A 230,686-nucleotide genomic window follows, 5' to 3' on the forward strand; every position below is an offset into this window, starting at 1 on the left:
CGCGCGCCGGCGACCGCTTCGCCCTGCGCGCCGAGACCGACCTCGTCGTCGGGCTCACGGCGTGCTCGGCCGAGAAGTCGAACAACGGCCGCTGCAAGCCGGTCGACTACGTCGTCGAGGGACCGACCGCGCAGGGGTGACACCGGCGCCGTGGCCTGGCTCACAGACTGGCGCCGGGCCCCCGGGGTACGGGTCAGGCGAGGAGGCCTCGCCGACGACGCCCGACCGGGTCACGCGACGAGTTGTCTTGTGACCACCATCGATTCGGGCGACACATCCGCCGACACATCCGCCGAGCAGTTCGCCGACATCATCGCCGAGCGCGGGTACCCCTGCGTGGGTGCGAAGTCCGCCTTCAAGCGAGGCCAGGCCGCCCACGTCGTCCTCGACGACATGCGGGATGCCGGTACGCCGGCGTCCCTGCGCGACCACCTGTCCCGCTTCGGCGAGCAGACCGACTTCACCGACGGCTTCCACACCTTCCTGGCCAGCTTCCGCCTGCCCCACATGTCGACCGAGGCGCAGTTCGAGCGCCACCTGTGGGACCTGCTGCAACGCGTCCACGACGCCGACGAGCAGCCGTGGGACCCGGCCGTGTCGAGCGACCCGAGCTCACCGCACTTCGGCTTCAGCGTGGCCGGCCGGGCCTACTTCGTCATCGGCCTGCACCCGGCCGCGTCGCGGGTCGCCCGCCGCTTCCCGCTGCCGACCCTCGTCTTCAACGCCCACGAGCAGTTCGAGCGGCTGCGCGCCGACGGCCGCTTCGACGGCCTCAAGGAGACGATCCGCCGTCGCGACGAAGCCCTCCAGGGCGAGGTCAACCCGATGGCGCACGACCACGGCGACGCCTCAGAGGCGCTGCAGTACTCCGGGCGCCGGCAGCCGGGCACCTGGACCCCGCCCCTCGTCGTGCACGACCGCGGCGCCTGACCGGTCCGCCCTACCGCGCTCTGGTTTTGCACTCTGACCATCGATAGTGCAAACTGCACTCTGTGGCCCAGAGTGCAGTCGTCCGTCGTCAGTCCACGTTGCGTCGCATCACCGTCGCCGCGCAGGAGATGGCGATCGAGCGCGGCTACGACGGCTTCACCCTCGACGACCTCGCCGCTGCGGTGGGGGTCTCGAGGCGAACGCTCTTCAACCACGTCTCCGGCAAGGAGGAGGCGGTAGTCGGGGTGCGCCCCGACTTCGACCCCGTGCTCGTCGAGCGCTTCCGCGCCGGCGGCCCGACCGGCGACCTCTTCGACGACCTGCTCCACCTCATCGTCGAGCTGCTCGACCGTGAGGACGCGAGCCGTGAGGACGCCGGCCGCTTCCACCGCCTGCTCGAGACCAACTCCCAGCTGACCCCGCGGGTGCACCGCGAGCTCGAGCGCGTGTGCACGGAGGCCGTCGAGATGGCATCCGTGCGACCCGGCGAGGGCGACCGCCAGCGCGCCGGTGTCGTCGTCGTCGTGCTCGGCGCCCTCGTCGCCCACGCGATGAACGAGTACCTCCGCGCCGACGACACGGTCTCGCTCGTCGACCACCTCCGGACCTCCGCCGAGACGGCGCGGCAGCTGCTCGCCTGACCCAGGCCGGGCGGCATCCGCCCTCGCCTCGACCCTCGTCCGGCCCTCCTCGGCCCGACACCTCACGACCGCCACCCAGCGCCGGGCCGCGGTCGACGCCACAGCGACGTGGCCCTCCTGTCCGCACCACGAAAGCGACCCACCATGGCCACCCGCCTCTACCGACTCGGCCGACTCGCCTACCGGCGCTGGCCCGTCTTCATCGCCGCCTGGCTCATCGCCCTCGTCGGCATCGCCGGGCTGAGCGCCGCGATCAGCAAGCCGATGCAGGACGAGTTCAGCATCCCCGGCATCCCCTCCGAGCAGGCGCAGACGCTGCAGCAGGAGCTCTTCCCGGGGGCCAAGAGTGCGTACGACGGGGCCGGTGCCACCGTCGTCGTCGCCGCCCCCGAGGGGCACACCCTGGCCGAGCCGGAGTACTCCGCCAAGGTCGACGCCCTCGTCGCCGACCTGCGCGACACCCCGCAGCTGTCGCAGGGCGCGCAGCTCGTCAACCCCGTCACCGCCGCGGCGGCCCAGCGCAAGCAGGTCGTCGACGGCGCGGTGGCCGCCGGTCAGCCGCGCGACGTCGCCGAGGCGAACGCGGCCGCGCTCTCGCCGCTCAGCCCCGACGAGCGGGTCGGGACCATCACGTGGAACTTCGCCGTCGACAAGCCCACCGACGTGCAGAAGGCGACCCAGGACGACGTCAACGCCGCCATCGCCGACGCCCGTGAGACCGGCCTGACCGTCGAGGTCAACGGCAGCGGCATGCAGTCGTTCGAGCTGCCGGGCGGGTCGAGCGAGCTCATCGGCATCGCCGTCGCCGCCCTCGTGCTCGTGCTCACCTTCGGCTCGCTCGTCGCGGCCGGCCTGCCCATCGTCACCGCCCTCGTCGGGGTCGGCATCGGGGCGCTCGGCGTGACCGGCGCCACCGCCTTCGTCAACGTCGGCAGCACGACCCCGATCCTCGCCACCATGCTCGGCCTCGCCGTCGGCATCGACTACGCGCTCTTCATCCTCTCGCGCTACCGCGCCGAGCTGCAGCGCACCGGCGACCGCGAGGAGGCCGTAGGCCTCGCCGTCGGTCGCGCCGGGTCGGCCGTCGTCTTCGCCGGCCTCACCGTCGTCATCGCCCTCGCCGCCCTGTCCGTCGTCGGCATCCCACTGCTCACCTCGATGGGCATCGCCGCCGCCGCGACCGTGCTCGTCGCCGTCCTCATCGCCCTGACGCTGCTCCCCGCCGTGCTCGGCCTGCTCAAGAGCAAGGCCTTCGCGGGCCGGGTGCGGGCCGACCGCATCGTCGCCGGCGGCTCCGACGAGCCGGTCACCTCGCGCCGCCAGCTGCACGACCGCGAGAACGGCGGCGTCCGCTGGGCCCAGCGCGTCGGGCGCCACCCGATCGTCTTCGGGCTGCTCGGCGTCGTCCTGCTCGGCTCGCTGACGATCCCGGTCAAGGACCTGCACCTCGCCCTGCCGACCGACTCGACCGCCTCGACCGAGACCTCGGCCCGCCGCGCGGCCGACCTGCTCGACGGCGCCTTCGGGCCGGGCCGCAGCGCCCCCATCCTGCTCGTCGTCGACGCCCGCGAGGCCGGCGACAAGGCTGCCGCCGGCAAGGCCATCGGCGAGGTCACCGCCTGGGCCGCCCGGCAGGGCGACGTCCGCAACGCCCAGGTCATCGCCCTCAACGAGGCCGGCGACGGCGCGCAGGTGCTCATCACGCCGAAGAGCGGCGGCGACGACGTCGCTACCGAGAACCTCCTCGCCGACCTGCGCGACGGCCAGGCGGAGCAGGAGCGGGCGACCGGCACGACCCTCGGGGTCACCGGCCTCACCGCCATCCAGACCGACGTGTCCGAACGGCTGTCGGGCGCGCTCGTGCCCTACCTCGCCATCGTCGTCGGGCTCGCGTTCGTGCTGCTCATGATGGTGTTCCGCTCGGTGCTCGTGCCGCTGACCGCGACGATCGGCTTCCTCCTGTCGGTGCTCGCGACCCTCGGCCTGACCGTGCTCGTCTTCCAGGAGGGCACCTTCGGCCTCTTCGAGGCGGCACCGATCATGAGCTTCATGCCGATCCTCGTCATCGGCATCGTCTTCGGACTGGCCATGGACTACCAGGTCTTCCTCGTCACCCGCATGCGCGAGGCCTACGTGCACGGCACGTCGGCGACGCAGTCGGTGGTCGAGGGCTTCCGGTTCAGCGCCCGGGTCGTCACCGCGGCCGCGGCCATCATGATCTCGGTGTTCGCCGCGTTCGTGCTGCAGGACCAGGCCCTCATCCAGTCGATCGGCTTCGCCCTCGCGGCGGCCGTCCTCTTCGACGCCTTCGTCGTGCGCATGACCCTCATCCCGGCCGTGATGAACCTGCTCGGCGACAAGGCGTGGTGGCTGCCGGGCTGGCTCGACCGCCTGCTGCCGAACGTCGACGTCGAGGGCGAGTCGCTGACCCGCCACCGGACGCCCGGCACGCCGGAGGGTACGACCGACGGCACCGCGGCAGACCCGGACACCGACCCGGACACCGACCCGGACTCCGACCCGGACTCCAACCCGGACTCCGACCCGGAGGCCGACGGCGTGGGTGGGCCGGCCCGCGAGCCCGAGCCGGCCGGCATCCGCTGACCCCGCCGGGGCGTCCTCACCGACGGGTGCGGGCGCCCCGGCTCAGCGTGTTCCACAGCTCGGCCGTCTGCACGCTCCAGAAGACGGCGAAGAGGGTGATGAGCACGCCCTCGATCCACAGCACGGCGTGGACCCACCCGACGAGCAGGCTCCAGCCGTACATGAGCACGAGCGCCGCGACCATGAGCACCGCGATGACGGTGTAGCGGTTGCGGTAGACCTCCATGCTCGAGGCGCCCGGGCCCACCCGGGCCTCGCCGAAGAGGCGCGCGTTGATGACGACGACACCGACGATCGGGCCGAACATCGCGAACGCCGCCACGTAGTGGGCGTACTCGAGGAAGGGCCCGCGCGCGGCGAAGAAGGCGACCGCGCCGACCGCGATCGTCGCGGCCGTGACGAGGATGCCGGCACCCAGCGCGCGACGCGCCTGGCCGTTCGCGGCCTCCCGGCGGAAGACGAGGGCCGCGACCACGAGCGCGACCGTGCCCATGACGAGCAGCGCGCCGACGTTGTTGGACACCCCGGCCGCGGTGTCGAGCAGCGGCTCGGGCACCGAGCGGCACGAGCCCGGCTTGGGCGTCGGCACGAACGCGACGATCGGCGCGAAGACGCCGGCCGTGTTGAGCAGGACGTCCTCGAGGTCGGTGCTGCCCTTGATCGAGACGAGGCAGACGCCGATGGCGACGAGCACGCCGACGAAGACGCCCTGGGCGGGCGTGTAGTAGTAGGCGCTGATCGACTCCTGCAGGCAGCGCCGGCCCGTCGCCCCCCACTCGATGGCGATGGCAGCGAAGAGCATGACGACGAGCGTCGGCATGGCGAGGCGCAGGTAGCGATAGGTCTTGACGGCGTTGTCGGGTGAGGTCGCCGGGTCGGGCGTGGTCATCCGCGGGGGCACTCCTCGGGCTGCTCCGGTCGTGTGCCGGTGCGGACCGTCCGCCCCTCCGCCGGTGCAGCGATCGTCGCACGCGCCGCCGACAGCCGCACCGCGCCGGCGCCGGCGCGCGTGACCTCTCGACGGGGCCTCAGCGTCCTCTCGACGGGGTCCTCTCTGCGGTGCTGGTGCGCAGCTGGTCGGCGAGCAGCAGCACCGCCCGCAGCTGGTCCCGGGTGGGCCGCACCGTGCGGGTGGCGGCGACGACCTCGAGGTGGCCCTGGCCGGCGGGCACGACCAGCACGGTGTCCGTCGGCAGCCCGTGCCGGCTGACGCCGACGTCGCGGCCGTCGACCCGCACCCGACCGTCGCGGTGCAGGGTCGGCAGGCTCGACGACCCCGGCCCGCGGCGCCAGCTCGTCCGGTCGACCCCGAGCGCCAGGGTGACGGCCTGCTCGACCCCCTCGACGAGCTCGGGGCCGCCGCCGTGCGCTGCGGTGTCGGCGAGACCGAGGACGCCCTCGATGTAGCCGTCGCGCTCGCGCGCGCTGGCCTGCTGCCGGTGTCCCCAGAGCGCGACCTCGGTGACGGCGAGGCCGACGAGCACGAGCACCCCGGCCAGCTCGACGTCGTCACGGCCGTGGATGGCGAAGCTGTAGAAGGGCGCGGTGAGGAAGAAGTCGAACCCGGCCGCGGCGGCCAGCGCGGTCAGCACCCCGGTGACGCGGTCGCCGGCGGCGGCCGCGGCCACGACCGGCAGCACGAGGATGAGCGCAGCCGTGCTCGAGGTCACCTCGTCGCGCAGCAGCCCGAGCACACCGGCGAGGGCGAGGGTGACGACGACCACCGCGAGGCGGACCACCCCGCGACGGTCGCTCCACCGGTCGAACCCGCCGAGCGGTCCTGTCGTCACTGACGTCTGCATGGCCCCAGCGCACACCCGGGCGGGGCGTGCGCGACGTGGCGCCACGGCATCCTGACGGGGCCTTGACGCCACCTTGACGGGTGGTCGAGGCGGCGTCGGCGCCGGCCGTTCAGTCGGTCGTACGGCGCAGGAAGGCGCGGATCGCGAGGGGCGAGACGACCGCCGTGATGGCCACCGACCAGATGACCGTCGTCAGCACCGGGTGCTGCAGCGGCAGGGCGGCGTCGGCCGGCACGGGCGGGGCGTTGCCCCACAGCTCACGCATCGCCTGCACGAGCGAGCTGATCGGGTTCCACTCGGCGATGGTGCGCAGCCACGTGGCCATGCCCTCGGTGGGCGCGAAGGTGTTGGCCAGGAAGGTGATCGGGAAGATCGTCGTGAACATCAGGCCGTTGACCGCCTCGGCTGAGCGCATCGACGAGCCGACGAGGATGCCGATCCAGATCATCGCGAAGCCGAAGAGCACGAGCAGCGCGAAGGCGAGGACGGCGTTGCCGAAGCCGCCGCGCACCCGCCAGCCGATGGCCAGGCCCGTCATCGACATGACGAAGATGCCGATGCTCGAGTGGATGATGCTGTAGACGCTGCGCCCGACGAGCACCGAGCCGCGGCTGATGGGCAGCGACCGGAACCGGTCGATGATGCCCTTGTCGAGGTCCATGTTGAGGCCGATGGCGACGATGAAGGCCGAGAAGGCCATCGTCTGCGCCATGATCCCCGGCAGCAGCCACTCGCGGTAGTTGACCCCGGGGATGGCGATGGAGCCGCCGAAGACGAACGCGAAGAGCAGGACGAACATGACCGGCTGGATGGTCACGTCGGTGAGCATCTCGGGCTGGCGCTTGATGTGCTTGAGGCTGCGCCAGACCATCATGCCGATCTGGCGCGGGACGCCGGGCGGCCGGAAGTCGCGCGGCTCGGACGTGTCGGTGCGTCGCGGGGTCGTGACGGCGGTCATCGCTGCTCCTCGGTGGCGGACGCGGTCGGATGGGAGGTCGGATGGGAGGCCGGGTCGCCCGAGGGGGAGTCCTCGGCGCGGTGGCCGGTGAGGTTGAGGAAGACGTCGTCGAGGCTCGGTCGCTGCAGGCCGAGGTCGTCGAGCTCGATCTGGCTGCGCTCGAAGACGGCGGCCACGCGGGTCATGTCGGACAGCCCCTCGGCGGGGGCGGTGAGCTGCCGGGCCGCCTCGTCGACGTGCACCTCGGTGACGTGGTCGGCGAGCAGGGCCCGGGCCGCCTCGAGCTGGTCGGCGTGCGAGACGGTGAGCACGATCGCGGCCTTGCCCGACTGGTCCTTCAGCTGCAGCGGTGTGCCCTCGGCGATGATGCGGCCCCGGTCGATGACGACGATGCGGTCGGCCAGCTGGTCGGCCTCCTCGAGGTACTGCGTCGTCAGCAGCAGGGTCGTGCCGTCACGGACGAGCCCGCGCAGCACCTCCCACAGCTCGACGCGGCTGCGGGGGTCCAGGCCCGTCGTCGGCTCGTCGAGGAAGAGCACGGGCGGGGCGGCGATGAGGCTGACGGCGAGGTCGAGTCTGCGCCGCATGCCCCCGCTGTACTCCTTGACGACCTTGTCGCCGGCGGCGGTGAGCGAGAAGCGCTCGAGCAGCTCGTCGCTGAGCCGGCGCACCTGCTGGCGCGACAGCCCGTAGAGCGACCCCATGAGGCGCAGGTTCTCGCGCCCCGTCAGCAGCTCGTCGACGGTCGCGGCCTGCCCGGTGAGGCCCATGCTGCGTCTCACCTCGTCGGGCTCGCGCTGCACGTCGTGCCCGGCGACCCGGGCCGTGCCGCTCGTCGGGCGGCTCAGGGTCGTCATCATGCGCACGGTCGTCGTCTTGCCCGCGCCGTTCGGCCCGAGCAGCCCGAGCACCGAGCCCTGCGGGACGGAGAAGCTGACGTCGTCGACGGCGGTCATGTCGCCGAAGCGCTTGACGAGGTGCTCGGCCTCGATGGCCGGGCCGGAGGATCGGGAGCGGCGGTCGCGCTCGGCGGCGGTGGTGGTCATGGCGGTCTCCCCGTCTGAGTTCGGTGGGCGGGACCCTATGGCCCACCACCGACAGCGGTCGTCGGGTTCGGCGCCGACGCCCTGCCCGCTGTCGTCCCGACCCAGCCTAGGCGCGGTGTGAACGGTGTCAACATCATTCCGGTGGCCGCTTCCGCTCAGCGCGTAGCCGGACCCGGCCCCGGTGTCGGCGGGGCGTGCGACGCTGGCGTCAGCACCACCGGCGGCAGGACGGAGCGGACCATGACGACCACGAGGACGAGGACCCGGGTCACCTCGGGCATCCCCACGACCACCACAACGGCGACGACCACGGCGACTCCGACCCGGTCGCCCGCGGTACGCCCCCTGCTGCGCGAGGTCCACGGCCGGCTCATCCGCGGCCTGCGCACCCGTCAGGGCCGCACCCTCGCCGAGGTGGCGGCCCGGGCCGGCGTCTCGCTCGCCTACCTGTCGGAGGTCGAGCGGGGCCTCAAGGAACCCTCGTCCGAGGTGCTCGAGGCCGTGTGCGTCGCGCTCGGCTCGAGCGTCACCGACCTCGTCGGCGCCGCCCACCGCGAGCTGCTCGACCTCGAGCAGCGGTCGGCCGCGGAGCCGCACGTGCTCGACCTGACGCAGCGGCGCGAGCAGGACACCCACCGAGCGTTCCCCGTCGCGCCGGCCCCCCCGGCATCCGTCTCGCTGCGCGCGGCGTGACGCCGGCCTGACCCACCTCGGCCCCGTCATGGGGCACGATGGGCGCCCGGCCGTCGCCGTCGTGTCGGACCGACCGACACCGACGTCAGGGGACGAGACGTGCAGACACCCACCCCGTGGTTCGCGCCACGCCGGGCGATGCGGGCCCTGGCCCGACCGATGGCCGCGGCCGTGCTCGTCGCCGGGGCGGTCACGGGGGTGGCGGGCTGGGCCGACGGGTGGAGCCGCTCGAACGCCGTCACCGCCGCCGGGCAGAGCCACCGCATCGAGACGCTGGAGGCCGACTACCGCCTCGGGCGCACCGCCGACGGGGCCGCCTCGCTCGAGGCCACCGAGCGGCTCGGGGTCGTCTTCCTCGACCCGCCCTCGGGCTCGGACGGCCGCCCCTCCTTCGAGCGGGTCCTGCCCACCGTCGTCGACGGCGTCCGCACGCCCGTCACCGTGCAGGGCGTCGAGGATGCCGAGGGGCGGGCCGTGCCGTTCACCGTCGACGAGGGCGAGACCTCGGTCACCGTCACCGTCGGTCTGCCGGACGGCGTCGCGACGGCGTCCGTCGACGACACCGCGGCCGAGCCGAGCACGTACGTGCTGCGCTACCGGGCCGACGACGTCCTGGCGGACTCGGCCGGCGGCGGCACCCTGAGGTGGCCGGTCGTCGACGCCGCGGGCGTCGACGAGATCGACCGGGTGCAGGCCGTGGTGACCGTGCCCGACACGCTCGCACCGTCCGTGGGCGAGGTCACCTGCACGGCCGAGGGCGGTGACGACGCGGCCTGCACGACGAGCACGACGACCACCGGCGGCGACGAGGTGACGACCGTGGCGGGCGACGAGGTCGCGGCCGGTGAGTCGGTGGAGGTGTCGGCCCGCACGACGGCCGGCGCGTTCACGCCCGGCTCCGCCGACGCCGGCGCCGTCCCCGAGACCCTCGCCGTCCTCGGCGTCGGGGGGCTCTCGCTCGTCGCGGCCGGCGGCGCGGTCTGGCTCGCCGCCACCCGGCGCCGGCGCCGGCTCGGCGACCACGTCACGATCGCGGGGTCGGTGGTCCCCCGCGGCCTGTCCCCCGCCCTGGCCGGCAGCCTCTACGGCAGTCCCGGCCGCGGTGTCGTGGGTCAGCTGCTGCAGGCCGCCGTCGACGGTGACGTCGTGCTGCGCCCCGGCGACGAGGACGTCCTCGTCGAGCTCGTGCGCTGGCCCGACGACCTCGACCCGGCCGCCGACCGTGCCCTCGCGGTGCTCGTGCCGCGGGTGCCGACGGGCCGACCCGAGTCGCTGCGCGGCCGTCTCACCCTCGCCTCGGACGCCGACCTCGCCCGCGTGCGCGACAGCGCCGTGAGGGCGAAGCTCGTCGACCGCGGTGACCCCGAGCGCGCCGGCCGGTGGCTGGGCGTGGCCGGGGGTGCCGCCGCCGTGGGCCTGCCGCTCGCCTCGCACGCCGCCGGGGTCGGCTTCGTGCCCGGCACGGTCGCCCTCGCCGCCACCATCGTGTCGGTCGGCGCCGGGTGGGGGGTCGCGCACTCCTGGCAGCGCTGGTCGGCACGCGGCACCGAGACGCTGGGCTACCTCGAAGGCCTCAAGCTCTACCTCGCCAAGCCCCAGCTCGAGCGGATCGCCCTGCTGCAGAAGCAGACCGGGCCCGGCCACCTCGTGTCCGCGGCCGAGGAGGCCGAGCTCTACGAGAGGCTGCTGCCCTACGCCGTCGTCCTCGGCGAGGAGCAGACCTGGCTGCGCATGCTCGGCTCGACGTCCGGCGGCGGCGAGCGCCGATGGCTGCCCGACGAGCGACTGCAGCAGGTGCTCGACGCCGTGAACGCGGCCGACCTCGTCGAGCGGCTCGACGGGCGCCTCGCCCCGATGGAGGGGCGGGCGGCACCCGTCGACCGCGGTGCCGACACCGGGCACCGCCCGACCTTCAGCGGGGTCGGCGGCTCCGGTGGTCTGGGCGGTGGCACGGGGGGCGCCGGCACGTGACGCCCGGCGCCCGCCGCGTCAGCCGCGTCAGCCGCGTCAGCCGGTGACGCCGACGACCTCGTTCGGCATGACCGGCAGGGTGCCCGTGCGCACCACCGCGTTGGCGGTGAGGTCGACGACGACGACCCGCCGCGTCGCGGGCTCGGTGACGTAGGCGAGGTCGCCCACGACGCGCACCGTCGGCCGCGGCTGCTGCCACTGCGTCGGCTCGCTCCAGGCCGCGACCACCGGGATGCGGTGGGTGATGGCGCCGGTCTCCGGGTCGATGACGCGCAGCCGACCGTCCGTACCGAGCACGAGGGCCTCCCCCTCCGGCCCTCGCTCCAGGCTCCGGAACGAGTAGCTCGCCTCGACGTCGACGACGCGCAGCGTGCCCGCGACCGTGTCGGTCAGCGTGACCCGCGTCGGGCGCTCGAGGTCGGCGTCCCGGTCGGTCTTGTAGTCGCCCAGCACGACCGGTGAGGTCTCCGAGCCGGCCTGGTTGCCGATGCGGCCGTACGGGTCAGGGCTGTCGACCTTGCGGAAGGCGCCGTCGCGCAGCACGACGATGCCGTCCTCGCAGCCGAGGGTCACGACGTCAGTCGCCGCGGCGGCCTCGCCGTGCACGCCGGGGCACTCGTCGGTGCGGGCCACCTCGCGACCCGACGCGTCGAGCAGCACCACGCCGGAACGGGACTCGTCGCCACCGACGGTGTGCACGAGCCCGCCGTCCGGCTGCAGCAGGGCCACGCCGTGGTGCGCCTCCGGCGTGCGGTGCCGGGCGACGGACGGCAGCGTCGACCCTCCGAGCCGCTCCGGGTCGAAGACGCTGATCTCGCCCGTGCCGTCGGCGAACAGCACGGTCTGGCCGGCGTGCGTCACGACGTGGCCGGGGTGGTCGGCGGCGAAGCGCAGGTCGGTGAGCTGCGGCTCGGTCGTGTACGAGTGGCCGTGGTCACCGTGGGCCTCGGTGAAGGCGCCGGTGTCGAGCACCCGCCATCCCGCGCTGTCGGTGACGAGCACGTGCCGGCCGTCGCCGGCGGGGCTGAGCCGCAGGAAGCCGTCGGCCTCGAAGGCTCCCACCGGCTTCAACGTCACCGCGTCGACGACCGTGACGCCACCGTCGTGGCTGACGACGAGGCGGGATGCCGGCCCGGCCGCCTCCGTGGTGACGCGCGGGCTCGCGGTCGACGCGGTCGACGCCGCCGCCGTCGGGCCTGAGGCCGGCGACGCCGCGGTACCGCCCGCCGGGGCGCCGCAGGCGGCGAGCGTGCCCGCCACGGCCAGGGCGGCGGTCGCGGCTCCGGCCCGACGGGTCGGGATGAGGCGGTGCATGGCCCCCCGGGCTGCCGGTCGGATCGGCCTCCCGGGGGTGGTCGGGGTCAGCCCGTCGGCGGGCGGGGTCGCAGGAGGCGCAGGAGGGGTCGGGCGCACGGCCCGGTGGCGTGAGTGCATAAAGTGATAATGGTTCTCATCATCACCTCACGTCAAGCGCACCGCCCCGGGCAGCAGAGCGGGGTCGCCCTCGGGCCAGTCGGCCGGGTCGTCGCCCAGGCCCACGAGCAGCGGCACCTGCTCGCGACACCAGCGCGAGACCTGCAGCTCGCCCGCCAGCACCGCGGCGCTGAAGCCGGCCCACTCGACGCTCTCGACCGACGCCGTCTCCTCGGGGTCGGCCACCACGGCCACACCGGGTCGCAGCCACGCGACGAGCACCGGGCAGAGCTCGTTCTCGACGACTCCGTCCATCTCCGCCCGGTAGGCGAAGTCGGGCAGCACGAGCCGCACGCCCTGGAGGTCACCGGGCGCGAGACCGAGCTCGTCCGCTCCCCGGCGGGCGACGGCATCCTCGAGGCTCTCACCCGGCGCGGGGTGCCCGCAGAAGGAGTTGGTGAGCACCCCCGGGAAGGTGGCCTTGTCGTGGGCGCGGGTCGTCACGAGCAGCCGGCCGTCGGCGTCGAAGACGTAGGTCGAGAAGCCGAGGTGCAGCGCGGTGTCGCTGTGGTGCGCGTCGCGCTTCGGCTGCGTGCCGATGGCGGCGCCGGAGGGGTCGAGCAGGACGACGACCTCGTCCGTGCCGGGGCCGGCGGTGCGGGCGTCGGTCGACACGGCGTTCGTCATGCGCTCAGGGTAAGCGGGCCCACAGCCCCTGCGCCGGTCGTGTCAGAGGTCGGCGCGGCCGTCGACGACCTGTCGCGCGACGTCGCGCAGCTTGACGTTGCTGTCCTGCGACTGGCGACGCAGCACGGCGAAGGCGCTCTCGGTGTCGAGCTGGTAGCGCTGCATGAGGATCCCCTGCGCCATGCCGATGAGGTGCCGGGTCTGCAGCGACGAGCTGAGGCCCTCGGTGCGCGTGGCCACGGCGAGGGCCGTCCCGGCCGCGTCGGCGTAGAAGTGCGCCTGCTGCACGACGTCGGGGTCGAAGCGGTCACACGGCTCGGTCGCGTAGAGGTTGAGCCCGCCGACGACGGTCTCCGGCGTCGCCATGCGCACGCTGAGAACGCTGCGGATGCCGAGGTCCGCCGCCACCGGCGCCCAGCGTGGCCAGCGCGTCTCCTGGCGCAGGTCGGGGATCGTGTACGTGTCGTCGACCCAGACGGCGTCGATGCACGGTCCCTCCTGCAGCTCGTACTGCGCCTCGTCCGCCCGCCGCACGAGCGCGTCCGTCGCGGCGGGGGTGTCGACCGTGCCGTCGGCCCGCCGCAGCGTGATGCCGGCGTGCGCGAAACCCGGTACGGCCGTCACGGCCTGGTCGACGATCTCCTGCAACGTGCTGCCGCGGTCGGGCTGCGAGCTGACCGCCCGCACCGCGTCGGCGAGGCGTCGCCAGGTCTTCTCGTCCGTCGCCATCGCACCTCTCCTCGGTCCGGGGTAGCCCGCCGAGCACGCCAGAGGCGGTGTCGTCAACCGGGCTCGGCCCAGTATGCACGGGCGGTGCGGCCGGCGTGGCCGGGTCGGGCGGAGGGGGCACCGGTGAGGTCGGCCCGGACGGGGTACGCGCGTGACAGGTGACCGTGCGTGGGCCCGCGGGGCGGTTGCCCAGGGTGCTCACGTTCATGATCCGAGCGTGGGCACCCGCCATCTGCGCACCGTTTCGTCGTAGGTTCGGCTGCGTCCCGCAGCCCGACCGACGGAGTGAGCGCATGCAGAGCGAGTCGCCGACCGAGACCGACGTCGTCGTCGTGGGGGCCGGGCTCGCCGGCCTCGTCGCCGCCGCCGAGATCGCCGAGGCGGGCCATCGGGTGGTCCTGCTCGACCAGGAGGGTGAGCAGAACCTCGGCGGCCAGGCGTGGTGGAGCTTCGGCGGCCTCTTCCTCGTCGACAGCCCCGAGCAACGCCGCCTCGGCATCCACGACGGCCTCGAGCTCGCCACCCAGGACTGGTTCGGCAGCGCCCGCTTCGACCGCCCCGAGGACCACTGGCCGCGGCGGTGGGCCGAGGCGTACCTCGCCTTCGCCGCCGGCGAGAAGCGGGCGTGGCTGCACGCGCAGGGCGTCCGCTTCTTCCCCGTCGTCGGCTGGGCCGAGCGGGGCGACGGCCGGGCCGACGGGCACGGCAACTCCGTGCCCCGCTTCCACGTCACGTGGGGCACCGGCCCCGGGGTGGTCGAGCCCTTCGCGCGCCGCGTGCACGAGGCGCAGCGCTCGGGCCGGCTGCGGTTCGCCTTCCGCCACCGCGTCGACGAGCTCGTCACCCGCGACAGCGCCGTGACCGGGGTGCGCGGCGCCGTGCTCGAGGGGGATGCCGTGGCGCGCGGCGTCGCGAGCAGCCGGGTCGAGGTGGGCTCCTTCGAGATCGCGGCGCAGGCCGTCGTCGTCACGAGCGGCGGCATCGGCGGCAACCACGAGCTGGTCCGCCGGCACTGGCCCGAGCGCCTCGGCCCCGCGCCCACGACCATGCTCTCCGGGGTCCCGGCCCATGTCGACGGGCGGATGCTCGCGGTGGCGGAGCGGGCCGGCGGCCGGGTCGTCAACCCCGACCGCATGTGGCACTACACCGAGGGCCTGACGAACTGGGACCCCGTGTGGCACGCCCACGGCATCCGCATCCTGCCCGGGCCGTCGTCGCTGTGGGTCGACGCCCGCGGCCAACGGCTGCCCGCGCCGCTCTTCCCCGGCTTCGACACCCTCGGCACCCTCGCCCACCTCACCCGGACGGGGCACGACCACTCGTGGTTCGTGCTCACCGAGCGCATCCTCGAGAAGGAGTTCGCGCTGTCGGGCTCGGAGCAGAACCCGGACCTCACCGGGCGCGACGTGCGACAGGTGCTCGGGCGGGCCCGGGCCGGGGTGCCGGGCCCGGTCGAGGCCTTCCGGCGCCACGGCACCGACTTCGTCACCGCCGCCGGGGTCGGCGAGCTGGTCCGCGGCATGAACGCGCTCGTCGGCGAGGACCTCGTCGACGAGGACGACCTGCGCCGCACGATCGTCGCCCGCGACACCCAGCTGGCCAACCCGTTCGCCAAGGACGCCCAGCTCACGGCGATCCGCGGGGCGCGGAACTACCGCGGTGACAAGCTGATCCGCGTCGCCGCACCCCACCGGCTGCTCGACCCCGACGCCGGTCCGCTCGTCGCGGTGCGGCTGCGGGTCATCACCCGCAAGACCCTCGGTGGGCTGGAGACCGACCTCGACGGACGGGTGCTGCGCCCCGGCGGGGAGCCGGTCGACGGGCTGTACGCCGCCGGCGAGGCGAGCGGCTTCGGCGGTGGCGGCATGCACGGGTACGCCTCGCTCGAGGGCACATTCCTCGGCGGGTGCATCTTCAGCGGCCGCGTCGCGGGGCGCGCCGTCGCCGCCCGTCTCTGACGCGCGGGAGGTCCGCCGTCGAGGCCCCCTCCCCGGGGGGCGTCGTACCGAGCGGTGGTCCTACCCCGACGCGCGCTACCCAAGCGGGCCCCGACCCCTTATCTTTACCCCGTGAACCCATCCCAGGCGGCTCCGGGCTCGCAGGCATCGTTGCGTGAAGCCAACCGCCTGCGCGTCCTCGAGACGCTGCGCGAGCAGGGGGCGATGACCCAGGTCGAGATCGCCGGCTCGACGGGCCTCTCACCCGCCACCGTGTCGAACATGGTCAAGGAGCTCGACGGCGCCGGCGCCGTCGAGCTCGCCCCCAGCATCCGCAACGGCCGCCGGGCGGTGCTCGTCTCCCTCGCCACGGGCAACACCCTGCTCGCCGGCATCGCCTTCGGCGACCGGGACGTCCGCGTCGCCGTCGCCACCGGCCCGCGTGACGTCATCGGGCGCCAGCGGATGCCGCTGCCCAGCAACCACAACGCCGACGAGGGCATGGAGCGCGCCGCCCGCCTGCTCTACGACCTCGTCGAGAAGTCGGGCAAGGCGATGACCGACGTAAAGGCGGTCGGCGTCGGCATCCCGGCGCCCGTCGACAGCGTGTCGGGCCAGGTCGGGTCCGAGAGCATCATGCCCGGCTGGCGCGGCGTCGACGTCGCCGACGAGCTCGCCGGGAGGCTCGGCGCGCCGGTGCTCGTCGACAACACCGCGAACCTGGGAGCCTTGGGAGAGCTGCGGATCGGCGCACTCCAGGGCGTCCAGGACGGCGTCTTCCTCAAGCTCTCGCACGGGATCGGCGCCGGCCTCGTCATCGGTGGCGAGGTGTTCCGTGGCAGCGCGGGCACGGCCGGCGAGATCGGCCACCTCACCATCGACGAGCACGGCCAGATCTGCCGCTGCGGCAACCGGGGCTGCCTCGAGACCTTCATCGGCGCCCAGGCCCTCGGCGAGGCGCTCGCCGTCTCGCACGGCCGGCTCACCCTGCGCGACATCATCGCTCGCGCCCAGGGCGGGGACGTCGGCTGCCGCCGGGTGCTCGAGGACGCCGGCCGCCACCTCGGGGTGGCCGTGGCCGGCCTCGTCAACCTCCTCAACCCCTCGGTCATCGTCATCGGGGGCCAGCTGGCCCTCGTGGGCGACCTCATCGTCGACCCGCTGCGCGCCGCGATCGAGCGCAGCGCCATCCCGAGCGCGGCCGCGTCGGTGACGATCCTGTCGTCCGAGCTCGCCACCGAGGCCGACGTCGTCGGCGGGATCGTGGCCGCCGAGGCCCTCCACGCCGCCTCCGATGCCCTGAAGGTCACGATTGGGTCCATGTCTTGAATTCAATACTTGACGTCAAGGGGGGACAGGGCCTTAACTCTCGGTGACGGCCGCACCACCGTGGGTGCCGGCGCCAAGGACAAGGGAGTTCCCACATGCGTTCTCGTTCCACCCGTCTGGCCGGCGTGGCCCTCGCCGCCGGCCTCGGCCTCGCCTCCCTCGCCGCGTGCGGCAGCGACAGCACCTCCTCCGGCTCGTCCGGTGGCGCGAGCGGTGGCGGTGACTCCGCCGGCGGCGCCAAGAAGATCGCGCTGCTGCTGCCCGAGTCGAAGACCACCCGGTACGAGACCTTCGACCGCCCCCTCTTCGAGGCGGCCGTCAAGGCCTCGTGCGGTGACTGCGAGGTCATCTACAGCAACGCCGACCAGGACGCGAGCAAGCAGCAGACGCAGGCCGAGTCGGCCCTGACCCAGGGCGCCAACGTCCTCGTGCTCGACCCGGTCGACGGCAAGGCCGCCGCCTCGGTCGTCAACAGCGCCAAGAGCCAGGGTGTCCCGGTCGTGGCCTACGACCGCTTCATCGAGGGCGCCGACTACTACGTCTCCTTCGACAACCAGACGGTCGGCAAGCTGCAGGCGCAGTCCCTCGTCGACCTCATGAAGACCGCCGGCAAGACGAGCGGCGACATCGTCATGATCAACGGCAGCCCGACCGACCCCAACGCCGCCGACTTCAAGGCCGGTGCGCACAGCGTCATCGACAGCAGCGGCTACAAGGTCGCGGCCGAGTACGACACCCCCGACTGGAGCCCCGACAAGGCGCAGTCGTGGATGGAGGGCCAGATCTCGGCCGTCAAGGGCAACCTCGTCGGCGTCTACGCCGCGAACGACGGCACCGCCGGTGGCGCCATCGCCGCGCTCAAGGGTGGCGGCGTCAACCCGCTGCCGCCGGTGACCGGCCAGGACTCCGAGCTCGCCGCCATCCAGCGGATCCTCGCCGGCGACCAGGCCATGACGATCTACAAGCCGATCAAGCCGGAGGCCGAGGCCGCCGCCAAGGCCGCCATCGCCCTCGCGAACAAGCAGACGCCGGAGAAGACCGCCGACTTCAAGAGCATCCCCGCGACGATCCTCGACCCGGTGGCCGTGACGAAGGCCAACATCAAGGACACCGTCGTCAAGGACGGCATCTACAAGACGACCGACATCTGCAGCGGCTCCTTCGCCGCCGCGTGCTCGGCGGCCGGCATCAGCTGATCCCACCCACGTCGGATGCCGGTCGAGCCCACTCCCGCTCGACCGGCATCCGTCCGCCCGGCGCCCCACGGCATCCGCCGTCCGGTCGCCACGCCCGGCGCCCGTGTCGTGCCGGTCGCACCGCACCACCTGCACCCGCCTCGCCCGGACCGCCCGTCCCCGCGCACCACCGAAGGACGCCCATGACCGCCACCACCTCACCGCCCCCGACCCAGACCGCCGTGCTGTCGCTGCGCGGCATCTCGAAGCGGTTCGGCGCCGTGCAGGCGCTGTCCAACATCGACTTCGACGTCCGTCAGGGCGAGGTCGTCGCCCTCGTCGGCGACAACGGCGCCGGCAAGTCGACCCTCGTCAAGACCATCGCCGGCGTCTACACGCCCGACGACGGCGTGATGGAGTTCGACGGGACGCCCGCCACCGTCACCTCGCCGGCCGAGTCGCAGAAGCTCGGCATCGCCACGGTCTTCCAGGACCTCGCGCTGTGCGACAACCTCGACGTCGTCGCGAACCTCTTCCTCGGCCGCGAGCTCTACACCGGCCGCGCCCTCGACGAGGTGACGATGGAGCGCGAGTCCTGGCGCCTGCTGCGCCAGCTCTCGGCCCGCATCCCGTCGGTGCGCATCCCCGTCGCCAGCCTGTCCGGCGGGCAGCGCCAGACCGTCGCCATCGCCCGCTCGCTGCTCGGCGAGCCCAAGGTCGTCATGCTCGACGAGCCGACGGCCGCCCTCGGTGTCGCCCAGACCGCCGAGGTGCTCAACCTCGTCGAGCGCCTCCGCGAGAACGGGCTCGGGGTCATCCTCATCAGCCACAACATGAGCGACGTCATGGCCGTCGCCGACCGCGTCGCGGTGCTGCGCCTCGGGCGCAACAACGGCACCTTCGACGTCAGCCAGACCAACGCCCAGGAGATCATCGCCGCCATCACCGGCGCGACGACCAACGCCGTGTCCGAGCGCGCCTCGCGCCGCGCGCCGAGCGAGGAGCAGCAGTGAGCAGCACGACCCCCGACCCCACCCGCGACGGCTCCGGCAGCACGGGCTCGGCGCGCGCGACCGAGGTCGCCGACCCGACCGCCGCCACGGCCGCCCTCCCCGCCGACCTGCAGGACGAGCGCCTCATCGCGGATGCCGGTGGCATCGGCGGGATGGTGCGTTCCTTCGTCGCCCGCTTCCGCAGCGGCGACCTCGGCGCCCTGCCCGTCGTCATCGGCCTCGTCATCATCTGGCTCGTCTTCCAGAGCCTCAACGACGCCTTCCTCTCCCCCCGCAACCTCGTCAACCTCACGCTGCAGAGCGCGGCCATCGGGACCATCGCCATCGGCATTGTCCTCGTGCTGCTCCTCGGCGAGATCGACCTGTCGGTCGGGTCGGTCAGCGGCCTGTCCGCCGCGGTCGTCGCGGTCGGGTCGGTCGGACGCGGGTGGCCGATCATCGTCGCCCTCCTGCTCGCCGTCGCGGTCGGGGCGGTCGTCGGCATCGCGTACGGCGCGATGTTCACGCGGTTCGGGGTCCCCAGCTTCGTCATCACGCTGGCCGGCCTGCTCGGGTTCCTCGGCCTGCAGCTCAAGGTGCTCGGCGCCGAGGGCTCGATCAACCTGCCGTTCGAGTCGGGCCTCGTGAAGTTCGCCCAGGCGACCTTCCTGCCCGCGGTCGTCGCCTACGTCATCGCCCTCGCGGCCGTCGCACTCTACGCCGCCACCCGGCTGCGCTCGAACACGCGCCGCGCCGCGGCGGGCCTCTCGACCGTGCCGGTCAACATGATCGTCGTGCGCAGCGTGCTGCTCGCCCTGCTGCTCGTCGTGCCGGTCGCCGTGCTCAACCGCGACCGTGGCGTGTCGGTCATGTTCCTCGTCTTCCTCGCCCTCGTCGTCGTCATGGACTTCGCCATCCGCCGCACCCGGTGGGGCCGCTCGGTCATGGCCGTCGGCGGCAACGTCGAGGCGGCCCGGCGCGCGGGCATCAACGTCAACCGCGTGTACCTGTCGGTCTTCGCCCTCTGCTCGTCGTTCGCCGCCCTGGGCGGCATCTTCGCCGCGGCCCGCCTCGCGGCGGCCAACCAGAGCAGCGGTGGCGTCGACACCAACCTCAACGCCATCGCGGCCGCCGTCATCGGCGGGACCAGCCTCTTCGGTGGCCGCGGGTCGGCCTACGCCGCGCTCCTCGGCATCCTCGTCATCCAGTCGATCAGCAACGGCCTGGCCCTGATCAACCTCGGCTCGCCCGAGCGCTACATGATCACCGGCGGCGTCCTGCTGCTCGCGGTCACGGTCGACGCCCTCAGCCGTCGCACCCGCGCCGCGGCCGGTCGCGCCTGACCCGCACCTCACCCAGCGCCTCACCCAGCGCCTCACCCAGCGCCTCACCCAGCGCCTCACCCTGACGGGGTGGCACCGACCTCGGTCGGCGCCACCCCGTCGTGCGTTCCCGAGGTGGCTCAGGCGGGGCGGCGCAGGTCGGGTACCGGCTCCTGCGCGGTGAACCCGCCCGCCACGTAGGTGCGGACCGCGCCCACCCGGTCGGTGGGGGTGCACACGACGGCGCTCGAGGCCCCCATCGCCTGCAAGGCCCGGGCGGCGGCGCGCACGATCGCGGTGCCGTGACCACCGCCCCGGTGTCCCTCGTGCACGCCCATCGGCTCGAGCAGCCCGGGCCGCCCCGGCCCCGACGACCACACGGTGACGACGGCGACCGCGGCGCCCGACGCGTCGCGCCCGAGCAGCGTGCGGGCCCGGTCGCCGAACGGTCCCGAGCCCATCGTCCGCCAGCGGAGCACATACCGGTCCCGCTGGTCGGCCGGCAGCTCGCCGCCGCGGAAGGCCGACCAGTGCACCCGGGCCCACTCCGGTGCGGTCGAGTCGTCGACGTCCTCGACGCGGATGCCGGTGGGGTCGGGGGTCGGCTCCTCGCCCAGACCACGACGCAGGGGGGTCCACGTCTCGTCGGGCACCCACCCCGCGCCCGTCAGGGCGCGCGTCAGGGCGGCGGCGGCGCGGGCCTCGACGACGGCCTGCCCGGCGTCGAGCACTCCGCTCGCGGGGTCGGCGAGGTCGGCGGCCATCCGCTCGGCGAGCCCACCGTCGTCGGCGAGCTGCGGGTCGACGGCGACCCGCAGCAGCTGCGAGGCGTCGAGCAGACCGAGTGCGACCGGCCGTCCGCCCGTCGACCACACGCGCAGGGCGGATGCCGTGGCCTCGGCCCCGTGGGTCGAGTGCCACCCGAGGTCGCCGGGGTGCAGCTGCAGCCCGGCACCGTCGTGCTGCCAGGTCGCGAGCGCCTCCCCCACCCGGGCGAGGTCGCCCGGACCGGGCACGGTGAGGTCGAGGTCGAGGTCCATGCCGCCATGCAACTCCCCGACGGGCCGTCGTGCACCCGCTTTTCGGCGGCCGACCCGGTGGCTTGCCTCCGTCCGCACGCCGTCCTATCCTGAGACCGAGCACGAAGTTGAGCGGATCCCACTCAAGAAGTTCGAGTGGTTCAGCAGCAGGATGCGTCCACGGTCACCCTCGGACTCCCTGCCCGTTCTTCAGGAGGAGACATGAGCACCACCACCTTCGACCCCTTCCGTCAGCTCGACCGGCTCCTCACCGAGGGCCTGCGCGGGGCCTCGGCGGCCTCCGCGGTCATGCCGATGGACCTCTTCCGCTCGGGCGAGAGCTTCTTCGCCCAGTTCGACCTCCCCGGCGTCGACCCCGGTTCGATCGACATCGACGTCGAGGACCGCACGCTGACCGTTAGGGCCGAACGACCCGCGGGCGGGCGCGACGATGCCCAGTGGCTCTCGCGGGAGCGGGCCACCGGAACGGTCGCGCGACAGCTGTCGCTGGGTCGTGGTCTCGCCCTCGACCGCATCGAGGCCGACTACCGCGACGGCGTGCTCTCGCTGCGCATCCCCGTCGCCGAGGAGGCGAAGCCGCGCAAGATCTCCGTCTCGCACGCCGGCTCCCCGACGAGCATCGGTTCCCGGTCCGAGTCGACGGACACGCGGGCCTCGAGCGCAACGATGAGCGAGGACGACGCCGACGGCCGACGCTCGGCCTGACGGCACCAGCACCAGCACCAGCACGCGGGCCCGGGGTCACCGACCCCGGGCCCGTCCGCGTCGTCCCTCCGCGTCGTCCCTCCGCGTCGCCCCTCCGCGTCGTCCCTCCGCGTCGTCCCTCAGCGTCGCCCCTCAGCGTCGCCCCTCAGCGTCGCCCCTCAGAGCCGTCCGCGCACCGGCGTCCGCTCCACCGGGTCGCCGCCGTCGGGCATCGTCATCTCGGCCCGCACCCCGAGCAGCCGCACCTCCCGCGCCGGGTCGAGCCGACCGGCCAGGTCGAGCGCGGCGGCGACGACGACCTCGCGGTCGGCCGTCGGCGCGGTCAGCTTCCTCGCCTTGGTCTGGGTGAAGAAGGGCGCGTAGCGCACCTTGAGCGTCACCCGCACGACGGGCCGGCCCTCGGCCGCCGTGTCGTCGAACGCCGCGTTCGCGAGGACGGCGACGGCATCCGCCACCTCCTGCGGCGTGGTGAGGTTGTGCTGGTACGTCGTCTCACGGCTGTGCCCCCGGGCGACCCACGGCGTGTCGTCGACGACCGCGGAGCCGATGCCCTTGCCCAGCCGGCCGTACCAGACGCCCATGCGCGGCCCGAACTCACCGACGAGCAAGGCCTCGTCGGCCTCAGCCAGCTGCGTGACCGTCTCGATGCCGTGGGCCGCCAGCCGCTTCGACACCCTGGCGCCGACCCCCCACAGCTCGACGGTGGCGCGGTGGCCCATGACGTCGGACCAGGTGGCCCGCGTCAGGCGGAAGACGCCGCGCGGCTTGCCGAACGTCGTCGCGATCTTGGCCCGCACCTTGTTGTCACCGATGCCGACCGAGCAGTGCAGGTCGGTCGCCTCGAGCACGGCCGCCTGGGCCCGGCGCGCGAAGCCCTCCGGGTCGTCGGTGGTGACGCCGAGAAAAGCCTCGTCCCAGCCGAGCACCTCGACGACGGCGCCGGTGCCGCGCAACGCCTCCATGACCCGCTCGGAGGCCTCGGTGTAGGCGGGCGCGTCGACGGGCAGGAGGACGGCGTCGGGCACCTTGCGCGCGGCGAGCCGCAGCGGCATCCCCGAACCCACCCCGAACGCCCGCGCCTCGTACGACGCCGTCGACACGACGGCCCGCTCGGTCGGGTCGCCCCGGCCGCCGACGATGACGGGCCGACCGGCCAGCTCGGGGCGTCGCAGCACCTCGACCGCCGCGATGAACTGGTCGAGGTCGACGTGCAGGACCCATCGCCCGGCCTCCATGGACCCAGTGTGACCGACGGGTCCGACACCGCGGGCGCCGAAACACGCCGAACAAGAGGAGCGCCACGACGCGTCCGGACGCCGGTGGGCCGGCCCGTCAGCGCACGGGTCGGCGCGCCACCCCTCCCGAGGGGCTCCGCCGGACGGCATCCTGCTCCTCGGCGGCGACGAGCACCCCGCGGTAGACGAGCAGGGCGGCGAACGCGGTCGTCGCGAAGGCGAGCACGGTGAGCGGGAGGGCGTCGTGCGACCCCCAGACCTCCGACCGCAGCAGGTGCAGCAGCGCGCTGACGAGGCCGACGGCCGCGGCCACGACGAACCACACGACGGTCGCCCGCGTCTGAGCGGACCCGGTCTCCTGCACGGCGCTCCCCTGCGTCACGTCACCACTGTGGCACCGCGCGACTGCCCCGCCCGCGCGCCGCGCCGTGGGCGACGCGGGCCCGGCGACCTAGGGTGGGGCCATGTCGCGTCACCTCAAGCTCGGCCTCGGTGCCGCCCTCTTCGTGCTCGGTGCGCTCTGGACGCTGCAGGGACTCGGTGCGATCGGCGGCAGCGCCATGAGCGGCGTCACCCTCTGGGCGGTGGTCGGGCCCCTCGTCGCGCTCGTCGGGGTCGTGCTCGCCGTGCGGGGCGTGCGCACCCCCCGGTGAGCGACCCGCCGGCGCTCCCCCGCCTGGCCGGCGGACCCGTCGGCTCCGCCCTCGCCGCCCTCGCGGTCGCCCTGACCGTGGCCGGCGACCGCTACGGCTGGTTCCGCGACGAGCTGTACTTCCGGCTGCTGCCGCCCCGCCTCGCCTACGTTGACCAGCCGCCGTTCACGCCGCTGCTCGTGCGCGGGATGTCGGCCGTCGTCGACGAGGTGTGGGCCGTGCGGCTGCCCGCCACCGCGGCCGCCGTCCTGGCCGTGCTGCTCGTCGCCCTGCTGACCCGTGAGGTGGGCGGGGGGCGCCTCGCGCAGGGCCTGGCCGCGTGGGGCTACGCCTTCGCCGCCATCCCGGTCGCCTTCGGGCACACGGCCATCACCGCGGGGTGGGACGTCGTCGCGTGGCTCACCGTCGCGCTGCTCGTCGTGCGGGCCGTGCTGCGCGACCGGCCCCGCCTCTGGGTGTGGGCCGGCGTCGTCGTCGGGCTCGCCTGCTGGAACAAGCTGCTCGTGCCGCTGCTGCTCGCCTCGCTGGCGGTGGGACTGCTCGTGTGCGGCCCTCGCCGGCTGCCGTGGCGCCACGTGCTGCTCGGCGCCGGGCTGGCCGCCGTGGTCGCCGCCCCGCAGCTGCTGTACCAGGCGACGAACGACTGGCCCCAGCTCGGCATGGCCCGGGCGCTCTCGGCGCAGAGCGGGTCGGCCAACCGGGTCCTGCTGGTCCCCTTCCTGCTCGTGCTGCTCGGGCCGGTGCTCGTCCCGGTGTGGGTAGCCGGCGTGGTGTCGCTGCTGCGCCGGCCGGACCTTCGACCGCTGCGTTTCCTCGCCGTCGCGGTCGTGGCCTCCGTGGCCCTCGTCGGCCTCGGCTCCGGCTCGCCGTACTACGTGCTCGGTCTCCTCGCCGCGGCGTACGCCGTCGGCTGCGTCCCCGTCGCGCGGTGGCTCACGTCGCGCCCCGACGGCGTCCGGCGCCGCGAGGGGCTGCGGGCCGTGGCCGCCAACGGTCTCGTCGGCGCGGTCGTCGGCCTGCCCGTGCTGCCCCTGGCCGTCGTCGCCGCGACCCCGGTGCCACAGGTCAACGTGGGCCTGCAGGGGTCGGTCGGCTGGCCGGAGTACGTCGACCAGGTCGCCGCGGTCGTCACCGCCCTCGACCCCACCGAGCGCGCCGGCGCGGGCATCGTCACCTCGACCTTCGGCGAGGCCGGTGCCGTCGACCGCTTCGGCCGTCCGCTCGGGCTCCCGGCCCCGGCCAGCGGCCACAACGCCCTCGCGGACGTCACCGCGCCGCCCGACGGGCGGGTCACCCTCGTCGTCGTGGGCGACCGGGCGCTCGCGGTCGCTCGCGGCAACGCCACGTGCACCGTCGTCAGCCGGCTCGACCATGGCCTCGGCGTCGACGGCCCCGAGCAGGGCCAGCCCGTCGCCGTGTGTCGTGACCCGGCGCAGGCGTGGACGGCAGTGTGGCCCCGGTTCCGCTACCTCGGCTGAGCGCCGGCAGCGCCCTCACCGAGGCCGCCGCCGACCGCCCCGAGCCGCACGGCCACCCACGCGTCGAGCTGGTCGAAGGCGTGCGGGTCGGTGCTCTCGACTGTGGAGCAGGCGGAGCCGAACGGCACGGTCCACCCGCTCGCGGCGACGTCGCCCACCTGCCAGGCGTAGCGCGCGACCGGGCCGACGAGGCACGCGTCGTCGACGCCCGGTCCGCTGCTCGCGGCGAGCACGCACCCCCGGTCGCCGGCGACGGCCACGTCGGGTGGCGCCGGGGCGCCGGGCCGTCCCGAGAGGGCGTGCACGGGCCGCAGCCGGTGGGTCTCCCCCCACGTGGTCGGGGCGGTCGAGGTGTCGTGGACCTGGGCCGCGACGGCCTCGAGCGCGGCCCGGACCCCGTCTCCGACCCGGATGCCGTACCGCTCGTCGGTGCCCGCGAGCCGGGCCAGCGTGGGCCAGGCCGCCCCCACCTGCACCGTGACGTCGACCCAGGGGAGGAAGAGGGGTGACCAGCCCGTCGGCTCGTGCAGCGGCGCCAGCACCGGGTGCCCCGCCACCCACCGGACGAAGGCATGGCGCCACGTCGCGAAGAGCGCGGCGCCGGCGCTGCCGGGGTCGCTGTGGCCGTCCCAGGCGAGCAGCCGCCGGCGCACCCCGGCCGCCGCGGGTGACAGGGCGGACTCCTCGACGGCGCCGACGAGCTCGGCCATCGGGGCGGCCTGCCCGTTGAGGGTGTCGGCGTGGATCGCGGCGCAGTCGTCGACGGTGAGGCCGGTGCGGTCGCCGACGAGCTCGCGGATGCGGCGGGCCCGGAAGGGGGTGGCGTAGTCGACCCCGAGGCCGCCGCCGCTCGCCCGGTCGTTGGCGCTCACCATGACGTCGTCGACGACGCCGACCTGCCGCTCGGCCCAGCCCGGTTGCCAGGCGCGCTCGGGGTCCCAGGCCGGCACGGGCAGGTACCGGTTGCGCTCGGGGCGGACCGGCACCCGGCCCGCGAGCAGGTGCCGCACGTCGCCGTCGACGTCGGCGACGAGGGCGCTGTTGACCGGCTCGACCCAGCGGTCCAGGGCCGCCACGACATCGGCCGTCGAGCGGGCCCGCAGCAGCGGCAGCAGGGCCGCGAAGCCGAGGTCCGCCCCGGTCTGCGTCGGCGTGCGCAGGCTGTGGGTCGCGCCCGTCTCGTCGTCGAGACCGGTGACGACGGGTCCGCGGGGCGTGACGACCACGCTCACCTCGACCGGCGGGCCGCCTCGCACCGCGACGGTCTCCGTCGTGGAGTGGGCCGCCTGCCAGCCCGCGGGACCGCGGGCCTCGAGCCCACCGGCATCCGAGGGGCGGAGCTGTTCGAGGGTGAGGTCCTGGTAGTCGGCCATCGCGTTGGTGATGCCCCAGGCGACGGTGCCGGCGTGCGCGAAGTGCTGCACGCCGGGCACCCCGGGGAAGGTGAAGCCGACGACGTCGACGCCGGGGCACGCGAGGCCGACCTGCTGGTAGCAGCTCGGCAGGTCGATGGTGCGGTGCGGGTCGCCGGCCACGATGGGCCGCCCGCTCGCCGTGCGGTGGCCGCCGACGACCCAGGCGTTGCTGCCCGCCGCGTGCACCCCCTCGGTGGCGAAGAGCGGCAGCCAGGGCTCGCCCAGCCGCTCGACGACGGTCGACGCGAACAGCTTGCCCGGGAAGGTGCCGAAGAGCAGGTGGATGCCCCAGAAGATCCCGAGCGGCGTCCACGGGGCCCACGGTCGCGGCCGGTCGGCGAGCGCCTGCAGCCCGAGCAGGCGCATCTCGGTCGAGCGTGAAAGACCTTGCGACAGAGTCGAGTTCACCCCGTCGACGTACGCCTCGACGAACTCCCTCGTCTCGTCGTCGAGCCCCTCGAAGCAGCGCCGGGCGGTGTGCTCGAGGCGCACCTGCCGCGCGAACCGGTCCCAGGCCAGCCCCGACGGACCCTCGTGCTCGGCGACCCGACCCTCCATCCGCCACCGGTGGTGCTCGAGCTGCCAGGCGCGGTCACGGGCCGCCGTCTCACCCTGCAGCCGCGCCAGCGAGACGACGTCGTCGGCCCAGAGGTGCGCGACGCCCAGGGCGTCGCGGCGCACCGCCGGGCGGGAGGAGCCGGAGGCCGTCACTCGGCCTCGCGCAGCTTTCCCCAGCCGTGCCAGCGTTCGACCTCGACGACGGCCGTGACGCGTGGCCGGTCGCGCACCGCGTACGGACGACCGGTGTAGTGCGTCGCGATGCGGTCGATGTCGACGAGACCCTCGTCGTCGGTGAGAGAGACGACCCGGCCCTGCAGGCTCACGTGGGTGATCCAGTCGGCCGGGTCCATGGCGCTGAGGCTCACCCGCGGGTCACGGCGCAGGTGCTGCAGACGGACGCGACCGGCATCCATGTTGAGCACGACGTGGCCGTCCTCGAAGAGGTACCACGTCGGCACCGAGACGGGCGCGCCGTCCTTGCGCAGCGTGCTGACGGTCGCGTAGTTCGGTCGCGCGAGGAACTCCGCGACCTCGGGGGGCAGGTCGGTGGGCATGCCCACCACTCTGTCACCACCGACCCTCGGACGCCTCGGACGCCTCGAGCGCCTGGACGAGCGCAGCCCGCGAGGGGGGGTGCGGCGCGGGCGGGAGCCGCCCGAGCGCGAACCACGCCAGCCCGTCGTGCTCCTCGGGCGCGGCGTTGGTCGGCGTGCCGTGCCACCGCGGCACGATCCACGGGCTGAGCAGCACCGGTGCACCGGCCGGCTGCACCCGCCAGTGGCCGAGGTGCGTGGGGCCACCCTCCTGCCGCGTCTCGACGCGGATGCCGAGCTCTTCGCGCAGCTCGCGCGCGAGGGCCTCCCGCTCGCTCTCGCCGGGTTCGACGACGCCGCCCGGCAGGTCCCACACGTCGGGGAAGGCCGCCTTGTCGGGCCGCCGGTGCACGAGCAGCAGGCGGTGGTCGGCGACGAGGGCACCGAGCACGACGACGAGCGGACCGGCATCCGTCGGTGGTGGTGGCGGCGGCTCGGCGGTCGGCACGGGACGCGGCTCAGGCGCGGCCGGTGTACCGACGCTCGATCTCGCGGAAGAAGGCGTTCGACAGGCGGCGGTACGAGCTCGCGGTGAGCCGGACGGTCTCGCCCTCGCGCAGACCCAGCTCTGCGTGCCGCGCCCCGGCCGGTGCGGGGAGCACGGCGCCGCCGTTCTGCATGAGCGAGGCCGCGAGCAGGCGCACCTCGGCGAGGACGCCGCCGGGGCTCGCCTCGAGGTCGGGGTCGCGGTGCACGAAGTAGCCCTCGAGCACGAGGAGCATGTTGTTGAAGAACTCGGTCTCGAGCGAGTCCAGGGCGTTGGCGACCTCGCCGTTGGGGTCGTCGTCGTCGTGGCCCCGCACGCTGACGAGGAGCGAGTGGAACATCGCCGCCTGCGACTCGTCGCGCGCCCGGCACGAGTCGACGTAGTCCTGCTCGTACCTCTTCACCCCGCCCATCGCCTCAGCCTAACGACCGCGCCGCCCACCCGTCGGCGGTGACCTCGTAGCGCAGCCCGCCCTGCTCGGCGCCCTCGACGTCGAGCATGTCGTCGGGGGTCTCGAGCCGCTCAGTGACGGACAGGCCGAGCTTCTCCAGCACCCGCTGGGAGCGCAGGTTCAGCGCCATCGTCTCGGCCCAGACGAGCCGGACGTCGAGCTCGGTGAACGCCTGGTGCAGCAGCGCCGCCGACCCCTCGGTCGCGTAGCCCGCACCCCACGCCGACCGGCGCAGGCGGTAGCCGAGCTCGGCCTCCGACGTCGGGCCCGACGGCTCCGGCCGCAGCACGAACCAGCCCACGAACGAGCCCGAGTCGCGCTCGTGCGCCGCGAAGACACCGAAGCGACCGTCCCAGCGCTCGTAGGCGGCGAGGATTCCGGGCAGCTGGCGCTCGCGCACCACCTCGGCGGGGGTGGGCCGGCCCCCGGTGATGAACCGGGTCACCGCGGGGTCGGCGTCGAGACCGACGAGCAGGTCGGCGTCGTCGGCCGTGAAGCGCCGCAGCACGAGGCGGTCGGTCGTCAGGTACGTCTGCCCCGTGTGGTGCTCCCCTGGCCGTGTCACGGCTCGATCATGGCGTGGCCGGCGGTCGCCGGCCACGGGTTTTCGACGGTGCGCGGCCGGATGCCGGGCCGCTGCGGCCGGCGCGTCGACGTCCTCCGTGACGCGCCACGGTGGGTGGCCACCCGACTCGCTACCGTGGGCGCATGGTGCGGGGTGAACGCAACGTCCTCGGAGGGCCGCTCGAGCCGTGCGGCACCGACCCCCTCACCGGGTTCTACCGTGACGGCTGCTGCACGAGCGGCCCGGAGGACCGTGGCAGCCACACCGTCTGCACGGTCGTGACGACGGAGTTCCTCGAGCACCAGAAGCGGGTCGGCAACGACCTCGCCACGCCGCGGCCCGAGTGGCGCTTCCCCGGTCTCGTCGCCGGCGACCGGTGGTGCGTGGTGGCGGCCCGGTGGCTGCAGGCCCAGCAGGACGGCGCCGCGGCTCCGGTCGTGCTCGCCGCGACGCACGAGCGGGCGCTCGACACCGTGCCGCTGCAGCTGCTCCAGGCCTACGCCGCCGACGTGCCCGACGACCCGAGCTCGCTGCTCTGACGCCCGCCGCGGGTGACAATGGGCGGGCCGGGGCGACAGGGGCCTCGACCGTCGTCTCGGAGGTGCACGTGCGCAGGGGTCTCACACGCGGTCGGTCGACGACGGGGACGACGACAGGGACGACGACAGGGACGGTGAAGACGGCGGGCGGGCTCGCCCTGGCCGTCGTGCTGACGCTGTCCGCGTGCTCGACGGGCTCGACCGGGCAGGACTCGGGCACGACGGGAGCGCAGGTCACCGGCACGGGCGCCACGACGGCATCCGGCTCGACATCGGTGCCGACGACGGCCGGAACGAGCGGCACGGCCGAAACCACCGGGACGACCGGCGCGACGGGCCAGCCCTCGACGTCGACCGGGCTGCCGGGCACCGGCACGCCGTCGGCCACCGGCGGGGTCACGACGCCGGGCGCACCCGGAACGCCCACCGTCCCCGGCGGCGGCGCCCAGCTGCCCGTGACGACGGCGCCCTTCGAGCGCACCAGGGCGCTCGCCGACTACCAGGCCGTCATCGCCGCCGTGGCCGCCATCGACCGGGCCCCGATCACCGGTCCGCAGGCGAGCGCCCAGCTGCAGGCCCTGGCCGACCGCTTCACCGCCCTCATCGCGACCGGCTCGCCCGACGGCGTCGACGGGCCGAGCTACTACGCCCGCCTCTACTCGTTGCAGCTCTTCACCGCCGCCGCGGCGCGCGAGGCAGCCTCGGGCTCGCCGCAGGCCACCAACCGCTATGCCCTGCTGCGGCAGGAGACGGGCACCCTGCTCTCGCTCGTCTCCCCGGCGCTCGGCACGACGCTGACCCTGCCCGTGCCGGGTGCCCCGGGCGGGGCCACCCCGGGCACGCCCGGGGCGACCACGACGCCCGGCGCCACCGGCCTGCCCGGCGGCACGAGCACCACCGGGCCGAACGGCATCCTCGGCTCCACCAGCACCACCTCGAGCGCACGCGCCGGCATCTGAGGCGGCACGTCGACGGGCGACGCGGCGACGCCGAAGCCGACGGCGGGCGAGCGCACCACCGTCGGCCCGATGAAGTCGCCCGGCGGAGGCACGGCCGTCCCCCGGTCGCGCGTCAGGGGACCGAGCGCTCCCGAAGCGCGGTCATGACGGCGTCGACGCGCCGCCGGCGGGTGGCCTCGGCCTTCGCACCGTCGACCGACAGGGCCAGCCGTGACCGGCGGCTGTGGCTGAGCGACTCGAAGTACGTGCGGGCGTCCGCGTCGGCGACGAGGGCCTCGTCGAGCTCGGCCGGCAGCTGAACCTCGCGCGGTGCCGCGTCGAGCTCGAGGTCGACCTCGTACGTCGACCCGGCGGTCATCCCGCTCTCGGCCCGCCGCTGGCCGCTCACCCCGAGCAGGTAGCGCCCGCCCATGCGGGCGATCGAGGTCCGGAACCTGTACCCGTCGACGGTCACGGCGACCTTGGGCCGCCCACCCCCGCCCAGCGCCTCGACGACCGGGTCCGGCACCTCGAAGCCGGTCGTCGTCCCACCCGTCGCCAGCAGCTCGCCCGTGAACCTCATGTCGCGATGATGACAGCCCCGCCCCTCGGGCAGGATGGATTCGTGTCCCCTTCCGAAGCACCCCGCGGCCGGCAGCACCAGTCGCCGCCCGAGTCGCCGCGCCGGTCGCGGCGCGACGACGACGTCGTGCGCGACGCCGTCGCCACCTACGCCGAGCGGTGGGCCGAGACCGACGCCGCCACCGGACGCTTCCTCGAGCTCGTGACGGGGCTGCTCGACGAGGCGGGCATCAACTACCTCAGCGTCACCGGGCGCACGAAGTCGGTGGAGTCGTTCGCCGGCAAGGCCGCCCGCATCCACGACGGTCGGCTGCTGCACCCCGACCCCCTCACCGACATCACCGACCAGATCGGGCTGCGGGTCATCACCTACGTCCACGGCGACGTCTCGGCGGTCGCCGACCTGCTCGGCGACGAGCTCGCCGTGCTCGACGACCGCGACCTCGGCCAGGAGACGGCGAACGAGGGCCGCTGGGGCTACGCGAGCCGCCACCTGCTCGTCTCGGTCGACGCCAGCCGCACGGTGCCGCCCAGCCTCGAGAGCCTGCGCCGGCGCAGCGCGTCGGTCCAGGTGCGCACCGTGCTGCAGCACGCCTGGGCCGAGTTCGAGCACGACATCCGCTACAAGGGCTCCGTGCCCGCCGAGCACGCACCCGACCTCGACCGCCGGTTCACCCTCGCCGCAGGGCTGCTCGAGCTGGCCGACCGCGAGTTCTCGGCCATCCGAGACCGGCTGCAGGAGGTCGCCCCCGAGCCGCGCCCGGCGCCCGACGAAGACCCCCGCATCGCCGCGACCGACCTCGCCGCCTTCCTCGCCGGGAGGTACTCGGATGCCGGGTGGTCGCGCACCGACCACTACGCCTGGGTCTCGGGGCTGCTGCTCGAGCTCGGCATCACCTCGCTCGGCGAGCTGGCCCGCGCCCTCGACGACGTCGACGAGGCGTCGGTCAGCGCGCACATGGGCTACAAGTACCCGCCCGGTGCGGTGCGCCGGCTCGACGACACCCTCCTCGCCGCCTACGGCGAGCGTTACGTCGGCCTCACCGGCAACGCACACCGGCAGGGCGCGCTCGAGGGGCGCCTGGCCAAGCTGCGCTGACCGGTCGCTGACCGGTCGCGGGTCATGTCGCGCGTCATGTCGCGGACCATGGGGTCCTGACCCCACCGTTCGCGACATGACGTGCGACATGACCCCGTCGACCCGAAGATCAGTCGGTGTCCGCTGCCGTCAGCACGACACCGGATGCCGGGTGGGCGGCAGGTGACCGCCGGTCACTCGCCGGTCGTACCGTCGACCGCCTCGCGCAGCAGGTCGGCGTGGCCGTTGTGGCGGGCGTACTCCTCGATCATGTGCAGCAGGATCCAGCGCAACGTGAAGGTCTGGTTCTCCTTGCGCGAGAGCGTCGCCGACCGGTGCTCGAGCCCGCCGTCCGCGAGGGCGCGCTCGATGTCGGCCCGGGCCCGGGACACCGCCGCGTCGTGCAGGGCGAACAGCTGCTCGGGGCTGTCGTCGGCCGCCGTCCGGAACTCCCAGTCGGGGTCGGCGTCCCAGTCGACGGAGGCCCACGGCTGGCGGTGCGCGTCGCCGTGCAGCACCTCGCCGAACCAGCTGTCCTCGTTGAGCGCCGTGTGCTTGAGCAGCCCGCCCAGGGTGAGGCTCGACGACGGCAGGGTCCGGGCCAGCTGCTCGGCCGTCAGCCCGGACGCCTTCTGTCGCAACGTCGCCCGGTGGTAGTCGAGGAACGCGACGAGACTCGTGGCCTCGTCGGCGTCCAGCGGTGGGTCGGTCCTCGGTACGTCCGGGCTCTCGTCGTCACTGGTCACCCACGGCAGGCTAGACCGCGACGAGCCCCACGGCATCCGAGATGCACGTCACGACGGCCCCTGCCCGTCAGGTGGAAACCACTGTCGCCGGTGAGCCCGGCCGAGGATGCTGTGCCCATGCCGTCCTCCAGCCAGTGGCTCGCCTTCGTCGTGGCCTCCATCCTCTTCATCCAGGTGCCCGGCCCCAGCCTGCTCTTCACCATCGGGCGCGCCCTCACCGTCGGGCGACGCGAGGCACTGCTCTCGGTTGTCGGCAACGGCATCGGTGTGACGACCCAGGTGCTGCTCGTGGCCGTCGGGCTCGGCGCCGTCGTGGCGGCGAGCGCCACGGCGTACACCGTCGTCAAGGTCGTCGGGGCCGCCTACGTCATCTGGCTCGGGGTACAGGCGGTGCGCAGGCGCGCCGAGGCGCGCGAGGCGCTCGAACGGCAGGTCGCCGCCCGCCGCGGTCGCGCGCTGCGCATCGGGTTCGTCGTCGGCGTCACCAACCCCAAGACGATCCTCTTCTTCGTCGCCTTCCTCCCCCAGTTCACGAACACGGCGGCGGGTCACGTCGGGGCGCAGATGGCGCTGCTCGGCCTCGCCTTCGGGGTCATGGCCGTCTGCTCTGACAGCGTCTGGGCCCTGCTGGCCGCCCGCGCGCGCACGTGGTTCGCCCGCGAGCCGAAGCGCCTCGACACGCTCGGGGCCAGTGGCGGCGTCATGATGGTCGGCCTCGGCGCCCTGCTGCTCGCCCGGGAGTGACGGCGGACCACGGACCGCCGCTTCCGGGACTCCGGGTGCGGGCTGTCAGGCGGATGCGATAGAACGTCGTGGTGCCAGTGCGACCGGCCACCAGTGCCCCCCTCACCGCCTCGACGACGGTGACGGATGCCGGTGCGTCCGCTCCCGTGCGCACGGTCGAGACCGCGGCCGAGCGGTCCCACGCCCGGGCGCTGGCCGAGGTGGAGCGGGCCTTCCGGGCCCTGCCGACCGACCGCCCGGTGCGGCTGGCCAAGCGCACCTCGAACCTGTTCCGGGCCCGGTCGGCAGGGCCGACCGCGGGCCTGGACGTGTCGGCCTTCCACGGGCTGCTCGCCCTCGACCCCGGTGACGGCGAGCGCCCACCCACGGCGCGGGTCGGGGGGATGACGACCTACGAGGAGCTCGTCGACCTCCTCCTGCCGCACGGCTTCGTGCCCCTCGTCGTGCCGCAGCTGCGGACCATCACCATCGGCGGTGCCGTGACCGGGCTCGGCATCGAGGCGGCGTCGTTCCGCAACGGGCTGCCGCACGAGTCGGTGCTCGAGATGCGCATCCTCACCGGCACCGGCGAGGTCGTCACGCCGCGACCCGACAACGAGCACGCCCGCCTCTTCCGCACCTTCCCCAATTCGTACGGCTCGCTCGGCTACGCGCTCGACCTCGTCATCGAGCTCGAGCGCGCCGAGCCGTACGTCGCCCTGCGCCACGTCCGCTTCGCCTCGCTCGAGCACCTCGTCGAGGCCGTCGACACCGTCATGGGCGAGCACGTCTGGGAGCAGGAGCGGGTCGACTTCGTCGACGGCGTCGTCTTCTCGGCCACGGAGGCGTACCTCACCCTCGGCCGCTGGACCGACGACCTCGGCGGCCTCCCCGGCCCGAGCGACTACACCGGTCAGGACGTCTTCTACCGGTCCCTGCAGCACCGCCGCACCGACGTCCTCACCGCGCACGACTACCTCTGGCGCTGGGACACCGACTGGTTCTGGTGCAGCCGCGCCTTCGGGGCGCAGCACCCGCTCGTGCGCCGGCTCTGGCCGAAGCGGCTGCTGCGCAGCGACGTCTACTGGCGCATCGTCGCCTTCGAGCAGCGGCACGGGGTCATGGCCGGCCTCGAGCGCCGCCGCGGGTTGCCGCCGCGCGAGCGGGTCATCCAGGACGTCGAGATCCCGCTGCACCGCACGGCCGAGTTCGTCGAGTGGTTCCTGCGCGAGGTGCCGATCGAGCCGGTGTGGCTGTGCCCGGTGCAGCTGCGCCCCCGTGACGACGCGTACGACGCGGACGACGCGGACGACGCGGCCGCCGCGGCTGACGAAACCACCGACGCGACCGACGGGACGACCGAGGCGCCGTGGCCGCTCTACCCGATGCGCCCCGGCGAGCGGTACGTCAACGTCGGCTTCTGGTCGACCGTGGCGGTGGAGCCCGGCGCGCGCGAGGGCGACGTCAACCGCCGCATCGAGGCGAGGGTGACCGAGCTCGGCGGTCACAAGTCCCTCTACTCCGACGCGTACTACGACGAGCAGACCTTCGCCGCGCTCTACGGCGGCGCGGCCTACGAGCCGGTGAAACAACGACACGACCCGCGGGGGCGCTTCCCCTCGCTCTACGAGAAGGCGGTACGGGCTCGATGACTCTGACGGTGGGACAGGCTTTCGACCGGCTCTTCGGCAGCGACGCGCCCTTCCGCGTCGTCGCCTTCGACGGCTCGACGGGCGGGCGCCCCGACGGGCTCGTGCTGCGCCTCACGAGCGAGCGTGGCCTCAACTACCTGCTCACCGCCCCCGACACGCTCGGCATGGCCCGCGCCTACCTCATGGGTGACCTCGTCATCGACGAGATGAACGAGGGCGACCCCTACGAGGTGCTGCGCCTGGTCGGTGACGGGCTGCACTCCAAGCGCCCCCACGTGAAGGATGCCGCCCTGCTGGCCCGGTTCGTCGGCCGCGCCGGCGTGCACGTCCCCGAGCTGCCCGCGGTCGAGACGCCGACCTCGGTGCACCGTCTCGCCCACGGGCTGCGCCACGGGCGCCACCGCGACGCCGACGCCATCAGCCACCACTACGACGTGAGCAACGCCTTCTACGAGCGCGTCCTCGGTCCGTCGATGACGTACACGTGCGCGTGCTACCCGCGCGACACGGCATCCCTCGAGGAGGCCCAGGCGTACAAGTACGACCTCGTCGCCCGCAAGCTCGGGCTGGCGCCGGGGATGCGGCTGCTCGACATCGGGTGCGGGTGGGGTGGCATGGTGCGCCACGCCGTGCGGCACTACGGCGTCACGGCGCTCGGGGTGACGCTCTCGCGCGAGCAGGCGTCGTGGGCTCAGGCGCGCATCGAGGCGGAGGGGCTGGCCGGTCGCGCAGAGGTGCGCCACGCCGACTACCGCGACGTCACCGAGCGCGGGTTCGACGCCATCAGCTCGATCGGGCTCACCGAGCACATCGGAGTCAAGAACTACCCGTCGTACTTCCGCTTCCTGCGCGAGCGGCTGCGCGACGAGGGTCGCCTGCTCAACCACTGCATCACCCGCCCCGACAACCGGCACGCCGGGCTGCCGTCACGCGGCTTCATCAACCGCTACGTCTTCCCCGACGGCGAGCTGACGGGGTCGGGCGACATCGTGCGGGTCATGGAGGACGAGGGCCTCGAGGTGCGCCACCACGAGAACCTGCGCGAGCACTATGCGCGCACGTGCGGGGCCTGGAACGCCAATCTGTCGAAGAACTGGGACGACTGCGTCGAGCTCGCCGGGCTCGACATCGCGCGGGTGTGGGGCCTCTACCTCGCCGGGTCACGACTCGCCTTCGAGCGCAACGAGATCCAGCTGCACCAGGTGCTCGCCTCGCGCACGACCACGTCGGGCGCGTCGGGCTTCGAGCTGCGCCCCCGCTACGAGCCGGCCGACTTCGGGGTCGACCTCGCCGACGAGTTCGACACCGCCAGCCTCGGCTGAGCCGGGGCCTGCTTCGCGCCCGTCGCCGCGTAGCCGACGGGCGCGGGGTCCTCGGCCGAGTCCCACGCCGGGTGGGTGGCGAGGAAGACCGCGACCGCGAGCAGCACGGCGACGAACGCGGCGGCCGGTGAGACGCGCCATCCACGGGATGTGAGCACGGGGCCTCCTCGGGGGTCGGTGTCGCTCGGGTCGTTCTGACCGTCGACGGTAGGGCGCCCGGCTGGGACGACCCTGCCCTCCGCCTGTGAGCCCGCCCGCGCCTGCTGTCCAGCGTGGGCGGTTCAGCCCGAGCGGGGCGCGTACATGACGAGGCCGACCCCGACGAGGCAGACGAGCGCTCCGGCGACGTCCCAGCGGTCGGGCCGGAACCCGTCGACGACCATGCCCCACACGAGCGAGCCGGCGACGAAGACACCGCCGTACGCCGCGAGGATGCGGCCGAAGTTCGCGTCGGGCTGCAGCGTGGCGACGAACCCGTAGAGGCCGAGGGCGACGACCCCGGCGCCGACCCACACCCAGCCGCGGTGCTCGCGCACCCCCTGCCACACGAGCCAGGCGCCCCCGATCTCGGCGAGCGCGGCGAGCACGAAGAGCAGCAGCGATCGGGCGACGGTCACGACGTCATCGTCGCAGACGGCGGGTCACAGGTCGCCGGCCGCGCGCCGTTCGTCGTCGCTGCGCAGGATGCAGAACTCGTTGCCCTCGGGGTCGGCCATGACGAACCAGCCCTTGCCGTCGGGGGTCCGGCGGTCCTCGACGTCGGTCGCGCCCAGCCCCAGCACCCGCTCGTGCTCGGCGTCGCGGCCCCGGTCGACGGGCCTAAGGTCGAAGTGAACCCGGTTGCGCGACTGCTTGGCGTCGGGCACGTCGATGAACAGGATGCGGTGGCTGCCGTCGGGCGAGTGGATCATGCACTCCTCGTGGCCCGGCTCGTTCGGGTCGTCGGGGTCCTCGTGGTAGCCGAGCAGGTCGGCCCACCAGACCGACTGCGCGTGGGCGTCGAGGGCGTTGACGGTCGTGTGCGACAGGGCGAGCATGCGCCCAGTCTGCTCGGGCGGGCGGGCCCGTGTCGCTGGGATTGTCGGGCCGGGCCGAGGCTCGTGGAGGGCTCTCGTCGTCAGGGCGACGCAGAACCTCCACGGGACCTGCGCGGGACGCACGGAACCCCCGGTGCCCCGGCGTGCACCCACGGCCACGGATGCCGTCAACCCGGGTTGACGGCATCCGTGACCGCTCGTACGGTTGACGTCAACCGCGGTTGACGCGGGCCGACCCAGACGGCCGGGGAGGCCACGTGGAGGTGCAGGCGATGGTGCGGCTGGCGGAGGCGACGGGTGACGACGACCCGCGGGCGGCGCTCGTGGCGGCGCGCGAGCTGCGAAGGGCGGCGGAGCGGGCCGAGGCGACGGTCGTTCGACGGGCGAGGCTGCAGGGGCTGGCCTGGTCCGAGATCGCCGAGCAGCTCGGCGTCACCCGGCAGGCCGTGCACAAACGATACGGGCGGCGCTGAGCCCGACGACGAGCGCGGCTGCCCTTGCACCGTGGCGGCGTCCACGCGAGGGTGGCTGGCATGGACGAGAGCGAGCTGGAGTACGACGGGCACGGCGGGGTCATCCGGGGGCGGCGCTGGTCGGGTGACGCCCCGGCCGACCACGTCGTGCTCGTCGTGCACGGCTACGGCGAGCACGTCGGCCGGTACCCGCACGTCGCGAGGCGGCTCGTCGACGACGGTGCCGTCGTCTACGGCGCCGACCACGTCGGCCACGGCCGCAGCGACGGCGAGCGGGTGCTCGTCACCGAGTTCGAGTCGGTCGTCGACGACGTCCACACCCTCGAGCAGCGGGCCCGTGACGAGAACCCCGGGCTGCCCGTCGCGGTGGTCGGGCACTCCATGGGCGGGCTCATCGCGGCGCGGTACGCCCAGCGGTACGGCGACGGGCTCGCCTGCGTCGTGCTCTCCGGGCCGGTGCTCGGCTCGTGGGGCGCGATGGAGGGTCTGCTCGCCGCCGACGAGATCCCCGACGTGCCGATCGACCCGTCGACGCTGAGCCGTGACCCCGCGGTCGGCGAGGCGTACGTTGCCGACGACCTCGTCTGGCACGGGCCGTTCAAGCGCCCGACCATCGTCGCCATGCAGCGCCTGCTCGAGGCGATCACGGCCTCCGGTCCCGTCGACGTGCCGATGCTCGACCTGCACGGCGAGGACGACCGGCTCGTGCCGATGGCGGAGTCGCGCGCCGGGTGGGCGGCCATCCGCGGCGAGCGCTCGAGCGAGCGCAGCTACCCCGGCGCGCGCCACGAGATCTTCAACGAGACAAACCAGGACGATGTGCTCACCGACGTCGTCACCTTCATCCGCTCCCACCTCCCCCGTCGAGAGGCCATATAGGGGGCACCGAAAGGCCGACCGGCGCCCGGGGCATCAGCGCCGGCGAAGCACGACGACGATGTCGAGGGCGACCCGCTCACCGTCGGCGGTGGGCACCGGTCGATCGCGCACCCCGGCGTCGACGACGTCGACCGGCAGCCCGGCCACCTCGGCGATCACCTCGTCGGGGTCGTACAGCACGTCCCTGCTGCTCGGACCGCCGTGCCCCTCGGTGAGGTTGCGGCCCGCGTGGCCCACGACGACGAGGCGCCCACCCGGTCGCAGCGCCTCGACCCCGCGGCGCCAGGCCTCGGCCCGCTCGGGCAGTGGCAGCTGCAGGTAGCAGAAGAGCACGGCGTCGTACTCGCCCGTGGCGCCCGGTCCGGCCGGCCGCGGTGCCGCCTGCGTGGCGTCCGAGACCACCGCGGTCAGTCGCCCGGAGTCGTCGCCCAGTCGCTTCGTCGCCAGCGTCCGCATCCGCTCGACGGCCACCACCGAGTAGTCGGATGCCATGACGTGCCAATCCTGCTCGGCCAACCAGATCGCGTTGCGGCCTTCACCCGCAGCGACGTCGAGCACGGCGCCGGGCGACAGGTCCGAGAAGATCTCCGCCACGAAACGGTTGGGCTCCACCGACCAGACGAGGTCGGTGGCGGCGTACCGGGCGTCCCAGTCCGATGCGTCCACGACGGGCACCTCCTGCAGCGCGGTTCCGGCGGTCGACTCCGCCCTCGGCCCCAGCGTAGGCCGCGGGCGTATCGTGCGGTCGACGTCGGACGGAAGGACCAGCTCGTGAGCAGCACCGATCGACCGGCCGCGAACGCGGCGATCCCCATCCTGCGCATCTTCGACCGCGCCAAGGCGTACGAGTTCTACCGCGACTTCCTCGGCTTCGAGGTCGTCTGGGAACACCGCTTCGAGCCGGACCTGCCGCTGTACGCCGAGGTCCGGCGCGACGGCATCCGGCTGCACCTGAGCGAGCACCACGGCGACGCCAGCCCGGGCGCCGCCGTCATCGTCGAGGTCGACGACGCCCGAGCCCTGCAGGAGCGGCTGCTCGCCGCCCGGTACGGCTTCGCCCGGCCGGGGCTGAGCGACGACGGCTGGGCCCTCACCGTCACGGTGACCGACCCGTTCCACAACCGCATCGTCTTCGCCGAGCGCACGAGCACGAACCCACCGGCCGACCGGGTGCCGCCGGCCGACGACTGACCCGTCCACGGTGGTCGGGCTGCGGCTCAGCCCGGCAGCGAGGCCAGCCAGGGCTCGACCCGGGCCACGACGGCATCCGGCACCTCGAGCTGCGGGGTGTGGCCGACGCCGGCGAGGATCTCCCTCTCCCAGGCGGGCTTGCTCTCGGCCGTCGCGCGGGCGGCGCCGACCGGGACGAGCTTGTCGAGCTCGCCGTGCAGCAGCAGGGTCGGCTGGCGCACCCGGGTGATGAGGGCCGGGTAGCGGTTGCCGGAACGGAGGATGCGCAGCAGCGACCGCGCCGCGCCGAGGAAGGCGCGCTCGGCCCCGGGAAGGGTGCGGCGCCAGGCGGCCAGCTCGACCCCGGCGTCGACGACGGCCGCGTCGGCCCGCGACGGGTCGGCGAAGCACACGGCGACGGTGCGCAGCACGCGCTGCCGGTCGGTGAACCGGGCGGCGTTGCGCTGCATGTAGCGCTCACCGACGAACGGCGTCGCGTACACGGCGAACTCCAGCAGCACCTGCCGGTCCGGTCGCACGCCGGGAGTGGGCAGGGAGGCGTCGACGAGCACGAGCGCCTCGACGACCTCAGGGAACCGGTCGGCGACGAGCAACGAGATCATGCCGCCCATCGAGTTGCCCATGAGCACGGCCGGTTCGCCGACGACCTCGCGCACGAAGCGGGCGACGAGGGCGGCGTTGTCGCGCACGTTGCTCGACCGGCCCTCGTGGGGGGTCAGGCCGAAGCCGACGAGGTCGAGGGCCACAACCCGACGGTGGCGGGCCAGGGCGGGCGCGACACCGACCCAGTTGAGGTGAGAGCCGCCGAGGCCGTGCACGAGCACGAGCGGGGGCGCCGCAGCCTCAACCCCGTCGCGGGCCTCCGTCGGACCGCCGAAGTCGACCCAGTGCACCGGCCCGCCGAGGTCGGCGTAGCGGCTGCGCCCACCCCACGGGGCGGCGAGGTCGACGGGCGCACCGACAGGCGCCCCCGTCGTGGTGTCCGGGTGGCCGGCGGCGGTCGTCATGTGGGCAACCTACCCAGCGCCCCGCGCGCCCCGGCGGGCCCGGTCCCCCTCCCGTCGCAGGTGCGCCCGCTCGGCGACGTTCTCGGTCAGGCTCGCCGCCCGGTCGAACTCCGCGGCGGCCTCGGCTGGGCACCCGATCCGCCCCAGCAGGGCCGTTCGGGCCACGTGCGGGGCCGGATGCCGGTCGAGGCCCGGGTGGTCGGCCAGCACCGCGTCGACCTCCCGCAGTCCCGCGGCGGGGCCGTCGACCTCGGCGAGAGCCACCGCCCGGTTGAGCCGGACGACCGCCGTCGGTGACAGGGTGAGCAGCCGGTCGTAGAGGGCCAGCACCGCTCGCCAGTCGGTGTCGGCCGCCGTCGAGGCGTCGGTGTGCACCGCAGCGATCGCCGCCTGCAGCTGGTAGGGGCCGGGTCGTCCCCGGCGCAGGCAGGACCGCACGATGGCGTGGCCCTCCGCGACGAGGCCTGAGTCCCACCGCGTGCGGTCCTGCTCGGCCAGCAGCACTGGCTCGCCGCCGGGCCCCGTGCGGGCGCCCCGGCGGGCGTCGGTGAGCAGCAGGAGCGCGAGCAGCCCGGCCGCCTCGGGCTCGTCGGGCATGAGCTCGACGAGCACCCGGCCCAGCCGCACCGCCTCGGCACAGAGGTCGGTGCGCACGAGGTTCTCCCCCGACGTCGCCCGGTGCCCCTCGGTGAAGACGAGGTAGACGACGGCGAGCACGGCTGACAGCCGGTCGGGCAGCTCGCTGTCGTGGGGCACCCGGTAGGGGATGCCGGCATCCCGGATCTTGTTCTTGGCCCGGACGATCCGCTGCGCCATCGTCGCCTCGGGGACGAGGAAGGCGCGGGCGATCTCAGACGTCGTCAGCCCACCGAGCAGGCGCAGTGTCAAGGCCACCTGGGCCGGCCGCCCGAGCGCCGGGTGGCAGCAGGTGAAGATCAGCCGCAGTCGTTCGTCGCGCACGGGTCCCTCCTCCGGTGGCGGATCGTCGGCCGCCGTGAGCACGAGCGACTCGGCGTGCCGCCGGTCGCGGCTCGACTCGCGGCGCACCCGGTCGATGGCCCGGCGGCGGGCGGTCGTGATGATCCAGCCGGCCGGGCTCGGCGGCATCCCCTCGACCGGCCACCGCTCGACGGCCACCGCGAAGGCCTCGGCCACGGACTCCTCCGCGAGGTCGATGTCGCCGAGCGACCGGATGAGCACCGACACCGCGCGGCCGTGCTCGTCGCGGAAGACGCGGGCGATCTCGTCGCCCGACGCGCCCGACGCGCCCGACGCGCCCGACGCGCCCGACGCGCCCGACGCGCCCACCGTGGCGCTGCCGTCGGCCACGCCGTCCCCGTCACCCGTTGCGGTCACGTCACGACGTGCTCGGGGCCTGGCCCGGGTCACCCTCGCCCTGGAACGGGCGGACCTCGACCGGCAGGCCCGTCGCGGCCGCGATGCGCCGGGCCCACCCGAGCACGACGTCGTAGTCGTCCGACTGCACGATCGACACCCCGCCGAGGTGCTCCTTGATCTCGGCGAAGGGGCCGTCCGTGAGCACGGCGTCGGCCGCGTGCGCCGGGCCGCGGGTGGCGCGGACCGTCGTCGCGGATGCCGGGTCGGCCAGTCCGCCGGCGAAGACCCACCCGCCGGCGGCACGGATGTCGTCGTTGACGACCTCGAGGTCGGCCATCACCTGGGTGAGGTCGAGCTCCTCCGGCGTGGGGGTGGGACCTTCGGGCTGGAACAGGCTGATGAGGTACGTGGTCATGTCATCTCCTCGGTGCGGGGCCACCCTCGCGGCGGCCGCTCACCCACTACACGAACGGGCAGGACGCGGATCGACACACAGTCGGCACCGATCCACACCGTCGCCCGACATTCTGGCGCGCCGCTGACGCCGGGGTGGGGTGAGCGGTCAGCGGTCCGACAGTCGGCGGTACAGCTCGGGGTCGAGCCCGGGGTAGATGCGGTATCCGGCCTTGGCCCGGTGGGCGAAAGACGAGTAGAAGCCCTGCGCGTCATCGGTCAGCAGGTCGACGCGCTGCACCCCGGCGTCCCTGCTCGCGGCCTCGACGAGTGCCGTGGCCACCCCGCGGTACCGCCAGTCCGACCGCACGCCGAGCTGGGCGAGAAAGCCCTGCACGATGCCGTCGCCGAACAGGTGGGCGAAGCCGACGACCGCACCGTCGGAGTCGAGCGCGACGCTCGTGCTCACCCCGGGCGCCCCACAGCCCAGCCGGGCCACGTCCGGGTCGGAGTAGGTCGGCCATCCCAGCTCGGCGCAGACCGCCGCCACCCCGTCGGCGTGGGCGTCGGTGAAGGGCACGACGGCGAAGGTCTCCATGACGGCGATCGTGCCCCACGGCATCCGGGCGGGCCAGAGGCTGCGACCGCAGGCTCCGGACAGCACGATGCCCACCCGGCGGATGGGCCGGGTGGGCATCGTGGAACGCGCCAGACGGCGCCACGTCAGGTCAGACGTCGGCGTCGCGCAGACCCGTCTGCCACTCGATGAGGTCGGCGACCTTGCTCACGAGCACGCGAGCCCCGGGGATGCCGGTGGCCTGCGCCCGGGCCGTGCGCAGGGCCTGGATGGCGGCCTTGCGGTCGCCCGCGTCGGCCGCCTTCTCGGCGTTGGCGAGCGTCTTGCGCAGCTGCGCCTTGGCCGACTCGCTCGTCGTCGAGCCGTCACCGGCCGAGGCGACGATCTTGCGCACCTCGGAGAAGGTGACGCAGTCTCCGCCGCCGCTGACCTTGCCGGCGGTCCACTCGATGCCGCCCTTGAGGTGCTCGAGGAAGGCCGGGTCCTCGTACGACGCCTCGACGTGACCGGCGCCCTCGTACCAGGAGCGACCACCCATGAAGTTCTGGCACCACGAGATCGGGTGGTCCTCGCCCATCGTGCCGCCGCTGTACGTCGACTCGTCGAGCGTGAGCAGCACGCGCACCGAACCGCGCGGGTTGGTCGAGAAGTTGTACCACTCGTCGAAGCGCTCCCAGGCCATCGGGAGGTGCATCGTCGACGGGTGCGTCGGGTCCTCGACCCGCATCGTCGCCGTCTGCTGCGCCGGGTGGTTGACGAAGCGCGCCCCACCACCGGACAGCTTGGAGTACCACGGCACGGTGTGCATCGTGTCGGTCGCGGCGTGCAGGCCGACGTAGCCGCCACCGCTCTGGATGTAGCCCTTGAAGGCGTTCAGCTCACGGTTGTCGAGCAGCCGGGGCAGGCTCGGGTCGAGGCTGTTCGTGTTGTCGACCGGCGAGTCGAAGATGATCGTCGCGTACTGCTTGAGGTTCTCGGTGCTGCTGAACGGCGTGGTCTCGAGGCTCAGCCCCGGCTGACCGGGCGAGCCCGGGCCCCACCAGCCACCCGAGCTGTTCGGCGGGTCCCACACGTCCACCGTGAACCCGCTCTCCTCGCCCATCGCGATGACGGCGTTCGTCGTCTCGTCGATGTGCGAGTGGCGGAACCCGAGGGTCTTGCCGACGATGAGCACCTTGTAGGGCTCGTCGTCGTCCGCGGTGGCGGCGGTCGGCGCGACGGCACCGGTCGCGGCGGCCGGGGCGGCCGTCGCCGGCGCACCCCCGAAGCCGACGGCCAGTGCTCCCAGGCCGACCACGGCAGCGAGCAGCTGCTTCGTGCCGACACGTCGATGTGTCGTGGTCATGAGTGTCTCCCTCTGTCTGTGCCCTGGGCGGCGGTCGCTCGGGGCCTCGCCCGTCGGGTCGCGGTCGCGACCCGACGGGAAGTGTGTGGATGCTGCGTCAGTCCTTGCTGCTGCTGAACGCCGAGTCGAACGCGGCGTCCGGCTTGTCGAAGTTGAGCGACCGGACGAACTCGAGGGCGTTCGGCGCACCGAGCAGGCGGTCCATGCCGGCGTCCTCCCACTCGATGCTGATCGGGCCGTCGTAGCCGATGGCGTTGAGGGTGCGGAAGCAGTCCTCCCACGGCACGTCGCCGTGGCCCGTGGAGACGAAGTCCCAGCCGCGGCGCGGGTCGCCCCAGGGCAGGTGCGAGCCGAGACGGCCGTTGCGGCCGTTGCCGATCCGCTTTCGGGCGTCCTTGCAGTCGACGTGGTAGATGCGGTCCTTGAAGTCCCAGATGAACCCGGCCGGGTCGAGGTCCTGCCACACCATGTGGCTCGGGTCCCAGTTGAGGCCGAAGGCCTCGCGGTGCCCGATGGCCTCGAGGGTGCGCACCGTCGACCAGTAGTCGTAGGCGATCTCGCTCGGGTGCACCTCGTGGGCGAAGCGGACGCCGACCTCGTCGTAGACGTCGAGGATCGGGTTCCAGCGGTCGGCGAACTCCTGGTAGCCGGCCTCGATGACGTCGTCACCCACCGGCGGGAACATCGCGACGTACTTCCACACCGGCGAGCCCGTGAACCCGATGACGGTCTTCACACCGAGCTTCGCGGCGGCGCGGGCCGTGTCGGCCATCCGCTGCCCGGCGCGCTGGCGCACGCCCTCCGGGTCGCCGTCACCCCAGATGTCGGCGGGGAGGATGTCCTTGTGCCGCTGGTCGATCGGGTCGTCGCACACGGCCTGGCCGACGAGGTGGTTGGAGACCGCCCACACCTTGAGTCCGTGCCTGGCGAGGATCTCGTGCCGCGACTCGACGTAGCCGTCCTCGTTCAGGGCGCGGTCGACCTCGAAGTGGTCGCCCCAGCAGGCGATCTCGAGGCCGTCGTAGCCCCACTCACCGGCGAGGCGGCACACCTCCTCGAAGGGCAGGTCGGCCCACTGGCCGGTGAAGAGGGTGATGGGTCGGGACATCGTCGTTCTCCTTCTCGGGGGTGGCGCGGTGCGCCGGTCTCTGGTGCGGAGGTGTCGGAGGGGAGCACCCGCAGGACGGCACGGCCGGACGGCCGCGCCCCCGGTCGGTCAGGGTGTTCCCCTCCGGCGGGGTTCTCAGACGCTGGCGGGCTCACCCACCTCGGACGGCTCGCTCCGTGAGACGGATGCAGCGGATCCGCCACTGCGCGTGTCGATCCCGGCCGCCTCGAGCAGCAGGTCGTGCACGTCGGTGGCGGCGAAACCGTCACGGACGAGAGCGGGGTCGGAGCAGAGCACGACGGGCCCGTCCTGCGCGTCCGACGGCATCCGGCCGTGGCTGCCGCGCACGGGCGCCGGGTCGAGCGGGACGACGCTCATGGCGTACCGCAGCCCGACCTTCTTGCGCACCAGTGACATCGCCGCCTTCGGCTTGGCCAGACGGTCCTCGGGGTCGAAGAACAGCTCGGCCGGGTCGTAGCCGGGCTTGCGGTGGATCTCGACGCCGCGGGCGAAGTCGGGGGCCCGTGCGTCGTCGAGCCAGTAGTAGTAGGTGATCCAGGCCCGCTCGTCGGCGACGACGACGAGGTCGCCGGCGTTGGCGTGGTCGAGGCCCACCGCAGCCTGGCCCTCCCGGTCGAGCACCTCGGCCACCCCGGGCGTGCTCTCCAGCAGCGTGCGCACGTGCTCGAGGTCGCCCTCGTCGCGGACGTAGACGTGCGCGACCTGGTGGTCCGCGACGGCGAACGCCCGCGAGGCCCACGGGTCGAGGTACTCCATGCCGGCCTGGGTGTACACCTCGAGCAGGCCCTGGCGGCGCAGCATCCGGTTGACGTCGACCGGCTGGTCGACCTCGGTGATGCCGTACTCGCTGACGACGACGACCGTGACGCCGAGGCGCTGGGCGTCGTCGAGCAAGGGGGCGAGGGCGCCGTCGAGCTCACGGGCGGCGGCCCGCGCCTGCGGCGAGTCGGGACCGAACCGCTGGAGGTCGTAGTCGAGGTGCGGCACGTAGGCGAGCGTGAGGTCGTGCTCGGGCATGAGCAGCCGGGTCGCCTCGATGATCCAGCGCGAGCTGGCGATGGATGCCGTCGGGCCCCAGTACTGGAAGAGCGGGAACTCCCCGAGGGCGTCGACGAGGCGGTCGCGCAGCGCCGGCGGGCGGGTGTAGCAGTCGGGCGCCTTCTTCCCGTCGGCGAAGTAGATCGGCCGCGGGGTGACGATCGAGTCGACCTCCATGCCCATCGCGTACCACCAGCAGACGTTGGCGACCTTCGCCGTCGGGTGGGCGCGGCGCAGCGCGTGCCACACCTTCTCGCCCTCGACGAGCCGGTTGTGCTGCCGCCAGAGGAAGACCTCACCGAGCTCGCGGAAGAACCAGCCGTTGCCGACGGCACCGTGCTGCGCCGGCATCCGACCCGTGAGCATGCTCGACTGCACCGAGCAGGTGACGGCCGGGAGCACGGGCGTCAACGCGCTCTGCCAGCCCGCGGAGGCGACGGCGCGCAGCCGCGGCATGTCGGCCAGCGCGCGGGGGGTCAGGCCGACGACGTCGACGAGCAGGACGGGTCGGGGGCTGCCCCCGTCACCTGCGCCCGTCTGGGCCGTCGTGTGGACAGCCGTGTGCTTCGTGGTCGGGTCGTTCGCGGTCGTCTGCGTCATGCGTGTCTCCGTTGTGTCGTCATTGCTGGTGCAGCCCGAGGGCCACGAGCTCGTCGCGCACCCAGGCCAGCTCGCCGGCGATGCCGGTGGCGAGCTCGCCCGCGTCGCGGGGTCGGGAGTGCTCGGGCACCACCGACCACGTGTAGGTCTCGACCTCGAGGTGGTCGGTGAGGGGGCGCTCCCCACCGACGAGGACGCCGAGCGACTCGCGCAGCTCGGTCGTCGTCGACGTCAGCGGCGGCTCGGGGTCACGCCCGAGGGGCACGTGGAAGTGCACCCGCCAGGGCGCGTCGTCGGTCGCGTCGAGCGGCCCGGCCCCCTCACGGGTCGTGCCGAGCGCCTCACCGAGGTCGTCGCGCGACGGCAGCGGCGGGGTACCGGTGCCGGCGCGCACCTGGTGCAGGAAGCGCTCCTCGTCGAAGGACTCGAGCGCGGCCCGGGTCTGCTCGTCGTGGGGGGTGGCGACGTGCAGGGCCGCCGAGACCTGCGACTTCACGACGGACAGCCCGGCCTCCGCGAGGGCGGCCGTCGCCCCGGCCGCGTCCTCGAACTGCACCGCGAGGTGGCACAGGTCGAGGCACACGCCGAGCACCGAGCGGTCCCACCCCTCCGCGGCGGCCACGGCCTCGTCCGTCGTCTCGACGACGCAGCCGGGCTCCGGCTCGAGCCCGACGCGGATCTCGCGGCCGGTGCGCTCGCGGCGCTCGTGCAGCGTGTCGGCGAGCTCGGCGAGCTGGTCGCCCGCGGCGCGGGCCCGCTCGGCGTCCCACGGCTCGCGCCAGGCGAGCGGCAGCGTCGAGATGCTGCCCCGGGCGGCGTCGTCGGGCAGCAGCACGCCGAGCACGTCGACGAGGTCGAGGGTGTACTCGAGCCGCGCCGTCTCGGTCCAGTCGGGGCGGTAGACCTTGAGCTTGACGACGGGCTCCTGGAACCCGCGGAAGGGGAAACCGTTGAGGGTCACGGTCTCCAGGCCCCGGCGGGTCAGCTCGCCGCGCAGGCGCTCCGCCCCGCGCAGGTCGCCCGCGAGCTCACGGGCGACGGGCGCGCTGAGCCAGAGCCCGACGCCGAGCAGGTCGGTGTCGAGCTGCTCGCGGACCGGCACCGCGAAACGGTCGAGCTGGCCGACGATCTCGTCGACCGTCTCGCCGCCGTGCACGTTGGTGCAGTAGGCGAGGTGCACGACCTCGCCGGAGGGGTGGCGCAGGCGCACGCCTCAGTCCTTCCCGCCGCGCAGGACCGAGTTGCCGAGGTAGGTCTCCCCCGCGGCCAGGTCGTCGTCGAGCTCGAGTCGTCCACTCTGGGAGTAGAACTCGACCGGGTTGCGCCACAGCACCCGGTCGACGTCGTCGTCGCTGAAGCCCGCGGCGAGCATCGCGTCGGCGGTCTTGCGCGTCTTGAGCGGGTCGCTGTTGCCCCAGTCGGCGGCCGAGTTGACGAGCATGCGCTCGAGGCCGAACTCCTTGAGGATGGCGACCATCCGCTGCTCGTCCATCTTCGTGTCGGGGTAGACCGAGAACCCCATCCAGGCACCCGCCTCCGCGACGACGCCGACCGTCATTTCGTTGAGGTGGTCGACGAGCACCGAGCCCATGGGGAGACCCGACTCGCGCACGACGTCGAGGGTGCGCCTGGTGCCATTGAGCTTGTCGCGGTGCGGCGTGTGCACGAGCGCGGGCAGCTCGTGCTCGACCGCCATCGCCAGCTGGGCCGAGAAGACCTCGTCCTCCTCCGGAGTCATGCTGTCGTAGCCGAGCTCGCCGACGGCGACGACGCGGTCCTTGGCGAGGTAGCGGGGCAGCACCTCGAGCACCTCACGGCACCGGGCGTCGTTGGCCTCCTTGGGGTTGAGGCCGATCGTCGCGTGGTGGGCGATGCCGTACTGGGCGGCGCGGAACGGCTCCCAGCCGAGGATGGCGTCGAAGTAGTCGCAGAACGAGCCGACGGTGGTGCGGGGCTGGCCGAGCCAGAAGGCGGGCTCGACGACGGCCCGCACGCCGGCGTCGTACATCGCGCGGTAGTCGTCTGTGGTGCGGGAGGTCATGTGGATGTGGGGGTCGAAGATGCGCACGGCGGTGGTCTCTCGGTCGGTGGTTCCGGGGCGGGGGCGGCGCGCGGCCGTCACGCGGCCCGGGTGGTCATGACGTGGTGTCGGATGCCGGTCGGCCGGGTCCGAGCAGGAGGTCGACGTCCGTGGGCACGACGCGCCCGGCAGCCCGGCGCTCGTCGGCGAAGTCGGACGCCATGCGGGCCAGCTCGTCGTCAGCCCGGCGCTCGAGGCCGCTGACGACCGAGACCGGCACGCCCATGAACACGAGCTTGAGCACGGCCTGGCGCCACGCGGCGTCGTCGAGATGGCGTTCGGCGTACGGCCCCATGGCGGCGGCGACGAGGCGGGTGTCGTTGGTGCGCAACGCGTCCCGCACGAGGGGCAGGGCGGCATCACCGATGCGGGCCTCCCGCTCGGCGTCGTCGAGGCGCGGCAGCGCGGCGAGCACGGCGTACTTCTCGGCCGGGTCGCCCTGGTGGTAGACCCGGGCCACGGCGTCGGCGACCGCGTCGCTGGGCAGCGCGAGCAGCAGCCCGGCCCGCGCCTCGTCGGGGTCCAGCCCCTCGCGCACGGCGAGACGTCGTGCGGCCGGGAAGAGCACGTCGATGCGCGACGGGTCGCTCGCGACCTGGGCGACCGCCGCGGCGACGTCGGCCGGCTGCCGCCCTGCTCGGGCGGGGCTCGTGTCCCCGGTCTCCGTCGGTCGGGTCGTCATCGGGTGACCTCCTCGTCGGTGGGATGCGTCTGCCGCTCGGCGGCGCGCAGCGCGTCGAGGCTCGCGGCCGCCAGGGCCGGCGCCATGTGGGTGTGTCGGGGCAGCTCAATGGCGACGAGGCCGCCGAAGCCGATGTCCTGCAGGGCTGCGAGCGCCCCCGGGAGGTCGACCTCGCCCTCGCCGAAGGGCAGGTGCTCGTGGGTGCCCCGGCGCATGTCGTCGATCTGCACGTTGCGCACGAGCGGGCCGACGGACCGGATGAGGTCGCCCGGCGCACCCTCCTCGTTGCAGCGCAGGTGGCCGACGTCGACCGTCAGTCGCAGCCGGTCGGGCTCGCCGAGACGGGACCGCACGTCGACGGCATCCTGCAGGCGCTCGACGACCATGCCGGGCTCGGGCTCGAGGGCGAGGTCGACCCCGAGCTCGTCGGCGAGCGGCAGCAACGCCTCGACACCCGCGTCGAGGCGTTGCAGCAGCGTCTCGCGGGCGACCCCCTCCGGTCCGGTGCCGCTCCAGAACGACACGGCGGGCGACCCGAGGTCGGCGGCGACGCGCAGGGCGATGCGCAGCAGCTTGAGACGGCGCTCGCGCCCCTCGTCGGAGACGAGCGTCGGGTGGTGCTTGCGCCAGGGGTCGAGCACGTAGCGGCCGCCGGTCTCGACCATGACGTCGAGGCCGTGGCCCGACAGCAGCCGGGCCGCCTCGGCGACCCTGCCGGCGAGGCCGGGCCCGAAGGGGTCGAGGTGGGCGTGGTCGAGGGTGAGGGCGACGCCGTCGTACCCGAGGCCCGCGACGACGGCGAGGGCGTCGGGCAGTCGGTGGTCGGTGAACCCGTTGAGGCCGTAGCCGAACCGGAGGCTCACGTCGGCGACACCATCTTCATCGCCCAACGACCGACCGGCGCCGACGCCGCGACGCCGAGCCCCACGGCGGGGCTCCCGGCTGCGGCGGCGAGCGCCCCCTGCAGGGGCACGAGACCACGGATGCCGGCACCCGTGGCCCGTCGCACGGTCGGGCCGTCGGGGCTGCGCACGGCCTTCAGCTGGGCGGCGAGCACGGTCGTGGCGTAGAGCCCGGACAGGGCGGCCGTGACGACCCCGGAGGCGCGGTTCGGCGACGTGCGGAGGGAGTGCAGCCCCACGGCGGCGGCGACCGCGGCGGTCGCCACGGCGCTGCCCCGGGCGGAGGCGGTACTCGTGCCGTGCACCTCTCCACGGCTGAGGGAGGTGATGCTGGCGGTGTGGCCGGCGACGAGGGCAGCGGGGACGAGAGAGCGCCGCACACCGGCGCCGCCACCGGCGGTCGCGCCGAGGACGACGTCGAGGGCCCGGGTCGAGGCCATGGTGGCCGCCCCGAGGGCTCCGGTCTTGGGGCCGAGGTCGTAGGCCCAGACCGCCGCCGCGAGGGCGCCCGCCGTGACCGCTGCGGTGCGCCCGCCGGCGGCCGCCGCCAGCCCGACGCCGGCCGCCGTCAGACCGGCCGCCACGCCCAGCGCCGTCCGCGCGGTGATCCGCCCGGAGGGGATCGGCCGCTCCGGCCGCTCCACGGCGTCCTGCTCGCGGTCGGCGTAGTCGTTGAGCGCCATGCCGGCCCAGTAGAGGCAGGTCGAGGCGACCGGGAGCAGGGCGACGCCCCGGGCGCTGCCCGGCCAGCCCGCGCTCGCGGCGCCGGCCAGGCTGTCGCCCGGCACGGTGAGGGCCGCCGGGGCCCGGACGAGCTCGACGAGGTCGCGCAGCCGGGTCACGAGGCGCAGGCCCACCGGCCGAGGGAGTCGAGCTGGGTGAAGAGCTGGTGCTCCTCGCTGTCGACCGGGTCCTTGAAGAAGAAGCCGAGCTGGGTCATCGGGCCGCTCTCGCCGCGGCGCAGGGCGAGGTCGGCCAGTCGCGCGATGTCGATGACGAGCGGCGCCGCGAGGCTGGAGTCGCACCCCTGCCACGTGAACTGCATCGTCATGCGGGTGCCGAGGAAGCCGCTGAAGGTGATGTTGTCCCAGGCGGTCTTCCAGTCGCCGAGGTCGGTGATGTTGTCGATGTGCACGGGGCCCTCGACGGGGTAGCCGAGCATCGCCTCGAGGCCGCGGGCCTTGCTGACGGCCTTGCTCGCCATCGCGTCGGGGTCGGCCAGCGTCGCGCCGTCGCCGCCGCCGAGCAGGTTGGTGCCGCTCCACGAGCGCACGCGCAGTGCCCGGGCGGCGAACATGGGGGCGAGCACCGACTTGACGAGGGTCTCGCCCGTCTTGCCGTCGCTGCCGCCCCACGGCACCTGCTCGCGCTCGGCGAGCTCACGCAGCGCGGGCACGCGGGCACCCGTGGAGGGGGTGAAGTCGACGAAGGCCGCGCCGGCGAGGAACGCGGCGGCGGCGTAGGTGCTGCTGGGCGGCAGCGGCGAACGCCCTGCGGCCCAAGCGCTCTCGAGCTCCGCGAGCGACTCGAAGGCCGGGTCGTCCTGCGCCACGGGCTCGGTCGAGCTGACGTTGACGACGACGACGCGCGCCAGACCCTCGCGCTCACGGAACTCACGGATGTCGTCGGCGAGGCGCTGCACGCCCTCGGCCTGCCCCTCCTCCTCCGGGTCGTAGCCGCGGCGCAGGCGCTCGTCGGCGCGGTCGAGCTCGTCGCCGACGAGCACGAGGGCGGATGCCGGGATGACCCCGGCGTCGGCCAGCGCGGCCGCGCGCTTGGCGAGCGGCGCCTCGGAGACGTCGTGGCCGCCGGTGACGATGGCGTCGAGGGGGCACAGCCCCGCGTCGACGAAGACGGGCAGCTCGGTGACGAGCCCGTCACGACCGTGCGCGCGCGAGGTCATCATGGCGAGCCCCGTCGCGACGGTCGTCGCGACGGACCCTCTCGCCCCCACGAGCCACAGTCCGGTGCGGTCGGTGTCGTTCATGGGTGCTCTCCTCGGCGTCGTTGCGATGGGTGACCGGCCGATGCCCGACGGGGTCTCGGTGAGACCCGCCGGGCGCCGGCCGGGCCGCCCCGGCGGCGGGTTCGCCGCCGCCGGGTCGGTCCTGCTGGTGGAACTGTTCAGCTGTGGTCGTGCTGGTGGTGCTGGTCCTGCGGTCCTACTGATCCTGCGTCCTCACCGGCGGGGCTGTCGTGCCGAAGCGACCGGCCCCGCCGGGACCGAGGGCCGCGCGTCACTGCCACCCGCGGATGACGGCGTCCGCGTCGCGGCGCAGGGCGTTGCCGGCCGCGTTGTTCGTGACCACCGAGCGCGTCAGCTGCGAGAAGCCCCGCACCTCACGGATGGCGGCAGCGGTGCGACCGGCGTCGGCCGCGGCCTTGGCCCGGTTGAGGTAGCCCTTCAGCTGCGACGCACCGTCACCGGACACGTACCCCGCCTGGTCGAGGAGGTCGACGAGCTCGCCGAGCTCCGCGAGGGAGGTGGTGGTCGTGAAGGTGAGGCTCGTCGACGTCGTCAGGCCCGCCTTGTCGGTCGTCGTGACGACCATGCGGTGCGAGCCGAGCGACAGGCGCCACAGGTCGAGCGGACGGTCGGCCGCGACGGCGGTGCCGTCGACGGTGACCGAGGTCGTCGCGACCCCGCTCGTGGCGTCGGTGACGACCCACGAGACCTGCGCCGCGTCGCCGACGGAGGCACCGTTGCGGACCCCCGACACGGTGACCACCGGAGCGGTCTTGTCGAGCTTGACGACCTTCGTGACGACCCGGGAGACGTTACCGCCGTTGTCCCGCGAGCGGAACTGCACGGTGGTGACGCCCTCGGTGCTGACGACGAGGGGCGTGGTGGCGCTGACCCACGTGGCGCCACCGTCGGTGGAGCGCTCACGCGCCGCCACGGTGCCGTCGTCGGTGGCCGTCGCCGTGAGGGTGACGTCGCTGGTGTACCAGCCGTTGGCACCGTTGGGGGCCGCCGGGCTCGTCGTCACCGTGGTGACGGGGGCCGTGGTGTCGGCGACGCCGTTGCCGGCGAACGTGAGCGAGTCGAGCACGACGCCACCGGTGGAGGTGACGTACAGCTTGCCCGTCCCGATCGGGGCGTTGCGCAGGTTGACGCTCTTCTCCGACCAGACGTCCGCCGCACCCGACATCGCGATGCGGGCGAAGGGCGGGCCGCTCGGGCTGTTCCAGCGCAGGGCCAGGGTGCCCGTGCCGGCGCCGCGCGCCGTCACCGAGGTGATGCCGGCGAGGTTGGCCGGGTCGTAGGCGAGGTGGTCACCCTTGTCGAACGAGGTCACCTTGAAGCGGCCGCTCGCGGTGTCGTCACCGACGATCTCGACGCCCTTGGTGTCGTCGGCCCACTCGGCCTGCTGCTCCTTGGGGTTGAGGATGAGCGACTCGGTGGTCGTGGCGCCCGGAAGACCGTTCGCCCCGGCATCCGTGTAGGTGATGACGACGACACCGAAGATGTTCTCGGTCTCACCGTGCTCGGTCGCGTCGGCCGGGGTCGGGATGGCGAACTGGCAGCCCGTGCCCTGGCTCAGCGGGTGCGCGTGCTGGTCGTGCCCGAGCCCGAAGGTCCACGAGACGCGCGAGCACACGGTGGCGTTGCCGTCCTCGGGGTCGGTCGTCGACACCTGGAACGGGACCGCCTGGCCCCAGTCGAAGAACGAGCCGTTGGCGGGCTTGGTGATGTTGACCGTCGGGGCGACGTTGCCGACGCTGATCGACGTGCTGATGAGGCCGACCTTGCCCTCCGGGTCCGTGACGCGCAGGCGCGCCGAGTACCGGCCGAGCTCGGTGTAGGTGTAGCTGGCCGTCACACCGGTGGCGTCGAAGGTGCCGTCGCCGTTGAAGTCCCAGTCGTACGTGAGCTCCTCACCCTCGGGGTCGACCGAGGCCGAGCCGTCGAAGGTGACCGTCAGCGGCGCGGTGCTCGAGCTGATCGGGTTCGCGGAGATGGCCGCCTGGGGCGCCTTGTTCCCCTCGGCGTAGTCGATGCGGTAGAGCCCCGCGTCGGGGTTCGCGCGGAAGAAGCCGTCGCCGTAGTCGAGGACGTAGAGCGAGCCGTCGGGGCCGAACTCGATGTCGATCGGGCTGTCGGTGATCGGCTGGCCGTTGGTCTCGAGGTCGGCGTTGGGCAGGAACTGCTCGATGTGGTCGACGGGTCCATTGGGCCACTGCACCGTGAAGGCGGCGAGGTAGTCCTGCGAGAACTCGGCGAAGAACGCCTTCTTGTCCCAGTACTGCGGGAACTTCGTCGTCGACGGGTTGTCGGCGTCGTAGTGGTAGACCGGACCGCCCATGGGGCCCTGGCCGCCGGAGGGGCTGAAGTCGGTGAGCTCGGGCCACGGCTGGTGGGTGTTGTTGTCGCCGTAGTAGAGCGTCGCCGGCGTGGCCGGGGGCAGCTGGGTCAGGCCGGTGTTCCAACGCGAGTTGTTGGTCGGGCCGCCGGCGCAGTCGAAGAACTCACGCGGGGTGGCCGTCTCGTAGTTCCACTCGTTGTAGTTGAACTGGTCGCCCGTGCAGTAGGGCCAGCCACCGTTGATCGGCTTGTCGATGGCGGTGCTCTGCCACTCGACGTAGCCGAGGGGGCCGCGGTTCGGGTCCGGCGCACCGGCATCCGGGCCGTAGTCGCCCCACGTGACCGAGTTGGTCTGCGGGTCGACGTCCATGCGGAACGGGTTGCGCACGCCCATGACGAAGATCTCGGGGCGGGTCTTCTCGGTGCCCGGCGCGAACAGGTTGCCGGCGGGGACCGTGTAGCTACCGTCCTCGGCGACCGTGATGCGGATGATCTTGCCGCGCAGGTCGTTGCTGTTGCCGGCGCCGCGACGTGAGTCGAAGCCGGGGTTGAAGCCGGGGGCGTCGTTGTTCGGGGCGAAGCCGTTGGCGCCGGGCGTGCTCGCCGGGGTGTTGTCACCGGTGGCGATGTAGACGTTGCCGTCGTCGTCGAAGTCGACGTCACCACCGACGTGGCAGCACTGGCCGCGCTGGGTCTCGACCTTGATGATGACCTGCTCGGTCGCCATGTCGATCGAGTCGGTGGCGTCGTTCCACTTGGCGCGGGTCAGCTGGTTGTAGCCCTTCCACTGGTCCCAGTACGACGCGTCGGCGCCAGCGGGCAGGGTGTTCGGCGCCGACCCGGTCGGGGTCGTCGTCGGGTACGGCGCCTCCATCGTGCGGGGGGCGTAGTAGAGGTAGACCCACTTGTTCGTGTCGAAGTCGGGGTCGAGCGTGACGGTCTGCAGGCCGTCCTCACTGTTGTTGTAGACCGGCACCGTGTTGATGACCTTGACGGCACCGGTGTCGGGGTCGGTCAGGCGGATGTCGCCGTTGCGGGCCGTGGTGAGCACGCGCAGGTCTGGCATGACCGCGAGGTCGATCGGCTCACCGGTGTCCTTGGTGAGGGTGATCTTCTCGTAGTTGCTCCAGTCGAGTGCCGGGGTGTCACCGTGGTCGACACCGTCGTGGGCCTGGGCCGGGAGCGTGGCCAGGCCACCGAGAGTCGTGGCGGCGAGGGCTGCGGCGGCAGTTGTCGCAACCCACCTCCTCGCTCCCGAGCGGGAAGTAGCATTCATCGGTACGTCCTTCTTGACAGAGACGGGCGGAAGCCGGTCCCCGGGTGAGCGCGCCGCTGCAACGGCACTGCGCTCCCCGGGGGCCGGTGCTGCATCCGGGCGGCGTCGCACCGGCCGGGCACCGGTGGGTGCGACCGGCACGACGCCGCGCGGGTGCGGGAGGCCATCACTTGCGGAGGGTGGCCATCATGTCGTAGCTGAGCTCGGCGAGCTGGAGCGACTGAGCCGGGTTCTCCGTGCTCGGCGCCGTGTCCTGCTCCCACATCGGGTTGTGGTAGCCCGAGGGACCGCCCGTGCTGCTGAGGAACGTGCGGTAGTCGATGTCCCCGAGGCCGAACGGCGTCATCTCCCAGCCGTTGGGCAGGTCGGGACGGGAGTCACCGTCCTTGGCGTGGAAGAGGGGGAAGCGCTTCGGCTGCGCCTGGACGACGGCGAGCGGGTCGAAGAGGTCCTCGACCATGCTGCCGTCGGCCGCGGTGTAGGCGACGTGCTTGAACTTGGCGACGTGCGCCCAGAAGATGTCCATCTCGAGGAAGACGTAGCGCGGGTCGGTGCGCTGCAGGAAGTACTCGAGACGGCGGATGCCCGAGGACGCCGTGTACTTGCCGGCCTCGTCGAGCGGCCCGCTGTCCTTGAGGAAGCCGTACGCCGCGTCGTGGTTGTGCGTGTAGAGACGCAGGCCGTTGCGCTGCGCACGACGACCGAGGAAGTTCCAGCGGTCGGCCGCGGCGTCCCAGTCGGCCTTCTGGTCGCTGCTCGTCGGGTCGCTGCCGGTGCCGATGTGCTTCATGCCGAGGATGTTCGCGACCTCGCAGAAGGTGTCGAACGCCGTCAGCGTCTCGGGGGTGATGGTCGAGGGGATCGACCCGTGGTTGCCTTGGGCCTTGAGACCGTTGGCGTCGAGCCACGTGCGCAGCAGCTTGGCGCCCTCCACGCTGTTGACGTCTCCGCCGGGCGCGTTGACGCTCTGGCGGAAGCCGGCGAACTCGATCTGCTTGTAGCCGATGCGCGAGAGCTCCTCGAACACGGCCTTGAAGCCGGATGCGTACGGGCTCGTGGCGGGGTCGCGGCTGATGGCGTCGCGCACCGTGTAGAGGATGATGCCGCGCTTGCCGCGCGGGATGACGAGCTCGCCGGAGACGGCGGCCTTCGCCTGGCCGGCGGCCGAGGCGACGCCGGGGGTCAGGGCGACGGCGGCGCCGACTCCCATGCTGGCGGCGAAGAACTGGCGGCGGTTGAGGCCGAGCTTGCGCGCGAGCTGGCGCGGGGCCTCGTCGGCCTGGTCGACCTCGGTGACGTCGTTGTCGTGCATGGGTGAGTGCTCCTTCTGGAATGACAGAGACGGTTCATGCGGTGCTGCGGTTCTGCTGTGCTGCTGCGGTGCTCGTGGTCCCGCGGCTGCGGGGCGCTCGTCCTTTCGCGGCGGCGCGGTCGGCTCGGACGGGGAGGGTGGCCGTCGCCCGTCCTGCAAGTCGGGTGACGGCCGGTGTGGAGGGGCGGCGGTCTGTGGGGCGGTCTGACGCGTCGGCGGTGCGCGGTCAGACGTGGGAGGAGACGCGGATGCCGTCGGCGGCGGCGAGGTGCCCGTCGTCCGTCGCGGCGGGGTGGGCGCCGGTGACGTCGGTGATCTCGTCACCGGGCCGACCGGCATCCGTGCCGGCGGGTTCGACCGGCGTCCAGGCACTCTCGTGCTCGGCGCTGCTCTCGACCGCTGCGATCACCCGCTGGATCTGCAGGCCGTCGGCGAACGAGGGCGTCGGGTCCTGGCCCGCGGCGATGGCGTCGAGCAGGTCGACCGCCTGGTGCGTGAAGCCGTGCTCGTAGCCGAGCACGTGGCCCGGGGGCCACCAGCCGGCGACGTAGGGGTGGCTCGCCTCGGTGACGAGCACCCGGGTGAAGCCGCCCTCGCGCGGGTCGAGCGAGGCGTCGTGCACCTGCAGGACGTTCATGTCCTCGAAGTCGAAGGCGATCGAGCCCTCGGTCCCGTTGATCTCCAGGCGGATCGCGTTCTTGCGGCCGGTGGCGTAGCGGGTGGCCTCGAAGGTCGCGAGGGCCCCACCGCTGAGGCGCGAGACGAAGACCGCCGCGTCGTCGACGGTGACGTCGCCCATCGGGGCCGAATGGTCGGCGGTGCCACCGGTGATGCCGCTGCCCGCCCCGCCACCGGCGAGGGGGCGCTGCTTGACGAAGGTCTCGGTGAGGGCGGAGACGCCGGTGAGGGTCTGCCCGGTGACGTGCTGGGCGAGGTCGACGATGTGGGCACCGATGTCGCCGAGGGCGCCGGAGCCGGCGCGCTCCTTCTGCATGCGCCACGTCATCGGCGAGCTCGGGTCGACGAGCCAGTCCTGCAGGTAGGCGCCACGGACGTGGAGCACCCGGCCGACGCGGCCCTCGGCGACGAGCTGCCGGGCCAGGGCGATGGCCGGGACGCGGCGGTAGGTGAAGCCCACCATCGACCGGATCCCCTGTGCGGCAGCGGCTTCGGCCGCGCGGGTCATCTCCTCGGCCTCGGCGACGGAGTTGGCCAGCGGCTTCTCGCAGAGCACGTGCTTGCCCGCGGCGAGGGCCGCGATCGCGATCTCGGCGTGGGTGTCGCCCGGCGTGCAGATGTCGATGACGTCGACGTCGTCACGCTCGAGCAGCCGGCGCCAGTCGGTCTCGACGCCCTGCCAGCCGAAGCGGTCTGCGGTCTCCTGCGCGGCCTGCGCGTCGCGGCCCGCGACCACCGTCATGGCGGGGAGGGCGGCGGGGCTGAAGAAGCTGCGCGCGTTGCGCCAGGCCTGCGAGTGCGCCCGCCCCATGAAGGAGTAGCCGACCATGCCGACTCCGAGGGTGGGCTTGCTGCTGTGGGTCATGAGGTCCTCACGTCCGTGGGAGGGGTGTCGGTGCGCCGGGAGGGGGTGGTGCCCGGCCGTCGCCGGCCGGGCACCACCGCCGATCACGACTCGAAGCCGAGGGGCAGGTACTTCTCGACGTTCTCCTTGGTCACCACGGGGGCGTTGAGCACGACGCGCTTCGGCACCTCGACCTGGACGAGGTCGCTCACGCCCTTGTTCTGGGCGATGAGGCGGGCGAGGTTGATGCCGTCGGCGGCCTGGGTCGGCGGGTAGATGACCGTGGCGGCCATCTTGCCCTCCTGGATCCAGCGCATGGCGTTGGCCGAGCCGGCGCCACCGATGAAGACCATCTCGTGGCGGTTGGCCTGGTCGAGCGCGGCCATGACGCCGATGCCCTGGTCGTCGTCGTGGTTCCACATGATGTCGATCTTCGGCGCGGCCTGGATGAGGTTCGAGGCCTGGCGCTCGCCCGACTCGACGGTGAACTCGGCGGCGACGCGGTTGTCGACGTTCTGGCCACAGGCCTTGAGCGCGTCGGCGAAGCCCTTGCTGCGGTCCTGCGTCAGGGGCAGCGCGTCGATGCCGGCGATCTCGGCGATGACGGGGTTGCTGAGGTTCTTCTCCTTGACCTGCTCGCAGGCGTACGTGCCGGCGGAGACGCCCATGCCGTAGTTGTCGCCGAGGATGGTCGTGCGGGCGGCGAAGGGGCTGCTGAACTCGCGGTCGACGTTGATGACCGGGATGCCGGCGTTCATCGCCTTGGTGGCGACGTCCGTCAGCGCGGCGCCGTCGGTCGGCAGCAGCACGATGGCGTCGACCTTGTCGTTGATGAAGGTCTCGATCTGGGCGATCTGCGCGCTGGCGTCGTTCGTGCCCTCGGCGACCTTGAGGTCGACGTCGGAGAACTTCTTCGCCTCCTCCTGGGCGGCGCTGTTGATCGCACCGAGCCAGCCGTGGTCGGCCGCGGGGCCGGAGAAGCCGATGGTGACCTTCTCGCCGGGGGCGTCGTTGCTCGAGCCGGCGTTGCCGGCGGGGGCCTGGGTCGAGCCGTTGCCGGCCGGTGCCGCTGCCTCGGGCGTGTTGCTCGTGCACCCGGCGGCGACGAGCGAGGCCGAGAGGGCGACGACCGCGACGGCGAGGGTGCGGGTGCGGGTACGGGCGGGTGCTGCGGTCACGCTGACTCCTATGTGAGCGGTGGTGCTGTGAGTTGGTGCTGTGCGGACTGCGATGGTGCGCAGGTCGTGCTGTGGATGCTGCTGGATGGTGCGGGTGAGTGGTGCTGTGCGGCTCGTGCCGGGCACCCCGGAAAGGCGCCGGCGGTGAGGCGGTCGTGCTGTGGTGCGGTGGTACGTCTGGTCGGCCGCGGCCGGTGGCGGTCCGGCGCTAGGTGCGGCTGGGGCGCGAGACCCGCTGCTGCAGCAGGACGGCGGCGACGATGATGGCGCCCTTGGCGACCGCCTGCGTCGAGGTGTCGAGGTTGTTGAGGGTGAAGACGTTGGTCAGCGTCGTGAAGATGAGCACGCCGATGACGGTGCCGACGATGGTGCCGCGACCGCCGCTGAGCAACGTGCCGCCGATGACGACCGCGGCGATGGCGTCGAGCTCGTAGAGCGTGCCGTGCGTCGAGGTGCCGGTGTTCGTGCGGGCCATGAGCATGACCGCGGCGAGACCGCAGGCGAGCCCGAGCAGGACGTAGAGGTACATCGTGTGACGCTGCACGCGGATGCCGGCGAGGCGGGCGGCCTCGGGGTTGCCGCCGACGGCGAGGGTGCGGCGGCCGAAGGTCGTGCGGTTGAGCAGCACCCAGCCGATGACCGCGACGACGGCGAAGATGATGACGAGCACGGGGATGCCGAGCACGCTGCCGCCGAAGAAGTTGATGAAGTCGCGGTCGCGCACGATCTGCGTGCGGCGCTGGGCGATGAGCTCGGCGAGCCCGCGGGCGGCGGCGAGCATCGCCAGGGTGGCGATGAACGCTGCGAGCTTGCCGTACGCGATGAGCACCCCGTTGACGAGGCCACAGACGGCGCCGACGACGAGGGCGACGAAGACGAGCACGATCCAGTGCGTGTCGGCCGCCAGGGTCTGCGTGGCGAGGGTCGTGGCCCACACCGACGAGAGGGCGACGATCGCACCGACCGACAGGTCGATGCCGCCACCGCAGATGACGAAGGTCATACCGATGCTGACGACGCCGATGACCGAGCCCGCTCGCAACACCGTGAGCGCGTTGGCCGTGCTGGCGAAGCGGTCGCCGCCGGTGACGATGCCGACGATGATCAGCACGATGAGGGCGATGACGAGCCCGGTGCTGCGACCGGCCGAGCCGCTGAGGAAGGCGCCGATGCCACCCTTCTCCCGCGGCTTCGCGTCGGCGGCCGCGACGGCCGGGCCGGTGCCGGCGAGACCGTGCGTGCCGCTGGGGTCGTTCGGCGGGTTCGCGCTGGGGTTGGCGTCGGTCGCCGCCGCGCCCTGGTCGGCCTTCGTGACGTCGGCGCTCATGCCGCGTCTCCCTTCAGGATGATGTCGAGGACGGCGTGCTCGTCGAGCTCGGTGGCCGGTCCCTCGTGCTGGATGGTGCGGCCGGCGAGGACCAGCACCCGGTCGGCGAGCCCGAGGACCTCGGGGATCTCGCTGGAGACGACGACGACGGCGACGCCGCTGTCGGTGAGGCGCCGGATGAGGGCGTAGATCTCGGAGCGGGCGCCGACGTCGACACCACGGGTGGGCTCGTCGAGGAGCAGGACGCGGCAGCCGCGGAGCAGCCACCGGGCCAGGACGACCTTCTGCTGGTTGCCGCCCGAGAGGGTGCGCGACTCGCGCTGGGCACCGCGCGGGCGGACGTCGAGCGACTCGAGGAGGCGGTCGGCCTCCTCGTTCTCGCTGCGTCGGTCGAGCATCCCGGCCTTCGAGAAGCGGGTGAGGCTGGCGAGGCTGATGTTCGAGGCGAGGGAGGCGCCGAGGATGAGCGCCTGGCTCTTGCGCTCCTCCGGGGCAAGCCCGATGCCCGCCGCGACGGCCGACGTGATGGAGCCGCCCTTGAGCTTCTCGCCCCCGACGCTCACCGTGCCGGAGCTCGCCTTGCGGGCGCCGAAGATCGTCTCGACGATCTCCGACCGGCCGGCGCCGACGAGGCCGGCGATGCCGACGACCTCACCGGGTCGCACGTCGAAGGAGATGTCGTGGAACTCGCCGACGCGGGTCAGGCCTTCGACGCGAAGGAGCGGCGCGGCATCCTCGATGTGGCTGCGGTCGGGGAAGACGTTCTCGACGGTTCGACCGGTCATGTGCCGGATGAGCTCGGTCGTCGGGGTGGTCTTGGCGTCGAGGCCGGTCGTGACCGTCTTGCCGTCCTTGAGGACGGTGACCCGGTCGCCGATCTGGCGGATCTCCTCGAGGCGGTGCGAGATGTAGATGATGGCGACACCCTGGTCGGTCACCTCGCGCACGACGGCGAACAGCTGCTCGACCTCGCCCGCGTCGAGCACGGCCGACGGCTCGTCCATGATGATGAGCTTGGCGTTGCGCGTGAGGGCGCGGGCCATGCTGACGATCTGCTGCGACGCCGCGGAGAGCGAGCCCACCTCACGGGTCGGGGCGATCTCCGGGTGCCCGAGGCGGGCCATGAGCCGGCGCGCCTCCTTGTTGGCGGCGCCGCGCTGCGAGAAGCCGAACCGCGCCTTCTCGTGACCGAGGAAGAGGTTCTCGGCGACGGTGAGGCCGCCCACGAGGTCGAGCTCCTGGTACATCGTCGCGATGCCGATGTCCATCGACGCCTGCGGGTTGTTGAGGCGGACGGTCTCGCCCTCCCACTCGATCGTGCCCTCGTCGCTCTCGTGGACGCCGGCGAGCGTCTTGATGAGCGTGCTCTTGCCGGCACCGTTCTGGCCGAGGAGGCAGTGCACCTCGCCGGCGCGGACGTCGAGGTCGACACCACCGAGCGCGACGACGCCCGGGAAGCGCTTGACCACGCCGGTCATGCGCAACAGGGGTGCGCTCGCTTCGTCTCTTCCTTGAGAGGTCATGGGTCACACCGTGGACCACTTTTGTTCGGAGGTCAAGCAAAAGTTTTTTTACGTTCGTCTGAAGGTCGCCGGATGGAATGCTTAAGCCGTCGATGCTTTACTGCCTGCATGCGTGCAGCAGGAGGGGTCTCGGGCCCGCCCGTACCCTCGAACGGGGCGGGCGAGCTGCTCCAGCTGCTCCGTGACGGTCGGCCGCGTACCCGCGCCGAGCTCGCGAAGCTGACCGGTCTGGCCCGGTCGACGGTGGGCCAGCGCGTCGACGCCCTGCTCGCGACAGGCCTGCTCGGACCCGTCGGAGAGGCTGCGTCGACGGGTGGGCGACCACCGGTGCGGTTCGCGTTCAACCCTCAGGCGCGGGTCGTCGTCGGCGCCGACATCGGCGCCACCCACGGCCACGTCGCCCTCACCGACCTCCTCGGCCGACCCCTCTGCGAGATCGCCGAACCCATCACCATCACCGACGGACCCGCCCCCGTCCTGGACTGGCTCGCCACCACCATCGAACGCCTCCTGACCCAGTCCGGACGCGACCGCACCGACCTCGTCGGCATCGGCATCGGCCTGCCCGGCCCCGTCGAACACTCCACCGGCCGCCCCATGCAACCCCCGATCATGCCCGGCTGGGACCGCTACGACGTCCCCCACCACCTCGCCACCGCCCTCCGGCTCGACACCGGCTTCCCCACCGGCAGCTCGGCCGGCTCACCCGGGTCGGCCACCGGGCCCGTGCCCGTCCTCGTCGACAACGACGTCAACATCATGGCCCTGGGCGAACACGCCGCCGCCCACCCCCACGTCCAACACCTGCTCTTCGTCAAGGTCGCCACCGGCATCGGCGCCGGCATCATCTCCGGCGGCCGCCTGCACCGCGGCGCCGTCGGCGCCGCCGGCGACCTCGGCCACGTCGCCGCCCCCGGCCACGCCCAGGTCCTGTGCCGCTGCGGCAACACCGGCTGCCTCGAAGCCGTCGCCGGCGGACCCGCCATCACCACCAGCCTCCACGCCCACGGCATCACCGCCACCAGCAACGAGGACATCGTCCAGCTCGTCCGCTCCGGCTCCATCCCCACCGCCCACGCCGTCCGACAAGCCGGACGCACCATCGGCGAGGTCCTGGCCACCTGCGTCTCCCTGCTCAACCCCTCCGTCATCGTCATCGGCGGCTCCCTCGCCGGCGCCGGAGAGTCCCTCATCGCCGGCGTCCGCGAAGTCGTCTACGGCCGCTCCCTCCCCCTGGCCACCGGAGACCTCCAGATCGTCCCCGCCACCACCGGCCGCCAAGCCGGCGTCATCGGCGCCGCCACCATGGTCACCCAACACGTCCTCACCGCCGACCGCATCGACCACGCCATCGCCACCCAGTCGATGTCGCACGCCGCGAGCGCCACCGCCTGAGTGGAGGTGGTGCGCGACCACTGACGGTCGCCGACCACCTCCACCCGCACCACCCGGCATCCGGTCGAGGTATTACGTCGCGCCCCACCGCGACCGCCCACCTCGACCGACGCCACCCGGCACCGGGTCGAGGTATCACGTCGCGCCCCACCGCGACCGCCCACCTCGACCGACGCCACCCCGCATCCGGTCGAGGTAATCGCTCGCCCCACCGCGACCGCCCACCTCGACCGAACCCAACCCGAGCGCCACCGCCTGAGTGGAGGTGGTGCGCGACCACCGACGGTCGCCGACCACCTCCACCCCGCCACCTCGCTCCGGTCGAGGTATCACGTCGCGCCCCACCGCGACCGCCCACCTCCAACCCCGCCACCCGGCACCGGGTCGAGGTAATCGCTCGCCCCACCGCGACCGCCCACCTCGACCGAACCCAACCCGAGCGCCACCGCCTGAGTGGAGGTGGTGTGCGACCGCCGACGGTCGCCGATCACCTCCACCCGCACCACCCGGCCTCCGGTCGAGGTATTACGTCGCCCCCCACCGCGACTGCCCACCTCGACCGACGCCACCCCGCATCCGGTCGAGGTATTACGTCGCGCCCCACCGCGACTGCCCACCTCGACCGAACCCCACCCGAGCGCCGCCGAGCCGGGTGCCGGTGGGCGAGCACAATGGGGCCCATGACCGCCCCGCGCACCGTCGAGACCTGGCTGACCGACATGGACGGCGTCCTCGTGCACGAGGAGGACGCGATCCCCGGGGCGGCCGAGCTCGTGCAGGCCCTGCGGCGCTCGGGCATGGGCTTCCTCGTCCTGACCAACAACTCGATCTTCACCCCGCGCGACCTGCGGGCCCGCCTGCTGCTCAGCGGGATCGACGTCCCCGAGTCGGCCATCTGGACCTCCGCCCTCGCGACCGCCCAGTTCCTGCTCGACCAGCGGCCCGACGGCACCGCGTACGTCGTCGGCGAGGCGGGCCTCACGACCGCGCTGCACGACGTCGGCTACGTCATGACCGACCGCGACCCCGACTACGTCGTGCTCGGCGAGACCCGCACCTACTCCTTCGAGGCGATCACCAAGGCGATCCGGCTCATCGAGGGCGGCGCGCGCTTCATCGCCACCAACCCCGACCCGAGCGGACCGAGCCCGGCCGGCACGCTGCCGGCCACCGGCTCGGTCGCCGCCCTCATCTCGACGGCGACGGGCCGGCAGCCGTACTACATCGGCAAGCCCAACCCGCTCATGATGCGCAGCGCCCTCAACCGCCTCGACGCGCACTCGGAGACGACGATCATGGTCGGCGACCGCATGGACACCGACATCATCAGCGGCCTCGAGGCCGGCCTGCGCACCGTGCTCGTGCTGACGGGCTCGACGCAGCGCCACCAGATCGAGCAGTTCCCCTACCGGCCCAGCCGCGTCGTCGACTCGGTCGCCGACCTCGTCCCCTTCGTCGAGCAGAGCGCCGCCGGCCGGGCCGAGGCCTGAGCGACCCCCGTCAGAGCGCCACCTCCGCGGAGGTGGCGCCGAGGCGGGCGAGACGCTCGCGGTCGGGCTCGAGCCCCACCCCCGGCTGCGTCGTCACGGCGACGCGACCGTCGTGCATCTCGACCGGCGTCGTGATGTCGTCGCGGTAGAAGCGGTTCGAGCCCGAGATGTCGCCGGGCAGGGTGAAGCCGGGCAGCGACGCGAGCGCGGCGTTCGCCGAGCGGCCGAGACCCGTCTCGAGCATCCCCCCGCACCACACCGGGATGCCGTGGGCGCGGGCGAGGTCGTGGATGCGCGCCGCCTCGAGGTAGCCGCCCACACGACCGGGCTTGACGTTGATGACCTGTGCCGCCCCCATGACGATGGCGTCGGCGGCCGAGCGGGCCGACACGATCGACTCGTCGAGGCACACGGGCGTGCGCAGCCGGGTGGCGAGCACGGCGTGCTGGCGCAGGTCGTCCTCGGCGAGGGGCTGCTCGATGAGCAGCAGGTCGAACTCGTCGAGCGCCCGCAGGGTCGCCGTGTCGGCGAGGCCGTAGGCGGCGTTGGCGTCGACCTGCAGCAGCACGTCGTCGCCGAACTCGCGCCGCACCGCACGCACCGGCAGGGCGTCCCACCCGGGCTTGATCTTCAGCTTGATGCGCGCGTACCCCTCCTCGAGGTAGCCGCGCACGGCGTCGAGCAGCGCCGGCACCGTGTCGTGGATGCCGACCGAGACACCCGAGGGCACGGATGCCGTCGTGCCCCCGAGGTACTCACCGAAGCTCTGCCCCCGGGCCCGCAGCTGGGCGTCGAGCACCGCCATCTCGAGGCTCGCCTTGGCCATGGGGTGGCCGACGACGTGGCGCAGGTGGTGCCCCACGGTCTCGGCGGTCAGGTCACCGACACCGGCGAGGGTCGGGGCCAGCCAGCGGCGGATGACCTCCTCGCACCCGTCGACGTGCTCGGCGGAGTAGAGCGGGTCGCTCATGGCGACGTTCTCGCCCCAGCCCGTCACCTCGTGCCCGTCGACGTCGGCCGTCACCTCGACGAGCATGACGTGACGCACCGTCTGGGTCGAGAACGAGGTGGTGAAGGGGCTGACCAGGGGCAGGTCGACCCGGTGCAGCCGCATCGCGGTGAGCTTCATGCGCGTCCTTCCAGGACGTAGTGGTGGTCGTCGAACCCGACGATCGTCAGGCCCGCCGCCAGGGCGGTGGTGAGGGCGTCGCGGACGGCGAGGCGCCACTTGAGCGCGAGCGCCGGGTCGGTGCGTCGCAGGCCCTCGATGTCGGCCGGGACGCCCACGCGGGCAGGACCCCCGGCGGGGTCGAGCGCGGTGGATGCCGGGTGGCCGCCCTCGTCGCGCAGCAGGACCCGGGCGGTCGGCTCGCTCACCTCGTGGCGCTCGGCGGTGAGCAGGTCCCACCGCACGAGCAGCCGGTCGCTGGGGTCGCCCCGGTTGAGGGCGTCGTCCATGGGTCCGTACACGTCGACGAGGTAGCGCTCGGCGACGGCGCCGAGGGTGACGAGGTTGAGGTGGGCGTTGCGCGAGACGAGCGGGTCGAAGGTCCACAGCACCGACCGGATGCCGCGCTCGAGGCACCAGGCCCGCTGGTGCAGCTTCAGGGCGGTGCCCACGCCCCGCAGCGCCGAGCCGGGCAGCACGCCGGCGATGTGCGAGTGCAGGCCCTCGGGCCAGCGCGGGAAACCCACTGCGGCGCCGATGAGCTCGCCGTCGACGGGGGCGTCGCCGGCGTCGTCCGTGTCTGCGTCGGTGGCGGTGGCGGCGACCCCGACGAGGTAGCCGCCCGCCTCGTGCAGGGCCACCATGAGGCGCGGGTCGAGCTGCTGGTCGCCGGTCCGCCCCGCTGCGCTGCCGGTGCCCCAGACGCGGTCGAGCACCTCGGCGGCGGCGCGCATGTCGTCGATGCCGTGCAGCTCGCGCAACCGGACCCCGGCGCGACGGGCGGCGTCGCGGGCCCGGGCCCGGGCCGCCTCGACGACCTCCGGGGTCACGGCGGCGGTGGCCGGCGCCGGCAGCACGAGGGCCGGGGCGTCACCGACGGCAGCGGTGTCGGGGGCGACGGTCACGGGTCCTCCTCGGTTCGGCGTCCGTCCAGTGTCGCGAGCCACCGGGCCCGCTGCTTCATCCGCCCCGATCATTTCGGGGGTCGGTCGTTGTGGGCTGCGACGACGTCGGTCAGGACCGCAGCCGCAGCTCGAGCCACGTCACGAGCCGCACGTGGGGGTCGGCGAGGTCGATGCCGAACCGCTCGGTGATGCGCCGCACCCGGTAGCGCAGCGTGTTCTCGTGCACGAACAAGGCGGCCGCCGCGACCCGCGTCTCGCCGAACGAGTCGAGCCACACGAGCAGGGTCCGCGCGTACTCCGAGCCACGGCGGCGGTCGTGCTCGACGAGCGCCTGCACCGGGCTGACGCCGAGGTCGAACGCCCCCAGCGCGGAGGCCCGCAGCTCGGCCAGCACGACCCGGCTGCGTACCTCGTCGGCGGCGGCCACGTCGACGTCGTGGCCGGCCACGATGGCGCGCAGCACGGTGTCGGCGACGCGCCGGCTCGTGCTGATCTCGTCGCGTCCGACGGCGATCGACCCGATACCGACCCGCACCGGGAACGACGAGGTGCGCCGCACGGTCCGCACGACGTCGAGGGCCATGCGGCGCAGGTGCTCGGCCGCCCCGGGGGTGTCGCGCACGGGCACGAGCGCGTAGACCGTCGACCCGGAGATCGCGCACACCGACGACGGGTGCCACGCGCCGCAGTAGATGCCGGCCACCTCGAGCAGGCGCGCGGTCTCGAGGTCGGTGTCACCGGCATCCGAGTCGGGGCCCATCGCGAGCACCGCGTAGGCCGAGCGGTCGTCGAGCCCGAGGCGGGCGGCCGCCCCCGTGCGACCCTCGGCGCCGTCGAGCAGCGTCATGAGGGCGTCGACGCGGGCCCGGCGGTCGGGGTCGGAGACGGAGCGGGCGCGGATGAGGTGGAGCGCGACGACCGACGCCCCGCCCTGCAGCGCCTGCTCGGATGCCGGTCCCAGCCGTTCGCGCTCGACGACCCACACCGTGCCGAGGATCTCGGGACCGAGCCGCACGACGGCCGCCATGCGACCGAGCTCGCCGTCGGACACCGGCGGGAGGTGCACGACCTGGCCGTCGGGGACGGTGCGTGGCACGGAGTTGCTCTGCCGGGCCATCTCGGGGACCTCTCGACCGAGGATGGTCTGACGGCGGGAGTCGTCGATCTCCTGGTGGGGCAGGTTCGAGTGGGCGAGGACGCGGTCGGCGTTGTCCTCGATCGTCACGGCCCCGCCGACGGCGTAGGCGATCTCGTTGGCGAGCGTGAAGAGGTCGGCGCTCGGCGCGGCGGTGAACCCACGGCCCGAACTGGCCGTGTCGCACGCCGCGGACACGAGCCGGTCGAGGTGTCGCCACGAGGTGGCGACGGGGGTGCTGAGCACCGCGACGCCGTGCGTGCGGCTGAGCCGCTCGACCGTGGGCTGCGCGAGCTCGAGGCCCTTGAGCACGACCCCGGTGACGCCCCGGGCCGCGGCGGCCAGCAGCACGGCGTCGAGCCCGTCGTCGCCCGTCACCTGTCCGGTGCACAGCAGCAGCCGGCCTTCGCCGGCCGGCGGGTCACCGTCGTCGAGCCCCTCGACGAGCGGTCCCGTCAGGGCCACGTCGACGCCGTCCGGTGCTGCGACGAGGCGCAGCACCGGGTCGCCGAGGAGGTCGACGAGCTCGCCGAGCGTGAGCGACGACCCGCCGTCGGTCCGCCCCCGCGGGCGTCGGGGCGCGCGGGTGTCCATCGTCTCGATGCTAACGAGGTCGGACCACGTCAGGCCGGGACCCGGGCCAGGTGGGGGCGGCGGCGCCACGGTGACGCTCAGGCCGGCTCGCGGCGTGCGTGCAGTCGGGGGATGGCCGAGAGCAGGGCGCGCGTGTACTCCTGCTGCGGGTTCTCGTAGAGGTCGGCGCAGGCCTGCTCCTCGACGATGCGGCCGAGGTGGATGACGGCCACTCGGTCACACAGCGTGCGCACGATCGACAGGTCGTGCGAGATGAAGAGGATGGAGAGCCCGACGTCGTGTCTCAGGTCGGCGAGGAGGTTGACGATGCCGGCCTGCACCGACACGTCGAGGGCGGCGACCGCCTCGTCGGCGACGAGCAGCCGCGGCCCGGCGGCGAGGGCACGGGCGATGGCGACGCGCTGTCGCTGCCCCCCCGACATGCCGGCCGGCCGCGAGTCGAGCAGCGCCGACGGCAGGGCGACGAGGTCGAGCAGCTCGGCGCACCGGCGGCCGACGTCGGCCCCACGCAGCGGGCTGTGCCGCCGCACGACCTCGGCCAGCGTGCCGCGGATGCTCATGCGCGGGTCGAGCGAGCCGTACGGGTCCTGGAACACCATCTGCATCCGCCCCCGCTCGCGCACGCTGCGACGGGCTCCGAGCGCCTTGCCCTCGAACCGCATCGTCCCGCTGTCGAGCGGCTGCAGGCCGACGACGCTGCGGGCGATCGTCGACTTGCCGGAGCCCGACTCGCCGACGAGCCCGATCACCTCACCGGCACCTACGGTGAGAGAGGCGTGGTCGACGGCCACGAACGGCTCCTGGCCCCGACCGCGGGGAAAGGTGACGACGAGGTCCTCGCACTCGAGCAGGGGTGTGCGCCCGTCGGCCGGTCCGGGTCCGCCTCTTGGCGCGGTGTCGGTCATCGGGCCGCCTGCCTCTCGGTCGCCTCGGTGGAGGGGTCGGTGGCCGCGTCGGCATCCGAACCGCCTGCTGAACCGGCACTTTCGCCCGACGGCACACCGCCAGGCCCCGAGCCGAGCGGGTGGAGGCAGTGCACCTCCGTCGCCCTCGACCGCGCGGTGTCGGGGATCCGGCCGTGCCGGCAGTCGTCCTGCACCCGCTCGCAGCGCGGCGCGAAGGGGCACCCGTCGGGTCGGTCCCGCGGGGTCGGGGCGCTGCCGGGGATGGTGCGCAGCCGCTGCTCGAGGTGGTCGATGTCGGGCGTCGAGTCGAGCAGGGCGCGGGTGTAGGGGTGCCAGGGCTCGTCGAAGGCCGCCCGCAGGTCGGGTCGCGACTCCATGACCGACCCGGAGTAGAGCACGGTCAGCGAGTCGCACAGCTGCGCGACGACACCGAGGTCGTGGGTGACGTAGAGCAGCGCGGCGTCGAGCTCGTCGCGCACCCGGGTGAACAGGGCGAGGATCTGCGCCTGCACCGTGACGTCGAGGGCCGTCGTCGGCTCGTCGCAGAGGATGAGCTGGGGCTCGCCCGCGACGGCGGCGGCGATCATCACGCGCTGGCGCATGCCGCCCGACAGCTCGAAGGGGTAGCTGCCGAGCCGCCGGGCGGGCTCCCGGATGCCGACGAGCTCCATCAGCTCGAGGGCGCGCTCCCGCGCCTGCCGTCGTGACAGGCCCTGACGACGCCGCACCGCGTCGACGATCTGCTCGCCGACGGTCGTGACCGGGTTGAGGGCGACCGACGGCTCCTGGAAGATCATCGCGATGCCGGTGCCCCGCAGCCGCTGCAGCCGGCCGGCCGCGGCGCCGCGCGAGCGCGGGCCGACCGGGCCGGTGGTGCCGGCGGACACGATCTCCTCGCCGCGGAACAGGATCCGGCCGGCGTCGACGTGCACCGTCGGCGGCAGGATGCCCATGACCGCCCGCAGCGTCATGCTCTTGCCCGAGCCGGACTCGCCGACGAACCCACGGGCCTCACCCGCGGCGACGGTGAACGACACGTCGTCGAGTATGCGGGCGGCATCCGGCCCCTCCCCCAGCGACAGGGTCAGACCCTCCACCTCGAGGACGGGCACCGCGAGGGGGTCCCTCCTGCCACCGGTCCCGGCGCCCACCGCACCCACTCCGCTCACGCCGCTCACCGCTCGATCCGCAGGACGTGGGCCAGGCCCTCGCCGACGAGCGCGAGCGCGAGGCTCGTGAGCACGACGGCCGCGGCCGGGAAGAGGGTGAGCCCGTAGTAGTCGGCGGCGAGGAACTGCTGGCCGTCGGCCATCATCGCGCCCCAGTCGGGGGTCGGCGGCACGATGCCGAGGCCGAAGTAGCTGAGGGTCACGATGACGCCGACGTTCATGACGATGTCGCTCATCGCGTAGACGATCGCCTGCGTCAGCACGTTGGGGGCGATGTGCCGGGTCATGATGCGGGCCGTCGAGATGCCACCGACCCTGCTCGCGGCGACGAACTCGGTGTTGCGCAGCACCATCGTCTCGGCACGCACGATGCGGGCGTAGGCCACCCACGACACCGCGGTGATGGCGATGAAGATGGTCCAGACCCCGCCACCGAGGACGAAGACGAGCGAGATGACGAGGATGAAGAACGGGAAGGCGGTGACGATGTCGGCGACCCGCATGACGACGACGTCGAACCAGCCGCCGACGTAGCCGCAGAGGATGCCGACGGCCAGCCCGATGACGAAGGGCGCGAGAACGGCGACGCTGGCGAGGGTGAGGTCGCTGCGGGCGCCGTAGAGCACGCGGGTGAAGATGTCGCGCCCGAGGTTGTCGGTGCCGAAGAGGTGCTCGCCGCTCGGCGGCAGCAGGGTGGCGAGGGGGTCGGGCTCGATCGGGTCCCAGCGGGTCAGCAGCGGCGCGGCGAGGGCCGCCGCCACGATGACGGCGAGGATGACGAGCCCGACGACGAGCGCGACGTTGCCGCGCCCGATGCCCGAGGGCAGCGTCAGGCGGGTGCGCACGGTGGGGGTCAGCGCAGCGGTGTCGCTCATGCGAGCCTCGCTCTCGGGTCGAGCCGGGCGTAGGCGAGGTCGGTGAGCAGGTACACGACGACGACGAGCAGGCCGAAGACGAACGTGCAGCCCTGCACGACGAGGTAGTCGCGGTTGAGGATGCCGGTCATGAGCATCGAGCCCATCCCCGGGATGGCGAACACCTGCTCGACGACGAGGGCGCCGCTCGCGAGCGCGCCCACCTGGATGCCGAGGATGCTCACCCCCGAGATGCCGGCGTTGCGCAGCACGTAGCGGGTGCGCACGACGCGCTCGCCCAGCCCCTTGGAGCGGGCGAAGGCGACGTACTCGCTCGTCAGCGACTCGGCCATCGCCGCCCGCAGTCCGCGCACGAGCAGCGGCACGATGCCGAGGGCGATGGTGAGCGCCGGCAGCACGAGGGCGAGCGCCCGACCGCCCCACGACTGCGGGTAGCCACCGGCGGGGAAGATCGGGACCTTGACGCCGAGGAAGAGCAGCAGCAGGCCGCCGACGAGGAAGGCCGGCGCCCCCTGCAGGACGGCGTTGAGCAGCCGCGTCACGTGGTCGGCCACGCCACCGGACCGCGCGGCTCCGGCGCTCGCCAGCGGGACCGCGATCGCGGCAGCGATGACGGCCCCCAGCACCATGAGCGCCAGGGTCACGGGCAGCCGCTGCTCGAGCAGGCCGGAGATCGGCGAGCGGAAGTAGAGCGACCGGCCGAGGTCACCGCGCACGACGCCGCCGAGGTAGCCGAGGTACTGCGCGCCGAGGCTCTGGTCCAGCCCCCACTGGCGCCGCAGCGCGTCGACGGCGGCCTGGCTCGCCTTGTCTCCCAGCGCGGTTCGCGCGGGGTCGCCGGGCGACAGGCGCATGAGCACGAACGAGATGGTGATGACGCCCCAGACCACCGGCACGGCGAGCAGCAGGCGCCGGGCCAGCCACCGCATCATGCGGGTGCCACCCGAGCCCGCCGCCGAGCCCGCCGCGGTGCTCGCCCCAGGGCCATCCGCAGGGCCAGCCACGACGGCACGGTGCGCACCGCGTGGCGCACCCTCACGGCATCCGGGCTCACGGCGCCAGCGACACGTTCTTGAGGAAGTAGTTGCCCGTCGCACCGGGGTGGAAGTTCTGCACCTTGTTCGAGTACGAGTAGACGGAGGGCGCGTAGTACAGCGGCACGTAGGGCGCCTGGTCGAGGACGATCTGCTGCATGGCGTCGTACGACTTCTTGCGCGTCGCCTGGTTCTCGTCGGCGCTCGCGGCGTCGGCCAGCTTCGTCAGCTCGTCGCTGGTGAAGAAGGTGTAGAGCATCTGCGAGCCGCCCGCGTTGGTGCCGGCGAACCGGGCGATCTCGTCGGGGTCGATGACGTCGGTCGTGTAGAGGCCGAGGCCCATCTCGTAGTTGCCGGCCTTCTTGGCGTCGCGCAGCGCCGACGGGTCGAGCGTCTGCAGCGTCACCTGGATGCCGATCTTGGCCAGGCTCGACTGGATGAGCTGGGCCGTCGCGTTGGCGTTCTGGTTGCCGGCCGCGGTGGTCAGGGTCGTCTTGAACCCGTCGGGGTAGGCCGACTTCGCGAGCGTGGCCTTGGCGGCCGTCACGTCGAACGTCGGGCCGGCGGCCTCGCTGTGGCCCCACGTCGCCGGCGAGAGGAAGGTCGTGGCCACCTCGCCGTTGCCGAAGAGGACGGCCGAGCGGATGGCCTCCTTGTCGATGGCCTGGGCGACGGCCTGGCGCACGTTGACGTCGTCGAACGGCTTCTTCGACGTGTTCATCCCGAAGTAGTCGACCTCGCTCGAGGGGAACGCGGTGACCTTGACGTTGGGCTGGGCCTGCAGTCCCTTGATCGTCGAGTAGGGCGGGTACTCGTTGATCTGGCTCTGGCCGCCGGCGAGCTGCGTCGAGCGGGTGTTGCTGTCGGCGACGACGGTGAAGGTCACCGAGTCGAGCAGGGGCTTGCCCGTGTCCCAGTACTTCGCGTTCTTGACGAGCTTGAGCTCGCTGCCCTTCGTCCAGTGGTCGAAGGCGAACGGACCGGACCCGATCGGCGCTGCGTTGAACTCGTCGACCGACTTGCCGCCGTAGTCCTTGGGGACGATGGAGTTGGCGTAGAGGGCCATCGTCGACGGCAGCGGCGACCACGGGACCTTCGTCGTGAAGACGATGGTCGTGTCGTCGGGGGTCTTGATGTCCTTGATGACGGCGTTGAGGAAGTAGAAGGGCGCCTCCTCCTTGCGGTTCTGGTCGATGCTGAACTTCACGTCGGCCGACGTGACCGGCTTGCCGTCGCTGAAGGTGGCGCCGTCGCGCAGCGTGAAGGTCCAGCTCAGCTTGTCGGCCGACTGCTCCCACTTCGTCGCGAGTGACGGCTCGAGCTTGAGCCCGTCCTGCGAGGGGACGAGGAGGGTGTCGTAGATCTCCTCCATGGTCCAGATCGACGCGTTGTCGGTCGGCACCGACGGGATGAGGCTGCTCGGCTCGTCGGCGCGTGCCATCACGAGGTCTCCGCCGGCGGCGGCGCCCGCGTCGGCACCGGTGCCACCGGCCGACCCTCCGGGGCTCGAGGAGCAGGCCGAGGCGACGAGCGCCGTGCCGATCAGGCTGACGATGAGGGCTTTTCGGGAGAGCCGCACGGCGTTTCCTCTCAGTCGGCGACCGCGGTCGACGTCGGCCCGGGGGACCAGGTGCCGGGTCGTGACGAGCACAGTAGGGACGCGGCGACCTCGCGTTGTTTGGCCCGGCCGACAATTCGTGGCGGTCGAAATGGTGGCGCGCCACAGTGGCGGGGCTCGGGGCCGGCCCTACCGTGAGGCCTGCCCGCGACCGTGGTGCGGGTCGGGTCGGCGTCCGTGCCGACCCCGAACCGGCCGAAGGACGAGAGGGCACGATGTCGAGCGAGCACCTGAGGGTCAGTGTCGAGGACGAGCTGGACGCGCTCTTCGCCGGCTACCCGGCATCCGGGCAGTCGACGGGGCTCGTCTACGGTCTCGTCGGCCCCGACGGCCTCGGGCACTCGCGTGGGTTCGGCACCGTCGACGACGCGGGCGCGGTGCCCGACCTCGACACGGTGTTCCCCATCGCCTCGATGAGCAAGAGCTTCGTCGCCTGCGCGGCCCTCGTCGCCCGCGACCGGGGCCTGCTCGACCTCGACGCCCCCGTCAGCGACCTCATCCCCGAGTTCCCCGGCGGCGGAACGGCGCTCGACCCGTACGACCCGCCGACGCTGCGGATGCTCTTCAGCATGGGCGGGGGCCTCACCGAGGACAACTCGTGGGTCGACCCCTTCATCGACGCCCCCGTCGACGAGCTGCTCGTGCAGCTGGGCAAGGGGCTGCGCTACAGCGGCGCGCCGGGGTCGGGCTACGAGTACTCCAACCTCGGCTTCACCCTCGCCGGGCTCGCCGTCGGCCGGGCCGCGGGCACGACCATCGAGCAGTTCGTGCACGACGAGGTGTTCGTGCCGCTCGGCCTCACCTCGACGTGGTTCGACAACGCCGCGCCCGAGGCCGGCACGTACCGGCGGGCGACCGGCTACTCGCTCGACGAGGAGGGGCGGTGGACGCCCTTCCCCTGGGTGGCGTCGGGCGCCTTCGCGGCGGCGGGCGGCATCCAGAGCTCGGTGCGCGACCTCGCCCGGTGGGTGACGTGGCTCGGTGAGGCGTTCCGGTCACCGGGCGAGCAGAGCGGGGAGGCCGAGGTGCTCAGCCGGGCCTCGCGCCGTGAGCTGCAGCGACTGCACCAGCTCGACCTGCCCTCGCTCACCGCACTGCCGACGGGCGGTCACCGCGTCACGGTCACGGGGTACGCCCTCGGGCTCATGGTGCAGCAGGACCTCCACCGCGGCACCCTCGTGTCGCACGCCGGCGGACTGCCCGGCTTCACGCTCTTCATGAGCTGGCACCCCGACTCCGGCCACGGCGTCGTGACCCTGACCAACAGCCACCGCGGCAACCCCGTCGCGCTGACCAAGGACGCGCTCATGCTCGTGCTCGACCGGGCCGACGCCGCGGCTCGCACGGTGAGGCTGTGGCCCGAGACGGTCGAGCTGCGCCGACACGCCGAGTCCCTCGTGCGCGGCTGGGACGACGCCCTCGCCGCCGAGGTCTTCGCCGACAACGTCGACTTCGACCGGCCGCTCGCCCTGCGGCGCGACGACATCGCCCGGCTGGTCGAGCAGGTCGGCCCGTTGCACGACCCACGACCGCTCGCCGACGTGACGTCGGCGGTGACCCCGGCCGACGTCACGTGGACCATCCCCGGCGAGCGGGGTGAGCTGGTGTGCATGATCCACCTGACCCCGGTCGAGCCGGCGCAGATCCAGGAGTTCGAGGTGCAGGCCGTCGGCTACGACCGGCCCCGCAGCGCGCGCCCGACCGACATCTCGGCCCGCCGGGCCGGCCTCGGCCACCCGTCGCTCAACGCCCTGCCCAACACCCGCGTCCTCCTCCCCCCGACCTGACCCCGTCGAAAGGCCAGATAGACCCCGTCGAAAGGCCAGATAGACCCCGTCGAGAGGTCAACTCGACCCCGTCGAGTGGTCACCGGTCGCGCCCCGCCTGACGGCGGGGCGGTCAGCGGACGCGACGGGTCAGCCGTCGCCACCACCGTGCATCGCGGCGGGCGGTGCGAGCCGCCTCGTCCGCCGCCTGTCGCTCGGCGGCCGCCGCTGCGGCCCGATCCCGGGCGGCGGCTACGCGCTCGTCGTGAAGCACGCGCCACCGATCGACCATCTCGTCGACGTCGATGATGCGGGCCAGGGTCGGGGGCAGGTTGCCGACGACGGGCCGTCGGCGGTCCTCGATGACGCGACGGTTGTAGTCGACGAGCACCTCCCGCACCTGCGCCTCACGGTTCAGGTCGAGCAGCGACTCGGGGTAGCCCGCCGCCTCCTTGCGCAGACCGAGGGCTCCGGGAAGAGCCGCACCGAGGTCGAGCTGCTCCCGTCGGGCCATCCGCTTGACCCACCAGTCGGGGTCGTCGAGATCACCGAGGTCGAGGGGCTTGCCGGCGCCGGGCAGGTCGTCGAAGTCGCCACGCTCCTGCGCCTCACGGATCTGCCGCTCGACCGCGGTCTCGTACCAAGGGCTTCCCGCCGACATCTCTCCACGGTAACCCGGGGCGGACCGGGTCGGGGCTCAGCCGTTCTCGGCGCCGGGTGTCTGGGCCGGCGAGGTCTGGGCGAGGCCCTGGTCGGTCTCGCCCGCCTGGGCCGCGGCCGCGGAGGACCCGCCGTCGTCGGGCCCACCCGCGACGCGCTCGAGGACCGCGTGACCCGGCCCACCGGCATCCGGCGACCCGAGCACGAGACGGCCACCGTCGAGCTCGAACGGCACCGACCCGGTGAGCAGGGCGGCGAGGCCCTGCTCCTGGCGCATCATCTCGGGAGGACCGGCCATGCGCGTCGTGGCGGTACCTCCGGCGAAGACGAGCTGCGCGCCGTCGACCTCGTAGCCGCCCATGAGCCGGTTGACGCCGGTCGTGCCGGTGAGGCGCCCTTCGTCGCCGAAGACGATCTCGGGCTGCGGCGAGCCCGTCGGCTCGCCGCCGATCTCACGCACGACCCAGGTGGTCCCGACGATGCTGTGTGCCGACATGTCACGAGCCAACCACAGTCGTGGCGTCACAGCCGCCGGAGCACGTCGTCGAGCATCGCCTCGGTGAGCCTGCCGGTGAAGGTGTTCTGCTGGCTGACGTGGTAGCTGCCGACGAGGCGCACGACCCTGCCGTCCGCGGTGGTGAGATCGGCCTCGGCGCCGTGTCCGAAGCGCGGCTTGGGGCGCGGCACGTGCCAGCCGCGGCGACGCGCGGCTCCGAGGGCGGCGTCCCACGCGATGCCGCCGAGCGCGAGCATCGAGCGCAGCCGGGGCTCGCACAGCTCGAGATCACGGTCGAGCCACGGCGCGCACGTCGCCTTCTCGACCGTGGTCGGTTTGTTCTCCGGGGGCGCGCACCGCACGGTGGCCACGATGCGGATGCCGGTGAGCTCGAGCCCGTCGCCGGCGGCCACCGAGCTCGGTTGGCTCGCAAAGCCCGCGCGGTGGAGCGCCGCGTACAGCCAGTCACCCGAGCGGTCCCCGGTGAACATGCGGCCGGTTCGGTTGGTGCCGTTGGCCGCCGGCGCGAGACCGACGATGAGGACGTCGGCGTCGGGGTCCCCGAAGCTCGGCCCGGGGCGACCCCAGTACGGCTGGTCGGCGAAGGAGGCGCGGCGCCCGGTGACGGCGACCGACTCGCGCCAGTCGACGAGGCGGGGGCAGGCCCGACAGACGCTGATGCGCGCGTCGAGCTCGGAGACGTCCAGGGCAGTGCGGGCCAGCCGGATCACCTGGGGCGCCGTGGTCGCGACGGGCGTCTCGGGCTCGGCGGGGTCGCCGGGCCAGCCGGTGCCCGGTGGGACCGGCGACGGGAACGGCTGCCCCGTCACCGGGTGCGGGTCGGTCGCGGACATGGGCCCACCGTAGGCAACCCCGGGCCCTCGTGGGCCGCGGCCCACTCGCGGACGCCCGCCACCCGGCATCCGTGCGCCTCGGCCGGGCCAGAACGACGGCCTTGACCACTCGACGGGGGCCACGCGCCCTCTCGACGGTGAACCGTGGGGCGTTGGGGGACGTCCTTGGGTGCGGCAGACTGGGCGCGACGACGTGGAGGGAGGGGCCGTGCCGCTGGACGAGGACGCGGTGGCCGCCATCTACCGCGAGCACGCCCCCATGCTGCGCCGGGTCGTCTGGCGCGCGACGAGCGACTCCGACCGGGTCGAGGACATCGTGCAGGAGACGATCCTGCGGGTCTGGCGCCAGGCCCCGGAGGCCGACAGCCTGCGCGCCTACCTCATCACGACCGCCCGACACCTCATCGTCGACCAGCACCGCGCGGCCGGCCGGCGGGTACGGGAGGTGCACCTGTCCGACGCGGTCGAGGCCGTCGAGGGCACCGGGACGGGCGACGCCGACGCCGCCATCGACCGCGCACTCGACCAGGTGCTCGTCGAGGAGGCCCTCGGACGCCTGCAGCCGAACCACCGGGAGATCGTGAGGAGCCTGTACTACCAGCGCCTCTCGGTCGCCGAGACCGCCAGCCGGCTCGGCGTCCCCGAGGGCACCGTGAAGTCACGGGCCTACTACGCGGTGCGCAACCTGCGCGCCGTGCTCGACGAGATGGGGGTGACCCGATGAGTGCCGACGACGACCACCTGCTCCTCGGCGCCTACGTCCTCGGCGGCCTCAGCGAGAGCGACCGGCGCACCTTCAGCGAGCACCTGCGCACCTGCCGACAGTGCCAGGGCGAGCTCGGCCAGGTGTCCGGGCTCCCCCACCTGCTCGATCTGTCGGACCCCGACGCCGTCGACGGCCTTGCGGATGCCGGTGGGGCTGGCTCCCCGCCCACGGCAGGTGTCGTCGGCCCCGGGTCGGGCGACGTGAGCTCGCTCGTCACGCGCCTCGCCCGGAGGCGGCGCCGGCGTCGTGTCTGGGCCGGCGTGGGAGCGGCCGCGGCCACCGTCGCCGTCTTCGCGCTCGGCGCCACGCTCGGACCGGCCCTGCTCGACCCCGAGCCGCCGACGACCCACGTCGTCGCCACTGCGGCCGGCAGCGAGCCGGTCCGCGTCGACGTCGCCCTCGTCACCCGTGGCTGGGGCACGCAGCTCGACCTCGACTGCGAGGACCTGCCCCGTGACGGTGAGCTGCTGCTCTACGTCACCGACGCGCAGGGCCGCTCGAGCTCGGTCGCCTCGTGGCGGGCCACCCCGTCCGGGTACTCCCGCGTGACAGGGGCGACGGCGCTGCGGCCCGACGAGATCCGGGCGGTCGAGGTGCGCACGAGCAGCGGGCAGGTCGTCGCCTCCGCCCGCACGGCCTGACCCGCCGCGAGATCCGCCCACCGACGACGAAGGAGCCCGGCCCCGGTCAGGGGTCGGGCTCCGTGGTGGTTCACGTACCGCGACGGGCCAACCACCAAAGTCTGAGAGAGCGGAGCGGGAGCCCCCGAATCTCCCGCTCCGACCTTTCCAGTCAGAGACCGTGAGGCCCGGGCTGATACCCGGTCTTCGGAACCCTCGGCGGACCGGATTGCCCGACGCTCGCTGCCCGCGTCGTCGCCCGGTCGGAGACCCGGAGCCGGGTGGTCAGCGTGAGACCGCCTCGGTGAGGCGGATGCAGTGCCACGACGTCGGTGGCAGCGTGGCGGTGAGGGTGTCGCCCTCGGTGCGGGCACCCCCCGGACGGGGCACGACCCGGTCCGGCTCCAGCCGGGTGTTGGTCGCGGTGGGGTCGTCGTCGTACAGGGCGAGGTGCTCGACGAGGGTCCAGTCCCCCGGCGCGGCGCCGACGGCGGCGGCGACGTCGAGGGTCAGCTCGACGGGCTCGGTGCGGCTCCGGTTGGCGAAGAACACGGTGAGGTCGGCACCGCCCTCACCCGTGTCGTCGAGCGTCGCCGTGACGACGAGCTGGTCGACCGGCCCGTAGGCGGCCGTGTCGACCCGGTCGCAGACGACGGCCGGCCGCAGCACCATGCCCCGCGCGTACCGGGCCGTCAGGGCGAAGGGGTGGTAGATCGTCTGGCGCCACGACGCACCGCCGGGCTCGGTCATGATCGGGGCGATGACGTTGACGAGCTGCGCCTGGCAGGCCATCGAGACCCGGTCGGCGTGCTGCAGCAGCGTCGCGAGCAGGCTTCCGACGACCACGGCGTCGGTGACGTCGTAGACGTCCTCGATGAGCTCGGGCGCCTCGCGCACGGCGAGGGAGCTCTCGCCGTCGAAGCCCTGCTGGCGCCACACGTTCCACTCGTCGAAGCTGACCATGATGCGCTTGTCCGACCCGCGAACCGCCGCGACGTGGTCGGCGGTCGCGACGACCGACTGGATGAAGCGGTTCATGTCCTCGGCGCTGGCCAGGAAGGAGTCGACGTCGCCGTCGAGCGGCTCGTAGTAGGCGTGGGCCGAGACGTGGTCGACGAGGTCGAAGCACCGCTCGAGCACGACCCGTTCCCACGTGCCGAAGGTCGGCATGCCGCGGCTCGACGACCCGCAGGCGACGAGCTCGAGGTCGCGGTCGACCCGGCGCATGGCCCGCGCCGTCTCCTCGGCGACCCGGGCGTACTCCTCGGCGGTCTTGTGGCCCATCTGCCACGGCCCGTCCATCTCGTTGCCGAGGCACCACACGCGCACGTCGTGCGGTTCGACGTGCCCGTTCTGCGCGCGGCGGTCGGGCCACTGCGTGCCCGGGTCGCCGTTGCAGTAGAGCAGCAGCTCGACCGCCTCGCTCGGGCCGCGGGTGCCGAGGTTGACCGCCATCATCGGCTCGACCCCGACGGAGCGGGCCCAGTCGACGAAGTCGTCGGTGCCGACCTGGTTCGTCTCGACCGACCGCCAGGCGAGATCGAGCTGGGTGGGCCGGTCGGCCTTGGCGCCGACCCCGTCCTCCCACCGGTAGTTCGACACGAAGTTGCCGCCCGGGTAGCGCACGACGGTGACGCCGAGCTCACGCACGAGATGGGCGACGTCCGTGCGGAACCCGAGCTCGTCGGCATCCGGGTGCGACGGTTCGTAGATACCGGTGTAGACGCATCGGCCCATGTGCTCGACGAACGACCCGAAGAGCCGGGGCCGTACGGGACCCACCGCGAACGCAGGGTCCAGCCGGACGGTGGCACGTCCCATTCGGTCCTCCTCGACCGTCGACGAGGGCCGTCGTCACAACCACTGCGACGGTCATTCCCTCTGCACTGCGCGACACGTTACGGGTGACAGCCGCCGTGGGGCGATGGCAGGGTGGGTGCATGGCGCAGGACATCGACATCCAGGCCCACATCGGCTCGCTCATCGACGAGGAGCACCGGCTGCGTGCGCAGCTGCAGCAGGGCGCCATCAGCGCCGACGAGGAGCACGACCGGCTCCGGTCGGTCGAGGTCGAGCTCGACCGCTGCTGGGACCTGCTGCGCCAGCGGCGGGCCAAGCGCGAGTTCGGCGACGACCCCGACGAGGCGCAGGTGCGCAGCGAGCGCACGGTCGAGGGCTACACCGGCTGACCCCGTCGAGAGTGCGCGTGGCCCCCGTCGAGTGGTCACGCCACCCGGGGTGTGGGCGGCGTGACCACTCGACGGGCTCAGGGACAGGGCCCCGGATGCCGGTGGGCCCGGTCAGGCGGGTGCCGTGAGTCCGTGCCCGAACGGGAACAACGGGTCGTCGTAGCCGGGGACGTCCTCGCCGTGGGCCCGCACCTGGTCCATCGAGCGCGGGAGGTCGAACGGCAGCCGACCCTCGGGCGCGACGGTCCCGGTGAGCGCGTCGACGAGCGCGTCGTCGCACGTCCCGTAGCTGCCGACGAGCACCGACGCGACGTCGAGCAGCGGCGTCACGACCGCAGGCCGGTCGAGCACGACGTCGACGACGAGCGGGCAGGCCGCAGCGACCCGGGCGAGCCGGGAGACGAGGCCGGGCGGGAAGTCGAGGGACCCCTGGTGGAACCACGACTCGAGGAAGAGGTCGGACCGCGGCTCGAAGGGCGCCCCGAGCCGCACGAGGGCGACGTCGGCGTCCTCGGGCCGGTCGACCTGCTCACCGAGCCGGGCCACCGCCTCGGCCGAGACCCGCTCGGCGTACACCTTGAGGCCGCGCGCCAGTGGTAGGCGACCGTCGTCGGCGAGCACCGTCACCGACCGCGCCTGGGTGCGGTACCCCTCGTCGCGGAAGTCGGCACGACCGACCGTCACGGCTGCGGCGTCCTCGTCGACGTAGGGGTCGTCGAACAGGCCGAGGCGGAACTTCGCGGCGAGCAGCCGGCGGGCCGACTCGTCGACCCGGGCCTCGCTGACCCGGCCGGCGGCGACGAGGTCGAGCAGGATCTCGACGCACTCCTCCCCGCCGAACTGGTCGGCCCCAGCGTGGAGGATGAGCTCCATGCGCCCGTGCGGGTCGAGGTGCTCGACCCCCCACGCCCGCGCCGGCAGCACCTGGTCGCCGACGTGGTTGTCGTTGACGAGCTCCCAGTCGGTGAGCACCACGCCGTCGTAGCCGAGCTCGCCGCGCAGCAGGTCGGTGACGACCTGCCGGTTGTAGCCGAAGCCCACCTCGTCGACGGGGCGGCCGTCGACCTCGAGACCGACCGGCATCCCGTAGTACGGCATGATCCCCGCCGTGCCCGCGGCGATGGCCGCCGGGAAGGGGGCCAGGTGGTCGGCGAACCGCCCACCGGGGTAGACCTGCTCGCGTCCGTACGGGAAGTGCGCGTCCTCGCCGTCCTTCTGCGGGCCGCCGCCGGGGAAGTGCTTGGTCGTGCAGGCGACGCTGTTCGCGCCGAGCGAGTCACCCTGCAGCCCTTCGAGGTAGGCGACCCCGAGGCGCGTGACGAGACCCGGGTCCTGGCCGAACGTGCCGGCCTGCCGGGCCCACCGCGGCTCGGTGGCGAGGTCGAGGGTGGGGTGCAGGGCGGCCCGGATCCCGACCGCCGTGTACTCCTGCCGCACGACGTCGGCGAACCGGCGCACGAGGTCGGCGTCGCCGAGGGCCGCCAGCCCCAGCGGCTCGGGCCACTGCGAGAACGCCTTGGCCGCGAACGACACCCCGGCGTTCTCGATGAACGCGTGGCGCGGGTCTGTGGAGATCGTCACCGGGATGCCGTGGGGCGTGGTCTCGGCGATCGCCTGAAGGGTGTTGTGCCACCGGGCCGCCATGCGGGCGTCGTCGAGGGCGTGGACGTTGAAGTGGGACAGGTGCTTTCGCGTCACCACCTCCGTCGTCGGCGACTTGCTGATGGCGCCGGGGTGCTCGAGCACCGACCCGTCGGCGCCGGCCTCGATGACCGTGTGGAAGAGCAGGCCGACCTTCTCCTCCAGTGAGAGCCGCGCCAGCAGGTCGTCGACGCGGGTGTCGACGTCGAGGCGCGGGTCCTCGTAGGGGTCGAGGCGCCCGTTGCCGTTGAGGTCGCGGTAGCGGGTGCCGTCGTCGGCGACGCGCTGGGCCTCCCGGGTGCGCGGGCTGACCGGCCGCACCCCGCTCGCGAGGGAGGTGTCGGTCATGCGCGGCCCGCCCCGAACGTCTCGATGCCGATGACGGGGCGCAGCGCCCGCTCGACCGCCTTGGTGCTGAACGCGCGTCGCACGACGTCACGGCAGAGCACGTTGCCGACCGCGCCCATGACCATGGCCTGGTCGAGGGAGAGGTAGCGGCGCGCGACCTGGCCCGAGCGCACCGCGACGGCGTCGAAGAAGCCACCCCGGCCGTAGGCGCCCAGCTCGCGCTGGATGCCGCGCAGGTTGGTGAACGCCTGCTGCGGCTCGTGCATCATGGCGAGGAAGGCCGCGTGCGGGGTGACGACACCGTCGCCGAAGGTGGGGTTCGGGTTGGTGGCGGCACGACAGTCGCCGTAGCCGGGGTCGTAGTTGGTCTTCTCCTGGTCGGAGAAGTAGCCGTCGGGGTTGAGCCCGAGCGCGTCGACGCCGTACTCGCGGTACCCGCCGGCCGGGTTGCTCGACGGGCTGAACCCCCAGTAGCCGTAGCCGGCCTCGATGAGGCCGTGCTCCCGCTGGGCGCGCACGTGCAGAGGGTGGTTGCGGCCCCAGCTGCGCGGCGCCCACGTCTCCTCGGGCACGAAGACGTCGGGCATGAGCTCCTCGAACATGCTGCCGCCCCAGCCGGGCACGACGTGCAGGCCGCGGTACGTGTGGGCCCCCTCGAAGACCTCCTGGCCGAAGTAGGTGCGCATGACCCCGACCGGCTCCATCTCGGGCCAGCTCCAGTCGCAGGACTGCGGGAAGGTGCGCCAGAGGGCGTAGTAGTTCTTCGGCGGGATCTGCCCGGCGATGAGGCCGAGGTAGGTCGTGATGCGCGTCTCCGACACCGTGGTGTCGTAGTAGTTCGGCGTGTACGTGACGTCGGGCCCGACCCCGATGTGGTTGCCCGTGATGCCGGGGAAGTCGGGAGGGGTGGCCCCGTCGTAGAAGCCGCCGTGGATGAGACCGCCCGGGCGCGGCGAGCCGGTCTCGTCGTAGAACATGTCCCAGCGCATGCGCCCGAAGATGCGCTGCGCGAGCGGGGCGGCCGCGCGGTCGGCGCCCTTGACGACGAGCAGGGCGGCGCCGAGCCACCCGTTGTCGACGCTGGAGAGGAACGGGTAGACGGTGTCGCCGCTGTCGGGCCACGTCGTCAGCACGTCACCGCTCGCCTCGTCGTACCAGTTGTAGAACATGCCGCTCGGGCGGTGGTGCTGCAGCCGCGCGACGGTGCGCAGGGTGCGCACGAGGCGTGAGCTGGCCTCGGCGCGGGTGATGAGGCCGAGCTCGCGCGCGACGACGGTCGACCAGAGGTACCCGCCGATGTTCGTCGGCGAGGTGTAGCCCGACCGGTCGCCGGCCACGAGCGACTCGGTGATGTTGTCGGCCGGCAGACCGGTGACCTCGTCGGTCATCGCGACGAGGCTGCGCCACGTGTCGGCCGCCCAACGACGGGTGACCGTGCGCTGCTCCGCGGCGGAGGTCTCGCGCCCGACCAGCACCGGGGCGCCGGATGCCGTGGGGCCGGCACCCGCCGCCGCGGCCCGACCGGCGGCGGCGGGCACGAGGGCGAGCGACGCGAGGGAGGCGGCGCCCCCGACGAGCAGGGAGCGGCGGGTCGGCGCGGCCGACGAGGACCGCGACGCCGGTGTGGACGCGGACGAGGTCGGGCCTAACGAGGTGGGCAGGTGCAGGGTCATGGTCGTACTCCGATCTGGGACGGGGTCGTACGGGACGGTGCGAACGGGCGGGAGCGGGCCGGACGGCATCCGACCGTCGTTGCCGTGCGGGCGCGCTCGCCCGGCGGTCACTTGATGCCGGTGGTGGCGATGCCCTCGATGAAGCGGCGCTGGAAGACGAGGAACACCGCGAGGATCGGGATGACGACGACGGTCGCCCCGGCGAGCAGCAAGCCGTAGTTCGTGCTGTTCTGGCCGGTCGAGTAGAGGGCGAGGGCGACGGGCAGGGTGTACGTGCTCTCCTGCTGCGCGACGACGAGCGGCCAGAGGAAGTTGTTCCAGCTGCCGAGGAAGGTGAGGATGCCGAGCGTCGCCAGGGCCGGGCCGCACAGCGGCAGGATGATCTGGCGGAAGATGCGCAGCTCACCGGCGCCGTCGACGCGGCCGGCGTCGAGCAGGTCCTTGGGCAGCCCGAGGATGAACTGGCGCATGAGGAAGACGCCGAACGGGCTGACGAGGAAGGGCAGGATGAGCCCCGGCAGCGAGTCGATGAGACCGATGTTTGCGACGAGCACGAAGAGCGGCACGAAGGTGACGACGCCGGGGATCATGAGCGTGCCCATGACGGCGGTGAAGACGAGCTTCTTGCCCTTGAAGTCGAGCATCGCGAGGGCGTACCCGAGCATCGAGCAGAAGAGCAGGTTGCCCGCGGTGACGACGACGGCGACGATGACCGAGTTGGCGAAGTACGTGCCGAACGACAGGCGCGAGAACAGCTGCGTGTAGTTGTCGAGCGAGGCTGTCTGCGGGATCCACGTCGGCGGGTTCGCACGCAGCTCGCCCTCCCCCTTGAAGCTGCCGAGCACCATCCAGACGAACGGGGCGACGACGGCGACGAGCGCGATCGCGAGCACGGCGTAGAGCCAGAGGCGTCCGCCCCGGCGGGTTCCGACCATGGCCATGGTCAGCTCCTCTCTCGCAGCAGGCGGAACTGGATCGCCGTGACGATGGCGATGACGACGAAGATGAGGTAGCTCATCGACGACGCGAGTCCGTAGTTGCCGAACCCGAACTGCTTGTAGGTGTACATCGACAGCGAGATGGTGCTGTTGAGCGGGCCGCCGCTCGTCATGACGAACGGCTCCTCGAAGAACTGCAGGTAGCCGATCGCGGTCGTGACCGAGACGAAGAGCAGCGTCGGCCGCAGCAGCGGCAGGGTGACGTGGCGGAAGCGCTGCCACGCGCCGGCGCCGTCGATGGCGGCGGCCTCGTGCAGCTGCGCGGGCACGCCCTGCAGCCCGGCGAGGAAGATGATCATCGCCGTGCCGAAGTTGCGCCAGGCCGCCATGAGGATGAGGCCGGGCATCGACCAGTCGGGGTCGCCGAGCCAGTTCGGCCCGTCGATCCCGACCCAGCCGAGCACCGTGTTGATGAGGCCGAACTCGTCCTGCAGCAGGAACCGCCACACGACGGCGACGGCCACGATCGAGGTGATGACCGGCATGTAGAACCCGAGTCGGAACACCGAGCGGAACCGGGTGATCCCCTTGTCGAGCGCGATGGCGGCGGCCAGCGCGACGACCAGGGTCAGCGGCATCCCGATGAGCACGAAGTACGCGGTGTTGAGGGCGGCCTTGCGGAACACCGGGTCGGACAGCGCCTTGGCGTAGTTGTCGAGCCCGATGACGTTGACGTCGAAGGGGGTCCGCAGGTCGCGCGACCGGGTGTCGGTGAAGCTCATGAAGAGCGACTGCACGACCGGCCAGGCGGTGAAGAAGAGGAAGAGGACGCAGAACGGCAGGGCGAGCACCCAGGCGGCCCGCCCCTCCCGCAGGCCGCCGGTGCGGCGCGGCCTGCGGGAGGTCTCGGTGTCGCCGGTGCCGCCGGCCTCCCCGGGGCCGCCGGGCTGTCCCGGCGCCCCACCCGACGGTGCGGTGACGGTGGCCATGGCTTACTGGCCCGTCCCGATCGACTCGGCGTTCTGCTGCACGGTCGCCATCGAGGTCGAGGGGTCAGCGCCCTGCTTCGTCACCTTCTCGAGCTCGGTGTCGAACGAGGTGACGACCTGCTCCCACGTCGGGAACGACGGCGGGGCCTTGGCCGTCTCGAGCTGCTTGCCGAAGACGGCCAGCTTCTCGTCACCCTTGAGGTCGGGGGCGTCCCACGCGCTCTTGACCGAGGGCAGGTCGGTCGAGAGGCCGTACCACGTGGCCTGCACGTCGGGGTCGGCCAGCCACTGCACGAACTTCCACGACGCGTCGCGGTTCTGGGTGTTCTTGAAGACGGCGAGGTTGGAGCCGCCGACGAACGACGACGACCCTGCCGAGCCGGCGGGGATGGGCGCGACGTTGTACTTGTCCTTGAAGCCGGCGCCGCCGACCTTCTCGACGGCCGACATCATCCACGGGCCGGAGATGAACATCGGCACCTTGCCGCTGGCGAAGTCGGGCTCGGTCGTCGGCGTGGCCGGGGCGGCCTTGTCGCTGATCCCGTCGGTGAAGAAGGACTGGTAGTACTTCGCCGCGTCGACGATCTGCGGGCTGTCGAAGTTGTAGGCCTTGCCGTCGTCCTTGGTGAGGTCGGCGCCGTCGCTCCACGCGAAGGGCATGAGGGTCTGCCACGAGCCGGTGCCACCGGCCTGCAGGCCGATGCCCCACTTGGCGCCGGCCTTGGTCTGCATGGCCTTGGCCATCTCCTTGAGCCCGGCCTGGTCGGTGGGGGCGCTGTCGAAGCCCGCCTTCTTCGCGAGGTCGCTGCGGTAGAAGAGCACTCGCGTCTCGACATACCAGGGGATGCCGTACGAGGTGCCGTTCACCTCGGTCGTCTTCTGTGCGCCCTCGAAGAACGCGGACCTGTCGATGGCGGGCGGGGTCGGGTCGAGCGCGTCGAGACCGGCGAACTCGCCCATCCAGGTCGAGCCGACCATGGCGACGTCGGGCGTCTTGTTCGCGGCGATGGCGGCGGTGAACTTGTTGTGCGCCGCGTCCCACGGGATGGCGGTGACCTTGACCTTGACGCCCGGGTTGGCGCTCTCGAACTCCTTGGCCAGCGTGGGCAGCTTCTCACCCTCGGCCCCCATCGCCCACACCGTGATGGTGCCGGTGGCCTTGCCGCTGCTCACGGCTGCGCCGGTCTGGCCGCCGCTCGCCGACTCGGCGTCGCCGCCGCGGCCGCAGGCGGTGAGGGTCAGGGCGGTGGCCGTCAGGGTGGCCACCGTCATGGCAAGGGAGCGTCTCATCGTCGAACTCGCTTTCTCTGCAGGGGTTCTCGGGGTTTGTCGGAGATTCTCGGTCGTGCTGGGGTGAAGGGTGCCGTGGTGCGGAGGTGCCCGGCCGGGCACGGGCTGTCGGGTACGACGGGTGGCCGGATGCCGGTCAGCCGCACCCACAGGAGCCGCGCAGCACCAGCCGGGTCGGCAGCACCCACGGCTCGTCGGCGGGGTCGTCACCGTCGACGAGGTGGTGCAGCCGCTCGGCGGCGAGGCGGCCGAGGTCGGCGACGGGCTGGCGGACGGTCGTCAGGCCGGGCCGGACGTAGCGGGCCGTCATGACGTCGTCCCACCCGACGACGGCAACGTCGCGCGGGACGTCGCGACCGGCATCCTGCAGGTGGGTCATGACCGACAGGGCGAGCTCGTCGTTCGCGCACACGAGCGCGTCGGCGGTGAACTCGCCGGCGAGCAGCCGCTCGGCGAACTCCGTGCCGTCGTTCTCGCGGAAGGCGATCCGCACGGGGGGCGCGGGGCGACGACGCCGGGCCCGGTGGGCGGCGACGAAGCCGTCGTGGCGGGCGGCGGTGTCGGAGGAGAGGTCGGGGTCACCGACGAAGAGCACCCGGCGGCGACCGTGAGCCAGGACGTGCTCGGTGAGCTCGCGCGCGCTGGAGGCGTTCTCGGCCGAGATGCTCTCGGTGCCGAGCCCGGCGGCGGCCACCCCACCGGCGACGGTGACGACGGGCTTGCGCCCCTGCCGCACCCGCGAGACCGTCTCGGCGGAGACGGTCGAGGCGAAGACGGCGAGGCCGTCGACACGGGTCGAGAGCTGGCGGACGGCCCGGTCGACGTCGCGCTTGGTGTCCGCGAGCAGCAGCACGACGCTCTGGCCCAGCTCGGCCGCCCGCTCCTCGAAGCCGACGAGCAGCTCGGCGAAGTAGGGGCCCGCGAGCTCGGGCAGCACGAGCCCGTGCGCCTCGTGGTGACGCACCGCGAGGCTGCGCGCGGCGCCGAGGGGCACGTAGTGCAGCTCGTCGATGGCGTCGAGCACGCGCTGGCGGGTGGCGCCGGAGACGACCTCGGGACGCTGGATGACGCGCGAGACCGTGGCGATGGAGACCCCGGCCCGCTCGGCGACGGAGTAGATCGTCGCGCCCGGAGGGGTCGGCCTGGTGCTGCTCATGCCATGGCCTCCTCGGGTTCTCGTCGGTGAGAGCTGTCGGGTCGAGCGCTTCGTGCGGAGCACCCCGTCGTGTTTGTAAGCGCTTACATCTTGTTCAGAGTGGCACACGCCTGCGACCGGGCGCAACCCTCCGACCGCGATCCGGCGACTGGCCGCGGTGACGTGGGTGGCATCGGCCGCGGTGACACGCCGGTCACATTTCGCCACCTTTGCGACCATCGCCGCCTCCCCGCCAGTACCTTCCGGGCGTGATGACTTTCAGGGGAGCCCTGCTGACCGCTGCGCTGCTGTCGACGGCCGTCGCCGTGGGCGGCTGCAACACGGCGACGCCGGCGTCGACGTCCGTCCCGTCCGTGCCCTCCGGGGCCGTGAGCACGATGACGTCCGCGGGTTCGTCGACGACGACGCAGGCCACGACGACGAGCGCGGCGACCTCGAGCTCCACCTCGACCGGACCGGCGACCCCGACGACCCCGACGAGCCCGGCCGCGGCGGCTCCGCAGCGACGCGAGAAGGCGGCGCTGGCCGGGGCGCTCCTCGTCCTCGACGACCTGCCGACCGGGTGGTCCATCGAGAAGGGCACCGGCGGTGGCGGCGGGCAGCTCTCGAGCACGACCGACGCCGCCTGTGCCGACCTCAACGACCTGCTCAACGCGGACGGCCCGAAGGGCAGCCTCGTCGACGCCTCGGTCGGCATCGACGGCGGTCAGGACGGCCCGCTCGTCTCCGAACGCCTCGACGCCATGGGCACCTCAGCCGCCGCAACCGCCGTGGTGGGGAGTCTGCGCGACGCCGCGGAAGGCTGCCGCCAGCTGACCGTGCGTCTGCCCGATGGCACTCGCGCCCGAATGAGGCTCTCCGAGGTACGGGCCCCGCAGGTGGGTAAGGGCGCCTTCGCACTCAGGCTGACGGCTTCCGGTGGCGACTACGACGGCCTCGAGATCACTTTCCTCTACGCCCCTCTGCGCGACGTGCTGCTGTCCTTCACGTTCTTCGACGCCTACCCCGAGGAGCTCGAGGGACTCTCGAAGGACGCCGAGGCCAAGGTCGTCGAGAAGCTCAAGCTGGGCGGTCAGACGACCTGACCGCGACGGGAGGCCTGCCCTCCCGGCGGTCGTCATATCCTCGGGACGTGGCTGAGGGGATGCGCGCAGCGGTCGTGCTCGGGTCGGGCGGCGCCCGCGGCTACGCGCACGTCGGCGCCCTCGAGGTGATCCGGGAGCGCGGCTTCGAGGTCGTCGCGATCTCGGGAACGTCGATGGGCGCGCTCGTCGGCGGGGTGGCCGCGGCGGACCGGCTCGAGGAGTACACCGCGTGGGCGCGGTCGCTGACGCAGCGGGAGGTGTGGCGGCTGCTCGACCTCAGCCTCACCGCGCCCGGCGGCGCCATCCGGGCGGAGCGCATCATCGCCAAGGTGGCCGAGATCCTCGACGGCGCGAGCATCGAGAACCTGCCCGTCCCCTTCACGGCCGTGGCGACCGACGTCAACGCGCGGCGCGAGGTGTGGTTCCAGCACGGCCCGGTCGAGCACGCCATCCGCGCCTCGATCGCGATCCCGGGGGTCATCACGCCGGTCGTCATCAACGGCCGCACCCTCGTCGACGGCGGGCTGATCAACCCCGTCCCCATCGAGCCGACGTCCGCGGTCGACGCCGACGTCACCATCGCGGTCTCGCTCAACGGCAGCCGCATGGCCCAGGAGACGGGTGCCCCCGTCAAGGTCACGTCCGAGCACCACCCCTTCGAGGAGATCGCGGCCCGCCTGCGCCGCGCGACCGGCGCCCTCGAGAACGAGCGGCTGCGCGCGCTGACCAGCCGCCTCAGCGTCGGCGGTCACCGCGGTGAGGATGCCGACGGGGCCGGGCCCGCGGGCACCGTGGCCGGCGGGGTCGACCCGGGTGACGCCGCGGCGCCGCGGCCGTCCGACATCGGCGTGCTCGACCTGCTGACGATGTCGTTCGACACGATGAGCGCCCTCATCAGCCGGTACCGCATGGCCGGCAACCCACCCGACGTGCTCGTGACCGTGCCGTCGAACGCCGTGCGCACCCTCGACTTCCACCGCGCCGCCGAGATGATCGACCTCGGTCGCCGCCTCACCACCGAGGCCCTCGACCGCGCCGGCTACTGACACCCCACCCCCCGTCGAGAGGCCAAATAGAGAGCACCGAAAGGTCACTCCCGCCGCCGAGGCCCGGATGCCGGATCGCCCCCACACCGTCGAGAGGCCGCTTCCCGACGCCCCCGGACCCACGCCGGAGTCCAGCGCAAACGTGATCAAGCCGCTCACGCCTCGGAGGTGGGACGGTGGGGTGGTGGGAGGTCAGCGACGATGACACGCAGGCGACCGGCATCCGGCGTCGTCGAGGCGGTGTGCGTCGTCGAGCGCGTGCGCCCCGGCCACCACCACCCGACGGCGATCGACAAGCGGCCCCGGCGCGGGCGGGTGGCGGTGGGCGAGCTCGGCCTCGACGGTGACCGCCAGGTCGACACCTCGCACGGTGGCGTCGACGCAGCCGTCTACGTCTTCTCCGACGAGGACGCCGCCCTGTGGGCCGACCGACTGCCGAGCGGCACGGCACCCGGCACGTTCGGCGAGAACCTGCGGGTCAGCGGGCTCGACGTCTCGGGTGCGCTGATCGGGCAGCGTTGGCGCGTCGGCTCGGTCGTTCTGGAGGTGTGCAAGCCGCGCACCCCCTGCCGCAACCTCTCGGCCCACGTCGGGGTAGAGGGCTTCCACCTCGAGCTGGCCGCCACCGGTCGTGTCGGCGCGATGTGCGCGGTGGTGCAGCCGGGCGAGCTGGCCGCCGGGGACGCCATCGTCGCGGCGCCGCCACCGGACCATGCGGTGACCGTCGAGCGGTACGTCACGGGGTTCGACGCCGATGCCGCGCAGCGGCTGCTCGACGCAGGGATCACCCTGGCCCGTCCGGTTCGCGCCAAGGCCAGGCGCGCCCTGGCGAGGACCGGGGCGCACGGCTGACCCCGACCGTCGGTGCCGCCGGGCAGAGTGGAGCGGTGACGGTCATCCTGCACGCCGACGCCGACGCCTTCTTCGCGTCGGTCGAGCAGCGCGACGACCCGACCCTGCGGGGGCGACCGATGGTCGTCGCCCACGAGGTGGTGGCGTGCGCGTCGTACGAGGCCCGCGCCCTCGGGGTGCACGCGGGGATGCCGGTGGGCCAGCTGCGTCACCGCTGGCCGGAGGTGGTCGTGACCGGCTACCGCACCGAGGCGTACGAGGAGGCCTCGGCGGCGCTCTTCGCGTTGTTCGGCCGGTTCAGCCCGCTCGTGGAGCCCGGGTCGATGGAGGAGGCGTTCGTCGACGTCACCGGCCGCGACCGTGGCGACCCGGCCGGCTGCGCGGCGGCCCTGCGCGCAGCGGCCCGTGACGATATCGGGCTCCCCGTCTCGGTGGGTGTCGGTCGGACGAAGCTCATGGCGAAGCTGGCCAGCCGACGGGCGAAGCCCGACGGCATCGTCGTCGTCGACCCGGCGCGGGAGGCCTGGCTGCGGCCGAGACTGCCGCTCGACGACCTCTGAGGCGTCGGCCCGCGCACGGTCGAGAAGCTCCACACGGCAGGCCTGCTCGTGGTCCGCGACCTCGAGACGCTGGCCGAGGGCGACCTCCAGGCGTTCGGCGTCACGACGGCCCTGGCCCGACGGCTCGTGTCCATCGCCGCCGGCACCGACGACGCCACCGTCAGGCCGCGCGGCCCCCGCGGTTCGGTCGGGGCCACCCGCTCTATGCCGTCGACCCGGTCACGTTCGGCGGTCGAGGCGCTGCTTGATGAGCAGGTGCACCGTGCCCTCGAACGCCTCGTCGACGACCCACGCGTGCCCCGCCGCCTCGAGGTCGTCGTCCGGTTCGACGACGGGGTGCACACGGCCGAGCGCGGGCCGCTCCCCCGGCCCACCCGTGTCGTCGACGAGGTGCAGGCCCACGCCCGGGCGCTGCTGTCGCGGTCCGGGTGGGAGCACGACGGTCGCGGGGTCACGATGACCGGCGTCTCGATCCCCCTGCCGAAGGCCTGAGCCACCGGCCCCGGACCACCGACCCCACACGACGAAAGACCGCCGGGCCGCCGGCGGGGCACGTCACGGTCTGACGTGCCTCGCCGACGACCCGGCGGTCGGGAGCGAGAAGGGCGACGGCTCAGTCGCGCTGGGCCTTCACGGCCAGCACGGGGCAGTCCGCCTCGAGCAGCACGGTCTGTGCCTGGCTGCCCATGATGAGCTTGCCGACCGGGGTGCGCCGACGCAGGCCGATGACGATGAGCTCGGCGTTGGTGCGGCGCGCCGTCGCGACGATCACGTCCGCGGCATCCTTGCTGTCGACGCTCTGCGACAGCTCGTAGTCGACGCCCGACTCGTCGAGCTCGCGACGCGCCTCCCCGAGCTGGCCCTCGGAGGCGTACCGCGCGTCGACGAGCGCGGCACCGGTCGAGGTGTTGACGACGACGAGCCGGCTGGCGCGTGAGCGCGCCTCGCCGATCGCGGCGGTGAGGGCCGCACGGCCCTCGTCGGTCGGCACGAAGCCCACGATGATCGGCACGTCACTCTCCTTCACGGTTGGCGGCGACCGGGATGAGGTCACCCGTCGGGCGGTCGCCGTCGCCACCTCCGGGACGCCGCTTGCGCAGCGCACCGAGCACCGGCGGCACGACGATGACGAGCAGGATGATGACGTAGACGATCTTCGAGAACGGCGTGTTCACGAGGCCGCCCAGCTCGCCGTCGCTGATCTGCAGGGCGGTCCGCAGCTGCTTCTCGGCCACCGGGCCGAGGATGATGCCGATGATGGCGGGCACGACGGGGATGCCGTAGCGACGCATCATGAAGCCGAGGATGCCGATGACGAGCAGCAGCCACAGGTCGAAGGCCGACGTGTTCGCGGCGTACGCACCGACGCTGGCGAAGAAGAGGATGCCGGCGTAGAGGTAGGGGCGCGGGATCTGCAGCAGCTTGGCCCACATGCCCACGAGGGGCAGGTTGAGCGCGAGCAGGATGACGTTGCCGATGAAGAGGCTCGCGATGAGCGCCCAGACGAGGTCGGCCTGGTCGTCGAGCAGCCGCGGGCCGGGCTGGATGCCGTAGCCCTGGAAGGCGCCGAGCATGACCGCGGCGGTCGCCGTCGTCGGGATGCCGAGCGTCAGCAGCGGCACGAGGCCACCGGCGGCCGAGGCGTTGTTCGTCGCCTCCGGGCCGGCGACACCCTCGATGGCGCCCTTGCCGAACTCCTCGGGGTGCTTGCTCAGCTTCTTCTCGGTGACGTAAGACAGGAATGTCGGGATCTCCGCACCACCGGCCGGGATCGCCCCGAAGGGGAAGCCGATGACGGTGCCGCGCAGCCAGGGCTTCCACGAGCGGCCCCAGTCGTCGCGGGTCATGTACTTGCCCGAGACGCCCATGACCTGGATCGGCGCGCGCCGCAGGTGGGCGGCGACCCAGAGCGCCTCGCCGACCGCGAAGAGGCCGACCGCGACGACGACGACGTCGATGCCGTCGGCGAGCTCGGGCAGCCCGAGCGTGAGGCGCTGCTGGCCGGAGTTCGGGTCGATGCCGACGGTGCCGATGAGCAGGCCGATGGCGAGGGCGGCGAAGCCGCGCACCTTCGAGCTGCCGAGCACCGTGGTCACCGCGATGAACGCGAGCACCATGACCGCGAAGAAGTCGGGGGCGCCGAGCTTGATGGCGACCTTGACGATCTCGGGGGCGAGCAGGGCCAGCAGCAGCGTGCCGATCGTGCCGGCGATGAAGGAGCCGATGGCCGCGGTGGCGAGCGCGGCCGCGCCGCGTCCCGCCTTGGCCATGAGGTTCCCCTCGATCGCCGTCACGACGGACGAGCTCTCACCCGGGGTGTTGAGCAGGATCGAGGTCGTCGAGCCGCCGTACATGCCGCCGTAGTAGATGCCGGCGAACATGATGAACGCCTGCGTCGGCTCGAGCGTGTACGTGATCGGCAGCAGCAGCGCGATCGTCATGGCCGGGCCGATGCCGGGCAGCACGCCGATGGCCGTGCCGAGAAGCACGCCGACGAAGGCGTAGAGGAGGTTGATCGGGGTCAGCGCGGCGGCGAACCCGTCCATGAGGGAGTTGAGACCGTCCATCAGAGGATGCCCTTCAGGAGGCCGACCGGCAGGTTGATGCCGAGCACGAGGTTGAACAGGTACCAGGTCCCGACCGACATGACGACCGCCGCGACCGCCGTCACCCAGTGGCGACGCGCGCCGAGCGCGAAGGCGGACCCGAAGAAGAGGATCGCCCCCGAGATCGGCCAGCCGACCCGGTCGATGAGCAGCGCGTTGGCGACGAACGAGGCGACGAGCAGGCCGAGGGTCCTGTAGTCGGTGCCGCCCGAGAGGTCGACGTCCTCACCGCCCTCCGCCTCGCCGTGGCCACCGCGGAACACGTTGATCGCGAGCAGGATGCCGGTGAGCACCAGCAGGGCGCCCACCACCGTCGGCAGCGTCTTCGAGTTCACGAACCCGCGGGCCCCCTGGTCGACCAGGCCCTGGGCGTCGGTGATCGCCCAGGCGCCCAGCGCGAGCAGGAGGACCGCGACGCCGTACTCGGAGTGCGAGGCGCGCTGGCGCCCCTCCCCCGTCGTGTCGTCGGGGGCAGGAGCCCCCGTGGTGTCGGTCGGGACGGACATCAGGCCAGCCCGAGGTCCTTGAGCACGCCCGCGACGCGCTCGTTCTCGGTGCCGAGGAAGGTCTTGAAGGTGGCGCCGGTCTCGAACGAGTCGGTCCAGCCCTGGTCCTTGAGGACCTTCTTCCACTGCTCGGAGCCGTGCATCTTCGTCAGGAGGTCGATGTACTCCTTCTGCTTGGCGTCGCTGAGGCCGGGGGGCGCCACGATGCCGCGCCAGTTGGTGAACTCGAGGTCGACGCCGAGGCTCTTGAGCGTCGGGGCGTCGATGCCCTCGACCGGCTCGGCGCTCGTGACGGCGAGCACGCGGACCTCGCCGCTCTTGGCCTGCTCGGCGACCTCGCCGACGCCGGTCGCGGCGAAGGCGACCTTGCCGCCGAGGACGGCGGTCATGAGCTCGCCACCGCCGTCGTAGGGCACGTAGTTGACCGACTTGGGCTCGACGCCGACGGCCTTGGCCATGAGCATCGGGGTGAGGTGGTCGGGGCCACCGGCGTTCGAGGCGCCACCGACCGGCACCTTGCCCGGGTCGGCCTTCCAGGCCGCGACGAGCTGGTCGATCGAGGTGTAGGGCGAGTCCTTGGGCACGACGATCGCCTCGGACTCCTCGATGAGCTTGGCCAGCGGCACCGTCTCGTTGAGGGTGGCCTTCGACTTGTTCGTGTACGTCGCGCCGACGACGCCGAGGCCCATGACCATGAGCAGGTCGTCCTTGCCCTGCTCGTTGACGAGGCGCTGCAGGCCGACGGTGCCACCGGCGCCGGCGGTGTTGAACACCTCGACGGTGCCGGTGAGCTTGGCGTCCTGCATCGCCTTCGCACCCTGGCGGGCGGTGACGTCGTAGCCGGAGCCGGGCGAGTTCGGGACGAGGAGGCGCAGGCCCTGCACGGGGCCGCTGTCGCCGCCGGTCGCGCCACCCTCGGGGTCGGCGCTCGTGCCGCAGGCGGTCATGGTCAGACCGGCGGCCGCGACGGCGGCGGTGGTCTTGAGGGCAGTGGTGAGTCGCACGGTGACTCCTTCGTCGGTGGGGTGCGTTCGCCCCAGAGTGCTGGCCGCGCGCAGCGGTGTCACGGTTGCGTCGACAAACAGCGTTGAGTTCATTGTGCTCACGGATGCCGGGTGGCCCGCGGCCTCGCGCGACCCGGCGTGCGCGCCGGCCGAGCCACCCGGCATCCGCCCGTTTCGGACCATCGGTCCGCCGTCCACATCGACCTCGTCGACGCGGTCGAGCCCCGAGCGGGGCTCGGGGCTCGACGGCGGTGCAGGGGGCGCAGGGCGACGACTCAGTCGTCGGGGCCTTCGAGGTCACCCGCGCGCGGGTTGGGTCCCTGCGGGTTGGGGCCGGGGCCCTCCGGCGGCAGCCCGAGCGACACCTTGACCCGCGCGTTGTCGACGCTGCGCAGCCCGTTGCGGTCGTACACCCACGCGTCGAAGTAGTTGACCGGCGGCACGAGGGGCACGTCGAAGTCGTCGAGCACGGACATGAGCTTCGGCACCTCCTCGGGCTTGAAGGCGTAGTGCAGACCGCCGAAGAGGTTGAACCCGCCACGGGCGCCGAGGTGGTGCGGCATCAGGTACTTCGGCTGGTACGTCGGGACGAGGACGCGGGCCTGCGTCACCACCCGCGACTCGGGGCCCGGCTGCCAGATCTCGAAGGTCGACAGGCCGGCCGCCTTCATCGCCAGCCCGAGGTTGCTCAGCGGCGCTCCGCGGTTCTCGCCGTCGACGACGTGCTCCTTCGTCAGCTCGGACCCACCGGCGCCGCTGTCGGAGAAGAACATCGTCAGCTCCTTGGCCGGCGTCTGCACCTTGAGCACGAAGCCGAAGGTCTCGATGCCGCCGTCGAGGTCGCTGACCTCGCCGACCGAGACGCTGTGCACCCACTTGACCACGTGCATCTCGACGTAGCGGCTCAGCTGGAACCTCTCCCCGCCCTTGACCGGGCGCAGCAGGTGCTCCGGTACGCCGTACGCGCGCGCCTCCTCACACGCCGCCGCCGACCCGATGAGGGTCGCGCCGGTCTGCTTGACCCACTCCGGGGTGTCGACCGAGTGGTCGCCGTGGAGGTGGCCGAGCAGCACGTACTCGATGCTCCCGGTCTTCTGCAGCGCGGTGCGCACCTTGGTGACGACCTCGGGGTTGGGCGTCGAGGCGGGGTAGCCGACAGCCCCGTCGAGCAGGATGCCGATGTCGCCGATCTGGTAGTGCCAGTTGCTGATCCCGAACCACGTCATCCGGATGTTCTTCGGCATGCCGGGCTTCGCGCCCCTCGCGCCTTGGGCGGCGGTGGCCCCCTGCGGCGCGCCCACCGCCGTCGCGGCGGCCAGTCCTGACGCCCCGACGAGGGCCGTTCGTCTGCTGATCGTGCTCACGGTGTTCTGCCTCCTGGTGGACGAGCTGTCGACATTGACGGCGACGGCACCCAGGGGCTTGGTCACGTGGGCAGGTCGGCGTCACCGGCGTCCCGGACGTCGTCGTCTTCCCGCCCTGGGCACGCTCTCGGAGGCAGACGTGCGGCCCGTGAGACCGGTCGCGCGGCGTCGCGACGGCCGTCGTGGCCTCCGCGCCGCCCCCGACCGGGCCGTGGGTGTCGACGTCCCCGCCACACTCCCGGCCGGTGGGCGACATGTCACCCTTGAGTCGACAAACCGCATTGTGTGCTTTGTGCTCACCGATGTCGGGTGGCCGGCGCCGCCCGGAGGTGCACAATGCGGGGGTGATCCGGAGACTGCGGCCACGGTGGCCACGACCTCGATGGACGCTGGCCGGGCGCCTGCTCGCGATGCAGCTGCTCATCGTGTCCGTCGTGCTCGTCGGGGTCGCCGCCGTGTCGATCGCGCAGTCGAACGCCCGGTTCCGCGACAGCGAGGGTCGGCGAGCGCAACAGATCGCCGAGGTGCTGAGCCAGACACCCGGCATCCGCGACGTCGTCGAGGACGGCGGGCAGTTCGCTCCCCAGGCCAACTTCGCGGCCGAGGCGGCGCGGGCGTTCAGCGACTCCGCCCAGGTGCTCATCGCGGGCGTCGACCGCAAGGTCGTCGCGTCGACCGGGACGGGCCCGGCCGTGGCGTTCCTCCAGGACACCGAGGCCTTCGACGGGCGCGGCTGGGTGGGCGAGCAGCAGGGCACGGGCGAGGCCATGGCGATGGCCCCGGTCATCAGCAGCGGCGAGAACGACCCCGAGCGCACCGACCCGACGCAGCCCGACGCCGGCGAGACAGTGGGTGTCGTGGCCGTCGTGCGCACCTACCCCAGCGTGTGGGACAACCTCGCGCAGGCGATGCCGAACCTGTTGACCTACATGGGGATCGCCAGCCTGCTCGGGGTCGTCGGGTCGCTGCTGCTCGCGCGACGGGTCAAGCAGCAGACCCTCGGGCTCGAGCCGCGTGAGATCACCGGTCTCGTCGAGCAGCGCGAGGCGGTGCTGCACGGCATCAAGGAGGGCCTGCTCGCGGTCGACCTCACCGGCCGGGTGACCCAGGTCAACGACGAGGCGGCAACGCTGCTGGGCATCCCGCAGATGGACAGCGAGGGCCGGATGCTGCGCGACCTCGACCCGACGGGCCGGCTGTCGGCCCTCTTCGACCACCCGGAGCCGGTCGTCGACCGCGTCATGTCGTTCGGCACGCACGCGGTGGCCGTCAACCTGCGACCGGTACGCACCCACGGCCGGCTCATCGGCCACGTCGCGACCCTGCGTGACCGCACCGAGCTGCTCGAGCTGCAGCGCGAGCTCGACCTCACCCGCTCGACGACCGACTCCCTGCGCACGCAGGCCCACGAGTTCAGCAACCGCATGCACGTCGTCAGCGGGCTCATCGAGCTCGGCGAGTACGACGACGTCCGCTCGTACATCCAGCGCATCAGCGCCGACGAGGAGCAGCTGACCGCGCGCGTGACGAGCCTCGTCGCCGACCCGGCGGTGGCCGCGATGCTGCTGGCCAAGTCCCGTCAGGCCGACGAGCGGGGGGCCGAGCTCGTCGTCGACGAGTCGACCCACCTCGGGCGCCTCGACGGCGACGTCTCGACCGACGTCAACACCGTGCTGGGCAACCTCGTCGACAACGCGCTCGACGCCGCGGGGGTCGGTACCGGGCGGGACGGCATCCGGGCGCGGGTGACGGTGACGATTGTGAAGGAGGACGGCGTCGTGCGGATCACGGTGCGGGACAACGGACCTGGAGTCGACCTGCGCGAAGGCGACGTGTTCGCACGGGGATACAGCACCAAGCCCGGCGGGGCCGAGGGGCGGCGAGGTATCGGCCTCGCGCTCGTGCGCATCGTGTGCCGCAAGCGCGGCGGCGAGGTGACGGTGCACAACGACGACGGGGCCGTGTTCACGGCGACCGTGCCCGAGGTGCCCCTGACGGCGGACTCACCCACGGGACAGGGGGTTCGGTCCCGGTGATCCGCGTCCTCGTCGTCGACGACGACTTCATGGTGGCGCGCCTGCACTCGAGCGTCGTGGCGAAGCAGCCCGGCTTCGAGCTGGTGGCCGTCGTCAACAACGGCACGGCGGCGTTGGCGGCCGCACAGAGCCACCGGCCCGACCTCATCCTGCTCGACGTCTACCTGCCCGACATCACCGGTCTCGAGGTGCTGGGGCGCCTGCGGGCGCAGGGGCACCCGGTCGACGTCATCGTCATCAGCGCGGCCCGCGACGTCCAGAGCCTGCGGACGGCCATGCGCGGCGGGGTCTTCCAGTACCTCGTCAAGCCGTTCGCGATCGGCGACCTGCGCGACCGCCTCGAGGAGTACGCCGCGCACCGCCGACGGGTCGGCTCCATCGACGAGGTGGGGCAGGCCGAGGCCGACCAGCTCTTCCGCGGCAGCGCGGCGCGGGCGGCGCCGCTGCCCAAGGGGATCAGTGCGACGACGGTGGCGCTCGTGACGACGGCCCTGCGTGCGGCCGGCGACGAGGGGCTGTCGGCGACGGAGTGCGGCGAGCAGGCCGGCCTCTCGCGCAGCAGCGCCCGGCGCTACCTCGAGCACCTCGTCGAGGTCGGCGAGGCGGAGGTGCGCCACCGCTACGGCAGCGCCGGCCGCCCCGAGCGCCGCTACCGCGCCACCCAGCCCACCCCCCAACCCTGACCCCCGTCGAGAGGCCAAATAGACCCCGTCGAAAGGTCAGCCGGCGACGGGGCCCGGCGTCGGACTGGCCTTTCGGTGACCTCCAGTTGGCCTTTCGACGGGTGGGGATGCGGGGAGAGAGGTAGGCGAAGAGGTCAGGGGAGGTCGGTGCCGAGGGCCGCGAGGGCGGCCTCGCGGGCGTGGGCCACGTGCTCCTCGGCCCGCTCGCGGGCGGTCGACGGGTCGCCCGCTGTGACCGCCTCGACGAGGCCGGTGTGCTCGACGAGCGCGGCCTCGCGGCGTTCCTGCGTCTGGTTGGTGAAGCGTCGGTAGCGCGCGAGCTGGCCGTCGATCTGGTCGAGCAGCCGCGTGGCCCAGGCGTGGTCGGCCACCTCACCGATGAGCACGTGCAGGTCGTGACCGGCGCCCATCGCGTCGTCGGCCAGGCCGACGAGCCGCTCGTTGCGGTCGAGCAGCGCCTGTAGCCGCACCGCCGCGCGCTCGTCGCAGCGCTCCGCCGCCCGGGCCGCGATGACGCCCTCGAGCCCGCCTCGCACGCCGTAGAGCTCGTCGACGTCGCGCCGGCTGAGCGGCCGCACGACCATTCCGCCGGTGGGCAGCTGGTCGAGCAGGTCCTCGGCGAGCAGCAGCCGCAGCGCCTCACGCAAGGGCGTGCGGCTGACCTGGAGGTCGGCGGCCAGCTGCGGCTCGAACAGCCGGGTGCCCGGCTCGAGCTCGAGCCCGAGGATGCGACGGCGCAGCTCCTCGTACACGAGCTGGCCCCCCGACGCCCGGCGCACCCGTTCCATCGTCCGACCTCCAGTTGTGCACTTGTATACAAGTATGCTTTCGTTGCCCTCAGTCAACCACGAGACGAGGGACGGGCCCATGACCACGGATGCCGGGAGCGACCACGACGTGACCGTCGACCCCGACGACCTGCGCCGGTTCGTCACGGACGCGTTCGTCGCGACGGGGGTCCCCGAGCCGGATGCCGTGCTACTGGCCGACACGCTCGTGGTCGCCGAGCTCTGGGGCCACGTGTCCCACGGCGTCATCCGGCTGCCGTGGTACCTGGCCCGCCTCCGTACCGGCGCCACCCGAGCCGTCACGACGGTCGAGACCGTTCGCGACGCCGGCTCGGTCGTCGTGCTCGACGGGCACGACGGCATCGGCCAGGTCGTCACACAGCGGGCCGTCGAGACCGGGGTCGAGCGGGCGCGCCGGCACGGCGTCGCTGCGGTCGCCGTCCGTGGCTCGGGCCATTTCGGCACCGCCGCCTACTTCACCCGGCAGGTCGCGCAGGCGGGGTGCATCGCCCTGCTCGCCACCAACGCCAGCCCCGCGATGGCGCCGTGGGGCGCCCGCACCAAGCTCGTCGGAACCAACCCGTGGTCCATCGCCGCGCCCGGACCCGACGGTGAGGCCCTCGTGCTCGACCTCGCCAACACCGCCGTGGCCCGCGGCAAGGTCTACGTGGCCGCCGACCGGGGCGAGCCGATCCCGTCCGGGTGGGCCGCGGACGCCGAGGGCAACCCGACCACCGACGCCCGCGCCGCGCTCGAGGGCCTCATCCTGCCGATGGCCGGACCCAAGGGCTACGTCATGTCGTTCATGTTCGACGTGCTCGCCGGCGTGCTCACCGGGAGCGCCTTCGGGGCCGACGTCGTGGGGCCCTACCGCCCCACCGGGCGAAGCGGTGCCGGCCACCTCCTGATCGTGCTCGACGTCGCCGCCTTCGGCCCCCGTGACGAGTACGACGAGCGCGTGGCCCGACTCGTCGACGAGGTGCACGCGGCCGACCCCGCCCCGTGGAGCGACGGTGCCCTGGTGCCCGGCGAGCTGGAGAACCGCGCGCGGGTCGCCACCGAGCGTACCGGCATCCGACTCTCACCATCGGCGTGGCAGCAGCTGCGCGCGGTGGCTGACGACACCGGCGCCACCCTGCCGACCGCGACCTCCCCGACGAAACCGACCACCCGAGAGAGGAACTGACCGTGCTGACCTTGACCGTGTCGCTGCAGGTGCGCCCCGAGCGGCACGCCGACTTCGTGGCCGCCATCACCGAGAACGCCCGGCGCACCTTCGCCGACGAGCCCGGTTGCCTGCGATTCGACGTCGCCCGTGACCGCGACGACGAGCTGCACTACGTCTTCCACGAGGTCTACGTCGACGCCGACGCGCTCGAGGCGCACCGGGCCGCCCCCCACTTCGCCGTCTGGCGGGCGGCCGCCGACCGATGCGTCGTACCCGGCAGCCAGGTCAACACCGTCGGCCACCTCCTCGTCGGACACGGCGGGGGTGCGTCGTGAGGCTGCTCGTGCTGCCGGGCGACGGCATCGGCCCGGAGATCACCGACGCGACCCTGCGTGTCCTCGACACCGTCGACCGACGGTTCGGTCTGGGGCTCGAGATCGACTGCCACGAAATCGGGTTCGCGTCGCTGGCCACCGACGGCACCACGCTTCCCGACAGCGTGCTCGACGCGGTCGCGGCCGCCGACGGCACCGTGCTCGGCCCCGTCTCCCACTACGACTACCCGCCCGCAGCCCAGGGCGGCGTCAACCCGTCGGCCGCGCTGCGCACCCGGTTCCGCCTCCACTCGAACATCCGCCCCGCGCGCAGCGTCGAGGGCCTCACCGTGCTGCGCGCGCCGCTCGACGTCGTCATCGTGCGCGAGAACACCGAGGGCTTCTACGCCGACCGCAACATGCACGCCGGCACCGGCGAGTTCATGACGGATGCCGACACGGCGCTGGCCGTACGCAAGGTGACCGCCACCGCGTGCCGGGCCGTCGCAGAACAGGCCTTCCGGCTGGCCGAGACGCGCCGCCGCCACGTCACCGCGGTGCACAAGGCCAACGTGCTCAAGCTGAGCGACGGTCTGTTCCTGCGCGAGGTGCGGGCCGTCGCTGCCGAGCACCCCGACGTCGAGCTGCGTGAGCTCATCGTCGACGCCGCCGCCGCCCGCCTCATCCGCGACCCGCAGTTGTTCGACGTACTCGTCACGACCAACATGTTCGGCGACATCCTCTCCGACGAGGCGACCGAGCTGGCCGGCAGCCTCGGCATCGGCGGATCGATCAGCGTCGACGCCGCCGACCGCGTCTGCGTCGCCCAGGCCCAGCACGGCTCGGCGCCCGACATCGCCGGGCAGGGTGTCGCCAACCCCGTCTCGCTCATCGCGTCCGTCGCCATGCTGTTGCGCTGGTGGGGCGGGAAAGACCGCAGCAGAGTCGCATTCGTCGAAGCGGCGGATGCCGTCGACGCCGCCGTCGCGCTACTGGTGGCCGCGCCCGAAACCCGCACCCGGGACCTCGGCGGCCCCCTCGGGACCACTGCCTTCACCGACGCCCTCGTCGCCCGGCTCGACGACGGCACGGAGCTCGTCGAGACCAACACCGCGCAGGAGGCCCGCTCATGAGCGACGACCCCGCCACCCGGCATCCGGCTGCGCCCAGCCTGCTCGTGCGACCCGGCGAGGTCGAGCCCTTCGACCGTGGCAGCGGCGTCGTCACCCTCCCCTACGTCGGCCGCTGGAACTGCGAGGCCAACCGCGTGACGACCGGTCAGACGCAGTTCGCCGTCGGCACCGGCCTGCCCCTGCACAGCCACAACGTCGAGGAGTCGGTGCTCGTGCTGGAGGGCGAGGCAACAGCCGAGATCGGTGACGAGAGCTTCGACCTCGTGGCCGGTGACGCGACGTGGGTGCCGGCCGGCCTCCCCCACCGGTTCGTCAACCGCGGTGCGGGCACGATGCGCATCTACTGGGTGTACGGCGGCCGTGACGTGACCCGCACGATGACCGCCACGGGCGAGACGTTCGAGCACCTGTCCGAGAGCGACCGCGGCGGGCAGGCGACACCATGAGCGAGACGAGCAGCGTAGTCGTCACGACCGACCCGACCACCGGCCGCGAGCTGGCCAGGTACGACGCGATGAATGACGCGTCGATCGACCACGTCCTCGACGAGGTGGCCGTCGCGGCGCGCGCGTGGGGCCGCACCCCGCTCACGGAACGCCGGGCCGCTCTCGACTCCGTCGCCGACCGGCTGCTCGCCGAGCGCGAGAGCGTCGCCGCGCTCATCACTGCCGAGATGGGCAAGCCACTACGCGAGGCGCGGGCCGAGGTCGACAAGTCGGTGACGACGGCGCGGTGGTACGCGCGGCACGCCGACTCGCTGCTGACGCCGACGCCCGTCGACGTCGGCCCGGACGCGACCGCGTGGGTGACGCACGAGCCGATCGGCCCCGTGCTCGCCGTGATGCCGTGGAACTTCCCGCTGTGGCAGGTCATGCGGTTCGCGCTGCCCGCGATCCTGGCCGGCAACGGCATCCTGCTCAAGCACTCGCCCGACGTCACCGGCAGCGCGCTCGGCTTCGAGGCGCTGCTCGAGCGGGCGGGCCTGCCTCGTCACGTGTTCCGCACCTTCGTCGTCAGCGAGCGGGACGTCGCCCGGGTCACGGATGCCGTCGTGGCCGACGACCGCGTCGCCGGGGTCACCCTGACCGGCAGCAACCGGGCGGGCGCATCGGTGGGGGCGGCGGCCGGGCGGGCCGCCAAGCCGTCGGTGCTCGAGCTCGGTGGCTCCGACGCCTTCGTCGTGCTCGCCGACGCCGACGCCGAGCGTGCCGCCGAGGTCGCGGTGCGCGCCCGCTTCACCAACGCCGGCCAGAGCTGCGTCTGCGCGAAGCGGTTCGTCGTGGCCGCCGAGGTCGCGGAGCACTTCACCGAGGCGTTCGTCGCCCGGGTGCGCGCACTGCGGGTCGGCGACCCGACCGACGACCACACCGACCTCGGGCCCCTGGCCCGCCCCGACCTGCGTGACGTGCTGCAGCGCCAGGTCGACGCGTCGGTGGCCGCCGGGGCCGAGCTGCTCGCGGGCGGTCACCCCATCGACGGCCCTGGCAATTTCTACGCTCCGACCGTGCTGGCCGCCACCGCGCCCGGCATGGCCGTCTTCGACGAGGAGACGTTCGGGCCCGTGGCGGCGGTCGCCGTCGCCCGCGACGACGCGCACGCCGCCGAGCTCGCCGCGGCCACGACGTTCGGGCTCGGCCTCAGCGTCTGGTCCGGCTCGCGCGAGCGGGCCCTCGACCTCGCCCGCGAAGTGACGACCGGGGCCGTCTTCGTCAACGCGATGGTCGCCTCCGACCCTCGCCTGCCCTTCGGCGGCACGCGGCGCAGCGGCCACGGCCGCGAGCTGGCCGCGCCCGGACTGCACGCCTTCATGAACCAGCGCACGTTCTGGGCCGTCCCCTAGCCCTGGGCCTGAACGTCGAGAGACCAGTTCCCGACGTCGTGGAACGACGGGAGATGGCCTCTCGACGGGTCGGGCAGCGTCGCGACGTGGCCTCCCGATTGAGGTGCGCGCCCGCGCGGAGTGGCCTTTCGGTGACCTCTGTTCGGCCTCTCGACGGGGGGTGAGGGTCAGTCGGCGTCCTCGGAGGCCGTGAGGCTGGGGCCGTCACCGGCGCGGTCGGTCGTCGCGGAATCCTTGGCCAGCTGGGCCGCCCGCTGCGCCGTCTCCGACGGGGCGTCGGTGCGGTGCTCGTCGATGTACTCGTCGGGGTCCTTGTCGACCGAGGGGATGCCGGTGGCGGCCTTGAGCGACTCGTAGCGCAGGAACGACACCGCGATCTCGTGCCGCAGCTCGAGCGTCGCCTGCTGGCGGAAGTCGGCGAGGTCCTGCCGCTCCTCCTCACCCATGTGGTCGCTGTTGTGCACGTTGGCGTCGACGACGGCGGTCCACCACTCGTCGGAGCCCGTCTCCGCCTCGTCGACCCGACGCACGGCCGCGCGGATCTCGTTGTGGTCGTGGACGGCGTCCTCGACCTCCTCCTCGACCGACTCGGCGTCGGCGCCGCCCGTGCCGAGGCGCAGCAGCTCGGGGTAGAAGTAACGCTCCTCGGCCTCGGCGTGTGTCTCGAGCAGGATGGCCAGGCGCTTCCACACCGCGGCGAGGCCCTCGTGGTCGTCGCGCGGCCACTCCTCGAGGGCTGCGAACATGCGCCGCTGCTCGTTGTGCTGGTGCTGGATGACGTCGGTGATGTCCACGGTAAGCCTGTCGTCGCGGTGGAATGGTTCGCAGCAGGCATACCCGCTGTCGGTGCCCGCTGCAAGGATGGTGGCGCAGCACAGCGGGACGGACCGTCGGTGGTTCTCGGATGCCGGGTCGCCCGCCCGACGAGGAGGTGCCCATGGCCGACGACGGCCGCATCACGTTCGACTGCGTCGCCCTCGACTGCGCCGACCCGCTCGGGGTCGCGCGCTTCTACGCCGCCCTGCTCGGCGGCAAGGTCGACGGCACCGACGACCCCGAGCCCGGCGGCAACTGGTACGACGTCGTGTGGGACGGGCCCCGCATCGCCACGCAGCTGGCGCCCGACCACGCGTCGCCGAACTGGCCCGACGGCCAGCAGCAGGTGCACCTCGACCTCGTCGTCACCGACGTGGCAGCCGCGCACGAGCGCGTGCTCGAGCTGGGCGGCACGGCGCTCGACCCGGTCGAGGCGCCGCAGCCGAGGCCCGAGCGCGGGTTCCGGGTCTACGCCGACCCCGCCGGCCACCCGTTCTGCTTCTGCCGCCCGTCGGACGAGGCCTGGTGAGTGCTCGCTTCGGTGACGAGTGGGCTGTGACGGGCGAGGCGTGACGGACGTCGGCTGACGAGCGTCAGCGGGCGGCGTCCTTGCGGGCGCGCCGCTGCGCGAGCAGCCGGGTGACGGTCTCGCACGCCTCCTGGCTGACCGCGGCGACGAGACCGCCGGTCTCGTTGTCCCGCGGCTCGTAGGGCCGCCCGGCCGACGTGCACACGGCTCCCCCGACCTCACGCAGCATGAGCGTGCCCGGCACGTGGTCCCACGGCGCGGCGCTGCGGTAGACGACGAAGTCGGCCTCACCTTCGACGAGCTTGGGGTAGTCGATGCCGCACGACACCCACGTCAGCTGCAGGGGCGGCAGGTCGCCGAGCGACGTGCCGATCCACGAGCGGCGCGACGTGTGCCCGCGCAACCCGGCGAGGTCGACCGGGCCAGACGCGGCGAGGTCAGGCACCCGCTCACCGTTGCGGTACACCCCGGCGCCGCGCTCGGCGACGTAGGCCAGCTCGTGCTGCGGCTGCCAGATCCACGCGCGCACGGTCTCGCCGCCGACCGTCTCGGCCACCATGACGGCGTGGTCGCGCGAGCCGTGGACGAAGTTCTTCGTGCCGTCGACCGGGTCGACCGTGAAGGCGTGCTCGGCCGCGATGTACCGCTGCATGAGCGAGCGGTCGGCCGAGTGCGTCTCCTCGCCGAGCACGACGGCGTCGGGGTAGGCGGCGTTGAGGGCCGCGGTGATGAGCACCTCGGCCTCGCGGTCGGCGTCCGTGACGAGGTCACCGGGGGCCTTCTCGTGCACCTCACCCGACTGGAGCGACCGGAACCGCGGGTTGATCACCTGCTCCGCGACGTCCTGCAGCAGGGTCAGCACCTCGTCCGTCTCCACGCCCCAACGCTAGTGGGTGCGGCCGCCGCCGCCGGGGCCGCCCGTCACGGCTCCCCCGCCGGCGGCCGGATGTGCTCGGGCAGGTCCAGCCAGTAGTCGAGGATGCCGGCCAGCTCGGCCCCGTACTCGTGATCGGTGAGCAGCGGGCTGTTCCGGATGCCGGCCATGAGGTCGAAGCGGCCGCGCATGCCGAGGGCGTAGGCGAAGCCGTGCACCCGCAGCACCGCGTCGGGGGTCGCGCCGGTGCGGGCGCCGAGGCGTCGGGTGTCGTCGGGGATGCCGCGCAGGGCGGTGAAGATGCCGAGCGCGAGGCGACGGTCCGCGTCGACGGCCTGACCGGCATCCCGGTCGGTGATGTTGCCCAGCACCGTGGCCGCCTCTGCGGCGAGCGCGGCCGGGCGCGTCGGGTCGAGGGCGAGGTCGACGAGCAGCGGGGCGTCCTCGGACTGGACGAGCCACGACAGCACGGCGAGCGTCTCCAGCGCGGCGACGTCGTCGTCGGCAGCGAGCGCTTCACGAAGCTGCTGCGCCTGGGCCCGGCCGACCCAGTGTCCCTGCGGCACGAGCATGAGCACGCTGAGGGCCATGCCGCGGTCGTGCTCGTCGGTCGAGCCCAGAGCGGTGTCGACGAGCAGCTGGAGCTCGGGCTCGTCCCAGGTGTCGGCGACACCGGCATCCATGTGCGCACGCACCCCGCGCTTCATGCGCGCGAGCGTGTCGCGGTCGACCGCCCTGCCCGACAAGAGGATCGACGCCGCGGCCCGCTGGTCCTCCAGGCTCAGGGCCGTGGCGAGCTGGACGCCGACGTCGCTCGCGACGGAGCGGATGACGTTCGCCGCACCGCGCTGGACGCGGTACGGCAGCGACGTGTCGCGCACGAGGCGCAGCGCGGAGGGCACGACGTCGCGCAGGTACTGCGGCGGCAGCCGACGCCCTCGCGCCAGGGTCGTGAGGGCGAAGAGGCAGGCGCGCAGGGCGTGGTCGTTCGCCGGCTCGCGCAGCTGTTCGGCAAGGATGCCGAGGGCCTGGGGCTCGTCGGTGAACTGCAGCAGCGTGAGGGTGTCGTTGAAGAACTGCGAGCCGGGGTCGTCGATGACCGACCGCACGAACCGCGCGACGATCTGGCCGCTGCGCGGGTGGCCGGCCAGCCGCGCCGCGGCCTCGTCGCGCAGCAGGTACTCGACGTCGAGGTTGACGACGCACTCGGCGACGAGCCTGCGCAGCATCGCCTCCCAGTCGCGGTCGCGCACGAGCGGGTGGGGCATGCGACCGAGGTCGTCGGTGAGCAGGTCCCAGTCCGCGCCGGTCATGCGCTCGGTGGAGAGCGCCTTCTCGAGCAGCTCGAGTGTCTCGGCCACCGGCCGCGCCTCGGGGGGTCGGAGCACCGCCTGCTGCCGCACCGGCTGCCGCCAGCGCGCGAGATGGTCGACGGCGCAGGTGAGCTGGCCGTGCGGCAGGCCGAGGAGGAACTCGTAGCGACGGACGTTCCAGTACGTGAGGTCGGAGGCGGCCTCCTCCCACCGCTTCACCGTCGAGGTGTGGTGCGGCGCGTAGCCGACGCCGTCGGGGTCGACGCCGCCGCGACCGACCGCGGCCATGCTGACGGCCGGTCGGGCGGCGCGTCGCGCGCTGCGCACCACCCACGCCGCCTCGCGTTTGAGGCTCATCGGATCCCCCTCCGACCCGGGGCCCGTCGTCGACGCCCCGTCCGCACAACCTACCCAGCGCCCCCGCGCCGTCGACGGGCCACGTCGACCCGCCTCCGACGCTTACCCGGTGGCGACCACACCGACGCGGTTGGCAGGGTGGTGACCATGTCACGACCTGAGCTGCCCGCCGCCGCCGTCGACGCCCCCCGCACCGACGACACCCACGTCGACCACGCCGCTGCGAGCGTCGCGCCCGTGCTCACCGACGGAGTCGTCACCCTGCGGGCACACGACCTCGGCGACGTCGACGCGCTGCTCGAGCAGTGCACCGACCCCGAGATGCTCCGGTTCACGACGGTGCCGCACGGCTACACGCGCGAGATGGCCGTCGACCGAGTCGCCCAGGTCAGGGCCGACTGGCAGCAACCGGGCGCCGACCGCTCGTGGGCGATCGCGTGGACGCCCGAGGGCGGCAGCCCTCGTTACGCCGGCACCATCGACCTGCGACCCGGGGAGTCGCCCGCGACGGCATCCCTCGGCTTCGCCCTTCACTCCGCCGCGCGCGGGCACGGTCTCATGGCGCGCGCGGTGCGGCTCGTGGCGCGCCTCGCCTTCGACACCCGGCCGTGGGGCGTGCCGGTGACCCGGCTGCACTGGCGCGCGGTCGTCGGCAACTGGGGCTCGCGCCGGGTGGCGTGGGCGTGCGGCTTCACCTTCCACGGGTCCCTGCCGCAGACGCACGTCGACCCGGCCGACCGCACGGGGCCCGCCCTCGACGCGTGGCACGCGAGCCTCGGGCCCGACGACGCGCTCGCCCCGGGCGCACCGTGGGTCGTGCCCCCGGTGCTCGACGGCGACGGCATCCGGCTGCGCCCGTGGCGTGGCGACGACGGGGCCGCGCTCGAGCCGCGTGACGACGACCCGCAGCACTGGATGCCGGGTCGCTCGGTGCTCAGCGCCGCGACCTTCGCGACGTGGCTGACGGTGCGCCGCGAGCGCATGTCGCTCGGGCAGGCGGTCGAGTGGTGCGTCGCCGACGCGTCGACCGACCGGGCCCTGGGCTCGGTGGTGCTGTTCTCGCGCGACGGGGCGATCGGCGACACGGCCGAGCTCGGCTACCAGCTCAACCCTGGTGCGCGCGGTCGTGGGGTGGCCACGGAGGCGGCGCGCCTCGCGGTCGCCTACGCCCTGCGGCCGGCCGGCGACGGGGGTCTCGGCTGCGGCCGGCTCGTCGCCGAGACGGCGGCCGACAACGCGGCGAGCAACCGGGTGCTCGAGTCGGCCGGGTTCACGGTGTTCGGCCGCGAGCGCAAGGTCGACCGGCTGGCCGACGGCTCGTGGGGCGACGGGTTGCACTGGGAGCTGGTGCCGCCGACGCGCTGACGTGACGTTCGGGACGCAGGGGTGAGGACCCCGGGCGGTCGACCCCACGACCGCCCGGACTGCTCCCCCTCTGGTTCGGCCGTCGGCGAGGGGGCTGCCTTGTGCCGGTCGGCTCTTCCGACAGAGCGACCAGTCGCACCGCAGCAGCGGCGCCATCCCCATGTCACACGGCCCCTCGCCGACGACCGGAGACCAGTGTCGGTGAGGCGGTCGTCGTGACAGGGGGGCGTTGCGGCATTGGTTGAACGATGCAACGCCTCGGTTCGCACGGGGGTTTGGCCGCGGTTCGGCCGGGGGTTCGGCCGGTGGCTCGGCTGGGTCGGGCCGACGGCTCGGGGGCGGTTCGGGGTCGGGTCGGGGTCGACCCCGGTTGCGGGCGGGTGGCCGCCCCGAGCACTCTGGTGGCAGCGGAGAGCCCCGGCCCGTGAGCCGTCACGGGCGCTCGACGACGAAGGAGCGGACGTGTCGTTCGGAGACCAGATGAAGCGCAAGGCCGACGAGGTGCACCTGCAGGAGAAGGCGCGTGACCTCGGCGACGCGGTGACCGACGTCGTCAAGGCGGCCGTCGGCATGGTGGCGGGCTACGCGGCGGAGAACCGCGAGAAGCTCGACGCGCAGCTCGACAAGGCCGGCGCGACCGTCGACGAGAAGACCGGCGGCAAGCACGCCGAGACGGTCGACAAGGTGCGGGCGTCGGTCGACCGCGGCCTGGACAAGCTCGTCGAGACCGGCGACCGGGTCGCGGCCGAAGGCCGGGACATGACGACCGGGCGGCCCGCCTCGGAGGTCCCCCGCACGGCCGGCTCGCCGGGCGACGTGCCCGACGACCGGCACTCCGCCTTCGACGACGACGCGCCGGCAGGCAGCCCCAGCTGACACCGTGGCCGTCGGTCGGCACGGGTCACGGACCGCCCGTCACCCGCCGGGTGGCGGGCGGTCACTGTTCGAGGGTGATGTCGCCCGAGGTCGTTGTGACCGACAGCAGGCGGGGGCTCGAGGGGACGTCGAGGATGCCCTGGTCGTAGTCGCCCGACGTCGACTCCAGCCTGACCCGGTAGGGCACGTCCTGCGGGACCGTGACGTCGACGTCGCCCGAGGTCGTGTCGACCTTGAGCTGACTTGAGGCGGACCTCGTGTCGAGCTCGACCTCGCCGCTCGTCGTCGTGATGTCGGCACTGGCCGCGGACAATGAATTGCCGGTCACGTCCCCCGAGGTCGTCTTGACCGACACGGCACCGGTCTGACCCCTCACCTCGACGTCTCCGGAGGCCGTCCTGACCGTCACCGCGGTGCCGATCGGAACGGTCACGGTGTAGTCCGTGTCGCAGCCCGCGCCCCCCTGGCGGCACGCATTGCCCAGCTCGAGCGAACCCGCGTCGACTGCCGGTAGCCGCTCGGCCGGCCCGCCGGAGAAGCGACGCTCGACCTGCACGACGCCCGCCTCTCCGTCAGCGCGGACGTCGACGTCACCGGAGGTGGTCGTCACGATGAGGGCGCGGACGTCACCGGTCACCGAGCCACGGACGGACTCCGAGCGGAACATGGAGCCGGCATTCGCCGCCGTGGCGATCCCTCCCGCACCGAGGGCCGCGATGGCGAGCCACGCGACGCCGCGTCGACGGCGCCGCACCGGGTAGTCGGGGTCGGGGTCCTGCAGCTCGACCGGCGTCGGAGCGTGCGGCGGCGGCATCGCCGGTCGGCCGGTGCCGGGGACCTCGTCGCCGTGCACCTTGTCGTCCGGCACCGGCGGGCGCGGCGGCAGGGTCGGGTGCCGGCCGAAGAACTGCGGCTGCTCGTCCGTGGGCGGCCGGCCCGTGTCGGGGCGTGTCTCACCGCCCGACTGGTCGCGACCGCCCTCCATGACAGGAACGTACCTGCCGAGGGGCCACAGACCGAGCCCCACGACCGGTGGATGCGGCCGCCGAGCCGCGACCACCGTCGGCGCCCGCGGTTAGTCTCGAGGTGACGGACGAGCAGCACGACGCCGGGTGAGGAGCCGCAGTGCGACGACCGGGAACGACGCGCGCGTCGACCACGCGCCTGCTCAGGCCGGCCCTGCTCGGCGCCCGGGTGCTGTTGCTCGTTGCCGCCGTCGTGCTCATGCACTCGCTCGGCGTCGGACACGGGCCGGGGACGCACGACCTGCATGCCGCCGGCGCCCCCCACACGTCGACCACGGTGCCCGCGGACGGCCACCACCCGGCATCCGACGTCGTGGCGCCCACCGCCCCGGCGACACCCACGGCGGAGGCGGCCGGGTCGCTCGGACACGCGATGGCGGCGATGTGCCTCGCGGTGCTGCTGCTGCCTCTGCTGCTGCGCCGGCCGAGGGTCCGGCGCCTCGCGCACAGGCTGGCCCGGCTGATGCCGGCCCGTCTGCTCCGGCCGGTCGGAGTCGGCACCGGGCGGTCGCCGCCGCCGAGGCCACCGCTGCGGCTGACCCTCTGCGTGCTGCGGACCTGAGAGGGCTCGTCGGCGCGCCCGGACACGGGCGCGCCCTCCGACCCACACCACTTCGCACTCCAGAGGACCCACCATGAAGCACACGCACCACCGCCCGACCACGCGCGCCCTCACCCTGTCGGGGCTGGCGGTCGCCGCCCTCGCCCTCGGCGCCTGCGGGTCGGCAGACCACGGCAGCGACCACGGCTCCCTGCCCGGCATGGGCGCGGCACCGTCCGCCTCGGCGACCGCCGGGACCCAGGCGGGGACGCAGACCGGGACGGACGCGACGTCGGCGCACAACGACGCCGACGCCACCTTCGCCTCGATGATGATCCCCCACCACGAGCAGGCCGTGACGATGTCGGAGATGGCGGCCAAGTCGGCCTCCAGCGCCGACGTCACGCAGCTCGCGTCGCAGATCGGGGCGGCCCAAGGTCCCGAGATCGAGACGATGCGCGGCTGGCTCACCGCGTGGGACGTCTTACCGACGGACGACTCGGAGATGAACGGGATGACGAACTCCGACGGGTCGACGGCGACCGGCCACGAGGGCCACGACATGGGTTCGGACGGCTCGATGGGCGACATGCCCGGCATGATGAGCGCAGACGAGATGACGGCCCTCGGCCGGGCCGCCGGCACCGACTTCGACCGGATGTGGCTCGAGATGATGGTGAAGCACCACGAGGGCGCGGTCGAGATGGCGCGCACCGAGACCACCGACGGGCAGAACGCCGACGCCACGGCGCTGGCGCAGCAGATCATCACGTCGCAGACGGCCGAGATCACGCGGATGAAGGCGCTGCTGACCCGGGTGGGATGACCACCCTCGACACCGTCGAGAACGTCGAGACCGACCGACCGGCCGAGACCCGGCCCGGTCGGGCCAGGTGAGTCGGCGCCCGCCACGGCGGGCGCCGGCTCACCTACGAGACGACGACCGCGGCATCCAGCATCTGCAGCAACGTCACGCTGCTCTCGCGCTTCTGGCCCATCTGCTCGACGACGCGCTGCGCGATCGTGGCCAGCTTGAGGTTGCTGGCCTGGGAGTAGCGGGCGAGGATCGCGAACGAGGCGGCGTCGTCGAGGCCGTAGCTCAGCATGAGCGCGCCCTTGACCTGCTCGATGGCGGCGCGGCTGCGCGTGGCCGACTGCACGGCCTCGGTCGCGGCGAGGCGCACCTGCTCGGTGACGTCGAACGCGAGGCCCCGCAACGTGACGGGGTTGCCCGCGGTGTCCTTCTCGACGTCGCCGATGAACGAGATCGAGCGGATGTGCCCGGCGTCGTCGCGGAAGCGGTACTGCCCCGACAGGCCGACGGCGTTGTCGATCGCAGCCTGCAGCTCGGTCGCGATGCGGTCGCGGTCGTCGGGCAGCATCCTCGAGAAGATGAGCTCGTACGGGTCCCCGCCGTCGTTGGTCAGGCCGAGCACCCGGTAGGTGGACTCGTCCCAGTGCCACGTCTGGGTGGCGTAGTCGTACGTGGCCTCGCCGAACGACTCGGCAAGGGCCTTGGCGGCCTCGACGGTCACCTTCTCGCCGAGCACGTTGGCGCTGGCGGCTGCGTCCCGGATCTGGCGGAACGTCTGAGGGGCTCCGAACTGGGAGCTCACCTCACGACCTCTCGGGTCACCTCTGTCATCACACGCAGAGAATGCCATGAGATCGCGCCCGCGTGTGAGTTGAAGGTTTTACTACTCGTCATTGCAGCGGGGCGCGTGACCAAGGCCACGAGCCCGCGGCGCTCGACGGGTGTTTTCGGCTGTCTTCTGCCGCCAGGTCGCCTGAGGACGCGTCGCGCACGGGACGCCCCCGACAGGGCATCATCGGCGCATGTCGAAGCGGAAGAAGCCCGGCCGGGGCGGTGACCGTCGGCTGCACATCGCACCCGCCGACCGCCCCACGGCCCCGTCACGTCCTCGGTCCGGCGGGGCGGTCGACGAGGGCGACGGCAACTTGCCGGGCCTGCTGACCGACGTCCGCGCCCGGCTGCGCAGCGAGGAGCCCCTCGATCTGCTGGCGTACGTCTCGTCCATCCTCGTGGCCACCTCGATGGGCAGGGACGACGCAGAGCCGGCCACGTCGGCATCCGTGGCCGGTTCGCTGCACGACCTCGTCGAGACGTTCGTCGGGGTCGACGTCGCCGAGACCACCGCGCTGCTGCACGCCGTCGGCCACCTCACCGACGAGCCCGACGTGGCCGTGCTGGCGCGGCGGGGCGCGATGACCCGACGCCAGCCGATGCCGCTGTGGCTGCGTGACCTCGGGCAGACGCAGGTGACGGATGCCGCGCTGCTCATCGAGCTGACGGGCACCGGCTTCGACGTGCTCGTGGGGCTGCGGTGGCCCGGCGGCGTCCAGGGCGCCTTCATCGCGTACGTCGACCTCGCGACGGGCACACCGGTGATGAAGGATGCCTTCCCGGTGCCCGGCCCGTTCGACGACGTGCGGGCGCGCATGGCCGAGCTGAACGACGACCAGGGCGAGTCGGTCGTCGAGGACCTGACCCTGCCGGTTGCGCGCGAGCTCGTCGCCCGTGCGCTGGACGAGGGGGCGAGGTCGGGCGAGCTCTTCGAGACCGACACGTGGCCCGCGTCGCGCCCGCTGCTCGCGTGGGTCGTCGGTCGGATGCCGGGTGGTGACGCAGGTGGTGACGCGGGTGCCGACGTCACGGCGGCCGCCGACGCCATGGAGCAGCGGGTCACCCCGCTGTGGCCTGGCGGCCCGCCGGCGGGCGGTGCCTTCGCGACCGCTCGCGGTGCGGCCTTCGGGTTGACGCCGGGCGGGGCCGTCGGGGCGGGGTCTGGCGCGGCCTTCGGGTCGGTGTCGAACGCGCCGATCGACGTCTCCCTGGGAGTGCCGGAGGAGCGGATGCGCGAGGTGCAGGCGGTCTACGGGCCGCTCATCGACGACTTCGTCGCGTCACGACAGGCGCGCGACATCGGGTTCGACGTCGAGACGAAGCGCGACGGCGACTGCTTCGGCATGGCCATCTCGTTCCTCGGCGAGGTGGCGAGCTACTCCGGCTCGACGAGCGACCTGCGCTGGACCCCAGAGCTCGTGTCCGACTTCCTCACCGACTGGCTGCCGTCGACCGCCCTGTTGGGCGAGCGAGCGGCCGCGCGGCTCCCCACGGTGCTGGCGGCCCACGCCACCTACCTGTCGTCGCGTCGCGGCGAGGACGCGCGCCGTCGCCGCAAGACCCTCGACGCGGTGAAGCGCGACGGGGCCCACTACGTCGCGCTGGCCACGTCGCGGGAGGCGTCGTCACTGCGCCTGGCCATCGACACCTACCTGCGGCGCGGCGACCTCGTCGAGCTGCGCGGCGTGCAGGTGCTGCACGACGACTACCGCGACATCGACCTCGACGAGATGATGGTCGAAGGTGCCGCCCGGGAGGTCGGCGGCCCCGAGGCTCTCGAACGCCTCGACGTGACGCCGCTACCCGACGAGCCGCTCGACCTCACCGGCGTCCCCGACGAGGGCCGCCCCGCCGCTCTCGAAGTCGGCGCGCTCTGCGACGAGTTCGCGGACGCTCATTTCGGGGTCGAGTTCCGCACCGCGTGTCGTCGCCTGCTGCAGCTGGTCGCGGAGGGCGACCCGTGGGTGCTGCCCCGAGGCAGGGCCGACATCGCGGCCGCGGCGATCTGCTCTGCCGTGGCCGCGGCCAACCACCTCGTCGGGGGGCGCGACGGGCTGACGTCACGCGAGCTCGCCGAGCGTTTCGGGCTCAAGACGGCCCCCAGCAGCCGAACCACGACCTTGCTCGCGGCGGCGGGGCTGACGGCGGGTCAGAGCTATTTCGGTGCCACCCCCCTCGGGCGCCCCGATCTGCTGGTGAGCGGGTGGCGGGCCAGGCTGATCCGCTACCGCGACGAGGGGGCGGGTTTCGACCTGCCCTGACCGGCCGGGAGTGGGCGGCGGGGAGTGGACGGCGCCCGCCGGGCGTGGCCCGTGGGCAGACTGCGCGCCACCTGAAAGGGTGGGGCCATGAGGTCGTACTGCGCGCTCTACGTCGACGCCGGGTACCTGCTGGCCTCCGCCGCCACCCGGGTCACCGGCACGTCGTTGCGGGGTGGCGTCACCGTCGTCTACCGCGACCTCATCGCCGCCCTCGTTCGGCAGGCCGAGAGCGAGAGCGGGCTGCCGGTGCTGCGCGTCAACTGGTACGACGCCAGCTCGAAGCCGGGCGGTGAGCCCGACGCGTACCAGAACGCCATCGGCATGCTCCCCCGCGTCAAGCTGCGCCTCGGGCGCATGTCGCCCGGCGGTGAGCAGAAGGGCGTCGACCTGCGCATCGGGCTCGACCTCGCCACGCAGGGGCGCAACCGCGTCGCCGACGTCATGTACCTCGTCTCCGGCGATGACGACCTCACCGAGGCCGTCGAGGAGGCGCAGAGCAACGGCGTGCAGGTCGTGCTGCTCGCCGCCCCCAACGCCCAGGGCCAGGCCCACGCGGTCTCGCGCCACCTGCAGCGCGAGGCCGACGGCATCGTCGTCATCGACCCGCTGACGATCGACCGCGCCGTCACCGCGCGCAAAGCGCCGACGGAGTCGACGGTCGTCGCGGACGGGGTCGGGCCGGATGCCGACGCGGCCGGGTCTGCCGCGGCCGCGGCCGCGGTCGTCGGTGCGGTCTCCGGCTCGGTCGCGGGTGGGGTCTCGGGCGGCGTGGGTGCGCCCGTCGGCGCCGACGGCACCACGCCCCGGATGCCGGTCGCCCCCCGACCGACGCCCGCGGACTTCGCGGGGCGTAAGGCGACGCTGCCGGCGCTGCCCAAGCCGGCGGACGGGCGGACCGGCGCGGGCGTCGGGCCAACGACGTCGCTCGTCTACTCGAGCACGACCGGGGTGGGGTCCGTCGGGCCGGTCGACCACGACTACCCGGCCGACGTCGACCGGGTCGTCGACGAGGTCGCGGCCGGCGTAGGCGAGACGTGGAGCAAGACCATCACCGAGGCCGAGCGGCGCACCGTGCTGGCCGAGCGGCCCAGCATCCCGCGCGAGCTCGACAAGGCCCTGCTCATGGACCTCTCCGACCGGCTCGGCGTCTACGACATCGACGAGCGGCTGCGGTTCATGCTCCGCCAGGCCTTCTGGCGCCACCTCGACTAGACCGGCCGGACACCTCGTCAGGACCACCTCACGGCCCCAGGTAGGTGCCGTCGTCGCGCACCCGCTCGATGTGGATCGCCTCGACCCACCACCGGCCGCGGTACGCCAGCTCGACGTACACGTTGGCGCGACCACCCTTGATGGTCCTCACCGTCGCGCCCCGGGCATCGACCCTGTCGTGCTCCAGCTGCCAAGGTGTCGGCGGCGAGGTTGACCTCCTCACCCCTTCCCCAGATGACGACGCTGACGTGGTCGACCCGAAGGATGTTGCCCTCGTGTCGCTGCCCCTTGGCGAGCAGGCCGGCGGCCGCCTTGCGGAAGTTCGTGCACGTGCCGCACGAGGGCAGGGCGCGGTTGTCGAGCAACTGCGGGTCGGGTCGCTGCCACGACCGGTCGAGACGGTCGAGGTAGTCGGCCACGTACGCCTCGGCCCCACCCCACGTGTGGTCGTGGAGCAGGTCAGGCCCCGGCTCCCGTGACGGCGCGGGCGCTCTCGACGGCCTCGCGGACGGCGGACCCGATGACGTCGACGTCCCCGCTCGCGGCGTGGGCACAACTGCCGTCGCTGTCGCCGGTCGGCTCGCCATGGCGGTGATGGCGGCGCTCGTTGTCGAGCCACCGACGGAGCAGCCCGCGAGCACGGTTGCAGTGGCCATCGCCGCGGTGGCGACCACGGCCTTGATCCTCCGACGGGGCACCATCAGCCGGCCCCGTGGGCGTCGGCGACGTGTCGGCGGTCGACCTCGGCCAGCTCGATGTCGAGCCGGCCCCTGCAGTTGCTGCTCAGTCCCATCGCGGGCCCCTTCGTCGCTGTGGTGACAGCGAACCGGATGTCGCAGCCGGGCGTCGTCCTCCATCCACAGGCATGCGGGCGACCGGGGGCGGCGGGGCTCGAGAAGGTCTGCGACCGGGCATTGACCTCGACGCGGTGGACGTGGCAGGTCGGCATCCGTGAAGGTGGTCGTCGGGTCCCTGTCGACAGGGGAGACTGGGGTGTGCCCACCATCCGCCGTGGCACACCCGCCGACGAAGGTGACCACCGATCGTGACCGACACTGAGAAGTTCGTGACGCCCAAGGCGGCGCACCAGTACTGGGCCAAGCACGCCTACGAGATCCTCACCGAGACCGCGGGGCGCTACGACGCCGTCATCACCTACTCCGAGCTCGCCGAAGAGGTGCAGCGGCGCTCGTCGCTGTGGACCAAGTCCCCGATGCGTGGCTGGATCGGCACCCTGCTCGCCGACCTCGTCAGGGTCAGCGCCGCCCGCGAGGAGCCTGCCCTCACCTCGCTGGTCGTGCACAAGGACGACGGCCAGGTCGGCCCCGGCTACGACGCCGTCATGCGCCTCGAGGGTGAGCCGGTCGCCACCGACACCCTGGCCCGCGAGACCCACGCCGCCGCCATGCGGCTCGAGTGCTACCGCCACTGGGGGGCCGATGTCCCCGCCGACGCCACCCCCAAGGTGAGCGCGAAGCTGCGGGTGGTGCGCGCCACCACACCGCGCACCGCCGCCGTCGAACCGCGCCGCGGCGCGGTCTGCCCCACCTGCTTCATGGAGATGCCGGTCTCGGGCCCCTGCCCCAACTGCGCCTAAGGCGTGGTTGCGCTCTCCCATCCGCCATCTATCAATCGCTGCGGAGTGGGAGCGCCCTTAGACGTTTGGTGCACTCGGCCTGCGCTTTCGACCGAGCGAACACGCACGACGTCTCGGGTGTCAGCAGGTGCAAGCTCGGAAGCCGCCACCACGCGGCGGCCTGACGCGCGTCCGACTGAAAATCGGAAGGTCGGCGGTTCGACCCCGCCCCTGGCCACCACCCAAAACCGCAGGTCAAATGCCCTTGACCTGCGGTTTTGTATGTTTGTTCGAGACAGGGCTTCGATGTCGAAATGACCGTGAGGGACCCTTCCGGACCCCGCTTTACCGTGGTTCGTTGCACGACTCGTTGCACGAAAGCTTGACGTCAAGATAGCTTCAGGCGCTGCACCAGGCACGCCTTCGAGCTCTGATCAACCGCGTTCGCGATGGAAAGAACACCGTCGTCCACGCTCGAGTCGTCCCAGACGCGAACCCTTCTGAACGAGTCCGGCTGCGCCCGAATGAGACCTGAAATGAGACCAGCCCGCAGTTGGGCGAAAGGGTGGCGAATCATCACCATGACGGGCAGTACGCCGCGCACCACCTGACCCAGGAGGCTGGCCGACCCCTAGTCGCCGACTGGGCTCAATGGTTGGGCGCGCCTCCTGGAGGATGCGGCCTTGTCGCGACGGATTTGCAGTCCGAGGGATCCATACGTATGACCTCCGTCGACGGGACCCGGAGCATAACTTCACCACGATCTCGACACGGACACTCGCTCACAGCCCTTGCCTGTCCCCCATGGCTGGACGGGAAGCACCTTTATTCTTGCCCCGCTGCACAGAACCGGTGCCGCGCAAGCGAGCCATGGGCCTCCGTCCTGCAGCGCAGTTAGGGCGACCGGTCGGCGCCTTGACCTTGAGGCTGTCAACGGCGGCAGAGGCGGGCTCCTCGGAACCCCACGAGAGTCGGTCTACGGCTGGCTCGGTCCGTCGAGATCCCGCGCAGTATCGTAAGTTTGGCCCAACTCCGCCGGTTCTTACCCCTCCCCACGGGAGCGCTGAGCATTCTGTTACGAGATACCCGCAAGAGAGCTCGCCGATGCTCGCATGCCTGCGACGGATGTCCTAGACAACGGAGTCCGCGGACCAATGATTGAGGCGCAGGATTTCTCAACATATGTCAGATATTCCTGGTTCGGAGCGGAGCCAACGGCTCACGACCCTTGGCCTCACCTGCGAAAGGCTGTCGGACGACTCCAAGACGCTGCGGTCGCGGGTGACCGAGCGATTCGGTCCCGAGGGGAGATCGCTCCGCAGGTCCAAGCTGGCGCTGAGTCGTTTGGCGACCTGGCCGCCTCCTGCTTGGTTGGGGTCCCGGAGCCCGCGGTCGAGTCGGCAGGTAACGCACGTACCGGAGACCTTCGGGTGGTCTTCATGGGGCGCACCCAAGCGGGCAAGAGCACCCTGATCGAGGCGCTGTCCGCCGGCAGTGGCGACCGGATCGGAGATGGCCGCCAGCGATTCTCCCGCGATGTGTGCGTCCGCCCCATCGTGAACCTTCCGGGCGTCGCGATCGTCGACACTCCTGGGGTCGGCGCCCACGACGGGGACGAGGACAGGCAGCTTGCTTTCGAGCAATTGCCACACGCTGACCTCGTCGTGTGGGTGGGCAGCAACAACTCCTTCCAGGAGGAGGCCGCGCAGGCACTGCGACTGATCGCGGTTTACGGCAAGCCTGTGGTGGTGGTGCTGAACTGCCGATATGACCTGCTCCACCCGATCCGACGAGATGACTTCCTAAAGGACCCGCGGGCCGCTTTCCGTGACGTCGCGGGCGACCTCAACGCGGTGCTGCGCCATCTCGCCAGAGCGGGCGCCCGCCCGGCCGGCGTGGTCACCGTACATGCGCAGGCCGCGTTCCTCGGCACGCAGGACCACCCGGACGCCGCGCTGATGTGGGCGCACTCGGACGTCGCGAAACTGCTCGCGGTCTTGGCGGAGGAGCGCGATCGGCGCGCCGACCAACGACGAGCGATCGCCTTCGTGGATCGTGTGCGCAACCCAGTCATCCGGTATCTCGCAACTCTGGACACCGCAACGGAGAGCCTGGGAACACATCTCGAACAGGGCGAGGGGCTCGTCCGGGACCTCTCGCAACGGGTGGCCCGCCAGATCGATAGACAGCACGAACTGCTGGCCGCAGAACTCGACGGCATCATCGAATCCCGCCGGTCGTGGCATGCCTCGGCGGACGTGGAAAGTGACCTCAACGCTGCGTGGCGCAAGGAGATGTCGTCACTGAACAGCGAGATGGAGCAGGCCGGGGCCCGGCACCACCGGGATCTCACTGCGGGCCTTGAGGTGACGATCTCGACTGTGTTGTCCGACTGGACCAACCTTCCGACGCCGAATGTGCCGCTGGGCGAGTTCACCGGCTTCGGCTCGGTGTGGTTGAACAGGGCCAGCCAGGCCGCCGTGGGCTTGGGCGCCGGGGCCGCGGCCTGGGTCGGTGGCGCCCTGCTTGGCGGCAAAGTCGGGGGGCTTCTTGGGATCGAGGGCGGACCGCCACTTATGGCGGTTACAGCAGTCGTGGGCGCTGTAATCGGAGGCCTTGTTGCCACCGCACTCGGCCCCGTCAAAGATGGTCTGGCAAGGTTGTTCCTGGGTAGCGCGGAGGTGCTGCGCCGGCGCCGTGCGGAGCTCGGGGCGCGGATTCACCCGATCCTCGACGACCTCCAGTCCGAGATCAACCAGTGGCGCGAGGAGACGCGAGCGGCGACCCAGTCGGCGATGCGCACTCAGTTTGAAGCCATGAGCGGCGTACTTGCCGGCCAAAGGAGCATCCAGCGCTGGTGGTGCGAGGTAGGGACGGAGATCAACGAGGCGGTCGGGGACCTCGACGCCGCCACGGCCCGCACCCTGCTCAGGTTGTCCGGGCGCACCGGGCTTGCCGAGGAGGTCCTCCGGGCGCGGCGCGAACCTGGCAGTGCCACGGCGGTCGAGTACACACGTGAGGGCTTCTCACAAGCAGCCCTGTTTCCACCCGACGAAAGCTGCGAGTTGATGCTCGCCACCGGGCCAGCCAAACCCGGCGTCCGGGCAGGCCAGGCTCTGTCGTTGGCCATCGGGCTGTCCGCGGCGGCGCCCCGCACACTGCGGCTTACCGATCGACAGGCGAATATCCATATCGAGGAGCCGATCCCGTCGGGCCTGACGGACACCTGGTCATCCCTGTTCAGCCTCTTCACTGCCAGCCAGGTCCGGATCACCACGCCGGCACCCGATCACCATCCAGCAAGCTGCGACCACCAGGAGCCTCAAGCGTGAGCGATATCCTCTACCACTCCGTTCAGCAACGAGCGCGCCTGCTCGCCGACCGGCTCCGGCTGGCTCTGGCAGGAATCGCTCACCCCCAAGCCAAGGCACTCGCTGAGCGGGTAGACCCGACGGCCCATTCCCGGCCACGGCTGGTCTTCACGGGCCAGTACAGCAGCGGGAAGTCGTCGCTGATCAAGGCGCTCACCGATGGCGTGGCAGCGGTTCACATTGACTCCGACATCGCTACCGATGTCGTCACCGAGTACGACTGGGACGGCCTAGTCACCCTGGTGGACACGCCGGGCGTCCAGGCGGGTGTAGACCGGCACGACGAGCTGGCCGAGTCTGCACTCACGGCAGCTGACCTCGTGCTGTTCACGATCACCCCTGACCTTTTCGACAACGCGGGCGTGGCCCACTTGCGGCACGTCGTCAACGACCTGCAGAAGGCGAACCAGGTGCTTGTCGTCCTCAACAAATGCAACACGATGGCGGCCGCGGACGGCGTGCGTCAGGCCGCAGTTCGCGAGGCCCTCGGCGAGGGGGCACTTCACGTGCCGCTGGTCGAGTGCGATGCCCGGGATTACCTGGACGGCTTGGACGAGGTCGACATCCGGCGACGGGAGGCGTATCTCGGGCTATCCCGCCTCGACGAGCTACGAGACAAGATCAACCAGATAAGCGCCAGCACCGGCGACTTGGCACGGTACCTGCAGCCGCTACAGAACATCAGGGCCATCACCATGGAGGCAGAGGCGCTGACGGCCACCGACCCCACCGAGCAGGCCGCATTGTCGCTGCTTGCCCGACAGAGGGCGGCCCTCACGGCACGTCGAGAGCGGATCGAGGCCAACCTGCATAGCCTGCGCGCAGCCTTCCTAACCCAAAGCATCCAAGCGGCCGAGGCTTTCGCCGACAGCATCGAAGCAATCGACGACCTACCGGACGGTCCCGTGCGCGACAACTTCATCGGCGAGTACGAGGCCCGTCTGAGCAATGCCCTCAACGGTGCCGCGCAACGGCTGGGCGAGGAGGCCACCCGACTCCTAGAACTACAGTTCGACGATCTCGCCTCGGAGGTTCGGGAGATCGAGGCGGCCCCCCACACCAAAGTTATTCTCGATCTAGGCGACCCGGATCACGACGTCACCGCCCACTCGGATGTCCGTCTGCGACGCACCCGGGACTCGGTTCGACCTTCAGGGGCGGTGCCCGCCTGGGCCCCTCAGGCAAACACCTGGTTGCGGATCTTCCAAGACCAGTGGGGCGCCGGCGCGGGCAACATGGCCAGGTCCTCAGGTAGCGCCGGCCATCGCGTCGTACTCGACGTCGGGCACTTCTTCGGCGCAAAGTTCAAGCCTTGGCAGGCCGTCAGGGTGGCCCACCGGATCGGGCAAGCCGCCAAGGTCGCCAGCGTTGCCATCACGGTGGCCATCGAAGTGGGTGGGGTCATCGCCCAAGAGCGGGCACAGGTGGACGCCGAGCGACGGCGCGCGGCGCGCAGGAAGGCGCTGGTGGATGAAGTCCAGCGACAGGCCGGCGAGATTGTGGACCAGGCGCTGCGGGACGTCCGCCTGAACGTGGATCCGATCTTCACCGGCGCGTACGCGCAGATCGACAAGGTGCACGACGACATCATTGCTGCGCAAGATCGCCGATCAGCTCTCTCAGAGGAACTGGAGGCTATTCGCGCCGAGGCGTCGACGGTCGTCGCCGGACTGACGACCCAGACGCTAACCGAAGGGAAAGCGGGCACCCCCTGAGCCATCCTCGTGATGCGACCGAGAGCCTTCGAAGCCGGACGCTTTGGCTGCATGCCAACGACAGTCAGCAGACGGCCGTTGGACTCGCCAGGCTGATGGCAAACTACGACGTCGCCCACCTATTCGTGGACCTGACCGAGTAGGCGCGTCTACCAGACACCGTGGCCAACGGCGCTTGGATGCGCTTAAGCACTCAAAGGAGGTCGCTGGAAAGGGGATCCCCGCGATGTCCGTGCAGTTCTCGTGCAAGTTGATGGATCTAGCGACGGTCCGTGCCGCACCCCTGACGGCACCATCCTGCTCTGTAAGGTCGCCGCGTCACCCGGACACCGGTGAGTCGCCTAGCGGCCCGTCCTTTGACCTGACTCGTGCCACTTTTCGTCGCTGTCGACGATCCGGTGAGTGTTTGCGCTGGTCAGAGTGGGTGAGGATGCGCGCGTTGACACACTAAGCGGGCCGGTAGGGTCGCCCTCGTGGTGTTCGTTCGGAAGGTCCGGACGGCCTGCGGGGCCACGGCGGTGCAGATCGCCGAGCGTCAGGGTGGGCGGGATCGGGTGCTCGAGCATCTCGGGTCGGCGCACACCGAGTCCGAGCTGGCCGCGCTGGTCGCGGCGGCCCGACGGAAGGTGTACCCGGGCCAGGGCGAGCTGGACCTGAGCGCCGGCGCGGTGCCGGCCGGGCACGCGATGATCACCTCGAAGTCCAGCGCGGTGCTGTGGCAGGTCCTGACGAGCGCGTACACGCGGTTGGGGTTCGACGCCGTCGGGGATGAGTCGTTCAAGCAGCTGGTGCTGGCCCCGATCATCGAGCCGACTTCCAAGGCCGACTCGCTGCGGGTGCTGGACGAGATCGGTGTCGGGCATGCCTCGTTGCGCACGATGTTCCGGTCGCTGGCCCGCGCTCAGGAGCGGGGCTACCGCGACGTGATCGCGACCGCGTGCTTCATCCACGCCGCCGCGAGCGGCGATGTCTCGTTGTGCCTGTATGACGTGACGACGCTGTACTTCGAGGCCGAGAACGAGGACGAGCTGCGCAAGGTCGGCTACTCCAAAGAACGCTGGGTCGACCCCCAGATCGTCGTCGGCCTCCTGGTCGACCGGGCCGGGTTCCCGCTCGAGATCGGCTGCTCGGAGGGCAACACCGCCGAGACGACCACAATCATCCCGGTCATCCGCCAGTTCCAGGAACGGCATTCACGGTCCGACATGGTCGTCGTCGCGGACGCCGGGACGCTGTCCGCCTCGAATCTCAAGGACCTCGACGCTGCCGGGTTGCGGTTCATCGTCGGCTCCCGCGTCACGAAGGCGCCGGCCGACCTGGCCTCGCACTTCCGCTGGCACGGGGACGCGTTCACCGACGGGCAGCTCATAGACACCATCACGCCCCGCGTGGCCACCAAGACCGCGCATGCGGTGAACGACGCGAGCAAGCGGGCTGAGCCGGTGTGGGACCCGGACGTGCACGACCGGTCGTGGCGGGCGGTGTGGGCCTACTCCCGCAAGAGGGCCGCCCGCGACGGGAGAACCCTGACGTTGCAGGAGAACCGGGCCCGGGCCGTCGTCGCCGGCGAGAAGGCTGCCCGCACGCCGCGGTTCGTCACCACCAAGCACGGCACCCAGACCCTTGACGAGGCCTCCCTGGCCCGTGCCCGGCGGCTGGCCGGGCTGAAGGGCTACGTGACCAACATTCCCGCCGACGTGATGCCGGCCAGTGAGGTCATCGCCAGCTACCACGACCTGTGGCACGTCGAGGCCTCGTTCCGGATGAGCAAGAGCGACCTGAAAGCCCGGCCGATCTTCCACCACACCCGCGAGTCGATCGAGGCCCACCTGACCACCGTCTTCGCGGCCCTGGCCGTCGCCCGCTACCTGCAAGACGCGACCGGCATGAGCATCAAGAAGATCATCCGGACGCTACGGCCGCTGCAACTGATGACCCTGACCATCGCCGGCCACGAGCATACCGCGGCCGAACCCCTCACCGAGGCGGCCCGCGAAATCATCGCCGCGACCGGCACCGAGTGGCCGACACACTAAAGCGGCACGACTCGGGAGGTCAAGGCGCCCTGTTCGACGTGTGGCGCTTCCACGCGTTCTTCACCACCACCGACCCCGACGTGCTGGACACCGTGGCCGCGGACCAGCTCCACCGGCACCACGCGATCATCGAGCAGGTCCACGCCGACCTGAAGAACTCCCCCCTCGCGCACCTGCCCTCCGGGAAGTTCACCGCCAACGCCGCCTGGCTCGTGCTCGCCGTGATCGCCTTCAACCTCACCCGCGCCGCCGCGACCGTGACCGGCGAACCCACCCTGGCGAAGTCCACAACCGCGACGATCCGCCGCAAGCTGATCGCGGTCCCGGCCCGAGTCGCGTCCTCCGCCCGCCGCGTCACCTTGCACCTGCCCCAGGACTGGCCCTGGGAGACCGCGTGGACCAAGCTGTTCACGCTCGGCTGCGGACCACCAGCAGCGGCCGCACGGACCTGACCACCCCTGCCCGCGACGGCACGAACGACCCCACCGTGGAACACTCCGACAGCGAGGCCGGGCGATCAACCACGCCCCCACCCCACCGTCAGCCCGCGAACCCAATCAGGCCGTCCTCCAGCTGGGATCGGTGGATTGAGGCTTAGCCGGACCCCCAAGGAGGCTTGTTCGGTTGGACGCGATGATCGCGATGGGCGAGCGTCACACCCCTAATTGACGTGGCCGAGTCGTGGGCGAACATTCAACCTCTCTGCGCCTCAGGACGGCGTCGCGACCTCCAATGCCTACAGAGCTGATGTCGGATGGTGGGTCGGCGGCTGCGGACTAGGCCTACAGTCCAGCTGCGACCAAGTCGATGACAAGCTCTGCGCCGACCTGGACGCGATCTCGCGTGTCCACTACCGCCCCTTCGACGGCCTTCTGCGGGATCACCACAACGTGCCCGCCCTCGGTTGCAACCAGATCTAGGCGGGAGTCGAGGATCAACTCCAGCGCCCGGCCGTACTCATCGAGCCCGCTCTTGAGGGCGATTCCCGCCTTGATGCTCCGCAGGCCAACCCCGCTGCGCTTGAACTGCATCCAGCGGGGTGTCGTGGAGTAGCCGTAGAACCAAGGATCCTTTACTTCCGCCGGGGATCCGGCCTCGCGCCAGATGGCGTAGAGGTACGGGTCGCGGTAGTAACTGCGCTGCACGGTCTTGTCGAGCATGGTCATTTCGTAGCCCAGCGCGTGGTCGGCGCCGTAATAGATGCCGGAGCGACCTTCCCTCATGCAGTCGTAGCGGGCGAGGTAGTAGCGCCAGTCGAAGTCGGCGGAGGCACCGCGCCTCTCGATGAACGCGCTGATCACTTCGTCCATCCGTTGGGTGGTCGAACCGACGCCCTCAGCAAGGTCGTCGAGCAGCTGGGTGACGACGCCACCGGTGCGCGACAGACTGGCGCGGTCACCGCGGTCGACCAGAAGTGTCCGCCACACGCTCTCGGCCGTCGGTGAACCGAAGAGGTGATAGTCCGACTTCGGGTAATCGCGCTGGTACGGGCCCGTGGCGACCAGAGCCGCCGTTAGCCTCGACCAGGCGGACGGCGCGAACGCTTGTTCGAACGTCTCGGCGCGAGTAGGGAGGGCTTCGTCCAACTCGAATGCCGCCATCGTGCCACGCAGAATCGGGTGATCCTCGAGCCTGGACACGGTCGCAGCGAGCTCAGGACGCTGCTCGCGGAAGCCCTGCTTGCGTGCTTCGTCAGCGACCTGGTTTTGGTTGTACGTCGCCAGCACAGCAAGATCGCCAACCCGCATGAATTCGGCGACCTCATAGATGAACTTGGGCATGTTCTGCAGACGCATCTCGAACTGCGACGCCTCGTTCGCGTTGCGCAGGACCCGCAGGCGCTGCGCGGGGTCGTCAGTGCCCTCGATCCGGTGGACGAGGACGGCGTAAAGCAGCAAGGTGTCGGTGAGAGAGAACGCCCTGGTGTTGCCTCTCATGGCTCCGAACCGCTCGCAGCAGGCTAGGAACAGGTTAGGGCTGGGCGCGCCGAAGAGGCGAACACCCGATCCATGGGCCGCGGTCGTGAAGAGCGACTCGAAGAAGGTGTCCAGGTCGCGGCCTTTCGGCCAGCGATTGAAGGCGTCGAAGACGAAGTCGAGGTGTTCACCATGTCGCTCGTTGGCGGGAGAGAACAGCAACTCCGCGCGGCGTTCGAGCCGAAGCTGCTCGTCGCCCCTGACGCGCCCTTCGCGCCACTCGCAGACCTCGAGGATGAAGTCGAAGAAGCGCATGAACTCGTCGTCGACGATGTCGTTGTCACCCCGATACGGCCAGAGGAGGTCGGTCCACGGGCCGTCGATCAGCTCGCCGAACTCGGCGGTGCGGCCGGTGTGCTCGATGACCTGACCGAAGTGGGCCTTGAATGCCTCGAAGGCGGTAAGCGGCTTACCGCGTGAGTTCATCTTGATATAGAGGTCGTCGACAGCCCCCATATCCGCAACCGGCAGCAACTGGAACCACACCGCGGGATCGTCGGCATCCGTCAGTGCCGCCCATGCAGCCATGGGGTCGGCATCTGCGAGGCGGGCCGCGATCGCGTCGATCATGACAAGCATCGCTTCGACGGTCGGGTCGAACCGCCATAGGTGGAGGTACCAGCTCTGATCGGTGATCCAGACCGACGGCGGACCCGCCAGGTCTGCTGCCGGCGGGTTGGCCACCAGTTGCTCGCAGAATCGCCGCGCGCTCGGCCGCGTCGCATAGGTGAAGTGGGTCCATGGGTGCGACGCTTCGAGAGTACCCGTGCGGAATGCGAGGTACCAGTGCAGCAGGAAGAGCGTGGTCAGCCGTTGCTGCCCGTCGAGGGGCTCGAACTTGCCGTGGCGCACCTCGCCATACACGAAGTCAAGACCGACAGGGGGGCCGGATGTCACGGCCGTGTACAGCGAGTCCAAGAACATATCCCGCACGTACTTGGCGTCAGGGCGGCCCTGCGCGTAGTCGCGCTGGATGAGCGGGATCTCGATCGAAGCGACCCGGGGTGCGTCTGCGTTGAGGACCCGAAACATGCCGACGAACGACGTTGGGTAGCCCTTCACAGCGTGATCTCCTCTTCGTCCTCACTGGTGCTTCCCGGCCGATCCTCGAGGAGGTACGGCGCTAGCACGGTCTGCATGGCGGCGAGGTAGCCGTCGCGGTCGCGCGGTCCCCAAAAGTGAAGTTGTGCTCCCGCGTCTGTGTAGTACTTCAGGAAGGCGTTTCGGGTGCAGACAGGGATGTATGCGCCGTTGCGGTCTAGCGCGATCACCCGTCGGCGCTTCACCTCGAAGACCGAGTTGTTGAGGACGCTGTTGTCTGTGCTGGCGAGCAGCGCGAGGTTGGTGATCGAGTCCACCTCGCTGTGCTCGGTCGAGCCCGGGTCGTCCGGATCGACCGTATCGGCGGCGTCGGAGAACAGTTGGGTGATCTCTTGGTGCAGCGCCTCGAACTTCTCGGCGGTGATGGTCGGCACTGCGATGTCGATCCGGGACTTGATATCGGCCAACGATTGCGTGGAGAGGTCTAGAGCATCCAGGGCATCCCTGTGCTCTTTCAGCCATGTAGTCCATTGGTCGACGGTGTTGAGACCCTGTGAGTTCTGGGCGTGGATGTGCTCGCGTGACCAGAGGCGCTGAGCGTGTGCGTCGAAGGAGTAGCGCTCGGAGGAGTTCGTGTTGCGGCGCACGGTCTCGGCGTTCATCAGAAGCAGCACGCGGGACGTCTTGGTCGACTGGTACGTGAGTGCGGCGAGGTCGTTAGCCGACAGCCTCAGGCTGTCGCGGATCTGGCGGTCGAGCCTTGCGTGGAACTCGGTCTTCGTCGTGCCGCGCGCATCCCTGACGAGCGCACTGAACGTGGCTCGGCGTGCAGCCACGAGGTAGCCGATCTTGTGGAACAGATCGCGGTCGTCGTGCCACCCCAAGATGAGGGAATGCAGGTCAACCACCCGGTCCCAGAGGGCTTGGCCGTCCTTGACGATGAGAGGGCGGAGCGTTTCGAACGTGCGAAAGGCGGGCCGGACGTGCCAGTCGTGTACGTTGTCGTCCTCGGCATCGGCCAGCGTGTCCAGGAGAAGGCTGATGCGGGTTGCGCCGCCATCCGGCTGGCCGGTCGCGAACGCCCACACTTGGGGCGCCCGGAGGTCGCGTTCGATGCTGTCCCATTGCGCTGCGGTTTCGAACTGCCGCTCGACACGCGACAGGAGGAACGCCTTAACGAGTTCGGCGTCGGTGAGCGGAATCTGCCCTATGTTAAGGCGCGTGAACAGGGTGCGAGAGTCGAACTCCTCGGTGCTGGGTGCCTCGTACCAGATCACACGCACCGACTCAGTTAGGCCTTCATAGAGCTTCATCGCTGCGGTTGTGGGGTTTGGCCTGCTCGCAAACCAGGCGTCGATACATTGCGACGCCGCGTAGATATGGAAGTAGTCGATGTTCTCCAGACTTCCGTCCTCGGTCGGGTTGTCGAGATAGGTGGCGCTGCCCGGCCTCGTTTCGTAGCTGAGCGAGTACGGCAGTTCGGTAAACGGCAGGTAGCGTTTAATGGCTCGGAGGATCAGATACAGCGTTGTGAGCCTCTGCTGGCCATCGACCAGTTCCGAACGGTCGCCTCCTGCAAGTTGCTTCACGACGACGGGTTGAAGGTAGTAGTCGCCCCCGGCAGCCTCGGTGATGTCGTCGAGGAGCAGCCTTACCTCCTGCTCGCCCCAGCGATAGCCGCGCTGGTAGGCAGGGATGAAGAACTCGCCAGAGATCGATCCGACGGTGCGTGGTTCGAGGGTCGCGGTCGTAGCCTTCACCTCCGTCAACGTAGCGGACCCGCCACTTGCGAAGAGCCGCTTTGTGCTGCGCGACACCGTCGATGCCATCGAGGAGTTCCGTGCGGCGGGCAAGCGGGTGCTCGTCCACTGCGTGGCGGCGCACAACCGCACTCCAGCCCTGGCCCGCGCCTACGCCACACGGAGGCTCGGGGTGGCAGCGAGCTTCGCGGCATACGAGCCCCTGGGCCTGCCCGACCCGCTTCGACGGGGTGCTCTCTGGCGGGCCGCCAACCTCGGAGCTGACGTCGATTCAGGCGACCGTACGTGAAGGGTTCAGTGCGCGTCTCGTTCAGGCCGTGACCTGCGCAGCCCGTCCCTGATCGCAGCCTGGGCCGCAACGTCCGACTCGTTGTAGCGGGACAGCCACTCGATCGCCGCGGCCGCATCTTCGCCGCCGCCGCGGGCCACTTCGATCCGGACTTGGGACTCGGCGCCGCCGGCGTCGTCCACCGCCCAGCGGAACCCGAAGATCGGAGCAACCACCTTGATGGACGCTCCGTCGCGCGGAAAGAAGTGCTTCGTATACCAGGCGTGCAGGTCGAGGGCGTGGCGCTCGAGGAGGGCGTGCACCGCGGGGTGGTTGCTGGTCCGGCTGCGCTCCGGGTGCGACCAGTGGAAGACCGTGACGGACTTCCCCGCCGCCTCGGCCTCCGAGATCACTCGACCGAGCCGTGTGGCGAATTCCTGCGCCAGGTCGGCGGCGCCATCGTCATCGAGCGGGGCGTAGGAGAGGACCGGGTCGAAGACAGCGGTGGACTCGTCCTGGCCCTGCCTGACCCGCAGGCCCCAGAGGTAGATCCTGCCTTCGAGGTCCCACTCGATGTCGAAGTCCACCTCGACGTCCGCGGACGGGACCTGCGGCCAGTCCTCGTGCGGCTCGAACGCGACGCCGGACAAGGCCATCCGCGCGCGCCGCACCAGCGCGCTGTACTTCTGCTGTGCCCTCCCCCCGGGTTGGGTGTCACGAGGCGACCATGGCTCAGGGGGATCGTCGCCGGCGGTGGCGAGATCGGCGACCGTGGTCAGGCCCAGGTCGTACAGGTACCGCCACTGTTGCGCGGTGGGGAGGCCGGTCCGGATCGCGAACGACGCGTCCTCCGGCCCAGCGACTTGGACGCAGTACTCCTCCCACACGCAGCGAGCGCATTCGGTGACGTGGAACGGCCGCACGATCTCGTCGCCCGCTCTCGCGGTCTCGGCCACCTGCAGACGGAACGCGAACTCGTGGTCGTAGCGCTCCAACAGGCTGCGCTTCGCTCGCCCGGACTCGGTGCTGGCAGAGAAGGTGTCCTTCCGCGGCGCGTTCAGCTCGTACCAGACGACGAGCCACGGATCGCCCCCCAGATCGGAGTAGTCGGACGAGCCGATGATCCCGCCCATCACGTAGTCATCGCCGGCATGGAGCCCCAGCGCCTGGAGCATCCGTGTGTAGTGAGCGAGCTGGAGCCCGTCATCCTCCATCGACCGAGTCGCATCCGACAGGCCGACCTGCTTCCATCGGCGCGATGGTTCAGCCAGCGACGACACCCATACGGCACGGCGAGCGGAGTCCTGGCGCGTCCCGTGCAGCTTCACATCCACCGGCACGTACCCCTCCCCCATCAGCACGAGCAGGTCCGGAGCCCCGACCATCGCCCCCGCGCGCGGAAGGCGCCCGTTGACGATCAGCGGCACTCCAGAATGCATCGCCGCCAAGGTGGCCTCCGTATTGGCGTCCCAGCCGTCATCGTCGGACATCACGACCGCGCCGGCGGCCTCCCCGAGGCGGGCATTCACCAGGGTTTCGAACGCGTTCCCTGCGTCGAAGAGCGTCTGGGTCGCCGCGTCCACGGCGGGCCTTGGCGGAGAGTTCGGCGAAAAATCGTTGTGCACTGCACGGGCACAGCGTTTCGCCGGGTACCCCCCAAGCAGGACTTGGGCCCGCTCGGTGCCATCCTCACCCCGCACAATCCCTCCTCTGAGAGTCCGGCCGCGCCTCTGCGCTGGTTCCCTCACCCCCGACGATGGCTCCGGAGCCTGCGCCGAGGTCCTCTTCAGATGTCAGAAGCCTCAGTGACCGAGAACGTGCCACCGGTGTCGACCGCGGAACCAGAGACCGGTCTCGCGAGACTTCCGGTAGGTCCCAAGCCACCCGATCGGCGGGCACCACAGGGCGACTTTGCGCGAGCCACCGTCGATCTGCGGCTCGACCAAGTCATTGGCCAAGGCGTCGAAGAGATCGACGTACCCGTCCGTTGTGAGTGTCGTGACCGCATGCGCCCCGCGTGATCCCTTGGGAATGAGCCTAACGACCCTCCGCCATGCCTCACCGTCGCGGCTGGGGAAGAGCGGCAACCACGGTGCGTGACCGCGGAGGTGAAGGGGGTCGCTGCCGCCGCTGAACCACTTGGTGTACCGCGGGTCTCGCCTCCACTCGTCGCAGGCCCGCTTGAGCTCCGGCGGAAGACCCGCCTTCGCAAGGTCGGTCTCCGATGCCCAAGCCAAGAAGATGCCGAGGTCCTGTCCCCACAGGTCTTCGATGGTGCGGAGCAAGGGGTCGTCGAGCGGTCGACCCATCTCCATCCAACGCCAGAGGCCGAGAGGGACGTTGGTCCAGCCGAGGCCGCCAATTGTCAGATGCAGCAGTGGGTTCCAGTAGGCGACGGCGTCCTCAAGGTCACCATCAAGTGCGGCCGTGCGCCGATCGACCTGCCTTGCGAGTTCCGGTGAAGCCGCGTGCTGCCAAGCTTCCGGTAGGAGCCAACACCAAGGTCCGGAGTCGCCTCCGAAAACGCGCTTCTGCGCAGAGTTGTCATCGGTCATCGCTCACCTCTTCACTAGTGGGCTGGGTTTGCCGGACCACGTCACGGCAAGCAGGTCACGCGCGCGCGTCGCCGCGACGTAGAGCAACGACCGCTCTCGCAGTAGCGCGTCCGCCTGCGCGGACTCGTCGTAGTTCTGGTCGCGCAGGGCAGCGGGGATAGAGCCCTCGCGCACCCCGAAGAGGACAACCTTGCTGAACTCGGTCCCCTTCGACCGGTGCATCGTCATCACGACGGGCTGCCCTGGCCTGATGGCCTCGTTGTCGACGCCCCGCACTGTGACACCTCGTTCGGCCAGCCCTGATACGACGCGCTCCTGCTGGTTCCGATCGCGGACCAGGATCGCCAGCGTCTCGGGCGCGACATCGGTCTCGGACGTCCACCCCTTGACCAGATCAGCAACGCGGTCGAGCTCGTCCGCCACGGACTCGCATGCAATGAACTGAGGCACCGGCCCGCTCCGTGCAGAGCGGTACTTCGAGTGGTCCTCAGCCTCGCCCTCGAGATCGCTGTAGTCCGCGCCGTCGAGCACGGACATTGCCCAGCGCAGGTTCTGTGCCGTTGTCCGGTAGTTGAGGTTCAGCCGGCGCGCGCGCCCGACGATCTTGATCCCATACTGGGACAACGTGATCCGGTGGCCGTAGATCCGCTGGTGAGAATCCTCGGCAATGAAGATGTCGTCCTTCCCTTCGGCGACGGCCGCACGCAGAAGCTGCCACCGTGACGGCGAGAGGTCCTGGCCCTCGTCCACGAGCACATAATCGAAGGGCCGAGTGGCTCCGGCGGCCGCCTGCAGGTTCAGGTGCTCGGCGGCCAACGTCGCGACCTCGGGATAGTCCAGCCGACCGTAGATGCGGCCCGTCGCGCGGTAGGAGGCGATGACGTCCCACACCGCCGTGCGCTTGGCACGGTCCAGCGCAACACCACGCCCAGGCCTGCGCACCTTGAGGTACTCCGCCTTCTCCCTGATCTGGTTCGGCAGCACGACAGCCGAGTACTCCTCCTCAAAGAACCCAGGGCTCTTGAGCTGCGGCGGAAGCGCCTGGCCGGCGACGGCGATGGCGTCGGCCCAAGCGGTGCTCGGGCTCCGATCGGAGACCTCGGTGGTCGCGACTCCCAACACGGCCTCGGCCGCCTTCGCGATGCCAGGCCCAGCAGCCTTGACGACGCGAGCCGCGAAGGCATCGACGCCCACGACGTAGGCGCCGGCGTCCCCGATGTTCTTGGCGCGCGGCAGATCCGGATCCAGCCGACGCAGGTCCCGGTCGAGCATGTTCGCGAGGTTTGTGGTGTACGTGGTCACGAGCACGCGAGGGGTGGGCATGCGTCGGGTGAGCGCACGGGCGCGGTGCAGCACGACCACCGTCTTCCCGGTCCCCGCTCCTCCGGTAAGGCGGGCCGATCCGTTGTACCCCTTGTAGACGTACTGGCGCTGGTCCGGGTGGAGGAAGATCCGCCACGCGCCGAAGTCACCCTCGTTGATGACGCGCTCGAGCTCCGCGTTGGACTCGATCCACGCGAAGGTGAGCTGACTCGCGGGCCGCTTGAGGCCTTCGATGATCGCCTCGTCCGAGTGGACGTCTTCGGTCTCGTGCTGGCCGAGTCCGTAGCGTTCCTTGATGTCGCTGATCGAGGTTCCACCTATCAGGTCGATCAGCGCGAGCCCCTGCCAGTCCGCGGGGGCCCTGTCGACCACAGAGGCGAGGGAGTCCTCGTCCGTGGCGGCCATCGCGAGCTCTGCGAAGCGCGCATCGAGTCCGAGGCTGTCGACGAGGTCCTTCACCCCGAAGCCGTATGCCGCCAGCATCGGGGGCAGGCTCGTCTTCCCTCCCGCTGGAGTGACCTCCGCAGGCGCCGCCTCTGGTTCGGGGACAACCGTGGGGGCGGCGTCGAGAATCTCGGGCACACCGGAGATCGGGTTCAGCTTGAGCACGACCTTCTGCGCCACCTCGATCGCGTCGTCGTGCGGCCAGATGCCGTGGAGGACGTAGTCGACAGAATCGGGGGTGGTCAGCTTGAAGAGGACCGCGCGGTAGCCCTGGTCGACACGTCCAGTCCTGACGCGGGGGTCGGCACTGTTGTTGATCGGCTCGATGTGCAGCCCAGGCAGCGATGGGTCCTCTGACAGCTTCTCGAGGAACGCAAACGCCTTCTTCTTGAGACCAGGTTCGAGCTTGCTCACCAACTTGGTGATGATCACGGACATCAGTGGGCTTCCTTCTCGGTGAGTGCTTCCAGCAGCGCTTCGATCTTGGCGTCGACGACGGTCCAGCCGTCCGCCTGGAGGTCTTCGATAGAGGCGTCGTCGGGATCGACGAGCACGGCGATCTTGCGGTTGGGCCAAGCGAAGTCGACGGGTGTTCCGTTGGCGAACTCCTCGCCATAGACGGGCACGGCGACGGTCGTCGAGTTAGCCAGTGCCCGGACCAGGGCGAGCTCGAGTGCGCTGTCCTTGACGAGGTCGGCAAGCGCTGCCCACTCGGGTGCCAGGTCCACGGCGGGCGCAGCGACCGAGGCAACGACTACCGCTGGCGCCCCGGTGGTGGTCGCCAGCGTGGTCGACGTCAGGACAACCGTGTGGCTCGCGTCCGTGAACGCGTTTGCGAGCTGTAGCCAGCGCTGCCACGCCCGCTTGTGGTCCGGATCCGCCACGGCAGAGTCGCTGTCGTCAAGGATGACGACGGTCTCCATGGCCGTCTGGGTTGCGGGGTGGAGTCGCGTCAAGACGCCCACCTGGCCCTCGCGCCACCAGATCGCCGAAGGCGCGCCAGAGGTGGTGGCGTTCCCGGCCGCCGCCATGAGCTCGGCCGCAAGACCCGCGAGACTGGCCTCGGCGTCAACGGCAATACCGACGGCGCCGTTCGCGGCGAGCAGCATCCAGACCGCGTCCGCGAGCGCCTTGCGGGGAGCGTGATGGGGCTGCTGGATCCACGACATGAGCCAGTCCATCGGCCCGCCGGTCAGAGCCTTGACCGCGTCCCGGTTGAAGCCTCCCCCCGGCTGACCAGCGGGCAGGGCCAGGAGGTGGTCGACGACGGGCGGCAGCACCCACTCGTATGCCGGCGCGTGCTTTCCTCCCTCCGTGAGGTCTGCATCCGTCAGCCCGAGGACTGCGAAGTCGTTGAGCCGCAGAGTGTTGCGCTTCACAGCGTCGTCCGCGATGCGGTTGTGCTGCGGGCTGGCGTGGTAGGTCCAGCCGTCAGTGAAGATCGCGATCGGTGGAATGCCCGGATCGTTGCTCCGCAGCACGAAGTCGGGGATGGACCCGTGCGACAGCTCCTGCGGAGTCAGGGTCCAGACGCGCTGGTCCCCACCGAAGGTGATGGTGAGCCGGTTCCCAGAGGGGCCGGGCTTCTCCTTGACCGTGGCGTTGAGTGCCTTGAGACGCTCCTCGAAGACATTGCGGAAGAGCAGTTCGAGGTGCGACTCACTGCTGCCGCTCCCCACAGGGCCCTCGGTGACCTGCCAGCCCATCGCATCAGCCGGCGGGACCTCGTCGGACTCCAAGGGGGACGACATGCCCAGGATCGTCCGAAGGTGCCGCTCGGCCGCTAGCCGGGACAGCCGATCGGCACCCAGCCCGAAGGAGAAGGGCAGGAGGCACCGATGACAGGCCATCCGGTTCTCGTCCTTGCAGGGACACAGCGCCACGACCTGGAGGGCTGTGGCGAGGAGGTCCCACATCTCCTCCGGCTCGGCGAGGTCCGCGAGGTAGCCCGTTCCACCCGGCACGATGTCGTGCAGGAGCAGAGCATCACGGACCTCCCCTTGGGCGCCGCCGGGGATGGGTGCCGGGATCGTCGCGACCTCGAGATGGTCTGGGTTGCCGCCCATGCGCTCGCGGAGCCCCAACAGCACCGCCGCGGCCAGGCTGGGGACGGCGAAGGAGTCGCCGAGCGTGACCTGCAGGGGCAGAGACAGCACCACGGCCTGAGTCGTCAGGGTCCGCGTCAGACCGACCACGCGGGCATCCTCGGCGGACGCGTCCCGGTAGCGGCACCAGGGCCGGTGCTCGTGACGGTTGTTCGCGTTGGCGTGGCTGTCCGCTTTCCCGCATGCCGCGCAGACGCGGAACATCGTGTTCGGCAGCTGCTGCCCTGCCACACCTCGCGCCGACATGCCCGACACACTGGCGCGGCCGGCGTTGAGCCAGCGGATGTCCATCGATCGGTAGTGCGCGATCCCGAACGTTCCACCGGTCACAGCCCACTGACGCGTGACGTTGGCCGGGTTCAGGTCCGGGGCGACGGCGATGACGAAGCGAGTCTTCTTTCGCTCGTCGCTGCTGTCGTTGATGCGGCTCTCGTCCCTTCGGACCTCGCTCAGAACCCTGGTCATCTCTACGACCTCGAACCGTTGGGCGGCGTCCGCGATCTGCGAGCTGCCGCATCGGGGGCACGACGTCACGGTGATCTGGTTGCCAGCGGGCGCGAGGTCGCACGCATACCCGCAGACGTCGCACCACGCCCAGGGCCGGATGAGGTTCGTCTCGGTGCCGAGGTCGAGCCCGTCGACGTCCATCTCCAGACCGCGGGCGTAGAAGGTCGCGCCGGGCGCGAAGTCCCGAAGGGCCAGGGACGCCACCCGGTTGAACGTCCGCTGCTCCGACATGTAGGCGTTCGTCTCCGGGTCGCGCCAGGTCACGGCGACGTCGAGGGTGACCGAGTCGTCGACGAGGGTGTAGTTGGGCAACAGCCCATACTCCTCCAACGACGAGATCCAGTGCTTGTTGCGGTGGTCGTTGTGGTGGCGGCCGACCAACTTGAGCGTCGACTCGGCAGAACGGAAGTCCCGCTTGTCGTCGTCCGAGGCAGCCGGACTCTCCGCGGCGGCCTTGAGCTCGGGGAGCTTGGCGAGGATCTCCTGACGTCGGTGCGCGAGGTCGAGGTCGAGCTGCCCCCACCGCTGTGACGCGGCATACACGAGTCGGGCCAGACCGCTCGTCCCCCAGTCGACCTCACCGGCGGCCTCCTGCGGCGTCGCCCACGCCCGGAGCATCTCCTGGGTCTCGGGCTTGAGGTTGTCGAAGGTCTCGAGGAACTCCTCGAGGTACTCGTCGGCATGGTTCTCGGCCTCGGTGACAAGGTCACCGAGGAACGTGCCGTATCCCGCCGACTCCATCGCGAGCCCGGCCTTACTGGGGATGAACTGCGACGGGTTGCGTGCCATCCGGTCGATGACCGAGGCGATGTACTGCCGCTGGAGGATCTCCTCGGCATTGAGATAGGTCGCCGGCGGCCGGACCTCGCCGTTGATGACGGACAGCGGGTCCCCGAGCCGGGGCAGGTGCTCTCCGCGCCCGGTTACGAAGGCGACATTGAGGGAGTTGCCGGTGAGGCGACCTGCCCGGCCGACTCGCTGGAGGTAGGACGCCACGGTCCGCGGCAGGGAGGCGAGGAGCACCGTCGACAGGTCGCCGATGTCGATACCCATCTCCAGCGTGGGCGTGGCCACGAGGACGTTGGGTGCGCCCGGATCCGTGCCCCCTGATCGGAAGGCGCGTTCGTACTCCAGCCGGACATCGTCCTCCAGCAGGCTCGAGTGCTCTCGGGAGACGATGCGCCGCATGTCCGACGACGCGTACAGGTCCCGATAGAAGTTCTCGCTTCTGGGTGTGGACACGAGGTGCCCAGGACACCGGACACTCGTGCAGCGGCTGCCGTCGAGCTGTTCGACGACGGTGGTCGTGCCGTCGAGGTGGGTTCGACAGACGTCGCAGACGAGGAGCGTGGTGGGCTTCGCCAGCTCGTCGTCGGTGATCGGGGCGATGACGATGGAGCTGGGAGCAAGCGCGAAGACGGTCCCCCCCGACTCGGTCACGCTCGCCGTGAGGACATCCTCCTTGGCTAGCCGATCGAGGAGTGCCTTGGCGAGCACGGCCCCGTGCCTGGGGCTGACCCGCAGTGTCTTCGCGGTCCAGTTCGCATACCAGCTCTGCGGCGAGGTGACGGGGTCGAGCAGCGGCTCGCGCATCGTCGCGCCGCCAACGCGGGGGAAGGCGGGCGCCGCCCGTCCCGAGGGGAAAGCGGGCATCCCCTGGGTGCGAGGTCTGCCACCCCAGATGAAGAAGCGACGGCCGTCGCTGGCGATGTACTTCGAAAGCCACTCGTGGGCGATGCCACCCTTCTGGCGCATGTGCTCCAAGACGCCTCGCACCCAGGCCACGAGGTCGGCCTCTGGTGTGGCGGACAGCGGGGCATCGAGTGTGTCCTGCACCCCTTCGAGGTCGAGGGCCGCCTTGGCAAGGGAAGCGAGCCGCGCAGGGCTGCCGGCCTCCACCTGGACCGCGACCGACCCGGTGCGCTCAAGGGTGCGGCCGAAGCTCGACTGGAGGCCGAACTCCAGGGTGGTGTCGAACAGGAGCCGGCGCTTGACGCGTGCCCGTGCCTGGCTCATGCGGCCAACAGATGCGTTGGGTTTCCACCAACCGTCGAACTCATCGCGATCGATGCAGTCGGGCGGAACCATCCGGTAGCGGCTGAAGGGGTCGGCTTGGCCGCGCTGGAACACCCTCTCGACGAGCTCGTCGAGGGTGCAGGGACCGGCGCCGATCGCGTCTCGGAGCATGGCGCGGAAGGTCAGCGTATGCGAGCGCGCCTCGACGAAGCCGGCCCGGTGGGCGGCGTCCTGGACGCTGTCGGTGAAAACGAGGGACTTCTTCTCGCGCGGGTCCAGCGCAGCCTCGCCGAACAGCGTGGAGAGCGTCACGGACAGGAGCGTCGCGATGGCGCTGCCGAGGAAGCGTATGCCGTCCTCCTGCAGGCAGGAGGGGCACGTGTCCTTGCGCGAGAGATCGTCCGCCTCGACGCCTACATGGGTGAGCACCGGCAGGATCCGCCCGGCACGGAGCCGCTCGTCATCCGGCTCGGGCATCTTGGTCAGCAAAGTCCGGTGGTCGGTGTCGAACCAGAGCAGGTTTTCGATGCGCTCTGCCTCGCCGGACGGCCCGAGCCCGATGCTGAAGTCGGCCTCGGCGGGGGCGGCGAGGAGGGGTCGGAAGCGGCCCTCCTTCAGGGCATGACGCCTCCGGATGGTCGTGTCGTCGTTCTGAAGGTCGCTGCCCACCGCCGCGAGCTCGACGCCCCAGCCCGATCGGCCACAGTGTCGGCAGTAGAGGGCGGGGAAGGACTGGGCGTAGGGTTCCTCGTCCGTGCCGCCAAGGCGGGCCCCGTCGTCGCTCCAGCGGTAGGCCGTGACGAGGGACGCGTCGCGGTCGATGCGGGTGAGCTCACGCACCCAGAGGGTGAGCTCCACGGTGATAGCCCCGTGACCAGCGATGGCGCGAACGTGGCTCAGGTCGGCGACGAGGTGGTCGAGCGCCCTGAGGTGAAGCTCGGTGGTTCCATCCGCGGCAGTCTCGGTGGGGAAGATGACCTCCAGTAGGTCCTCGCGGCGGGTCGCCTCCACCGCGGCCGTGGCTAGTGCCTGCACGTCCGGAAGCACCCGAGACACTCCGAGGAAAGCCTCGGCGGTCGCAGGGTCATCGCCGTTGGGGAAACGTGCAGCTCCCCGCTCGTCGCCCTCGGGAACCCCTTCGAGGAGAGCGTCGAACACCTCGCGGGTGAGCGCCTCCGGGTCATCGCGGAGGCGGTCGCAGCGTCCAACGAGGCCGCGAAGCTCGGCCTCGGTCAGGTCGCGGAGCCGTCGGGGCGCCAATTGCTGCGCGCTGACCTCTGAGACCGCCGAACCCACCCACTCATCGAGGCTGAGCCGAGACTCGGTGATCACACTGTCTGGTCCGAAGTCGTCGCCGAAGACCGTGTGGGCGAAGCCGACCATCGTTGAGGGATCTCCGCGATCGCCGAGCGTCGCCGAGGTCGCAACGGGGGTGATCTTGCCGAGCGGGCGGGCTCGGTCCGCCTCGGTGATCGAGGAGTCCTCGTCGGGCCAATGGCTCTTGAGGGCCATGCCGAGCCGGCGAAGGAGCATGGCGACGTCCGTCCCCTGAGCCCCGTCGTAGGTGTGGAACTCGTCGAGGACGAGATAGGTCAGCGACGTCGCGCTCTGCTTCCAGATCGGCTGGTCATCCTGGCGCAGCAGGAGCTGGTCGAGCATCTTGTAGTTGGTCAGGAGGATGTCGGGGGCCAGGCTGCGCATTGCGCCGCGGTCGTTGATGAGCCCGCGCTTGGAGACGATCGTCCGGTGCTCGGGATCCTGCTCGCCGGTGTAGATGCCTGCCGTAACGGACGCAAGTTCTGGGCGCGTCGTGAGCAGGTGGGTGAGGCGGCCGGCCTGGTCGTTCGCCAGCGCGTTCATCGGATAGAGGATGAGCGCCTTCATCCCGGTCACGCCCGCGCGGTTGGCTCGGACGACGTGGTCGAGGATCGGGTGGAGGAACGTCTCCGTCTTGCCCGAGCCGGTGCCCGTCGTGACGAGGGTCGGGAGGGGACGCGGCTTGTCGGGGCCGAGGTCGTTCGTCGTGAGCCGCGCGTACGCCGCCGCCTGGTGGCCGTAAGGAACGAGGCCCGGGTCCCAGTCGAGCGAACGCTGCCAGCCGTCATCCGCGGGACGGTACGGAAGGCGAAGGCGGAGGTACGGCCCGCGGAAGATGCCGTCCTCCGCGTCGGAGAGGAACTCTGTGAGGGCCTGCGCGGCCTCAGGGTCGGCGAGGGCGAACGTCGTCGTCAGGTAGTCGACGATGCCCTGCCGTAGGGCACCCGCCTGCAAGCTGGGGAGGAGCTCGGCCATCAGGCGGTTCCACCGGTCTTCTCTGCCAGACGGCGCTCGAACTCGGCGTAGGCGGTGCGCATGTCTGCCTCACGGTCGAGTGTGCCGAAGGGGAGTTCATAGGTGTAGTCGATACCGCTCCCGGGGTGCGTCGCGGTCCGCTCCTCCTCGGTGATCTTGTCGCCCTTCTTGCGCCAGACGGTCAGGACCGAGTTCGGCACAAGACGGCCGTTGGCGTCGTAGGTGTAGTCCCAGTGGTCGTAGCCGTAGAGCACTGCGAACTGGGTCCGGTAGACCGTGCACAGGTCGTCGATGTCGACGCCGAGCATGAGCGCCACAAGGGCATCGAGCTCGACCAACGCGTTGCGTCGGTCGACCGCCCGACGTAGGGGAGTCTCGGGAGTCCACCCCCGTCCGATGGGGCCAGCCGCGAACTGAGGAAGGATCATGGCGTCATCGAGGAACTCCTCGTCCCAACACTGTGCCCACAAGACGGCGTAGGCTCTGCTCACGCAGTTGAGCCGCAATGTGCGCAGCAACAGTGCGTGGATGAGCGGATGTTCGTTATCCACCATCGGGAGGCGATTCACGGTAACGCCGTGGATATCCGCCTTGGGCGCCGAGCGAACATTGAAGTCGCTCAGCAGCGATGAAAGCGCTCCCGCCACGACCACGAGCGACGACGTAGCACCCCTCGGTAGTCCCGCCGAGGTCACAGGGTGGACATGAGCGGCTCCCGGCGGAATAAGTGCAGGAATCAGGGTGCGCTCGCCGCCATTGGCGGCCATGCGTCGCCATGCCACGCGGTAGAAGTCGCGTGCCGGGTACTGGCCCTCGTCACCCCAATGCGTGTACTGAGCCTCGTAAACGTGCGACCTGCCAGCCGGCTTGTAGGACGTGATTGGCACAGACTCGGGTGTCAGATCCTCAAGGTCTGTCGAGGACCAATCGAGATTGTGCTTCATCGACTTGTTGGGGTACTTGTACATCGGCGTCGCGACGTGCAGGTGCGGACCTTGGAGGATCACGTCCTTCCACGCTGCCCCGCCCCACGAAGATTCGAAACGGCCCTTTGTGCGGTCTGTCTTCTCGTTCCAGCCCGCCGAGAACTCGAGCCCTAACGTGGCTATCCGGGGCCGCTTGCTGGTGACCGCGAGAGTCTTGCTGGCAGCTTGATTGACGGTGTAGAGCATTCGGGTCCTGTGCGCTGGGCAACCTGAATCCTCGAGAATATCCCGCCAGGTCTCAAGCACGGAGTCATCGACCGATATGAGCCGCTTGCGATGAGGGCGTCGGTCCCAGTTGCCCTCGGCATCCTTAAGGCCGGGCTCAGGGCCCATTCCGTCATGCACGAACGAGCGATCGATTGTTTCGGGGTGGTAAAGCCCCGTTGCATGCAAGAAAGCAACGTCCATTCTGCGGCCGTATACATGGACACCATAGCTGACAAGATGATGAACCTCGAATAGTGTCAATTCGTTGATGAATTGCCAGTGCCTCCGGAGCCGCGCATAAGTATGAGATCGCAAGATACCAGCTCGTTCGTCACTGAAGTGCGTTTCAGGATGAAGGAGGGAAGCGACACCGGTGCTATGTGAATGTTTCCATACCTGGGACATGAAACATCGGTATAGGTCTGGGCGCAGACCACTGAGGAGAGGGTAGGTGCTGATGTCGCTGACGAACTCACGAACAGCAACCATGTCCCCCGTCGCCTCGAGCGTCAGAGCCTTGATCCCGTCCAGGGCTAGCGTCTCATCGCGCCGCTGTGAACGTTGAACTTCGGATGGCTTGAGGGCCAACTGCCACCAAGGATCCCCCTCGGCGAGGAGGGCATCCACATCGGTATCTGGCTTGACCCAAGGTGGGTTTCCTACTTGGAGGTCGAAGCCGTCATGCGCGAATACCGTTGCGAAGTCGAGCTCCCAGTGGAGGAATCCCTGTCGCCCCGCCACGCGCTCTCCCACGGCAACCCATGACTGCGCTTCCCGCACCTGCTCAATCTGGTCCGCCGCCGCGAAAATCAGGTCGTTGCGCTCCTCCTCGCCGAGTTCTTCCCACGACATGGCCGAGACGAGGGTGTCCATGCCCTTGGCCCTCTGGGCCTTCTTCAGGGTCTCGGTGCCCAAGATCTTCGTGCAGGCATCGATCCATTCCTGCAGTGTCGGCGGCTTGACCTCGGTCTCGGTCAGCGGCCAGAACCACATGGCGCACCAGAGATCCATGACGAGCCGGAGCCTTCGGTAGGCCCCGTTCTCATCGGCGAGCGACGCCTCGATCTCCTCCCGGGTCACAGCTTGTGTGTGCTTCGGGGTCTCGCGTCCCCACAGCTCGATGATGCGGCTGGATTCGGCCTCGGCAATGCGTAGGCGTCGGAGCGCGAACTGCCAGAGCTTCTCGACCCGCTCGCCAAGGACGGTCAGCTGTTGCAGCTGCTTCGTCGTCGGCTTTGCTCTCATTGACCGACGCCACGCCTTGAGCTTCGCGACCGCTTCCGGCGCCAGGGCCGCGACGTCCTTGGGGACCTCAGTGGCTGAGCCCCAGCCCTGGGCTGGCAACAGGAAGTGATGGACGCGGCTCGACGTCGCGCTGAGGGCGTGACCCTCGGCAAGGTTCTCTGCCAGTTCCGTGAGGGGGACGTCCTGCGGGGTCGAGGTCAGCCATGACTTGTCCTTGAGCTGCGCTTGTGAGTACACGGCTCGTCGAGTGCCGATGAGCGAGTTGCCTCGCCGGAGGCGGAGCCCGAACCATGGCGCCTGCAGCCCCGCAACCATGGTGTCGAGCCAGAGGGAAACCTCCGCGAGCTCGACCGCCGTGCCGTTGAGGTCGACCCCGTGGACCTGGTGGAGGGCGATGTACGCCTTCACCTTCTGGAGCTCGGTCGCGTACTCATCCGGGTCGATCCGCTCGTCGAGCTCGTCCTGGCGCCGCTTGAGGTACTCGGCGGCGAGCTGTCGGACTGCCTCGATGGCGAACGCGCCCGACCCGAGGGCCGGCTCGCAGACCGTGAGCTGGAGGATCTCTCCGGCTGTCGTCCGGTGACCGTCTTGGTCGAGGAGCTCGGCGAGCGCCTGCGACACCGTGAAACGGGTCAGCACTTCGGGCGTGTAGTACGACGCCGACTGCTGGCGCTCGCGGCCGGCGAGTCGGAAGACGAAGGTCCCCTTCTCGTGCCGGACTGCGCGCTTCTCCCCGGTCACCTCGTCCTCGACCGTGACGAAGTCCTTCGGATCGAGATGGTCGGCGCGGGTCACCGGGACAACCCAGGAGCCCATGGACGGGTCGCCGTCCTTGGCCACCTCGAAGAGGTCCTCCTCGGCGAAGAAACCGGTGTAGGACATGAGGCCCTCGTAGACGGCACCGAGCTGGTTGATGCCGAGCTCGACGTACGAGATGAAGCCGCGGTCGCGCCCCTTCGACTCCTTGCTCAGCAGCAGGTGTCGAAGCACCCTCTGGAGCGCGACGTTGCCGAGTCCGACCTCATCGATGAGCGCGGTGGCCTTCGGAAGGAACAGATCGGCGCGCATGGGGTTGAAAACGAGCCCTTCGGCTTCTGCGGCTTCGTCGGGAGCCGGCTGCGGGGCATCCCCGTGACCGGCGTCGACGAGGCGGAAGAGCTTCTCGAGCGACTCGTACAGGTGCCGACCCGAGCGGCTGTTCGCGCCGTGCAGCTCGACGAGCGTCAGCTCACGGAGCCGGTCGAGGCTGTAGCCCTGCTCGTACTCGCTTGCCCCCGTCGGCAGTACGCCGAGCTCGGTCGAGGCCTCTGCGTAGAGGAGGAAGAGGATCCGGTAGAGGTAGCGCAACGACTGGATGGCCAGCGCCTGGGCCTGGCTCTCGGGAAGGGGCTCGAGACCCTGTGCTGCACGGCGAGCGACGACCTCGTTGGCGATGATCTCGATGGAGAGGCGCACGCCCTCACGCAGGTCCTTCGAGACGCCGACCGTGTGCTTGACGGAGTCCTCGAGGACGGTCGACCACCAGATGTCGCCGTCCGCATCAGGGCCGAGGGAACCGGCCTCCAGGCAGGTCAGGGCGCGGTCGGCCTCGCCGCCGCGCTTCGTGTCGTTTCGCTCAGCGACGGTCTGCAGGTCGACGGCGAGGTAGCGGCCCTCCGGCCAGCGCTCCTGCTCGGCGACGACGGCCCAGCGGCCGGCGAGGATGAGTACGAAGGCGGGTGCCTCGTCGCGGACGAAGAGGCTCGACACGAGTCGCGCGGCGGACTTGTACTCGGTGCCGTCCTCGGTGATGAACGGCTCCGCGAGTGAGGGAGCGTCCTTGGCGACCACGTCGTCGACCGCGTCGGCGGGAAGGGCGGCGAGGATCGCGAGGGGAGCCTGACCGGTGATGCCCGGAGACGACACCCACGTGAGGGGGCCTTCAGAGTGAGGGGCGAACTGCCCGGTGCGGTAGCCGAGGATCGTCAGGAGGTCGTCATGGAGGTCGTCGGCATCGGTGGCTTCGGTGCCGTCAGCGAGAAGGTTGGTGAAGGCGTTCTCCAGGCGTCCGCGGGCCGCAGTGAAGCGAGTGAGGCTCGTCTCGACCTCGGAGGCGTCCCACTCCTTGCGTCGCTCGAGGACCTTTCCCTGGAACGACTCCGACTTGGCGTCGGTCGTGAAGTAGTGCTCGCTGATCCAGTCCTCGCCGACGACGAAGGCGTCACTCACCGGCATCTCAGGCTCCCCCTGCCTGGTTGTTCTCGATCGGGTGGCCCTGCGGGAGGACGACGAGGAGCGGTCGCACGAGTTGGCGGTCAGGCATCCTGCCCCCGGCCAGCCGCTTCTCCTCCTCGACACTCACCCGCCTGCTCTTGATCTCCGAGCGCTGGATGAGGGCGCTGGCGTCGTGCGTCCAGTCGTCGACCCGGCTGGACCACTCGGCTACCTGCTTGGCGGCTTCGTGCTCTGCGGCCGCGAACTGGGAGGCCATCCGCTTGCGCGCCTCGTCGACGGCATACGGGATGAGGGTGGTCAGTGTGTCCGTGTGGGCTACGCGTCCCGGGTTGGTCATCGAGAGGCCAACCCCCGCCATGCCGAGCATGTCTGCGGCCGAGTCGTGCAGCTCGATAATGGTGTGAGCGGCCGCCTTCGGGTTGATGAACTGCACGGACAGCCATACCGAAGACACTGTCAGGCCGCGCTTGTTGGTGAGGGTGCCAAGGAGCAGGACAGTCGGCAAATCGACGTCGCCGCGCACCGCGAAGACCTGGTTGCGGGCGAGGGACGCGAGTGCCCGGTCGCTGGCCCAGTCGATGACAGGGTGCAGTGGGCCGAGGTAGTGGGCCTCCGGCCACGAGGAGCCGCCGCCGTCGGCGAGGGCAGCCTCGAGGAGGCTCTTGCCCTTTGCCTTCGACGTGGCGAGGAGGAGGCGCTTGGTCACCTGTCGCTCGGCCAGGTAGGACTGCGGGAGGACGTCGAGGCGGGCCCGCAGGTCAGCCGGCGGCTCGAACTCGACGATCTGCTCCGCGTCGTGGCGTCGCCAGCGGACACCTCCATGGCTGGAGGATGCGTCGGGCACGGTGTAGGCCTGCTGCAGCGCCTCCTCGAGGAAGTCGACCTCGGTGGCATACAGGGAGGACGCGGCGGCCGTGGTGGTTTGGTCGGCGGGGGGCGTGACTCGGCCGAGCTGCTGGAGGCGGGCAAGGAGGCCCAGCACGCTGTTGTCCTGCGCCACATGCTCGGGCGTCGCGACGACGTCGTCGAGCCGGGCCTGGCCGGCGAGGACCTTGCGGATTTCGTCCTCCTCGGCCTTGACGTCGAACTTGCCCATGAGAGACGCGGAGTCGCCAAGGGCCGTATGAGCCTCCTGCTCCTTCTCGAGGAGCTTGCTGAGGACGCGCAGGTCACCCGAGAACGTCGGGTGGGACGGTTCGAGCAGGAGCGTCGTGATCTCCGGCGAGTGCTTCTGGCCGTAACGGTCGATGCGGCCATTGCGCTGCTCGATGCGGATCAGCGACCACGGGATGTCGAAGTGGATGAGGTTATGGCACTGGAGGTGGAGGTTCACGCCCTCGGAAGCCACATCGCCTGTGACGAGGACGCGGACCGGGGACGAGGTCTGCTTGAACTCCTCGACGATCTCCTGCTGCTCCTGGTCGGTCAGGCCGCCGTGGAGGATGCGGACCTCGCCGGCCGAGAAACCGAGGTCCTTGCGGAGGCTCTCGCGGAGCCATGCGAGGGTGGCGATGCGTTCGGCAAAGATCACGGCCCGCTCCGGCTTGCCCTTGCCGACGCCGATCTCCTTGAGGCGCTTGACGAGGCCGGCGTACTTGCCTGTTGCTTGGTTGGCGTGGGTGGCCTTGAGCGCAGCCTCGGCCAGAATGGTGAGGCGCTCGAGAGCCTCGACCTCGCGGGCCTCCCCGGGATGCTGAGGGTTGAGCTTGGAGCGGCGCTGGCGGCACGACTCGACGAGGGCGGCCGGAGAGGAGAGGAACGCCTTGGCCAGCGTCCACGGGAAGAGGGAGTTGCCGCCCGAGTGAGGGCTGGACCCCTTTGGGTGGAGCCAGACGTCGGCGAGCTCGTCGGCGACGGCGTCTTCCTCGGGCGAGGCCGGCACGAGCAAATGGCGCGGCTCGGCACGCTCGGCCCAGTCGGCGCCGACGACGCCGGCCACCTCGGGGCTGTAGCGGTGACGACGCACGATGAGGCGCCGCACCTCGTCCTCGACGAGCTCGCCGCCGGGCCGGACCGCTGTGGGCTCGAGGAGGCGGATGAGCTCGGCGAAGGACTCGGCGTTGCCGTTGTGCGGCGTGGCGCTCGCCAGGATCAGAGCGTCAGTGTTGGGAGCGAGGACGCGGGCGAGGCGGTTGTTCTGTGTCTGCGAGTTGGTCACGCCGTGGGACTCGTCGATGACGACGGCATCCCAACGGTGCTTGCGCAGGTGGTTGAGGTAGCGGTCGTTCTTGAGGGTGTCGATCGAGATGATCGCCCGCTTGTACATCGTGAACGGGTTGCGGGTCGCAGGAAGCTTCTGACGGACTCGCTGGATGCCCACCGAGTCGAGGCGGACGAACGGCAGCGCGAAGCGGGTCCACATCTCGTGCTGCATCTGCTCGAGGACGTGGCGCGGGCTGACGATGAGGATGCGGTCACCGCGGCCCCGCCTGACGAGCTCGCTGAGGATCATCCCGATCTCGAGGGTCTTGCCGAGGCCGACGGCGTCGGCAAGGAGGATGCGTGGCCGAAGGTTGGCCGGGTCGAGGGCACGCTGCACCGCGGCGTGCTGGTAATCCAGCGGGTCGGCGAGGACCTGGCTCGACACCGCGAGGCTGGGGTCATCGACCGGAAGGGCCGTCTTGCGGAGCGTTGCCTCGAGCCAGAGGCGGCTGCGTCTGTAACCGGGCGAGTCGTCGGCGACCACCATGGTCTTCGCGGGGTCCACGACGGTGATGTCGTCGAGACTCTCGTAGAACGTCGCTGTCGTGTCCCGGACCAGTTCACTGAGCCCTTGGACGGTGAGCAGCCACCCGTCGGCCGTCGACTGCACACCCGTGACGAGCCACTCCTCGTCGCGCACCATGACGACCGATCCCGGCGCGACTTCCAGATTCCCCTGCACTGCTCCCCTGACCTCGTCCCGTGGCATTACGGACATGCTTGCGACCGTACTGCAGACCACTGCTGCCGCCGACGCCTCACCTCGTTGGCACCCTCTCACCGAGCGCCAAGCGGAGCGCGCTGGCCTCGGCCTCAACGACCATCCAGCCTGCACGCTCAAGGTCGCTTCGGTCCTCCGGCTCGGCGTCCATGAGGACTGCCACCCGCTCGTCCGGCCAGGCGAAGGCAACAGGGATGCCGTCCGCGACCTCGACGCCAACCTCAGCCACCGGTATGCCGGTCGCTCGGGCAAGCGTGACGACGAATTCCTTCTCCGCCGGGGTCTCGGCCTGAGCCATGGCCGCTGACCACTCGACCGGGACCTCAGGGGGCTGCGCCTGCGTGACCACGGTCGACTCCCTCAGCACCCGGGCGAGAAGCCGGGCTGCCTCGCCGCGGCGGAGCTGGTCGTGGAAGCGCTCGTTACGGAAGGTCCGGAGGCAGGCGTAGCAGCTCGTCTCCTCGCCGCACTCGCAGGAGGACACGACCTTCAAGGCGCGGGCCAAGACCTCGGGCAGGTGCTGCCCGATGCGCAACACGTTGCCGGCACCACCCGGGACGGTGTCGAAGAACGCCAGCGCCGCCGACCCGTCCTCGGCGCGGAAGAGCGTGCCATCCACGTCTTCGCGGGAGATGTCGAGACCCCGTGAGGCCCCTTCGAGGATCGCGTAGAGCACTGAAGGAGACTCGAGCAGCGGTGCCAGGTTTCCCGGACCCGCGATTGTGAGCATGTCCGTCTCGAACGTATGGCCCAGGGCCAGTTGCCGAAGCGGGCCCTTGCACGGGTCGCCCTTGAAGAGGTGGCGGTGGACCTTCGGGAACTCGTTGACGAGCGATGTGCCCCAGCCACACCAGTCGCAGATCAGGAAGCCACGCCCCACCTTGCCCTCGCTGATGGCGACCAACTCCGCTCGCGGGCCATAAGCGACGTGGAGCTGCCCCTCGCCGAGGGCGAGGGTGGTTACCTGAAGCTGAGGTGACTGCCTTCGGACATGGGTGCTGCCGTTCCACACCCGCTGCGGCGGCGTCGTCCCGGGGCGCTTGGGATCCCTCGCGGCAACAAACCCGTACACGGGCTCGGCGTAGGGGGGCCGTTGGGGCAAGAGGTGGTTGCAGGCTTTGCACGTCGGCCCGAGGGTGGAGACGTCGTCGGCGTAGTGGCCACAGGCGGGGCAGGCAGCGTAGTGCCGCTGCACCAGCTCGCGACCGGGCATCCGGTAGATGCCACCTGACGTCCAAAGCCGCCCGCCCGCGACAACCTGGGCTCCCGGAGCGTACTCGTAGATGGCCGTGCTGAGATCCCGGCTGAGGCGGATGTCGGCCCCCCGCTCGGCATCGGCGTAGATCGTGCGGAGATCGACCGTGTCCACCGGGAAGCCATACTTGGGCAGGATGTTGTGCTGGCCGAGGAAGCCCAGGAGTTCCTGCGATTCCAAGGTCGCGATGGTCTTCCCGTACCGAGAGGCCAAGAAGTCCTTCCGTGCCACGAAGGCTTCCTGGCGGAGCGTCTCGAACTCACCGATGTCGCGCTGGAACTCATCGCTCACCGTGCCCAGGAGCTCAATCAGACGCTCCGTCCACTCGCCCGAGCCTCCGCCGATCACGGATGAGACGGTCGGCGACAGCACCTGAACGGCTGCGTCACACACCTGCTCGCGGTAGTCCCGAAGGAACTCGGCGAATCGTTCGGCACCCGTCGGGGCGTCGCCCGCGAAGAACTCGCCCGCACGGCGCCATACCGTGCCGGTCGTCTCGAAGGCATGGCGCAGGAACAGGGACAGCGCCACCGAATGGGCATGCCGGCGGCCGATGCGGTCGTTGTCCAAGTAGACGTACGGCGCCTGCACCCGGCCGGCAATCATCTCCGTCGGACGCTGGTAGCGGGCCAGGTCATGCGGTCGTCGCTGCGCGAACGTGAGGATGACCGCGGCCGACGAGGCACGACGTCCTGCCCGGCCGGCCCGCTGCACGTAGTTGGCCGTGCTCGGAGGCATGTTGCGCAGCATCACGGCCTCGAGCTCGCCCACGTCGACACCGAGCTCGAAGGTCGTCGAGCACGACAGCACGTTGACGTCGCCGTTGATAAAGTCCTGCTGGATCTTGGCAGCAGCGCGGGGCTGCCACTGAGCGGTGTGCTCACTCACGGACATGCCCACGGGCAGGACGTTCCGGTGCAGGTCTCGGTAGTGATCGGAGTCTGCCGTCACCGAGGGCAGGCTCCACTCCTCGAGCCTGCCGTCGCACCCCATCGTGGGGCAGATGCCCAGCACGGAGACCGATGCGACCCGCTGACACGAGGCACATCGATACAACGCCTCGCCCGGACCCACCGCACGAAGCTCCAGCCAGGTGTGATCGGCCCGCCAAAGCAAGCCCTCGGAGACCGCGCTCGACTGGGCGAGCCAGCCGTCCGGCATACCTCCCGCGAGGAACTTCCACACTCCGTTGAGGACCTCCGCCGCCTTGTCAGCGGGGGCCCCGGCGGCGATCAGGACTCGCTTCACGAAGTCCACACGACGATTGGTCACCGAGTTCCGGCTCGGCTCCCAGCTCAGGATCTTCCGCTTCGCCTCGGAGCCAGTGCCGCGTACGAACACCGGGCCCAGACGGGGCGCGAACGCCTCGTCATTGGCCTGGACGTCGTCCGGCATGGTCACTGCGCCTTGGGTGAGGAGGATGGTGACCAGGATTTCGACGAGGTCCCACGCCTGCTGCTCGGTGAGGCCGAGGGCGAGCAGGGGCTGCGGGACGCGCCACTTAGAGTCCTTGCCGAAGCGAACGACCATCTGGCCGAGGCCCTGGAGGGACTGTCGCTCATCGAGGCTGAGGAGCTCCTGCATGACCCACAGCGCCGCAGTGCGCTCCCGCTTCTGTCGCGAGTCCTTCCTCTCGAACAGGCCCAGCTCTCCGGCACGCTTGGCGACCGCACTTGCCAGGTCCTCGATATTGAGCGGGTCGCCCGTCCTCAGGGCATGGAGGATGAGCGCACGGCGACGGATCCGGTCGTAGGTGTCCTCGAGGTACGTGGCGAAGAAGGCCGCGGACTGCCGTGAATCGCTGAAGAGGAGCAGCTTGCGGCCGTTGCCGGGCTTCGCGCTCGCCTCGTCGCCGGAGGACGGGATCTCTTGGTAGAGCGCAGTGGACAGGACCGCGGCGGCCGCGTCGTTGCCCGTGGAGAAGGTGCGGATGTCAGGGTTGCGGCTGCCGCAGTGCAGGCACTCCTTGATCTCGGTCCGAAGGCCCTGCACCATCCGGACCGGTCGCATGTGTTCGTTCGAGCAGGCGGGGCAGCGCCCACCCGAGGGCGACAGGCAGGCGCACGAGGAGCAGATCCACTGGTCCTGGTGATCGGACTTCTGCGCCTCGCCGAGAACCTCCTCATCCTCGTCGCTCGGGCCCTCGATTGCCGACTCGTCTGAAGGAGGGTCGAGCAGAAGCCAGACCGCTCTCGCACCAGGCCGGTTCGTCGGCCGGAACCAAGCCCGGCCGTCACGCTCATCGCGCTCCCCGACGAGGTAGATATGTCCACAGCGTTGGCACGAGCCGAACTCGAACATCGGGTCTTTGCAGTCCGGGCAGCTCTCGTGGCGAGTGAGCGCCACATGCGGGCCGCTCGTGCCGAGGCAGGAGAACGCGCCCTCGGTGGCCTTCGCGAAGAGGTGGTACCTCGCGGAAAGAACGGGCTCCCCCGCGGCATCAACAACACCGCTAGCTACGCGCACACACGCTGTCAGGCTCTCCGGCGTCCACCCCGCATGGGGTAGGCCGGCGACGATCTGATTCAGCGTGAGCGGGCCGCTCGCCAAATGGTTCTTGAGCTCGACGAGGCGCGATTCGTGGGCGAGCGCCTGCCCTGCGTGGGTGCCCGTCCATCCCTGGCTGGCCGCAACCCTGAGGATCTCCGGAGCGGGGTCGTGGGACTGGGCAATCCGCGAGTAGTCGCAGCCGTCTAGCGGACCCCACGCCCCCCGCTCAGGAACGGCCCTGCGGACGGCGGGCACCACGTCGCACCTGTCGTTGTCTCCTGGAACCCACTCGACGGTGGCGCGCGTGAGGCGAGTTGCGAACTCCGCGACCAGGGCGGGATCGTCACCGACCGTGGCGCTGGTGAGGATGCTCTGAAGGGGAGCCTGGGGAGAAACGCGCTGCTGCAAGCGGCGCAGCAGCATCGCGATCTCGGCGCCCTGGGAGCCGCCGTAGACATGTGCCTCGTCGACCGCGAGCCATCGCCAAGAGGTCGCCATCGCACCATCGAAGAGAGGTGTGTCGAGCGGCCTGACCAGCAAGTACTCGAGCATTGCGTAGTTGGTCAAGAGGATGTGAGGCGGCGTCTTCTTCATCTCCGCCCGCGACAGCAGCTCGTTGGGAATCGGATCGACACCGGGGTTGAGCTGCGCGAACAGCTCACGAGCCTTCTTGGGGTCCTCCGGAGTCTCTCCGGTATAGCGACCGAAGGTGATGTGCGGGTAGTCGCGAAGGACTTCGCGTAGGCGCTTGACCTGGTCATTGGCCAGCGCGTTCATCGGGTACAGGAGCAAGGCGCGGACTCCGGGACCGAGCGTTCCCGCCTCGCGCTCACGGGCCAGTGAGTCCAAGATCGGCACGAGGAAGCTCTCCGTCTTGCCAGAGCCCGTACCTGTCGCGACCACCAAGCTGCGCCCCTGCGCTGCCTTACGAATCGCGCGCTCCTGATGGACGTAGAGCGGCCGATCGGCGGGCAGTGCTTCTGAGCACACGCCGAGGAACGCGGCACTGAGCACCCCCTCGCCTACGAGGTCCCTGAGGCTCGCACCCTTCTCGTAGGGCGGTGTGACATCGAGGTAAGGGCCCTTGGTCATTGACCCGCTCGACCGGATCTTGTCGGCGAGTCCGGCGGCGAGGCGCCCGTCTCCTAGGGAAAGCAGGGACGTCAGGTAGCGCTGATAGGTCTCGGTGATCCTCTCGCTAGTGGCGAGGGGGTCGATGACGTCCTTCACTCGTTCTCCTCCAGGTCTCGGGCCGGTCGGGTGTAGGGATCTGTGGCTGCGCGGGCAAGCATTTCCGCGATCACGATGTCGATCTCGACGAGTTCGGGGACTTCGCGTGCCAGAGCCTGCCACTGCGATGCGAACTGATCCGTGACGCGTGTGGCGCGGTAGTCGCCCCTGGCCGCCAAACGGGCCATCGCAGCCAACGCCGCCGAGACTTGGGGCAGAATCTCCCAGTCCCAGGACCGATCCTTGTTACCTCGAGCACGAAGCCACCCCACCGACTGGGTCATGCCGGCATCGAGCAGGAGCTTCTCACCAGCCTCCAGCAAGGCGGGGCCACTTCGACAGAGACCCTTGAGGCTTGCCTTACCTCGAACCCTGAACAGGGACATCGCCGCGGCCGCGCGGGTATCACCATCCAGCAGACCCGCAGGCACAACTCGCGCCTCGCGCCACATGTCCTCGAGTTCCTTCGGCGTCTTGGCATTGAGGATGGGTGCGTAAAGGAACCGCCCGAGATCCGGGCCCCAACCGTCGGACCCGGCCGCCACCTCTTCGACGAGGCCACCACACACGGCAGTGATCTCGTCCCACGGAAGTGCGATGGTTTGGACATCCGCGGTTGCGGCCAGGGCAGCAAAGCGCCGCCACCCGACCGGAAGTGAGGACGGCGTCAGTTCTGGCCGTGCGCTGAGGAGTCCAACACCCATTGCCATGACCAAGGCGGTGGAGGAGGACAGGCCTGTCTCTCTCAGGGACTCGATCGCCCCCTTGTAGTCCAGCGAGAACCGGTTGCGGATGTCCTCCGCGAGCGCTCGCGGTGCAACATGGCGGGAGATCTCATACGATCGCTCCCACGCAGCCCAGAGATAGGGATACGCGGCCGGATCCGAAGGGACCCTCGTGAGCCCCGCAAGGTAGTGAATCGCTGAGGCCTCGGCGTCGCTTGTGGGCTCGGGCCACCCCTCTCGCTCAACCGCTGCACCAGTGTGAGGCCAGGCAGGCCAGGGAGCTGGCGCCCATGGGTCCTCTAGGCGGACGAGGACCAGCAGGGGCCCGGCCACGACCAGCTCCTCCGGAAGTCGTGCCTCCCCCTGCTCATCGATCGAGATCACTTCCGGGCGGCGCCATGGGGCCATGAGCTGGTAGACACCAGCCACGGCATCAGGGACGCCGGCAAAGTCCGTGAGGCGCAGCACGTCGTCCTCCACGACGGCCCCGGAGCAAAGGCGGTCAGGACGGAACGACACGAGCACCGTATCCTCGTCGCCCACCGTCCACTGCAGCCGGGCCACCTTCTCCCGCCGGACCGTGTCGGCGATGCGCGCAAGGTCGAAGCGCTGGCGAGAGCCCGCGCCACCGGTCGGCGGCAGGACCTGCCTAAGCCCTGACTCGCCGATCAGTGTGAGCGGCGGGAGCGCTTGTCCAGTAGCCATCCGAACCTCAAGGATCCCGAGATCGCCCCGCCTATCGGAAGGCACGGTCAGGACGGCTGCCGACCATTCGGTCGCCTCGCCGTCGACGACGCGACATATCTCGAGGTGGTTGGGCTCGCACACCAGCGAGAGGGATGCCTGACCCGCGCGGACGGTGAGCGGCATACGCAGCTCGTCTGGTCGGAACTCCTTCTTGGCGGGCTCGACGCTCAGGCCAGTGGTGCTCCCCCAGTCCACTGTGACGGGCGTCAACCCGGTCGGTGTGAACGATCGGCAGTGGACCGACGTCCGTTGAGTCAGCCCTTCAGCAACTGCCACTCGTCTACTCGTGCGTGTGCCGAGAGGACCGCGGACGAGGATGTCGAACTCGCCGACGATGGGCTGGGAGCGTCCATCGAAGGGATCGGCGTAGGCAACCAGCTCTTCGTCCGGGCACCGGGGCGCGCACGTCCAGTCGTCGCTGGCAATGAACTGTCCCGTGGCAGCATCACGCACCTCCACGTGCCAGGACGTCTCGCTGCCCAAGCGGGGGAGGGTCACTGCGGGGCGCTCCGCGACGACGTGCACTCCCGACCGCGTGAGGAGACCAGGCAGCGGCTCACCCGCCTCGACGCCCGGTCGACCTCGATGATGGATCGCTCGTACATGGCCGTCGAACTCCACATTGCGGACCGAATCGAGCGGGACTTGGTCAAGCGCCCACCCACCCCAGCCGATTGGGCCCATGAGCGAGACTCTCGGCTGCAGGATGTGCCCCCCCGAGGTGGGTCTGCCCTTGATCGCGGGATAGAGGAGCCAGACATCCTCGCCGGGCAGCGGGGCAGATCCGGAGAGAAGGTGACCGGACCGGTCGAAGGCTAGAAGGGGGGCTTCGGAACGGACCAAGTCGAGTTCGAAGCCCTGCGAGCCTCCGAAAACTGCCGAGATGGCGCGCACTGGACGAGCAACAACCGCTTCTTCGAAGGCCGTGCCTCCGGTCCCAGTGCTGGTGTTGCCGGGATGCGTCGGCGTCACTACGCCGTCGAGTAGCACGTTCCACCGAACCGGGTCGTCGTTCAGGCCGGCGAGCTGCGGCAACCTGAGTACGACCGAAGCGCGATCGACGTCCAAGAGCAGGTGTGGGCCCTCCAGAGAAGTGGAGCGCGCCGTACGGGACCCGATTCGTGCGGGCCTCAGAAGCTCCAGGGCGCCATCAGCGGTGAGCTCGACCGCCTTCTTCACCAGCCGCTTGGGCGCCCCCGACAAGGCCACCAGATTCTCGACATCCGTGACCCCGGAGCGCAGAGCGTCGAGCAGATCAAGAAGGCGATCCACCAGGTCGACGGCGAACTCGCCGCCCCGTAGAAGGAACCTCGCGGCAGGCTTGTCCACGTGCGCCAGGCGGGTCGGTTGTCCCTCCGCCCACGTGATGAAGGACTGACCGTCAAGGGCGGGGTTGAGCTCCTGACGCTGCTGCAGGAGCATCAAGACGTCCCGCAGGCAGTAATCCGGGATGACCGCGTGGAAGCTGATCGGCCCCAGATAGGTGGTGCCGTCCTCAATGGTTGGCAACTCGAGCTTCTCGAGAGCCGTGAGGAAGGCCGTGCCCATCGCAGCGCGGGTCTCCGAGGAGCCCTCAAAACCGATGTGCCGGAATATCGCGGGCCAGAGTTCCCCGCCGCGATAGTGGGCGCTCGCAAACGTCGCCATGCTCACCGCCACGCAGGCGGGATAGTTGCGCAGTTTGGCGAGGCCAGTCGGCCTCCGGGCCACTAGTCCGACGGCGCGCAGCATGGTCGTCGCCACGCTGGGGCTCACCTCGTACTCCCCCACGAGGTTCACCGTGCCCAGCCGGTCACGCCACTTGTACTCAAACCGATCCAGCGCCTGTGTCGGCGTCAACGACTCAGCCAAGGCGAGTCGACCCTCTTTCCACTTAGCTCCACGCCCTCGTGGAGTAACCCCTGTCATGCGCCTCGACCCTGATGACGCACGCCGCCAATACCCCGGAGGGTGTCGCGTGCGAGCACCATACTTCTCCCCCATGACAGCGTCGACGGCCCCCGGGTGGCACCCCGGAACACCTGTGGCGCAAAGGTGCACCCGACGCGCCAAACCGCGGACAGCGACCTCAGAGGCTGCTAGGTTGCGTCCTGCCGTTTCGGGCATTTGGGAAACTGGGGGACTTCTGTGCAGCAAATCGACTGGTGTGCGCTCTTCGGCTCGACCTTGGACACGCCAAGGGACGCAGTGGTGGCGTTGGGTATCGATTTGGGCACCACCTACTCGACGGTCACTCGAATCGCGTGGACGGGTGACCCCGAGGATGAACCTGAGCTGGACGTCGTGCCGATCCGGCAGCGCACCAGCGCTGGTCCGAAACGAAGCGCTCTCGTGCCCTCGGTTGTCGCCGTGCGCGCTGACGGAACCACTGCGGTTGGCGAAGAGGCTCGCGACGTCGTACGCGAGCGAGGGCGCCCGCCACGGGAGGGCATGGACACCTTCACCGCGACGAAGAACGACATCGGCACCCGGAAGCAGTACCCGAAGGCACCGGAGCATCTGAACAATCCCGCGAAGGTCGCGGAACACATCCTTCGTTTTCTGGTTGCCGGCGCCCAAGAGGCCTATCCAGGGCGTTTCGATCGCGTCGTCGTCACGGTGCCTGCGTCATTCCAGCTGACGCAGCGCGAAGACACGGCTAAGGCTGCCCTGGAGTCCGGAATCGGCCTCAAGGCCTACGACTTGATGGATGAACCCGTCGCGGCCTTCCTCACTTTTGCAGCGCAACGCGCCGAGGGTGTCGCTGCCGGCCGTTACATGGTTTTGGATGTCGGCGGCGGCACGAGTGACGTGGCGCTGCTCTCGGTCGAGCCGACGCACCGGCAAGTGCAGGTCAACGTCTCGGGCACCTCCCGTTACTGCCGTCTCGGTGGATCAGATATCGACAGGGCCATCGTTGTGGAGCACCTCCTTCCGGCACTGGGCGAGCTGAATGGCTGTGACCCCAAGGAATGGACTTACACGCAACTCGCCTCCGTCATTATCCCGGGCCTTCTGGACACGGCTGAGGAACTTAAGACGAAGCTCAGTCGTCGCATGGCTGCGCGGCGAACGGTCGGTTCCGACTGGTCGGACCTGGAAGAGCGCACGTCACGCGACGTGCACCTCGAGATTCCCAAGGGGGCCGCCCTCACCCTGCCGGCAGGGTCCGTGTCCATGAACGCCGAGGAGTTCGCGTGCGTGATGGCTGCTTATCTGGACCCCGACGAGAGCCTGCCCCGAAATGGCGAGTACTACGAGTCCGCCTCGATCTTCGCTCCGCTTCGGGAGCTGCTGGATCGCCGGGGATGGGACGCCCAGGAGACGACACTGCTCCTTGCCGGCGGCACCTCTCACACAACGCTTTTGCAGGACGCTCTTGCGGACCACCTCGGCGTCATACCTCTCGCGATCCACGGCTCCGATCACCCCCTCGCACAGACAGAGATCAGTCAAGGCGCAGCCCTGCAGTCCTTCTCGCTTGCGCTGGATGAGACATCTCCACTCGTCGTTCCACGCAGTGACGAGGCCTTGGTCATCGAAACGGCAACGGATCCACGTGAGGTCATCCCCCAAGGCACCGTGGTTCCATGGCCCGACGATCCTCGGGGTCGCGTGATTCCGCTGCGTCTGTCGGACGGGAGCAAGAGCAACGGGCTGCGGCTCAGCTTCACCCGCAATGGAGTCACGGTCCAAAACCAAGTGATCGAAGTTCCGGTCGACGCTCAAGACGGCGACTCCTTTACGCTCCGGGCGCGGATGGACGCGAATCAGCAGGTAGCTCTTGAGTGCGAGTTTGCCTGCGGTGCTCGGCACACCTTCCAGATCGACAGGCCATGGTCGTATGTGGTGAACCCGCAGGTAGCGCGAGATCGGATCCTGGAACTCGAAGCCGATCACGGTGACCCCTCGGCAACGCCACGGGAGAAGTTGGAAATCCGAGAGCAGCTTGTCGACCTCTACCGAGCAGTGGGGCATCTCCAGAAGGCTGCCGACTCCGCTCGCTTCGTTCTTCAGCGCGCGGAGTCCGACGAGGATTATGCGACTGCATCCAACGACCTGGCCAATGTGCTCTGGGAGCAAGGCGCCCGCGAGGAGGCACTCCACGCCCTCCGCCGGGCAGCGCCTCGAGCAGAAGCATGGCTCCTGTGGAATCTGGCATGGCGTCTCGAGCAATGCGGTCGCTTGGAAGAGGCACTAGATGCTGTCGACACCGCCATGGCTGCGGATCCCGACGGGAGTTCCCAGTCCCTGCGGGGCAGGATCCTCAAGGGACTCGGGCGTGCGACTGAAGCCGAAAGCCAGTTTCGCTCGGCCTTGAGCGAGTTCGGGCATCCACGCACAGCAAGTGACTTCGATCTGCACTGGATGGACTACGTCGCCCGGCAAGTGGGCGACGAGTCACTCCGTGACTCCATCAAGGACTCACGGCGTCGGGTTGCCCAAGCCTCAACCACGAAGGGTGTCCTGCCCGAAGCGGATCTCCCCCTATGAGGGCGGTCACTTTCGCATCCCTGACGCCGGACCAGCAGAGGTTCGTCCAGTACCCGACGTCGCGCCATGTTGCGGGAATCGGTGCGCCTGGGTCCGGCAAAACCTTGGTTCTCGTCCACCGGGCCCGATTCCTCATTGAGCTGGGGTACGAACCCGAGCGCATTCGCCTGGTCACGTACACCAACGCCCTTGAGGACTACATTCGAGCCGGTCTGAGGGAGTTCGGCCTCCCCGAGGACATGGTCATCAGCTACGACGCGCTGATGCGTGAATTGCATCAAGACCTGACGGGCAAGAGAGTCCGAATACCAAAGGAGCTGAGCGAAGACGAGAGGCACAACTTCGTTCGGGATGCCGTGGGGTCACTCGTCGAAGACAGGATGACGGGAAGCCTCTTTCCTCCCAAAGCCCGCTGGGATGCTGTCTTCGTCGACGAGGCACAGGACCTGAGCGCCTCTGACATCATCACCCTCTCGAGGCTGAGTCGACACGTCACAGTCGTGCTGGACGCCCGTCAGCAGTTGTACGAACGAGGGGCTCCCGCGGATCAGATCCTCAACGCGTTGGATCTGCGATTCGAGACTTCAACCTTCCTTTCCACCTTCCGGTGCTCGCGGGCCGTTACCGCGATCGCCGCGGCAGTTGCCGTCGATGCCGAGGACCGGGCCGCCCTGCCGCGTACTGTGGGTATCGCCAGGAACGAGATCACGTCCCGCCGAGTGCTCGCTTCCGACCGCGCCGTAGAGGACGAGTTCTTCCACTCAGCACTCCGCGCCCGCATGAGCGAGACGCAGAGCATTGCCGTCCTGCTGCCGACCAACTTCTATGCCTATGGGCTGGCCAAGGCCCTCCGCGAGGCCGGATTCGATGTTGAGGACAAGAAGTCGCTGGACATGACGACGAGCGCGGTCAAGGTGCTCACCTATCACAGCGCAAAGGGCCTGTCCTTCGACTCGGTGTTCCTCCCTCGGCTCTACGAATCGGAGTTCGCACGCGCCGGGCGGCAGAACCGCACCGGGCTCTTGTTCGTCGGCCTGACCCGCGCGACGACATATCTCTTCCTGAGCACCCTCAAGGGCAAAGAGATTCGGGAATGGCGTGAGTTCGACGCCGTCACCGAAAACCACTTGGAGACGATCGACGCCACCGCGCCACCCGTCGGCGCCGTCGCCGCCGCTTTGCCTACCACCGACGTGGACGACTATTACGACGACTTCCTCTGATTTGTCCGCGCGGCAGGGCGCCGCATCCGGCAACAAACCCACGAGACGATTGGCATGCCCGTGTTCAAGCGCAAGCACAAGGTCGGACGTTCCACGCAGGCGAACCTGGGGAGAGCCCTCGCTGATCACTTCCTAGATGGAGAGACAGCGAAGTATTACGCCTGGGCTTCCGGTGGCGATGACGGTGTGGTGATCCAGACGAACCAACGACTGCTGCTGGTCGACATGGAGCCGCAGCCCCGCATCGCTCTCGCCGCACCCCTTGACCATCTGGCGGGCGTTCACCTCGACGTCGAAGACCTCAAGCCCGTCCTGCACGTCGAGATGCGTTCAGGTGCCCGGCTCGACGTGCCGGTGGCCTCCCCGAAGGCGCTCGACAAGCTCGTGGACCATGCATGGAGGGCCGCGGAGGCACGTATGGGATCCCTCAACGGAGAGAGGGCCACGTCATCTACCGACGTCGTGGCCACAGCTGAACGGCGCGCGCGCTCAGTCGCGGATGATCACATGGAGGCGGCGGAAGCTGACATTGACCTGCTGCTTGCGATGGAGCCCGACCCTCTGCACATCGTCATCTCGAGGGAGCATGTCGAGAGCGGATTCATCGATGAGACACTGGGGCAACTGGAGCAGCTGATTGCCACGCCCGATCGAATCAAGTACTTCCGTGAACGGGTGATGGTCTCCGTACACGGGTACGACGACGACCCCCGCGAGCTCAGCGAGGTAGCCGAGGTCTGCTCGTTCCTGGACAAGCTCGACGACAAGTTTCCCTTCTGGCTCTACTTCCTGGACAAGCGGACGTCATCGTTGCTCATGGTTATGCGCTGCTTGTTGGCCATGCGGGTCGAGACAGATGCTGACCCGTCCGTCCAGCGGCAGCACCTGGGCAACCTCGTGTCGACATGGTGGTTTCCCGCGTTGAACATGGTTGCCGAGCAGGCGGACTTGACCGAGGCAGAGATCCAGGACTTGTCGGATCGTGCGTCGCTCTACTTCCAGAAGGGTCCCCGCGTCTTCTTGGACGCTTGACGTTGACGGAGCCTGAGCGAGGCGGCGCGTTCCCACTCGTGCCGGAACCGGCGCACGTCGTGCAGTGCGGGCGCGTCCCGCCGGGTGTCGGCGAGGAGCTTGAACGCGCCTCCGGCCCGCACTGACCACAGCTGCGCACAGTCCCCCACCAGGAGCACCTTCGCGGCCGCCCGCGCGGCGGCGGCCGTGATGTAGTCCAGGTCCATCGTGGCGCCATGGACGCCTCGTCGACGATCACCAGCTGCCCCGGCCGCACGTTGAAGCGGTCGTATGCCGCTGAGCTAGCTGCCGCCTGCTTCTGCAGTTCCCGGGTCGCTGGGGGGTAGGCGTGAGCCAGCCGAGCGGCACACGCCTCGATCTCATGGCGTCGTTCGGGGAGGGGGCGGTGCTCGGTGATCCACTTGGCGGTGTTCTCGGTGGGGACGCCGAGGGCGTCGGCGAGGACCTCCGCCGCCGCGGCCGATGGGGCGAGGCCGATGACCGAGCCGGGCCCGTGGGCTCCTTCCCAGGCGGCGCGGACACCGGCCATGGTGGTGGACTTGCCGGTGCCGGCGGCGCCGACGATCAGGTCGAGTCGACGGCCGGAAGTGACGACCGTTGACACCGCAGCGGCCTGCTCCGCCAAGCAGTACCTTCCGGCCGGACGGGATCGCTTCTGCGTCAAGGAACTCTTGGGTGGCGTTACACCTCGTTGTTGCGGGCCGGGAACTTGCTCGACCGTCCGGCGCTGCAGCGCGTCGGGAACCAGCCCGAGCTCTGCCGGGTTGAGCATTACGGCCCGCCCGACGGCATACGTCGTGGACTTCTCGGCCACCGCGACACGGTCGGCTGGGGCTAGCAAAGCGGACTCAGAGGAGCTCGCGGAGGGTCTCGTCGAGCAGGTTGGCACGGGTGAAGGTGGCGCGCCTGTCGGCGATCGTCGAACTGACTTTGGCGGCACAGAGCGCTTTCAGAGTCGAAGCTGCGCCCTCGTGGGTGATGACCGAGCCCAGTTGAGTGCAAGGGTGGACGGCGGGCCCGCCTCGTACACGCCGAAAAGGCAGGCCCTGCGTTACCACTTCATCGTGGGGCCAGCAGGCCGCATTGATTCCGGGGGCTCGACCTGCGGCCATGAGTCCCGAATGTTGCGCCGGCGGCCCATTTCGCCAACGAGTGCACCATTCCAATGACTGAGGAGATCGGCACTGCTCGCGCTCACATTGCGTTTCCAGCGGTCGCGGACAGCCACGTCGTCGAGATCTATCCCGAAGCGTTCGGCGTGGTGCATGCGAGCGATCAGGGGTCGCAGAGTGTCGGTCTTCTTCGCGTGGTCGATCTCGGCCTCTGTCACCCCGGCGGTCCTGAGAATGTCGAGGTAGCGGTCTTCGCGACGAGCCTCGAGGACTGCGGCACCTTCGGCGGCCAGTCTGCTCGGACTAGCCACGGCAGCGGCTTCAGCGACGCGCGTCGCGGTCGCTGAAGTGTCCGATCCGGGCCTCGCTAGGACCGCCTTGAGCACCTGGACGGGTTGCATGGGCTCGATGTCGTCGTGCGCGGTCGCAACGTCCGGGTCGTGCATCGTGTCGACGTAGAGCCGGTTCGACTCCCGTCCCCTGGTGGCCATGACGTACAGCGGCTCCCGGGTCGTGGTCGCCGTCACGTATGCGTGGGCGGTGTCGACGGTTCGGCCTTGGGCACGGTGAGCAGTGGTGGCGTAGCCCAGCTCGACATGCTCACACACATAGTCCGCGGGAAGCGTCACGGCGCGCCCGCCCACCGGCCTGCGGGCCCGGATGGATCCATCGGTGAAGGTCTCGGTGACGATCCACTGATCGCCGTTCTTGACCCACTCCCCTACCTGGGCGGAGGCGCCATTCCGAGCTTCGCCGGTGACGATGTCGCGTTGGTTCAGCCGCGTGACGATGTGATCGCCCTCGCCGATGGTGGTGCCGGCCCTGACCGTGATGCCCTCCTCAGAGACGTCGCCGGTGGTGACGCGGTGTGCGCGGGCACGCGTGTTGAGGTCGGTGACGGTCTGGGCGTCGGCCGCGATCATGAGGGAGGTGCGCCTTGCGGTGACGTCGGCTTGCCATGCGGTGAATAGCGCGTCGAGGACGGCATCTCGGTCGCCGCCTATGACGCGGCCGTGCTTGTCGTACTCGTCCGCGGCTGCGGGGCGCCCGGTGCGCAGCTTCAGGGAGGCGTCGCGCTCCCATTCTTTTCGGAAGCGGCGCACGTCGTGCAGCTGCGGCGCGTCATCGCGGTCGGTCGCGAGCAGCTTGAACGCTCCCCCGGCCTGCACCGGTGACAGTTGGGCCCAGTCCCCGACGAGCAGCACCTTGGCACCCGCCGCATTGGCCGCGGTAGCGATCTGGTCGACCTCGAGGGTTCCGACCATGCTCGCTTCATCGATGATGACCAGCTGCCCGGGACGCAGCCGCCAGCGATTGATGTCGTCGGAGGCACGACGCGCCTCAAGAGCCATGGCACGCGTGCGCAAAGAGGGGCTGGCACGGTCCAGCCGGGCGCGCAGCCGGTCGAGACGCGCTTGTCGTTCGGGCAGTCGGGCATGCTCGGTGAGCCACTTGGCCGTGTTCTCCGTCTGCACCCCGACGGCGTCGGCGAGGACCTCGGCAGCCGCCGCGGACGGCGCGAGCCCGACCACGCTTCCCGGCCCGAACGTCGCTTCCCAGACCGCGCGGACTCCGGCCATCGTCGTGGACTTGCCCGTCCCAGCCGGCCCGACGAGCACGTCTAGGCTCCGTCCGGAACCAGCCACACGGCATACGGCATCGGCCTGCTCCGCGGACAGCGGATGGTCACGGCCCGGCAGCGGCTGTGCCGCCGCTACGGCCGCGGAATGCTCATCCACGGCGGGTGAACCGACCGAGCGACCGGCGTCGAGGAGACGCTGCTCGGCGTCGATGACCTCACGGCTGGTGTACTTGATCGAGTCTCGAGGACGGAACCGCGACGTGCCGTCCGGTCGGAGCAGTCCATCCGGAAGCAGCTCGAGTCCCGCGTCGTTTGGGGTACGGCGGACGGCACGGGTGAGCGCGATGTCGGCGACGTGCTCTGCGGTCGCGACGCGCTCGTCGGGAGTAATGAAGCGAACGCCGGCGACCTGCCGAAGGACCTCCGCGAGGATGTTGGCGCGCGTGAAAGTAGCTCGCTTGGCTGCCACGTTCTCGAGGGCGACACGCGCGGCGTCGGCGAGGATCTCCTCCGCCAGATCCGAGGGCCGCAACCGCGGAAGGTCGTTACGGTCGGCGAGGCTCGCGACCCACGCCTGCTGCACCTCTGTGGATGCGCCGACGTGCGGCTCGGCGCGCTTACGCCAACCGCCGACCATCTCCGACAGCGGCCGTAGGTGCTTGTCGGGTCGAGTGGCGAGGGTGGCCTGCTGCCGCAGTTGGAGCACCTCCCGGACGGTCGGCTGCCGACCGTGCGATGCCACGAACTGCTCGACGAGGACATCCTTGGCGACCTCGATCTCCGTGCTGCGCTGAGAGAACTCCGCTCGCAACGCCTTCCCGACCCCGGTGACCTCCCACTTCTCCACCCCGGAATGCCGCCGGGCCTCCGGCGCCCACCCATACCCGAGGTCGGCCGTGACCAGGTCGGACAGGACGCCGTTGTACAGCTCAGACAGTCCGACCGCGGCCCGGAACATCGCTTTACTGTCGAGGGTGCGCCAGCCGCCGTCGGACACCGCCTGCACTCGGTTGAGCACGACGACATGGGTGTGCAGTTGCGGGTCCCCGGCGCGGGAGTCCCAGTGCTCGAACGCGGCAGCGACCACCCCGCGGACGTCGTCCGAGACGACCCCGCCGCGTCCGGTGCGCGTTGCAAACACCCGCTCCTCCGCGTGCCCGATCACGAACTCCAACGCCGCCTGGTGCGCCGCGCGGATCCGGGCCCGGGTCGGCTCGTCGGCGAGAGCCCATGCCACCGACACCGACTTCGGCGCGGAGAAGGTCAGGTCGAACCCGGCCACCGTCTTGGGCGTCTTCCGCGCCCGGCCCAGAGCGTCGACGTAGGCCGTCCGGCTGATGCCCGGGGACCGTCCCAGCGGAACGCCGGTGGCCGGGTCCTGCAGCATTCCAAGCATTCGCCACAGCTGCTCCTCGGTCACGACCGAGCCGGGAGCGATGCCGCTTCCACCGTCCAAGCCGGCCAAGCCGCGGCCGAGGAACCGGCCGCGAGGGGTGCCCACCTGCGTGTAGTAGTCGGTCAGCGGCGACGCAGTCCGGCCATCGGCGTCGCCGCGAGCGACCGAGGCCATGAGGTACCGGTAGCCGGAGCCCAGCGTCATCCGGCGGATCGACATCGTCACACCCTGAACAACCCTCGCCCGGGGGCACCACCCGGCCCGTCCCTCACCTCGGTGCCAGACGTGTGGGACGAGGAATTGGCTGGTCGCGAGGATGTCAGGCGGGCGAGGGCTGGCTTCGGTGAGGGCCGCCGTCGGTGTTCGGTGGGGGATGTCCATCGGTGGCACCTGAGTGGGCTCAGCAGCGACGGCCTGGCGAGCCCAAGCTCGGAATGGCGAGCGGTCAGGTCTGCTGCACGGGGCGCAAATGGCGGGCGTCGAGCCAGGTCTGGATCGTGGTCGGTCGAGCATCGTCGTTGACGACGTAGACCACGAGCGCAGACCACGTGCTGCTGGCTGGGTCCCGGCGCCACTCGACGACGACGCCCGGCCACGGCCCGGGACTCTCCGCCGGCCCTTCGACCCAGCAGTGATGACTCGGCTGACGACGCGGCCCGCCCGGCGTGACCACCGGACGGTCGCGCAGCGGCACGCCCCTCCCGCGTCCCATGCCGCCTGCCATCCACCCATTATCGCCCATGCCGAACAGATGTTCGAGAGCGCTGGGCGGCTCACCCGGTGCCGCCGGACGCTGCCGGGCTGGATGCTGTCCCGGCCATCGGGTTTGCCTCACGTATGTACACGACCGAGGAGTCACGATGTCCGAGTCCCTCCCCACCGCCGAATCCGCCCGTGCCCGGCTGCGGGCGGCTCAGAAGTCCGAGTCCGACGCGCTCAGCGCTGTCACCGCTGCCCTGAGGGTGCGGGACCGTGCGCGGGAGCGGCTCGACCGTGCAGAGACCGCGCTCGGCGAGGCGCAGGTCGCGCTCGTCCAGGTGTCCGGGCTCGCACGGGCCGAGCGGCTCCTCGGCGAGCCGGTCGGCGCACTCCGGCAGAAGTCTCGAGAGGCCGGGCTCAGACGCTCACAACTCGGATGACCGCCGTTACGGCCTCGCCCAGGTCGTTCGTCGCTCCCGCCTCAGCCCTCAGGGATGGGCGCATAGGGTTGGAGCCGACTGAGCGGCATACGGGCGCGAACGCGTCACTCGACGCCGCAGGGAGGAGCGATCACCCGATGGGCGACCCGGTCGAGACGGATGCATGGCAGGTCCTCGGGGAACGGTCGATCTATGAGAGCAAGTGGGTCACGCTTGGCAAGGCCGAGGTGGTGCTGCCGTCCGGGCAACACTTCGAGCACCACACGGTGACCATGCCGGAGGCGGCGATGGCGGTCGTCCTCGATGACGCCCGGGACCACGTGCTGCTCAGCTGGCGACACCGGTTCGTGTCCGACGTCTGGAACTACGAGCTGCCCGGTGGTCTCGTCGAGGCGGGCGAGGATCCCGCGGCGACGGTGGCGCGGGAGATCGTCGAGGAGACCGGCCACCAGGCCACGTCGATCCGCCACCTGGTGAGCTTTGAGCCTATGGTTGGCATGCTGCGGAGCAGGCACCACCTGTTCCTCGCGACGGGAGCCGACCGGGTGGGCGAGCCCAGCGAGCGCGATGAGGGGCACTTCGAGTGGATCCCCGTGACCGCCGTACCCCGGCTCATCGACGAAGGAAAGATCCTCAACTCAGGGACACTGATCGGCCTGCTGCACCTGCTCGCTTTCGCACCGCGCGCGGATCGCGAGTAGCCGCCGGCGCTGTCGCTCGGAACCGTGCCGCTCGGCCATGCCCAGGGCTCGCTCGGCCTCAGCGGCGGCCGCGTCGAGCTCACCAGCGTTGAGGTATGCCGTGGCCAGGTCCGTGTGCAGCGACGTGGCTGCGCGCACCGAGTCGCCTTCGGCGCGGCTCGCGACGTTCGCCGCGTCAACGGCCTCGAGGTCGCCGAGTTTCGCGAGACAGTGCGCACGCCAGCGCGCCAGGTGCTCCTCGGTCAGCATGAGGTAGGGCACCTCGCTGCCGTCCTCAGCCAGCAAGAGGGACGCCGCCTGATCGAGGCATCGACGAGCGGCTGGTGCGTCGCCAACGCTGGCGTGGCACTCTGCGGCCGCGGCCGCCAGCCAAGACCTCATGACGGGAGGCGTGTTGCTCGACTGGGCAACAGCGACCTCCACGGATTCGCCTGCCAGCACAGGATGTTCAGTATCGAGGAGAACGAGTCCCTGCTGGGCGACGACGTGCGCCTCGATGGACGCGTCGCCGCCTTCGAGCGCTGCCGCCTTGGCCGTCTCGTGGAACTCCCACGCCGACGCGATGTCGGCCCGGTCGAGTGCCTGCCACCCCGCCAGGGCGGCCGCCTCCGCGAGGGCGCGGGCCACAGCAGGGCGACCGGGGCCGACGGTGCGATGCAGGACTGACGCGATCTGCTGGGTGTGGGCCTCGATCTGCGCGGCCTGCAGGGCCGACCCGAGGCGCCGATCGAGCAGCCGCAGCATCTGAGTCTGTGCCTCGAAGATCTCCACGAGGTCGCGGTCGACGCGGATCAGTGCAAACGGCGTCTCGCGCACCTCTGCGACGCGACCGGTCTCGTCGGGTGGCACGAACCCCAGCGCCTCAGCGGGCGCGTCGTAGAGCTCGATGAAAGCCCGTTGGTAGGCCGGCACCGTGACCGCTCGCTCGCCGGACTCCCAGTAGGCGAACATCCGCTTGAGGGACGGGCCCTCCGGCGCGACACAACCGCCACGAGCCACCACGGCCTGGAAGCGACGCATTGCCGCGGCCTGGACAGGGTTGTCAAGAGATTGTCGCAGCGCTTGCCTTGATGTGAGCCGACTTGCAAACAAGGACTCCATGAGGCACCTAAGACCCGCATACGCTCTCCGCACGCCCGGCCCATCATGGTTTGTCACACCGACATAGTGAAGTAGAATGACGTAACGGATTCGGTTGGCATCGACTCCTGAACAATATAGATCGCCTAAAGCCCTATCCACATCCGGCCAAAGCGAGGGATCGGCCACCCCTATCCGCCACAATTTGCCGGCCGCGGTTGCGTCAGGGTCCCAAGCGCCTAAGGGACCTCCGTACGCCCTGATCGCAGTGGTTCGCATGCTTCGCGACGGAGATTGTGCCCATGAAGCCGCCAACCTACGGCTGAGTTCTCCATCTCCACCCATGACGAATGGTATGCCCACAGCAAGCCCCGCGGCCTGATTTCCCAAGGGGCGGTCAGACTTGGCCCAGGCGCGGAGTAATTCACGTTCTACCGTCTTCGGCTCGGCAGCGAACAGAATGCCGGCTGCTATCCCGCATGCGACCGTGGCGGCCTGGGATCCCTCACATGCGAAGTCTCGTGGCCACATAAGCATCGAGAGTCGGGCGTCCAGATCAAGGTTGTCCCATAACCAAGTGAGGACGGAACGCGTGTCATAAGGTGGGATCATCTCAGTGATCTCCACGTTCACCGCGCCAAAATGTGTTTGCGCCTCCCGTTTCGCTGATCTCCAAAAGGGGGACCTTTGAGACGAGCCGCCCAATATTTCAAGATTCGCCTGTGCGCTCTCTCGGGATTCAAGCAGCCGCCTTAGGCGGGTTCCTGCAGTGTGAATCACATCAGCAGATAAGCCTGCTCCGACAGCGGCCGCGATGAGTTGGGAAATCTCGCCTGGTGATCTGCCCGGCTCGATCCATTCGTTAAGCGCGTTTGCGACGGCGCTACCGCTATGCTCTTCCAGTAATTCGTGCGCAGAGAACTCTGGGCGCCGCTGAAGAAGCGCTGCCAAGCGAGCGGCATCCACGTAACTGGGCCCATCCATCATGCTCAGCGCCTGCCGAAGTAGTCGCGACTGTTCGGGGGCGAGCATCACCTGTTCTGCGAGTGCACGCGCGAGTGCCGAAGGCTCAGGCGGGGCAACTGCGACCACCTTGCAGATTGTCTCCAGCCCATGGATCTGCGCGTTCTTCTCCGGACTCATGATGAAGACAAGCCACTTGTCGCCGCCAGCTAGCATCGCTCGCAGGTTCGACAGGCGCGCCAAGCTAAGCCCCGTGACTAGGTTCGCATCGTCCACACCTATGAGCACACCAAGTGATCGAGGCTCTGGGTCACTTACCAGGAATTCGATTGCAGTTATAAGTGTGCTCGCGTCAGTGTCAGCGGGCAACTCAATGATGCGCTTGGCGCCGCGTTCCAGAAAGCCCATGGCAACACTCGTCCGACGACCGGACGCGCGCTTTCCCACTACTCCAACAATGGAATTTGACGAAAGCGCAGCCACAAGATCTCGCTGAGAGGGTGGGGTGAGAAAGGTGGCGGCTGTTGTCCTTGCAAACGCCGTAAGGTCCGTAATCTGGATTGGCGGGTCATTGCGTTGGGATATGTTGATGTTACCGTAGATTCTATTGCCAGCGAGGTGGTTCCCTGCGAGAACTCGATCGGCGGCGAGCGTATGCACGCGACTGGCAATTTCGTCGACATCGATCCCTTCGGGGGGATCCTCATCATGCTCCAGAGGTTCTTCATCTGTAACGGCGCTGGCGGGCACCCCCGCTTCGCCCTCCCCCTCCCCCATCAGAGACGGCTCCTAGTGAAGATCATCATGACCATTGATGATTACCGCCACAATGAACTTGGACCCCTTCGCCCCGAGGATAGCCTCGGTCGCGATTCTCTGTTGCTGTCCTGCTACGTCCTCTGAGAACTCCCGAGGGTCAGTGTTGCTGATCTCGCCGCTCGACGCCTTGGCCTCACGCGCCTGGTGAACGACTTCGAGCGTGAGCTCTCGATCTCCGGCTCGAACACGCAACCGCTGCTTACGCTCGGTGGCTGAGTAGGGGGACCTGCCAGCTTCGCTGGCCGCGACAGCGGGTGTCACGCCCGATCCTGGCCCGAGGGCGGGGAAGGTCACTTCCGCCGCTTTCATGAGTGAGTCGCTCACAACACCTCCTAGTTGCCCTGGCGGGGATCCTACTCGGAGCGCGCGACGAAGAGTTCGTAAAGTCCAACAAAGTAGACTTCTTCACTGGGAGTCCGCCCAGCGGTCCCGCACGCGTCTCCCACGAGGATCCTTGCCCGCCGAAAGCCCCGGGCGGCTCTGAGGCACCGGGGAATATCGTGCCTGACCCTGAAACATGAGGAGCAGCGCCCAAGAGGGAGGCGCCGCCCACTCGCTCCACAGCGAGATCCGAGGCGGCGACTAGACCCTCCCCGCAGAGGACTTATTGCCGCACGGCCTTCCAGCCAGCCTGCACACCATCCACCGTGGCCACGGTGCGCCCTAGCGTGGCTCTTTCCGGGGCCTTTCCGGAAGCAAGTTCTCCATGCCCCAGCAGGGAGATGGCCAATGCGCGGCGTGAGAACGCTCATGCCGACACCACTGCCGCAAGTTGGGACTTCCCCGCTACTCCTCACCCTCGAAGCGATCAAGGAATCGACGCCATTCATCCGTCTCTCGATTTCGAGCCTGTGCCAGCCGGCGTATATCTGTCAAGAGCGAACCCTCTTCGTCCTTCGATGTTTTGGCCAGTATTTCGAGCAGGACCTCAGTGCTCAAAGTGCTCTGCATCTTCTTGCCAGGGCTCGGCGGAATCCACCGCGGAGCCATGTGGGGCCGGATCCCATAGGTGAGCGCCGTCTCCTCTGTCCATGGCGCAAATGAGTCGGGACCTTCCTGGTGGCGTTGCGGGACCTCATAATGCACAAGCTGCCAAGTTGAGCGGCGCTGCTGGTCGATTACACAAAACAGGAGTCCAACCATTCTGTGCCCGTGAAACACGAAGCCCTGCCATAATGTCGGCTTGGAGGTCGTGGCAACATGGTGGGCGGGGCTGACGGTCATTCTTAGGCTGGCGGTCGGCGCATTCAGTGTGATTTCGTCATCGTCCACTACCGCAACGGCATCTGGTATCTGACTCCGCAGTTCGTCTGCAGCTCGAAAAGCCAGTTCCTTTAGATCCTCGAAGGATTCGCGGGCAGCGGCCTGTAGGCGCGCCTCAAGTCCCTGTAGCCTATTCTGAACCGCCACTGAGCGATGCATCTGGACTTCCCGGTCAGCAGCCTTCTGGGCAAGATGTGTGACGGCGACCGACGTGGATGTCGCCGAGACATTGCTCCTGAGGATGTCGAGGACGTCCTGAGCGTTGCGTGGCCGTTTGGCGGGATCCTTATTGAGCAGACGGAGCGTGAGACGTTGAAGTGTCGGATTACCCAACGGCAGGGGAGACGGCTCCTTTTCGCGATGAACTCGTGGCCAGTCGTCCCCTCTTTGCACCACGAACGGGCGCTGCCCCTCGAGCAACTCGTAGGTCAAGACCCCCAACGCATACAAGTCCGTCTTTACGGTTGCCCGCTGACCGGTCCAGATCTCGGGTGCCATGTACGGCCGCGTCCCGGCTCCCATAAAGGAGTGACTGGCAGTGCTTTCCTCAAGGTTACGGGACATCCCGAAGTCCGCCACTTTCCAGACCCCTCCCACGCGGAGCACGTTCGATGGCTTCAGGTCTCGGTGTAAAATGCCGAGGCCAGACAACTCCACTAAGCCCTCGACGACCTGAATCAGCACGTGGATCTTCGAGATGAGGTCTGAATACTCGCCCCGGAGTTCGTCCAGATTGCCGTCGGCTCGGGGCATTACAAGAAACAATTCGTTGTTGAATTCTGCCGTATCGAGTGGAACCAAGAGGTGCTCAACTTCCGCTCCGTTTGCCGCAGCGAATTGGAGCAACTCTCCTATGTCAAACTCTCTCTGTCGACGCTTCAAATCGAGATTGTCGGCAGCTCCCGGAAGTGCGACCCGCTTCACGGCAACGGGAGCCCCGTTATCAGAAGCACTCGCATGGTAGACATCCCCGAAACCGCCCCTCTTAATTGACGTAGGATCTACTTTCCAAGTTCGTCCGCTACTGCCTGTTATGATCAAGGAGCTATCTCCGGCCTCTGAATGGTCCGCGTACCGATTTCTTTTGTCGATGGGCTCACGCTGACGCGCGCACACTGGCTACGCATTGTATATCGAGGGCGGGAGGGCAGGGCGAGAATGCTTCACTCAAACTCGTACGGGGTCACGTGCCGCTGTCTCGATCGACCAGATGGCCCACTGATCCCGTTTGCGCTCGATCCGGTGAGCATGGCGGACGCAGTCCCGACCCTCGGAATCGATCCTAGGGGCGACTCTCGCCCCTAGGACGGGCCATGGGGCAAGCGCATGAACCCGGCCCTTCGTGGCCGAGGTCCACAGTTGTGCTGCGGACGTGGGTCTCTTCGATCATGGCAATTCTGGCCCTAGCGCCGCGTTTCTGCCAGCTCTCCCACGCATCCTTTCAGTGCTCGATCAGTTCGGCATTCGGCTTCTCTTCCCGCGCTTGAACCGGCCGAGGCACCCGGGTAGGCGGAGTCCGAGACTGCGAGCTTGGGCCGGCGAGCCGATGCGCCGGCGCTTGAGGGCGAGCACGGCTCGCCAGGCGAAAATGAGCGTCAGGCGGTGCGCACTAGTCTGACCCAAATCGGTGCGTCACCAACTACAGCCAATTGCCAACGCTCGAGATCTGTGAGCGTACCTCTGACTTGGCCAGCCTTTGGATCTTTTCCGCTGCATCATTTGGAGAGGCATCATCAATGATCGCGCTGAGACCGAGTGGCCGACAGCGCCTACTTGGCGAGACCTCGTAGTTCGGGGCGAAGGAGGAGCGCCGAGTGGGCGTCGCTCCAGTTGCTGAACGCATTAACGATTGTGTCTAGCTGGGCTGGTTGCGGATGTCGCTGCTGCACTTCGCGGAGAAACTCGTGAGTGCATCGAGATCGGTCAACATAGTCAACAAGTGTGACGAGCCAAGTCCGCGCCGTGGGGTCAGTCATGAGCGGGAGGGAATCGGGCTGTAGATCGACTGGCGGGATGGGTAGCACCTCTATTGCGAGCTCTCCAAGCGTCTTCAGCCATCCGTTGTTTGGTCTGACGCGGAAGAGTTCGTATCTGATGGCGGGGCGCAGCTCAGGGTTGTCTCCTCGCAGAGCACGGAGTGCATTCGCGTTGAGCTGGGAGTCGAAGAGGCGGGACTTACCACGGAGTCGCTCGGCAACGTCGGATGAGTAGTTACCAAGCAGGTCATGAGTCCTGGGAGCGCGGCCGTCGCCTGAACTCGTCCTTCGACCGCGCTCAGCGAGACCCTCCAGTTCATCGGCTATTCGGAGCAGTTCCTCGGAGGCATCGGGCAGCAGGGGCATGAAACCGCGCATCACTTGCGGATCAGGCACAAATAGGCCGGCGATGTCCGCCACGACGATGGCTGAATTTGGTCGACTTCCAAGCGGTGCGCCAGTGAGTCGATGGACTAGGTACTGACGAAGTTGGTCGACCGGGAATTGCGGCTGCGGCGGGATTGAAATGTCGAACAGCGGCTCGTGAAGCTCATGGAGGGATTTGCCCGTGGCGGCGCGGGCCAGCGCGGCCATGAACGTCATGGTGAATGCCCCCTCGCGGTCTGAACCTCCGAAGGAACGCGTGGTCGACATCTCGTCCCGAAGAGTGGCATTCTCCGACACGAGTCTGTTCACGCAGTCGTATCGCTCCCAACGCAAGGACATTCCGGCCGTCTCGGCTGCGTATTCGTTCCACCGGGCAGCCTCGCAATATGCCTGCGCGAGCCAGGTCGGGCCGCCCTGGTATCTGTCCCACTCCCGGCTCCGGAATAGTTCAACAGCTCCTGCGGCGTCGCCAACTTGCAGCAGAGCGGCACCTTGCGTACGGACGTGCTCGTGCCAAAGGTCAGCTGGCAGGAGGGAGGCTTGGTATCGTGTGATCTCATCGCCTCGTAACAGGCGAAGTTGGGCCTCGACCTTAGGGGCCATCTCCCTCACGCTCTCACCGAGTTCGCGGACGAACCGTTCGTCGTGCTGTCTCTTCTTTGCCGCCTCGGCTTGCCAAGCTCCTTGTACGACAGGAGGGTCCCCCGTTTCGAGCATCATTCGGTGATAAAAGGCCTCTATGGCGTCCGGAGTGGTCTCATCGCTCAGCGATGGGCGAGGGTTGTACCAGGCGGCCGCGCGTTCGTGGATGGCGCGTATTTTGTCTCGCTGCCGAGGGTCTTGGGCCATCTGGGACAACATCGTTCGCCGCACTTCGGGCTGGTGGTGCAAACTTCCGTCCGGTGCCCGTCGGACTAGCCATACCTCGTCGGCAAGGCTGTCAACCAAGGCCTCGGCATCGCCTTCGGTGAGGTTCTTGAATCCGCAAGGCTCGGCTAACACCTCGCGCACTAGACCAGGGGTCACTCGCCGCAACGCAAGACCTGGGTGCGCGAGCCGGCGAACACGCTGGTCCGGGATGTGTTTGAGGAAGCGGTCGTAGAGAAGCGCTCGTCGAAGTTCCTCATTCAGTGCCGCATCGATGCCTTCGCTTGAGAGGAACTCTTCTCGGTGACGCAGGCCAAGCTTTCCGAAGAAACGGGCAGCGACGTGAAGGCTCAAAGGATTGCCGCCTACGAGCTGCGCCAGCCGTGGCGCCACAGCCTCGGCGACCCCGAGTCGGACCAACAGTTCGGCAGCAGCAGGCGCCTCGAGGTCGCCGAGCTCCAAGGCACGACCGGGCATGGCAGAGAACGCCGCTCGGCCGGAGACGATGGCCCGTAGTCCGCGCAGACCCATCCCGTAGTGCAGGCGTGAGAGCCAGTCGGCCATGACCGGCTCGGGATCGTTCCAGCTAGACCGAGGCCCGACATACGGCCGGGCGCGCTGCCACTCCTCGAAAGTGTCTAGCACGAGGATGACCGGCTGGTTGGCCCTAGCCGAACCGTCAATGACCGTGCGCACGCGCGCTTCGAACGACGAATAGCTGCGGATGGAGTTCTCAATGTCTGGGCTCGAACCCGTCGCGATTTCCCGGCGGCCCAAGCGAGCCCTGGTCTCGGCCTCACGCGCATCGCTCAGTGACTGAGCAAGCTCGGGCCACGCGAACGCAAGCTGACGCGTCACCTCATATCCGAGCTCAGCCTCGGTGTTTGGCCGGAATGCGACGCGGTCGAGATCCATGACAATAATGGCCGGCTCTGATGCCGATGGGGGCGAACTGACTTGGCGCCGAAAAACGAGCTCTCCGAGCAGGGTCGACTTGCCCGTTCCCCCGGGGCCCACAACAGTGAGCAACTGCATCGGACCGTTGAGCTCGATGGGCATGTCAACGAACCGCTCGAGGACCGCTTGAATATCTTCCCTTCCGACAACACCGTGGGCGAGGAGACCCTCGTAGCTGGATCGGATCGATGCGACGTGCGCTCGGCTTGCAGACCACGCCAGTCCGGTACCGACGTCAACCAGCGAAGACGCCCAGAGGAGAGCCTGGGCGACGTCAGCAGCCGAGGCATTTGCTACAAGATCGGAGGGCAGTGGCGCTTCCCCCGACAGCATCGGCCAACCGGGCTGATGGCTGGCGTCGAACAGACGCGACAGTAGCCCTCGAAGTACTTCTCCGGCACCGTCGGTGGCGATGCTTTGTGCCTCAGCGACTGCGTCTCTCAGCGCGTCTCCTGTGCTGTCGCGCAGACTCTCAAGCGTTAGTCGCCGCGGGAGGGACCTCTGAGTCCAAAGCATGCGTCCGCGCACGACCGCGCGGTCGAATTCTGCCGCGACTGCTGCCAGCAACTCGCTGCGCTGCGCCGGGTCCCACTGTTCAGGCACGAGGTCCCTTGGATGGATCGCACCGCTCACCGCAGCAAGGACACGGACTCGTTCCAGGGCTGAGGTCTCGGCACCCAGGAGTCCCTCTGGTTCGGGTGCTGCGCTCTGTAGCCCACGGGTAAAGGCCGCCATCTCCTCCGGCGGGCGATCCGTCCACGCCTCCACGAGGGCACGCAGGGCCGGATCTTCGGGCTTCGGCTCCGGCGACGCGGTGCTCATGTGCCGATCCCTTCAGCTGCGTGCATTGCCATGGCTGCCGCAAGCATTCGCGCCAGCTTGGCGCGTGCGTCTTCGGCGATCTCGTACGGGCCCGCGTTGGGGAGTTCTGTCTTTGAGGCCGCGAGCAGGGTCTGCACCAAGGGTCGTTGTTGCCCTACGAGATCGTCAGGGGAACCCGGTGGCAGAAGGCTCCGCGATACGTCGTCTGCCGTGGGCTCCTCGAGGTACTCGACGCTTGACTCGAAGCCGCTGGGTAGAGACTCGCGCCATCCCGCGAGCACAAGTCGAACGCCGGGTGCGCTGGGAAGTTCGAGTATGAGTTGGCGGACGAGGTCTATGACGATGGGTGAGGCGTTCGCTGACGGACTTTCGAACCCCTCCAAGACAAGCCATGCGCCGGTGTGACGGGCGATGCGTTGGAGCCTTTTCGCGAGGTCGGGCGCGGTCTGGTTGCGGGTGTCTCGCTGGCGAGTCGTCAGGCCGCTAGGCTGTCTGGGTGGAAGCCCGGCGGCGAAGGCGCCCGCCACCTTTGCCGAGAAGGAGTCGACGTCATCGCCTTGACAGTTGGCCACGTCGATAGCTGCGTAGGTACCACCGAACTGCGTCACGAGGGCGTGCACGAGATGTTTGGTGAATCTCAGTCCTAGACCCGGGTCACCCAGCACCGCCAACAGCCGGTCTCGAGCAGGTGCTTCCACTTTCATACCTCGCCAAATACGCGAGATTGTTACGTGGCGCCCAATGACCGTTCGATTGATAGGCGAGCCTTGGGGCCCAGCTATCTCTACGGTCGCCACCACGGGTGCAGCGTCCGGCAGTTCCAGCCCAGCCAGTTGCGAAACCCAAGGAGTCACCGGGACGGCGCGGTTGTTTGCCGCGTCTTGGACAGCAGGTGGAAGGACCCCGCCGGCTTGGTGAATCCCGATGACACGGAACTGGGAGTCGAACACGGGCGCGCCGGACGAGCCTCCGCTGGTGTTGGCCGAGTGGAGCAAGCGGAGGGGTGGGTCCCCGAGACGCCGATCAACCCGACCTATCGACCAGAGCAGCGGCAGGCCCTTTCCTGCCCCATCGCTCGGATGGTGCAGAACATGAACTTGAAAGGGCTGCCGAGGGAGCCGCCTCGGCGGCTTCACGGTGCGGAACGGTCGCGGGTGGGCGAGGCGCAGGATTGCGATATCCCAAGGACCTTCAGCGCCGATACCGTCCGTGCTGTCAATCTCGAAGGTGTTGCTGAGCTCGTTCACAGCGGGGGGGCTGTAGAACGCAAGCCAACTCGCCGCCAAGGGGGCGGGCGTCCCTTTGAGCAAGGTTGGTTGATCGGAGTCCTCAAGAAGGTCGGCCATGTCACCGAAGGTGACGCTAACCCGCTTGCTTGATCCAGGCAGAGGGCTCGATCCACCCGTCGGAGATGCATCGACGAGCGTCCCCACTAAGTGTGCTGCAGTCGCCACAAGGGTGGGTGCCACGAGGATCCCGGTCCCTTGCTGATCTCCATCGACGTCGATCCGGCACACCAAATCGCTGGCAAGAAGCATTCGGCGCGCAGCGACGCGGGCGTCGGTCGGAGAGTAAACAGACGATGTAAAGGTCTGCAGGGACCCGATCCGACTCAAGATCTGGTGCTCTAAGCCGTTCGTGGCCATCTCGGCGGCCTCCGCGACGAGTTCGGCCTTCACCAGTTCCGCTTGGAAAGCCAGTGCTTTTCCTTGGCCTGCGGCATTGACAAAAGCGCTTGCCACGTAGTCGCAGGGGTCCTCATAGTCGGCCGTTCTGATCCCAAGCTGGTCGAGCAGATTGCGAATACGAGGGATGTCCGGCTTGACTGAGGCGGCAAGGGCGAGCACGTCTGGGTCCCAGTTGACCGTCGATGTCACCATCCGGGCACTCCCGCCGCCGCGAGATCCGCCGTCGCGCCTTCCAAGGAGTGGGCCCAGTTCACACGGCCAGGATCTCCTGCAAAGTGGATACCGAGTGCAAGGCGCCCCCCGGCCTCGAGGTCCACCACGATTGAGCCGGAACTGCCTCCCAATGTGCTGGCATCGTGTCCGATCACCCACCGCCGCACATCTCCTGCCGCGTCGCCCCTCCCGAAGGTGAGGATCCCCGGCGTCAGCCGTTTCACACCCTTGACGCCCGCAAACAGGCTGGCGAAGACATCCGGCGTCGTGGTCCGTGCACTGCCCGGAAATCCAACCACGTAGATCAGACGTCCACGCGTGGCGAGAGCGCCTCGGGTCGTGGGGTCGTCACCCCGTGCCACCTCGACGGGGGTGGGAAAGGGCTGACCTGAAACCTCGGAGAGCTCCAACACGGCCAAGTCAAGACCGCTGAAGTTCACCCCTCGAAGGGACGTGCTCGCGAGACTTGGGTCGCCTGGCCTCCCGACAGCGACAACTGATCGAATCGGGAAGAGCCTTGAAGTGGATGGGTTACCAACCTCGCCGCCAAAGTCGACCGCCACACCTCCCTTAAGGGTGCCGGTGAACCTGCCCTTCACTCGAGACGAGTTGTGGGAGATCGCCTGCAAAACATGGTAGTTCGTGACAACAATCCCCTCATCGACGGCCCAAGCCGTCCCTTGATACCCAAGGGCGGCATCCGGATCGACGACCCGCCCCGTGGCCTCGCACGCAGCCCGTACGTGCATCTGTGCCTGCGAGAGAACGGCGGCGTAGTCCTTCGCAGCCGGAGCCGTAAGGTCCACGAAGTCGTCCTCCACGAACAGGACGGGGCGTGAGCCGTCGCTGTGAACTACAGCTTCGAGGGCGGCGCGTTCAACCGGTCCAGGGTTTGCCAATGACCCTTGTTCGACCAGTTCGCGAAGACCCGCTGTGGCACCGGCTGTCAGGCGAGCCAGCGCATCTGCATCGGCCCGTTGGCCAAGGTGGGCCTCGAGGTAGTGAACATCGTCCATTAGGCGTGCCAGCAGCTCAGCCGGATCAGTCATCTGCTCCTCGTCGCCAGCAGAGGCAGACTCCAGTGCATCACGATCCCGCGAGCCAAGCAGCCGCCTATAGGCCGACCCCGTGGGCATAGCGCGCCTCCGATGCTGGACGGTCTCGCCGTCGTCCGCGACGACAGTCCGCCGCAACTTGACAGCCCATTATCTCCCAAGAGCGCCCGGCCGTCGCCAAAATACGTCACCATCAAGCAAGTGCGCATGCTGTGGGATAACCGCTAGGAGGCCGGGATGAGCGACGAGATCAACGTGTCAACCGACGAACTGCTTCGCAAGGCATACGGCTCGGGGGGTGTCGAGGGCCTCGACGACGCCGGCTACGCGGCCCAGCTCGGGCTGTATGCGAGGACGCAGTACACCTTCTACGTCGCCTTTCAAGCGCTCGTAGTGGTCATCGCCACCGCGGTCGTGGCGGCGCTTGTCATTACGGTGCTACGTCTAGTTGACGGAATCGACCCCGCGACGGTAGTTGCCGGCTTGGCCGCCATCGTCGGTGGTGTCGCAACAAAATTCCTGAATGACTCTGCGCGAGACGCGAAGGAGCGGTACCTCGAGGCGCTCGCTCTCTACAAGGGCCAGTGACCAATACACGCCCCCTGCGCCATCCTTTGAAGCACAGGTCGCCACCCATATCCGGCTCTTGGGACCTGAGGTGGGAGCTCACGCCAGGCGCGGGTCGGCGAAGGCCCCGCCGATGAGGAGCATCCGGAGCCGGTAGTTGTCGCGGTTTCTGAACCCTCGAGCGATCCTGCGGTGGAGCTCGATCAGTCCATTGACGGCCTCAGTGCCGCCGTTGTTGGTGCGGGCGGTGGTGAAGTAGGCCAGGAACGGCTCACGCCACTGCTTCAGGGTCCGGCCGAGGCGCGCGATCTCCGGGATCGGGCACGAGGGGAACGAGGCGAGGACGTGCTCGGCGATCCTGCGCCCCGCCGCGAGGTCTTCCTGGTGGAACGCGGAACGCAGCTCCTGCTCGGCCTGCCACGCGACGAACACCTCGTCATGGCCCTCGTCCTGAACCACCTCCACCACGTGCAGCCCGGGCAGGCCCACAAGAAGATCGCAGTTGCCGCAGTACACGGTCGGGGAAGAGCAGCACGCAGCGGCGCACGCCGTAGGCTCGGTCATCGTCGAGGTCCTCGCGGAGCAGAAGTTTGGTCGCTACTGATCCTGAGGGCCTCGACCTCTCATTCTGCGCACCACGAGGAAGGGCGTGTCACCACCGCTCCCACCTCAGGTCCCAAGAGCCCCATATCCACTCCACGCGACGCAATGTCTGGCGCTTGTCCCTGATGCGGCGCACACGGCTGCATCCACCTTCGGCGGCCGACACCGCTCGTCGTTTGGTTCTGTGGCGAATGCAAGACAGGTTCGCCGGACTCAGGTCGAGCTGCTCGATGCCGACGCGATGCGCCCCGTCACCCATGCAGCCGACCTGGATGGAGCGCGCCACCGCTAAAGACGCAAATATCGAGATAACGCCAACGAGGGCCTGCAACCCAGCTATGCCACATCGGGGAGATTATGTCGTGCGCGCACTTCTTCGATATCGAGCAGCGAGGTCGCAGGACCAAGTTGACCATCGTCCGTCGCTCCGACGAACAGGGCCTCTCGTTGCACGTTTGATTGCACGGCCGCCATCGGACGGCGTTTGACCTGCAGAGCTGCGCGTGTCTGAAAATCGGAGGGTCGCAGATTCCACTCCAGACCGGCGAATATTGGGAAACGTGAGGTGCAGATTCGGAACCTTGACGGAGGCCGCCGAGAAGATTGCTATATCAAGTCAGTGAGCTCAGATATCGCCGCATCGCGGACGGCGGTGAGCGCGTCGACAGCCGTACGTGACGCACGCGCCGCCTCGGCGAGCTTCTGGCAGTCGGCCAGGGTGTGCAGCGACAGGGCGAGGCGCACGACCGGCACCTTGCTCGGTGCCATCGACAGCGACGTCACGCCGAGCCCGACCAGAACCAGAGCGAGCAGCGGGTCGCCGGCGGACTCGCCGCAGACCCCCATCGGGCGGTCGACCGTGGCCGCTCCGGCACAGGCCGCGGCGACGACGTCGAGCACTGCCGGCTGCCACGGGTCGAGCAGATCTGACAGCGCGCCCTGCATGCGGTCGGCCGCCATCGTGTACTGCGCCAGGTCGTTGGTGCCGAGCGAGCCGAAGTCGACCTCGGTCAGCACGTCGCGCGACCGCAGGGCCGCGCCAGGCACCTCGATCATGACCCCGGCCTTCGGCAGCCCGTTCTCGCGCACGCGGCGGGCGAACCACGCCGCTTCCTCCGCCGTCGCGACCATCGGCGCCATGACGCGCACGTCGGCGCCGGTGTCGCGCGCCGCCACCGCGAGCGCCTCGAGCTGCGAGTCCAAGAGCTCGGGCCGCTCGGCCGACAACCGCAGGCCACGGCGCCCGAGCGCCGGGTTCTCCTCCGGACCGAGGTCGGCGAACTTGAGCGGCTTGTCGGCGCCGGCATCAAGGGTGCGAACGACGACCCGCCGCCCCTCGAACGGCGCGAAGACGCCCCGGTAGATCTCCGCCTGCTCGTCGACCGTCGGTGCCTTGGTCGCCGAGAGGAAGACGAACTCGGTGCGGAACAGACCGACGCCCTCGAGGTCCTGCGCACCGGCCGCGACGGCGTCCTCGACGCCGCCGATGTTGGCCAGCAGCGCGACCGCGTGCCCGTCCGACGTCTTACCGGCCCCCGACAGCTCGGCCAACGCCGACGCACGGCGCGAGGCCCGCTCGCGCTGGGCGGTGACGAGCGCCATGTCGGGCGCGATCGTCACCTCGCCGGAGTCGCCGTCGATCGCGACCGGCACCCCGGCCGGGATCGCCGTCGCCCCGGCGAGCTGCACGACCGCGGGGATGCCCATCTGTGCGGCCAAGATGGCGGTGTGCGAGGTGCGCCCGCCGGCCTCGGTGATGATGCCGACGACGCGCGACCGGTCGAGCGTCGCCGTCTCGGCCGGCGCGAGGTCCTCCGCCACGATGACACTCGGCTCGGTGAACACCGGCACGCCGGGCGCCGGCACCCCGAGCACCGCGGCCACGGCGCGCGACCCGACGTCGCGCAGATCGGCGACGCGCTCGGCGAAGTAGCCGCCGAGGGCCTCGAACTGCGCCGCGTACGTCTCGACCGCGCGGTCGATCGACGTGGCGCGGCCGTGGCCGGCGGCGAGCTCCTTGCCCGCCGCCTTGACCAGGCCCTTGTCGCGCGCGATGAGCGCGGTCGCCTTGAGGATCTGCTGCGCCGTGTCCTCCACCAGCGTCGCCCGCTGCTCGAGCGAGACCGCCACCGTCTCGAACGCCGCCTTGACGTCGGCCAGGGCCGCGTCGGCGTCGTCGACAGCCGCCTCGTTCTTCGGCGGGCGCACCGGCGGCGCCACCTGCACGACCGGCCCGAACGCCGTGCCCGGGCTGACCCCGATGCCCTGCCGGGTCTCGGTCTGCGCGCCCGTGGGCGCCGCCCCGCCACCCGAGCCGCCGGCACCGTCAGACCCGCCCGAGTGCGCCTCCGTGCGCGCAACCGTCGGTGAGGCCGACGCGTGCGGCGCGTCCGGCGAGGGGGTGGCAGCGTCGGTGTCGGCCGTCGTCATGGGTGCGTCCTCACTCGGTGGGGCAGGTGCTGCGGGCGTGTACTAAGGGGGCTGACCGGCATCCGTGATGGGCCCGGTCAGGGGCAGGTCAGGAAGGCGTCACTCGGCGTCGAGGTCGCGCGACAGCAGCGCGACGAGCGAGTCGAGCGCCTCGTCCGCGCCGTCGCCCTCGGCGGTCAGCGTGACCTCCTCGCCGTGCGTGGCCCCGAGGGCCATGACGCCGAGGATGCTCGTCGCGTCGACGGGCTCGTCGCCGTCCTTCGAGATCTCGACGTCGAGCCCCGTGTTCGTCGCGGCCTCGACGAAGAGGGCGGCGGGCCGGGCGTGCAGGCCGACCGACGAGGCGATGGTGACGGTGCGTGAGGCCATGGGTGGTGCTCCTTCGTTGGATGCGGTCACGTCGACCGGCACAGCCGTGCCGTGACCCCAGTCTGTCGTGAACCCCGTCCGCGTGTGGCGGGCGGGCGGTGGTGAGTGCGAGGTGTTCGGATGCCGGGCAGCCCGGCGGGGTGCGCCCCCGCACACCCCGCCCGGCCGGGTCAGAACCCAACCGGGCGGTGTGGTGCGTGGGCGCAGCCTGTCGACGCCGGGGCGTCGAACCAGACTCAGACCGTGCTCAGACCGTGCTCAGACCGTGGCGACGGCCTCGACCTGCTGCAGCTTCGGGTCGCGCGACTTCAGCGCGACGACGATGCCGCAGGTGACGAGCACGCCGGCCACGAGGGCGACGACGAAGAGGAGGAAGTTGCCGATGAGCGGCAGCACCCAGATGCCTCCGTGCGGGGCCCGCAGCGTCGTGCCGAAGGCCATGGCGAGCGCTCCGGTGACGGCCGAGCCGGCCATCGAGCTGACGATGATGCGGAACGGGTCGGCCGCGGCGAACGGGATGGCACCCTCTGAGATGAACGAGAACCCGAGCAGCCAGGCCGCCTTGCCGTTCTCGCGCTCGGGCTCGCTGAAGAGCTTCGGGCGGATCGTCGTGGCCAGGGCCATGGCGAGCGGGGCGACCATGCCGGCGGCCATGACCGCGGCCATGATCTTCAGCTGCGGCGCGTCGGTCGAGGCACCGGCTGCGGCCAGACCCGTCGTGGCGAAGGCGTAGGCGACCTTGTTGACCGGGCCGCCGAGGTCGAAGCCCATCATCGCGCCGAGGATGAGGCCGAGGATGATGGCGCTGCCGCCGCCGAGCCCGCCGAGCCAGGTGTTGAGGGCGTCGGTGAGGGCCTTGATCGGGCGGCCGAGCACGGTGATGAACAGGCCGATCGTGATGAGCGAGCTGAGCAGCGGGATGACGACGACCGGCATGACGCCGCGCACGCCCTTGGCGACCTTCCACGAGCTGACCCAGCGGGCGACGAAGCCGCCGATGAGACCGGTGACGAGACCGCCGAGGAAGCCGGCGCCCATCGTGGCCGCGACCGAGCCGCCGACGATGCCGGGGACGAGGCCGGGCCGGTCGGCGATGGCGAAGGCGATGAAGCCCGAGAGGATCGGCACGAGGAACCCGAACGACGCCCCGCCGATGACGAACAGCAGCGCCGCCCACGAGGTGAGGCTGAGCGGGTTGAAGTTCTGCGCGATGTTGTAGGCCGGGTCGGTCGGCGTGAGGCCGTACTTGACGATCTCGATGGCGCCGCTCTCACCGAGCGCGACCTGGGCGAGCATGAACGACAGGGCGATGAGGATGCCGCCCGCAGCGACGAACGGGATCATGTACGACACACCCGTCATGAGCCACTGGCGCACCTTCGTGGCCGTGCTGGCGCCGTCCTCGACCTTCGAGGTGAGCCCGCCGGATGCCGTGGGGCCGGCTGCCGCGGCGGCCGCGGCCTTGCTCGGGTCGGCCCTCCACTCGGCGGCCAGGTTTGCGGCCTGCTGCACGAGAGCGGGTCCGTCGCTGATGCCCTTCTTCACGCCGACGTCGACGGTCGGCTTGCCGGCGAAGCGGCCGGCGTCCTTGACGGGCAGGTCGTGGGCGAAGATGACGGCGTCGGCCTCGGCGATCTCGGCCGCGGTGAGCGGCGTCGTGCCGGCGGAGCCCTGCGTCTCGACCTTCATCGTGTGACCGGCGGCCTTGGCCGCGTTCTCCAGGCCCTCGGCCGCCATGTAGGTGTGGGCGATGCCGGTCGGGCACGAGGTGACGCCGACGAGCTTGAGGGCGCGCGGCGGTGCCTCCTCGGCGACGGCGGTCGTGGCGGCGCCACCCGCGGTCGAGGCGCTCGACGAGCCAGAGGCCACCGAAGCAGCGGTGGCGGTGGACCCGGCCGCGGCGGCACCGGTCGTGTCGCGCGTCGGGTCGCTCACGGCATCCGAATGCGTGGTGGTCGTGCTGGTCTGGGTGCTCGCGGGCTTGGCCGGCGCGGGCTGGTCGAGACCGACCTCGGCGCTGACGATGCGCACGACCTCGGCCTCGCTCGTGGCGTTGCCCAGGGCGGCCTTGAAGTCCTTCTTCATGAGGGCGCGGGCGAGCTTGGGCAGCATCTGCATGTGCGCGTCGCCGCCGCCCTCGGGGGCCGCGATGAGGAAGATGAGGCTGGCCGGGCCGTCCTTGGCGCCCCAGTCGATGCCGTCGGCGGCGCGGCCGAAGACGAGCGACGGCTCGGTGATGGCCGAGCTGCGGGCGTGGGGGATGCCGATGCCGCCGGGCAGGCCGGTCGCCATCGTCTCCTCGCGCTTGCGCACGTCGGCGATGAACTGGTCGAGGTCGGTGCAGCGGCCCGAGGCGACGAGGCGCTCCCCGAGGGTCCGGGTCGCCTCGTGGCGGTCGGCACCGGTGAGGTCGAGGACGACCTGCTCTTCGGTGATGAGGGACATGGGTGGTTCCTTTCCGGGGTCCACCGCGCGACGGCGGTGTCGGGTCTGCTGGCAGTTCGGCGTTCTGGGGTGATGCGTGGTGTGGCTGGTGCGGGGGTGGAGCGGCTCAGCTGATGGTGCGGGTGAAGTCGGGCTCGAGCGTGAGCTCGGTGCGGATGCCGTCGAGGTCGGCGGGCGCGGGCACCCGGCTCCCCGGGAGGGTGACCGCGGCCGCCCCCCACGTGACGCCGGTGGCGAGCGCGTCGGCCGGTGACTGTCCGGTCGAGAGGCCGTGGAGCAGTCCGGCGAGCATGCAGTCGCCCGCGCCGACCGTCGACAGCGGCGCCGTGATGGTGGCGCGGGCGTGGGCGTGGCCGTCGGCGGTGACGAGCAGGGCGCCGTCTCCGCCGAGACTGACGGCGACGAGATCGATGCCGGCCTCGACGAGCTCGCGGGCCGCGTCGCGCACGTCGGCCAGGGTCGGCAGGTCGTGGTCGACGAGCTCGGCCAGCTCTTCGTGGTTGGGCTTGATGAGGTGCGGCACGGCGGCGACGGCCTTGGCGAACGAGGCGCCCGAGCTGTCGACGGCGACCCGGCCGCCGCCCTCGCGCACCCGGGCGACGAGGGTGGCGTAGAGGTCGGCCGGCGCACCCGGGGGCAGCGAGCCGCAGCCGACGACCCACTGGGCCGAGGCCGCGCTCTGCGCGGTGGCGTCGAGCAGGGCCACCACGTCGGCATCCGTGAGGGTGGGGCCGGGCTCGTTGAGCTTCGTCGTCGTGCCGTCGGGCTCGAGCACGCTGATGTTCATGCGCAGGGTGCCCTCGACGGCGACGCTGCGGTGGGTGACGCCGGCGGTGTCGAGCAGCTCGGACATGAGGTGGCCCTCGGGGCCGCCGCTCGGCATGACGGCGACGGTCTGCGCGCCTTGGGCGGCGAGCGCCCGGCTGACGTTGACGCCCTTGCCGCCCGGGTCGATGCGGCTGCTCGTGGCCCGGTGCACCTCGCCGCGGCGCAGCTCGTCGATGACGATGGCGCGGTCGATGCTCGGGTTCGGGGTGAGGGTGACGATCATGCGGTGACGACCTCCGGTCCGGCCGCGCGGAGCTCGGCGGCGACGTCGTCGTCGATGTCGGCGTCGGTGATGACGACGTCGACGTCGGCGACCTGGGCGAAACGGTGCAGGTGGTCGTCACCGGTCTTGCTCGAGTCGGTGAGCACGACGCACTTGCGGGCGGCGGCGACCATGGCTTTCTTGACGAGGGCCTCGGACTGGTCGGGGGTCGTGAGGCCGCGGGCCACCGAGATGCCGTTGGTGCCGACCACGGCGACGTCGACGACGACGTCGGCCAGCGGGCTGAGGGCCCAGTCGCCGACGGCGGCACCGGTCGTGCCGCGCAGGCGGCCGCCGAGCAGGTAGAGGGTGACGCCGGGGTTGGCCGACAGGGTGGCGGCGGCGGAGAGGCTGTTCGTGATGACGGTCAGCTGCAGGTCGGTCGGCAGCAGCTCGGCCACGGCCTGCGTGGTGGAGCCGGCGTCGAGGATGACGCTGCCACCGGCGGGCAGCTCGTCGAGGGCGCGGGCCGCGATGCGGCGCTTGACGTCGGCGAGGCGGCTGAAGCGGGTGGCGAGGGTCGGCTCGACCTCGAGGCGCTCGACCGGGATGGCGCCGCCGTGCACCCGGCGCAGCGACCCGCGGCGCTCGAGGGCGGTGAGGTCGCGGCGCACGGTCTCTGCGGCGACGCCGAGGTCGTCGGCGAGGGCGGTGACCTCGACCCGACCGTCCTGGCGGGCCAGCGCGATGATGCGCTGCTGGCGCTCCGCTGCGTACATCGGACTCCTTCGTCCTGCTCCGTCGTCGTCGAGGGGTTGCTGCCGGGTCGTGCTGGCGGTTCTGGTGTCTCTGGCCGTGCTGGTCCTGCTCCCTTGCGAGAACTGAACCACGGATCCGAGGTGAAGTAAAGAGATTCGGGCGCCCGATTCTGTGGTTTTTGCTCAACCGGGCGTCCGGCCCGCCCGTTCCCACCCGCCACCCCCGGCCCTGGCCCTCGCTTTCTCGTCGAGAGGCCAATTAGGGCACACCGAAAGGCCAATCTCAGCGTGTGCCCGCGCGGTCCCGGGGTCGGTTGGCCTTTCGGTGATGTGTATTTGGCCTCTCGACGGGCCTGAGTGCTGGGAGCCGGGCAGCGTCGGGCGTCGCTAGGGTGCGTTCACGCCCACCCCGGCTCCCCGGCATCCGAGATCGAGGTCGACCATGCGCAGCGACACGTTCACCCTCGCCCGCCCGCACGACACGCAGGTGTCGGTGCGGCGCTGGCGGCCGGACGGCGAGGCCAAGGCGGTCGTGCAGGTCGCGCACGGGCTGGCCGAGCACGCCGCGCGCTACGCCCGTTTCGCGCAGGCGCTGACGGATGCCGGGTACGCCGTCTACGCGTCCGACCACCGTGGGCACGGGGCGACGTCGGGGCCGCGCGGCACGTTCGGAGAGCGCGGCGGCTGGGACCTCGTCGTCGCGGACCTGCACGCCGTCACCGAGCGGGCCAAGGAGGAGAACCCGGGGCTGCCGGTCTTCCTCGTCGGGCACAGCATGGGCTCGTTCCTGTCGCGCGCCTACGCGGCCGAGCACGGGCACGAGCTGGCCGGGCTCGTGCTGTCGGGCACCGCGGGCGGCGCCGGTGCGCTCGGACGGGTCGGGCTGCTCATCGCGTCGCTGCAGGGGCGGCTGCGCGGGCACTCGCACGTCAGCGGGCTGATGAACACGCTGACCTTCGGGCAGTACAACGCTGCGTTCAAGCCCGCCCGCACCGAGTTCGACTGGCTCTCGCGCGACCCCGCCGAGGTCGACAAGTACATCGACGACCCCGACTGCGGGTTCGTCTTCACCGCCGGCGGGTTCGGGGACCTCCTACGGGGTCTGGCCGCCGTCAACAGCGACGCCGTCGTGCGACGCGTGCCGTCCGGACTGCCGGTGCATCTCGCGTCGGGCGACGCCGACCCGGTCGGCGGCAAGGGCGGCTCCGGCGTCACCGCGGTCGCCGAGCAGCTGCGGCGCTCGGGGGTGCGCGACGTCACCGTCACGCTCTGGCCGGGGGCGCGGCACGAGATCCTCAACGAGACGAACCGCGACGAGGTGACGGCCGAGATCATCGACTGGCTCGACGCGCACCTCGCGGCGGCGCGGGCCGCCTGACGCACTGGCCGGGTGCCCGGGTGCCCGGGGTGCGGCGGGTGCGCCGGCCGCGGACCCAGGCGGCTGTCGGCATCCGTGCCTAGAGTGATCGACATGGCCGACGACGCGCAGGTGCAGGACATCACGATCACCACCGACGCGGGCGAGATGCCCGCCCACGTGTGGCTGCCGCCGTCGGGGTCCGGACCGGGCATCGTGCTGCTGCAGGAGATCTTCGGCGTCAGCGCGTACATCCGTCGCCGCGCCGCCGACCTCGCCGCGCTCGGCTACGTCGTGCTCGCGCCCGAGATCTTCTGGCGCATCGGCGCCACCGAGCCCGTCGAGGGCGACGACGCGCTCGACCGCGCCATGGGGCTCGTTCAGAAGCTCGACTGGGACGCCGCCACCGCCGACGGCGTCGCCGCCGTGCATGCGCTGCGTGAGCACGAGAGCGTCACCCGCGGCGTCGGCCTGATCGGCTTCTGCTTCGGCGGCGGTCTCGGGTACCAGGTCGCCGCGGCGCTCGAAGGGGCCGGCGGGTCCGACGGCGGCGAGACCGGTGAGGCCGGCGAGGGCACGCGGCGCGACTCCCCCGCCGACGCGCTCGTCAGCTACTACGGCTCCTCGCTGCCGCAGGTCTACGACAAGCTCACCGTCACCGCGCCGAGCCTGCACCACTTCGGGCTCGCCGACAGCTACATCGACCAGCCGACGGTGCGCGCGATCGAGGCCGAGCTGACCCAGCAGCCCGAGACCACGCTCGTCACCTACGAGGGCGCCGAGCACGCCTTCGACAACAGCGACATGGGCTGGTTCGACCCGCAGGCGTCGTCGCTCGCGTGGGAGCGCACGGTCGAGTTCTTCGGCGAGCGGCTGCCCGTCGGCTGAGTCGACCGAGCGGCGGTCGTCGCTTCGTCTCGGTGGAGCGCTGGATGCCGGGGAGCCCGGCGGGTGCGCCGGTACAGTGCGCGTGTGCCCAGACTCGTGCTCACCGTCATCGGCGACGACCGCGCCGGCCTCGTCAGCGCCCTCGCCTCCGTCGTCACCGACCACGGCGGCAACTGGGAGCAGAGCCAGCTCGCCGAGCTGGCCGGCAAGTTCGCCGGCATCGTTGTGGTGGGGGTGCCGGCCGAGCGGCAGGCCGACCTCACCGAGGCGCTACGTGGCCTCGACGGCATGCTCGACGTCTCGGTGCACGCAGGCGAAGAACCTGACGCCTCAGACGGGACCGGCGGGTCCGGTGCGTCGGAGGGCGACGACGGCGCAGCGACGGTCGAGGCGGAGGGGGGCGAGCCACAGCGCCTGACCGTGGACCTGCTCGGCAACGACCGGCCGGGCATCGTCCGCGAGGTGTCATCGGTGCTGAGTGAGCACCACCTGTCGATCGAGTCGATGACGACGGGCACGCGCGAGGCCCCGATGGCCGGCGGCCTGCTCTTCGAGGCGCACGTCGTGGCCGTCGTGCCGGCGAGCTCCGACACCGGTGCGCTGCGCGACGACCTCGAGCGCCTCGCGAGCGAGCTGCTCGTCGACATCGCCGTCGGCTGACCTCCGGCCTCGGGCCTCGCAGCGGCCGACCGTTCCTGCCCTGGGCGGTGACCGTGCCCGCCCCTACGCTGGTCGCATGGCGAGCGAACCCGGCGCACCGGCATCCGACCTCGACGTCGTGGCGGCTATGCAGTACGTGTCGCTGACGACGTTCCGCAAGACGGGCGCACCCGTGTCGACGCCGGTGTGGATCGCGCGCGACGGCGACGAGCTGGCCTTCGTCACCGTCGACCCGACCGGCAAGACGAAGCGGTTGGCGAACGACCCGAGGGTCGAGATGCGGCCCTGCGACATGCGCGGCAACGTGCCCGACGGCGCCCCCGTCCACCGCGGGACGGCGAGGGTCGTGCGGGGTGACGGCGAGGTCGCCGCGGTGCGTCGTGCAATAGAGCGCAAGTACCCGATGGCACGCGTGGCGGGCGTCTTCAACACCGTGACGTTCGGTGCCTTCCTGCGGGCGAAGCGCGCCGGCGTGCGCATCCGGTTGGCTGTGGACGACTGACGACCCACTGTCAGCGGTCGAATGTATGTTCGACTCATGACCACCACCGACGCCGATCTCGAGCAGCTGCGGAGTTCGTTGGCTGCCCTCGAGGCGCGTCAGCGGCGGTCCGGCGGGCGGGCGTCCGACGAGTTCCTGCACAGCCTCGGTTCGACGACGAAGGCCACGCCCAGGCCTGAGGATGCCGGCGGGTCCTGCGCCGCGCGCCGTGGCGGTCTCTCAGCGCCACCGCCCCGCGTCGCGCAGGCCCGCGGTGTCTGGGCTGACGCGGTGAACCGCGTGCGTTCTCCGGGTTCGGGCCAAGCAGCCCGCGGCGACGACCCGGGTGAGCCGACGGCGGTGATGAGAGGCGACCAGGTCGAAGCATTGCTGGCCACCGTGGACTGGTGCGACCCCGACGACGAGGCATGGCTGCGGTCGGTCGAGGCGAACGGGCCCGTGCGCCGTGCGGACCTGTCGGGTGACGACCCGCCGACCGGAGTCACCATCGAGGCGCTCGTCGGCATGCCCCTGCACCGGTACGGCGAGCAGTCGCTGGTGCGCTCGGTCGAGCACGTCGCCTCGGCGCGGGCCGACCACGACGTCGTCCTCGTCTCGGCGCTCGCCGAGCTGCTCGACCGGGGCGCAGAGCTGCCCGGGGCGCTGTCCCCGATCGACTGGCTGCGCACCCTCGACCCCGGGCTGTCCGCGCCTGCGGCCAAGGGGTTCGTGACGGTGGCCCGGGCCTGGCCGTCGACGCGGTGGTCGGGACTGCGGGCCGACGTCGTCACCCGACGGGTGGCCGTCGCCTGCGCCGCCCAGGTGGTCGACTTCGTCGAGCGCGTGGAGCGGGTCGCGGACCCGGCCGAGCTGTGGTCGGCGGTCGAGCACCTGCGCAGCGCGGCCGCGACGGCGAGGCCCGAAGAGTTGGCCCGTCTCGTCCGACACCACACCGAGCAGCTGCGGCCGCCTCGTGGTCACGAACCATCTGCATCCGGCGGCGATGACGCTGCGGGCGGTGCGGACTCGGGCGCAGAGGGCACGGGCGACGGGGCCGACGCCCGGGGCGACGGGGCTGACGGACGGTCCGACGAGGCGGCGGCCGCTGCGGCCGCGGCCTGGAACGAGGAGCAGGAGCGGCTCGACGAACGGCGTCGGGCGAGCCGGCGGCTCTCGTTCTGCGAGCCGGACTCCCTCGGCATGGTGCGGATGCACGGCTGGCTCGACCCCGAAGGCGCGTCCGTCGTCAAGAGCGCGGTCGACGCCCTGTCCGTACCCGACCCGCAGAAGAACGAGCGCGGCGACGTCGTGGCGGCGGACCCCAGGGACCCGGCGCGTCGACGAGCGGATGCACTCATCGAGCTCGTCCGTCGGGGCGTGGCCGGCTCCGACCGTGCTCCGACCACCGACAAGGCCAAGGTCGTCGTCTTCGTCGACCACGACACCCTCGACGGGGCCGTCCGCGGCACCGCGGTCACCGCGACCGGAGACGTCCTCACGCCGGCCGCGGCCCGTCGCCTGGCCTGCGATGGCGCCATCGTGCCGGTGGTGCTCGGGTCCCGGTCCGAGCCGCTGGATGTCGGCCGACGACATCGCCTCGTCACGCCGGCGCTGCGCCTCGCCCTGACGGTGCGCGACCGGATGTGCAGCTTCCCCGGCTGCAGCCGACCTCCGTCGTGGTGCGACGCCCACCATGTCGTCCCGTGGCACCGCGGCGGCAGTACCTCACTGCAGAACATGGCGCTGCTCTGCCCCAGCCACCACACCTACGTGCACCGGTACGACCTCACCGCCACCGTCACCACGACCCGGGTGGTGTGGCAGGTGTGAGCGAGGGGGTGACGCGGCGGCTGTGACCCCGCGTTCGGTGGGGCGGCAGGTGTGGCCGTCCGGCCTTAGCCGTCGGTCGTCCGCGCCTCCGGGTACGCACACCGTGCACGCCCCGCTCGGGTCGCGCCGCCACTCTGGTCAGGAGCACGCCATGCCCAGCTACACCCGGAGCACGACCCTCGACGTCGACGAGGACACCGCCTACGCCTACCTTTCCGACCCCGAGAACCTGCCCGAGTACTTCCCGCGCATCACCAAGGTGAACCCGAAGTCGGGAGGCGACGAGGTCGAGACGACCGCTGTCATCGAGCCGCCCGGCGAGGAGAAGCAGACCGTCGAGGGGACCGCGTGGTTCCGGGCCGACGACGACGCCCACAAGGTCGAGTGGGGTTCGGAGGGGTCGAGCCACTATCACGGTGAGCTCGACTTCGACCCGGCCGGCGGCGGCGACGCTCGCTCGACGGTGAAGCTGACCATCCACAGCGACAGCGGCCACCCCGGCATCGAGGAGTCCATCGACGAGACGTTGCAGACCATCGCGCAGAAGCTGCAGCAGAAGAACTGACCCCAGCCGACTCTGCCGAGTGGAGGTGCCCGACGACCACCGACGGTCTCCGGTCACCTCCACCGGGCGGGCAGCCGGGCCGACCCCGGGTCGGCAGCGGGCGCAGCTGGCCGGGCCGACGCCACGGCTGCGATCAGGCCGGGCGGTGGCGCACCACGTCGAACCCCTGGCGGCGGTGCTCCGCGTACCCGTCGCCGGTCGTGACGACGTCGACGCCCACCTCGACCGCGCCCTCGACGCACGTCACGGTCACCGTCGTCGTCAGCCGCGCGCCGGTGGCCGAGGCGACGGTGAGGCCGTCGTCCTCGACGACCACCGACTCGTGCCGCCCCGGCACGACCGGCTCGAAGACGTGCAGCTCGATCGTCTCGGGCTGGTACCCCGCGGTGGACGCCGGGGCCGTCGGCCACATCGGCACCACGGCGCCGGCCCGGGCGAAGAGCGGGATGCGCTCCATGGGCGTCGGCGCGATGACGTACCGCCCGCCCTCGTGCACCTCGCCGGTGTGCCAGTCGTACCAGTGCCCCTCGGGCAGGTACACCTGCCGCGCAGTCTCACCCGGCAGGATCACCGGGGCGACGAGCAGGTCTCGCCCGAGCAGGAACTGGTCGTCGACGGCCACGGCCGCCGGGTCGTACTGGTGGTCGAAGGCGAGCGGTCGCTGCACCGGCTCCCCGGTCTCCGACGCCCGCACGAACGCCGAGTACAGGTACGGCATGAGCCGGTAGCGCAGCTGCACCGCCTCACGGGCCAGGTCGAACACGCGCGTGCCGAACGCCCACGCGTACTGCTCGACGTTGTCGGTCTCGGAGTGGTTGCGGCAGAACGGCGTCAGCGCCCCGAGCTGCATCCACCGCAGGAACAGCTCGGCGTTCGAGTCGCCCTGGAACCCGCCGATGTCGGCCCCGACGAACGGCTGCCCCGAGACCCCCAGACCGGAACCCATCGTCACGGCGAGCGCGAGGTGGTCCCACCGGGCCTGGTTGTCGCCCATCCAGTTCGCCGCGTACCGCTGGATGCCGGCGAAGCCCGAGCGCGACAGCACGAAGGTGCGCAGGTCCGGGCGCGCCGCCTGCAGCCCCTCGACGGTGCCCATCGCCATGAGCAGCGCGTACTGGTTGTGGAACCGCTCGTGCGACACCCGTCCGTGCTCGAACCGCATCCGCTCCGGCGGGATCACCCCGGTGGCGGGCTCGTTCATGTCGTTCCAGATGCCGGCCAACCCCGACTCGACGTGCCGGGCGTTGAGCTCGCCCCACCACGAGCGCGCGGCTTCGGTGGCGAAGTCGGGGAAGACGGTGTCGCCCGGCCAGACCTGCCCGATGTAGACGTCGCCGCCCTCGGTGCGACAGAAGACGTCCCGCTCGAGCCCGTCGTCGTAGACCGCGTAGCCGGGGTCGTGCTTGACGCCGGGGTCGACGATCGAGATGACCTTGAGCCCCTGCGCGTCCAGCCGCTCCAGCATCCCCGCAGGGTCGGGGAAGCGCTGCTCGTCCCACGTGAAGACGCGGTACCCGTCCATGTAGTCGATGTCGAGCCACAGCGCGTCGACGGGGAAGCCGGCCTCGCGGTGCCGCGCCCCGAGCTGCTCGACCTCGTCCTGGGTGTACGCGTGCCACCGGCACTGGTGGTACCCGAGCGCCCACAGCGGCGGCAGCCCGGCGCGCCCCGTCAGCCAGGTGTACGCCTCGAGGATGCCGGGCATGTCGGGCCCCGCGAAGACGTACTCCGTCCACTGGCCGCCCTCGAACCCGATGCGGATATCGTCGGACCGGCTGAAGTCGTAGTGGCCCCGGTGGCCGTTGTCGACGAACGACCCGCTCATCGCGCCCGACGGGTTCGACTGGTGGTAGAAGAACGGGATCGTCACGTAGTACGGGTCGAACTCGGTGCTCGTCACGTCGGCGCGCGGGTCGTCGGCCGCGAGGCCGGCCCGGAACTGCTCGGTCGCCGGGCCGTTGAGCACGTCGGTGTTCCACATCGTGAAGTCGCGTCCGGCACGGTCGAAGACGCCGCCCTTCTCGCCCAGACCGAAGACGCCGTCGCCCCGGCCTCGCGACCGCCGCGTCGACCATGAGTCGTTGAGCGTGCGGTACGTCTCGTAGCGGCCGTCGTCGCCGAGCACCGACTGGAGCACGACCGACCCGTCGGTGCGCAGCACGTCGACGCGGAAGGGCGCGACCCCGAGCCGCACCTCGAGCTCGTCGGTGACCACCCGCCACTGCCGCCCACCGGTCGTGCTCTCGGTGCCGGTGCCGGTGTCGACCCTGAACGGCACATCGCCCGCCCGGGTCGCCTGGAGCGGGTCGACGCAGACGGCGAACGTCGGCTGCTCGTCGAAGACGCCCCCGCGGCTCAGCTGCACCCGGACGACGTCGGCGCGGCACACGTCGATGCGGAGCCGCTCGCCGTGCACCCGGGCGAGCAGCCCGGTGTCGGTGCGCTCGACGTCGGTGACGCTCTCGAACCTGACGAAGTGGTCGGTCTGCACGCGACCATCCTGCCGTCGACGGCGCGCCGGGGCCGGACCGGGGTAAGAAGCGATCAGCCGAGCCACTGGAGGACCCGATGAGTGACGTGACGATCCGAGCGGTCGGGCCCGTGGCGACGCCGACCGCGTGGGAGCGCTACGCCGACACGACCCTCTGGAAGCGCTGGTCGCCGCAGATCCTCGGCGTCGACCTGACCGACCCGACGCGCCAGCGCCTGCACGCCGGCATGACCGGCCGGGTCCGCGGACCGCTCGGGCTCAAGGTCCCGTTCACCGTCGAGTCGGTCGACGAGGCGCGCATGTCCTGGGTCTGGCGCGTGCACGTCGGGCCGGTCCGGATGCGCCTGCACCACACCGTCGCCGGCCACCCGAAGGGCACCGAGACGACGCTGACGATCTCGGGCGCACCGCCCGTCGCGGTCGGTTACTCGGTGCTCGCGCAGGTCGCCCTGCACCGACTCGTCAGGCCGTGATCGCGGCGTCCCCGGGCGCCGACAGCGTGATGACCGCCCGCTCGATGAGGTCGTGGTCCTCGACCCGCGCCGACAGCTCGGCGAGCCGGGCCGCCACTTCGGTCTCGGTGTCGTCACCGATGAGGTCGACGGCGGCGACGAGGAACACCCGGCTCGGGCCGACGAACTCGAGGTGCAGGAACGTGATCCGCTCGATGGTCGGCACGTCGAGCAGCCGGGCCATGACCCGCGACCGCACGTCCGGCGCGACCGTCTCGCCGACGAGGAAGTCACGGTTGCGCGAGATGAGGAAGATCGCCACCACCCCGAGCAGCAGCCCGACGAGGATCGACCCGGCTGCGTCCCACCGGGCGTCGCCCGTGGCCTGGTGTAGCCCGATGCCGGCGGCCGCGATGACGAGCCCGAGCAGGGCCGCGGAGTCCTCGGCGTAGACGGCGCGCAGGGTCGGGTTCGACGTGTCGGCGATGAAGCGCAGCGGGTGCAGCCCCGCCCGGCGCGCGGCCGACCGGCTCTGCCGCCGCGCCTGCAGGAACGAGATCCCCTCGAGCACGAAGGCGAGCGCGAGCACCGCGTACGCCCACGTGTAGCTCGCCTCCTCGCTCTCGGGCTCGGTCAGGCTCTGGATGCCGTGCCACACCGACACGACCGCGCCCGCACCGAAGAGACCGAAGGCGGCGAACATCGACCACACGTAGGCCTCGCGGCCGTACCCGAGCGGGTGCGAGGCGTCGCGGACCTTGCCCGAACGGCGCTCGGCGATGAGCAGGAAGATCTCGTTACCGGCATCCGCCCACGAGTGCGCCGCCTCCGCGACCATCGACGCCGACCCCGTGATGACGGCGACGACCGACTTCGCCAGCGCGATGAGGGCGTTGGCGACGAGCGCCACGAGCACGGTGAGCATGCTCTCCCCGCCCTTCTGCTCACCCTTCTGCTCGCTCGCCTCGTCGCCCGGTCTCGCGGCGTCGCCGGAGGGTGCGGTGGGCGCGGATGCCGGGTCGTTCGTCGAGGCGGTCACCGCGACAGTCTTCACCCGAGACGTGACCGCCGCCACGTCACCCCGCGAGGTGACGCACGCGTCGGGACGCCGACGTAGCGTGGAGGACATGGACCCCGTCTCCGACCTCACCCGCTTCGTGCAGAGGCGCCTCGGGACGGCGCTGCGCAACCGGGTGGCGGGAGACGACGCCCCGCAGCACGCCGAACGCATCTGGGGCGCCGAGGGCGAGCGCTGGTTCACGCCCGACGACCCGATCTGGCGTGTGCACGCCGACGCGTCGATGTTCCCCGGCGGCATCGCGTCGCTGCTGCTGCAGTCGCTGCACCCGCTGGCCATGGCCGGGGTCGCGGGGCACAGCGGCTACCGCGGCGACCCGTGGGGCCGGCTGCAGCGCACGAGCCACTACCTCGCCATCACGACCTACGGCACGGTCGAGCATGCCCACGAGGTGATCGGTCACGTCCGCGGCATCCACGAGCGCGTGCGCGGCAAGGACGAGAAGGGCCGCCCGTACTCGGCCGCCGACCCGCACCTGCTGCGGTGGGTGCACCTCGCGGAGATCGACAGCTTCCTCCGCGCGCACCAGACGTTCGGCTCCGACCCGCTCAGCCCCCGCGACACCGACCGCTACGTCGAGCAGGCAGGCGTGCCGGCCGCCCTCCTCGGCGTCGTCGACCCGCCGCGCAGCGTCGCCGAGCTGCGCCGGGCGCTCGAGGAGTACCGCCCCGAGCTCGAGCCGAGCGAGGCCGCGAGGGATGCCGCCCGCTTCCTCCTGCTCGACCCTCCCCTTCCGTTCGTGGCACGTCCCGGCTACGCCACCCTCGCGACGGGCGGGCTGAGCCTGCTGCCGCCCTGGGCACTGGAGATGCTCGAGATCCCGCTGCCCCGGCCGGTGTCGCGGCTCGTCGCCCGGCCGGTCGGGCGGTTCGGCACGGCGGCCGTGCGGTGGGGCATGGCCGGGCTCGGCGAGCGCCGCCCGAGCGACCAGGACGTCACCGACCCGACCCCCGACGCGACGGCCGCCGCCAGCTGACGCGGACACCCGGCCCGGGTCGACCAAGGCGTCCAGCCCGGGCCGTGGCGTACCGCAGGCGGGCCGCACGTGAGGGACGTGTGCGGGTCCGTTCGGGGTCGCGTGGGGGTCGACCCCCATGGCCGCGTGACCGCCGACGCGGGAGGGTTGGGGCATGGCCACCCCGACCCTCGCCCCCGTCGTCACCGCCCCTATCGGTATCCCTGACGCAGTCGCCACGACGACGGCCGACCCCGCCTCGACGGGCCGGACGGCGGCCGCGGCACCCGGCTCACCGGCATCCGTCGAGCGGGTCGGGGCGCTGGCCGTCGCGGCTCCGCTGCTGCTGTGGGCGCACGGCATCCTCGCGTGGGTCGACGGGCTCGGCGCGACGCGGGACCTGCGTGACCGCGCCCAGGGGCAGGGCACGCTGACGACGCTCGACTACGCCGCGGACTCGCTCGGCGCCGCGTCGATCGTCCTGCTGGCGGCGGCGGTGGTCGCCTTCGCGTGGCTGACCGTCGAGGTGGTGCGGCGGCCCTCGGTCGCCGCGCGGCTGGGCACGGGCTCCCTCGTGACGGCGGGGGCCGGCCTCGTCGCGGTGGTTGCCCCGCTCGGGCTGCTGCCGCTCGGGGCGCTGCTCATGCTCATCGGGCTGGCGCCGCTCTCGCGCAGCGACGACCGCTGAGACGAGCCCGTCCCGGCCCCTCGCCTGACGACGGCGTCGCGACTAACCTCCGACGATGAGCAACCCCGAACGCCGACCGGGCGAGGTCATGGGCGAGGCGCGACCGGCATCCGCGATCGAGGTGATGACGCCGCGCGAGGTGCCGCTCGGAGGGCCGCGGGCGATGACGGTGCGACGCACCCTGCCGCAGCGGCAGCGCTCGCTCATCGGCGCGTGGTGCTTCCTCGACCACTACGGGCCCGACGACGTCGCGAGCACGGGCGGCATGCGGGTGCCCGGCCACCCGCACACCGGGCTGCAGACGGTGTCGTGGCTGTTCACCGGCGAGGTCGAGCACCGCGACACGACCGGGGTCCACGCGATGGTGCGGCCCGGCGAGCTCAACCTCATGACGGCGGGATCCGGCATCGCGCACAGCGAGTTCTCGACACCGTCGACGTCGGTGCTGCACGGGGCGCAGCTGTGGCTCGCCCTCCCCGACGCCACCCGCCACGTGGCGCCGACGTTCGAGCACTACGCGCCACCGGCCGTCGAACGACCCGGGGCGACGGCGCGCGTCTTCCTCGGCGGGCTGCTTGGCAGCCTCTCCCCTGTCGCGACGCACAGTCCGCTACTGGGCGCCGAGATCGTGCTGGATGCCGGTGCGTCCCTCACGCTGGACGCCCCCGCCGGCCTGCAGCCGGGTTTCGAGCACGGGCTCCTCGTCGACATCGGCGGGGTGACGGTGAGGGCTGAGGGCGCCGAGGACCGTGAGACCGAGGACCGTGAGACCGAGGACAGCGCGACCGGGGACAGCGAGACAGTGAAAGCCGGCGGGCGCGTGCCGGTGGAACGCGGCGAGCTGGCCTACCTCCCAGTCGGGCTGGGCGAGGTGACGATCACGGCGGCGGACGACGAGCCGGCCCGCGTGCTGCTGCTCGGCGGCGAGCCGTTCGGCGAGCAGATCGTCATGTGGTGGAACTTCATCGGTCGCACACACGACGAGGTCGTCGCCTACCGCGAGGCATGGGAACGCGAGCGCGTGGCGGCAGACGACGCAGGCGACGCGGACGGCGCGGACGGAGCGCCCGGCGGGGGCGAGGACCTCGACCGCCGGTACGGGCCGTTCCCCGACGCCTGGGACTCGACGCTCCCCGCCCCGCCCATGCCACCCCTACGACTGCGCTCCCGCGGCTGACGGTTGCAATCGGGGGCCGGACGGGCACAGTGGAGGTATGCGAGCCACGACGATCCACGCGCCCGGTGATATCCGGGTCGAGACGGTCCCCGACCCCACGATCGAGGCGCCGACGGACGCCATCGTCCGGGTCACGGCCGGGTGCATCTGCGGGTCCGACCTCTGGCCCTACCGCGGCGAGAACCCGGTCAAGGCCGGCAACACCATCGGGCACGAGGCCGTCGGTGTCGTCGAGGAGGTCGGCAGCGACGTCAGCCGATTCTCCGTCGGTGACTTCGTCGTCGTGCCGTTCTGCCACTGCGACAACACCTGCCCGGTCTGCCTCGCCGGGGTCCAGTCGGCCTGCCCCAACGCCGGCGGCACCTCGAGCGGCCAGGCCGAGCTGACCCGCGTCACCCAGGCCGACGGCAGCCTTGTGAAGACCGACGGCATGCCCGACGAGAAGTACCTGCCGTCGCTCCTGGCGCTCTCGGACGTCATGGCCACCGGCTGGCACGCCGCCGTGTCGGCCGGCGTCACGCAGGGTGGCACCGCGGTCGTCGTCGGCGACGGAGCCGTCGGGCTGTGCGGCGTCATCGCCGCCCAGCAGCTCGGAGCGGAGCGGGTCGTGGCCATGTCGCGCCACGAGCCCCGGCAGAAGCTGGCCCGTGAGTTCGGCGCCACCCACGTCATCGCCGAGCGCGGTGACGACGCCACCGCCGCCGTCATGGAGCTCACCGACGGCGTCGGCGCCGACGCGGTGCTCGAGTGCGTCGGCACCGACCAGGCCATGCAGACCGCCTTCGCCGTCGCGCGGGCCGGCGCCACCGTCGGCTTCGTCGGCGTGCCGCACGGGGTCGAACTGCCGATCCGCCGGATGTTCTCGCAGAACATCGGGCTGCGCGGTGGCGTCGCCCCGGTGCGCCTCTACCTGACCGACCTGCTCGAGCGCGTGCTCGACGGACGCATCGACCCCGGCAAGGTCTTCGACCTCACCCTGCCGCTCGACGAGTCCCCCGAGGGCTACCGGGCCATGGACGAGCGCCGCGCCATCAAGGTCCTGCTCAAGCCCTGACACGTGACCGTGACCGTGACCGGTGGCCGGGCGGGACCGGCTCCCGCACACTGGCGACGTGTGCCCCGACGTCCCGCCCGAGCCCACCGCGCCGTCCGATACCGCGCCGTCCGACACCGCGCCGCGGCCCGATCCCGGACACGGATCCCGTCGCCGGGCGTCCGAGACGTCGCCACGGTCCGATCGTGGGCTCGCGCAGGCGGTGCCCGTGCTGCGCGGCGCCCGACCGAGCGACGGACCGGCGCTGGATGCCGTGTGCCTGCGTACCGGGGACAACGGGGCCGATGCGACGGCGAGATTCGACGACCCGCGCCTCATCGGGGCGATCTGGGCCGCCCCCTACCTCGCCTTCGAGCCCGGCCTCGCGACCGTCATCGACGTCGGGGACACCGAGTCCACAGCACCAGGCGTCGGCGCGGCAGTCGACGCGGCCGACGGCATCGGCGGCTACGTGCTGGGAGCGCGCGACACGGCATCCTTCGAGGACCGTCTCGAGCGTGACTGGTGGCCGGCGCTGCGCGAACGGCACCCGCTGGGCTCCGCCCGGCCCGGCAGCGCCGACGAGGCCCTCGTACGTCGACTGCACGCGCCGCCCCGGACCCCGGCGACCGTCACCCGCACCCACCCCTCGCACCTGCACATCGACCTGCTGCCGGCGTGGCAGTCGGGCGGGTGGGGGCGCCGGCTCATCGACCACCTGCTCGGGCAGCTGCGCGCGGCCGGGTCGCCGGGGGTGCACCTCGAGGTCGCCACCGCCAACGAGCGGGCCGTCGGGTTCTACCGCCACCTCGGGTTCGAGCCCCTCCAGCCCGGACCACCCACGGGCGACCGGGCCGGCCTCGTGCTCGGGCGCCGTCTGCGATAAACCGATCGCCAGAGACGATGAACGAATTGCCCGGTTCTCGGACCGGTTGACGACACGGAGCGCCCCTTCCTGCCATGATCGGGAGGTCAGATCGGGGTGCCAGACCGAGCGGGTCCGCCAGGACGGTCGTGTCGCGCCGACGTCCACATCCGGCCGGCGCGAGGCAGCGGCGGTCGCTCCGGGAGCGAGGCACGGCGCGTGGCGACGAAATTCGAGACGATCGACGACTACATCGCGTCGTTCCCACCCGAGTCGCGGCGCGCCCTCGAGGGAGTGCGGCGCACCATCGCGCAGGCGGCTCCCCACGCCCGCGAGAAGATCAGCTACGGCATGGCGACCTACCTCGTCAGCGGCCGCCCGCTGCTCTACTTCGCCGGCTGGAAGAAGCACGTCGGCATCTACCCTGTGCCGACCGGCGACGAGACGTTCGAGCGCGAGGTCGCGCCCTACCGCGGCGCGAAGGAGACGGTGCGCTTCCCGCTCTCCCAGCCGATGCCGCTGCACCTCATCCGCCAGATCACCGAGCTGTGCCTGGCGCAGCGGGCCGAGGCCACGAGCACCTGAGCGGGGCCCGCGTGCGACAGGGCCGGGCCGGCTCACCGGCCCTGACTCGCCCCGCACTCACGCCTCACTCCTCGATGACGGACAGCACGTTGCCGGCGGGGTCCGTGAACCACGCGATGAGCGGGCCACCCTGGCGGAACACGCCCTTCTCATCCGTCTCCATCGGCGTGCCCGCGTACCGCTCGAACCGGACCCCACGCTCGGTGAGCGCGTCGACGGCCGCCTGGACGTCCGGCACCGGGAAGTTGAGCACGGTGAAGGAGGCCGGCTCGTGGTTGGGCTTCGGGTAGACGAGAACGTCTGTGCCACCGCCGAGGTGCAGGGTGAGCATGCCGTTCTGCTCCGACACCTCCAGTCCGAGCACGTCGGCGTAGAAGGAGCGCGCCCGCTCCGGGTCGTCGACGCTGAAACCGCTGAAGGCCTTCGAGTCCGCGAGCATGGGTCCACGGTCCTGCGTCCCGCCGCCGAGGTCAACGGTCGGTCAACGGTCGGTCAACGGTCGGCATCCGACTCGACATGCCGAGGACACGCCGAGGACACGCCGAGACACGCCGACGGCACCGCAAAGGCGGGCTACCCCCGCTGCACGGTCGTCTCACCTGTCCGCAGGCCCGGATGGTGTGACCTCGACCACGCCACATTGGTGTCCATACCGCTCAACACGCACGACTTCCCACCCCTGACCCGGCCGCTCACCGGCCCGCCCGTTACCAGGATGTGACTTTTCCGAGATCCGTCGTCTAGTCTCGCCGAAGCCCGGCTGACAGCTGGGCTCCTCCGGGCGGACCGCCGAGTCCTGCCACCGCCTTGAGGCCCCGTCAGAACATCAGGCAGGAGCGGGGGAACCACTTCCTCCGGACGCCCTCGGGCGTCCTCGGGGTGAAGCCCTCACCGATCGCGAACAGCGGCCGGTCAGGGCCGGGCACGTACCTCTTGCCCGAACCCGACAGCTAACTTCGTAGGCGTTGCGAGAGGTCTTTCGTTGAACAACACCCACGAACGCGGTCGTCATCGTGCGCCGGGTCGTCACAACCCCCTGTCCGAGCTCAAGACGATCGCCCGTGAGTCGGCCCAGCCGGCCCTCAAGGGCGCCGTGATCGTCGCTGCCGCCGGTGGCCTCGTCGCCACCTTCGCCACCCCGGCCGGCGCCGAGGGCCTCAGCGAGGTGCAGGCCGCTCCGGCCGCCGCCCCCGCCGCCCCCGCCGTCGTCGGCCCCAGGGCCGCCGCGGCCCAGACCGACGTCACGCCGGCCTCCTTCGGCCTCGCCGCCCCGGCCGCCGCGCCGGTCAAGGCGAAGGTCATCGAGGACCTCGTCGTCAAGAAGCAGCGCGCCGACGCCGCTGCGGCCGCCGCGAAGGCCGCCGCCGAGCGCAAGGCCGCCGAGCGCGCCGCCGCCCGCAAGGCCGCCAAGCGCGAAGCGGCCCGTGAGGCGGCCCGTGAGGCCGCTCGCGACGCTGCTCGCGAACAGGCCCGTGAGGACGCCGCCGCTTCCTCACGCACCTCGACGCGCACCAGCTCGAACGACCAGGCCGACGAGGCCGTGTCCGAGCGCACCACGACCTCGAGCCGCAGCTCGCGCAGCACGACGCGCAGCACGCTGACCAACTCGACGTCGGCGACGAAGAGCGAGAGCAACTCGTACACGCCGTCCGCCTCGTCGGGTGGCCGCAGCGCCTACAACTGGGCCACCCGCGGGCAGTGCACCTGGGGTGCCCTGTCCAAGTGGTACGCCTCCGAGGGCTACTACCCCGGCGGCTGGACCGGCAACGCGCTCGTCTGGGGCTCCGGCGCCGCCCGCGCCGGCTACACCGTGAGCGGCACGCCGCGCACCCGCTCCATCCTCGTGATGCAGCCGGGCGTCCACGGCTCGTCCTCGTCCGCCGGTCACGTCGCCTGGGTCACCGCCGTCAACGGCGACCAGGTCACGATCATCGAGATGAACGCCCTCGCCGGCCCGTACAACTACAACACCCGCACGCTGACCGACCAGGGCGGCATGCAGTACATCTACGCGCCGTGAGCCGTCACCGTCCGTGGCCTGAGGTCACGGTCGGTCCGCGCGACGTTGCGTGAAGGGGGAGGATGCCGACCGGCATCCTCCCCCTTCCGCGTCCCCGGAGGTCGGGCGCACGGACCCCGCCTGCCCTCTTCCCAGCCGCGGCGGGCGAGCGAGGGCGCGGATGCCGGTCGGCCCGCTCCTTTCCCAGCCGCGGCGGGCGCGTGGTACCCGCGTGCACTCTTCCCAGCCGCGGCGGGCGAGCGACGGCCCGGATGCCGGTCCGCCCGCTCCCTTCCATCCGCGGCGGGCGGCGGGGGGCCAATCCGCCTCGGGCGGCACGCCGAACTCATCTCGGACACCCTGCCCGTCCCCGTCGGGCAGTCGCGCGGTCACCGTCATCGGAGACGGCGGCCCCACACGAGGAGGACTGCATGCGCACCACCACCCGTATCGCCACCGCCGGCTTCGCCGCCGCGGCCGCCATGACCCTGACCGTCGGGCCGGCCTTCGCCGCCGACAACGCCTGGGTCAGCGCCAACCTCAAGCCCGTCGTCGAGAACGGCGTCAAGGGCAGCGGCACCGCCATGGTCGAGGTCGACGGCACCACCATCACCGTCACCATGGCCGCCATGGGCCTGCTCCCCGACGCCCCCCACGCAGCCCACATCCACTTCGCCGCCGCCGCCCGCCACGAATGCCCCGCCGTGACCGACGACAAGAGCGGCGACGGCACCATCAACACCACCGAAGGCGGCCCCGCCTACGGCGACATCGTCGTCTCCCTCACCAAGACCGGAGACACCAGCCCCGCCAGCGGCCTCGCGGTCGACCGGTTCGACACCGCCCCCGGCGGCAAGATCAGCTACGAACGCGGCAGCATCAAGGTCTCCCAGGGCGTCGCCGACGCCATCACCAAGGGCCAGTCCGTCGTCGTCATCCACGGCGTGGACCACAACCACGACGGCAAGTACGACGGCGACACCAAGAGCGACCTCGACCCCAGCCTGCCCACCGAGGCCACCGACCCCGCCCTCTGCGGAGCCCTGCGCGTCGCCCCCGCCGGCGGCATGCACACCGGCGGCGGCCAGATCACCGGCCAGACCGACCAGGACGGCGCCAACACCGGCATGCTCGCCCTCGGCGGCGGCCTGCTCCTGGCCGCAGCCGGCACCGGAGCCTTCGCCGCCAAGCGCCGCAACGCGATCCGCGTCGGCGCCTGAGCGCCCAGCTCGACCTGCACCACAGCAGTTCGCACCACCAGAACACGCACCACCAGAACACGCACCACCGCAACCGGCACCACCAGAATGAGCACCACCGCAGTTCGCACCAAAGCACCACGCACCACGCACCACCTGAACCCGTAGCCGCGACCCGAGGGAGGACGACATGACACCGGACAGCTCACCAACGTCGACGTCCTCCCCCGGGTCGCGCGGCGGGCGTCACGCGACGCCACGGGGACGAGGCGTTCTCGCCCTCGCGGCGCTCGCCGCAGTGCTGCTCGTGGCCGGGATCGTCATCGGCGCCCTCGCCCTCCGTGGCGGTGACCCCGCCGGGGCGGCCTCAGCCGAAGGTCCGCCGCAGCCGGCCGCCGTCTCCACCAGCACGTCCTCAGGCTCGCCGTCGACCGCGGCCACACCGGCCACACCGGCCACACCGGCCACACCGTCGAACCCGCCCACCTCGACGGGTGGCGCGACCACGAGGCCCGGCGCGACAGCATCCGGCACGGCCGGCGATGCGGGTCCTGACGTCGGTGGGTTCCTCGCCGCGTCGCAGCCCACGAAGCTTCAGATCACGAGCATCGGGCTCTCGTCGTCGACCTTCGTGCCGCTCACCGTGCAGTCCGACGGCGTCATCTCGGTGCCCGGCACCGCGGACGAGGTCGGCCTCTACGCCGGCGGCCCGACCCCCGGACAGCTCGGCCCGTCGGTGCTCGCCGCCCACGTCGACACCCCCGACGGCCGTAAGGGCATCTTCTGGAAGCTCGGCGCCGTCAAGGCGGGCGACGCGGTCAAGGTCACCCGCGCCGACGGCACGACGCTGACCTTCACCGTCGACCGGGTGCAGGCGTTCAAGAAGACGGAGTTCCCGACCGACGAGGTCTACAAGGGTGACTTCACGCAGTCGCAGATCCGCCTCGTGACGTGCGGTGGGCCGACCGACAGTCGCAACGAGTACCGCGACAACGTCGTCGTCTTCGGCCACCTCACCTCCGTCGCGGGCTGACCGACACACCGAGCACTGCGCAGGTCGTCGCGTTGCAACGCGGGGAGCTGCACATTGCTCGGTGTGTTCGCCGGTGTCCGCGCCCGGGGTCAGGCGGGAGTCGGCCCACCGGCAGGGCCGATGTCGCGCTGCACCCACGTGACGTCGCGCCACGCCCCGTGCTTCCACCCGACCCGCCGGAACGTACCGACCGGCTCGAAACCCAGCGCCGCGTGCAGCCGGGCACTCGGCTCGTTCGGCTGCGTCATCCCGGCGGCCACGACACGGATGCCGCGGGCGACCAGCCGCTCGAACAGCGCGTCGTAGAGCTGCCGCCCTCCGCCGAGCCCCCGTGCCGAGGGCGCGAGGTACACCGAAACCTCGCTCGCGAACCGGTACGCCTCCCGCGCCTTGAACGGCCCGCCATAGGCGTAGCCGAGCACCTCGCCGTCGCGCTCGAGCACGACCCAGGCGTGTCGCTCCTGGGCGGCCACGATCCGGCGGGCCATCTCCGTCGCGTTCGGCGGCTCGAGCTCGAAGCTCACCGTCGTGCCGGTCACGAAGGGGGCGTAGATGCCCGCGCACGCACCGGCATCCGCCTCGGTCGCGTCACGGGTCGTCACGCGAGGGTGGGGACGGGGCTGGGAGTGAGGGCCGGACGTCGTCACCAGACCATCCGACCACTCCGTGCGCGACGCCCGCTCACGGCCCCAGCGTCACCCTGAGGATCCTCTCGTCGCTGTTGTCGGCCGTGCTGTCCTTGTCGCCGAGGTTGGTCGTCGTCAGCCACAGCCCGCCCGGCGCCGGCTCGACGGTACGCAGGCGGCCGTAGGTGCCGGCGAAGTACGTCTGCACCGACGTGAGGCTGTCGCCGCTGATGACCGCGCGGTACATGCGGGCGCCGCGGGCGCAGGCCACGTAGAGGGCTTCGCGCACGACGGCGATGCCCGAGCAGGAGCCCTCCGACGTCGGGTAGGTGCGCTTGGGCGCGATGTACCCGGTCGTGCCGCACGTGCCGACGGTGCCCTCGCACGCGGGCCAGCCGTAGTTGCCGCCCCTGACGATGAGGTTTGTCTCGTCCATGACCGAGTTGCCGAACTCCTGCTCCCACAGCCGGCCCTGGGAGTCGAAGGCGAGGCCCTGCGGGTTGCGGTGGCCGTAGCTCCAGACGTAGCTGCCGAACGGGTTGTCGCTCGGCACGCTCCCGTCGGGGTTGAGCCGCAGCACCTTGCCGTTGAGGCCGGCGACGTTCTGCGCGCTGTCGGGGTTCTGCGCGTCGCCCGTGCTCGCGTAGAGCTTGCCGTCGGGTCCGAAGCGCAGCCGCCCGCCGTCGTGGTACTTGTTGCGCAGGATGCCGCTGACGAGCACCTGGCCGGTCGCCGTGTCGAGGCGCAGGCCGGTGCCGGTCCCGGTGAGGCGGTAGCGCACGATGCGGTTGTCGGTCGGCGAGGTGTGCATGACGTAGAGCCATGGGTCGGACCCGAACGTCGGCGCGACGGCGAGCCCCATGAGGCCGCCCTCGCCGTCGGTGCCCGAGACGTTCGGCACCGTGCCGACGGTCGTCTTGCCGCCGGTCGCGGGGTCGAGCCTCACGAGGGTGCGGGCGTCGCGGCGGCCGTAGAGCACGCTGCCGTCGGGCAGCGTCACCAGCCCCCACGGGATGTCCGTGTCGGTCGCCACCTGGGCCACGCCGCAGACCGCGCTCGCGCACGCGGCGCCCGTCGTCACGCCGACGGACGCGCTGCGTGCCGAGACGTTGCCAGTCGCGTCGGCCGCCGTCACCGAGTAGGCGTAGGTCGTGCTCGGCGCCAGCCCGGAGTCGACGAACGTCGTCACCGGCGGGGTGGCGCCCGACCCGGTCACCGTGCCGACCCTGCTGCCGCCGCGGTAGACGTCGTAGGTGCGCACGCCGACGTCGTCGCTCGAGGCGGTCCACGTCAGGGTGACGGTCGTGCCGGATGCCGTACCGCGCAGCCCCGTCGGCACGCTCGGTGCCGTCGTGTCGACCTGGCACTGCGGCGGGGCGATCGTCACCGTCGCGCTGGCCTGCGACACGTTGCCCGCCGCGTCACGGGCGTTGACGTAGAGGCCCCACGTCGCGCCCGGCACGACGGTCAGCGACGTCGAGAGGGTGGAGCCGCCCACGGAGGTCATGAGCTGACCGTCGTGGTAGACGTCGTAGGCGGTCACGCCCACGGTGTCAGTGGCGGCGTTCCACGCGAAAGTGACCGTGCGACAGGTCAGTCCGCCGACCCGAGGGCTCGTCGGCGCACTCGGCGGCTGCGTGTCGGCCGACAGGGTCGTGCGCCACGCCTGGTTGCCCTGGTTGTTGCACGACCACGTCTCGACGAAGGCGCCGGATGCCGTGGACGCCCCGGTCACGTCGAGGCACAGCCCCGACTGCCGCCCCACGACGACGGTCGCCCCGGTGGCGGCTCCGGTGGTGCCGGTGCGAAGGTCGAACTTCTGGTTGGCACCGCCGCTGCAGGTGGAGCTCTGCACGACCGCGCCGCGGGTGGTGCTCGATCCGGCCACGTCGAGGCACCGGGTGCCGCCGAGGGTGCGCAGCTCGCCGGCGGCGGTGGCGGTGAAGGCCTGGTTGGAGTGGCCCGAGCAGGGCCAGATGATGATGCGCGCACCCGGCGAGGTCGAGGCCCCCGAGACGTCGAGGCACTTGCCCGACGCCACTCCGACGACCGGCACGTTCGCCGTGGCTGCGGTCGGTGCGGCAGGTGCAGCCGCCGGGGCAGCGGTGGCGACGGCGGCCGCGACGGCGGTCGGCACCGCCGTGACGACGAGGGCCACCGAGGCTACCGAGGCTACCGAGGCGACCGCGGCGGTCAGAGCCGTCAGCGCGCGCCGCAGGTGTCGGCGTCGACGGGTCGTCGGCGGGAGTGGTGAGCGGACCGGGTGGGGCACGACAGCCTCCGGAGGTCGGGCCGGGAGGTCGACGTCGACGGCCCCCGGCGCGGGGCCCGGGTCGACGCTGCTCGCGATCCGGTGGGCTCACCAAAGCGCCTCGCCCACCGGCTCGTCAACACCCTGCACTCTTCCCAGCCGCGGCGGGGTACCTGCGGCGGCGACCCGGGATCCGCTGCACTTTTCCCAGCCACGGCGGGCGAAGCGAGGCCGACACCCGGCATCCGCTGCACTCTTCCCAGCCGCGGCGGGCGAAGGGCGTCCGGCTACTCGGCCGTCGTCTCGGCCCGGTCGCCGGCCCAGTTGGTGTGGAAGGTGCCCTCGCGGTCGACCCGACGATAGGTGTGGGCGCCGAAGTTGTCGCGCAGCACCTGGATGAGGGCGGCCGGCAGGCGCTCGCTGCGCAGGCCGTCGAAGTAGGCGAGCGACGACGAGAACGCCGGCGACGGGATGCCCGACTGCACCGCCGCGGTCACGACCCGGCGCCACGCGTCGACGCCACGGCTCACGGCATCCGAGAAGTACTCAGCGGTGAGCAGCGTCGTCAGGTCGGGCTCGTCGGCGTAGACCTCGCGGATGCGGTCGAGGAAGCTCGCGCGGATGATGCAGCCACCGCGCCAGATCGTCGCGACGGTGCCGAGGTCGAGGTCCCAGCCGTGCTCCTCGGAACCGGCGGCGAGCTGGTCGAAGCCCTGCGCGTACGCCACGACCTTCGAGGCGTAGAGCGCGGCGCGCACGTCGTCGGTGAAGGCGTCGGGGTCGAACTCCCCACTGCCACCACGCTTCTCGGCCGTGTGCTCGGCCGTGTCCTCGGCCCTGTCGTCAGCCGTGTCGTCAGCCGACCCGTGGCCCAGGCCGTCGTGCCCGACCGCGTGCTCGGCGTCGGTCGTGCCCTCGGCGTCGGTGGCGTGGGCCGCGTCGACGGCGGGGCGCACCCCGAACGTCGTGCGGGCGGCGGCCCGCTGGTCGGTGTGCCCGGACAGGCTGCGCGCGAAGGTGGCCTCGGCGATGCCGGTGATGGGGACGCCGAGGTCGAGGGCGCTCTGCACCGTCCAGCGGCCTGTGCCCTTCTGTTCGGCCGCGTCGTCGACGACGTCGACGAACGGGCGGCCGGTCGCGGTGTCGGTGTGGGCGAGCACGTCGGCGGTCATCTCGATGAGGAACGACTCGAGGTCGCCGCCGTTCCACTCGCGGAACACCTCGGCGATCTGCGCCGGCTCCGTGCCGAGGATGCCGCGCAGCAGGTCGTACGACTCCGCGATGAGCTGCATGTCGGCGTACTCGATGCCGTTGTGCACCATCTTGACGAAGTGGCCGGCGCCGTCGGGGCCGAGGTGCGCGCAGCAGGGGGTGCCGTCCACCTGCGCGGCGATGCTCTCGACCACCGGGGCGAGGCGCGCGTAGGCGTGGTCCGAACCACCCACCATGATCGACGGGCCCTCCAGGGCGCCCACCTCGCCGCCGGAGACCCCCATGCCGACGAAGTGGATCCCCTTCTCGGAGAGCGCCTTCTCGCGGCGGATGGTGTCGACGAAGTGCGCGTTGCCGGCGTCGACGACGATGTCGTCCTCGTCGAGCAGCGGCACGAGCTCGTCGATGACGGCGTCCGTCGGGTCGCCCGCCTTGACCATGACGATGATGGCCCGCGGCTTCTCGATCGAGGCGACGAAGTCCTCGATCGACTCGGAGCCGACGAAGTCGCCCTCGTCGCCGTGGTCGTCGAGCAGGCTCGTCATGCGGGCGGTCGTGCGGTTGTGCACGGCGACGGTGTGGCCGTGCCGGGCGATGTTGCGGGCGAGGTTGCGACCCATGGTCGACAGGCCGGTGACTCCGATGGTGGCGCGTGCGTTCATGCGTGGCTCGTACCCCCTCGGGGGCCGCGAATAGGCTCGGGTGCCATGACGCGCCGCCCGAACATCGTCTTCGTGCTCAGCGACGACCACGCCGCGCACGCCATCAGCGCCTACGGCTCGGTGGTCAACCGCACGCCGCACATCGACGCCGTCGGCGAGACCGGCGTCCGCTTCGACAACCTCTTCGCCACCAACTCGCTGTGTGCGCCGAGCCGGGCGTCGATCCTCACCGGCACCTACAGCCACGTCAACGGTGTCGCCACCCTCGACACGTTCATCGACAGCTCCCAGCCGACCTTCGTCGACCAGCTGCGGGCCGTGGGCTACCGCGCCGGCTTCGTCGGCAAGTGGCACATGGGTGACGGCGAGACCGACGGCGTCAGCCACGACCCACGCGGCTTCGACCACTGGGACGTGCTCATCGACCAGGGCGAGTACCACGACCCGCGCTTCCTCTCGGCCGACGGGCTGCGCGTCGAGCGCGGCTACGCCACCGACCTCATCACCGACCTCGCCCTGCGGTGGGTCGACTCGCTCGACGGCGACGACCCGTGGGTGCTCTTCGTGTGGCACAAGGCGCCCCACCGACCGTGGGAGCCGGATGCCGCGCACGCCGGCGCGTACAGCGAGCCCATCCCGGTGCCCGCGACCTTCACCGACGACCTCTCGACCCGGTCGGCGAGCGCCCGTCGGGCCGCCATGAGCATCGGCGAGCACCTCACCGAGGAGGACCTCAAGCAGCCCGTCCCCGAGGGCCTCTCGCCCGAGGCGGCGACGCTCTGGAAGTACCAGCGGTACATGGAGGACTACCTCGCGTGCGTCGCCTCGGTCGACGACAACGTCGGCCGGGTGACCGACTGGCTGCGCGGACGGGGCGACCTCGACGACACCGTGCTGCTCTACGGCAGCGACCAGGGGTTCTTCCTCGGTGACCACGGCTGGTTCGACAAGCGGTTCATGTACGAGGAGTCGATCCGCATGCCGATGCTGCTGTCGTACCCCAGGGCGGTCGCCGCCGGCCAGGTGCACACCGGCATCGTCACCAACGTCGACATCGCGGTCTCGCTGCTCGAGGCGGCCGGCGCCGACCGGCATCCGCGCATGCAGGGCCGCTCGTTCTGGCGCGACATCGCGGACGACACCGAGCACCACAACGAGACCGGCCACGCGCCCCCGCCCGCCGACGGCCTCTACTACCGCTACTGGATGCACGACGACCGCAGCCACCACGTCGGCGCGCACTACGGCTACCGCGACGACCGGTACACGCTCATCTACTTCTACAACGACGGCCTCGGGATGCCGGGCTGCTCAGACCAGCGCTATCCCCCGGAGTGGGAGCTCTACGACCTGCACACAGACCCGCACCAGCTCGTCAACGTCGCCGACGACCCCGCGTACGCCGACGTCCGCGCCGAGCTGGAGGCCCGGCTCTGGCGCGCGCAGGCCGCCGTCGGCGACGAGCCGCACCCCGACCAGCCGGTGCCAACACTGGTCGCGAGCGACGGCTGACCCCCTCGTGACCCCGGCGAGGAGGTCACACCGGGCTCAGGTCGCCGGCCTCTCGGCGACCCGGCCGGTGTCCGGGTCGTAGGAGGCTGCGATCTCGGACAGCACCTGCTGGAAGGCCATCTCGGTGGCCGCCCGCACGCGGTCGAGGCGGTGCGCGACGAGTACGCGCCGGTGGGGCGCCGTGTCGCCGAGCGAGACGACCCGCACGTTCGGGTGCTTGTTGACGACCGCCGTGCGTGGCGCGAGGGCGATGCCCAGGCCGACGCTGACCATGGCCTGCGCCTCCTGGTAGTCGTTGGCGCGGAAGGAGATCCGCGGCTCGAACCCGGCCGCGAGCCCACTGCGGCTCAGCACCTCGACGACCGGGTGGTCGTTGGACCGGATGATCCACCGTTCGCCGGCGAGGTCGCCCACCGCGACCTGGCGACGGCGGGCGAGCGGGTGGTCGGCAGCGACGACGAGCACCGTCGGGTCGGTGAAGAGGGTGGTCAGCGACAGCTGGTCGGCCTGGATGCGGCCCCACTCGTAGTCCCACAGCATCGAGAGGCCGACGACGCCCTCCTCGAGCATCTCGATGAGCTCGGCCTCCCGCGCACTGCGGATGTTGAGCTGGATGGAGGGGTACAGCTGGCCGAACCGCTTGACCGCGAGCGGCAGGAAGCTGCTGCCGACCGTCGGGAACGTGCCCAGCTCGAGCGTGCCGCGCCGCAGACCCGCGATGTCGCGCAGGTCGCTCTCGGCGGCCGCCATCTGCCGGAAGACCTTGCGGGCGTGCACGGCGAGCACGTGCCCCGCCTCGGTCGGCACCATGCCGCGGGCGTGCCGCTGCAGGAGCGGCATGCCGACCTCGGTCTCGAGCCGGCGCAGCTGCTGCGACACGGCCGACGGCGTGTACGTCATCGCCTCCGCGGCCGCGGTCACCGAGCCGTGCTCGACGACGTTGAGCAGCACCTCCAGCCGCCTGATGTCGAGCATGGCTCCGCCCACCTTTCACCTCTGCTACAGGACAGTGAAGCAGACGCCACCCACGCTGAAAACCATCGAACCGGCTGTCGAACAGCGTGATCGCTGGCTGACGTCGGTATGACGGGGTCCTTGACATGTCTCACGGTCTGCAGAGACCGTCATGACTTCAGCACTGCTACAACCCGATGCAGAAACGCGTGCTGGTGCTACAGCGACGACGTCGCCACGCTGGGGAGGTCAGCCACACACCTCACCGGGGAGAGACCATGAGCGCCGTTCCGGCCACCTGGATGCGCGGGGGCACCAGCAAGTGCTGGGTCTTCCGGCGACCCGACCTCGACCTGCCCGGCCGCACCGTCGACGCCGTGCTGCTCGGTCTCTTCGGCAGCCCCGACCCGCGCCAGCTCGACGGGGTGGGCGGTGCCACCTCGACGACGAGCAAGGCCGTAATCCTCAGCCCGTCCGACGACCCCGACGTCGACGTCGAGTACACCTTCGCGCAGGTCGGCATCGACGAGGCGAAGGTCGACTGGGGCAGCAACTGCGGCAACTGCTCGGCCGTCGTCGCGCCCTTCGCGGTCCGCGAGGGCTGGGTCACCCCGACCGGCACCCGCACCCGCGTCCGCGTGCTCAACACCAACACCGGGCAGCTCATGGTGCAGCACGTCGGCACCCGCGACGGCGGCCTCGACGAGCGCCCGACGACGACCATCCCCGGCGTCGTCGTCCCCGGCGCCCGCGTCGACCTCGGCTTCGTCTCCCCCGCCGGCCGCAGCACCGGCTCGCTCCTGCCGTCAGGGTCGCCCACCGACACCCTGACCGCCGGCGACGTCACCGTCCCCGCCACCCTCGTGGATGCCGGTGCGCCCGTCGTCGTGCTCCGCGCGGCCGACCTCGGGCTGAGTGCCCGCGAGACCCCGGCCCGGCTCGACGCCCGCCCCGACCTGCTCGCGACGCTCGACGGCCTCCGCCGCGCCGGCGCCGTCGCCATGGGCATGGCCGACACCCCCGAGGCGGCGGCCCGCGCCGTCCCCAAGCTGGCGGTCGTCGCCGCACCGGACGAGGCCGAGCGCTCCGGCGGCGCCCACCTCGTCGTGCGCATGCTGTCGATGGGCCTGGTCCACCCCGCCCTGCCCATCACCGGCAGCGTCGCCCTCACCCTCGCCTCGCGCGAGACCGGGACCGTCGTCTCCGACCTGCTCGGCGGGCCCGCCGACGGCACCGCGACCGAGGCCGGCCACGAGTTCTCGATGCTGACGCCGGCGGGGCTCGTCACGACGACGTACTCCGTCGAGGACGGCCAGCCCGTCGTCGCCGCCGTCCGCACGTACCGACGCCTCGTCGAGGGCTCGATCGAGCTGCCCGTCGTCGCCGGTGCACCCGTCAGCGCGGCCGACGAGACCGCCCGGAGCACCGAGCCCAGCGACGCCACCGACGCAGCCGTGACCGGCTCGCCCGGGTCACCGGCATCCGAGCACCAGCGCGCGATCGCGTGAGCGCCGCGACGCCCTCGCAGCACCGCCTCCCCCACACCCTCGGCGACTCGACGTCGCCGGACCGACCCGGCACAGTGCCGTCCGAGAGAAGGTCACCCCGATGAACCGTTCCATCCGCCCCCGGCTCGCCCGGCTGACCGGAGCAGACCGCGGATCCGTCTCGCCCCGACCCACCCCGGGCGACGGCGCCACGCGTCCCGAGGGTGCCGAGGGTCCCGCGGGACCCGACGGCCCCGGCGTCCCGCACGGCCCGTCCGACGACAGCGACGACGCTGGAGCCACCGACGACGCGACCGCGAAGAGCGCCACCGACGAGGCCGAGGACGAGGCCGGCGACGAGGCCGGCGACGACCTCCCCCTGCCCAGCCGGCGCACCGCGCTCGGGGTCATGGGCGGCTTCGCCCTGCTCGCCGCGGCTGGGACGCTGCTCGGCAGCGACCTGCTGCACCCCCCGGCATCCACGGTCGACGGCGACTACGCCGGCGAGACGGTCGAGTTCCTCATCCCCCTCGCCGAGGGCGGCGGTACCGACACGTGGGCCCGCTTCATCGGTACTCAGCTGACCCACGCGATCCCCGGTTCGCCCGGCTTCGCGCCGACGAACGAGGCGGGCGGCGAGGGCATCTCGGGCACGAACCACTTCGTCAGCTCGGCCCGGCCCGACGGCACCGAGCTGCTCGTCAGCACCGCGACGACGGTCGTGCCCTGGCTGCTCAGGCGGCAGGCCGTGCGGTACGACTTCACCGAGCTCGTACCCGTGCTCGCCAACGGCACCGGCGCCGTCGTATACGCCCGCACCGGGGCCGGCGTGACAGGTCTCAAGGACGTCGTGGGCCGTTCCACTCCGCTGAAGTTCGGTGGCATCGCCGCGACCGGCCTCGACCTCACGACGCTGCTCGCCTTCGACCTGCTCGAGATGGACGTCGACGCCGTCTTCGGCTTCGAGGGCCGCGGCCCGGTCAACCTCGCCCTCCAGCGCGGCGAGATCGACATCGACTACCAGACGACGTCGGCCTACCCCTCGGCCGTCAAGACGCTGCTCGAGGAGAAGAGCGCCGTCGCGCTGTTCTCCCTCGGCCAGCTCGACGAGAACCGCGACGTCGTGCGCGACCCGAACTTCGCCGACCTGCCGACCGTCGTCGAGGCGTACGAGAGCCTCTACGGCACGGCCCCCTCCGGCGCGAAGCTCGAGGCGTACAAGACCGTCCTCGGCGTCACGTACACCTACCAGAAGGGGCTCTGGGTCCTCCCTGAGACGCCCCCCGCCGCCGTCGAGCTGCTGCGCACGAGCGCCGAGAAGCTCGGCGCGTCACCCGCGTTCGAGAAGGCCGCCGCCAAGGTGCTCGGCGGCTACCCGCTGGATGCCGGTGCCGACCTCCGCGAGCGCATCGCCGCCGCGTACACCGTCAGCCCCGAGGTGCGCGAGCACGTCGTCCAGCTGCTCACCTCCACCTACGACGTCACGATCGATTGAGGCCACCATGTTCGACTCAGCGTTGAGTGCCCTCGGGTCCCTGGCCCAACCGTCCCTGCTGCTCATGCTCCTCATCGGGGTCGCCGCCGGCCTCGTCATGGGGCTCATCCCCGGCCTCGGCGGCACCGGTGCCGTGGCCATCCTGCTCCCGGTCACGTTCGGCATGGAGCCCGAGCAGGCCTTCGCCCTGCTCATCGGCGCCCTGGCCGTCGTCCACACCTCCGACACCGTCTCGGCCGTCCTGCTCGGGGCACCGGGGTCGGCATCCGCGAGCGTCACCATGCTCGACGGCTACGCCATGGCCCGGAAGGGGCAGGCCAAACGGGCCCTGTCGCTCGCCTTCCTCTCCTCCATGGCGGGCGGGATCATCGGCGCCCTCGGGCTCACCCTCGCCATCCCGCTGGCCCGGCCGCTCGTGCTCTCGTTCGCCAGCCCCGAGCTGTTCATGCTCACCGTCCTCGGCGTCTCGCTCGCCGCCGTGCTCTCGCGCGGCAACGTCGTCAAGGGCGTCCTCTGCGGTCTGCTCGGCCTGCTGCTCGGCATGGTGGGCACCTCGCCCACGACCGCCGAGGAGCGCTTCACCGGCGGCAGCCTCTTCCTCGGCGACGGCCTGTCCCTCGTCGCGGTCGCGCTCGGCATCTTCGGGCTCGCCGAGATCGCCACCCGCGTCGGCCAGCGCCGCACCAGCCGCGACCTCGTCACCCTCGGCGGCGGGTGGGGTGCCGGCATCCGCGAGTGGCTGACCCACTGGTCGCAGGTCATCCGCGGCTCGCTCATCGGCATCTGGGCCGGCGTGCTCCCCGGCGTCGGCGCGACCGCCGGCACGTGGCTCGCCTACGGGCAGGCCGTCGCCACCGCGAAGGACAAGCGCAAGTTCGGCAAGGGCGACCCGCGCGGCATCGTCGGCCCCGAGAGCGCCAACAACTCGGTCGAGGCCGGTGACCTCATCCCGACCCTGCTCTTCGGCATCCCCGGTGGTGTGCCGTCGGCGATGCTGCTCGGGATGCTGCTCACCTACGGCATCCAGCCCGGCCCGTCCATCGTCACCGAGCACCTCAACCTCATGTACCTCATCATCTGGTGCTTCGCGATCGCCAGCGTCGTCGGCGCGTTCCTCTGCTTCCTCGGGACGCCGACCCTCGCCAAGCTCACCAAGGTGCCCTTCGCGGTGCTCGGCCCGGGCCTGCTCGTCATCATGCTGCTCGGCGCCTTCCAGGGCGAGGCGCAGATCGGCGACCTGTGGGTGATGATCCTGCTCGGCGTCATCGGCTGGGTGCTCAAGGCGACCGACTCGCCCCGCGCGCCCTTCCTCATCGGGTTCGTCCTCGCCATCCCGATGGAGCGCTACTACTACCTCACCGACTCGCTCAACGACGGCCTCGGCTGGATGGCCCGCCCGTGGGTCATCGTCTTCCTCGCCGTGCTCGTGGGGCCGGCGATCTGGGCGCTCGTCAAGTGGGTCCGCACCCGCCGTGACCTCGCCGCCGACGACGGCCACGGGGCCGCCGCGCAGCTCATGCACTCCGACGACGAAGCCGAGACCGACGGCCTGCTCAAGAACTCGCCGTGGTCGCTGTCGGTGGCGGTCGGAGCCGTCGTCGTGTTCGGCGGGGCCCTCTGGGCCAGCAGCGGCTTCTCGCCCGAGGCGGCGCTGCTGCCCCGGCTGGTGTCGGTCGTCGGGCTGGTCGTGGGGCTCGTCCTGCTCGGCCAGGAGCTGCGCCACCGCCGCACCTGGACCCGCCAGGGCCGGGCCGAGACGCTGACCGTGACGACGGCGCTGCGCACCTTCGCGATCATGGTCGGCTTCCTCGCCCTCGTCATGGTCGTCGGCTACCTCGCCGCCGTGCTGGTCTTCGTGCCGGCGTACCTGCTCTTCATCGCCCGGGCCCGCGCGAAGACGACGGTCATCTACACGCTCGTGCTCGGCGCGGCCCTACTCGCCCTGCCGTCGCTCATTCCCGTCGACCTGCCGACCGGTCTGCTGGGATGAGCCGTCAGCACCGTGCGACGGGTCCGTCCGAGCCGTCCGAGCCGTCCGAGCCGGTCGAGCCGGTCGAGCCGGTCGAACCGTCACACCTGACCCGCCCGTCCGGGCCGAACGACCCCGCCCACCCCGTCGACCCGAGGAGCGCCGCATGACCGTCGTCGCCGTCCACTCCGCGACCGAGCCCGGCCGGGCCGCACTGGCCCACGCGGGGCGAGAGGCCCTGCGCACCGGCGACCACCTCGTCGTCGTCGACGGGGACCCGCGGCGCCGGGCCGCCGGCGTCGAGGAGATCGTCGACGAGCTTGGCGAGACCGCGCGTCGGATGGAGGAGGCAGGCCTGACGGTGAGCCTGGGCCACTCACCGCTCACCGACGCGAGCGACGCCGTGGTGCAGATCGCTCAGCAGCACGACGCCCGCCTCATCGTGCTCGGCCTGCGCCACCGCTCCCCGGTGGGCAAGCTCATCCTCGGCAGCACCGCGCAGCGCATCCTGCTCGAGGCCACCTGCCCGGTGCTCGCCGTCAAGGCCTGACGCCGGCCAAGGTCGTACCCGCCGTGAACGCCGGTCGTCGGGGCGAATGCCGGGTGGTGGCCCGAGGGCGGTCGGGCCACCCCCCTGCCCTGCTGAGCAGCGCCGATGGCTGGTGATGGCTGCTGATGGCTGCTGATGGCTCCCGATGGCTCCCGAAGGCTGGCGAGCACCTGTCCTGCGGTGTCGAGCGGTGCCGAGCACTGCCGAACCCACCGCTTCGACCGTAGGCTCAGGGAGTGGCAGGGTCGGTTCCACCGCGGACGACCGTCGCCGAGCGCCTCGGTGACGTGTTCGACCCTGCGCCGCCGCCGGACGGGCGGAAGCCCCGCTGGCGGCGGGCCCGTGACAAGGCGGTCGAGCGGTATCGGCACCGTCGCCGGACGCCGCCGAGGTTCTGGCTCGTCGTGGCCGCGGTCGTGGCCCTCGTCGCCGCGACCGACCTCTTCCTCGTCACCCGACCCGAGACGCCGCCGGCGCTGACGACCCGCGACGTGCAGGCCCTCACGGCGAAGCAGCTCGACGAGCGCGCCACGGCCGACGCGGCCCGGCCGTCCGACGCCACCGTGGCCTATCAGGCGATCCAGCCCTCGCTCGTGCTCATCACGACCCAGCAGCCGGCCGACTCCGCCGCCGGTCGCGGCGCCGGGCAGGGGACCGGGGCCGGTGTCATCGTCAACGCCGACGGCACGGTGCTGACCGCGCTGCACGTCGTCGAGGGGGCCACGACCATCAAGGTCACCTACGCCGACGGCACGAGCTCGGACGCCACGGTCGCCAAGGCCCAGCCCGAGAGCGACATCGCCACCCTCGCCCCCGCCGACCTCCCCGAGACCGTCGTGCCGGCGGTGCTCGGCGGCGGCGTCGTGGTCGGAGCACCGGTGTTCGCGGTCGGTCACCCGCTCGGCCTCACCGACTCTCTCTCGGCCGGGGTCGTGTCGGCCCTCGGCCGCTCCGTGCGTGTCGAGGGCGGCCGCACCCTCAAGGACCTCATCCAGGTCGACACCGCCGTCAACCCCGGCAACTCCGGTGGGCCCCTGCTGAACAGGGCCGGTCAGGTCGTCGGCATCGTCACCGGCCTCGCCAACCCGTCCGACGAGAGCTCGTTCATCGGCATCGGCTTCGCCGTCCCCATCGCCACCGCCGGCGGTGCCGCCGGTGGTCCGCCCCAGTGACCGACCAGAACGACCCGACCGACCCGACCGACCGCCAGCGACCGTCTCCGACCCCACCCAGCGAGGACCGCATGACGCAGAGCACCCCGGCCCCGACGGCATCCGCCGGCGACGCGCGCCACGCCCTCGAGCGCGCCCTCTACGAGGTCAAGCGCGTCATCGTCGGGCAGGACGAGCTGCTCGAGCGCATGCTCGTCGCGCTGCTCGCTCGCGGGCACCTCCTCGTCGAGGGCGTGCCCGGCCTGGCCAAGACGATGGCGGTCAAGGCCCTCGCGGACGCCGTCGGCGGTGACTTCAAGCGGGTGCAGTTCACGCCCGACCTCGTCCCCGCCGACCTGCTCGGCACCCGCATCTACAACCAGCGCGACGGCGAGTTCCAGGTCTCGCTCGGACCGGTCTTCGCCAACCTCGTGCTCGCCGACGAGATCAACCGGGCGCCGGCCAAGGTGCAGAGCGCCCTGCTCGAGGTCATGCAGGAGCGGCAGGTCACCATCGGCCGCGAGACCTTCAGGGCCCCCGACCCCTTCCTCGTCATGGCGACCCAGAACCCCATCGAGTCGGAGGGCGTGTACGCGCTCCCCGAGGCGCAGGTCGACCGCTTCATGCTCAAGGTCCTCGTCGGATACCCCTCCGCCGCAGAGGAGTTCGTCGTCGTCGAGCGCATGATCGGTGCCGCCGCTCGCGCCGTGCAGGTCATCGACGCCGACCAGCTGCGCGCGTTCCAACGACAGTCGGATGCCGTGTACGTCGACCCGGGTGTCATCGAGTACGCGGTGTCGCTGGCCACGGCGACGCGCGACCCGGCCTCGGTCGGTCGCGGTGACCTCGCGCGCCTGCTGACCTACGGCGCCAGTCCCCGGGCCTCGATCAACCTCGTGCTGGCGGCCCGGGCCCTCGCCTTCCTGCGCGGGCGCGACCACGTGCTGCCGACCGACGTCCGCGACCTCGCCCGCGACGTGCTGCGCCACCGCATCGTCCTCGGCTACGAGGCCCTCGCGGAGGATCTCTCGCCCGACGACCTCCTCGGCCCGATCATCGACGCGGTACCCGTGCCCTCCGTGCCGCTCGGTGACCGCAGGGCCTCGGCGGTCGTCGAGGGGTGGAACGCGTACCCGCCCCGCCCACCGGCATCCGACGGCGGCGGACCCTACGGCGACCCCGGGCAGGGCGGCATGCAGGTCAGCGGCCGGCAAGGCGGCCGTGGCGGCAGTACGGGCGTCGGGTTCAGCGGTGACACAGGCGATTCCGGTGGGTCGACGTGGTCGCGGCCCCGCCCCTGACGGCCGAGCGGCTGCTGCGCACCCTCGAGTGGCGGGTCGTGCGGCCGCTCGACGGACGCCTGCAGGGCGACTACCGCAGCCTCTTCACGGGCGGCGGTCTCGACTTCACCGACCTGCGCGAGTACGAGCCGGGCGACGACCCCCGGCACATCGAGTGGAACGTCACCGCACGCCTCGACACCCCGTGGGTGCGGCAGTACGTCGAGAGCCGCGAGCTGACGGCGTGGCTGCTGCTCGACCACTCCGCCTCGATGGCGTTCGGGCCGGTCGACCGGCAGAAGAGCCTTGTGCTGGCCGAGGTGGCCACGACCCTCGCGCACGTGCTCACCCGCGGCGGCAACCGGGTGGGCGCCGTCGTGCTCGACCGTGACGTCGAGCGGGTCATCCCACCCGCGCAGGGGCGGGTGCAGGTGCTGCGCATCGCCGAGGCCCTGCTCGCCCAGCGCCGCGCCGCCGCCGACCGGGACGAGCGCGACAGCGACGCCGGCGGTGAGTCCGGGCACACCGGGCGCACCGGGCGCGCCGATCGCAGCGCCGTCGGGCCCACGGGGTGGCTGGCCCGGCGCCGGCAGCGCCGTGACCGCCGGGCGGCGGCCCGCGCGGGGGCCGACACCGACCGCGCCCGCTCGTCGACCGACCTCGCCGTGCTGCTGCGGGCCGCGTCGGGCCTGGCCCGACGGCGCTCGCTCGTCATCGTCGTGTCCGACTTCATCACCGCCCCGGGGTGGGAGCCCCACCTCGGCCGTCTTGCGCAGCGCCACGACGTCGTCGCCATCCAGGTCACCGACCCCCGCGAGCTCGACCTGCCCGACGCCGGCGCCGTGTACGTCGAGGACGCCGAGACGGGTGAGCAGATCTTCGTCGACACGAGCGACCCGGGCTTCCGGGCCCGGCTGCGAGCCGCCGCCGACCGGCGTCAGGCCGAGATCGCCGCCGCCACGGCGAGGTCGGGGGTCGAGCTGTACCGGGTCGGCACCGACGACGACCTCGTGCGCTCCCTCGTGCGCATCGCGAGCCTGCGACGGCGACGACGCCGAGGACCCCGATGACGCTCACCTGGCCCTGGGCCCTGCTCGGCCTGCTCGTCCTGCCCCCGCTGCTCGTCGGCTACCGGCGGCTGCTCGCGCAGCGCGAGCGGCGTCGCCTCGACCTGGCCGAGCAAGGTCTCGTCGCGGTCGGCGCGCCCCGCCGCGACCGGTGGCGCCACGTCGGCCCGGCCCTGCTCGTGGCGGCCCTCGCCCTCATGCTCGTCTCACTGACCCGGCCGGTCGCCGCGGTGGCCGAGCCGCGCCGCGAGGGCACGGTCGTGCTCGCCTTCGACGTGTCGACCTCCATGGCCGCGACCGACCTCGCCCCCACCCGGCTCGACGCGGCCAAGGCAGCGGCCCGCACCTTCGTCGAGCGCCAGCCGAGCACGGTGCGGCTCGGCGTCGTCGCCTTCGGCGGCACCGGCATCGTCGCGCAACGGCCCACCGACGACCGGGCCGCGGTGCTGGCCGCCATCGCCCGCCTGCGACCACAGGGCGAGACCTCGCTCGGTGACGGCATCCTCGCCTCCCTCAGCGCCATCGCCGGCAGGCCCGTCAAGGCGGGCGACGCCGAGCAGGGCAGCACCGACGGCAGCGACATCGGCTTCTACGGCGGCACCGCGGTCGTGCTGCTCACCGACGGTGAGAACACCGGCGGCAGCGACCCGGCGGAGATCGCCGACCTCGCCTCGGCCGCGGGCGTGCGCATCGAGCCGATCGGGCTCGGCAGCACCGCCGGGACCGTGCTGCAGGTCGACGGCTTCAGCGTCGCGACGAAGCTCGACGAGACCGGCCTGCGCCGGATCGCCGAGACGACCGGAGGCACGTACCGCCAGGCGTCGGATGCCGCGTCGCTGGCTGCCGTCTACGACGCGGTCGAGCCGACGTGGACCGTGCGCAGCGTGCCGCGCGAGGTGACGTCGCTCGTGGCCGCGGCCGCCGCCCTGCTGCTGCTCGCCGGGGCGGTCGTCACCGTGCTGCGCCAGGGGCGGGTGGTCTGAGATGGGGTTCGCCCAGCCGCTGCTGCTCGTGGCCCTGCTCGCCGTGCCGGTGCTGCTCGGGGCGTACGTCTGGCAGCTGCGGCGTCGCCGCCGGGTCGCCGTCCGGTACTCGAGCATCGCCCTCGTGCGGGCCGCGGCCGGGCCGGTCCGGTCGTGGCGGCGCCACGTCCCCGTCGGCCTCGTCCTGGCCAGCCTCGCCCTGCTCGGCCTCGCCGCCGCCCGGCCCCAGGTCCGTGCCGACGTGCCGGTGTCGAGCTCGACGGTCGTCATCGCGCTCGACGTCTCGGGGTCGATGTGCGCCACCGACGTGCAGCCCAACCGGCTCGCGGCGGCGCAGCAGGCCGTCCGCGGGTTCGTGCAGGCGCAGGACGAGCAGACCAAGGTCGGGCTCGTGCTCTTCTCCGGCTTCTCGCAGCTCGCCGTCGCCCCGACGACCGACCGCGACGACCTGGTCGCCGCCCTCGACGGGGTGACGACCGGGCGGGGCACGACCATCGGCTCGGCCATCCTCACCTCGATCGACGCCATCGCCGAGCTCGACCCGGGCGTCCAGCGCAGCGACCCGGTCGATGCCGCCGGTGCCGCCGGTGCGGGCGCGCTCTCGCCGACCCCGG

184 protein-coding genes, 4 pseudogenes and 1 riboswitch (2 of these 189 cut by a window edge) are annotated in these 230,686 nt (G+C 71.1%); of the genes and pseudogenes, 86 read left to right on the forward strand and 102 right to left on the reverse strand.

Features of this window, described 5'->3' with window-relative positions; genetic code table 11:
• The 4 genes from DFJ68_RS13735 to DFJ68_RS13750 all read left to right on the forward strand — a co-directional run.
• On the forward strand, positions 1-140 hold the end of the coding sequence (locus DFJ68_RS13735) for a DUF1989 domain-containing protein (RefSeq protein ID WP_121034056.1). The gene continues 496 nt to the left of window position 1, outside the view; 140 of the gene's 636 nt are visible here — the last part of the coding sequence; its start codon lies beyond the left edge, outside the window; it ends in the stop codon at positions 138-140.
• A 109-nt stretch (positions 141-249) separates the two neighbouring features.
• Complete coding sequence (gene gntA / locus DFJ68_RS13740; RefSeq protein ID WP_121034058.1) at positions 250-930, forward strand: guanitoxin biosynthesis heme-dependent pre-guanitoxin N-hydroxylase GntA; 681 nt, start codon at positions 250-252, stop codon at positions 928-930.
• Between the two features lie 62 nt (positions 931-992).
• On the forward strand, positions 993-1,571 hold the full coding sequence (locus tag DFJ68_RS13745; protein WP_147431593.1) for a TetR/AcrR family transcriptional regulator: 579 nt from the start codon (positions 993-995) through the stop codon (positions 1,569-1,571).
• A 144-nt stretch (positions 1,572-1,715) separates the two neighbouring features.
• Positions 1,716-4,175: an MMPL family transporter gene (locus DFJ68_RS13750; RefSeq protein ID WP_121034062.1), complete on the forward strand. Its 2,460-nt coding sequence runs from the start codon at positions 1,716-1,718 to the stop codon at positions 4,173-4,175.
• A gap of 16 nt (positions 4,176-4,191) precedes the next feature.
• On the opposite strand, the gene DFJ68_RS13755 is transcribed toward DFJ68_RS13750, so the two are convergent.
• The 4 genes from DFJ68_RS13755 to DFJ68_RS13770 all read right to left on the reverse strand — a co-directional run bounded on the left by DFJ68_RS13755 (position 4,192) and on the right by DFJ68_RS13770 (position 7,981).
• Complete coding sequence (locus tag DFJ68_RS13755; RefSeq protein WP_121034065.1) at positions 4,192-5,064, reverse strand: hypothetical protein; 873 nt, start codon at positions 5,062-5,064, stop codon at positions 4,192-4,194.
• 139 nt (positions 5,065-5,203) lie between these two features.
• The gene (locus DFJ68_RS13760; protein WP_121034067.1) at positions 5,204-5,977 is read right to left on the reverse strand and encodes a DUF4118 domain-containing protein; all 774 of its coding nucleotides are present in this window, start codon (positions 5,975-5,977) and stop codon (positions 5,204-5,206) included.
• Between the two features lie 109 nt (positions 5,978-6,086).
• Entirely contained in the window at positions 6,087-6,935 is an 849-nt protein-coding gene (locus tag DFJ68_RS13765) for an ABC transporter permease (RefSeq protein WP_121034070.1), read from the reverse strand.
• Complete coding sequence (locus tag DFJ68_RS13770; protein WP_121034072.1) at positions 6,932-7,981, reverse strand: ATP-binding cassette domain-containing protein; 1,050 nt, start codon at positions 7,979-7,981, stop codon at positions 6,932-6,934. The genes DFJ68_RS13765 and DFJ68_RS13770 overlap by 4 nt, the downstream gene beginning before the upstream one ends.
• A 240-nt stretch (positions 7,982-8,221) precedes the next feature.
• Here DFJ68_RS13770 and DFJ68_RS18970 point away from each other — a divergent pair, with 240 nt between their 5' ends.
• Entirely contained in the window at positions 8,222-8,674 is a 453-nt protein-coding gene (locus tag DFJ68_RS18970; protein ID WP_121034074.1) for a helix-turn-helix domain-containing protein, read from the forward strand.
• 99 nt (positions 8,675-8,773) lie between these two features.
• Positions 8,774-10,645, forward strand: a complete 1,872-nt coding sequence (locus DFJ68_RS13780; RefSeq protein WP_121034076.1) for a DUF2207 family protein — start codon at positions 8,774-8,776, stop codon at positions 10,643-10,645.
• 36 nt (positions 10,646-10,681) lie between these two features.
• On the opposite strand, the gene aztD is transcribed toward DFJ68_RS13780, so the two are convergent.
• The 3 genes from aztD to DFJ68_RS13795 form a co-directional block, all read right to left on the reverse strand.
• Positions 10,682-11,959: a zinc metallochaperone AztD gene (gene aztD, locus DFJ68_RS13785; protein ID WP_211333368.1), complete on the reverse strand. Its 1,278-nt coding sequence runs from the start codon at positions 11,957-11,959 to the stop codon at positions 10,682-10,684.
• Between the two features lie 147 nt (positions 11,960-12,106).
• On the reverse strand, positions 12,107-12,745 hold the full coding sequence (idi, locus tag DFJ68_RS13790) for an isopentenyl-diphosphate Delta-isomerase (RefSeq protein WP_121034078.1): 639 nt from the start codon (positions 12,743-12,745) through the stop codon (positions 12,107-12,109).
• Positions 12,746-12,787: 42 nt separating this feature from the next.
• Complete coding sequence (locus DFJ68_RS13795) at positions 12,788-13,474, reverse strand: GAF and ANTAR domain-containing protein (RefSeq protein WP_121034080.1); 687 nt, start codon at positions 13,472-13,474, stop codon at positions 12,788-12,790.
• 293 nt (positions 13,475-13,767) lie between these two features.
• Here DFJ68_RS13795 and DFJ68_RS13800 point away from each other — a divergent pair, with 293 nt between their 5' ends.
• The 5 genes from DFJ68_RS13800 to DFJ68_RS13820 all read left to right on the forward strand — a co-directional run bounded on the left by DFJ68_RS13800 (position 13,768) and on the right by DFJ68_RS13820 (position 20,250).
• The gene (locus DFJ68_RS13800; protein WP_121034082.1) at positions 13,768-15,432 is read left to right on the forward strand and encodes an FAD-binding dehydrogenase; all 1,665 of its coding nucleotides are present in this window, start codon (positions 13,768-13,770) and stop codon (positions 15,430-15,432) included.
• Positions 15,433-15,543: 111 nt separating this feature from the next.
• Positions 15,544-16,740, forward strand: a complete 1,197-nt coding sequence (locus tag DFJ68_RS13805) for an ROK family transcriptional regulator (RefSeq protein WP_121034084.1) — start codon at positions 15,544-15,546, stop codon at positions 16,738-16,740.
• A 95-nt stretch (positions 16,741-16,835) separates the two neighbouring features.
• Complete coding sequence (locus DFJ68_RS13810; protein WP_121034086.1) at positions 16,836-17,936, forward strand: ABC transporter substrate-binding protein; 1,101 nt, start codon at positions 16,836-16,838, stop codon at positions 17,934-17,936.
• A 182-nt stretch (positions 17,937-18,118) separates the two neighbouring features.
• A complete protein-coding gene (locus tag DFJ68_RS13815) occupies positions 18,119-18,928 on the forward strand; it encodes an ATP-binding cassette domain-containing protein (RefSeq protein ID WP_121034088.1) in 810 nt (269 codons plus the stop codon).
• Positions 18,925-20,250, forward strand: coding sequence for a sugar ABC transporter permease (locus DFJ68_RS13820; RefSeq protein ID WP_245963655.1), 1,326 nt, complete (start codon positions 18,925-18,927; stop codon positions 20,248-20,250). The genes DFJ68_RS13815 and DFJ68_RS13820 overlap by 4 nt, the downstream gene beginning before the upstream one ends.
• Before the next feature lie 119 nt (positions 20,251-20,369).
• On the opposite strand, the gene DFJ68_RS13825 is transcribed toward DFJ68_RS13820, so the two are convergent.
• The gene (locus DFJ68_RS13825) at positions 20,370-21,269 is read right to left on the reverse strand and encodes a GNAT family N-acetyltransferase (protein WP_121034090.1); all 900 of its coding nucleotides are present in this window, start codon (positions 21,267-21,269) and stop codon (positions 20,370-20,372) included.
• A gap of 201 nt (positions 21,270-21,470) precedes the next feature.
• Between DFJ68_RS13825 and DFJ68_RS13830 the strand changes: the two genes are divergently transcribed.
• Complete coding sequence (locus DFJ68_RS13830; RefSeq protein ID WP_121034092.1) at positions 21,471-21,974, forward strand: Hsp20/alpha crystallin family protein; 504 nt, start codon at positions 21,471-21,473, stop codon at positions 21,972-21,974.
• 158 nt (positions 21,975-22,132) lie between these two features.
• Here DFJ68_RS13830 and DFJ68_RS13835 read toward each other — a convergent pair whose 3' ends face one another.
• Both DFJ68_RS13835 and DFJ68_RS13840 read right to left on the reverse strand, forming a co-directional pair.
• Positions 22,133-23,209 (reverse strand): DNA polymerase IV, encoded by a 1,077-nt coding sequence (locus DFJ68_RS13835; protein ID WP_121034094.1) that lies wholly within the window; start codon positions 23,207-23,209, stop codon positions 22,133-22,135.
• Between the two features lie 97 nt (positions 23,210-23,306).
• Positions 23,307-23,591 carry a hypothetical protein gene (locus tag DFJ68_RS13840; RefSeq protein ID WP_147431594.1) on the reverse strand — a complete coding sequence of 95 codons (285 nt, stop codon included), beginning with the start codon at positions 23,589-23,591 and terminating at the stop codon, positions 23,307-23,309.
• An 82-nt stretch (positions 23,592-23,673) separates the two neighbouring features.
• Between DFJ68_RS13840 and DFJ68_RS13845 the strand changes: the two genes are divergently transcribed.
• Together DFJ68_RS13845 and DFJ68_RS13850 are read left to right on the forward strand one after the other, a co-directional pair.
• Complete coding sequence (locus DFJ68_RS13845; protein WP_121034098.1) at positions 23,674-23,862, forward strand: hypothetical protein; 189 nt, start codon at positions 23,674-23,676, stop codon at positions 23,860-23,862.
• Positions 23,859-25,340, forward strand: a complete 1,482-nt coding sequence (locus DFJ68_RS13850; protein WP_121034100.1) for a glycosyltransferase family 39 protein — start codon at positions 23,859-23,861, stop codon at positions 25,338-25,340. The genes DFJ68_RS13845 and DFJ68_RS13850 overlap by 4 nt, the downstream gene beginning before the upstream one ends.
• Here the strand turns inward: DFJ68_RS13850 and DFJ68_RS13855 are convergent.
• Genes DFJ68_RS13855 through DFJ68_RS13875 form a run of 5 tightly spaced genes read right to left on the reverse strand, consistent with a single transcriptional unit; the run spans position 25,328 to position 29,412 of the window.
• On the reverse strand, positions 25,328-27,466 hold the full coding sequence (locus DFJ68_RS13855; RefSeq protein ID WP_170165777.1) for a penicillin acylase family protein: 2,139 nt from the start codon (positions 27,464-27,466) through the stop codon (positions 25,328-25,330). The two genes, DFJ68_RS13850 and DFJ68_RS13855, sit on opposite strands and share 13 nt — an antisense overlap.
• Entirely contained in the window at positions 27,463-27,870 is a 408-nt protein-coding gene (locus DFJ68_RS13860; protein WP_121035387.1) for a PPOX class F420-dependent oxidoreductase, read from the reverse strand. Before DFJ68_RS13860 ends, DFJ68_RS13855 begins: the two co-directional genes overlap by 4 nt.
• Positions 27,871-27,883: 13 nt before the next feature.
• The gene (locus DFJ68_RS13865) at positions 27,884-28,357 is read right to left on the reverse strand and encodes an NUDIX domain-containing protein (protein WP_121034104.1); all 474 of its coding nucleotides are present in this window, start codon (positions 28,355-28,357) and stop codon (positions 27,884-27,886) included.
• Between the two features lie 10 nt (positions 28,358-28,367).
• Positions 28,368-28,808 (reverse strand): hypothetical protein, encoded by a 441-nt coding sequence (locus tag DFJ68_RS13870; RefSeq protein ID WP_121034106.1) that lies wholly within the window; start codon positions 28,806-28,808, stop codon positions 28,368-28,370.
• 4 nt (positions 28,809-28,812) lie between these two features.
• Entirely contained in the window at positions 28,813-29,412 is a 600-nt protein-coding gene (locus DFJ68_RS13875) for a GNAT family N-acetyltransferase (RefSeq protein ID WP_121034108.1), read from the reverse strand.
• A gap of 143 nt (positions 29,413-29,555) precedes the next feature.
• Here DFJ68_RS13875 and DFJ68_RS13880 point away from each other — a divergent pair, with 143 nt between their 5' ends.
• Positions 29,556-29,951, forward strand: coding sequence for a DUF2237 family protein (locus tag DFJ68_RS13880; RefSeq protein ID WP_121034110.1), 396 nt, complete (start codon positions 29,556-29,558; stop codon positions 29,949-29,951).
• 134 nt (positions 29,952-30,085) lie between these two features.
• Positions 30,086-30,910: a hypothetical protein gene (locus DFJ68_RS13885; protein ID WP_121034112.1), complete on the forward strand. Its 825-nt coding sequence runs from the start codon at positions 30,086-30,088 to the stop codon at positions 30,908-30,910.
• 112 nt (positions 30,911-31,022) lie between these two features.
• On the opposite strand, the gene DFJ68_RS13890 is transcribed toward DFJ68_RS13885, so the two are convergent.
• Positions 31,023-31,472, reverse strand: coding sequence for a YdeI/OmpD-associated family protein (locus tag DFJ68_RS13890; RefSeq protein ID WP_121034114.1), 450 nt, complete (start codon positions 31,470-31,472; stop codon positions 31,023-31,025).
• 42 nt (positions 31,473-31,514) lie between these two features.
• Here DFJ68_RS13890 and DFJ68_RS13895 point away from each other — a divergent pair, with 42 nt between their 5' ends.
• Positions 31,515-32,570, forward strand: a complete 1,056-nt coding sequence (locus tag DFJ68_RS13895; protein ID WP_276330705.1) for a GTP pyrophosphokinase — start codon at positions 31,515-31,517, stop codon at positions 32,568-32,570.
• A gap of 173 nt (positions 32,571-32,743) precedes the next feature.
• Here the strand turns inward: DFJ68_RS13895 and DFJ68_RS13900 are convergent, their stop codons facing one another.
• Positions 32,744-33,295: a DinB family protein gene (locus DFJ68_RS13900; protein WP_245963656.1), complete on the reverse strand. Its 552-nt coding sequence runs from the start codon at positions 33,293-33,295 to the stop codon at positions 32,744-32,746.
• Between the two features lie 117 nt (positions 33,296-33,412).
• Here DFJ68_RS13900 and DFJ68_RS13905 point away from each other — a divergent pair, with 117 nt between their 5' ends.
• The 3 genes from DFJ68_RS13905 to DFJ68_RS13915 all read left to right on the forward strand — a co-directional run bounded on the left by DFJ68_RS13905 (position 33,413) and on the right by DFJ68_RS13915 (position 36,992).
• The gene (locus DFJ68_RS13905) at positions 33,413-34,039 is read left to right on the forward strand and encodes a LysE family translocator (protein WP_121034120.1); all 627 of its coding nucleotides are present in this window, start codon (positions 33,413-33,415) and stop codon (positions 34,037-34,039) included.
• A gap of 71 nt (positions 34,040-34,110) precedes the next feature.
• The gene (locus tag DFJ68_RS13910) at positions 34,111-35,670 is read left to right on the forward strand and encodes an FAD-binding oxidoreductase (RefSeq protein ID WP_245963657.1); all 1,560 of its coding nucleotides are present in this window, start codon (positions 34,111-34,113) and stop codon (positions 35,668-35,670) included.
• Entirely contained in the window at positions 35,667-36,992 is a 1,326-nt protein-coding gene (locus DFJ68_RS13915) for an SAM-dependent methyltransferase (protein ID WP_121034122.1), read from the forward strand. Before DFJ68_RS13910 ends, DFJ68_RS13915 begins: the two co-directional genes overlap by 4 nt.
• On the opposite strand, the gene DFJ68_RS13920 is transcribed toward DFJ68_RS13915, so the two are convergent.
• The 3 genes from DFJ68_RS13920 to DFJ68_RS18340 form a co-directional block, all read right to left on the reverse strand.
• Positions 36,929-37,150, reverse strand: a complete 222-nt coding sequence (locus DFJ68_RS13920) for a hypothetical protein (RefSeq protein ID WP_121034124.1) — start codon at positions 37,148-37,150, stop codon at positions 36,929-36,931. The two genes, DFJ68_RS13915 and DFJ68_RS13920, sit on opposite strands and share 64 nt — an antisense overlap.
• A 123-nt stretch (positions 37,151-37,273) precedes the next feature.
• On the reverse strand, positions 37,274-37,609 hold the full coding sequence (locus DFJ68_RS13925) for a YnfA family protein (RefSeq protein ID WP_121034126.1): 336 nt from the start codon (positions 37,607-37,609) through the stop codon (positions 37,274-37,276).
• A 24-nt stretch (positions 37,610-37,633) separates the two neighbouring features.
• Positions 37,634-38,029: a VOC family protein gene (locus DFJ68_RS18340; protein WP_170165778.1), complete on the reverse strand. Its 396-nt coding sequence runs from the start codon at positions 38,027-38,029 to the stop codon at positions 37,634-37,636.
• 221 nt (positions 38,030-38,250) lie between these two features.
• Between DFJ68_RS18340 and DFJ68_RS13935 the strand changes: the two genes are divergently transcribed.
• Together DFJ68_RS13935 and DFJ68_RS13940 are read left to right on the forward strand one after the other, a co-directional pair.
• Positions 38,251-38,502 (forward strand): ECF-type sigma factor, encoded by a 252-nt coding sequence (locus tag DFJ68_RS13935; RefSeq protein ID WP_276330706.1) that lies wholly within the window; start codon positions 38,251-38,253, stop codon positions 38,500-38,502.
• A gap of 60 nt (positions 38,503-38,562) precedes the next feature.
• Positions 38,563-39,381 (forward strand): alpha/beta hydrolase, encoded by an 819-nt coding sequence (locus tag DFJ68_RS13940; RefSeq protein ID WP_121034130.1) that lies wholly within the window; start codon positions 38,563-38,565, stop codon positions 39,379-39,381.
• Positions 39,382-39,414: 33 nt separating this feature from the next.
• On the opposite strand, the gene DFJ68_RS13945 is transcribed toward DFJ68_RS13940, so the two are convergent.
• Complete coding sequence (locus DFJ68_RS13945) at positions 39,415-40,047, reverse strand: class I SAM-dependent methyltransferase (protein WP_121035389.1); 633 nt, start codon at positions 40,045-40,047, stop codon at positions 39,415-39,417.
• Positions 40,048-40,152: 105 nt separating this feature from the next.
• Between DFJ68_RS13945 and DFJ68_RS13950 the strand changes: the two genes are divergently transcribed.
• Positions 40,153-40,572 carry a glyoxalase superfamily protein gene (locus tag DFJ68_RS13950; protein ID WP_121034133.1) on the forward strand — a complete coding sequence of 140 codons (420 nt, stop codon included), beginning with the start codon at positions 40,153-40,155 and terminating at the stop codon, positions 40,570-40,572.
• Positions 40,573-40,598: 26 nt separating this feature from the next.
• Here DFJ68_RS13950 and DFJ68_RS13955 read toward each other — a convergent pair whose 3' ends face one another.
• The 19 genes from DFJ68_RS13955 to DFJ68_RS14045 form a co-directional block, all read right to left on the reverse strand.
• A complete protein-coding gene (locus tag DFJ68_RS13955; RefSeq protein ID WP_121034135.1) occupies positions 40,599-41,579 on the reverse strand; it encodes an alpha/beta fold hydrolase in 981 nt (326 codons plus the stop codon).
• A 9-nt stretch (positions 41,580-41,588) separates the two neighbouring features.
• Positions 41,589-42,821 (reverse strand): RNA polymerase sigma factor, encoded by a 1,233-nt coding sequence (locus DFJ68_RS13960; RefSeq protein WP_245963806.1) that lies wholly within the window; start codon positions 42,819-42,821, stop codon positions 41,589-41,591.
• A 115-nt stretch (positions 42,822-42,936) separates the two neighbouring features.
• Positions 42,937-43,332 carry a YciI family protein gene (locus tag DFJ68_RS13965; RefSeq protein WP_121034137.1) on the reverse strand — a complete coding sequence of 132 codons (396 nt, stop codon included), beginning with the start codon at positions 43,330-43,332 and terminating at the stop codon, positions 42,937-42,939.
• Between the two features lie 147 nt (positions 43,333-43,479).
• Positions 43,480-44,007, reverse strand: coding sequence for a GNAT family N-acetyltransferase (locus tag DFJ68_RS13970; RefSeq protein WP_121034139.1), 528 nt, complete (start codon positions 44,005-44,007; stop codon positions 43,480-43,482).
• A 31-nt stretch (positions 44,008-44,038) separates the two neighbouring features.
• Positions 44,039-45,232 carry a ThuA domain-containing protein gene (locus DFJ68_RS13975; protein ID WP_121034141.1) on the reverse strand — a complete coding sequence of 398 codons (1,194 nt, stop codon included), beginning with the start codon at positions 45,230-45,232 and terminating at the stop codon, positions 44,039-44,041.
• A 97-nt stretch (positions 45,233-45,329) separates the two neighbouring features.
• On the reverse strand, positions 45,330-46,340 hold the full coding sequence (locus DFJ68_RS13980; RefSeq protein WP_121034143.1) for a sugar phosphate isomerase/epimerase family protein: 1,011 nt from the start codon (positions 46,338-46,340) through the stop codon (positions 45,330-45,332).
• A gap of 135 nt (positions 46,341-46,475) precedes the next feature.
• Positions 46,476-47,999: an alkaline phosphatase family protein gene (locus tag DFJ68_RS13985; protein WP_121034145.1), complete on the reverse strand. Its 1,524-nt coding sequence runs from the start codon at positions 47,997-47,999 to the stop codon at positions 46,476-46,478.
• A 19-nt stretch (positions 48,000-48,018) separates the two neighbouring features.
• A complete protein-coding gene (gene eboE / locus DFJ68_RS13990) occupies positions 48,019-49,209 on the reverse strand; it encodes a metabolite traffic protein EboE (protein WP_121034147.1) in 1,191 nt (396 codons plus the stop codon).
• A gap of 3 nt (positions 49,210-49,212) precedes the next feature.
• Positions 49,213-50,067, reverse strand: a complete 855-nt coding sequence (locus DFJ68_RS13995; RefSeq protein WP_121035391.1) for a TatD family hydrolase — start codon at positions 50,065-50,067, stop codon at positions 49,213-49,215.
• Positions 50,068-50,134: 67 nt separating this feature from the next.
• Positions 50,135-50,761, reverse strand: coding sequence for an EboA domain-containing protein (locus tag DFJ68_RS14000; RefSeq protein ID WP_170165779.1), 627 nt, complete (start codon positions 50,759-50,761; stop codon positions 50,135-50,137).
• Positions 50,758-51,624 (reverse strand): sugar phosphate isomerase/epimerase family protein, encoded by an 867-nt coding sequence (locus tag DFJ68_RS14005; protein ID WP_121034149.1) that lies wholly within the window; start codon positions 51,622-51,624, stop codon positions 50,758-50,760. Before DFJ68_RS14005 ends, DFJ68_RS14000 begins: the two co-directional genes overlap by 4 nt.
• Positions 51,621-52,520, reverse strand: a complete 900-nt coding sequence (locus DFJ68_RS14010) for an SCO3242 family prenyltransferase (protein WP_211333369.1) — start codon at positions 52,518-52,520, stop codon at positions 51,621-51,623. The genes DFJ68_RS14005 and DFJ68_RS14010 overlap by 4 nt, the downstream gene beginning before the upstream one ends.
• A complete protein-coding gene (locus DFJ68_RS14015) occupies positions 52,502-53,650 on the reverse strand; it encodes an inositol-3-phosphate synthase (protein ID WP_121034151.1) in 1,149 nt (382 codons plus the stop codon). The genes DFJ68_RS14010 and DFJ68_RS14015 overlap by 19 nt, the downstream gene beginning before the upstream one ends.
• Before the next feature lie 250 nt (positions 53,651-53,900).
• On the reverse strand, positions 53,901-57,245 hold the full coding sequence (locus DFJ68_RS14020) for a PQQ-dependent sugar dehydrogenase (protein ID WP_121034153.1): 3,345 nt from the start codon (positions 57,243-57,245) through the stop codon (positions 53,901-53,903).
• 166 nt (positions 57,246-57,411) lie between these two features.
• A complete protein-coding gene (locus tag DFJ68_RS14025; protein WP_121034155.1) occupies positions 57,412-58,557 on the reverse strand; it encodes a sugar phosphate isomerase/epimerase family protein in 1,146 nt (381 codons plus the stop codon).
• Positions 58,558-58,783: 226 nt separating this feature from the next.
• The gene (locus DFJ68_RS14030; RefSeq protein ID WP_121035394.1) at positions 58,784-60,100 is read right to left on the reverse strand and encodes a Gfo/Idh/MocA family protein; all 1,317 of its coding nucleotides are present in this window, start codon (positions 60,098-60,100) and stop codon (positions 58,784-58,786) included.
• 83 nt (positions 60,101-60,183) lie between these two features.
• Entirely contained in the window at positions 60,184-61,257 is a 1,074-nt protein-coding gene (locus tag DFJ68_RS14035) for a substrate-binding domain-containing protein (RefSeq protein WP_121034157.1), read from the reverse strand.
• A gap of 208 nt (positions 61,258-61,465) precedes the next feature.
• Positions 61,466-62,584: an ABC transporter permease gene (locus DFJ68_RS14040; protein WP_121034159.1), complete on the reverse strand. Its 1,119-nt coding sequence runs from the start codon at positions 62,582-62,584 to the stop codon at positions 61,466-61,468.
• On the reverse strand, positions 62,581-64,107 hold the full coding sequence (locus tag DFJ68_RS14045; protein ID WP_245963658.1) for a sugar ABC transporter ATP-binding protein: 1,527 nt from the start codon (positions 64,105-64,107) through the stop codon (positions 62,581-62,583). Before DFJ68_RS14045 ends, DFJ68_RS14040 begins: the two co-directional genes overlap by 4 nt.
• Positions 64,108-64,215: 108 nt before the next feature.
• Here DFJ68_RS14045 and DFJ68_RS14050 point away from each other — a divergent pair, with 108 nt between their 5' ends.
• Both DFJ68_RS14050 and DFJ68_RS14055 read left to right on the forward strand, forming a co-directional pair.
• Positions 64,216-65,502 (forward strand): ROK family transcriptional regulator, encoded by a 1,287-nt coding sequence (locus DFJ68_RS14050; protein WP_211333370.1) that lies wholly within the window; start codon positions 64,216-64,218, stop codon positions 65,500-65,502.
• Between the two features lie 671 nt (positions 65,503-66,173).
• Positions 66,174-66,992, forward strand: a complete 819-nt coding sequence (locus DFJ68_RS14055; protein WP_372498842.1) for an HAD-IIA family hydrolase — start codon at positions 66,174-66,176, stop codon at positions 66,990-66,992.
• A 10-nt stretch (positions 66,993-67,002) separates the two neighbouring features.
• Here DFJ68_RS14055 and menC read toward each other — a convergent pair whose 3' ends face one another.
• The 8 genes from menC to DFJ68_RS14095 form a co-directional block, all read right to left on the reverse strand.
• Complete coding sequence (gene menC / locus DFJ68_RS14060) at positions 67,003-68,121, reverse strand: o-succinylbenzoate synthase (RefSeq protein WP_121034168.1); 1,119 nt, start codon at positions 68,119-68,121, stop codon at positions 67,003-67,005.
• A complete protein-coding gene (locus DFJ68_RS14065; RefSeq protein WP_245963659.1) occupies positions 68,118-69,065 on the reverse strand; it encodes a hypothetical protein in 948 nt (315 codons plus the stop codon). Before DFJ68_RS14065 ends, menC begins: the two co-directional genes overlap by 4 nt.
• A 109-nt stretch (positions 69,066-69,174) precedes the next feature.
• Positions 69,175-70,794 carry a PucR family transcriptional regulator gene (locus DFJ68_RS14070; protein ID WP_121034170.1) on the reverse strand — a complete coding sequence of 540 codons (1,620 nt, stop codon included), beginning with the start codon at positions 70,792-70,794 and terminating at the stop codon, positions 69,175-69,177.
• 77 nt (positions 70,795-70,871) lie between these two features.
• Complete coding sequence (locus DFJ68_RS14075; RefSeq protein WP_121034172.1) at positions 70,872-71,699, reverse strand: ABC transporter ATP-binding protein; 828 nt, start codon at positions 71,697-71,699, stop codon at positions 70,872-70,874.
• Complete coding sequence (locus DFJ68_RS14080; protein WP_211333371.1) at positions 71,696-72,877, reverse strand: ABC transporter ATP-binding protein; 1,182 nt, start codon at positions 72,875-72,877, stop codon at positions 71,696-71,698. The genes DFJ68_RS14075 and DFJ68_RS14080 overlap by 4 nt, the downstream gene beginning before the upstream one ends.
• Positions 72,874-73,743 (reverse strand): ABC transporter permease, encoded by an 870-nt coding sequence (locus tag DFJ68_RS14085; protein WP_121034174.1) that lies wholly within the window; start codon positions 73,741-73,743, stop codon positions 72,874-72,876. The genes DFJ68_RS14080 and DFJ68_RS14085 overlap by 4 nt, the downstream gene beginning before the upstream one ends.
• The gene (locus DFJ68_RS14090) at positions 73,740-74,675 is read right to left on the reverse strand and encodes an ABC transporter permease (protein WP_121034176.1); all 936 of its coding nucleotides are present in this window, start codon (positions 74,673-74,675) and stop codon (positions 73,740-73,742) included. The genes DFJ68_RS14085 and DFJ68_RS14090 overlap by 4 nt, the downstream gene beginning before the upstream one ends.
• Before the next feature lie 118 nt (positions 74,676-74,793).
• A complete protein-coding gene (locus tag DFJ68_RS14095; RefSeq protein WP_147431596.1) occupies positions 74,794-76,356 on the reverse strand; it encodes an ABC transporter substrate-binding protein in 1,563 nt (520 codons plus the stop codon).
• 254 nt (positions 76,357-76,610) lie between these two features.
• On the opposite strand from DFJ68_RS14095, the gene DFJ68_RS14100 reads away from it, so the two are divergent.
• A complete protein-coding gene (locus DFJ68_RS14100) occupies positions 76,611-78,182 on the forward strand; it encodes a serine hydrolase domain-containing protein (protein WP_121034180.1) in 1,572 nt (523 codons plus the stop codon).
• A gap of 112 nt (positions 78,183-78,294) precedes the next feature.
• On the opposite strand, the gene DFJ68_RS14105 is transcribed toward DFJ68_RS14100, so the two are convergent.
• From DFJ68_RS14105 to DFJ68_RS14115, 3 genes are read right to left on the reverse strand one after another with little or no spacing between them, the layout of a single operon-like run.
• Positions 78,295-78,822, reverse strand: a complete 528-nt coding sequence (locus DFJ68_RS14105) for a DnaJ family domain-containing protein (RefSeq protein WP_121034182.1) — start codon at positions 78,820-78,822, stop codon at positions 78,295-78,297.
• A gap of 36 nt (positions 78,823-78,858) precedes the next feature.
• Positions 78,859-79,317, reverse strand: a complete 459-nt coding sequence (locus DFJ68_RS18530) for an META domain-containing protein (RefSeq protein WP_184509740.1) — start codon at positions 79,315-79,317, stop codon at positions 78,859-78,861.
• A gap of 26 nt (positions 79,318-79,343) precedes the next feature.
• The gene (locus tag DFJ68_RS14115; protein ID WP_121034184.1) at positions 79,344-80,171 is read right to left on the reverse strand and encodes a uracil-DNA glycosylase; all 828 of its coding nucleotides are present in this window, start codon (positions 80,169-80,171) and stop codon (positions 79,344-79,346) included.
• A gap of 208 nt (positions 80,172-80,379) precedes the next feature.
• Here DFJ68_RS14115 and DFJ68_RS14120 point away from each other — a divergent pair, with 208 nt between their 5' ends.
• Complete coding sequence (locus DFJ68_RS14120; protein ID WP_121035396.1) at positions 80,380-80,895, forward strand: sigma-70 family RNA polymerase sigma factor; 516 nt, start codon at positions 80,380-80,382, stop codon at positions 80,893-80,895.
• Complete coding sequence (locus DFJ68_RS14125; protein ID WP_121034187.1) at positions 80,892-81,578, forward strand: anti-sigma factor family protein; 687 nt, start codon at positions 80,892-80,894, stop codon at positions 81,576-81,578. Before DFJ68_RS14120 ends, DFJ68_RS14125 begins: the two co-directional genes overlap by 4 nt.
• 264 nt (positions 81,579-81,842) lie before the next feature.
• Here the strand turns inward: DFJ68_RS14125 and arfA are convergent, their stop codons facing one another.
• Positions 81,843-83,378 carry an arabinosylfuranosidase ArfA gene (gene arfA, locus DFJ68_RS14130; protein ID WP_121034189.1) on the reverse strand — a complete coding sequence of 512 codons (1,536 nt, stop codon included), beginning with the start codon at positions 83,376-83,378 and terminating at the stop codon, positions 81,843-81,845.
• Between the two features lie 119 nt (positions 83,379-83,497).
• Here arfA and DFJ68_RS14135 point away from each other — a divergent pair, with 119 nt between their 5' ends.
• Complete coding sequence (locus DFJ68_RS14135) at positions 83,498-83,746, forward strand: DUF2630 family protein (protein WP_121034191.1); 249 nt, start codon at positions 83,498-83,500, stop codon at positions 83,744-83,746.
• Positions 83,747-83,857: 111 nt separating this feature from the next.
• On the opposite strand, the gene DFJ68_RS14140 is transcribed toward DFJ68_RS14135, so the two are convergent.
• From DFJ68_RS14140 to DFJ68_RS14165, 6 genes are all read right to left on the reverse strand, one after another.
• Positions 83,858-85,735 (reverse strand): glycoside hydrolase family 3 protein, encoded by a 1,878-nt coding sequence (locus DFJ68_RS14140; protein ID WP_121034193.1) that lies wholly within the window; start codon positions 85,733-85,735, stop codon positions 83,858-83,860.
• Entirely contained in the window at positions 85,732-87,408 is a 1,677-nt protein-coding gene (locus DFJ68_RS14145; RefSeq protein ID WP_121034195.1) for a glucoamylase family protein, read from the reverse strand. Before DFJ68_RS14145 ends, DFJ68_RS14140 begins: the two co-directional genes overlap by 4 nt.
• A 107-nt stretch (positions 87,409-87,515) precedes the next feature.
• Entirely contained in the window at positions 87,516-88,349 is an 834-nt protein-coding gene (locus tag DFJ68_RS14150; RefSeq protein WP_121034197.1) for a carbohydrate ABC transporter permease, read from the reverse strand.
• A 2-nt stretch (positions 88,350-88,351) separates the two neighbouring features.
• Positions 88,352-89,335 carry a carbohydrate ABC transporter permease gene (locus tag DFJ68_RS14155; RefSeq protein WP_121034199.1) on the reverse strand — a complete coding sequence of 328 codons (984 nt, stop codon included), beginning with the start codon at positions 89,333-89,335 and terminating at the stop codon, positions 88,352-88,354.
• Between the two features lie 3 nt (positions 89,336-89,338).
• Entirely contained in the window at positions 89,339-90,607 is a 1,269-nt protein-coding gene (locus DFJ68_RS14160; RefSeq protein ID WP_245963660.1) for a sugar ABC transporter substrate-binding protein, read from the reverse strand.
• Between the two features lie 154 nt (positions 90,608-90,761).
• Positions 90,762-91,781 carry a LacI family DNA-binding transcriptional regulator gene (locus DFJ68_RS14165; RefSeq protein ID WP_121034203.1) on the reverse strand — a complete coding sequence of 340 codons (1,020 nt, stop codon included), beginning with the start codon at positions 91,779-91,781 and terminating at the stop codon, positions 90,762-90,764.
• A gap of 248 nt (positions 91,782-92,029) precedes the next feature.
• On the opposite strand from DFJ68_RS14165, the gene DFJ68_RS14170 reads away from it, so the two are divergent.
• The 5 genes from DFJ68_RS14170 (at position 92,030) to DFJ68_RS18815 (ending at position 95,816) form a co-directional block, all read left to right on the forward strand.
• The gene (locus tag DFJ68_RS14170) at positions 92,030-92,866 is read left to right on the forward strand and encodes a hypothetical protein (RefSeq protein WP_147431597.1); all 837 of its coding nucleotides are present in this window, start codon (positions 92,030-92,032) and stop codon (positions 92,864-92,866) included.
• Positions 92,867-92,925: 59 nt separating this feature from the next.
• A complete protein-coding gene (locus DFJ68_RS14175; protein WP_121034210.1) occupies positions 92,926-93,912 on the forward strand; it encodes a patatin-like phospholipase family protein in 987 nt (328 codons plus the stop codon).
• Positions 93,913-94,113: 201 nt separating this feature from the next.
• The gene (locus tag DFJ68_RS14180; protein WP_121034212.1) at positions 94,114-94,764 is read left to right on the forward strand and encodes an MOSC domain-containing protein; all 651 of its coding nucleotides are present in this window, start codon (positions 94,114-94,116) and stop codon (positions 94,762-94,764) included.
• A gap of 35 nt (positions 94,765-94,799) precedes the next feature.
• Complete coding sequence (locus DFJ68_RS18810; protein WP_245963661.1) at positions 94,800-95,324, forward strand: Y-family DNA polymerase; 525 nt, start codon at positions 94,800-94,802, stop codon at positions 95,322-95,324.
• A gap of 48 nt (positions 95,325-95,372) precedes the next feature.
• On the forward strand, positions 95,373-95,816 hold the full coding sequence (locus tag DFJ68_RS18815; protein ID WP_245963662.1) for a DinB/UmuC family translesion DNA polymerase: 444 nt from the start codon (positions 95,373-95,375) through the stop codon (positions 95,814-95,816).
• 121 nt (positions 95,817-95,937) lie between these two features.
• On the opposite strand, the gene DFJ68_RS14190 is transcribed toward DFJ68_RS18815, so the two are convergent.
• The 5 genes from DFJ68_RS14190 to DFJ68_RS18345 form a co-directional block, all read right to left on the reverse strand.
• Positions 95,938-96,336, reverse strand: a complete 399-nt coding sequence (locus tag DFJ68_RS14190) for a universal stress protein (RefSeq protein WP_121035397.1) — start codon at positions 96,334-96,336, stop codon at positions 95,938-95,940.
• A gap of 1 nt (position 96,337) precedes the next feature.
• The gene (locus tag DFJ68_RS14195; RefSeq protein WP_121034214.1) at positions 96,338-97,891 is read right to left on the reverse strand and encodes a tripartite tricarboxylate transporter permease; all 1,554 of its coding nucleotides are present in this window, start codon (positions 97,889-97,891) and stop codon (positions 96,338-96,340) included.
• Positions 97,891-98,436 (reverse strand): tripartite tricarboxylate transporter TctB family protein, encoded by a 546-nt coding sequence (locus DFJ68_RS14200; RefSeq protein ID WP_121034216.1) that lies wholly within the window; start codon positions 98,434-98,436, stop codon positions 97,891-97,893. The genes DFJ68_RS14195 and DFJ68_RS14200 overlap by 1 nt, the downstream gene beginning before the upstream one ends.
• Positions 98,436-99,440 (reverse strand): Bug family tripartite tricarboxylate transporter substrate binding protein, encoded by a 1,005-nt coding sequence (locus DFJ68_RS14205; protein WP_308331275.1) that lies wholly within the window; start codon positions 99,438-99,440, stop codon positions 98,436-98,438. The genes DFJ68_RS14200 and DFJ68_RS14205 overlap by 1 nt, the downstream gene beginning before the upstream one ends.
• Positions 99,441-99,715: 275 nt before the next feature.
• Entirely contained in the window at positions 99,716-100,804 is a 1,089-nt protein-coding gene (locus DFJ68_RS18345; RefSeq protein ID WP_170165782.1) for an MBL fold metallo-hydrolase, read from the reverse strand.
• Between the two features lie 344 nt (positions 100,805-101,148).
• On the opposite strand from DFJ68_RS18345, the gene DFJ68_RS14215 reads away from it, so the two are divergent.
• Both DFJ68_RS14215 and DFJ68_RS14220 read left to right on the forward strand, forming a co-directional pair.
• On the forward strand, positions 101,149-102,840 hold the full coding sequence (locus DFJ68_RS14215) for a sensor histidine kinase (protein WP_245963663.1): 1,692 nt from the start codon (positions 101,149-101,151) through the stop codon (positions 102,838-102,840).
• The gene (locus tag DFJ68_RS14220) at positions 102,837-103,523 is read left to right on the forward strand and encodes a response regulator (protein ID WP_121034220.1); all 687 of its coding nucleotides are present in this window, start codon (positions 102,837-102,839) and stop codon (positions 103,521-103,523) included. Before DFJ68_RS14215 ends, DFJ68_RS14220 begins: the two co-directional genes overlap by 4 nt.
• Positions 103,524-103,657: 134 nt before the next feature.
• Here DFJ68_RS14220 and DFJ68_RS14225 read toward each other — a convergent pair whose 3' ends face one another.
• Positions 103,658-104,302: a GntR family transcriptional regulator gene (locus tag DFJ68_RS14225; protein ID WP_245963664.1), complete on the reverse strand. Its 645-nt coding sequence runs from the start codon at positions 104,300-104,302 to the stop codon at positions 103,658-103,660.
• An 88-nt stretch (positions 104,303-104,390) separates the two neighbouring features.
• Here DFJ68_RS14225 and DFJ68_RS14230 point away from each other — a divergent pair, with 88 nt between their 5' ends.
• From DFJ68_RS14230 to DFJ68_RS14250, 5 genes are read left to right on the forward strand one after another with little or no spacing between them, the layout of a single operon-like run.
• Positions 104,391-105,497, forward strand: coding sequence for an Ldh family oxidoreductase (locus DFJ68_RS14230; RefSeq protein WP_121034224.1), 1,107 nt, complete (start codon positions 104,391-104,393; stop codon positions 105,495-105,497).
• Between the two features lie 2 nt (positions 105,498-105,499).
• Positions 105,500-105,814 carry a putative quinol monooxygenase gene (locus DFJ68_RS14235; protein ID WP_121034226.1) on the forward strand — a complete coding sequence of 105 codons (315 nt, stop codon included), beginning with the start codon at positions 105,500-105,502 and terminating at the stop codon, positions 105,812-105,814.
• Entirely contained in the window at positions 105,811-106,926 is a 1,116-nt protein-coding gene (locus DFJ68_RS14240) for an isocitrate/isopropylmalate dehydrogenase family protein (protein ID WP_121034228.1), read from the forward strand. The genes DFJ68_RS14235 and DFJ68_RS14240 overlap by 4 nt, the downstream gene beginning before the upstream one ends.
• Positions 106,923-107,372, forward strand: a complete 450-nt coding sequence (locus tag DFJ68_RS14245; protein ID WP_121034230.1) for a cupin domain-containing protein — start codon at positions 106,923-106,925, stop codon at positions 107,370-107,372. The genes DFJ68_RS14240 and DFJ68_RS14245 overlap by 4 nt, the downstream gene beginning before the upstream one ends.
• A complete protein-coding gene (locus DFJ68_RS14250) occupies positions 107,369-108,766 on the forward strand; it encodes an aldehyde dehydrogenase family protein (protein ID WP_121034232.1) in 1,398 nt (465 codons plus the stop codon). The genes DFJ68_RS14245 and DFJ68_RS14250 overlap by 4 nt, the downstream gene beginning before the upstream one ends.
• 167 nt (positions 108,767-108,933) lie before the next feature.
• On the opposite strand, the gene DFJ68_RS14255 is transcribed toward DFJ68_RS14250, so the two are convergent.
• Positions 108,934-109,560: a hemerythrin domain-containing protein gene (locus tag DFJ68_RS14255; protein ID WP_121034234.1), complete on the reverse strand. Its 627-nt coding sequence runs from the start codon at positions 109,558-109,560 to the stop codon at positions 108,934-108,936.
• Positions 109,561-109,703: 143 nt separating this feature from the next.
• Here DFJ68_RS14255 and DFJ68_RS14260 point away from each other — a divergent pair, with 143 nt between their 5' ends.
• Complete coding sequence (locus DFJ68_RS14260; protein ID WP_121035399.1) at positions 109,704-110,111, forward strand: VOC family protein; 408 nt, start codon at positions 109,704-109,706, stop codon at positions 110,109-110,111.
• Positions 110,112-110,175: 64 nt separating this feature from the next.
• Here DFJ68_RS14260 and DFJ68_RS14265 read toward each other — a convergent pair whose 3' ends face one another.
• Complete coding sequence (locus DFJ68_RS14265) at positions 110,176-110,988, reverse strand: inositol monophosphatase family protein (protein ID WP_121034236.1); 813 nt, start codon at positions 110,986-110,988, stop codon at positions 110,176-110,178.
• Positions 110,989-111,032: 44 nt separating this feature from the next.
• The gene (locus tag DFJ68_RS14270) at positions 111,033-112,655 is read right to left on the reverse strand and encodes a hypothetical protein (RefSeq protein WP_121034238.1); all 1,623 of its coding nucleotides are present in this window, start codon (positions 112,653-112,655) and stop codon (positions 111,033-111,035) included.
• 147 nt (positions 112,656-112,802) lie between these two features.
• Here DFJ68_RS14270 and DFJ68_RS14275 point away from each other — a divergent pair, with 147 nt between their 5' ends.
• Entirely contained in the window at positions 112,803-114,020 is a 1,218-nt protein-coding gene (locus DFJ68_RS14275) for a GNAT family N-acetyltransferase (protein ID WP_121035400.1), read from the forward strand.
• A gap of 462 nt (positions 114,021-114,482) precedes the next feature.
• Complete coding sequence (locus tag DFJ68_RS14280; RefSeq protein WP_121034240.1) at positions 114,483-114,896, forward strand: antitoxin; 414 nt, start codon at positions 114,483-114,485, stop codon at positions 114,894-114,896.
• A 61-nt stretch (positions 114,897-114,957) separates the two neighbouring features.
• Here DFJ68_RS14280 and DFJ68_RS14285 read toward each other — a convergent pair whose 3' ends face one another.
• Positions 114,958-115,881 carry a DUF4097 family beta strand repeat-containing protein gene (locus DFJ68_RS14285; protein ID WP_121034242.1) on the reverse strand — a complete coding sequence of 308 codons (924 nt, stop codon included), beginning with the start codon at positions 115,879-115,881 and terminating at the stop codon, positions 114,958-114,960.
• A gap of 140 nt (positions 115,882-116,021) precedes the next feature.
• On the opposite strand from DFJ68_RS14285, the gene DFJ68_RS14290 reads away from it, so the two are divergent.
• Complete coding sequence (locus tag DFJ68_RS14290; RefSeq protein ID WP_121034244.1) at positions 116,022-116,483, forward strand: hypothetical protein; 462 nt, start codon at positions 116,022-116,024, stop codon at positions 116,481-116,483.
• A 73-nt stretch (positions 116,484-116,556) separates the two neighbouring features.
• Positions 116,557-117,288, forward strand: a complete 732-nt coding sequence (locus tag DFJ68_RS14295; protein ID WP_121034246.1) for a DUF305 domain-containing protein — start codon at positions 116,557-116,559, stop codon at positions 117,286-117,288.
• A gap of 103 nt (positions 117,289-117,391) precedes the next feature.
• On the opposite strand, the gene DFJ68_RS14300 is transcribed toward DFJ68_RS14295, so the two are convergent.
• Positions 117,392-118,078, reverse strand: a complete 687-nt coding sequence (locus DFJ68_RS14300; RefSeq protein ID WP_170165783.1) for a PAS and ANTAR domain-containing protein — start codon at positions 118,076-118,078, stop codon at positions 117,392-117,394.
• A 220-nt stretch (positions 118,079-118,298) separates the two neighbouring features.
• Here DFJ68_RS14300 and DFJ68_RS14305 point away from each other — a divergent pair, with 220 nt between their 5' ends.
• Together DFJ68_RS14305 and DFJ68_RS14310 are read left to right on the forward strand one after the other, a co-directional pair.
• Positions 118,299-120,368, forward strand: a complete 2,070-nt coding sequence (locus DFJ68_RS14305; RefSeq protein WP_121034250.1) for a DUF6398 domain-containing protein — start codon at positions 118,299-118,301, stop codon at positions 120,366-120,368.
• Positions 120,369-120,455: 87 nt separating this feature from the next.
• The gene (locus DFJ68_RS14310; RefSeq protein WP_121034252.1) at positions 120,456-121,580 is read left to right on the forward strand and encodes an NYN domain-containing protein; all 1,125 of its coding nucleotides are present in this window, start codon (positions 120,456-120,458) and stop codon (positions 121,578-121,580) included.
• A 28-nt stretch (positions 121,581-121,608) separates the two neighbouring features.
• On the opposite strand, the gene DFJ68_RS18975 is transcribed toward DFJ68_RS14310, so the two are convergent.
• On the reverse strand, positions 121,609-121,731 hold the full coding sequence (locus DFJ68_RS18975; protein WP_276330707.1) for a hypothetical protein: 123 nt from the start codon (positions 121,729-121,731) through the stop codon (positions 121,609-121,611).
• 894 nt (positions 121,732-122,625) lie between these two features.
• On the opposite strand from DFJ68_RS18975, the gene DFJ68_RS14315 reads away from it, so the two are divergent.
• From DFJ68_RS14315 to DFJ68_RS14345, 5 genes and pseudogenes are all read left to right on the forward strand, one after another.
• Positions 122,626-123,177, forward strand: a complete 552-nt coding sequence (locus DFJ68_RS14315) for a hypothetical protein (protein ID WP_121034254.1) — start codon at positions 122,626-122,628, stop codon at positions 123,175-123,177.
• A 1,418-nt stretch (positions 123,178-124,595) separates the two neighbouring features.
• Entirely contained in the window at positions 124,596-126,488 is a 1,893-nt protein-coding gene (locus DFJ68_RS14330) for a GTPase (RefSeq protein WP_170165784.1), read from the forward strand.
• On the forward strand, positions 126,485-128,242 hold the full coding sequence (locus tag DFJ68_RS14335) for a GTPase domain-containing protein (RefSeq protein ID WP_170165785.1): 1,758 nt from the start codon (positions 126,485-126,487) through the stop codon (positions 128,240-128,242). The genes DFJ68_RS14330 and DFJ68_RS14335 overlap by 4 nt, the downstream gene beginning before the upstream one ends.
• 473 nt (positions 128,243-128,715) lie before the next feature.
• A pseudogene (locus tag DFJ68_RS14340) lies at positions 128,716-130,257 on the forward strand (IS1634 family transposase); the annotation flags it as partial.
• Positions 130,140-130,730: pseudogene (locus DFJ68_RS14345) on the forward strand (transposase); the annotation flags it as partial. The pseudogenes DFJ68_RS14340 and DFJ68_RS14345, both read left to right, overlap by 118 nt.
• Positions 130,731-131,060: 330 nt before the next feature.
• Here the strand turns inward: DFJ68_RS14345 and DFJ68_RS14350 are convergent.
• Together DFJ68_RS14350 and DFJ68_RS14355 are read right to left on the reverse strand one after the other, a co-directional pair.
• The gene (locus DFJ68_RS14350; RefSeq protein ID WP_121034264.1) at positions 131,061-133,316 is read right to left on the reverse strand and encodes a DUF262 domain-containing protein; all 2,256 of its coding nucleotides are present in this window, start codon (positions 133,314-133,316) and stop codon (positions 131,061-131,063) included.
• Entirely contained in the window at positions 133,313-135,055 is a 1,743-nt protein-coding gene (locus DFJ68_RS14355) for a DUF262 domain-containing protein (protein ID WP_170165669.1), read from the reverse strand. The genes DFJ68_RS14350 and DFJ68_RS14355 overlap by 4 nt, the downstream gene beginning before the upstream one ends.
• Before the next feature lie 43 nt (positions 135,056-135,098).
• Between DFJ68_RS14355 and DFJ68_RS14360 the strand changes: the two genes are divergently transcribed.
• The gene (locus DFJ68_RS14360) at positions 135,099-135,344 is read left to right on the forward strand and encodes a protein-tyrosine phosphatase family protein (RefSeq protein WP_245963665.1); all 246 of its coding nucleotides are present in this window, start codon (positions 135,099-135,101) and stop codon (positions 135,342-135,344) included.
• A gap of 5 nt (positions 135,345-135,349) precedes the next feature.
• On the opposite strand, the gene DFJ68_RS14365 is transcribed toward DFJ68_RS14360, so the two are convergent.
• From DFJ68_RS14365 to DFJ68_RS14400, 8 genes are all read right to left on the reverse strand, one after another.
• Positions 135,350-136,906, reverse strand: a complete 1,557-nt coding sequence (locus tag DFJ68_RS14365; RefSeq protein WP_121034268.1) for a ribonuclease H-like domain-containing protein — start codon at positions 136,904-136,906, stop codon at positions 135,350-135,352.
• 219 nt (positions 136,907-137,125) lie between these two features.
• The gene (locus DFJ68_RS14370; RefSeq protein ID WP_147431598.1) at positions 137,126-137,878 is read right to left on the reverse strand and encodes a hypothetical protein; all 753 of its coding nucleotides are present in this window, start codon (positions 137,876-137,878) and stop codon (positions 137,126-137,128) included.
• 3 nt (positions 137,879-137,881) lie between these two features.
• A complete protein-coding gene (locus DFJ68_RS14375) occupies positions 137,882-140,083 on the reverse strand; it encodes a 3'-5' exonuclease (protein WP_170165786.1) in 2,202 nt (733 codons plus the stop codon).
• Entirely contained in the window at positions 140,083-146,565 is a 6,483-nt protein-coding gene (locus tag DFJ68_RS14380; RefSeq protein ID WP_121034272.1) for a DEAD/DEAH box helicase, read from the reverse strand. The genes DFJ68_RS14375 and DFJ68_RS14380 overlap by 1 nt, the downstream gene beginning before the upstream one ends.
• On the reverse strand, positions 146,565-151,211 hold the full coding sequence (locus tag DFJ68_RS14385; RefSeq protein ID WP_420823662.1) for an Eco57I restriction-modification methylase domain-containing protein: 4,647 nt from the start codon (positions 151,209-151,211) through the stop codon (positions 146,565-146,567). The genes DFJ68_RS14380 and DFJ68_RS14385 overlap by 1 nt, the downstream gene beginning before the upstream one ends.
• A gap of 7 nt (positions 151,212-151,218) precedes the next feature.
• Entirely contained in the window at positions 151,219-154,128 is a 2,910-nt protein-coding gene (locus tag DFJ68_RS14390; protein WP_121035403.1) for a helicase-related protein, read from the reverse strand.
• Positions 154,129-154,177: 49 nt separating this feature from the next.
• Positions 154,178-159,115: a DEAD/DEAH box helicase gene (locus DFJ68_RS14395; protein ID WP_211333373.1), complete on the reverse strand. Its 4,938-nt coding sequence runs from the start codon at positions 159,113-159,115 to the stop codon at positions 154,178-154,180.
• Positions 159,112-162,438 carry a hypothetical protein gene (locus DFJ68_RS14400; RefSeq protein ID WP_121034276.1) on the reverse strand — a complete coding sequence of 1,109 codons (3,327 nt, stop codon included), beginning with the start codon at positions 162,436-162,438 and terminating at the stop codon, positions 159,112-159,114. The genes DFJ68_RS14395 and DFJ68_RS14400 overlap by 4 nt, the downstream gene beginning before the upstream one ends.
• Before the next feature lie 276 nt (positions 162,439-162,714).
• Between DFJ68_RS14400 and DFJ68_RS14405 the strand changes: the two genes are divergently transcribed.
• From DFJ68_RS14405 to DFJ68_RS18820, 3 genes are read left to right on the forward strand one after another with little or no spacing between them, the layout of a single operon-like run.
• Entirely contained in the window at positions 162,715-165,060 is a 2,346-nt protein-coding gene (locus DFJ68_RS14405; RefSeq protein WP_147431599.1) for an Hsp70 family protein, read from the forward strand.
• Positions 165,057-166,283 (forward strand): UvrD-helicase domain-containing protein, encoded by a 1,227-nt coding sequence (locus DFJ68_RS14410; protein WP_121034281.1) that lies wholly within the window; start codon positions 165,057-165,059, stop codon positions 166,281-166,283. Before DFJ68_RS14405 ends, DFJ68_RS14410 begins: the two co-directional genes overlap by 4 nt.
• Before the next feature lie 54 nt (positions 166,284-166,337).
• Positions 166,338-167,315: a hypothetical protein gene (locus tag DFJ68_RS18820; RefSeq protein ID WP_245963666.1), complete on the forward strand. Its 978-nt coding sequence runs from the start codon at positions 166,338-166,340 to the stop codon at positions 167,313-167,315.
• On the opposite strand, the pseudogene DFJ68_RS19110 reads toward DFJ68_RS18820, so the two are convergent.
• The 3 genes and pseudogenes from DFJ68_RS19110 to DFJ68_RS18145 form a co-directional block, all read right to left on the reverse strand.
• A pseudogene (locus DFJ68_RS19110) lies at positions 167,276-168,087 on the reverse strand (AAA family ATPase). The gene DFJ68_RS18820 and the pseudogene DFJ68_RS19110 overlap by 40 nt on opposite strands.
• Positions 168,088-168,366: 279 nt before the next feature.
• Positions 168,367-171,624 carry a MobF family relaxase gene (mobF, locus tag DFJ68_RS14420; protein ID WP_245963667.1) on the reverse strand — a complete coding sequence of 1,086 codons (3,258 nt, stop codon included), beginning with the start codon at positions 171,622-171,624 and terminating at the stop codon, positions 168,367-168,369.
• Between the two features lie 226 nt (positions 171,625-171,850).
• Positions 171,851-172,129 carry a hypothetical protein gene (locus DFJ68_RS18145; RefSeq protein WP_147431601.1) on the reverse strand — a complete coding sequence of 93 codons (279 nt, stop codon included), beginning with the start codon at positions 172,127-172,129 and terminating at the stop codon, positions 171,851-171,853.
• 136 nt (positions 172,130-172,265) lie between these two features.
• Here DFJ68_RS18145 and DFJ68_RS14425 point away from each other — a divergent pair, with 136 nt between their 5' ends.
• Together DFJ68_RS14425 and DFJ68_RS14430 are read left to right on the forward strand one after the other, a co-directional pair.
• A complete protein-coding gene (locus DFJ68_RS14425; protein WP_121034283.1) occupies positions 172,266-172,544 on the forward strand; it encodes a hypothetical protein in 279 nt (92 codons plus the stop codon).
• 137 nt (positions 172,545-172,681) lie between these two features.
• Complete coding sequence (locus DFJ68_RS14430) at positions 172,682-173,245, forward strand: NUDIX hydrolase (RefSeq protein WP_121034285.1); 564 nt, start codon at positions 172,682-172,684, stop codon at positions 173,243-173,245.
• Here the strand turns inward: DFJ68_RS14430 and DFJ68_RS14435 are convergent.
• From DFJ68_RS14435 to DFJ68_RS14460, 6 genes are all read right to left on the reverse strand, one after another.
• The gene (locus tag DFJ68_RS14435) at positions 173,183-174,265 is read right to left on the reverse strand and encodes an NsdA family TPR-like regulatory protein (protein WP_121034287.1); all 1,083 of its coding nucleotides are present in this window, start codon (positions 174,263-174,265) and stop codon (positions 173,183-173,185) included. The two genes, DFJ68_RS14430 and DFJ68_RS14435, sit on opposite strands and share 63 nt — an antisense overlap.
• Before the next feature lie 1,812 nt (positions 174,266-176,077).
• Positions 176,078-176,431 (reverse strand): hypothetical protein, encoded by a 354-nt coding sequence (locus DFJ68_RS18150; RefSeq protein ID WP_147431603.1) that lies wholly within the window; start codon positions 176,429-176,431, stop codon positions 176,078-176,080.
• Between the two features lie 462 nt (positions 176,432-176,893).
• Positions 176,894-178,486, reverse strand: a complete 1,593-nt coding sequence (locus tag DFJ68_RS14445) for a serine/threonine-protein kinase (RefSeq protein WP_121034290.1) — start codon at positions 178,484-178,486, stop codon at positions 176,894-176,896.
• Between the two features lie 653 nt (positions 178,487-179,139).
• Positions 179,140-182,379: an ATP-binding protein gene (locus tag DFJ68_RS14450; RefSeq protein WP_121034292.1), complete on the reverse strand. Its 3,240-nt coding sequence runs from the start codon at positions 182,377-182,379 to the stop codon at positions 179,140-179,142.
• On the reverse strand, positions 182,376-184,259 hold the full coding sequence (locus tag DFJ68_RS14455; RefSeq protein ID WP_121034294.1) for a trypsin-like peptidase domain-containing protein: 1,884 nt from the start codon (positions 184,257-184,259) through the stop codon (positions 182,376-182,378). Before DFJ68_RS14455 ends, DFJ68_RS14450 begins: the two co-directional genes overlap by 4 nt.
• Positions 184,253-185,329: a trypsin-like serine peptidase gene (locus DFJ68_RS14460; RefSeq protein ID WP_211333374.1), complete on the reverse strand. Its 1,077-nt coding sequence runs from the start codon at positions 185,327-185,329 to the stop codon at positions 184,253-184,255. The genes DFJ68_RS14455 and DFJ68_RS14460 overlap by 7 nt, the downstream gene beginning before the upstream one ends.
• 243 nt (positions 185,330-185,572) lie before the next feature.
• On the opposite strand from DFJ68_RS14460, the gene DFJ68_RS14465 reads away from it, so the two are divergent.
• Positions 185,573-185,923: a hypothetical protein gene (locus DFJ68_RS14465; RefSeq protein WP_121034297.1), complete on the forward strand. Its 351-nt coding sequence runs from the start codon at positions 185,573-185,575 to the stop codon at positions 185,921-185,923.
• Positions 185,924-186,001: 78 nt separating this feature from the next.
• Here DFJ68_RS14465 and DFJ68_RS14470 read toward each other — a convergent pair.
• From DFJ68_RS14470 to DFJ68_RS14495, 6 genes and pseudogenes are all read right to left on the reverse strand, one after another.
• Positions 186,002-186,343: pseudogene (locus DFJ68_RS14470) on the reverse strand (ISL3 family transposase); the annotation flags it as partial.
• A gap of 768 nt (positions 186,344-187,111) precedes the next feature.
• The gene (gene ptsP, locus DFJ68_RS14475) at positions 187,112-188,935 is read right to left on the reverse strand and encodes a phosphoenolpyruvate--protein phosphotransferase (protein ID WP_121034300.1); all 1,824 of its coding nucleotides are present in this window, start codon (positions 188,933-188,935) and stop codon (positions 187,112-187,114) included.
• Positions 188,936-189,034: 99 nt separating this feature from the next.
• A complete protein-coding gene (locus DFJ68_RS14480) occupies positions 189,035-189,304 on the reverse strand; it encodes an HPr family phosphocarrier protein (RefSeq protein ID WP_121034302.1) in 270 nt (89 codons plus the stop codon).
• A gap of 258 nt (positions 189,305-189,562) precedes the next feature.
• Positions 189,563-191,749, reverse strand: coding sequence for a PTS fructose transporter subunit IIABC (locus DFJ68_RS14485; RefSeq protein ID WP_121034304.1), 2,187 nt, complete (start codon positions 191,747-191,749; stop codon positions 189,563-189,565).
• A gap of 106 nt (positions 191,750-191,855) precedes the next feature.
• A complete protein-coding gene (gene pfkB / locus DFJ68_RS14490; protein ID WP_121034306.1) occupies positions 191,856-192,800 on the reverse strand; it encodes a 1-phosphofructokinase in 945 nt (314 codons plus the stop codon).
• On the reverse strand, positions 192,797-193,558 hold the full coding sequence (locus DFJ68_RS14495; RefSeq protein WP_121034308.1) for a DeoR/GlpR family DNA-binding transcription regulator: 762 nt from the start codon (positions 193,556-193,558) through the stop codon (positions 192,797-192,799). The genes pfkB and DFJ68_RS14495 overlap by 4 nt, the downstream gene beginning before the upstream one ends.
• A gap of 421 nt (positions 193,559-193,979) precedes the next feature.
• Here DFJ68_RS14495 and DFJ68_RS14500 point away from each other — a divergent pair, with 421 nt between their 5' ends.
• From DFJ68_RS14500 to DFJ68_RS14525, 6 genes are all read left to right on the forward strand, one after another.
• Positions 193,980-194,915, forward strand: coding sequence for an alpha/beta hydrolase (locus DFJ68_RS14500; protein ID WP_121034310.1), 936 nt, complete (start codon positions 193,980-193,982; stop codon positions 194,913-194,915).
• Positions 194,916-195,008: 93 nt separating this feature from the next.
• Positions 195,009-195,782 carry a dienelactone hydrolase family protein gene (locus DFJ68_RS14505; RefSeq protein ID WP_121035407.1) on the forward strand — a complete coding sequence of 258 codons (774 nt, stop codon included), beginning with the start codon at positions 195,009-195,011 and terminating at the stop codon, positions 195,780-195,782.
• A gap of 84 nt (positions 195,783-195,866) precedes the next feature.
• Complete coding sequence (locus DFJ68_RS14510) at positions 195,867-196,442, forward strand: glycine cleavage system transcriptional repressor (RefSeq protein ID WP_121034312.1); 576 nt, start codon at positions 195,867-195,869, stop codon at positions 196,440-196,442.
• Positions 196,443-196,518: 76 nt separating this feature from the next.
• The gene (locus DFJ68_RS14515; RefSeq protein ID WP_121034314.1) at positions 196,519-196,944 is read left to right on the forward strand and encodes a PPOX class F420-dependent oxidoreductase; all 426 of its coding nucleotides are present in this window, start codon (positions 196,519-196,521) and stop codon (positions 196,942-196,944) included.
• A 36-nt stretch (positions 196,945-196,980) separates the two neighbouring features.
• Positions 196,981-198,753, forward strand: coding sequence for an HNH endonuclease signature motif containing protein (locus DFJ68_RS18535; RefSeq protein WP_245963668.1), 1,773 nt, complete (start codon positions 196,981-196,983; stop codon positions 198,751-198,753).
• A gap of 151 nt (positions 198,754-198,904) precedes the next feature.
• Complete coding sequence (locus tag DFJ68_RS14525; RefSeq protein WP_147431605.1) at positions 198,905-199,318, forward strand: SRPBCC family protein; 414 nt, start codon at positions 198,905-198,907, stop codon at positions 199,316-199,318.
• A 133-nt stretch (positions 199,319-199,451) separates the two neighbouring features.
• On the opposite strand, the gene DFJ68_RS14530 is transcribed toward DFJ68_RS14525, so the two are convergent.
• Positions 199,452-201,809: a glycoside hydrolase family 31 protein gene (locus DFJ68_RS14530; protein WP_121034318.1), complete on the reverse strand. Its 2,358-nt coding sequence runs from the start codon at positions 201,807-201,809 to the stop codon at positions 199,452-199,454.
• Between the two features lie 77 nt (positions 201,810-201,886).
• On the opposite strand from DFJ68_RS14530, the gene DFJ68_RS14535 reads away from it, so the two are divergent.
• The gene (locus tag DFJ68_RS14535) at positions 201,887-202,282 is read left to right on the forward strand and encodes an SRPBCC family protein (protein WP_121034320.1); all 396 of its coding nucleotides are present in this window, start codon (positions 201,887-201,889) and stop codon (positions 202,280-202,282) included.
• Here the strand turns inward: DFJ68_RS14535 and DFJ68_RS14540 are convergent.
• Positions 202,272-203,186 carry a cation diffusion facilitator family transporter gene (locus DFJ68_RS14540; RefSeq protein ID WP_245963808.1) on the reverse strand — a complete coding sequence of 305 codons (915 nt, stop codon included), beginning with the start codon at positions 203,184-203,186 and terminating at the stop codon, positions 202,272-202,274. The two genes, DFJ68_RS14535 and DFJ68_RS14540, sit on opposite strands and share 11 nt — an antisense overlap.
• Positions 203,187-203,388: 202 nt before the next feature.
• Between DFJ68_RS14540 and DFJ68_RS14545 the strand changes: the two genes are divergently transcribed.
• From DFJ68_RS14545 to DFJ68_RS14570, 6 genes are all read left to right on the forward strand, one after another.
• Positions 203,389-204,315: an oxygenase MpaB family protein gene (locus DFJ68_RS14545; RefSeq protein WP_121034324.1), complete on the forward strand. Its 927-nt coding sequence runs from the start codon at positions 203,389-203,391 to the stop codon at positions 204,313-204,315.
• A gap of 154 nt (positions 204,316-204,469) precedes the next feature.
• Positions 204,470-204,982 (forward strand): hypothetical protein, encoded by a 513-nt coding sequence (locus DFJ68_RS14550; RefSeq protein WP_121034326.1) that lies wholly within the window; start codon positions 204,470-204,472, stop codon positions 204,980-204,982.
• Between the two features lie 55 nt (positions 204,983-205,037).
• Positions 205,038-206,159, forward strand: a complete 1,122-nt coding sequence (locus tag DFJ68_RS14555; protein ID WP_121034328.1) for a pirin family protein — start codon at positions 205,038-205,040, stop codon at positions 206,157-206,159.
• 37 nt (positions 206,160-206,196) lie between these two features.
• Positions 206,197-207,213 (forward strand): zinc-dependent alcohol dehydrogenase family protein, encoded by a 1,017-nt coding sequence (locus DFJ68_RS14560; RefSeq protein WP_121034330.1) that lies wholly within the window; start codon positions 206,197-206,199, stop codon positions 207,211-207,213.
• Between the two features lie 208 nt (positions 207,214-207,421).
• Entirely contained in the window at positions 207,422-208,078 is a 657-nt protein-coding gene (locus tag DFJ68_RS14565) for a GNAT family N-acetyltransferase (protein WP_245963669.1), read from the forward strand.
• 198 nt (positions 208,079-208,276) lie between these two features.
• The gene (locus DFJ68_RS14570; protein WP_121034333.1) at positions 208,277-208,642 is read left to right on the forward strand and encodes an iron chaperone; all 366 of its coding nucleotides are present in this window, start codon (positions 208,277-208,279) and stop codon (positions 208,640-208,642) included.
• Between the two features lie 64 nt (positions 208,643-208,706).
• Here DFJ68_RS14570 and DFJ68_RS14575 read toward each other — a convergent pair whose 3' ends face one another.
• The gene (locus DFJ68_RS14575; RefSeq protein WP_121034336.1) at positions 208,707-209,081 is read right to left on the reverse strand and encodes a VOC family protein; all 375 of its coding nucleotides are present in this window, start codon (positions 209,079-209,081) and stop codon (positions 208,707-208,709) included.
• Between the two features lie 362 nt (positions 209,082-209,443).
• Positions 209,444-209,621, forward strand: a riboswitch (cyclic di-AMP (ydaO/yuaA leader).
• A 3-nt stretch (positions 209,622-209,624) separates the two neighbouring features.
• On the opposite strand from DFJ68_RS14575, the gene DFJ68_RS14580 reads away from it, so the two are divergent.
• From DFJ68_RS14580 to DFJ68_RS14590, 3 genes are all read left to right on the forward strand, one after another.
• Complete coding sequence (locus DFJ68_RS14580) at positions 209,625-210,662, forward strand: CHAP domain-containing protein (RefSeq protein ID WP_121034338.1); 1,038 nt, start codon at positions 209,625-209,627, stop codon at positions 210,660-210,662.
• A 410-nt stretch (positions 210,663-211,072) separates the two neighbouring features.
• On the forward strand, positions 211,073-211,861 hold the full coding sequence (locus DFJ68_RS14585) for a CHRD domain-containing protein (RefSeq protein WP_121034340.1): 789 nt from the start codon (positions 211,073-211,075) through the stop codon (positions 211,859-211,861).
• A gap of 169 nt (positions 211,862-212,030) precedes the next feature.
• Positions 212,031-212,873 carry a sortase domain-containing protein gene (locus tag DFJ68_RS14590; protein ID WP_211333375.1) on the forward strand — a complete coding sequence of 281 codons (843 nt, stop codon included), beginning with the start codon at positions 212,031-212,033 and terminating at the stop codon, positions 212,871-212,873.
• A gap of 89 nt (positions 212,874-212,962) precedes the next feature.
• On the opposite strand, the gene DFJ68_RS14595 is transcribed toward DFJ68_RS14590, so the two are convergent.
• The 3 genes from DFJ68_RS14595 to gndA form a co-directional block, all read right to left on the reverse strand.
• On the reverse strand, positions 212,963-213,475 hold the full coding sequence (locus tag DFJ68_RS14595) for a GNAT family N-acetyltransferase (protein WP_121034344.1): 513 nt from the start codon (positions 213,473-213,475) through the stop codon (positions 212,963-212,965).
• 79 nt (positions 213,476-213,554) lie between these two features.
• Positions 213,555-215,657: a PQQ-dependent sugar dehydrogenase gene (locus DFJ68_RS14600; RefSeq protein ID WP_211333376.1), complete on the reverse strand. Its 2,103-nt coding sequence runs from the start codon at positions 215,655-215,657 to the stop codon at positions 213,555-213,557.
• A gap of 380 nt (positions 215,658-216,037) precedes the next feature.
• On the reverse strand, positions 216,038-217,624 hold the full coding sequence (gene gndA, locus DFJ68_RS14605) for an NADP-dependent phosphogluconate dehydrogenase (protein WP_121034347.1): 1,587 nt from the start codon (positions 217,622-217,624) through the stop codon (positions 216,038-216,040).
• A gap of 45 nt (positions 217,625-217,669) precedes the next feature.
• Between gndA and DFJ68_RS14610 the strand changes: the two genes are divergently transcribed.
• Positions 217,670-219,136 carry a sulfatase family protein gene (locus DFJ68_RS14610; protein WP_121034349.1) on the forward strand — a complete coding sequence of 489 codons (1,467 nt, stop codon included), beginning with the start codon at positions 217,670-217,672 and terminating at the stop codon, positions 219,134-219,136.
• 36 nt (positions 219,137-219,172) lie between these two features.
• Here the strand turns inward: DFJ68_RS14610 and DFJ68_RS14615 are convergent, their stop codons facing one another.
• A complete protein-coding gene (locus DFJ68_RS14615; RefSeq protein ID WP_121034351.1) occupies positions 219,173-220,111 on the reverse strand; it encodes a LysR family transcriptional regulator in 939 nt (312 codons plus the stop codon).
• 257 nt (positions 220,112-220,368) lie between these two features.
• Between DFJ68_RS14615 and DFJ68_RS14620 the strand changes: the two genes are divergently transcribed.
• The 9 genes from DFJ68_RS14620 to DFJ68_RS14660 form a co-directional block, all read left to right on the forward strand.
• Positions 220,369-221,598: a PrpF domain-containing protein gene (locus DFJ68_RS14620; protein ID WP_121034353.1), complete on the forward strand. Its 1,230-nt coding sequence runs from the start codon at positions 220,369-220,371 to the stop codon at positions 221,596-221,598.
• Positions 221,599-221,698: 100 nt separating this feature from the next.
• A complete protein-coding gene (locus DFJ68_RS14625) occupies positions 221,699-223,072 on the forward strand; it encodes a hypothetical protein (RefSeq protein ID WP_121034356.1) in 1,374 nt (457 codons plus the stop codon).
• Positions 223,073-223,079: 7 nt separating this feature from the next.
• Positions 223,080-225,062, forward strand: coding sequence for a tripartite tricarboxylate transporter permease (locus tag DFJ68_RS14630; protein WP_121034358.1), 1,983 nt, complete (start codon positions 223,080-223,082; stop codon positions 225,060-225,062).
• 145 nt (positions 225,063-225,207) lie between these two features.
• Positions 225,208-225,591 (forward strand): universal stress protein, encoded by a 384-nt coding sequence (locus tag DFJ68_RS14635; RefSeq protein WP_121034360.1) that lies wholly within the window; start codon positions 225,208-225,210, stop codon positions 225,589-225,591.
• Between the two features lie 404 nt (positions 225,592-225,995).
• Entirely contained in the window at positions 225,996-226,763 is a 768-nt protein-coding gene (locus DFJ68_RS14640) for a S1C family serine protease (RefSeq protein WP_121035409.1), read from the forward strand.
• A 71-nt stretch (positions 226,764-226,834) separates the two neighbouring features.
• The gene (locus DFJ68_RS14645; protein ID WP_121035410.1) at positions 226,835-228,043 is read left to right on the forward strand and encodes an AAA family ATPase; all 1,209 of its coding nucleotides are present in this window, start codon (positions 226,835-226,837) and stop codon (positions 228,041-228,043) included.
• Entirely contained in the window at positions 228,022-229,092 is a 1,071-nt protein-coding gene (locus tag DFJ68_RS14650; protein WP_121034362.1) for a DUF58 domain-containing protein, read from the forward strand. Before DFJ68_RS14645 ends, DFJ68_RS14650 begins: the two co-directional genes overlap by 22 nt.
• Positions 229,089-230,072, forward strand: coding sequence for a VWA domain-containing protein (locus DFJ68_RS14655; protein WP_121034363.1), 984 nt, complete (start codon positions 229,089-229,091; stop codon positions 230,070-230,072). Before DFJ68_RS14650 ends, DFJ68_RS14655 begins: the two co-directional genes overlap by 4 nt.
• Before the next feature lies 1 nt (position 230,073).
• A protein-coding gene (locus DFJ68_RS14660; protein WP_121034365.1) for a vWA domain-containing protein crosses the window boundary here: on the forward strand, positions 230,074-230,686 show its 5' portion. The gene runs 539 nt beyond the window's last position; 613 of the gene's 1,152 nt are visible here — the first part of the coding sequence; it begins with the start codon at positions 230,074-230,076; the stop codon falls past the right edge of the window.

Source organism: Terracoccus luteus (assembly GCF_003635045.1).
Lineage (GTDB): Bacteria > Actinomycetota > Actinomycetes > Actinomycetales > Dermatophilaceae > Terracoccus > Terracoccus luteus.

Excerpts from the sequence above, each read along its gene's own strand:
- DFJ68_RS14485 (WP_121034304.1), bottom strand. The coding sequence starts at position 191,749 with ATGTCCCTCATCACCGAAGAGCAGGTCGTCCTCGACCTCACCGGTGCC.
- DFJ68_RS14610 (WP_121034349.1), top strand. The coding sequence starts at position 217,670 with ATGACGCGCCGCCCGAACATCGTCTTCGTGCTCAGCGACGACCACGCC.
- DFJ68_RS14645 (WP_121035410.1), top strand. The coding sequence starts at position 226,835 with ATGACGCAGAGCACCCCGGCCCCGACGGCATCCGCCGGCGACGCGCGC.
- DFJ68_RS13985 (WP_121034145.1), bottom strand. The coding sequence starts at position 47,999 with ATGACGCAGACGACCGCGAACGACCCGACCACGAAGCACACGGCTGTC.
- DFJ68_RS14545 (WP_121034324.1), top strand. The coding sequence starts at position 203,389 with ATGGACCCCGTCTCCGACCTCACCCGCTTCGTGCAGAGGCGCCTCGGG.
- DFJ68_RS18535 (WP_245963668.1), top strand. The coding sequence starts at position 196,981 with ATGACCACCACCGACGCCGATCTCGAGCAGCTGCGGAGTTCGTTGGCT.
- DFJ68_RS14260 (WP_121035399.1), top strand. The coding sequence starts at position 109,704 with ATGGCCGACGACGGCCGCATCACGTTCGACTGCGTCGCCCTCGACTGC.
- DFJ68_RS14330 (WP_170165784.1), top strand. The coding sequence starts at position 124,596 with ATGGGGCGCACCCAAGCGGGCAAGAGCACCCTGATCGAGGCGCTGTCC.
- DFJ68_RS14275 (WP_121035400.1), top strand. The coding sequence starts at position 112,803 with ATGTCACGACCTGAGCTGCCCGCCGCCGCCGTCGACGCCCCCCGCACC.
- DFJ68_RS14090 (WP_121034176.1), bottom strand. The coding sequence starts at position 74,675 with ATGATGCGGTGGCTGGCCCGGCGCCTGCTGCTCGCCGTGCCGGTGGTC.
- DFJ68_RS13815 (WP_121034088.1), top strand. The coding sequence starts at position 18,119 with ATGACCGCCACCACCTCACCGCCCCCGACCCAGACCGCCGTGCTGTCG.
- DFJ68_RS14025 (WP_121034155.1), bottom strand. The coding sequence starts at position 58,557 with ATGCACGACAACGACGTCACCGAGGTCGACCAGGCCGACGAGGCCCCG.
- DFJ68_RS14555 (WP_121034328.1), top strand. The coding sequence starts at position 205,038 with ATGAGCAACCCCGAACGCCGACCGGGCGAGGTCATGGGCGAGGCGCGA.
- DFJ68_RS14465 (WP_121034297.1), top strand. The coding sequence starts at position 185,573 with ATGAGCGACGAGATCAACGTGTCAACCGACGAACTGCTTCGCAAGGCA.
- DFJ68_RS14540 (WP_245963808.1), bottom strand. The coding sequence starts at position 203,186 with ATGCTCACCGTGCTCGTGGCGCTCGTCGCCAACGCCCTCATCGCGCTG.
- DFJ68_RS13860 (WP_121035387.1), bottom strand. The coding sequence starts at position 27,870 with ATGCCCACCGACCTGCCCCCCGAGGTCGCGGAGTTCCTCGCGCGACCG.
- DFJ68_RS13750 (WP_121034062.1), top strand. The coding sequence starts at position 1,716 with ATGGCCACCCGCCTCTACCGACTCGGCCGACTCGCCTACCGGCGCTGG.
- DFJ68_RS13845 (WP_121034098.1), top strand. The coding sequence starts at position 23,674 with ATGTCGCGTCACCTCAAGCTCGGCCTCGGTGCCGCCCTCTTCGTGCTC.
- ptsP (WP_121034300.1), bottom strand. The coding sequence starts at position 188,935 with ATGACGACGGCCGACACCGACGCTGCCACCCCCTCGCCGGACGCGCCG.
- DFJ68_RS14625 (WP_121034356.1), top strand. The coding sequence starts at position 221,699 with ATGAACCGTTCCATCCGCCCCCGGCTCGCCCGGCTGACCGGAGCAGAC.
- DFJ68_RS13835 (WP_121034094.1), bottom strand. The coding sequence starts at position 23,209 with ATGGAGGCCGGGCGATGGGTCCTGCACGTCGACCTCGACCAGTTCATC.
- DFJ68_RS18530 (WP_184509740.1), bottom strand. The coding sequence starts at position 79,317 with ATGTCGGCACACAGCATCGTCGGGACCACCTGGGTCGTGCGTGAGATC.
- DFJ68_RS18340 (WP_170165778.1), bottom strand. The coding sequence starts at position 38,029 with ATGCTCGCCCTGTCGCACACGACCGTCAACGCCCTCGACGCCCACGCG.
- DFJ68_RS13970 (WP_121034139.1), bottom strand. The coding sequence starts at position 44,007 with ATGCCCACCCGGCCCATCCGCCGGGTGGGCATCGTGCTGTCCGGAGCC.
- DFJ68_RS14615 (WP_121034351.1), bottom strand. The coding sequence starts at position 220,111 with ATGCTCGACATCAGGCGGCTGGAGGTGCTGCTCAACGTCGTCGAGCAC.
- DFJ68_RS14375 (WP_170165786.1), bottom strand. The coding sequence starts at position 140,083 with ATGTCCGTGATCATCACCAAGTTGGTGAGCAAGCTCGAACCTGGTCTC.
- DFJ68_RS14450 (WP_121034292.1), bottom strand. The coding sequence starts at position 182,379 with ATGAGCACCGCGTCGCCGGAGCCGAAGCCCGAAGATCCGGCCCTGCGT.
- DFJ68_RS14155 (WP_121034199.1), bottom strand. The coding sequence starts at position 89,335 with ATGGCCACCGTCACCGCACCGTCGGGTGGGGCGCCGGGACAGCCCGGC.
- DFJ68_RS14620 (WP_121034353.1), top strand. The coding sequence starts at position 220,369 with ATGAGCGCCGTTCCGGCCACCTGGATGCGCGGGGGCACCAGCAAGTGC.
- DFJ68_RS14250 (WP_121034232.1), top strand. The coding sequence starts at position 107,369 with ATGAGCGAGACGAGCAGCGTAGTCGTCACGACCGACCCGACCACCGGC.
- DFJ68_RS14245 (WP_121034230.1), top strand. The coding sequence starts at position 106,923 with ATGAGCGACGACCCCGCCACCCGGCATCCGGCTGCGCCCAGCCTGCTC.
- DFJ68_RS14125 (WP_121034187.1), top strand. The coding sequence starts at position 80,892 with ATGAGTGCCGACGACGACCACCTGCTCCTCGGCGCCTACGTCCTCGGC.
- DFJ68_RS14075 (WP_121034172.1), bottom strand. The coding sequence starts at position 71,699 with ATGACCGACACCGCGCCAAGAGGCGGACCCGGACCGGCCGACGGGCGC.
- DFJ68_RS13890 (WP_121034114.1), bottom strand. The coding sequence starts at position 31,472 with ATGAGGTTCACGGGCGAGCTGCTGGCGACGGGTGGGACGACGACCGGC.
- DFJ68_RS14495 (WP_121034308.1), bottom strand. The coding sequence starts at position 193,558 with ATGTACGCAGCGGAGCGCCAGCAGCGCATCATCGCGCTGGCCCGCCAG.
- DFJ68_RS13830 (WP_121034092.1), top strand. The coding sequence starts at position 21,471 with ATGAGCACCACCACCTTCGACCCCTTCCGTCAGCTCGACCGGCTCCTC.
- DFJ68_RS13810 (WP_121034086.1), top strand. The coding sequence starts at position 16,836 with ATGCGTTCTCGTTCCACCCGTCTGGCCGGCGTGGCCCTCGCCGCCGGC.
- DFJ68_RS13980 (WP_121034143.1), bottom strand. The coding sequence starts at position 46,340 with ATGTCCCGACCCATCACCCTCTTCACCGGCCAGTGGGCCGACCTGCCC.
- mobF (WP_245963667.1), bottom strand. The coding sequence starts at position 171,624 with ATGTCGATCCGCCGGATGACGCTGGGCTCCGGCTACCGGTACCTCATG.
- DFJ68_RS14160 (WP_245963660.1), bottom strand. The coding sequence starts at position 90,607 with ATGACGGTGGCCACCCTGACGGCCACCGCCCTGACCCTCACCGCCTGC.
- DFJ68_RS13870 (WP_121034106.1), bottom strand. The coding sequence starts at position 28,808 with ATGGGCGGGGTGAAGAGGTACGAGCAGGACTACGTCGACTCGTGCCGG.
- DFJ68_RS14480 (WP_121034302.1), bottom strand. The coding sequence starts at position 189,304 with ATGGCCTCACGCACCGTCACCATCGCCTCGTCGGTCGGCCTGCACGCC.
- DFJ68_RS14165 (WP_121034203.1), bottom strand. The coding sequence starts at position 91,781 with ATGAGCAGCACCAGGCCGACCCCTCCGGGCGCGACGATCTACTCCGTC.
- DFJ68_RS13955 (WP_121034135.1), bottom strand. The coding sequence starts at position 41,579 with ATGACGACCGCCGCCGGCCACCCGGACACCACGACGGGGGCGCCTGTC.
- DFJ68_RS14560 (WP_121034330.1), top strand. The coding sequence starts at position 206,197 with ATGCGAGCCACGACGATCCACGCGCCCGGTGATATCCGGGTCGAGACG.
- DFJ68_RS13795 (WP_121034080.1), bottom strand. The coding sequence starts at position 13,474 with ATGGCGACGGACGAGAAGACCTGGCGACGCCTCGCCGACGCGGTGCGG.
- DFJ68_RS14425 (WP_121034283.1), top strand. The coding sequence starts at position 172,266 with ATGTCCGAGTCCCTCCCCACCGCCGAATCCGCCCGTGCCCGGCTGCGG.
- DFJ68_RS18145 (WP_147431601.1), bottom strand. The coding sequence starts at position 172,129 with ATGGCAGGCGGCATGGGACGCGGGAGGGGCGTGCCGCTGCGCGACCGT.
- DFJ68_RS13760 (WP_121034067.1), bottom strand. The coding sequence starts at position 5,977 with ATGCAGACGTCAGTGACGACAGGACCGCTCGGCGGGTTCGACCGGTGG.
- arfA (WP_121034189.1), bottom strand. The coding sequence starts at position 83,378 with ATGGGACGTGCCACCGTCCGGCTGGACCCTGCGTTCGCGGTGGGTCCC.
- DFJ68_RS13965 (WP_121034137.1), bottom strand. The coding sequence starts at position 43,332 with ATGACCACGTACCTCATCAGCCTGTTCCAGCCCGAAGGTCCCACCCCC.
- DFJ68_RS14150 (WP_121034197.1), bottom strand. The coding sequence starts at position 88,349 with ATGGCCATGGTCGGAACCCGCCGGGGCGGACGCCTCTGGCTCTACGCC.
- DFJ68_RS14175 (WP_121034210.1), top strand. The coding sequence starts at position 92,926 with ATGCGCGCAGCGGTCGTGCTCGGGTCGGGCGGCGCCCGCGGCTACGCG.
- DFJ68_RS14045 (WP_245963658.1), bottom strand. The coding sequence starts at position 64,107 with ATGACCTCTCAAGGAAGAGACGAAGCGAGCGCACCCCTGTTGCGCATG.
- DFJ68_RS14015 (WP_121034151.1), bottom strand. The coding sequence starts at position 53,650 with ATGAACGACACCGACCGCACCGGACTGTGGCTCGTGGGGGCGAGAGGG.
- DFJ68_RS13755 (WP_121034065.1), bottom strand. The coding sequence starts at position 5,064 with ATGACCACGCCCGACCCGGCGACCTCACCCGACAACGCCGTCAAGACC.
- DFJ68_RS14000 (WP_170165779.1), bottom strand. The coding sequence starts at position 50,761 with ATGACGACCCGACCGACGGAGACCGGGGACACGAGCCCCGCCCGAGCA.
- DFJ68_RS18970 (WP_121034074.1), top strand. The coding sequence starts at position 8,222 with ATGACGACCACGAGGACGAGGACCCGGGTCACCTCGGGCATCCCCACG.
- DFJ68_RS14535 (WP_121034320.1), top strand. The coding sequence starts at position 201,887 with ATGAGTGACGTGACGATCCGAGCGGTCGGGCCCGTGGCGACGCCGACC.
- DFJ68_RS14630 (WP_121034358.1), top strand. The coding sequence starts at position 223,080 with ATGTTCGACTCAGCGTTGAGTGCCCTCGGGTCCCTGGCCCAACCGTCC.
- DFJ68_RS13975 (WP_121034141.1), bottom strand. The coding sequence starts at position 45,232 with ATGACCACGACACATCGACGTGTCGGCACGAAGCAGCTGCTCGCTGCC.
- DFJ68_RS14380 (WP_121034272.1), bottom strand. The coding sequence starts at position 146,565 with ATGGCCGAGCTCCTCCCCAGCTTGCAGGCGGGTGCCCTACGGCAGGGC.
- DFJ68_RS13770 (WP_121034072.1), bottom strand. The coding sequence starts at position 7,981 with ATGACCACCACCGCCGCCGAGCGCGACCGCCGCTCCCGATCCTCCGGC.
- DFJ68_RS14195 (WP_121034214.1), bottom strand. The coding sequence starts at position 97,891 with ATGGACGGTCTCAACTCCCTCATGGACGGGTTCGCCGCCGCGCTGACC.
- DFJ68_RS14140 (WP_121034193.1), bottom strand. The coding sequence starts at position 85,735 with ATGACCGACACCTCCCTCGCGAGCGGGGTGCGGCCGGTCAGCCCGCGC.
- DFJ68_RS14115 (WP_121034184.1), bottom strand. The coding sequence starts at position 80,171 with ATGTCCGCGACCGACCCGCACCCGGTGACGGGGCAGCCGTTCCCGTCG.
- DFJ68_RS14100 (WP_121034180.1), top strand. The coding sequence starts at position 76,611 with ATGTCGAGCGAGCACCTGAGGGTCAGTGTCGAGGACGAGCTGGACGCG.
- DFJ68_RS14030 (WP_121035394.1), bottom strand. The coding sequence starts at position 60,100 with ATGACCCACAGCAGCAAGCCCACCCTCGGAGTCGGCATGGTCGGCTAC.
- DFJ68_RS13800 (WP_121034082.1), top strand. The coding sequence starts at position 13,768 with ATGCAGAGCGAGTCGCCGACCGAGACCGACGTCGTCGTCGTGGGGGCC.
- DFJ68_RS14050 (WP_211333370.1), top strand. The coding sequence starts at position 64,216 with ATGCGTGCAGCAGGAGGGGTCTCGGGCCCGCCCGTACCCTCGAACGGG.
- DFJ68_RS14020 (WP_121034153.1), bottom strand. The coding sequence starts at position 57,245 with ATGAATGCTACTTCCCGCTCGGGAGCGAGGAGGTGGGTTGCGACAACT.
- DFJ68_RS13825 (WP_121034090.1), bottom strand. The coding sequence starts at position 21,269 with ATGGACCTCGACCTCGACCTCACCGTGCCCGGTCCGGGCGACCTCGCC.
- DFJ68_RS14505 (WP_121035407.1), top strand. The coding sequence starts at position 195,009 with ATGGCCGACGACGCGCAGGTGCAGGACATCACGATCACCACCGACGCG.
- menC (WP_121034168.1), bottom strand. The coding sequence starts at position 68,121 with ATGAAGCTCACCGCGATGCGGCTGCACCGGGTCGACCTGCCCCTGGTC.
- pfkB (WP_121034306.1), bottom strand. The coding sequence starts at position 192,800 with ATGATCGTCACCCTCACCCCGAACCCGAGCATCGACCGCGCCATCGTC.
- DFJ68_RS14500 (WP_121034310.1), top strand. The coding sequence starts at position 193,980 with ATGCGCAGCGACACGTTCACCCTCGCCCGCCCGCACGACACGCAGGTG.
- DFJ68_RS14055 (WP_372498842.1), top strand. The coding sequence starts at position 66,174 with ATGGGGCCCATGACCGCCCCGCGCACCGTCGAGACCTGGCTGACCGAC.
- DFJ68_RS14455 (WP_121034294.1), bottom strand. The coding sequence starts at position 184,259 with ATGGTGACATCGACGGTCAACTGGGACCCAGACGTGCTCGCCCTTGCC.
- DFJ68_RS14430 (WP_121034285.1), top strand. The coding sequence starts at position 172,682 with ATGGGCGACCCGGTCGAGACGGATGCATGGCAGGTCCTCGGGGAACGG.
- DFJ68_RS14370 (WP_147431598.1), bottom strand. The coding sequence starts at position 137,878 with ATGACCGATGACAACTCTGCGCAGAAGCGCGTTTTCGGAGGCGACTCC.
- idi (WP_121034078.1), bottom strand. The coding sequence starts at position 12,745 with ATGACGAACGCCGTGTCGACCGACGCCCGCACCGCCGGCCCCGGCACG.
- DFJ68_RS13915 (WP_121034122.1), top strand. The coding sequence starts at position 35,667 with ATGACTCTGACGGTGGGACAGGCTTTCGACCGGCTCTTCGGCAGCGAC.
- DFJ68_RS14145 (WP_121034195.1), bottom strand. The coding sequence starts at position 87,408 with ATGACCCTGCACCTGCCCACCTCGTTAGGCCCGACCTCGTCCGCGTCC.
- gndA (WP_121034347.1), bottom strand. The coding sequence starts at position 217,624 with ATGAACGCACGCGCCACCATCGGAGTCACCGGCCTGTCGACCATGGGT.
- DFJ68_RS14575 (WP_121034336.1), bottom strand. The coding sequence starts at position 209,081 with ATGCTCGCGGACTCGAAGGCCTTCAGCGGTTTCAGCGTCGACGACCCG.
- DFJ68_RS14180 (WP_121034212.1), top strand. The coding sequence starts at position 94,114 with ATGACACGCAGGCGACCGGCATCCGGCGTCGTCGAGGCGGTGTGCGTC.
- DFJ68_RS14040 (WP_121034159.1), bottom strand. The coding sequence starts at position 62,584 with ATGAGCGCCGACGTCACGAAGGCCGACCAGGGCGCGGCGGCGACCGAC.
- DFJ68_RS14585 (WP_121034340.1), top strand. The coding sequence starts at position 211,073 with ATGCGCACCACCACCCGTATCGCCACCGCCGGCTTCGCCGCCGCGGCC.
- DFJ68_RS14635 (WP_121034360.1), top strand. The coding sequence starts at position 225,208 with ATGACCGTCGTCGCCGTCCACTCCGCGACCGAGCCCGGCCGGGCCGCA.
- DFJ68_RS13905 (WP_121034120.1), top strand. The coding sequence starts at position 33,413 with ATGCCGTCCTCCAGCCAGTGGCTCGCCTTCGTCGTGGCCTCCATCCTC.
- DFJ68_RS14410 (WP_121034281.1), top strand. The coding sequence starts at position 165,057 with ATGAGGGCGGTCACTTTCGCATCCCTGACGCCGGACCAGCAGAGGTTC.
- DFJ68_RS14435 (WP_121034287.1), bottom strand. The coding sequence starts at position 174,265 with ATGCGTCGCTTCCAGGCCGTGGTGGCTCGTGGCGGTTGTGTCGCGCCG.
- DFJ68_RS14460 (WP_211333374.1), bottom strand. The coding sequence starts at position 185,329 with ATGACTGATCCGGCTGAGCTGCTGGCACGCCTAATGGACGATGTTCAC.
- DFJ68_RS18820 (WP_245963666.1), top strand. The coding sequence starts at position 166,338 with ATGCCCGTGTTCAAGCGCAAGCACAAGGTCGGACGTTCCACGCAGGCG.
- DFJ68_RS14070 (WP_121034170.1), bottom strand. The coding sequence starts at position 70,794 with ATGGACACCCGCGCGCCCCGACGCCCGCGGGGGCGGACCGACGGCGGG.
- DFJ68_RS13880 (WP_121034110.1), top strand. The coding sequence starts at position 29,556 with ATGGTGCGGGGTGAACGCAACGTCCTCGGAGGGCCGCTCGAGCCGTGC.
- DFJ68_RS13940 (WP_121034130.1), top strand. The coding sequence starts at position 38,563 with ATGGACGAGAGCGAGCTGGAGTACGACGGGCACGGCGGGGTCATCCGG.
- DFJ68_RS14230 (WP_121034224.1), top strand. The coding sequence starts at position 104,391 with ATGACCACGGATGCCGGGAGCGACCACGACGTGACCGTCGACCCCGAC.
- DFJ68_RS14590 (WP_211333375.1), top strand. The coding sequence starts at position 212,031 with ATGACACCGGACAGCTCACCAACGTCGACGTCCTCCCCCGGGTCGCGC.
- DFJ68_RS14200 (WP_121034216.1), bottom strand. The coding sequence starts at position 98,436 with ATGTCCGTCCCGACCGACACCACGGGGGCTCCTGCCCCCGACGACACG.
- aztD (WP_211333368.1), bottom strand. The coding sequence starts at position 11,959 with ATGCACCGCCTCATCCCGACCCGTCGGGCCGGAGCCGCGACCGCCGCC.
- DFJ68_RS14390 (WP_121035403.1), bottom strand. The coding sequence starts at position 154,128 with ATGCCACGGGACGAGGTCAGGGGAGCAGTGCAGGGGAATCTGGAAGTC.
- DFJ68_RS14305 (WP_121034250.1), top strand. The coding sequence starts at position 118,299 with ATGTCGAAGCGGAAGAAGCCCGGCCGGGGCGGTGACCGTCGGCTGCAC.
- DFJ68_RS14525 (WP_147431605.1), top strand. The coding sequence starts at position 198,905 with ATGCCCAGCTACACCCGGAGCACGACCCTCGACGTCGACGAGGACACC.
- DFJ68_RS14085 (WP_121034174.1), bottom strand. The coding sequence starts at position 73,743 with ATGAGCGACACCGCTGCGCTGACCCCCACCGTGCGCACCCGCCTGACG.
- DFJ68_RS14135 (WP_121034191.1), top strand. The coding sequence starts at position 83,498 with ATGGCGCAGGACATCGACATCCAGGCCCACATCGGCTCGCTCATCGAC.
- DFJ68_RS14295 (WP_121034246.1), top strand. The coding sequence starts at position 116,557 with ATGAAGCACACGCACCACCGCCCGACCACGCGCGCCCTCACCCTGTCG.
- DFJ68_RS14105 (WP_121034182.1), bottom strand. The coding sequence starts at position 78,822 with ATGTCGGCGGGAAGCCCTTGGTACGAGACCGCGGTCGAGCGGCAGATC.
- DFJ68_RS14515 (WP_121034314.1), top strand. The coding sequence starts at position 196,519 with ATGGCGAGCGAACCCGGCGCACCGGCATCCGACCTCGACGTCGTGGCG.
- DFJ68_RS13765 (WP_121034070.1), bottom strand. The coding sequence starts at position 6,935 with ATGACCGCCGTCACGACCCCGCGACGCACCGACACGTCCGAGCCGCGC.
- DFJ68_RS14655 (WP_121034363.1), top strand. The coding sequence starts at position 229,089 with ATGACGCTCACCTGGCCCTGGGCCCTGCTCGGCCTGCTCGTCCTGCCC.
- DFJ68_RS14310 (WP_121034252.1), top strand. The coding sequence starts at position 120,456 with ATGAGGTCGTACTGCGCGCTCTACGTCGACGCCGGGTACCTGCTGGCC.
- DFJ68_RS14285 (WP_121034242.1), bottom strand. The coding sequence starts at position 115,881 with ATGGAGGGCGGTCGCGACCAGTCGGGCGGTGAGACACGCCCCGACACG.
- DFJ68_RS14550 (WP_121034326.1), top strand. The coding sequence starts at position 204,470 with ATGGCCACCCCGACCCTCGCCCCCGTCGTCACCGCCCCTATCGGTATC.
- DFJ68_RS14270 (WP_121034238.1), bottom strand. The coding sequence starts at position 112,655 with ATGAGCCTCAAACGCGAGGCGGCGTGGGTGGTGCGCAGCGCGCGACGC.